Genomic DNA, 228,514 nt, shown 5'->3' on the forward strand with positions numbered 1-228,514 from the left:
AAATGCCCGTCACCGCCAGTGCGCGGACCAGATGGTCGATGGGCTTGTCGCGCCATACGGCCGAGGCAACGCCAAGCGGAACACCAACGGCTGTCGCCAGCATCAGCGCCACAAGCGCCAGTTCCATCGTCGCCGGAAAATAGAGTTTGAGGTCTTCCGCAACGGGTCTGCGTGTGCGCAGGGAGGTTCCCAGATCGCCGGAGAGAATGCCCTTGAGATAGATCCAGTATTGTTCGGGCAGAGGCTTGTTGAGCCCCATGTCTTCACGAACACGCTCGACGATTTCAGGGGTGGCCCGGTCGCCCGCAACCAGCATCGCCGGATCGCCGGGTATGAGATGCGAAATGGCGAAGGTGATCATCGACACGCCGACCACCACAAGAGCAAGGAAAAGCAGTCGTTTCCTTATCACATTCAGATATTGCACAGTTCACCTTCACCTGAATTCTGCTAGACGTGACCCGTGCACCGCCCCGGAACGGCCATTTGCTCCGGGGCGGTGCATGTCGTTTCAGCCGTGCATCACTTGCTCATGCCGGCGATGTTGTAGATGTCCAGGAGCATCGGGTTGAAAACGAACCCTTCGACATTGTCGCGCATGGCGATGCGGTAGTCTTTCTGGAAGAGATAGACGTAAGCCGCTTCGTCGGTCACGATCTTCTGCACCTCGGCATAGAGCTTCTCGCGCTCTGCCTGATCGCTGCTCAGCGCCGCTTTCCTCAGGAGCTCGTCGACCTTCTCGTTCGTGTACCAGGACCGGTTGCCGGCAAGGCCGTGGCGATCGGAATCGAACCAGTAGCTGGTGAACATGTAGGGGTCAGCGAAATCCGGGGTCCAGTTGCCCGTCGCCATGCCGAAATCGCCCGTGTCGAAGCGTTCGCGCATGGTCGCGTTGGCAAGCTTCTCCAGTTTAACGTTCAGCCCGATCTCAGCCAGATTGGCCTGGGTTGCGATGGCGATGGGCTCCCAGTTCGGGTCGACATCGGAGTAGAGGAAGGTGATCTCCGCGCCATCGGCCCCGGCGCTTGCGAGCAGTTCCTTGGCCTTGTCGACATTGCGGTTGTATTGGATGACGCTCTCGTCGCGTCCCCACATGCCGTCCGGGATCGGGCCGTGCATCTGCTTGCCGTTGCCATTGAGGATGCCGTCGATCAGCCCCTCATAGTCAACCGCATAGGAGATCGCCCTGCGCACGTCGGCATTGTCGAGCGGCGCCTTCTGGTTGTTCATGTAGAGATAGGTGACGCGCAGGCTTGGATAGTTCTGGACCGCGATGCCGTCCTTGCTCTCCAGCGCCTCGAGCTGGTCTTCCGGCAGGGCTTCGGCGATGTCCACATCGCCTGCCTCAAGCTGCAGTCGCCGCGCGGAAGCCTCACCGATGATGACGATGCGCATCTTGTCGATGGCGGGCTTGTCACCGCCATAATGCGGGTTGGGCTCCATCGTGATGGTCTGGCCGCGTTCCCAGTTGGCCAGGCGATATGGGCCCGAGCCGGCGGTGTTGGAGGCGAGATACGCCTTGCCGTCATCGTCGCCCTGTTCGGCAATTTTGGGGTTGACGATGGCAGCGCCGTTGTTTGCCAGTGCATAAAGGAAGGGAGCGTAGGTCTCGCCCAGCTTGAAAGAGACGGTCATCGGATCGACGACAGTCACTTCCACACCGCTCGGCAGCGCTTCCGAGGGGCCCTGACCAATGCGGAACAGCCGGTCGAAAGAAAACTTTACGGCGTTCGCATCAACGGCCGTGCCGTCATCGAATTTCTGCCCGTCCTTTAGCTTGAAGGTCCAGGTAAGACCGTCTTCAGAGGCTTCCCAGCTGTCGGCGAGGTCGCCGGTCACGCTGGTCAGTCCTTTCCCGTCCTTCGTCTCATATTTCATGAGGCGCTGATAGGCCGGGTAAGTCACGGTCCAGTCGTTGTTGTCCATCGTCACGGCAGGATCGAGCGACTGCGGATCGGCTGGCTTGGCGATGACAAGCGTGTCGGCCGGCGCTGCCGCCAGTGTCGCGGTCGAACCGCCTGCCAGAACGGACAGGGCCGTTGCGCCGGCAAGAAACACCCTGCGCGATAATGTCAGGTTCATCATTTGCGTACCTCCCAGAAATGCGTGCTTTTACATTGACGAAATCAGATCGTTTCCTCGTGCCAGAGCGGCTGCGAATTCCGTTTCGGGCTGATATGCGCCGCCGGTCGTCCAGATCACGCGTGTGATCTCCCTGTCGCTGTCCGGCACTTCTATCTCCCCCCCGAATTCGACAAGTGCAGCAAACCCTGAAGCGGCCGAAGGTTCAAGTCGCATCTTTTCAAGACGCCACATATGCGTGAGCCAGATCAGCAGGGATTCGTCGCTGACAGTGGCTATGCCTTCGACCATATGCCGGGTCTCGCGGGCCACGAGCTGCGAAGCCTGTGCTACGGCCAGACCATCGGCGATTGTCCGGTTGTCCAGGCCGAAATCATAGACGCTGACCGGACGGTCAATGCCGAGCGCCAGCTGCACCAGCATGCAGGGCGATGCGACGGGCTCGACATAGATGCAGCGCACGGCGTCTCCAAAAACGCGTTTCAGACCAAATGTGACGCCACCGGGCGCGCCGCCCACGCCGCAAGGCAGGTAGACATGCAGCGGGTGGTTGGCGTCTACGGGGATGCCGGCCTCTTCAATCTGGTCTGCAAGTTCGCGCGCGGCCGCTGCATAGCCCATGAACAGCGTGATCGAGCGTTCATCATCGACAAAATGGCTGTCGGCCTGTCTGTCCGCCGCCTCGCGCGCGGCACACACGGCCTGCGAGAAATCGCTGCCATGCTCTACCACGCAGGCTCCAAGCGCGGTGAGCCGGTCTTTCTTCCACTGCTTGGCGTCGTGCGACATGTGCACTTCGACGTCGAAACCGAGCCTGCACCCGGCCAGACCGACGCTGTAACCCAGATTGCCCGTCGAACCGACGAGAAGCCGGTGCCTGGCAAAGAACGCTTTCGCCTCCGGCGCCGCGAGCTTCGAAAGGTCGTCGCCATCCTCCACAAGACCGGCTTCCCTGGCAATGTCGACGGCGTGTGTCAGTACCTCGAACACACCGCCGCGCGCCTTGATGCTGCCGGTGGTCTGCAGGGCGTAATCGCATTTTGCGAAAAGCCGCCCGCGTGTCAGCCCGATCATCCCGGCTATCCGGTTCAGTTCCCGCAGCTCCGAACGATTGCGGCCGCCATCGGCAGCGGTTTCAGGAAACAGCTGCGCCAGAAGCGGGCCATACCATTCCCACGCGTCTTCGGCCTCTTTCACCATCTCGCCGTCAAGCGAGCTTCGCGCCATCGCAGCGTCGACGGGGAGGGCGTGCGGATTGCGCCACCATACCGGTGTGCCGTTCGGGAGACCGGGGGGTAAAGTCCCATCGTTCATGAGTTCTGGACCTTTCATCATTTGTCACGCGGGCCGCCGGCTGGCGTTGCTCCGCTTCCCTGGACAGTCAGGCCGCATGGCTTTCCGCGCGCACGAAATGCGTGTCGGAAATCCTGTGCATGGGCCGTTGCACGGGCGTGTAATCGGGAGGGCGTACGGCGCTTGGAATCTCATCGACCATCAGGGTGCGCCGTTCCGGCCGGCGGCGCGGATCGGCCACCGGAACCGAGCCCAGAAGCTTGCGGGTATAGGGGTGCTGCGGGTTGCCGAAGACGGAGCGCCTGTCGCCAATCTCGACGATCTCGCCGAGATACATCACCGCAACCCGGTGCGCCACGCGTTCCACCACCGCCATGTCGTGGCTGATGAACAGAAGCGAAATGCCGAGTTCCGCCTGCAGGTCCATCAAGAGATTGATCACCTGCGCCTGAATGGTCACGTCGAGCGACGCCACTGCTTCGTCCGCTATCAGGAGCTTTGGATCGAGGGCGAGCGCGCGTGCAATGCAGATGCGCTGCCGCTGGCCGCCGGAAAAGGCGTGCGGATAGCGGTCGAGATGGGTTTCGTTCAGTTCCACCCGTTTCAGAAGCTCCGCCGCCTTCCTGCGCATGTCTGCGCGGGACCCGCCCACACCCTGCACCAGCATCGGGTCGATCAGCGCGCGGGCGATGGTCATGCGCGGGTTCAGCGAGGCGAACGGATCCTGAAACACCATCTGCACGTGACGGCGAAATGATTGCAGCTTCTGCGACGATACGCCGACCGTTTCCTCGCCTTCAAAGCGGATGGAGCCGGAGACGGGGCGGTCGAGATGCATCACGGTGCGCGCGATGGTCGATTTCCCGCAGCCGGATTCTCCGACAAGCGCGAGGGTTTCGCCACGCGCGATAGAGAATGAGACATTCTCGACCGCGTGAACGCGCCCCGTGACCCGGCCAAACAGGCCCGAGCGCAGGTCGAAGCGGGTGACCAGGTTCTCGACCTCCAGAAGCGGCCGGGCATCTTGGTTTTGCGAAGGCCCGGTCATGCGCCTGCTCCGGCATTGCGGTCCCGCGAGAACTCCACGAGCGGGAACTTGGCGGGCATGTCCGTTTCCGCCATGCTGCCAAGCTGTGGAACGGCGGCAATCAGCGCCTTGGTGTATTCATGCCGGGGCGCCTCGAAAATCGAGAAAACGTCGCCCTGTTCCACAAGCACTCCGTTGTACATCACGCAGACGCGGTCGGCGACTTCTGCGACAACGCCCATATCATGCGTAATGAAGAGGGCGGACATGCCGATTTCCTCCTGAAGCGAACGCACCAGGTCGAGGATCTGCGCCTGAATGGTGACATCGAGCGCGGTGGTCGGCTCATCCAGGATGAGAAGCGACGGCTTGCAGGAGAGCGCCATGGCGATCATGACCCTCTGGCGCATGCCTCCGGAGAACTCGTGCGGATATTGCTTCATCCGCCGCGCGGCATCGGGCACGCGAACGAGCTGCAGAGTTTTCAGCGCGATCTGTTCGGCCTCGCGCATCGATTTTCCCTGATGCTGGACGATGGCCTCGCATATCTGCTCGCCGACGGTGAAGACCGGGTTGAGGCTGGACATCGGGTCCTGAAAGACGATGGAGACATCCGCCCCGCGGACATCGATCATCTTGTCCAGCGGGATGCGCGTGATCTCCATGACCCGTCCCTCGCGTCCGCGCAGTCTGATCGAACCGTCGGTGATCGTGGCCCCGTCATGCTCCGTGAGGCGCATCAGGGTCATGGCCGTCACGGATTTCCCGCTGCCCGATTCCCCGACGAGGGCCAGTGTCTCGCCCCGGTCGATGTGGAACGAGACGCCGCGCACGACTTCGATCGGCGTCTTGCTTTGCGCCGCAAAGGCAATCCTGAGGTTCTCCACCTCCAGCACCCGTTCGGCCGGCATTGCCGGTTCGGCGTCAACATGACTCATCTTTCCGCCACCTCCCCTGGACAGGTCACATCGCGTGATCGAGGGACCGTTTTGGCCAGATCGGGAGGCGAAGAGCGGGGCTTGTCAAGAGAGTCGGAAACGGGCGCGGGCGGGAAAGTCAGGCTTTGTCAGCGTTTCCGGGCGTTATGTTTTTTTTGCATAAATCATTCTGCCGCAGCTGGCCCGGCCAAATCCTGCCCGTCGGTCGTCTGTCGTGTTTCCCATGGCGTGATGGCAGGTTCGATTCCGTGCCAGAATGTTTCGAGATGCGGGCTGCGTGAGCCCTGCCGCCGGAAAAGCCTCACCTCCATGTCGAGCTGAAGTTCCGGTCCGCCGATCTGGCAGAGTTCGCCGCGTTCGATGGCGTCCCTGACGCAGCACAGCGGCAGCCAGCCCACGCCTTCGCCGGCCATCACCATGCGCTTGATGCCTTCGGAAATCGATGTCTCATACACGGTTGCCAGTGGTAGGGGGCGTTCCTGGCGCGCATGGATGAGCGAAACCAGCTTGCCCAGATAGCCATCGTTCCAGGAGTAGGCGAGATAGGGAATGCGGCTTTCCTGATCGTGATCCAGTGAATAAAGCGGCCTGCTTTCCGCATCGAGTGCGGAGACAGGAACCAGCGGATCAATGCCGAGACACACGGATTCGAAAGGTCCGGCGGTCAGAACCGGCGGGCCCTCAGGGTGGCTGTAGACGATCGCGAAATCGCTCCTGCCCATGGCGAGGGCTTCGACGCACTCGTAAAAATCGGTCGCCTGCATGCTCACCGGCAGCAGTGATCTGGAGGCATCCGCGCCCTTGATCCATTCGGGGAAAAAGAACAACGCGATTGTGTGCAGCGCGCTGAAAGAAACCGGGTTCTGGCGGGTGCCCGCCTGCTGCTGGCAATCGTTGCGCAAGCGGTATAGCTCGCGAACCAGTTCCTGGCAGCGCGGCAGGAAGAGTGTCCCGGCCTTTGTCAACTGGACCGGATAGGTGCTTCTGTCGATGAGTTCCACGCCGACCCAGCGTTCCAGTGCCTTTATGCGGCGGCTGAAGGCCGGTTGAGAGATGTTTCGCGCTGCGGCTGCGGTCGAATAATTCCGCGACGCGACAATCTCAAGGAAGTCTTCCATCCAGATGAGTTCCAAGATGCTCTCCATGCAGTTTTTGCATAGTTCATCTATAAAGAGTATTAGACAGCCTGCAAAGCTCCCCCTACCGTTTGCGCAAAAATAAGCCCGCCCAAAGGGCATATGGTTCAGCGCAGAATCTGAATTGAGGGGAAATCCAATGCTCAAGAAAATCGCCCTGTTGGCCGCCTGTGCCGTGTTTGGCCCGGTCGGAATCGGCAATGCGCAGGTCAACAATCCCGGAACTCTGGTCTTTCTCTGGACTGACGGGATCCAGTCTCTCGACCCTGCCTATATCGGCAACACGCCGAGCACCTATGCTTCCTTGAATATGTACAACCGGCTTCTTGGCTATGACGGATCGAACATTTCCGAGTTCGTTCCTTCCATCGCCTCCAAGGTGCCGTCGCTTGAAAATGGTCTGATCGAGACGGGTGAAGACGGTTCGGTTCGCTACACGTTTCCGATCCGCGAGGGGATCTATGCGCACAAGGTCGGCCTCAAGGGCGCCGACGGCAAGATCGAGTGGCGCTACTACGACGAACTGAACGAGGAGGAGCGCGGGCGCATCGAGCCGGGTTACGGTGAGATCACCGCAGAAGATGTTCGCTACAGCTTCATGCGGGCGATCCTGCAGGGCGAATCCTGGATGGCCAATGCCGTGACGGAAATGGTGACGGCGGGGACCTATCCCAATATCCGCGCCTGGGCGACGGCGCTCGCCGGTGTCGAGAACTTCGATGATCTGGACGAGGCCGGCCTTGTCGCGGTGCATGATGCGCTTGCCGAGAAAATCACCGTCGAGGATGGCAAGCTCGTTCTCACGCTGGAGAAATCCTTTCCTGCCACGCTGGGCGTGATCGCCTTGCCCTACGCCACCTCGGTGATCGACAGGGAATGGGCTGTCGACCATGGAGCCTGGCCGGGCACGGCCGACAGCTGGGTGGAGTTCCACAAGCCGGACCTTGGCGAAAGCGCCCTGTTTGAACAGGTCAATGGCAGTGGCCCGTTCATGCTTGAAGAGTGGGATCAGGGTGAAAAGCGCCTCGTGATGAAGCGTTTCGAGGGCTATATGGATGGCCCGGCGCAGCTGGAGCGTGTTGTGCTGCGCTCCGTGCCCGAATGGACCACGCGACGCCTGCAGCTCGAAGCGGGTGACGCCGATGTGGTTGCAACGCCGGTCGAATTTCTCAAGGAGATGAAGACCCGCCCGGGCATCAAGGTTCGAGAGGGGCTGCAGAACATCTTCGGACGCAGCCTGTTCTTCATGTGGCCGGTTCAGGCCGATGGCAATCCGGCAATCGGCAGCGGCAAGCTGGATGGCGCAGGCATACCGCCGGACTTCTTCGGCGACATTGATGTGCGCAAGGGCTTCAACTACGCGCAGAACTACCAGCTTCTTCTCGAGCAGGTGAACCTCGGCAACACGGTGCAGCTGCGCGGCCCGACGGTTCGTGGCCTGATGGGCTATCGCGACGACAGTCCCGTCTACAGCTTTGATCCCGAGAAAGCCGAAGAGCATTTCCGCAAGGCCTTCGATGGCAAGCTGTGGGATGTCGGCTTCGAGATGACTGCGTATATGACGGAGGGCACGCAGTTGGCAAACGCAGCGCTTTCCGTTCTCCAGCAGAATCTGGCGCGCATCAATCCCAAGTTCCGCCTCAAGATCCAGGCGCTGCCCTGGGCCACGATCTCCGACCAGATCTACACGAACAACAATCCGAGCCTGCCCATGGCCTATATGGGCTGGGGGCCGGACTATTCGGATCCGGGTGGTCCGCTGGGCGCCGCCACCTACTATCTGGCCAGCACGGGTCTTGTTGCAGGGTTCAGCGGTGAGGGCTATCGCGAGCTGATGCGCAAGGAGTTCGACGGTCTGCTCGCAGAGGCGTGGGCGCTGAACGATCCTGACAAGCGCCGGCCAATCTATGAGCGGCTGCAGGAAATGAGCCATGAATATGCGACCACGCAGTTCCTGTGGGAGGACTACACGCATGTGGTCTCGCGCGACTGGGTGGATGGCTACGTGCACAACATGATGCTGTACGGCGCATGGGATTTCTACAAGGTCACCAAGTCTGAATAGACGCCACGATCCATGAGCCTCCGCGCGCTCAGCGCGGAGGCCGCCCGGTTTCGCTCCCCCGAAGACATGGATGCCATGCTGTATTATCTCCTGCGCCGAGCGGTGTTCATTCCCGTGGTGCTGCTTGCTCTCACTCTGATGATCTTCTCCCTGCAGATGATGTTGTCGCCCGTGCAGCGGCTCGCCGCTTATGCGCCCGGGCCGGAATTTCTGAAGGGGGGCAGCGCACAGATCGCCGCTCTCATTGAGAAATACGGTCTCGATGAGCCATTTCTCGTTCAGTACAAGGAATGGCTTGGCAATGTCCTGTCGGGCAATCTCGGCTGGTCGGAGACCGCGCGTGCGCCTGTGTCTGAGGCGCTGCTGGACCTGTTTCCGGCAACGGCGGAGCTGGTCTTCTTCGCCTTCATCCCCAGCCTGTTGGGGGCCATCTGGCTTGGCACCAAGGCCGGCGTTCACCTGAACAAGGGCATCGACCACGCCATTCGCATCTTCACCATCATTGGCTGGTCGTTTCCGGTGTTCGTGTTCGGCCTGATGATGCTGCTGATCTTCTACGGCACGCTGAACTGGTTTCCGCCCGGCCGTCTCAGCCAGTGGGCGGAAGTGGTCGTGGCCGGCGACGCCTTCACCCGCTACACCGGTGTGAACACGCTGGATGCGCTACTCAACGGCAATATGGCGGTGTTCTTCGACGCTATACGGCATCTGATCGCGCCGGTCATCACGCTCACCTATGTCAACCTCGCCAGCATGACGCGGGTGATGCGCACCAGCATGCTGGAGACCCTGCGACAGGACTATATCCGCACGGCGCGCGCCAAGGGGCTTCCCGAAAAGGTCGTTCAAAACAAGCATGGGCGCAGCAATGCGATGCTGCCCGTGGTCACCATCGCCGGCATGGAGCTGGCCTACATGATGGGGGGCGTCGTGATCACTGAAACTATCTTCGACTATCATGGCATTGGCCGGTTTGCCGCCGATGCCGCGTCCAATCTGGATTTTCCCGGCGTGCTCGGCTTCGCGCTCTATTTTGCGCTCGTTCTGGTCGTCATCAATCTGGTCGTGGATCTGCTCTATCCGCTGCTCGATCCGAGGGTGAAGCTGGCATGACCGTGCTCCGTTATCTCCTGCGCAATCCGCTTTCCCTGTTCGGCCTGGTTCTGCTGATCGGCTTTGTGGTGGTGGCGCTCTTTGCGCCGCTCCTGGCGGTTCCCGAACCCTATCAGATCAGCCCTTACGACACGCCGCGCGCCGGCTTCTGGGCGCAGCCGCAGCCACCCTCCGACGAACATCCGTTCGGAACGACACAGGGCCAGTTCGATATCTATTACGGGCTGGTGTGGGGCACCCGTACGGCTTTCAAGATCGGCCTTGGCGTCGTTCTCATTTCCGTTTTCGTCGGTGTACTCATCGGCTCTGTCTCCGCGTTCTACGGCGGTCTGGTCGATGAAGTGCTGATGCGCATCGTCGACGTCTTCATGGCCGTTCCCATTCTCATCGCTGCAATGGTGCTCACGGCGCTGCTCGGCAAGGGGCTGGTGCCCATGATCATCGCGCTGAGCGCGTTTGGCTGGATGAATTATGCGCGTGTCGTGCGAAGCGAAATCCTTCGCGTGAAGGAGATGGATTTCGTGCATGCGGCGCGTGCCTATGGCACGAGCGACAGGCGTCTTATCCTCCAGCACATTCTTCCCAACACCTTCTTCCCGGTTCTGGTTCTGGCAACCATGGCGACCGGCTCCATGGTTCTGGCCGCCTCGGCGCTCAGCTTTCTCGGGGTCGGAACGGAAGAGGGCTATGCGGACTGGGGCCAGTTCATCGCCTGCTCGCGCAACTGGATCGTTGGGCAGGGCGATAACCCCTTTGCCTATTGGTACACGCTGTTTTTCCCGGGCATGGCGATCTTCCTCTTCGTTCTCTCCTGGAACCTGGTCGGAGACGCATTGCGCGACATTCTCGATCCGCGGATCGCAAAATAGGGGGCAATCTTGAGTTCAGATGTGACATCGCTCGCGGAGCGTTTTGAGAAGTTCGTCGCCTATGAAGTGGAGGACAAGGCTCTCCCTTCCGTGTCCTATGTGCTTGTCGACCGGGATGGCGTCCTGGCGAGCGGGCATGTCAGGCGCAGCGATCTGGACCATGCGATGGGTGAGGATACGGCCTTTCGCATCGGCTCACTGACGAAAATGTTCACGGCGCTTGCGCTGATGCAGCTTGCAGAAGCGGGCAAGGTCGATATCGATGCCGATATCCGGGAATATCTGCCGGAATTTTCACCGCACAATCCCTTCGACAACGACCCGTCCGGGCCGCATGGCAACAACATCACGCTGCGCAAGCTGATGAGCCACACCTCCGGTCTGGTGCGTGAGCCGAAGAGCGGACACTATCTTGATTCCCAGCGCCCGGTTCTGTCCGAAACGGTGCGCGAACTGGCGGAATCCACCCTGAAGGAAGACCCCAGCGCGGGCGTTTTCCGTTATTCCAACGCCGGCATTGCGGTCGTCGGGCGGGTGGTCGAACTCGTGTCCGGCTGCGATTTCAACACCTATGTGGCGGATCATCTCTTCCGCCCGATCGGTATGTCGAACAGCGCTAACACCGTATCGCCGGAACTTCTGGCGCGGCTTGCGCCTGCGTGGATGTGGACCATGGAAGCGGATGTTCCCGCACCCGTCTTCGATCTCGGCGGTTCGCCCGCCGGCAACATCTATTCGACGCTGTCCGACATGGGGCTCTTCGCCCGCACGCTCCTTCGTGGTGGCTTTACGTCTGACGGCGCCTCGATCATCTCGCCTGGAAGCCTGACGCGGATGTGGATGCCCGTCGGAGAACGGCCGCCGGGCTATAGCGGTGACCTGAAGGGTTATGGCCTTGGCTTCGGACTGGGAGAGGTGGATGGCTGGATGTCGATTGGCCATGGCGGCGCGGTCTATGGTTTTGCGACCCAGATGACGCTTCTGCCAGCTGCCGGTCTCGGTGCGCTGATTTTCTCGACACTGGATTTCAGCAACCAGATCGCCAGCCGGTTGACCGTGAAGGGGCTGCAACTCGCACTGGCTGATCGCAAGATGGGGGCGGCGCCGGTGCCGCCGAAGCCACGCACGCCTCTGGCTCCCGAAGAGCTGGAGGACCTCGTTGGCCATTATGCCGAGCAGGATGCGACCGAGGGCGAGGCCGTGGAAGTGCGCGCAAGCAATGGGCGGCTTTACCTTATGGGTGATGGCGTGCCGCTGGAACTTCGCCGCGTCTCAGGGGCCGATTTCCGGATCGATGGCCGCATTTACGGTGAGGGTGCGGATTACGCACATATGGATGTCGCTTTCCCGGCGCAGGACGAAATGCGCTGGAAAGACAAGGAATGGCGGAAAACCCAACCCTGTCAAAGTGAAGTTCCGGCGGAAATTGCGCCGCATCTTGGCGATTACGGGCCGGACTTCAACGTCACCAACCTGTTTTACGCCAATGGGGGGCTCAAATGCCTGATCGAATATTTCTGCACGCATGCGTGCGAACCGGTCGGTCCGGGTCGCTTCAGGATGCACGGCATCCTCTACGACAACGAGCTTCTGGAACTCGATGCCGTCGATGAGGAAGGCAGGCGGGGCATTCGTGTCGGTCAAATGTTTCTGGAGCGGCGACCCTGAGCGGTCACGAGGGTATCATGTCCATTTCGCATATCGAGATTTTCAAGGCGGGATTGCCGCTCAAGCGCCCGTTCCGGATCGCCATTGGCGAGACGAGCGTTACCGAGACGATTTTCGTCAGGGTGCATACGGATGACGGCCTCTACGGGCTCGGGGAGGCCAACCTCTTTCGGCCCGTGGTGGGCGAGACCCGGGAGGCCGCGCTGGCCAATGCGCGCGATCTGGCGCAATGGCTGATCGGCCGGGACCCGCTGGATATTGACGGTTGCGTCGCCGGCATGCGCGCCTTCCTGCCGAACAACGCCACGATCCGTTCGGCTTTCGACATGGCGCTTTATGACCTTCTGGGAAAGACGGCGCAATTGCCGCTATACGCGGTTCTGGCGGGGCCAAGGCGAGAGATCGTCACCGACAACACGGTGGGCATCGATACGCCCGAGACCATGGCTGCGCACGCTCTTGAGTTCCGCGAACGCGGCTTCACGGCGGTCAAGGTCAAGCTGGGCGCGGGCGTTGCGGAGGATGTGGCGCGCGTCGCGGCGATCCGCGACGTTCTGGGGCCGGACATCGCCATTCGGATCGACGCCAATCAGGGCTGGGACCGGGTGGACGCGCTTCAGGCGCTCAGGCGATTGTCGGCCTTTGACATCCAGTATTGCGAACAGCCTGTTGCAGCCTGGGATTTCGAGGGTCTCGCCGCCGCCCGTTCGCTTGGAGCGATCCCCATCATGGCCGATGAGGCGCTTTTCGACGAGCACGACGCCATGCGCCTCGTCACGACCGGAGCCTGCGATTATTTCAACATCAAACTGGCGAAGTCTGGCGGAATTCACGTGGCGCTGAAAATCAACGCCCTGGCTGAAGCGACAGGCATAAAATGCATGGTCGGCTGCATGACCGAGACCCGTCTGGGGCTCACCGCTGCCACGCATCTGGTCTCGTCACGCGGAAATATCGTTTTCGCGGATCTGGACGGCGCAGACATGCTGCGTGAAGATCCGGTCGTTGGCGGCATGGTCTATGGCGAGGGCGGGCGCATTATGGTGCCCGATGCTCCGGGACTTGGCGCTGATCTGGATGCCGGTTTCATCGCCGGTCTTGAATGCGAAACCATTGGGCGGAATGCAGAATGATTGTTGAGGAGCCACTGGACGCGCAGGACAGAATGGATTCGCCCATCGGCGCGCGCATGCGCATAGGCGGCCGTGACGTCGATTACTTTTGCGGAACCAGTTACCACGCCCTTCATGGGCATCCCGTCATCATTGAGGCGGCGGTGCAGGCATTGCGGACGTATGGGCTCGGCCCGGCAACCCGCGCCGACATGCCGGTCTATACTGAGACCGAAGCGCTGGTCTGTCAGCACTTCGGCTGCGATGCCGCAGCCTATGTGGCTTCCGGTTATCTCTCCATAATGGCGCTTCTGCTCGCCCTGCGTGACGACTACGATGTGGCCTTTGCCGATGAACGATCCCATTTCAGTGTGAATGACGCGCTGAAATGCGCCGAGCGGCCGGTTGTCCGTTTCAAGCACCGCGATCCGCAGCATCTTTCAGAGCAAATGCGCCGTCATCTAAAGCCCGGGCAGGTGCCTGTCGTGGTGAGCGATGGTGTGTTCCCGTCAACCGGTGCGCTCGCTCCGCTCGATGCATACGCCGATATTCTGGAAGCCTGGCCGGGCGGGCTGCTCTGCATCGACGATTCACACGGCGTCGGGGTTCTCGGCGGCACGGGGCGTGGAACGCTCGAGCATTTCGGCCTTGAAGGGGACCGTGCGTTTTGCGCCGGCACGCTCAGCAAGGCGTTTGGCGGTTTTGGCGGCGTCGTGCCGGCAAGTCGTGCGCTTGCGGAGAAAATCGCGACCAAGGGCGGTGTCGTCGCTGGCGCGTCGCCTCCGCCGGTTCCGGCTGCGGCTGCGGCTGGTGCGGGGTTGCGGCTTTTCATGGAAAGCCCGGCCATGCTCCAGTCGCTGCGCGTGAATGTGGCGCATATGCGCGTTGGCCTTGCCGAGCTGGGGCTCGCTGTTCCGCAGACGCCCGTGCCGATCTTCAATGTTCAGGCGTCGGTCGATCTGAAGCAGGTGAGCGAGAAGCTTCGCGCGCGCGACATCGTGGTGAAGCATGTGAGCGCTGACGGTTACTCGGATGCGCCGCCGGTGGAAACGCTCAGGATCGCGGTCTTCTCCAGCCATACGCCGGAGCAGATCGATGGTCTGCTCGCCGGCCTTGCCGCATATCTTTGACGCTGTCTTGTTGACGAGAGCGAAAGCCAGCCAGCTTTAGCACGGCTGGCTTTCCATCATCAGCACTCGGGCGCGCGGAGCGCCTTGTAGACGCGGCTGGTCGGGGCGATGCCCATCGTGTCCGCGCAGAAGGAAACGGCGTCGAGAAGCGGATCGAGCGCGATGCCGGTCTCCATGCCCTGACCGTTCAGAAGATAAACGACATCTTCCGTCGCCACATTGCCGGCTGCGCCGGGGGCAAAGGGGCAGCCGCCGAGGCCGCCCGCAGCCGCATCCACGGTGCGAACGCCGAGCCTCACCGCTTCCCAGACATTGGCGACGCCCATGCCATAAGTGTCGTGGAAATGGGCCGCGATTTCATCCATTGGAACGTTTTTTGCGACCGCTTCCACCACGGCGGCGATGCGCGCCGGTGTCGCCTTTCCGAGCGTTTCGCCAAGGGCGATCTCCTGGCAGCCCATCTCGCGCAGGGCCTTGGCCACCGGGGCGACGGCCCCGGGTTCAATCGGGCCGGCATAGGGGCAGTCGGTGATGGTGGAGATGTAGCCACGCACGAACACGCCCGCCTCACGCGCCCGCGCGACGATGGGCGCGAAGCGTTGAAGAGAGGCGCTGACCGTGGAGCCGATGTTCTTTTCCGCAAAAGCATCGCTTGCCGCCGTGAAAACGGCAACGGCGCGCGCGCCTTCCGCGAGCGCCTGCTCCAGTCCCCGCTCATTTGCGACCAGCACCATGTCGCCGGCGCGTTCCGATGCGCCGACGGCTTTCATCACTTCCGCCGTGTCTGCCATGCGCGGCACGCGCTTTGGCGAGACGAACGCACCCACCTCCATCCGCTGAATGCCGGCGCGGCGCAGCCGCTCGATCAGCGCGATGCGGTGGGCGGTTTCGATGTGCTCCCTGCGCGCCTGCAACCCGTCACGGGGCGCCACCTCGACGATTGAGACGCGCGTGCTCACTTGTCGCCCCGGATGCGCTTCAAAATCTCTTCGGCCAGATCCTGCCGCACCTTGCCGAGGGTCTTGAGTTCGCTCGCGACCAGATCGATTTCGTCACCGACCGCGCCGACCATCAGGGCGACATTCTGCGCATGCAGCGCCATGTGTCCCTTCTGGATGCCGGTCGTGGCAAGCGCGCGCATGGCGGCGAAGTTCTGCGCAAGACCGATGGAAACCACGATGCGGGCCAGTGCATCGGCCGTTTCGACGCCGAGCAGCTTCAGATTGGCCTGGGCGGTCGGGTGGATCTTGGTCGCGCCGCCGATCAGGCCCACGGCCATCGGCATCTCCAGAATGCCGACCAGATTGCCGTCCGCATCCTTTTCCCAGCGCGACATGGAGCGATAGCGTCCGTCGCGCGCGGCGAAGGCGTGCGCGCCGGCCTCGATGGCGCGGGTGTCATTGCCGGTTGCCAGCACGACAGCGCTGACGCCGTTCATGATGCCCTTGTTGTGGGTCGCGGCGCGGTAGGGGTCTGCATCGGCGAAGCGGTAGGCGGACAGCATGTCGTCGCGCACCTGTTCGCCGCCGATCTCTTCGAGCTTCCATACGGCGCGGGCGCGCACCACGCGCCGGTCTGCCAGATTGGTGAGAATGCGCAGCAAGGTGCGCGCGCCGGTCCATTCGGCGAGCCGCGGGGCCAGCGCCTCGGCCATGCTGTTGACCGCATTGGCGCCCATTGCGTCGCGCGTGTCGACGATGATGTGCACGATGGTCATCGGCCCTTCATCACTCGCAATGACCCGCACATCGATATCGCGGAAACCGCCACCGAATTTCACCAAAAGCGGGTCGGTTTCGTCGCAAATGGCCCTGATTTCTTCGATTTTCTCGTAAACCTTCAGACGCACATTTTCGGGGTCGCTTGCGCCCAGAAGCTGGATCTGCGCCGCCATGACGGGGCCGCTGCCGGAGGTGAAGAAACCGCCGGTGGAGCGGCAGCGCTTGGCTGCGTTGCAGACGGCGGCGACGACGGAGGATTCTTCGGTCGCCATCGGCACCAGCATTTCGCGCCCGTCGACAATCATGTTGGTGGCGATGCCCACCGGAATGGCCATGGTGGTGATCGCGTTCTCGACCATACGGTCGGCGAGTTCTATCTGACCTTCGGCTGCTGCGGTGAGGCTTGAAATGGCCTCGTTTCCAAGCTCCGCCTGCCGGGCAACGGCCTGGAGGCGCTCTGCCGGGGTCATCTTGTGAAGGCCTTCAATACGGGACGATTGGACGTCGCTCATCATGTGTCCTGTTGTTACTGAATCATGGTTTTGGGGAGCCAGAGCACCAGCTCCGGGAACAGCGCGCAGATCAGGATGCCGAACGCCTGAAGAAGCATGAAGGGAATGATGGCCCGATAGACCGTTCCCATGCCGATACCGGCCGGCAGAACGCCTTTCATATAGAAGAGCGTGTAGCCGAAGGGCGGCGAGATATAGGCCATCTGCGCCGACACGAGGAACAGGATGCCGAACCAGAGCCTGTCGAAATCCAGAAAGTCGATGACCGGCAGGAAGACGGGCACGCAAAGGAGAATGATGCCGATCTCATCAAGGAACATGCCGAGGAAGAACAGGATCGCCAGCATGACGGCCAGCACGACCCAGCGATTGGCGTCCATGTCCTGAATGAAGCCGAGCAGGAAATCCGCGCCGCCCGTTCCGGTGAAGATCGCGACGAAGGCGCGCGCACCGATGGTGATCCAGAGGATCATGGTCGTGACCTTGACCACGTCCATGCCAACCCCGCGCAGAAGCTCCCAGCCGAAACGGCGTTCGATCAACGCTGAAACGAAGGCCAAAGCAACACCCACGGCGGCTGCTTCGGTCGGCGTGGCGATGCCCATATAGATGGTGCCCAGAACGCCAACGATGATGAGCATCGGCAGCACCAGCGACTTCAGCGCGGCTATGCGCATGGCCCAGGTGATGTCTTCATTCTCTTCCGGACGCGGGGCAATCGACGGGTTGAGCGCTGCACGCAGCACGATGTAGCCGATATAGAGCGAGGCGAGCAGAAGGCCCGGTATCACGCCGGCGATGAACATCTGCCCGATCGAGGCCTGCGCGGTGACCGCGTAGACAATGGTGATGACCGATGGCGGGATCAGGATGCCCAGCGTGCCGCCGGCGCAGATCGTGCCAATGGCGAGTTCCGGCTGGTAGTTGCGCTTGAGCATCGAGGGCAGGGCAAGCATGCCCATGGCGGCAACGGCTGCGCCGACAATGCCGGTCATGGCGGCGATGATCGTGCAGATGGCGATGGTGCCGACGGCCAGCCCGCCGGGCAGGCGGCGCGACCACAGTTCCATCGCCTTGTAGAGGCTCTCGATCACGCCCGAACGCTGCAAAACGCTGGCCATCATCACGTAGAGCGGAATGGCGAGCAGCGATTCCGACTGCATCGTGTCAAAGAGATTGAGAACGGTGACGGAAAGGGCCGCCGGTCCCCAAAGGGTGATCGTGAAGACGAGGGCAAGCGAGCCCAGCGTGAAGGCGAGCGGAAGACCGGTCAGAAGCAGTCCGACCAGACTCGCGAACATGATCACCAGAACGAGTTCGGAGCTCATGGGCGCGCCTCCGTGCGTGCATCATTGCGCAGGGCGAAAACCGCCTCGACCAGCGCCTGTGCGCACAGCATGACAAAGGCGAAAGGCACTACGAATTTCAGCCACCAGATGGGTGGGTTCCAGGCAGAGAAGCTCGTCTCTCCGAGCGACCATGCATTGACGGCCAGAGGCCAGCTCACGGCGGCGAAGACGGCCGCGAACACCGCGATCACGAGAAAGGCGAACACATTGAGCACGCGCTGAACGGGAGCAGGGGCCTTCTCGCTCACGATGTCGACCGCCACATGTCCGCGCAGATGCAGCAGATAGGGGCCGGCCAGCATGAAGTGTGGGCCGAAGACGAGCGTACTCGCTTCCATGGCCCAGACGGTGGGCGCATTGAAGGCGTAGCGCGCGATCACCTCATAGAGGAGCATCGGCACGACGGCGAAGATGATCACCGCAGCGATAACGAAGAGAACCCGGTTCACACCGGTGACGAAGGCGTAGACTGCCTGCATGGAAATGACATTGAGCCTGAGGGTCGATAGCGGGCGGCGCTGTGGCCGCCCGCCTGGAACAAGGATCAGATAAGACCGAGCGACTGCATGAAGCCGATCTGGCTGTCGACGATCTTGGTCGCCAGCGGATCTTCCTTCGTTGCGGCTTTCCAGGATGTGACGGCCTTGGAGCGGGCCTCTGCGACATCCGCCGGATCGAGGTAGATGACCTCGACGCCCTGCTCGCGATATTTGTCGAGCACCTGGCTGTTCTGCACGATGATGCGCTGACGCAGCGAACCCGAAATCTCGCGGGCTGCGACGGCAAGGGCTGCCTTGTAGCTTTCCGGCAGCGCGTCATAGGCGGCCGAATTCGCCACATAGCTGGTGGCCGTCGTGGGCTGGTGAACGCCCGGCAGGATGATGAACTTCGCGACTTCGGCGAGGCCAGCCTCGTAATTGGCCGTGAGGTCGCCACGGTCTGCAAAGTCGATCAGGCCCTTTTCAAGACCGGAATAGACTTCGGCCGTCGCCATCGGCGTGACCGCAACACCCAGATCGCCCATCACCGCAGAAGCGAGGCCCACAAAGCGGCCCTTCTTGCCGGCCATGTCGGCAATGCTCTCGATCTTGACGGTCGAGTGCATCGGCTCTTCGCCATAGACGGTCGGCGCGATGTAGGTCAGGCCGGCCTTGCCATAGGCTTCACGGGCCATTTCAAGACCGCCGAGCTCATAGAACCAGGCTTCGTACTGGTCGGGATCCGGGAAGCCGAACGGAATGGTCGAGGTGAAGGCGAAAGACGGGATTTTGCCGGCTTCATAGCCGTCAAAAGTCTTCATCAGCTGGAATGCGCCGCTGCGAACCGCATCGAACGCCTGATTGGCCGGCACGAGCTGGCCCGCCGAGAACAGCTTGATCTCGAACTGGCCGTCGGTCAGCTCCGAGACACGCTCGACGAACTTCTTCTCGAACTCAAACGGCGTTGTTCCGCCGTCCCAGAGCGCCTGCATGCGCCACTGGACTGCTTCTTCTGCGCGCGCCACTGCGGGCATAGCCAATGCTGCTGCACCGCCCAATGCGGAAGCCGTCAGAAAACGGCGTCTTTTCAAATCGGTCATTGCTTCCTCCCAAGACAGCATGTTTGTTCATAAGCGCAAATTGTCCTAAAATGAATTGGGACAATCAAGGGACAGTTTGACGCAAATTGGCGATGACTGTCCCAGCAGGAGGAATGGGACAATAAGCGATGACTGAAAGCGATACGCGCCTCTCTCGCGTCGACCGCATTGTCCAGCATGTCAGCGGGCTGCTCGCCGCCGGAGCCTATAAATCGGGTGAGCGGCTGCCTTCCGTGCGCCAGGCCGCGCGGGAGCATGGTGTTTCCAAAAACACCATGGCGGAGGCCTATGACAGGCTGGTTGCGCGGGGGCTGCTGGAGGCACGCGCCGGGTCTGGCTACTACGTCGCGCAGTTTCAGATCGACCGCCCCGCACCGCCCGCCCCGCATGTGGCTGCGGCGGTGGATGTGGTCTCGCTCCTGCGCGAACAGCTCGACCAGCACTATGAGGTGCGGCCGGGCGACGGCAGACCGCCGGCCTCGTGGATGGAAGGGGCGGAGCTCAAGCGTTATTTTTCCAGTTTCAGGACGGCGGATCCTGCTGCGGTGGATTTCGGCTATGGCAGTTCCTGGGGCTATGCGCCGCTGCGCGAGCGCCTTCGGGTTCTGCTTCTGGAGCGTTCGATCACCGCCCAGCCGGACGGGCTTCTTCTCACGCATGGGGTCAATCACGGGCTCGACCTGATCATCCGGCATCTGATCGAGCCGGGTGACACGGTGTTCGTCGATGATCCGGGCTATTATCCGCTTTTTGCAAAACTGACCCTCGCCAAGGCGCAGATCATCGGCATTCGCCGCAGCCATGACGGACCGGATCTGGAAGATCTGGCCGCGAAGCTGGCGCTGCATCGGCCCAAGGTCTTTTTCACGCAGTCTCTCGCCCACAACCCCACCGGCAGCACATTGTCGCCGGCGGTTTCGTTCGGCCTCATGCAGCTTGCGGAACGCTGGGGCTTTCTGCTTGTGGAGAACGATGCCCTGGCCGACATTCTGCCCGCGACATTGCCGCGGCTTGCCTCCCTCGATCAGCTAAACCGTGTGCTCTATGTCGGCACCTTCTCGAAAACGCTGTCGGCCAGCCTGCGCTGCGGTTTCGTCGCCGGTCATCCTTCCATTGTCGGGGCGCTCGGCAATCTGAAGATGCTGACCACGGTGGCCACTTCCGACTATGTGGAACGATTCGTGTTTCATCTCATTCAGGGCGGGCAGTATCTGCGGCATCTGCGAAAGCTGAGATCGCGCGTCGAGGAAGCGCACAAGACCTCGCTTGCGCGGCTTGAGGCGCTGGGGCTGACAGTTCGCAAGAGTGTCTCGCCGGGCTTCTATCTCTGGGTGGAGTTCCCCGACTCGATTGACGAGATGGCGCTCTGCCGTGCGGCCTCTGAGGAGAGCATATTCCTTGCGCCGGGCAGCGTCTTTCGGCCGGGCAGGCCGACGCAGGGCAGGGCGGCGATCCGGGTGAATGTCGCTTACGGGACGCATCCGCGCTTCCTTGCGTTTCTTGCGGATCAGCTGCAAAACGCTCCGCGCGCGTAAAGACGATGTGAGCCGGACTGTCAGGAGTGTCCTGGGGCCAGAGCCGCTTCCGATTGCAAGTTCGCGGCGCGTCTTCGATAAGGGCGCATCAAGATGCTTCGGCCTCGCCGCAAATGCATCTCCCGTCAGGATGGCGGGAGCGCGGTGGGAATAGGACAACGCTGGTTCAGAAAGTTCTTTCATGGAAGGCCGCTTTGAGATGATCTCAACAGGCGAAGGTTCCGCCACGCTCGCCGATCAGGAACTCGGTAGGGATGCGCTACGCCAGCTCACCGGGTCGGGTGCGCCGGTGGTGCTGCGGAACTGCGTTCTGGAAGACGCCGATCTCTCGCGGCTGGACATGGAGGGATGGCATTTTGAGGAATGCAATCTCACCCGGACCTGTTTTGATGGCGCGCAGCTGGATGATGCCGCTTTTGTTGGTTGCCGGGCTGCGAAGGCCAGTTTCGTTGGCGCAAAAATGACCGACGCCCGGATTGTGGGTAGTGATTTCAGTAATACAAACTTTCGGCGCGCAACGCTCACATCGGCGGTCATCACTGGCTGCAAGATGCTCGGCGCGGACCTGACGGAAGTGCGCAGCCTTGAGCTTCAGCTCGAGGAAGTGCTCCTGAGAATGGCCACCCTGCCATCGTTCTCGTTTCGCAAGAAGGTGTTGAAGCGGGTCGATTTCGGCGAGGCGGACCTGCGGATGTGCGACTTTCGCGGGGCGACATTCGAGGGCTGTTCTCTGCGGGGCGCGAATCTGGCGGATTGCCGTTTCGAGCTTGCGGATCTGCGCGACGCCGATCTTGGTGAGATAAAGCTGACCGACGCCCGCCGCTTCAGGGGGGCGATGATCTCAAGGCAGCAGGCCGCTGAGCTTCTGGAACAGCTCGGGCTGCTGGTTTTCTGAATGGTCCCGATGAGCCTGGAAGAAGCCGCAGGGTTGCAGAACGTTTCGGAGAAGAGCTTCCGCGATGAGGTTCTCGACGACCTTGCGATCTTTGAAACCACGTTTTTTCGATGTGAGTTCGTGAACTGCATTTTCGATGGCGGCCGGATTGGTCTTTCCACCTTTCACGACTGTCAGTTCATCGGCTGTTCGTTCCGTGACGCAAAACTGCAATCCTGCCGTTTCAGCGGAGAGGAGGAGACGCAGCGCTGCACCTGGTCGCGCTGCGACCTGTCGAATGCGGTTCTGTTGAAATGCGATGTCTCGCACAATGTGTTTGGCGACTGCCTGGGCTTCATGCTGCGTCTGGAAGACTGCGATGCGGGTGAGGCGCAGCTGAAGCTCGACGTTCAGCGACAGATCAACCATCGGCACATAATGGGTGGCTTTTCGTGCGTGCGCACGAAACTTCAGGACGCTGATCTGAATGGCCTCAATCTTGAAAGCAGCACGTTCGAGTTTTGCGATCTGCGTGGTGCGAACCTGACCGGCTGCAATCTCTCATCCGCCAGTTTTGCAGGCTCCAATCTCAATGGAACCCGGCTGACGCGTGCGGTTTTGACGGGGGCAAGCATCGCGCATGCGCAGATCGATGAGCTGGATCTGACCGAGGCGCTGACGACTGATGATCTGACCATCAGCCGTGACCAGCAGGAAAAGGTGCTGGCGCAATTCCGGATCAGGGTGCTGAATTAGGGTCAGGACCCAGGTCAGGACCCAGTAATATTGATCATCTGAAAAATACTTTCACCGCTCCGGTGAGAGTTGATGGAAACGATGCAGGAAATGGCCAAAATCATCTGGCGTCTGTTTCGGCTTTCGCGACGCTTTCGTAAAAAAACCAGTTCACTTGCCCTGTTTGATGAAATAAATGTTTGTGAGTTCTGAGTTTGGCGAAGTGTTGCGCTGAATCCCAGGGACAAGGGGCGGCCGGTGTCTGCCGGAGCGAGGGGGGAATATGACCGAACATTGTGCGGGCAAGAGTTGTGGTTTATCAGCTGCGCGCCTCTTCAGGGCCGCGCTGGCGGGTTTTGCCCTGTGCTCTGCGTCCGCTGCGGCGCAGGCCAGCGATATGCTTGGCGCGACAGAGGCCGAAATCCAGGATCAGCAGCGATGGCGGGTGATTTTCAGCCCCTATGTTTGGGGCGCGTCGCTCAACGGCACGGCGGGCGTGCTTGGATATAGCACCGATGTGAGAATGCCCTTTCATGAGATCTTCAAAAATCTCGATGTCGGATTGATGGGCAATCTGGAAGTCACGAATGGCACGTTCGGCGTCTATGTCGACGGCCAGTACGTCAAGACCAGCCAGGATGAAGACATTCTGGACAATGAACTGGCGTTGCAGGTCATCAACACCACGCTTGCCGCCGGCGCCTATTATCGCGTCTACGAGCAGGAGCTGGGTGGCGCGACGCTCTTTGGCAGGCCGCGCGTGTTTGCAATCGAGCCGACGCTTGGTGTTCGCTGGACACAGATAGACGCCAAGGTCGAAGTCGGGCCGATGACCGCTCGCCGGAAGGTGCAGTGGACTGACCCGTTCATCGGCGCGCGGATGATCTACGACATTGATGACCGGTGGAATTTTGCGGCGGAAGCAGACATTGGCGGCTTTGGCGCCGGCACTGATTTCAGTGCGCACGGTCAGGCCTATCTCGGCTACCGGACCATGATCCGCGACGTGCCCACCATGTTCCGCGTCGGCTATCGCGTTCTGTATCAGGACTATGATGGCGGCGACAATGTCAGCGACTTCAAGTATCGCGTGACCCAGCATGGCCCGGTCGTCGGGCTTTCCATCACATTTTAGGGCGTTGTGCCGCCAGGGGAAACACCTGGCGGCACATGCCTGAAGACTGTGGAGGCCGGTCAGTCCTTGGGCTGATAGGTCATGGTCCGCGCAATGTTCTGCGCAGGGCGTTTTTCGCCGGCCAGAACCTCGAAGTCGAGGTGGTTTTCCGGCGGAACCAGCGGGCAGGTCACGAAGTTCGTGAAGGCGCAGGGCAGTGCCACAGCATAGTTGAAATCGATCCAGTCGATGCGGCTGTTGGTCTCGTCGGTGAACTGAAGTTCAATGACGCGGCCTGCGCCATAGGTCACGGGACCATTGGTCTTGTCGCGCACATGGGCGACCGGCTGCACGCCATCCGGCGTGTCCTTGCCGATGAGAACGAGTTCGTGGCTCTTGCCTTTGTACTCGAAGGTGAAGGTGCCCATGCGCGGCGTGGATTCACGCACGCCTTCTTCCACGGTTTCAGCCTCGTAGTCGGTGCGTTCGCTCGGCGTGTAGACGCCGCGAATGCGCCATTCGGGATCGTAATCGAAAGCGGTGACGCCGGCGTCTTCCAGACGCGTGGCCTCGCGCGGGTCGCGCACGCGCACGCCGAAAAGAGGCTGGCCGTCATGCGTCGTGCGCAGAAGCGTTTCCACCTCGTTGCGGCCGAAATAGACCGGAAGGCTGTCGCCATGACCATAGGTCTGGTTGCGGCCCGGAATGATCTCCACCGGGCCCGTGGGGTATTCGCCGTCCACCGACAGGTTCGGGCCTTCGGCGGGCGGGGTGAACATGATGCGTCCGTCTTCCACCGACCAGGTGCCCGGCAGAAGGTCAAAAGTGACGCCCTGATCGTCTTTCTCCAGCCAGTATTGCGCAACCAGCGAAGTCCAACCATACGGGCGGAACATCTTGGCGACGTGGGCATAGCGCCATTCGCGCCATTGACCTTCCAGGTGTTCTGTCGTGGGCATGTTCATCTTCCTTTCGAAGGATTCAGTTGTCTGCTTGCGCAAAAGAAAGCGGGTGGACCGGCGCTTCAGCCGGCCGGGCGTGTGAGTTCGTCGAGGAATGCGAGGACACCGCGCCAGGAGCCTTCATCCGCCCGCGCGTTGCCCGATGGCGTGCCGCCATTCGTGTAGGGCACTTTCGAAACCGGATGTTCGCGGCTCAACTGGGTCGAGGGCACGAAGGGCAGGTTGATCGCATGGCCGGCGTCATCGAAATCGAGGTGACGGACGAGGTGCGGGTGGTCGTGCCGGTTGAGGGTCGAAACCACCATTTTCGAGTAGAGGCTCGATGGCCAGGCGCGGTCGTCGCGGCCCGAAACGAGCAGAACGGCGGCCTTCGTGTTCTCGATCGGAATGCGTGAGCGTGTGGCCAGATCGGTGTCCTTCAGGCCCTCGAAGAAGACGGAATGATGCCGGTTCGGTGGTGCATCGCCGCCCCAGGGGTGCCAGTGCACGGCCTTGTTGTCCTGCCAGAGATGGGTAAGCGGCTCACCACCCCGGGTCCAGGTCACGCCCTGCCAGCCGCCACGTGCGGGATCGCCCGCACCCTGTGCGCCATGCACCATGGCGCCCGGCACATAGGCGATCACGGCGGAGAGGAGATCGGGGAAAGTCGCGCCGAGAAGCAGGGAGAGTTCGCCACCGCGCGACTGCCCGGCAACCGCCACGAAACCGTCGCGCGGCTTGAGTGTGCGGTGCGCCCAGTTGAGGCCGGTCTCCAGATATTCGAGCGGGGTTTCGGTGATGAAGGGCGACAGGCCCGGAGCCTTGAAATAGCCGAGCGCAAAAGCCTGATAGCCATGGGAGGCGTAAAGCGCGCCGCGCGGCTCGTTGATGCCGCCGCCGGAACCATTGAGCACCACCACGACGGGATGCGGGCCGGGGCCTGCGGGTGTGAACAGCGTGCCGACCAGTCCGTCTTCGCGGATTTCCTGCCGTTCCACGCCTTCAGCCGCGAGACGCTGGAGAAGCGCACCCTCTGCCTTGACGCCGGCGGCGGTTTCCGCCGTCAGCGCCGTCTTTAGCGGCTGCATGACGTCGTCGGGGAAAAGCTCCTGACTGTTGCTGTCGACCGGCTTCTGGCTCCAGATGAGGCCCATGGCCGAGATTTCCGCATAATCGCCACCAATGGGCGCATCGCGCGTCAGATCGACGACGCCATCGGCATCGGCCATGAAGGTCGCCTGGCTGTACCAGACAACGCCGCCCGCCCGCACTGTCCGCGCGGAGATCGCGACGAGTTCATCGGGCGCGAGGCCCGAGACGACGATGCGGCGGGGCTCGTCGATCAGGCCGTCAGCGGGGGTGACGGAAACAACGGGCGCGGAAGCAGGGTTTGTCGTCATCTAGAGCACCATTTCTGCAAGAGGGGTGGTCAGCCATTTCCGGGCATTGGCGCGCAGAGGGGCTGAGCCGGAGGCACTCCGGCCGTGTCGGGAAAGGCGTGGCATTATCGGTTTGCCTCACCTGTCATGCGTGCGAGCTGAGCATCGAGGCGTTTTGCAAAATCATAGCCCAATGCGGCTTCGGGCGAGCGTGCGCCGCCGCGCGGCCAGTGACCGCCACTACCGGTCCAGTCGCTTTTGAGGGCTGCAAGCCGGGCCTGCCAGTCGATGCTGTCTCCGGCTGCTTCAGGGTCGAAGGCGAGCAGGAACACGCCCCGGCCTTTCGGATCGTCGCGGCCACCGCCGGCGACACCGGCGAGAAGTTCGACCACGAGGCCAAGCAGAGAGCCGACCTGTCCGCCGCGCGGCAGAAGCGCGGTAACCTCAGAGGCGATGGTGGTCGGCTGCCCTTCACCATTCAGCGCAATTCCCTCCGGCAGGGGAGCGCCGGTGCTGCGGGCATTGCGGATGTCGGCCATGGTGGCGGTGCTGCTTGCCACGTCGATCACCACGCGGTCCGCGCCAGTGCCCATGGCGAGGGCGAACGGATTGGTGCCGATGACGGCGCGTGTGCCGCCATGGGCGGCGACGAAAGGCGGGCCTTCGGCCCCGGCGATCCCGACAAGGCCGGCATCGGCGAGATGGCGCACGAAGGGAGCAAGCCGGCCGAAGCCCCTGACGCCACGCAGAAAGACGGCGGCGATGCCCTTTTTCCGTGCGGCTGTGGCGAGGTCCAGCGTGGCGCTCGCAACGGCAAGCGGTGCAAAGGAGGCCGAGCAGTCGAGCCAGCTTAAGGTCTGCGGGGTTTCGGCAGTAGGGACGGGCGCGGCGTCGGCCGTCCACTCATCCAGCATGGCAATGCCGAAGCGCGACAGGTTGAGTGCGTCGGCCTCGATCAGTGCTGCTGAGGCAAGTTTCGCTGCCGGAGTGTCGCCAAGCGCTGCCGACAGCCGCGCAACTGCGTCGGGAAATGCGATCATTCGTCCATGCCCCGCGCTGCATTGCCGATCTGGACTTCGCCAGCGGACAGATAACCGAGCGTCATCAGGCGTTCGATCAGGAACGCCCGGCTGCTCTTGATGTGTTCGGCCTCGATGGCGGCGGCCCTTTCGCCATCGCCGGCCTCGATGGCGTCGACAAGCGCCGTGTGCTCGTCCGAGTGTTCGCCGATCTTGACCGAGAAATCGATTGCGAAGCGCAGGAGGCGTTCAAGCTCGTCGAACAGGGTTTCCGAGAGAGCGACAACGCGCTTGTTGCGGCTGCACTGCGCGATGGCGACATGGAAGCGCCGCGCCACCTGCTGCATGGCCCCGATGTCGAGCGGCGTGGCGTATTCGGCAACGATTTCGCGCAGCTCGGCGATGTCGGCCGGGGTGGCATAACGCGCTGCCTGCCGTGCCGCGTGCGGGCCGATGGCCGCGCGCAGGTCCAGGATTTCGTGGACGGCCTGAAACGTGATGGTGGCCACGCGATAGCCACTGCGCGGCAGGATCGTCACGAGCCCGTCGGCCGCGAGCTTCTGCATGGCGTCGCGCACCGGCGTTTTCGAAACGTCGTAGTCACGCGCAATGGCGTTGGTGTCGAGCGTGGTGCCCGGTGCGAGTTCGCAGCGCACGATTTTTTGCCGGAGCGCAAGATAGATGCGCTCCGAGACGGGTGTGTGGGCGTTGGGGGCCGGGCCGGTGTCGACGGTCATGAGCCTCTTGTCCTCAGCCGATCAGTTCTTTGCCCAGGCTACGAAGTGCCGCTCCAGCGCCTCAAGGGCGAGGATGGTGAGATAGCCCATGACCGAAATCACGACGATGCCGACGAACATGCGCGAGACCGCAAAGGTCTGCCACGATGCCCAGATGAAGAAGCCGACGCCGCTGCGCGCACCGAGGAACTCGGCGGCTGCGATGATGATGTAGGACGAACCCGCAGCAAGCTTCAGGCCGGTGAAGATGCTTGGCAGCGCAGCCGGGAAGGCGATGCGCGTGAAGGTCTGGAACCGGCTAGCGCCTGCGTTCTTGGCGACATCCATGTAGATCTGCGGGGTTTGCAGGACGCCGCCCATGGTGTTGTAGAACATCAGGAAGAACACGCCGATGGCGATGACGACGAATTTGGATGCATCGCCGACGCCGAAGATCAGCAGGATCAGTGGGAGGATGGCGATCTTCGGCACCGGATAGAGTGCAGAGAAGATCGGACCGAGGATGCGGCGGGCAGGCTGGGACAGGCCCAGAATGAGGCCGAGCGTGATGCCCGGAATGGCGCCCATTATGTAGCCGATGCCCACACGGCGCAGGGTTGCGCCCATATGCTCGAAAAGCTCCAGGCTCACGATCATGCGCCAGGCCGTTTCGGCGATTGCGCTGGGAGCCGGGAAGAAGCGGCGGTCGATCAGGTTGAACTGGCTCGACAGCTCCCAGATCAAAAGGAGCAGAAGCGGGCTGAAATAGGACGCGAAGCGGAACAGTTTTTCACGCCGCGCCGGTGTTTTGAGCCGGCGGAGTTCGTCTTCTGTCAGTATCGTGGTCGCAGTGCTCATCTCATGCCTCCGCAGGAGAGGCCAGCAAGCGCCAGACCTCGTAAGTCATATCCCAGAAACGCTTGTCGCGGCGCATCTCCACAACGTCGCGCGGACGTTCGAAGGGGACGCGCATGTCGGCGACCAACCTGCCGGGGCGCGGCGACATGACGAGAACGCGATCCGCCAGCGTCAGCGCTTCATCGACACTGTGCGTGATGAAGACCACGGTCTTGCCGGTTGTTTCCCAGATCCGCAGCAATTCCTGCTGGAGAACCAGGCGCGTCTGCTCATCCAGTGCGCCGAACGGCTCATCCATCAAGAGGATGTCGCGGTCGTCGACAAGCGCGCGCGCTACGGAGACGCGCTGCTTCATGCCGCCGGAAAGCTGATGGGGAAGGGCGTTCGCGAAGTCGGTCAGGCCCGTCAGCGTCAGCATTTCGCGCACACGCGTCTCCCGCTGTGCGCGGGGCACGCCTTTGAGGCTCAGAGGGAACGCGATGTTCTGCGACACGGTCAGCCAGGGCAGCACGGACGCTTCCTGGAAAACCATCGCCGGCGGCGTCGAAGTGTGCAGCTTCACGGAACCGCTCAGCTCGTCCTCAAGGCCGGCGAGAATGCGAAGAACCGTGGTCTTGCCGCAGCCGCTGGGGCCGACGATGCACACGAATTCGCCGCGCTCGACCTCAAAGCTGACGTCGGAGACGGCCACGGTCACGCGGTCGTCCTGGCTGTCGTAGAACGCTTTGGTCAGATGGCTGACCTCGATGGCCGCTCCGGCGGTCTTCGCCGGAGACGGACGCACTTTTTCCTGCACGGCCTGCATCACTTCTTGCTTGCGAGGAGTTCGTTGGCACGCTGCAGAAGATCGCGGCGATAAACGCTGTCGATGTCGGAATTTCCCTCATATTCGAGCGCGCCGCGCTGACGGAAGAACTCTTCCTGTTCACGCACCGATTCCATGTCGATGGCGCCGTCTTCGGAACGGACCGTATAGGGAATGCCGCGCAGGGCGTCGGGCTCGGTGCCGGTGTAGTTCGAAACGATTTCGAGGATCTTGTCGTCTTCCCAGCCGCCATTGTCGAGCTGACGCGCAGCCTTCAGATAGGCCGCCATGAAACGCACAACCGCCTCCTCGTTCTCTTCGACGAAGTCCTGGTTGAAGGCGATCAGGCCGAGCTCGGTGCCGAAGGTGTGATCCTCGACCAGACGGCGGCCAAGACCCTGCTTTTCAAGCTGGTGGGCGAAGGGCTCGATGCTCCAGCCCGCTTCAAGCCCGCCATTGGCGAAGGCGGCGGCAGTCGCGGGCGGCGGCAGATAGACCGGCTCGACATCGTCGATGGTCAGGCCACCCTTTTCGAGAGCCTTTGCGACCGAATACATGCCAAAGCCGCCGGGACCGGGAATTCCGATGCGCTTGCCCTTGAGGTCGGCAACGGTGCGGATGCCTTCATCCCAGGCCGTTTGCGACACCATGAAAGGCGACGGGGAGGGCACCGTGTTCGGCATGCGCGCCGAGGTGGCGATGATGGAAACCGTGGCGCCGCGATCAAGCGCGTTGAAGAGGCTGGAGGCCCAGGTGGCGGCGCCTGCTTCAATGTTGCCGGAGGCGAGCATCTGGATGGTCTCGGCCGTGTTGCCCTTCGGCGAGAGCGTCACGTCGACGCCGAACTCATCGAAATATCCCAGATCTTCCGCGACGAAGAAGGGCGCATAGTCGGCAAAGGGAGAATAGAGGAACTCAATCTCCGGCAGGTCTTCGGCCTTTGTTGGCAGGGTGGCTGCCGGTGCCAAAGCGACAGCAAACGCGGCTGCCATGAGAACACGACGACTGACTGAGAGCATGCGTGAGACTCCTCCTTCTCCGCAAGGAAAACTGGCCGGCGCCTGACATTTCCGCCCCTGTCCGAAGCCTTTCCGGGCCGTGGGCAGGGTGAAATTCATGCCGGAGATGAAACCGTACAACTGATATATCAGTGGCGCAACCTGATATTTTCATTTTGGTATTGTTGTATCGATTGAAGCAATTTCGCCCGTGCCGGGCGGGGTAAATCGGGGGAGGTGCCTAGCCGAAACGCCGGGCACAATTGCAGAACTCCCTGAGCAGCGGGTTCTGGTTCGCCGGCGACCAGAAAAGCGCGAGCTCGTGGTCTGGCAGCGCCGGCTCGGTGGGCTTCAGAACCAGTTCGGGGCTCATGGAGAGCGTGTCCGGCGAGATCAGGCAGACGCCGACACCCGCCGTTGCAAGCGCCATCTGGGACTGCGCGGTGCTGACCTGGGTGTGGACGATGCGCGGCGTGAAGCCCAGCGCATGAAGGCCGGCCATCTGATAATCGTAATGCGCGCGGTGATAGTTTCGCGGCGCGAGAATTATCTCCAGATGCGCCAGATCCTCGCCGCTGAGAGACGGCTTTGCGGCGAGCGGATGGTGCCGTGAAAGGCAGATCAGATAGGGGGCCTTCCAGACGGTGATGCTCTCCAGATCCTCCGACAGGCGCGGCGGCGTCGGAATGGTCAGGAAGGCAGCGTCCAGCTCACCTTCGTTCAGCTTCTGGCTCAGCTCTTCGGCGGCAAGTTCGGTGAGGAAGAAATCGCTTGCCGGATGGCTTTTGCGAAACCGTTGCAGCAATTGGGTGGTTGCCGGATAGGACATGTAATTGGGGATGCCTATCTTGAGCTCCCGCGCATTGCGCCGCCCTTCGAGCGTTTCGATGGCGTCACCGAAAATGTCGAGCACCCGCTGCGCCTGTCCAAGCAGAAACTGCCCTTCCGGCGTCAGCCTCAGCAGCCGGTTGCCGCGCTCGACCAGACGCACGCCCAGTGTCGTTTCAAGCTGCGAAATCTGCTGGCTCAGCGTGGGCTGGCTGATGGCGAGCGACTTTGCCGCGCGGTTGAAGCCGCTCAGGCGGGCCAGTTCATCGAAATAGATGAGCTGGCGCAGGCTCACATTGCGCATGCGGCGCAGAATGGACGGTTCGATGGGATTGCCGGACATGCCCTGACACTTTCGCGTTTGATCACGGCACCCCGCCTATAGGTTTTATCTATCAGTCGGATGACATTCGAATTGAACTGTCATGCAGGTGAAATGCAGCCGACTTAACCGTCGCCGCCATCGCGTTTCGGTTCAGGCGGTTTTTGTGTCACTTGCTCTAAAAGTTCTGGGTTCGTCGGGTGGGTATCCCGTGCGGGGGCTTCCCTGTTCGGGCTATCTGGTTACGGCCGATCAGGAAAACATCCTTCTCGATTGTGGTCCCGGCATCGCAACCGCTCTGCTTGCCGATGGCCGGCATTGCGGGCTGGATGGAGTGGTCATCAGCCATCTGCATCCCGATCACGTTCTGGATCTCGTGCCGCTTGCCTATGCGCTTCTGGCCGAATGGCTCGTGGATGGGCGCACCACGCCGCTGCCCCTTTGCATTCCGCAGGGCGGTTTGCAGTTTCTTCAGCGGTTCTCCGACCTGTTCGGTCACCGCAACTGGCAGTTCCCGAGCGATGTGGACGAACCCGGAAAGCGGGCGCTTGCCGCCTCGGTTCAGGAGCGGCACGACTGGCTTCTGACGGTTTTCGATGTTCGTGAGTATGCCATCGGAGACACGCTCAGGCTTGGAGCGAACCAGATCGAGACGCATGCGGTGGATCACAATGCGCCGACGGCCGCGATGCGGATCGAGAAGGACGGCGCGCGCATCGTCTACTCGGCAGATGCGCTCTTTGACCCCACTCTGGTGGGTTTCGCCGCTTCCGCCGATCTTTTTCTGGTGGATGCGCATATGTCCGGCCCGCTTGCCGGCGGCGCGCATATGAGCCCTGCCGAGGCGGGCAGGCTGGCCGCTCTCGCAGGGGTGCGCGAACTGGTGCTCTGCCATCTCGCAGCGCCTGAAGACGGGCCGAGCGCGCGCGCCGCGGCAGCGCAGCATTTCAGCGGTGCAATCCATCTCGCCTTCGAAACGCGTGAGTATCGCCTGTGACCGTTTCTCCCGCAGCGGTTCTCACGCCCATTCCGGCAGCGCCCACAGGCATAGGGCAGCGCATCGCGCCCTATCTGCTGGTCGGTCCGCTGATGTTGCTCCTGTTCGTCTTTGCGATCCTGCCCTGTCTCTTGACGCTGCTGCTCGCCTTCTTCGACGTGGATATTCTGGCCGGCACCATTCGCTTCGTCGGATTCGAGAATTTCACCCGGGCTGCCGCGCGCGGCGAGGTGCTCAACAGCCTGCGCGTCACCTTCACCTACATTCTCCTGACCGTGCCGCCATCGATGATCCTCGGCCTTTTGATCGCGCTCGCGATCAACAGTCTGCGGCGCGGGCGCGCATTCTGGCAGGCGGTCTACTTCCTTCCGGTCGCGGCCACGCTGGTTGCCATGTCGATCGTGTGGCGCTGGATGTTCGTCGGGCGTCGCGGCATCGTCGACCAGACGCTTGGTCAGATGACCGGCCTGGTCGACTGGCTGAACTCGCCCGTGCTTTCCCTGCCGGCGGTCGCCATTGTCGGCAACTGGCAGCAGATCGGCTTTGTCGTCGTTCTTTATCTCGCGGCGCTTGCCTCCGTGCCGCGCCACCAGATCGACGCCGCGCGGGTGGATGGCGCGGGTGCATGGCACCGCTTCTGGCACGTCACCTGGCCTGCCATCGGCCCGACCACGGTGTTTGTCGGCATCATCACTTCAGTCAATGCGCTGCGGGTGTTCGACACGGTTTCGACCATGACCGGCGGCGGCCCTTCGCGCAGCAGCCAGATGCTCGCCCACCTCATGTGGGAACGGGGCATCTACTTCTTTGACATCGGCGGGGGATCGGTGGTCACGCTCGTTCTTCTGGCGCTCGCCATCGCCGCAACCGCGCTCCAGCGCATCATGACCGCACGGCTCGAGAAGGCTGGAACGCGATGACCCAATCAATCGACACGACCCGCGCCCGCCTTGTTGCAGGCGGCACCCATCTGGCGCTCGCTGCAGGCGCGGTTTTCATGCTGCTGCCCTTCTGGCTGATGCTGCGCACCTCGTTCACCGCGCCGGATCAGGTCTTTGCCGGGAACATTCTGGCGCTTAGCGATTTCAGCCTCGAGAACTATCGCCGCGTTTTCGCGGAAGTGCCGCTGCTTCGCTATTATCTGAACGGCATTTTCGTGGTGACGGCGATCTTCGTCGGGCAGGTGATCGTCTGCGTTCCCGCAGCCTATGCGCTGTCGCGGCTGCGCTTTTCCGGGCGCGAAGTCGGATTGTGGCTGGTGCTGGCCGCGATGATGGTTCCCTATCACGCCACGGCCATTCCGATTTACGTGCTTCTGTCGCGCTTTGGCATGATCAACACGCATGGCGCGCTCATCCTGCCGTTCATCGGTTCTGCCTTCAGCGTTTTTCTGCTGCGGCAGTTCTTTTTGTCGATCCCGCAATCGGTTTTCGAATCGGCGCGGCTCGATGGCGCGTCCTCGCTGCGCACGCTGGTACACATCGTCTTCCCGATGGCGCGGCCGGCCATCGTCACCTTCGGCATTCTCAGTTTCGTGTCGCACTGGAACGACTATTTCTGGCCGTCCTTCGTGCTGCGCAATGATTTCGCCGCCACGGTTCCCTTCGGCATCGTCAAGTTTCTCGATCAGGAGCTTGGTGCGGATTACGGGCCGCAAATGGCGGCTGCAACCCTGACCGTCCTGCCTCTTCTCGTCGGTTTCCTCATCGCCCAGCGGCAGCTCATCGCCGGCATCGCGATGACCTCCGGGCAGGTCGACTGACATCATCTCACATCACATCTGGAGCCAATTCATGAAACGCCTTCTCACCACCACCGCACTTCTCGCCATGATCAGCGCGACGCCTGCACTCGCCCAGACCGAGCTGCGGCTGGTCTCCGGTCAGGAAAAACAGAACGGCGCGGTTCTGAAACAGGTCTTCGAGGCCTTCAACGCCGGCCAGGAGGATGTTTCGGTCAATCTGGAACTCGACAACCAGTCCGATCTCGACACCACGCAGAAGGTTCTGGCCGACATCGTTGCCGGCTCCGCTCCGGATGCGGTTCGCGTGACCGGGGCTGTGTTGCGGGCCTATGTGGATTCCGGCCGCGCGCAGCCGCTGGACGAATGCCTCGCCTCGGCTCCTGAGCTCGCGGCGCAGCTCGACAAGGGGCTGGTCGACAATTTTCGTGTCGACGGTAAGCTCTATGCCATGCCCTGGTATGTCACCCTGCCTGCGCTGTTCGTGAACGCGGATGCATTTGAGGCCGCAGGCCTCGACCCGCAGAACCCGCCGCGCAACTGGAGCGAGCTTGAGGCCGCTGCCGCCAGGCTGAGCGATGGTTCCGGCAACCGTTTCGGCGTGCTGATGTACATGCCGAACACCTATGTCTATGAGAGCCAGCTTCTCTCGTCGGGCGGCGAGATGGTCGATGGCGAGGGCCGGTCCGGCGTTGCCAGCAAGGCTTCGGTCGAGCTGATGGCGTTCATGCGGGGCCTCGTCGAGAAGCAGCAGATGCCCGCGCTCGCACCCTCGACCTTCTGGGGTGAGGCTTCGCGCATGTTCCAGTCCGGCGAAGTGGCGATGCTTCTGAGCTCGTCCTCCGCCTATAACAACGTCTCCAGCAACATCGCGTTCGATCTGGCGGTTGCGCCGATGCCGGCCCGTGACGGCGAGGAGGCGCTGACGGCGGCTTCCGGCAATGGTTTCGTGATGCTCGCGACGGACCCGGAGCGTCAGAAAGCCACCTGCAAGGCGCTCCTCTCGCTCGTTGCGCCCGAGAGCGTTGCCGCTACGGTGAAGGCGACGGCCTCTTCGCCGATCAATGTCACTGCGGCGCAGACGCCGGAACTGCTCGGCGATTTCTATGCCAAAAACCCAGCGCTCATGGCTCTGAACGGCCAGGAAAACCGCCCCTGGTATACGCTGCCGGGCCGCGCCAACAATGAGTTCCAGAGCAATTTCGGCGATATCCAGCACCAGATCCTGACCGGCGCTGTCGAACCGCAGGAGGGCATGAGCCGCCTTGCCGACATCATGAACGAGCTGAACGAAGCCCAATGATCGCGCGCAACGGATCGGCCCGGAAAGCAGGCCCGCAGGGCATGGGGGAGAACCCCATGCCCGTCGCGGTTCGCAATCTCACAAAGCACTGGCCGGGCGCGGAGCGTCCGGTTTTCTCCAGTCTCGATATCGACTGCCCGGCGGGCGGCATCACGATCATCGTCGGCCCCTCGGGTTGCGGGAAAACGACACTGCTGCGCTGCCTGAGCGGGCTTGAAACGCCCACATCGGGCAGCATTCTGTTCGGTAAGCAGGATGTCACGCAGGTGGATTCCCAGCATCGCGGCGTGGCCATGGTGTTCCAGAACTATGCGCTCTACCCGACCAAGACGGTGTTCGAGAACATCGCTTTTCCGCTGCGCATGGCGCGGCTTGATGCGCAGAGCATTCGCACGCGGGTCAGGGCTGCAGCCGCATTGACGCGCATGGAGCCATATCTTGACCGCTACCCGGCGCAACTTTCCGGCGGCCAGCGGCAGCGTGTCGGCATTGCGCGCGCCATCGTGCGCGGCCCGGCGGTTCTGCTGATGGATGAGCCGCTGTCCAATCTGGACACCAAGCTGCGGATCGAGATGCGGGCGGAACTGGGCGCGTTGCAGCGCCAGATTGGCTCCACCACCGTCTATGTGACCCACGACCAGACGGAAGCGCTTGCGCTTGCCGACCATCTGATCGTCATGCGCGATGGCCGCATTGAGCAGCAGGGCGCGCCGGAAGACATTTTCACGAGCCCAGCAAACACCTTTGTCGCTGATTTTCTTGGCTCCATGAACCTTGTCGATGTGACGCGTTCCGAAGACAGGGTGTTCGTCACATCGGGCGCGGTGCGGCTGGACGGGCTGCCGAAGGCCCCGCTCTCGCCAATGTTCCGCCTGGGCTTCCGCGCCGAAGACGTGCAACTGGGACCGGTGGACGGCGAGAAGGCCACATTGCCGGTCACCGTCAGGCGTTCGGAACTGATGGGCTCGGAACGCCTCGTTCATATGGAATGCGGCGGGCTTGCGCTGCGCGCCCGGCTGAAAGAAGTGGTGCGGCCGGACGATCGGCTCGAACTCCACATTCCGGCCGGGGCGCTTCACTATTTCGATGAGACAGGAAAACGCGTGGCGGGTGCAGTATGAAAAACAACCACGTGATCTGGGACTGGAATGGCACTCTGCTGGACGATTTTGCCATCACGGCGCAAATCACCGCCGATGCCCTTGCAGAGCTTGGGCGGCCGGGCGTGACGCCCGAAATGGTGCGGGAGCATTACCGGCGTCCGCTGTCGGAGTATTTCAGTGCGCTTCTGGGGCGGACTGCGCGTCCAGACGAGCTTCGCCATCTTGGCGAGGCTTATGAGCGCAATTACGATCCGGCGATGCACGGACTTCCGCTCGCCATCGATGCGCTGGACGCGCTCTCCACACTGGCAGAACGCGCCAACCAGTCGCTTCTGTCCATGGCGCCGCATGGCCAGATCGAACAACTGATCGAGCATCACGGCCTTGGGAGCCATTTCACGCTGGTGCAGGGGTTTACGGGAACCGGACACCCGACCAAGCGGGAGAGCCTTGAACGTCATTGCGAGACGCTTGATGTGAACCCGCGAGCGTGCTGGCTGATCGGCGACACGGTTGACGACTTCGCGGCGGCTGCGCCGCTCGGCGTCAGGACCGCGCTGGTGACGACCGGCATGCAGGGGCGGGATGCGCTGCTTGCAACGGGCGCGCCCGTTTTCGACAGTCTGGCGGACGCCGCCGGACATATTCTGAATGCCTGAAAAGAGAACGAGTTTCATGCCGCATAGCAAACTGATCGCTGACCTCGAAGCTGCCTTCGAGGCGCATGACGACAGCAGCGACAACAGCCACGACATCAACCATGCGCGCCGCGTGATGCGTTCTGCTCTTGAGATCGCTGCGGGGGAAGGCGGCGGCAATCAGCGCGTGATCATCGCCGCAGCCTATCTCCATGACTGGATCAACCTGCCGAAGAACCACCCGGATCGCGCGCGGGCCTCCACCCTGTCAGCCGAGGCCGCGCGCCCCATTCTCGAATCACTGGGCTTTGACGAGGCTGAACGCGAGGCTGCATGTCACGCCATCGTGGCGCACAGTTTCTCGGCGGGCATTGCGCCGGAAACGCTGGAAGCGAAGGCGCTGCAGGATGCAGACCGTCTCGAGGCGCTGGGGGCCATCGGCCTTGCGCGCACCTTCGCCATTTCCGGCCAGCTCGGCTCCAGCCTGTTCGACGGAGAAGACCCCTTTGCCGTCAATCGCCCGCTCGATGACAAGCGCTACTCGGTGGATCATTTCGAGGTGAAGCTGCTGCGCCTTCCCGAGACGATGCAGACCTCCATGGGGCGTCAGCTCGCGGACCGGCGCGCCGATGTGCTGCGCCGTTTTCTGGCGGATCTGGCCGAGGAACTCGGCGCTGCCCTTCCTCAGGGCGCAAGGGGCTAGTCTGCGTTCGCGCGGCCGGAAGGCCGCAATCCCGGGCGTCGCGGCGTTCTGCGGCGCTCAAAACATGTTCATCCACTTCCAAATGCTCAGAGTGTGGAAATCCAACACGCATTGGTTGAAATTCAAATTCGCCTTGTCGGATGGCGGATAAGCGAATATTTCTCCAGTCGAGTTCGCTTCGATACTGCTTTTCCGGGGCAGGTCTACAGAATTCTCTTTCTCGATGAGGGACGATGCCGCGCCAGCGTGTGCGGGGTCTTTCATCGTCAATGCTTTGAGTAAAACGGCGACGCGGTTTTTGCGTCGGGGGAAATGAAAAGGGATGAATTTTTGAGTACGGTTGACGAAAAACTTGAGCCTATTCTTGCAGACGTATTACGCCGTAGCGCAGGAGAAACGGAATTTCACCAGGCAGTGGTGGAAGTTCTCCAGAGCATTGGCCGGGTGATCGCGAAACACCCGGAATATGCCGACAACGCGCTGATTGAGCGCATCTGCGAACCGGAACGCCAGATCATTTTCCGCGTTCCATGGGTCGATGATGCCGGCAACGTGCAGATCTCCCGCGGCTTCCGGGTTCAGTTCAACTCCGCACTCGGCCCCTACAAGGGCGGTATCCGCTTTCATCCCACCGTCAATCTCGGCATCGTCAAGTTTCTTGGCTTCGAGCAGATCTTCAAGAACGCACTGACCGGTCTTCCGATCGGCGGCGGCAAGGGCGGTTCGGACTTCAATCCGCGCGGTCGTTCGGATGCGGAAGTGATGCGCTTCTGCCAGTCCTTCATGACCGAGTTGCACCGTCATATCGGTGAGTACACCGACGTGCCGGCCGGCGACATCGGTGTCGGCGGTCGCGAGATCGGCTATCTGTTCGGCCAGTACAAGCGTCTCACCAACCGCTATGAGGCCGGCGTTCTGACCGGCAAGGCGCTTTCCTATGGCGGCTCGCAGGCGCGCAAGGAAGCGACCGGTTACGGCGCGGCCTATTTCGTCGACCGCATGCTGCGCACCCGCAAGATGGATTTCGAAGGCAAGCGCGTCAGCGTTTCCGGTTCGGGCAATGTGGCCACCTACGCGATGGAAAAAATCATCGAGTTCGGCGGTCTCATCGTGTCCTGTTCGGATTCAGGCGGCTACATCGTCGATGAAAACGGCATCGACCTCGATCTGGTCAAGGAGATCAAGCAGAAGCGTCGCGGCCGTATCTCGGAATATGTGAAGCTCAAGGGGGCCGGCGCGCACTTTGTCGAGAAGGGGTCCATCTGGGATGTGCCCTGCGATGTCGCCATGCCTTCGGCCACGCAGAACGAGCTGACCGGCAAGGACGCGCAGACGCTGGTGAAGAACGGCCTCATCGCCGTTGGCGAAGGCGCAAACATGCCGTCGACGCCGGAGGCCGTGCGCGTGTTCCAGGAAGCCGGCATCCTGTTCGCCCCGGGCAAGGCGGCCAATGCAGGCGGCGTCGCCACCTCGGCGCTGGAAATGCAGCAGAACGCATCGCGTGCCAGCTGGACCTTCGAGCGCACGGAAGAGCGCCTGGCCGAGATCATGGCGCATATCCATGACACCTGTGCCGAAACCGCCGATGAATACGGCTCGCCCGGCGACTATGTTCTGGGCGCGAACATCGCCGGTTTTGTGCGCGTTGCAGAAGCCATGGACGCGCTTGGCGTGATCTGACGCCCTCTATCGGCATTCCAGAGAAACGAGCCCGCGCGACCTGTTTCGCGCGGGTTTTTCGTATGGGTTTCCGCTTTTTGGGGCTCAAAATCTGCAAACGGAGGAAAATCGCAGCCGGATCAAGTGCGGATTTTGCTTGAAACTGAAACCTGAATCATTATTCATGTATGTCATGGCAGAACCGAAGACGAAACGCGGCCAGATAAGGCGCGCCAAGATCCTTGCAGCAGCCGAGACGGTCATGGGCGACCAGGGCTTTTCCGCCGCGTCCATTGCCGAGATCACACGGCTGGCGGATACGGCGCTCGGCACATTCTACGTGTATTTCACCAGCAAGGAACAGGTTTTCCGCGAGCTGGTGCTGGAGATGGGGCGGATCACGCGCGCTATCGTGGGTGAGGCGATCAGCGATGCGCCCGACCGTCTGAGCGCGGAGCGGGCGGGGCTCGAAGCCTTTTTACGCTTCGTCGCCGAAAGGCCGCAGCTCTACCGGATCGTTGAGGAGGCGCGGTTCGTCGATCCGGAGGCCTATCGGGATTATTTCTGGCATTTCGGGCAGGCCTACACGCTTGGCCTGCGCGAGGCGCAGAAGCGCGGCGAGATTTCTGCGGGCGATCCGGAGGTGCGGGCCTATGCGCTGATGGGCATCTCCAAGGCGCTCGGAGACCGTTACGTGCTGTGGGAGGAGACACCCGACATCGAGCGGGTGGTTGAGGAGGCGCATAAGATGATCTGTCACGGGCTTGCCCCATGAGTTCGCACGAACCCTCGTTCGTCCGAACTGAAATTCGCAGCGCGCCCGGCGGGTGCGACTGTTTCGTGATCACCCTGGCCGCGCCCCGCGCCAATGCGCTGGAGCCGGATTTTCTGGCCGCAATTGAGGCCGCTCAGGAAGATTTCGAGGATACCGGCCTCCGCCGCGCACTGATCTGCGGCGGACGCAATTTTTCCACTGGCGGCGATGTCGGCCGGTTTCTGGAAGCGGCCTGCGACGGGCAGGCGGTGGCCTATGCCGAGCGGGTCGTGCCGCTTTTACAGCGCTGCGTGCTGCGAATGATCGGCCAGAAGGCCATTGTCGCTCTGGCTGGCCGGGGTGCGATTACCGGCGGATCCGCCGGTTTCCTGTTTGCTTCCGACCTTGCCGTTCTGGCTCCGGATGCATTCGTGCAGCCCTATTACGGGGTGATGGGCTTTGCGCCTGATGGCGGCTGGACGGCCACGCTGCCGGAGCGGATCGGCGCGGGTGCCGCACAGGACTGGCTCCTGAACGACCGGCGGTTTGGAGCGGAGGAACTCATGGCGCGCGGGCTCGCCTGCGCCGTCGACCCTGATCCCGAAAATGCTGCGCTCGCCCGGCTGGCCGCGCTCGACATCGATATGGCGCTTGCCGGCAAGGCGCTCATCTGGGATGCCGCAAGACGGGCGCAGGTGGAGGCGCGGCTTGCAGCAGAGACCGAAGCCTTTCGCACACTGATCCCGCTTGAGGCGACACGGGCGAAGATGGCTGCATTTCTTGGCAAGGAGGCTTGAGATGTTCGAGACCGTTCCCGACATGGCCTGCAAACGGGCCGAGATTTCACCCGATGCACTGGCCTTTCGCGATGCCGAAACAGGCCGCGCGTGGAGCTTTTCGGATGTGAATGCCGCAGCCGATGGCATTGCCGATGGGCTGCGCCGGGCCGGATTGGGCGAGGGCGACCGGCTGGCGATCCTCTGTCTGAACCGGGTGGAGTTCTTCCTCACGCTGTTCGCCTGCCAGAAGACAGGCATCATCCTGTGTCCGCTGAACTGGCGGCAGCCGGCACCCGAACTGGTTGAAACGCTGGAGCCGGTGAATGCAAAGGCCATCCTGCATGATGCGATGCATGCCGGTCTGGCGGCGGATGTGGCCGCGAAGACCGGCGCGGCGCTGTTCGGTTTCGACGATGCGCTTCATGGCTGGATCGCGCAGGGTGGTCCGGCGCTGCGCGCGGCGGTGCCCGCGACGCGCCCCTGGTATCTCCTGTTCACATCGGGCACGACCGGACGGCCCAAGGCGGTGATCCAGACTGCGCGCATGGCCTGGGCGAATGCGATCAATATCGGGCAGGCCATCGGCCTTACGGCAGAGGATCGTTCGGTGAACTTCCTGCCGCTGTTCCATACGGCCGGGATCAATCTCTACACGCTGCCGGTCTTTCTGAACGGCGCAAGCTCGACGGTCCTGCCGAAATTCGATGCCGAAAGGCTGCTCGCCATGCTGCGCGCGGGCGAGCTGACACAGGTATTCGGCGTGCCGGCCATCTATCAGGCGTTGTCGCTCATGCCGGGCATCGAAGACGTCGACTGGACCGCCATTCGCTGCGGTTGCGGCGGCGCGCCGCTGCCGGAACCGCTGATCCGCTTCTTCGCCGAACGTGGCGCCTATGTGCTGAACGGTTTCGGCATGACGGAAACCGGGCCCACCGTGTTCCTGATGGATGCCGCCCGCGCTGCCGAGAAGATCGGCTCGGTGGGGCGGGCGCAGATGATGACGGATGTGCGCCTTGCAGGCGTCCCCGATGGCGCGCCCGGCTCCGGCGAGATCCAGCTGCGCGGTCCCAACATCACGCCGGGCTATTTCGAGAACCCGGAAGCGACCGAAAAGACCTTCACGCCCGATGGCTGGCTGCACACCGGCGATGTGGGGCGGCGCGACGCGGATGGCTATTACTTCATCGTCGACCGGATCAAGGACATGTTCGTCTCCGGTGGCGAAAACGTCTATCCGGCCGAGGTCGAGCGCGCGCTCAACGCGCATCCCGCCGTGCTGGAGGTGGCCGTTGTCGGCTGCGCGGACGAAAAATGGGGTGAGGTGGGCGTCGCCTTTTTGGTTCTGCGCCCCGACGCCGAGCTTGATGTCGAGACGCTGCGGCCGTGGTGCCGCGAAAGGCTCGCCGGTTACAAGGTGCCGGTGCGCTTCTGCGTGCTTGAGGATTTTCCACGCACTGCCGCCGGCAAGGTGCGCAAACCCGATCTCAGAGAGTTTTTGACCGATGCTTGACCTGTCCGCCCACTGGTTGCCCAGCCAGGAGGAGTTCGACGCCTTTGCTGCGGTGTCGGGTGACGACAACGCGATCCATGTGGACCCCGAATTCTCGGCCCGCACCAGCTTTGGCCGCACCGTCAGCCACGGCATGCTGATCTATTCCAAGCTCTGGGGCCTGTTGCAGAAGGCTGAGCCCGGCGCGCGCCAGGTCAGCCAGACAATGATGTTTCCCAACCCCGCCTTTGCCGGTGAGGAGGTTGCGCTGACGGTTCGTGAAACCGCGCCGGGAACGCTTGAAATGAAGGCGGTGCGGGTTGCAGACGCCGCAGAACTGCTTGTCGGGGAGGCAAGGATCGCATGATGGAGACCGGACAGAGCGCCACCGTGCGCCGCACCTATTCCGCTGCCGATCTTTCGGCCTATGCAGCGCTTTCCGGCGCGGCCCCGGAAAGCCAGGTGCCAGAACCGCTGATCGCGGCGCTGTTTTCCTATCTTCTGGGCGTAAAGCTTCCGGGCTCGGGCACCAACTATCTCAAGCAGGAACTGGCTTTCAAGGCACCGGCGCCGCTCGACACCGAACTGACGGCGACAGTCGAGATCACCCGTCTTCGGCCGGAAAAGCATCTGGTCGATCTATGGGCGCGCTGCACCGCACCTGATGGCACGGTGATCTGCGAGGGCCGTTCGCTGGTCAAGGCAAAGGATGTCGGGGCCTGACGGTTCAGGCGTTGAGGCCTGCGGCGAAATCGATAATCGCCTGCGCGAAGGCCTCTTCTTCTTCCAGATGTGGGGAGTGGCCCGAGGCAGCGAACACATGGCGCTTCGCGTTCGGGGCCGTCCGCGCAATCCAGTCGGAGGCCGAGGCCGGGTAGACCCGGCTTTTTGCGCCTGAGCAGACGAGCCATGGCAGGTTTACATCGGGCGCCAGTGCGCGCGCATCCATGGCCACGAGATCATCCCACATGGTGCGCATCTTCTCCGGATCCTGACTGAGGATCACGCTGCGCGCGTCTTCACGCGAAAAGCCGGGTGCGCCTTCGGGTGTGGCAAACATGGTGGCGGCGATGCCGTGCGTTGCGCCATCCCAGTCGGTGCGGAAGCGCCGGGTCGACTGCGCCACGCTCTCAGCCGTCTGCCCTTTCAGGCCGTGCGGCCAGTCCGCAGCCGGCACGATGTGTGTGCTCATGTCGACGGTGACCAGCCCGCCGATCCCGGCGCTGCCATGGCGCGCGAGATAGCGCCAGGCGGCGGCTGCCCCCATCGACCAGCCCACCACCAGCGGTTTCCTGTCTGGCAGGGCGTTGAGCGCCTCGCCGATCATGTCCGCGCAGGCATCGAGCGTCGGCGGCAGGTGGGCGGCTGCGGCATGGCCCGGCATGTCGGGCGCATGGCAGTCGAAATCCGGGCCGATGCGGGCGATCAGCCGGTCGAACACGGCTCCGCGCATCGTCCAGCCATGCAGGAACAGGATGGAGCGCGTCACGTTCAGCGTCCGGCCCGCAGCCTGCCGACAATGCCGGTGGGGAAGAAGTAGACGCTGAGAATGAAGAGGATGCCGAGCCACAGAAGCCAGCGGTCGGGGTCCAGCAGTTGCGGCAGAAGCGGCACGCCGCCCGTTGCTTCAGAGGCCGCGCCCATCAGCGTCTGCAGATAGTTTTGCGCCAGTACGAAGATGGTCGCCCCGATGACCGCACCATACATGGTGCCCATACCGCCGATCACCACCATCAGGAGAATGTCGAGCATGATCTCGAAGGAGAGCGTCGTGTCGGGGCCGACATAGCGCAGCCAGATCGCAAACAGGCTGCCGGCCACGGCTGCCGTCGCGGCGGAAAGGCATGTGGCGATGGTGCGGTACCAGACAACGTTGTAGCCGATGGATTCTGCGCGGAAATCATTCTCGCGAATTGCCTTGAGCACGCGCCCGAAGGGCGAGTTGACGACCCGCAGCATCAGGAGGAAGAGCCCCAGAGACGCGAAGAAGACGAGATAGTAGTTGAGCACCTTGCCATTGATGCGCACGCCGAACAGTTCGCCCAGCCGGAAGGCCGGTGTCAGCTCGCGCGGGATCATGTAGTTCAGGCCGTCTTCGCCGCCCGTCAGACCGGACATCTGCGACACCAGAACCGCCACAGCCGAGGCAACGGCGAGCGTGATCATTGCGAAGAAGATCGCCCGAACCCGCAGCGAGAACATGGCGATCACAAGCGCCAGAAGGGCGGCCGCCAGGGCTCCGAGAACGGTGCCGGTCAGGAGCGCGTCATAGCCGCGCCCCATATGGATGGAGGCGAGCGCCACGCCGTAAGCGCCAAGCCCGAAGAACATCGTATGGGCAAAGCTCACAATGCCGGTATAGCCCAGAAGCAGGTCGTAGCTCGCCACAAGCACGATGAAGATGCAGATGCGCGCCGCCGTTTCCAGAGACCGCACGCCGGGAAACAGGAACGGGGCAAGCGCCAGCGCGACGAGGATCGCCAGAAGGATCAGGGTCAGCGCCAGCGAGCGGGGTTTGTCACCGGAGAGAAGCTTGACGAGCATCTTATTTGGCCTTCACGACGGGCAGCATGCCTTGCGGCCGCCACATGAGGATTGCGGTCATCAGCGCGATGTTCGACACCAGCGCCAGCTTGGGCTCGAGAAAGGCGACATAGTTCTGCAGGAGACCCACCAGAAGCGCACCGATGAAGGCGCCTTCCACCGAGCCAAGGCCGCCGATGATCACCACGATGAAGACGAGGATCATCAGTTCTTCGCCCATGCTGGCGGTGATGACTTCCTGATAGAGGCCCCACATCACGCCGCCGAGACCGGCAAGCGCCGAACCGGCGATGAAAACGCCGATGAAGACGCGGCTCAGGCGATAGCCCAGCGCCTCGACCATCTCGCCATTCTCGACGCCGGCGCGCACGATCAGGCCGATCTTGGTGCGGCGGAACACGAGCCGCATGGCGACGAAGAGGCCAAGCCCCACGGCCACGGCCAGGATGCGGTATTTCTCGAGCGCGGCGCCCCAGAAGGTGAAAGCGCCCTTCAGCGTTTCGGGACGGGAGAAGAAGATTTCTTCCGGTCCCCAGACAACGGCGATGAGCTGTTCGATCACGATCAACCCGCCGACGGTGACGAGGATCTGCTTGAGATGCGCGCCATAGACGGGGCGCACGATGACCTTTTCGAAGGCCCAGCCGAGACCGCCGGTCACGATCATGGCGGCGATCACGGCCAGAAGAACGACCAGAAGGTTGAGCAGGAGCGAAGGCGCGCCGGCCCAACCGCCAAGCGCCAGAAGCACGGAAATGCCGACGAAAGCGCCGACCGAGATGAACGCGCCATGGCCGAAATTGATGACATCCATCAGCCCGAACACGAGCGTCAGGCCCGAAGCGATGATGAAGATCATCATGCCCATGGCGAGGCCCGATACGGTGAGCGTCAGCCAGCTCGACGGATTGCCGATGGCGGCAAGCCCGACCAGTACCAGAACGGGCACCAGAAGAAGCGGTGTGGCTTTCGCCAGCCGTTCCGACAGCGGAATGTCGGCGAAGGTGGGTTTGTGGGTCGGTGCAATGGTCATGTGCGGGCCTCGCAGGATCGAAGCGGTTTCTTCGCGGCGCAGGACGGCTGTTTGAGCCCCTGCCGGAAACGGGCGGGCAGTTGCGAGAGAACGGTCTTCATTGCATTTCCATGCTCAGGCCCATCAGGCGTTCCTGAAGGGTCGCGTCGTTGGCCAGATCCGCCATGCTGCCGGTCCACACGATGCGGCCGTCATCCATCACCGCTGCGTGGTCGCCCAGCGCCTTTGCGACGGCGAAATTCTGTTCCACCATCAGGATCGAGGCGCCCTGCGCCTTCAGTTCGCGCAGCGCTCCGACCATGGTTGAAATGATGGCGGGGGCGAGGCCCTTGGTGGGCTCATCGATGAGATAGAGTGTGCGGCGTTCCGCCATGGCGCGGGCGATCGACAGCATCTGTTTCTGGCCGCCGGAGAGATTGCCCGCCGCCGCGTTCCAGAAGGTGCGCAGCGGGGGGAAGACGGAAAACAGCCAGTCGCGCCGGGCCGCATCGAGCGGGCCGCTGATGGCGGCGAGGATCATGTTTTCTTCCACCGTCAGGTCGGCGAAGATGCCCATGTCTTCCGGCACGAAGCCGATGCCCGCGCGGGCGCGGTCGGGCACCGGCAGGCGGGTGATGTCGTTTCCGTCGAAAGTGATGGAGCCGGCCCGCGCCTGCCAGTGGCCGATGATGGTGCGCAGCGTGGTCGTCTTGCCCACGCCGTTGCGCCCCAGAAGCATCGTCACCGAGCCGCGCGGCACGTCCAGATCGACCTTCTTCAGGATGTGATACTGGGCAATGTCGGTTTCGACGCCCTTCAGTTTCAGCACGGGCTCAGACATCTTCCAGCTCCCTGCCCATATAGGCTTCCTGCACGATGTCCGAGGCCATCACCTCTGCGGGCGGGCCGTCGGCCACCAGCGCGCCGTTGTGCAGCACGATGATCCGGTCGGCGAGGGTGCGGATCACGTCCATCTTGTGCTCCACCAACAGAATGGTGCGGTTGGTTTCGGCTTTCAGTTCGGCGATGAGATCGAGCACCACGGGCGCTTCGTCCACACTCATGCCGGCGGTTGGTTCATCGAACATGTAGACCATCGGGTCGAGCGCGATCAGCAGCGCCACTTCCAGTTTGCGCTGGTTGCCGTGGCTGAGTTCGGCGGCGGTCTGGTCCTTCCACGGGTCCAGCCGCACCCGTTCGAGGATCGCCATCGCGGCCATGGTGATTTCGCTGTGGCTGTCGGCCATCGAAAAGAGGCTGAAGCCCTTGTTCTGCTTTGCCTGTATCACCAGACGCACATTTTCCAGAACCGAGAGGTCGGGAAACAGGTTGGTGAGCTGGAACGCCCGGCCAATGCCCTTCTTGCAGCGCTCGGCGATGCCCGCGCGGGTGATGTCCTCGCCCATCAGCCGGACACGGCCGGCCGTGGCCGTGATCTGACCCGAAATCAGGTTGAAATAGGTCGTCTTGCCGGCCCCGTTCGGCCCCACAATGGCGGTGAGCTCTCCGGCATGGAAGCTGCATGTCACGGCGTCCACCGCGACATGGCCGCCAAAGCGCACGGCAAGCCCGTCGGTTTCCAGAAGTGGCTGGGTCATCAGGAAGGTCGCTCTTGGTCGAAAAAGGTGACGGGACGGTTTTCGCCGCCCCGTCCGGGGTCAGCGCATCAGTTGCGGACAGGGATGTTCATGTCCTCGATGCCGATCTCGCGAACGAGAACCGGAACGCCGTAGTCCTTGTCTTCCTGAACCTCGGTGCGGAAGTGATACATGGTCTGCAGCGCCTGATGGTCTTCCGGGCGGAAGCGCATCGTGCCCTTCGGTGTCTCCCACTCCATGCCTTCCATCGCCGTGATCAGCGCTTCGGTGTCTTCAGCGCCACCGGCCTTGCGGATGGCCTCGACGATGGCCAAGCCGGCGGACATGCCGCCTGCGGTGAAGAAGTCCGGCGGCGTGCCGTAGCGCTCGAAATGGGTCTTCACGAGCCACTCGTTCACCGGGTTCTGCGGGATCTCGTAATAGTAATAGGTAGCGCCCTCCATGCCCGGCAGCTCCTTGTGGGCGGTCAGCGCGGCGAGGATATTGCCGCCGGTCGCGATCTCGATACCGAAACGCGACGGGTCCATGGCGTTGATCTTGCCCATCGGGTTGCCCCCGCCGGCCCAGATGATGAAGAGCTTCTTCTCACCCTCGATGTCACCCATGGCCTGGAAAATGCGCTCGGCTGCAGCGGTGAAATCGGTGGTGTCGGTGGGCACATATTCCTCATGCGCCACGGTTGCGCCGGTGGCTTCCAGCGCTTCCTTGAACGCCGCCACGCCATCGCGTCCGAAGGCATAATCCTGCGCCAGTGTTGCCACGGTCACGCCTTCACCGCCAAGGGCAACGGCGTTGGAGATGGCGTCCTGCGAGGAGTTGCGCCCGGTGCGGAAGATGTAGCGGTTCCAGTTTTCGCCGGTGATCGAATCCGCCACGGCGGGCTCGACGATCAGCAGCCGCTCATATTCCTGCGCCACCGGCAGCATGGCCAGCGCGACGCCGGACGAGACGGGGCCGACCGCGATATGCGCGTCATCGTCGCCATAGGCCTCGGCCAGAAGCGCCTTGCCGATATCGGGCTTGAGCTGGGTGTCCTTCTCGATGACGACGATTGGCTCGCCGTCGATCTCCATCGTGCCGTCGGTGGCGTATTCGAGGCCCAGCATGAGGCCGTCATGGGATTGCTTGGCATAGGCCTCGAGCGGCCCGGTCTTGCCATAGACATGCGCGATGCGGATTTCCGCCGCCAATGGCGTCGCCGCCAGCGAAGCGGCCAGAGCCAGAGCGATTGTCCGGTACATGAGAATGATCCTCCCGATTTTCTCGTCTGGCAAATATGAAACCTGAATCAATATTCATGTCAAGCGCGAGTTCTGTCACAAACGCACATCGGCAATGGTGCGCCGGGAGGGAGGAGGAGCCTGGAAATGAGGGGGATTTCAGACAGGCAGGCGCTGCAAGGGTTCAGCTCGGCAGCTGGGAAGGGGCGTGTGCCTAAGGAATGATGGTCCTGAACGGGAAAAAGACGCACGGATGGCGTCAGGGCGGCAAGGCTCCGTGGAGAGCCCGCCCACCCGCTCGGCGTCTGCAACGTGTCTGCCTAGAAGGAGAAGGGACCGTTCGCGCTTTCCAGCGGGATCGCGGTCCATGCGCCATCGGGTGCGGTGTCGATCACCGCGCAGCCCCTTGGCCCGGTCATGAAGCCCACCGGCGCATCCGCGCGGCAATCGAGCGCGAAGGCGCTACAGACCGATGGCGCGGCGAGCACTGCGTGCCGTCCGATTCTGCCCTGATAGATCCCGTGCACATGCCCGGCCACGATCCGCGCGGTGCCGTCGAATTCGTTGAGAATTTCAGCAAGCGCGTCTGCGTTGGCAAGGCCGATGGCGTCCATGAACCGAATGCCGGTTCGCATCGGCGGATGGTGAAGCGCGATCAGCACATCATGCGTGCCGGCGCGCTCCAGTGCGGTCGCAAGAAGCGCAAGGCTCTCGGGACGAAGCAGGCCGCCGCCCTGTCCCTCAACGAGCGTATCGAGCCCGATGACGGGTGTTCCGGCAACATCCACGGACCAGTCGATCAGGCCGCTCTGCGGCATGCCAGTCATGTCGCCGAACGCCGCCCGGAGGTTTTCCCGGTTGTCGTGATTGCCGGGCACCACAAGCAGTGGCAGCCCAAGACGGTCAAGCGCGCCGCGCGCGGCCACATAGCTCTCCGGGCTGCCGTCGTCGCTCACGTCGCCGGTCACCAGAACCGTATCGAGTGGGCCGATCTGTGGCAGCAGTTCCAAAAGGCGATCAACCGCGTCGCGCAGCAGCGCGCCGGTGTCGAGCACGCCAGAAACAAGCGCGCCCGGCGCGACCAGGTGAAGGTCGGTCAACTGTAGAATTCTTGCCATGACTTATTTGATCCCGGCCCGCAGGAAGGCCTGCACGAACTGACGCTGGAAGACGAGGAAGGCGACCAGAAGCGGCGCAACGGACATCATGGTCGCTGCCGAAATCACCGAGATATCAACACCATTCTCCGGTGCGCCGAAGATCGACAGGCCGACGGTCAGCGGCCGCGTGTCCGCTGAGTTGGTGACGATGAGAGGCCACAGGAAGTTGTTCCAGTGGGTGGAGACGGAAACCAGCGCATAGGCCAGATAGGTGGGGCGTGCGAGCGGCACATAAACGCGCCACAGAATGCCGAGCCATCCACAGCCCTCGACCCGCGCCGCCTCATGCAGTTCGATGGGAACGGACTTGAAGGCCTGACGCATCAGGAAGATGCCGAAGGCGGACGCCATATAGGGCATGCCGACACCGAGTATCGTGTCGAAAAGGCCGATGCGCGAGACCATCGCATAGTTCTCGACGATCAGCACTTCGGGAAGAATGAAGAGCTGCATGAGAACGAGAATGAAGACGAAATCCTTGCCGGGAAACTCGATCTTGGCGAAGGCGAAACCGGAGAGCGTGGTAACGACGAACTGCCCGATCAGCACCAGCGTCACGAGTATGAACGTGTTCAGGAAGTAGCGCAGCCACGGCGCACCCTCCCAGGCGGTGTGGAAATTATCCAGCGTCCAGGGCGCGAACAGGTTCATGTTGACCGCATCGGAGGTCGCATGAAACGCCGCCCAGAAGGCGAAGACCAGCGGCGAGATCCACACCAGTGCGAGTAGCAGCGCGCCGAAGGTTTCGATATGTCGGGAAATCGCGCTCATTGATAGTGGGTCCGCTTGTCGAGATAGCTGAACTTGATCCCGGCCACGATGCCCAGCGCCAGAAGAACGAGGATCGTCATCGCGGCGGCATGGGGCGCGTCGAAGAAGGCGAAGGCCATTTCCCAGATGTAATAGAGGATCAGTTTCGAGGCGTCGTTCGGTCCGCCCTTGGTCAGAATGAACAGGTGATCGATCAGCTTGACCGAGTTAATCAGCGCATTGACCATGATGAAGAGCGTTGTCGGCATCAGGAGGGGTAGTACGATCCGCCGCGTATAGGTCCAGCGGCTTGCACCCTCGATGTCTGCCGCTTCCTTCAGGTCCGTGGGGATCGTCTGAAGCGCGGCGAGGTAGAAGATCATGAAGAAGCCGGCTTCTTTCCAGATCGTCACGATGATCACCGCCCAGAGTGCGGTTTCAGGCTGTCCGAGCCAGTTCACCGAAGGAAGGCCGAAAAGCGAGCCGATCTGGTCCAGCACGCCGAGGCCGGGCGTGTAGAAGAAGAGCCACAGGTTTGCCGCCGCAATCATCGGCAGAACCGTCGGCGTGAAATAGGCGGTGCGCACAAAGCCGCGCGCGGGGATCTTGGAATTCGCCCACAGCGCCATCGCCAGCGCGATTGCGATGGAAATCGGAATGGTGGCGGCGGCATAGATGAGGTTGTTCTTGACCACGACCCAGAAGGTCGGGTCGGCAAACAGGTCGGTGTAGTTCTCGGTTCCGACAAATTCGCTCGGCCGTCGGCGCGTGCCCCGGCTGAAAAGGCTCGACCAGAGCGTCGCCAGCGAAGGATAGAACGCAAAGGTCGTCAGCAGGATCGCAGCTGGCGACAGAAGCAGCCAGCCGTAGATCGCCTGCCGGCGGCGTTCGATGTTGACGTGATGCGCCATGGTCCGGTTTTCCGCCGAGTCTGGTCGCCGGACGCCGGGGCAGGCCCGGCGTCCGGCAGACTGGATTACTGGTAGTCGCGCAGGAGGCGTTCGGCTGCCTGCTGTGCTTCGTCAAGCGCTGCGGCGGGCTCCTTGGATCCGGTGAGCGCTGCCTGAATGGCGTTGTTCAGACCGTCGCGGACGCGGGCCGTCTCGAAGGTGGAGAACTCTGCCACGGCGTTTTCCAGCTGGTTGCGGGCCACGAGCGCCGGCGGGAATTCCGCCGTGTAGGCCTTCAGCGCCTCGGTCTCATAGGCTGCGGGCGAGACGCCCATATAGCCGGTGGCGATGGACCAGGCCGCAGCCTGCTCGGGCGCCGTCATGAACTGGATCAGCTTGAGAGCGGCAGCACGCTCTTCTTCGGACGTATCCTTGAACACGTAGAAATTGCCGCCGCCGGTCGGCGAGCCGGGACGCACATTGGCCGGCAGCTCGGCGACGCCGAAGTCGAATTTCGCGGCATCCTTAACGGCGGTCAGATTGCCGGTGGAGTGCCACATCATCGCGGTCTGGCCTTCAAGGAACGCCTGGCGAAGCGTGCCCCATTCCACCGTGCCCGTGGGCATGATGCCATGTTCTGTGGAGAGCGATTTCCAGAATTCGAGCGTTTCAACGACGGCCGGATCGTCGAAATAGGTGGTCAGGCCGTCATCCGACATGAGCTCCTTGCCATTCTGGATCGCCAGCGCCTGGAACATCCAGTAGGGGTAGCCGGTCGAGGGGATCATCAGGCCGGAAGTGCCGTCCTTTGTCAGGGCCTTGCCCATGCTGACGAGCTCGTCCCAGGTCTTGGGCGGGCTCTCGGGATCAAGGCCTGCCTCGCGGAACTGGTCCTTGTTGTAATAGGCGACAATGGTGGAACGCTGGAACGGGATGCCCCAGGTCTTGCCCTCGATGCGGCCATTCGCCATCAGCGCGGGATAGAAGCCCCCCAGCCAGTCGGCCTCAACACCGTTGATGTCTTCAAACGCGACGATCAGATCTTGCTCGATCAGGTCATAGGCATCGATGGAGAACATCACGGCAAGCTGCGCCGGCTCGCCCGATGCAAGGGCGGAAAGGGCGCGCACGCGGGTGTCGTCATAATTGCCGGAATAGATGGCGTTGACCTTGATGTCCGGGTTCGCCGCTTCGAAATCCGCAACGATGCCGTCAACGACCTCGGTCAGCGCACCGCCGACCGCGATCGGATAATACATGGTGAGTTCGGTCTCGGCCGCCGCCGGCAGCGCAACACTGACGGCCAGCGCCGCCGAAAGTCCCAGTTTCCTAAAGGCGTTCATTTTGCTCCTCCCAGGTTCATGCAGTCTTGCATCTTGCTTCAGGTGGCCGGAGCGCCGTGTGCGCCCCCGATCCGTTGACCGGCTGCATCAAAAAAATGCAGATCCTCGTCGGTGAAACTGATCTCCAGTTCCTCGCCCGACGGAATGTGTTTGAGGCCCGGCATGCTGACCGTAAGCCCGCTCGCCGCTTCGTGGCTGAGCCCGATATGGGTTTCCGATCCAAGAAACTCGCATTCCGAAACGCGGCACAGAAGGCGGCCCTTTCCGGGTTCGGCAATGCGCACATTTTCCGCGCGCAGCCCGATGGTCGTCGCATCGGAAAACTGCGGCAGCGCCGAGCGGTCGATCAGCGCCATGGGCGGCGCGCCGACGAATTCGGCAACGAATGTGTTGGCTGGCCGATAATAGAGGTCTTCGGGCGTGCCCACCTGCTGAATGTGCCCGTCCTTCATCAGCACGACCATGTCTGCCATGCTCATGGCTTCGGTCTGGTCATGGGTGACGTAGACGACCGTCATGCCGAGATCGAGCTGAAGCTTTTTGATGTCCTTGCGCACCGAGGCGCGCAATTTCGCATCGAGATTGGAAAGCGGTTCGTCCATGAGGCAGAGCGGCTGTCCCGCCACGATGGCGCGCGCAAGCGCTACGCGCTGCCGCTGACCGCCGGACAGTTCGCCGGGCTTGCGCTCTTCATAGCCAAGCAGTCCCGTGATCTCGAGCGAGCGCTGAAGCATTTCGCGCCGTTTGGCGGCGGGGACCCTGCGCACCTTGAGGCCGAAAATGACATTTTCAGCCACGCTCAGATGCGGGAAGAGGGCGTAGGACTGAAACACCATGGAGAGATTGCGCTCGGAGGGAGCGGCGGTCGTCACGTCCTTCCCGTCGATGCTGATGCGGCCTTCATCGGGCAGTTCGAGGCCGGAGAGCAGGCGCAGCGTCGTGGACTTGCCGCAGCCGGACGGGCCGAGAAGCGCGACGAACGACCCGCGCGGGATCGACAGCGAAATGTGCTCGACGCCGAGCTGGCCATTCCAGCGCTTGGCCACATCCTGAAGCTGGACGAAGGGAGGCAGTGCGGTCATTCAGCGTCCTCTGCGAAAATGATGCGATCCGACAAGGGAGCGATGAGATCGGTGTAGTCTGCGCCAGGCGCCCGGTCCGTCACGATGCGGTCCACATCGGCCAGGTTCCCGCCAAGCGCCGGCGCAAGGCGGCCGAACTTGGTGTGGTCGAGCACGAGCAGTGAAGTCTGCGCATTGCGGAACATCTTCTGGCGCACGCGCACTTCGGCCGGGTGAAACTCCAGAAGTCCCCCGTCATCGGCAACACCGGCCACGCCGAAGACCGCGTATTCCGCGCGAAAACGCCCGAAGAACTCGACCACTTCCTCGCCGATGAAATCGCGGTCGGGCAGGCGCACCTCGCCGCCCGGCAGGATGATGCGGTTCGACACTTCTTCGCTCAGAGCCATGGCGGCGCTCAGATTGTTGGTGATGATGGTCAGCTCACGTCGCCGGACAAGAGCCCGCGCAACGCTGAGCGGCGTCGAGCCGAGTGAAATGAAGACCGTGGATCCATTGGGGATCTCCGCAGCCGCGGCTTCGCCGATTGCGCGTTTTCCCACGATGTTGGTGCCTGCCCGCTGATCGAAAGGCGTGTTGAGGCGATCCGTCGACAGTTCGATGCGGCCATGAACGCGCCTGAGGCCGTTGCCGTCGCAGATATTGTCGAGGTCGCGGCGGATGGTCTGGGTCGAAACGCCGAGCATCTCCGCCAGCGCGCCAACGCTCACGCCTCCGCGTTCCTGAACGACCTGCTGAATCAGGTCGTGACGTCTGATTTTCTTTGACGCCATCCTCTCCCCTCAGTTTGGAAGAGGCTAGATTCAAAAAAACAACAAAGCAACAGAATTAAGCGTTCCAATCCGGAATCGGGTTTGCGTTCGGATGGAGCCGAAAGCCAAGCGTAAGCAGGTATTGCGCGCGTTTCACAGGCTCATGGTCTGCTCTGTGAAAACAACAATCAAGAAGCGTAAATGTTGTTTTGTTGCTTTTTCAAACATCGAGCGCGTACACCACCCCCTCCTGCAAGGGAGGGGGCGACCCGACGGTCTGAACGGAAAATATCACTCCGGCTCGGCGGTCGAAGCGGATTTCTCTTTTAATTTCTTCGCGCTGCCATTGCGTTCGCCGAGGTGATCCTTTGCCGGCGTGAAGCTGATGATGCGGTCATCGATGGAAGGCGTGTTGGCCGCGTCGCTTGCGAAAACCATTGCGCCGGAGGGCTTTACCCACAGGAGAACGATTGCGTCTTCCGAGCGGCTTTCCAGATAGGCGTTGTAGTCGAAGGCCTCGGTCAGCCGGGTCGCCTGGAACGTCCAGCCCTGCCAGTGCCGTTCGCGCAGTGCGCGGAACTCCAGCCCGTCTTTGGTCAACGGACGCCCGCCCAGCGTGAAGTTCAGCGACATGCGTTTCGGCTGATCTCCGCCGCGTCCGAGCTGAAACACGTGAGAACGGCCGAGTTCCGGCGCAAAATCGGTGCAAACGAGAGAATTGTAGGCATCGTTGTCGGTGACGGCGATGAGGTTCGAGAACCGCTTGGGATCGATCGTGTGATGAGCCTCTTCCGACAATATGTCTCCGAAGAAGACGGGAATGTCGGCAAGCCGCGCCTCGGCGATGTGGTTCCAGTTCGGATCGGCGATCATCACCGGCACTTCAACGCTTTTGAGCTTCTTCGCGAGATCGATTGCCCAGCGCGGACCGCCAACGATGAGAAGGCCGGGCTTCTCCGAACTCTTGAGCTTTAGAAGCGAGGCGAGGGGGCCGAGCGTGAAGCCGTGCAGAACGATTGTGGTGACAACCACCGCAAAGGTGAAGGCGACCATGCGATCCGCATCGATGATGCCTGCTTCTTCAAGAGCTGCGCCGAACAGGCCTGAAACCGCGACGGCGACCACGCCGCGCGGCGCGATCCAGCTTGTCAGAATGCGCTCGGGCATTGTTGCGCCGGAGCCGGTGGTGGCGATCATGATGGCCAGCGGCCGCACCACGAAGAGAAGCGAGGCGACGAACAGCGCGGCGCGCCAGTCGAGGCTTCGGAAATCCTCGATGGTGAGCGAGGCGGTCAGCAGGATGAAGATGCCGGAGACCAGAAAAACGGTGATGGTTTCCTTGAAGCGGCGCATCTCTGCGAGGCTCGCAATGCGGGTGTTTGCAAGCACGATGCCCATCACGGTGACGGTCAGGAGCCCGGCTTCTTCGAGCACCAGATTGGTGAGCGCATAGGCCAGAAGAACGGCGGCCAGCAATATGGGCGCTTTCAGGAATTCAGGTACATAGCCGCGCACGAACGCCCACTGGATCAGCTTGGCGGCGGCAAAGCCACCGGCGACGGCGACCACGAAGGCTGCAACAACCACATAGGCAAGGCTGCCGCCCTGATGCAGGCCGAGAAAGACGAGAATGACCTCGAAAGCCACCACCGCAAAGAGCGCGCCGATGGGGTCGTTGACGATCGCTTCCCATTTGAGCAGCGAGGCGGGCCGCGAGGCAAGCTGCGCCTGGCGCAGGAGCGGCGTGATGACGGTGGGGCCGGTGACCACGAGAATGGCGCCGAGCACTATGGCTGTCGGCCAGGTGAGGCCGCCGACATAATGAGCGGAGAGGGCGGTCATCACCCATACGAGCGGTCCGGCGATCAGGATGATGCGCCGCACGGCGGTTGAGGTTTCGCTGATTTCCTTGAAGTTCAGCGTCAAACCACCCTCAAACAGGATGATTGCGACGGCGAGCGACACGAGCGGGCGATAGATTTCGCCAAAATCCATTTCCGGGTTTATGAAGCCGGTGGCCGGGCCGGCGACCATGCCCGCGATCAGGAGCAGGACGATGGCCGGCAGGCGGAGCCTCCAGGCAAGCCATTGCGCGCCCATGCCCATGACGCCGATAAGCGCGATCTTCAATCCGATGTCATGCATGCAACATATCCGTTCAAACGTTTCGGCGTTTTGCAATGTGCCGCGTGGGAGCAATTGGGTTCGCGCTTCAGCGGATCATCCAGTTTTCGGGCTACAGAAGCGGGAGCCTGTTGAAAAGACCTGTGGTTGTGAAATCTGCTTGATTGTCGCGCGTGTAGCGGCAAAGCCAGTGTCCATGGACTGCAGGAATGTCACGAAAAACGGCATTCTTCGCGGACGATCAGGGGAGACGACGAATGGCTGAACGCGATTGGGCTGCGGCGGAGAATACTGCTCTTGAAAGGCTCGGGGCTTGGCCGGCGGATGGCCCGGGCGGCGTGGTGCTTGGCATTGAGAACGGAGCGGTTCGGCTGGTTGCGGCGGCGGGGCATGCGGGCGTCGGAGGCGCGCCGCTTGGCCCGGACAGCGTGTTTCGCTGGGCGTCTGTCACCAAGCATGTGTTTGCGGCCTGTCTTATCGAAAGCGGTGTGTTGCCGCTCGACATGACGCTGCGCGAGGCGCTGCCGGAACTCGCTGCGGCCCCGGCATCCGTAACGGTAGCGCAGGCGCTTGCCATGCAGGGCGGCTTGCCCGACCCGCGCGAGAGCTTGACCCTTCTGGGTTTCGGATCGCATGCGCGCACCGAGGCCGCGCCGCTTCACCACTGGATGGCCGGTTTTGACTGGTTGAACGCCAGGCCCGGCCATGAGGTCGCTTATTCCAATGGCGGCTACCGTCTTCTGGAAACGGCGCTGGCGCGGCGCGGTTTCGTGTTCTCCGACATGGTGGCGGATCACGCACAAAGGCTGGGTATCGGCATACGGGCGTCCGAATTCTGGACTGATCCGGCACCGGGGCTTGTGCCCGGCCATGAACCTGCATCGCCCGGCTGGTCGGAAGGCTTTCAGGGAATGCATCTTTCTGCAGCCGGATCGCTTTCGGGCTCGGCGCGGGATCTGGCGGTCTGGCTGTCGGACCTCATGGCGCGAGACGTTTTTGCGCAGATCGCCCGGCCTCTGCCGCTTGGGTCAGGCGAGGCGACCGGTTACGGGCTTGGCATTGCGCTGACGCAGATCGGCGCGGAGCGCGTGCCGGGCCATGGCGGGGCGCAGGCCGGCTATCGCGCGGGCTTTCTGTGTGCGCCGGAGGAGGGCATCGCGCTCGTGGCTCTGAGCAATCGCGACGATGGCGATGCGACCGGGCTTGCGGCGCGCGTGTGGGCGCGGCTGCGTGGCGTGCCGCAGGCGCAGATGCCGAAACCCGCCGGCGATTGGGCGCCGTCCGGTCTCTATGTGGCGGAAGAGGGGGACCTCTGGGCCGAAGTGAAAAAGAACGCCATCGTGGTGCGCGATGCGGAAGAAGCGCTCTTTGCAGGCGATGACGGCCAATTCGTCTCCGCAGCGCCGCATGCGCGCATGCGGCTGGCGTATACGGACGGAGCGCTGAGCGGCGATCTGTTCCATCAGCCCGTCCGGCTGTTGCCGGTGGGCGATTGCGATGAGGAACCGGAGCTGGACGGGCGCTGGATCAGTGACCACGCGATTGTGACGATCCGGGGCCGAACACTCCATTGGGGTGTGGGACCGCTTCAAACCGAAACGACCCTCAAGCCGCTTGGCAATGGACGCTGGCTGTTCAACGCGATGGGGCGTCGGATCTGCCTTCAGCGCCTTTCGCCGGATCGGTTCATTCTCTCTTTGGCAAGGGCGCGCGGCGTCGAATATTGCAGGCTCTGAGGCAAGGCCGGAAATGAAAAGACCGCTGCCTCTCTTCAGGAGAGACGCAGCGGTCAATCATGCTTTTGTGCGCTGCCTAGCCCGCGAGCAGCTCGATGTGGCGCTGTGCCTGACGAAGGGCGGAGATGAGGCGGTTTTGTCCGCGAACGAGCTGGGTTTTCGCAAAACCAAGCGTGTTTTCGTCAAAACCGTCCAGATCCGCTGCTTCTGCGATGGAAGGCAGCGGCGGGATCGTCAGGGCCGGATCGTGGCTGAAGCGGTTCACGCGGGTGAAGTTGATCGGCACGAGGATGCGGGCGAGATCCTGGATCACGGTGTTGGCCGTTGCCCTGTCGATCTTGCCGGACTTGATGCCCGCATAGAAACTGTCGAGCGTTGAAGCCAGCGCATCGACCGCTTCCTTCGATGCCGACAGGTCAAAGCGGTCGCCGGCCTTGGCCTGGTACTCGGCCACGGTCTGCGCGAATTCCTTCGCCGTGGCGCGCCAGTCAAACGGCAGGATCTCGGCATTCGCATTGCGAAGAACGGCAAGGAGATAGACCTTGATGTCGCGCAGGAGAATGTCCCTGTCTGCGATTTCCAGCGTGTCATTCTCGGTGTGCCAGGCAATGTTGCCGCCGCAGCCGCCCACCGTGTAATAGCCTTTCTCCTCACGCTGGACGTCCGGCATGGTCGACGACAGCATCAGGTAGCTGGAAATGCCGATATTGTTGAAGGAGTAATCGCCGGCGCGGTGCGGGCGCTCGCCTTCCATCGTTTTGCCGGCCACTTCGCCGATCACTTCAGCGAGGAAGTCTTCGGTTTCGCTCATCCGGCAAAGATTGATGAATTCGGTTGCCCAGCGGCAGCCCGGGCTGTCGCAGTTGACCTGCGAAACGGCATTCTGCTCGAGGTCCAGCGCAAAATTGTCGGAGAACCAGGTCGAACCGGCATAGCGTCCGGTGGAGTGGCCGGGCCACCAGCAGATGCGTACCGAGCGCTTCAGGGAACCGCGATTTTCCCAGAGAACGCGGGCGATTTCGAGCATGCTCGCATCACCGGTTGCGTTGTCACCCACGCCCACGTCCCAGCTGTCGAGATGGCCGTGCAGGAAGACGTATTTCTCCGGCTCTTCGGTGCCCTTGATGAAGACTTCCGGCAGTTTAGACGTGAACCAGCCCTCTTCCATCTCGGTGAACAGCGTGACGCTGCCGCCCTTTTCCGCGATGGCGACCAGCGCCGCGCCGTCATCCTTGTTGACCGCCGCAGCGGCGATCTTCGGCTTGCGCGGCAGGTCGTCCAGATCCGGCGTGCCCCAGATGCTGGTGCAGATGCCCCAGTGGATGTCGACACCGGGATTGATGCCGATAACGCCGATGGCGCCGATTTCCTCGAACTGGGAAACCAGGCCGGGGCTCGCAAAACCTTCGGAAATCACGATCTTGCCGCGCACGCGATCGGCGAGCTCCTGCGTGGTGTCCACCTTTTGCTCGAACATGTCGGTGATCATCGCGTTGTGATACGCGCCGACATAGACAAGTTCGCCCGTGACGCCATTGCTGGCGTCGACGCTGTATGCCGGCGGCTTGGCGCGGAACGTCTTGCCGTCAGCCTCGACGCGGGCCTGACCGGGCAGGCTGAGATAGAGGCTCGGCTCATGAACCGTGACCTCGACACCGTGCCTGCGCAGCCGTGAGACAATTTCGTCCATGCCGCGGTTCACATCGGTGGGGTGCTCGCGCTTGAAAGTCGCAAAGCTCTCGACCAGCCCCCAGGGTTCGTCAAGCGAGACGGAATCGAGAATTTGTTTTTCGAGATTGTTCATGCGCGAAGCTCCCATTTGTTTCATTCAACGAAACAACGTTTCGTAATGAAGAAAAGCTAGCAGAGCGTTTGCGTGGCTGCAAGCGCTGGCCCAAGCATTGGGAAGCCAGGCAAACGAAAACAGCCCGCGGAAGCGGGCTGCGCATTTCGTGATTCTATTGTGCTCTTTTATCGCGCTCTGGGGGCTGGGTTCAGCCGGCGGAGCGGGCTTTGCTCCCGGCTTCTTCCTTGTCGGAACGGTGCAGCGACAGGCGTTGCGAAATTTCACCGGCTGCTGCCAGAACGGCCTGCATGTAAGCCTCGCGGCGCTCTTCATCGAAGCGCACGACTGCGCCGGCAACGGAAATCGCTGCAATAACGTTGCCATCGGCCGCAATGATGGGGGCCGCGACGGAGAAGGCGCCTTCATCGAGATCGTTAATCGCGACATTGCATCCGTTCGCGCGAATGCGTTCCAGCGCTTGCCGGAGCTTTTCACGGTCGGTGATCGTGTAGGGGGTAAAAGCTTCCAGCGGGCTGGCGAGCACCTGGTCGATGATGCTCTTCTCGCTGAATGCTAGAATGCAGAGCGAACCGCCACCGGCATGAAGCGGGCCGTTGCGTCCCGCCTGCGCGAAAAGGCGAATTGAATGCAGGCCCTCGCGCGTCGCAACAACGAGCGAGCGCAATCCGTCGCGCACGACGAGATTCACGTTCTCGGAGGTCCGGTCGCGCAGCGCATCCATCACAGGCCGCGCAGCAGACAGGAGGCTGCCTTCGCGGCCAACACGTTCTCCCAGCACACCAACGCGATAGCCGAGCGAGTAGACGGCGCGCTCCGGATCCCGGAACACGAAGCCGCGCTCTTCGAGCGTATGCAGCAGGCGGAAGACAATGGACTTCGTCAGGCCAAGCGATTTTGCGAGCGCTGTGACCCCCTGATCCGGTTGGTCGGCGAGTGCTTCAAGGACAAGCAATGCGCGGTCGACAGCAGCGATCCTGTAGTCCTTGGGGGCTGTCTCGTTCATGGCTGCGCTCCTGTTTCTCGCATTATCGTTGTCTGCTGCACGGTTGCAATATTGCAGATTTGTGATTTACTCAACGGAAATAAGAAACAATGTTTCACACAATAAAACAATGAGGGGCGATGAAATGCGTGTTGCTTATGTCGTACCGGGGCCGATGTCCAAGGGGCCGATGGGGCTGAAGGAGATGAAGCGGCGCGAAGCGCTGCTGAATGCGTGGGCATTCACCGGCACCGAAGTGTCGGTCATTGATGTTGTGGACGGACCAGCATCAATCGAATCCGCTTATGAAGAGGCGCTGTGCATTCCTGCCACGATCGACGTGATCATGCGTTGCGAACGTGACGGGTTTGACGCTGCGATCATCGGTTGTTTTGGCGATCCGGGCCTGGAGGCCGCGCGTGAACTGACGACCATGCCGGTTGTTGGCCCATGCGAAAGTTCGCTGCTTCTGGCTGCCAGCCTGGGGCACAAGCTCTCCGTGCTGACCATCTTCGAAAGCATGGTTGCCGGGCAGGAGCTGCTTGCCTACCGGGCGGGTGTCCTTGAAAAGCTCGCTTCCGTGCGGGCCACGGGCATTCCCGTTCTGGAGCTGATGAAAAACCCGGATCAGACGCGCGAGAAGCTGATCGAGACGGCAACGCTTTGCGTGAAGCAGGACCGTGCCGACGCTCTTTTGTTCGGCTGCATGACGATGTCGTTTCTGGATCTTGCGGACGAGGTTTCCGCCGCCGTGGGCGCGCCGGCCATCAATGCCGGCAAGGCCGCGCTAAAGCACGCGGAAACGCTGGTTTCCATGGGGCTCTCCCACTCCAAGACAGCCTATCCCATGCCCGCCAAGATGCGGGCCGGCCAGTCCTTCGAGGCGCTGCGGGTGGCCTGAGCCTGCGCGCCGACAAGACAACGACAAAAATCTTCAGAGGAGAAGCAGGATGATACCAATGCGCAGAGCGGTTGTCTCGACCGCGTTTCTCGCCCTTCTTGCCGGGACGCCGGCATTTGCCGGCGATCAGATCAGAACCATCGACCTGTTCACCCGCCCGCAGGCGGCGCAGCCACAGGAATTCCAGTCGATCCAGCTCATTGCGCAGGAGTGGCGCAAGCTCGGTCTCGATGTGAATGTGCGGGTCATGCCCTGGGAGCAGATGTCGGACGTCGTCTGGTATCAGCGCGACAACTGGGACGCCACGGCCTGGCAGATGGTCGGTCGGCCCGAGCGCTCGGACCCCGATGAGATCGTCTTTAACCTGTTCCATTCGACCACGGCGGACAAGGGTTACAATTTCATCGGTTACCTGAACCCGGAATACGACACGGTCGTTGAAGCCGAGCGGGTCGAGATCGACGAAGCCAAGCGCAAGGAGCTGATCGACAAGGCGCAGGAGATCCTCGCCGCCGACCAGCCCAACATGATGCTTGTTCATCCCAAACAGACATTCGCGTTCGACAAGACGGTCTGGGACCCGGCCTCGGTTGTCGAGCAGAGCGGCATTGGCATTCGCAACACGTGGACGTTCATGTCGCTGACGCCGGTTGGCGAACAGAAGGACATCATCCTCAACTCCGGCGACAATGTGCAGGCGATCAACCCGCTCTACATCTCCGGCGGCGTGGACAGCTGGGTGTTCGAACTGGTCTATGACCGGCTCGTGCGTGTCGGTCCCGATGGCCTGCCCAAGGCCTGGGCGGCCGAAAGCTATGAGTGGAAAGACGACAAGACCATCGCGGTGACGCTGCGCGAGGGCATGAAGTGGCATGACGGCGAGCCTGTGACGCCGGAAGACGTCAAATTCTCCTTCGAGACCGCCGTCAGCGGTGAAGCGCCGATGTATGCGCCATTCGCCACCAATATCGAGAATATCGCGATTGACGGTTCCACGATCACCTTCACGCTCAAGCAGCCGGCGGCGTCGTTCGTCACGTCGAGCCTGGCGAAGATCAATCTCATTCCCAAGCATGTCTGGGAGCCGATCATCGCCGATCTGAAGACGAAGGAAGAGAACGCGGAAAGCTATCAGGAAGAGACACCCATCGGTTCCGGGCCGTTCAGGTTCGAGCGCTGGCTCACCAATGAGGAAATCGTCCTTTCCGCCAACAAGGATCACTTCAACGCACCGAAGGCCGAGCGCTGGATTCTGCGCATCGTGCCGAATGTTGAAGCGGCGCTGGGCATGCTGCGCTCCGGCGAGATCAACTTCCTCGCCGAATTCTCCGGTGATCCGCAGGTGCTGCTGCAGGCAGCCGAGCAGGATGGCGATCTGGAAACCGTTTCGACCGTCGAGATGGGCTTCCGTTATGTCGCGTTCAACAACCGCCGTCCGCCCTTCGATGATCCGGCATTCCGCCGCGCGCTTTCTTCGGCCGTGGACCGTCGCCTGATCGTCAAGGCTGCCTATCGCGGTTACGCCGAGCCTTCCAACTCCGTTGTCTCTCCCGCGCTGGGCTTCTGGCACAATGAAGCGGTGGTCGAAGGCTTCGAGGCTGGCCACGATGTGGCGGTGAAGATCCTTGAGGATGCCGGCTACACGCTCGAGGGTGACCGCCTGCATTATCCTGGCGACCAGAAGGAAACGCTGGCCGAATAACGCCCTGACAGGCGCACTGTCACGGTGCGCCTGTCTCCTCCCGACGCGCCACGCTGCCGCGCCCTGCGGTGACGCGGCCAGAATTTTCGCGCCGAGACAAGGGAAGCCTGTTCATGTCCCATTTGAAGGCGATGGCCAGCAGAGCGCTGCAACTCGCTCTCGTCCTCTGGGCGGTCGTCACGATCCTGTTCCTCATGTTCCGCCTGATGCCGGGCAATCCGATGGCGGCCTATATCGACCCTACCTTCACTGTGGAACAGCAGGAAGCGCTGATGGCGCAGTTCGGCCTCGACAAGCCATTGTGGGAGCAATACCTCATCTATCTCGGCAATCTTCTGCAGGGTGAGCTGGGCCAGAGCTTTCGCTATCGCGAGCCTGTGGCCGAGCGGCTGATGACGCTCCTGCCCAACACGCTCATTCTCACATTCTCTTCGCTTATCGTGGCCTACACGTTCGGCATTCTTGCCGGCGCGTATCTTGCCTGGCGGCGCGGAAGCGTCGTGGAGAACACGGCAATTCCGCTGGTTCTTACGACGCGCGCCATGCCTGAATTCTGGCTCGGGATGGTGCTGCTTGCCGTGTTTTCCTTCTGGCTCGGCTGGTTTCCCGCCGGCGGCACACGGCCGGCCGGCGCCAGCTATGACAGCTTGTGGGCGCTTTACACCTCGCGGGAGTTCCTGAGCTATCTGGCGCTCCCGGCCCTGACACTGGCGATTTACAGTCAGGGACTGCCGCTTCTTCTGATGCGCTCGAACATGCTGGATGTGATGAAGGAAGACTTTGTCACCATGGCCCGCATCAAGGGACTGTCCAACTGGTCGGTCGTGGTGCGCCATGCCGCGCGCAACGCGCTGTTGCCGGTCATGACATCCTTCGCCATCGCCGTCGGCTACCAGCTTCAGGGAAATGTGGTCGTTGAATCCGTTTTCTCCTGGCCGGGGCTTGGACGCGAACTCGTCAATGCCGTCTCGGCATCCGACTATCCGCTGGCGCAGGGCGCGTTCCTGATGATCGCCGTGGTGGTCATCCTGATGAACCTCATCGCGGACCTTCTTTATTCCCTGCTCGACCCGAGGATCAGCCATGCTTGATACCACGCTTCCCAGGCCGGGTTTCGTCGCGCGCTTCTTTCGCAGCCTGCGTCTGCCTTTGAACGACCCCTTCGCCGTTGCCGGCCTCGCCATCTATGCGATCTTCATCCTGACCGCGATCTTCGCCGATGCCATTGCGCCATACGATCCGACAGAGATCCTCTACACGCCCGATTACGATCTGGCCGCCGATCTGCGTCCGGGTGAAGACGGCTTCATTCTCGGCACCACCAGCCTTGGCCGGGATATCTTCTCGCAGATTGTTTACGGCACGCGTTCCGCGCTGCTTATCGGACTGACAGCGGCCTTCATGGTGGCGCTGATCGGATCGATCGTCGGGCTGGTTTCCGGCTATTTCGGCGGCTGGGTGGACGCGCTCCTGATGCGGCTGGCAGATGTGGCGTTCGGCATACCCTTCCTGCCTTTCGTCATCGTGCTTGCCGCTTTCCTTGAACCGTCGATCTGGAACGTCGTCATCGCCATGGCGCTCGTTCTGTGGCGCGACACGGGGCGGGTCATCCGCAGCCAGGTCCTGACGTTGCGGTCCCGCAGCTATGTGGATGCGGCAAGGGTTTCAGGCTCTTCGGATTTCAAGATCATTCTGCGGCACATCGCGCCGAACATCCTGCCGCTTTCCTTCCTTTACGGGTCCATCGCCATCGGCTGGGCCATTCTGACGGAGGCGTCGATTTCGTTTCTCGGCTTTGGCGATCCCCAGTCGATCAGCTGGGGCTACATGCTGCAGGACGCCTTCGCCAGCCAGGCGCTCGCGAAGCAGGCCTACTACTGGTTTGTGCCTCCCGGCGTCTGCATCATCCTCGTCGTGTCCGCGGGCTTCTTCATTACCCGCGGCTATGAAAACCTCCTGTTTCCGAAGCTTGGCCGATGACTGAAACATTGCTTTCCGTTCGTGATCTCAAGGTCAGCTATCAGGTTGGCAAGGGTTCAATCGATGCTGTCGATGGCGCGAGTTTCGACGTGCCGCGTGGCTCCATCGTCGGTCTTGTTGGCGAGTCCGGCTGCGGCAAGACCACCGTCGCCAGAGCGCTGACAAGGGTGATCGCCGACAATGCGAGCATTACCGGCGGTCAGATCCTGTTCGACGGACAGGATATCGCGGCGCTGCCCGAACGCGAGATGAATGCGCTGCGCTGGCGCGACATCGCGTTCATTCCGCAAAGCGCGATGAACTCGCTCGATCCCGTCTACACGGTCGAATATCAGCTCAACGAGGTGCTGCGGCGACGCGGTGGGCTGGGGCGCAGGCAAGCGCGGGCGCGCTGCGAAGAACTGTTCGAGATGGTTGGCATCGAGGCCGGCAGGCTTGGCGATTATCCGCATCAGTTTTCCGGCGGCATGCGCCAGCGCGTGGCCATCGCTCTGGCCCTTGCGCTCAATCCCAAGCTGGTGATTGCCGATGAACCGGTGACGGCGCTCGACGTGATCGTTCAGCGGCAGATCCTCGACCAGCTGCGCGAACTGCAATCGATGCTGGGCATTTCGGTGATCCTCGTCACGCATGACATCTCGGTCGTCGCCTATGTCTGCGACCGGACGGTGGTGATGTATGCCGGGCGCATTGCCGAAGCCGGCCCGATGGACGCCGTTCTGATGGAGCCGTCGCATCCCTACACAATGGGACTGCGCAATGCGTTTCCCGATCTGAAAGGGGCGGCAAGCGGTGTGCTGACGCCCATTGAGGGCGCGCCGCCCAATCTCGCCTTTCCGCCACCGGGGTGCCGCTTTGCGCCCCGCTGCCCGTTCGCAGTGGAGACCTGCACCACGCAGCAGCCGGCGCTCGGCATGGTCGCGCCTGACCATCGGGTCAGCTGTCACCGGGCGGATGAAGCCGTCAAGCTGCGGCAGGAGGCGGCCCGCACCGAAACATGGCTCGCAGACGCATGAGGTTGGCTGTGTCGAAACCACCCAAGCCGCTGGTCTCCGTCAAGGATGCCCAGCTCCATTACCGGGTCGGCAGCGCCTTTTCGGCGATGCGTGGCCACTCCTCCGTCGTCAAGGCGGTGGACGGTGTGACATTCGAGATCCAGAAGGGCGAGAGTGTCGGCCTTCTGGGAGAGTCCGGCTGCGGCAAGACCTCCATGGGGCGGCTGCTTCTCAAGCTTGAAGAGGCGACCGGTGGCGAGATCGAGTTCGCCGGCGATGCGCTTTCCGGTCTGAAGGGACCGGCGCTCAAGCGCTATCGCGCCAAGGCGCAGCTCATCTTCCAGAACCCGTTCGAAGCGGTGAACCCACGCTTCACGATCCGTGCCACACTGGCCGAACCGCTGGAGAATGCCGGCATTCCGGCAGCCGAACGTGAAGGGCGCATCATCGAAGCGTTGGAACTCGTGCGCCTGCCACAGCCACAGCAATATCTTGACCGGTATCCGCACCAATTATCGGGCGGCCAGTTGCAGCGCGTGGTGATGGCGCGGGCGCTCATCCTGCAACCCGACTTCGTGGTTGCGGATGAACCGGTTTCGATGCTCGACGTGTCGGTGCGTGCAGGCGTTCTGAACGTGTTTCGCGATGTGCGCGACCGGCTGAACCTGACTGCGATCTACATCAGTCACGACCTGGCCCTTGTGCGGTATGTCTGCGAGCGAACCATCGTCATGTATCTGGGCCGCATCATGGAAGATGGACCGACCGAGGACATCGTCCACGAGCCGCTGCACCCATACACCAAGGCGCTGGTGGCGGCCGTTCCGGTGCCGCATCCCGACCAGAGCCATGATCCGCTTCCCATTGGCCGTGGCGCGCCTGATCCACGCAATCCGCCTTCGGGTTGCGTGTTCCGAGACCGTTGCCCGCTCGCTTTCGACCGTTGCGCCAAAGAAGCGCCGGCGCTGCGTCCCGCAGGCAGCCGCAAGGTCGCCTGTCATCTTTTCTGAACACTTGCCGTCAGGACTGGACGAAACAATGTTTGCAGCTTTTTACACGCGCACAGGGCCGGCCCGGGAGGTGCTTGAACTGGGCGAACAGGCCGTACCTGTTCCCGCCAAGGGCGAGGTTCTGGTGCGGGTGCGTGCATCGGGCATCAATCCCGCCGACGTGAAACGCCGGGCTGGCTGGCACGGCATGGCGATGGAACACGCATTGGCGATCCCGCACACGGATGGCGCAGGCGAAATCGCCGATGTGGGCGCGGGCGTGGACCGCACGCGCGTCGGCGAGCGTGTCTGGCTCTGGAACGCGCAGGGCGGCTACGGAACCGCAGGCCGAGCATTCGGAACGGCTGCGGAATATGTGGCGATCCCTGCCGATCAGGCGGCGCCGCTTCCCAAAGGCTTGAGCTTTGAGGACGGAGCGTGTCTCGGCGTGCCGGCGATGACGGCCTATCGCGCGGTCTTCGCCGATGGGCCGGTGGAGGGTCAGACGATACTGGTCAATGGCGCTGCGGGTGCGGTTGGTCATTTCGCAGTGCAACTCGCCCGGGCCGGCGGTGCGCGCGTCATCGGGACCGTGAGCAGTGACGAGGCGGCGAGCCATGCCCGGAGAGCCGGCGCAAGCGAGATCATCGACCGCAAGCGCGAGGATGTTGTCGCGCGCGTTTTGGACATAACGGAGGGCGAGGGGGTCGACCGCATCATCGAGGTGGACTTTGCCGCGAACCGGCTGAGCGACATCGCCATTCTGAAAGCCAACGGGACCATTGCTTCCTATTCCTGCAGCAGCGATCCCGAGCCCGTTCTCCCCTATTACGCCTTCGCCAACAAAGGCGCGAACCTGCGCTTCATTCAGGGCTTCAACATTCCGTCTGCTTCCCGGCGCGCCGGAGAGGCGATGCTGACCCGTCTTGCCGAGGAGGCGCGTCTGCACGTTGCCATCGGCGCTACCTACCCCCTCCGCGAGATCGCGGATGCCCATGAGCATGTCGAGCGCGGAAGCCTCGGCAATATCGTTGTCAGCGTGTGACGAAGCGACGTCGCACCGGCCATTGATAAGGAAAGCAAATGCTTCAATCCTCGCCATCCACCCCACCGCCCGAATGCGACACGCCGGTCTGCGACCCGGTTTCGCTGGAGATCATTCGCGGCGCAATCGCCGCCGCGCAGGCCGAGATGGAAGCGCTTCTGGAGCGCACCGCGATTTCCGCGTTTATTCGCGAGAAGAAGGACTTTTACACCGCGCTGTTCGATGCAGACGGAGTGATGGCCGTTGGTTCGATGGTGCCGATCTTCGGCGACATGACCGGTCCGGTTTTCGAAAAATTTCCCGCCGATACGATGCAGCCGGGCGACCTCTACTGGTACAATGACTGCTACGGTTCGCGCGGTGCGGTTTCGCACTCAAACGATCAGGTTCTGCTCGCACCGGTGTTCCGCAATGGCCGACGCTGCGCCTTCGTGATGAGCTGGGCGCATTTTGCCGATATCGGCGGCATCCGCCCGGGCTCGATCAGCCCGGATGCCACCGAGATCTTTCAGGAAGGCATCATTGTTCCCGTCACGAAGCTGATCGATGCGGGGCAGACCAACGAGGCCGCGCTGTCGATCTTCCATCGCAATTCGCGTTTTCCCGAACAGAGCAATGGCGACATGCGCGCCCTGATGGCGTCCGTCGATCTTGGTGTTCGGCGTGTCGGTGAAATCATCGACCGGTTCGGCGCTGATGTGGTTGCCGATGCATTCGACCAGCTGCTTGCCCGCACACGTCGTCTGGTGCGCACGAAACTGGCCGAGACCTTTGATTACGGTACGCATAGTTTCACCGATGCCATTGATGGCGACGGGCACGGAAACGGGCCGTTCAAGATCCGTTTTTCGCTCTCCCGCGAGAAGGGCAGCGACGGGGAAGACCGTTTCACCTTCGATGCAACCGAGACAGACGATCAGGCTCCCGGCCCGGTCAACTATCTCATGAATGAGGGTGTGCCGGGCATGGCGCTCGGCCTCTACTATCTGGGTGGCGACCCGGCGCAGGTCTGCAATGCGGGTGGCCCGAACGCCATCGATGCGGTCAAGCTGCGCGAAGGTTCGCTGCTTGCGCCGCGTTTCCCCGCACCTCTTGGCATGCGCGGACTGACGGCGATGCGCGTCATCTCCGCCATGAGCGGGCTGGTGAATGTTGCGAAAGGCGAAGCGCCGGCTGCCAATTCGGCCTATGTGATCAGCATCATGCGCGGCAATTTCCGCAATGAAGCGGGCGAGCTGGAGCGTTTTCTTCTGGCAGACGGGATTGGCGTCGGATACGGCGCGCGCCCCGATGCCGATGGCATCGATGCGGTCTATTTCGTTGCGCAGGAAAACTATCCGGTCGAATTCCTCGAACTCGGTTATCCGGTGCGGTTGCGCACCTATGGCATCGCGCAGGACTCTGGCGGCGCAGGACGCCACCGCGGTGGTTGCGGCATCGTGCGCGAATACGAGGTGATGGCCGAGGACGCGGTGCTGGCGGTTCGTATCGACAGTGTGAAGAACCCTCCCTGGGGCATCGATGGGGGTCAGGGTGGCGGTTCCGGCCGGGCCATCGTCAATCCGGGAACCGACCGGGAGCAGGTTCTGGCACCGCTCTCGGACGGCAACAGGCTGGTGCGCGGCGACATTCTGCGCATCGAGACCGGCGGGGGCGGCGGCCATGGCCATCCCTTCGACCGTCCGGTCGGCAAGGTGATCGAGGATGTTCTGGGCGGGTTCGTCAGCCCTGAAGCAGCCAGAAGCCTTTATGGCGTGGTGATGGAAGGCAACCGGGTGGACGCCGATGCCACCGTTGCCGCCCGCGCCGAACGTCCTGCCCACCGTCGTTTCCATCGTCAGGAGTATGTCGATGTCCTCAGCTGAATCTTCCCTCGCCATCGCTGTCGATATCGGCGGCACCTTTACCGACATCTCCCTTCTCGACCGGTCGAGCGGAAAAGTGTGGCGCGCCAAGACGCCCAGCGTGCCGCAGGATCCTTCAGAGGCCTTTCTGACCGGCATAAGACTGGCGCTCGCGGATGCGGGCGCGGAGGCGAGCGATCTTGCCCGCGTGCTGCATGGCACGACCGTCGCCACCAACATGATACTTGAGGGCAAGGGCGCGCGTACGGCGCTTGTCACCACACGCGGCTTTCGCCACGTGCTCGCCATCGGCCGGCAGGACATCCCGCGCAAGGCCAATCTCTACAATTGGGTGAAGCCCGAGCGCCCCGTTCCCGCATCGCGGATCGTCGAGGTGGATGAACGGCTTGCGGCAGGCGGCGCGGTTCTGGAAACGCTTGACGAAGACAGTGTCAGGCAGGCGGCGAGCGCCATTCGCGCCATGAATGTGGAAGCCGTTGGTGTCTGCCTCATGCATGCGTTCGCAAATCCCGCGCATGAAAGGCGGGTGGCCGAAATTCTGCGGGAGGAACTGCCGGACATTGCGGTGACGATCTCGACCGATGTGCTGCCCGTGGTGCGTGAGTATGAGCGTTCGCTCACCACTGCGCTGAATGCTGCGGTGATGCCGGGTGTCACAAGCTATGTGGGCCGGCTGGAACGCCGGCTCGAAGATGAAAAGGTCGCCGCCCCGCTGCTTCTGATGAAGTCGAATGGCGGAGTGGCCGGTGCGGCGGCAATCCGCGAAGCGCCAGCGCTTACGGCGTTGTCGGGGCCAGCGGCCGGGGTGGTCGGTGCACGCGCGATTGCCGCCGCATGTGGTATTCGCGATCTGATCACCGTCGATATCGGCGGAACCAGCGCCGACATTTGCCTGATCAAGGATGGCAGGATCGACCTCACGCAGCATGGCAAGGTTGGCGACTGGCCGCTGCCGCTGCCGATGGTGGACTTGGTGACGATTGGTGCCGGCGGCGGGTCGATTGCCGCCGTCGAGGACGCGACCCTGACCGTGGGGCCGCGCAGCGCCGGCGCAAGGCCGGGGCCAGCGGCCTATGGCCATGGCGGGCAGGATGCGACCGTCACCGATGCCCATGTGGTGCTTGGTCATCTGCCTGAGAAGCTGCTGGGCGGGCGCATGGGCCTTGATGTCGAGGCAGCGCGCGAGGTGGTGCGAAAAGGGGTCGCCGAACCGCTGGGCCTGTCGCTCGAGGCAGCAGCGCGCGGCGTTCTCCAGATCGTCGACAACCACATGGTTGGCGCTGTTCGTGTGGTGTCCGTCGAGCGCGGGCACGATCCGCGCCACTTCACACTGGTGCCCTTCGGCGGGGCCGGCCCGCTGCATGGCTGCGCCCTTGCGGAGCTGTTGGGCATTTCGCGCGTGATGATCCCGCCCGCGCCGGGTGTGCTATGCGCCGACGGGCTGCTTGCAGCCGATCTCAAGGCCGAGTTCAGCCGGACCCTGCCAAAGGCCGGGGCGATTGACGTCGTAACCGCGAAAGGGATTTTCGGGGAGCTTGAACAGCAGGCCGATGCGTGGCTGACGGTGGAGGGCGTTCCCGAAGACAAGCGGCAGACGGATCGCGTGGCGCTGTTGCGCTATTACGGGCAGGGTGGCGAAATAGCGATCCCCTGGGCGGAAACGCGCGAAGCCGTGGAAGAGGCTTTCACCGCCGAACACAAGGCGCTCTACGGTTTTGCGCTTGATGCGCCCATCGAACTGGTCACGCTGCGGGTTGAGGCCACGGGCCTGACATCGGAACCGCCGCGTGACGGGCTTCAACCGGGTGGTCCCCTTGAAGCTTACGATCATGCGCCGGTGCAGTTTGCCGATGGAACCCGTGACGTTCCGCTGATCGACCGCAACACAATCGGGGCCGGGACACGCTTCGATGGACCGGTTATCCTCACGCAGCTCGACACGACGATTCTCGTGCCGCCGGGCTGGACGGGCGAGGCGCATGCGGTTGGAGCGATCATCCTCACACGACAGGAAGGAACGGCTGTATGAGCGCTTCTGACGACGAATTGCAGAAAGTCTTCGAGCATGTGGACGCCAACAGCGAGGTGTTTATCGCGCGGGTGATGGACTATGTGAGCCATCCTAGCATCAGCGCTCACGACATCGGCATTCGCGAGGTCGCCGATCTGCTCGTCGACATGCTGAAAGGGCTCGGCATGGAGGCGGAAACGGTTGCGACAAAGAACCATCCGATGGTTCTCGCCAGGCGCGATGTCTCACCCGACAAGCCGACCATCCTGCTCTACGGTCACTATGACGTTCAGCCGCCGGACCCGCTGGAGCTTTGGGACAGCCCGCCCTTCGAACCGACGATCCGCAACGGAAGGATCTATGCGCGGGGCATTGGCGACAACAAGGGCCAGCACTTCGCCCAGATTCTCGCCATCGAGTCCCATCTGGCCGTTCATGGCGATCTTCCGTGCAACATCATCTTTTTACTGGAAGGCGAGGAGGAAATCGGCAGCCCGCACATTGCCGATTTCGTGCGCGAACATGCCGATCGCCTGCAGGCCGATCTTGTGGTGACCTCGGACGGGCCGCTGCATGAGTCGGGGCTGCCTGTGGTCACGTTTGGCGTGCGTGGTGTGGCGGGGTTTGAGCTGCGGGCCAAAACAGCCGGGCGCGATGTTCACTCGGGCAATTTCGGGGGTGTCGTGCCGAACGCCGCCTGGAAGCTGGTCCATCTCCTTTCGACGATGAAGAACGCCGCAGGCGAGATCACCATCGAAGGGCTGACGGAACCGGTAATCCCGGCGACGAACTCGGAGCGGGAGGCGATCTCGAAAATTCCGCTCGACGTGGAGGAGGTCAAGGCCGAACTCGGACTGGCCGAACTGGATGGTCCGCTGGAGCGGGGCTATTTCGACCGCCTGATGTTCCACCCGACCCTGACGATCAACGGCTTTCACAGCGGCTATGACGGACCGGGCATGAAGACGGTTCTGCCCTGCGAGGCGTTCGTGAAATGCGATATCAGGCTGGTTGAACCGCTGACGCCGGACTACGTCTTCGAGAAGGTGGCCGCGCATGTGGAGCGTCACGCGCCGGGTGTCGAATTCATACCGCTGAACGGCATGCTTCCTTCCAAGACGCCTATGGACTCGCCCTATGCTGAGGCGATCAGCAAGGCCGTGAAGGCCGCGCGCGGCGTGGAGCCGCTGCTCTATCCGACGGTTGGCGGCAGCCTGCCGGATTATGTCTTCACGAAAATCCTGAAGAAGCCGGCTTTCGTGGTGCCCTATGCGAATGCCGACGAAGCCAATCATGCGCCCAACGAAAACCTCGAGATTGAGCGTTTCATTGATGGGATCAAGACGGGTGCGGCGCTGCTGACCGAGATCGGCCGCATGCGCTAGCTGTCAGTGTTGCTTGAATGAAGGGCGCACCGTGCCTTGAAGCCGGTGCGCCCTTTTTCATGCGATGAGACCGCGCTTACATGAAATCGCGGGGAATGGATTTCTCATAGGTCTTCGAGAACAGGGGCTGGCCGTTCTCGAAAGCGCTCACGCGTGCGCTGACAAGCCATTGATCACGCGTGCAGGAGAGTGTCGACGTGATCTTCGTGACGGCTTCCCAGCCCGGCCGCGACTGGATCGTGGTCCATTTGATGTCGGCGCGCATGGATTGCGGATCGTCAGGCGAGATGGACCAGTCCTCGTCGCGGATTTCCTGCATCTGGAGCCCGTGGACCGGATGCACTTCCGCGCCGGTGTCTTCCTGCAACCGGTAGTGCGTGACGCCGGCGATCAGATCCCTGACCACTTCGCGCCTGCTCTGTGCCGGAGAGGGCATGTCGTATTTTGGCAGGGGATCGGGGTTGGCCGGTTCGGGCAGGGTGATGCGCTCATGCGCGCCGAGAAGGGGCATGGAAAGACGCAGGCTGCCCGTGTCGATCGTCAGGCCCGGCGCATCCGGCGAAGGCAGGATGAGCGGCCAGTAGGATGTCGAGAGTGCAATCTTGATCCGGTGGCCGGGGCCAAAGCGATAGCCCATATTGTCGAGCTGCATGCGGATGCGGGTGGGCTCGTCATGCGGCATGGCTTCCGGCGCGGCATTGCCATTGCGGTGGGCAAGATTGAGAACGCCGTAGCAGACACGGGTTTCCGTGCCGTCGGGATGCACGTCGATGATCCGCGCGGCGAGGTTCTCCCAGTCGGCGCTGCAGCGCACTTCCAGAACGAGTTCCGGCATGCCGAGATAGACCGCTTCTTCCTGAAGCGGCGCAGTTTCGAAGCACAGCGAACCGCCATTGTCGGGCCGCTGATCGCCGGCGAGCTCCGGGCCGGGCGCGGTGGTGAACCAGTCGCCGGACGCAGTGCCCGTGTCGAGCGGGGAGCGCAGGAAGTGCAGGCCCGTTCCCTCGTTCTCTTCGCCGGGCGCAAGGGCGCCGCCAGCCGAGACGCCGTAAAGGTCGTTCTGCGGCGTCTCCCAGCGTTGCTTGGCGACCCAGAAGCCGGGATCCACTTCGCGGCACAGCAGCGGGCGGGCGCCGTCAATGATGTAGGCGCGCATCTGCGGCAGTTTTTCCGCACCCGTGTCGCCATCCTCAAGCCAGTGTTTCCACCAGGCGATGGCCTCGGCGTGGAAATCGACGCGGGGTCTGGGCCATGCGAAGTGCGGGTATTTGTGAACCCAGGGGCCGATCAGCGCCTTGGCCGTATCGCCGATGCCCTCAATCGCCTTGAGCGGGGTGTTGCGATAACCATCGGCCCAGCCGGCGATGACCAGCGAAGGAACGGCGACGTCGGCAAAATTCTCGCAGATGGAGCCCTGCTGCCAGTAGGCGTCGCGGCGCTGATGCGCGAGCCATTCGGCCATGAAGAAAGGTTCGTTCTCCAGCCGGTCCAGCCACATCTCGCGCCAGCTCTCGCCGGCTACGGCAATGTCTGGCGAGCGGGACTGGTAAGCGAGCATGGTTCCCGCCCAGGAGGCCTGCGCGGAAAGCTGCGTGCCATTCTTGTAGTGGATGTCGTCGTTGTAGCGATCCGTGGTGGAGGCGATGGAAATCACCGCCTTGAGCTGCGGCGGCCGAAGCGCTGCGACCTGAAGGCCGTTGAAGCCGCCCCAGGAAATTCCCATCATGCCGACATTGCCGTTGGACCAGGGCTGTGCGGCGATCCATTCGAGGATTTCGCAGGCGTCGGAGAGCTCGCGCGGCGTGTATTCGCCGTCGATCACGCCTTCGGATTCGCCGGAACCACGAATGTCGACGCGCACGCCGGCAATGCCTGCTGCGGCAAAGACCGGATAGGTGGATTCATCGCGTGCTTCCGTGCCGCCCCGCTTGCGATAGGGCAGATATTCGAGAACCGCCGGCACCGGGCGGTCCTGCGCGCAATCGGGCATCCAGATGCGGGTCGCCAGACGCGTGCCGTCCCTGAGTGTGATCCAGTGATCTTCGGATGTCGTGAAGCCTTGTTGCGACATGATGAACCTTCTTGAGTTGGGTATGCGTGTCGCCCGGTGATCTCCTTGATCGCCCGGGCGACGGGTCAGTTGTCGGCGCTCTCGATCTGACGGGTGGAGAGCACCTCTTCGAGCCAGCCAAGCCGCATCTCCGGCACGGATTTGAGCAGGAGATTGGTGTAGGCGTCGAAGGGAGGGCTGAGCGCCTCGGATTTCGGTCCGAAGCGGACGAGGCGGCCGCGATGCATCACGGCGACGCTGTCGGCGATGGCGCGCACGATGGCGATGTCATGGGTGATGAAAATGTATGACAGGCCACGTTCGCGCTGCAGTCCGGTCAGCAGTTTGAGGATGCCGTCCGCCACCAGCGGATCGAGCGCCGAGGTGGGCTCGTCACAGATGATCAGGTCCGGTTTTGCCGCCAGCGCACGGGCGATGGCCACACGCTGTTTCTGCCCGCCGGAAAGCTCTGCGGGATAGCGGTCGATGAAGCCCTGGCCCATCTCGATCTGATCGAGCAGCTCACCGACGCGCCGGCGCTGTCCGGCACCGCGCAGCCCTTCGTAAAAGCGCAGCGGACGCCCGATGATCTGACCGACGGTCTGGCGCGGATTCATGGCCGTATCGGCCATCTGGTAGATCATCTGCATGCGGCGCAATTGCTCGCGCGTGCGGTGCTTCAGCTGCGGCGGCAGTGTTTCGCCATCGAAGCGGACGTCGCCCGTATTCGGGGCGAGGAGGCCGGTCGCGACACGGGCAAGCGTCGATTTGCCCGAACCGCTCTCGCCAACGATGGCAAGCGTCTGCCCTCTGGGCACGTGCAGGGACACATCGTGCAGAACGGGTGTCGGGCCATAGGCGGCGTTGATGCCCGCCATTTCAAAGAAGTGGTCCGACTGCTCCGCAGCCTCGGTGTGGCGCACCGCACGCACATTCACCAGATCGCGCGTGTAGTCTTCATCCGGGTTCTCGATGATCTTGCGCGTGTCGGCATGTTCCACGGTTTCCCCATGGCGCAGCACCATGATGTCGTCGGCCACCTGCGCGACAACGGCAAGGTCGTGCGTGATGTAGAGAGCCGCCGTGCCGGTCTGCTCTATGGCGCTTTTGATGGCCGCAAGCACGTCGATCTGGGTGGTCACGTCGAGCGCCGTGGTGGGCTCGTCGAACACGATCAGTTCCGGCTCGGGGCAAAGCGCCATGGCTGTCATGGCGCGCTGAAGCTGACCGCCTGAAACCTGATGCGGGAAGCGGTTGCCGAAGGTTTCGGGCTCCGGCAGACCCAGCAGGCCGAAGAGGCGCACCGCACGGGCGCGCGCCTCGTCTGCGGTCGCGAGGCCATGGCGCAGCGTGGCCTCGATCACCTGATCCATGAGCCGGTGGGCCGGATTGAACGAGGCTGCCGCCGACTGCGAGACATAGCAGACCCGCGCACCGCGCACGCCGCGTATGCCCCGGCTGCCGAGCCCCAGAATGTCTTCGCCATCGAGAAGAACCCTGCCGCCGGTGATCTTCACACCGCCGCGCCCATAGGCGAGTGCGGCGAGGCCGATAGTGGACTTTCCGGCGCCCGATTCACCGATCAGGCCGAGCACCTTTCCACGCTCCAGATCGAAGCTGACGCCCTTGACGATCTCGATTTTGCGCGGTGGCTCGCCCGGCGGGTAAGCGGTTGCGCCGATGCGCAGATCGCGCACCTGCAACAGGGGCCTGTTGTCGGTCTTGAGGGGCTTATCCATCGCCGCGCCCTCCTTTCAGGCTTGATGTGCGCTTCAGGAGCCAGTCGACCACCAGATTGATGGAGACGGTGAGCACGGCAATCGCCGCGCCCGGCACGAGCGCTGCGGAGACACCGAAAATGATGCCATCCTTGTTGTCCTTGACCATGCCGCCCCAGTCGGCGGTTGGCGGCTGAATGCCGAGGCCGAGAAACGAGAGCGTCGAGATGAACAGAACCGCGAAGGCGAGCCGCAGACCGAACTCAGCCAGAAGCGGGGTCAGGGCATTGGGCAGGATTTCGCGGAAGATGATCCAAAGCGTGCCTTCGCCCCGCAGCCTTGCGGCCTCCACGAAGTCCATCGTGGACAGGTCCAGCGCCAGCGCGCGGCCCAGCCGGAAGACGCGGGTGGCGTCGAGCACGGCCATGACCAGAATGAGCACGGTCATGTTCTGGGGCAGGGCGCTCAGGACGATGAGGGCGAAGATCAGCGTCGGGATCGACATCAGGAGATCGTTGATGCGCGACAGGCCGACATCGACCGGTCCGCGCATGGCGGCGGCGGCGAAGCTCAGGAACGAGCCGAGCGAGAAGGCCAGCACCGTGGACACGAAGGCGACGAAGAGCGTCGTGCGTGCGCCGTAGATCAGGCGGGACAGGAGATCCCGGCCAAGATTGTCGAGCCCGAGCAGGTATTCCGCACTGGATGGGGCCCAGGGATCGCCGACGATCTGGTTTTCGCCATAGGGCGCAAGCCACGGTGCAAAGAGGGCGCAGATCACGGCAACGGTGATACCCGCCATGCCGATCCACGCGGAGACCGGAATAGAGCGCAGCGTCTGTTTCATCGCGGGTGCCTCAGACGGGGATTGGCGAGGACGGAGAGAATGTCCGCGGTCATGTTCAGGAGAATGTAGATGGCGGCGAACACCAGCCCGCAGGCCTGCACGACGGGCAGGTCGCGTACGGTCACGGCATCGACCATGTATTGCCCCATGCCCGGATAGACGAAGACCACTTCGACCACCACAACACCGACGATGAGATAGGCTAGGTTGAGCGCCACCACATTGATGATCGGCGCAAGCGCGTTTGGCGTTGCGTGGAGCAGGATGGCGCGCCAGCGGCTGAGCCCCTTGAGCGCGGCCGTTTCCATATAGGCCGAATCCATCACGTTGATGATCGCTGCGCGTGTCATGCGCATCATGTGGGCGATTACCACGAGCACCAGCGTTGCAATGGGCAGGGCGATGGTCACGAGTTTCGCGCCAAGCCCCATGCTCGCATAGACGGTCGCGGGGAAGGCGGCGACGGGGTTTTTGACCACCAGCCAAAGGATCAGCAGATAGGCGACGAAGAACTCGGGCAGCGACACGGCGGCGAGCGAGAACAGGTTGATGAGCCTGTCGATGAGGCGGTCGCGATAAAGCACGGCGATGAGGCCAAGCCCGATGGACAGCGGCACCGCGATGATGGCGGCTGCGCCCGCGAGCAGCAGCGAGTTGCTGAGCCGGCTGCCGAGCTGCGCGCCGATATCCTGGCCACTGGCCCAGGAGTGCCCGAAATCGCCATGCAGAAGGCCGGCGACCCAGTCGAGATAGCGCGCATAGGCGGGCGCATCGAGGCCCAGTTCCGCACGGATATTGGCCACGGCCTGCGGTGTTGCGGCCTGTCCGAGATAGGTTGTTGCGAAGTCGCCGGGTAGAGCTTCAATCCCGCCGAAGATCAGCAGGGAGCTGGCCACGAGGAGGACAAGGCTCAGAAGGAGCCTTCCGACGATGCGGGTTGTCAGCGGATAGCGGCCATGCAGCCGCGCGAGGGGAAATACCGGAATGTGATCATTCATGTGTCTGATTGGTCGGACGCGCGCAGGCTGCTGGAAGGAGCCCGCGCGGCGTCTCCGTTTCAGGGATTAGGCGGCAAGCCAGAGGCGGCTGGCGATCTGTCCGTTGGACAGGTCGTTGCCCAGATCGTCGACCCAGCCCTTCACGTTCTTGGCCTGCGCGTTCAGATAGTTGTTGAACACGGGCAGGATCAGACCGCTGTTGTCGCGCACCATCATCGCCATTTCCTGGTACAGCGCAGCGCGCTTTTCCTGATCGGTCTCGGCGCGCGCCTCAAGCAGCTTCCTGTCGAAATCCAGGTTCTTGTACCGGGTGTCGTTCCAGGTGGAGGTAGAAAGCTGCGTGGTGGTGTAGCGAATGTCCTGTGTCGGACGACCGCCCCAATAGGAAGCGCAGAAAGGCTTCTTGTTCCAGACATTGGACCAGTAGCCATCATCGGGCTCGCGCTTGATGTCGAGCGTGATGCCGGCTTCCTTGGCTGTCGACTGGAAGAGCACGGCGGCATCCACTGCGCCGGAGAATGCGGCATTGGAGGTGCGCAGGCTGATGGGGCCTTCGTGGCCGGATTTCTTGTAGTGGAACGCGGCCTTCTCGGGATCGTATTCGCGCTGCGGGATGCCCGTGGGCGAAAGCGCGTAGGCGTCGTTCACCGGGTAGTCATTGCCGAGCGTGCCATAGCCGCCAAGGATGTTGTCGAGCATTGCCTGACGGTCGACGGCGAGCTTGAGCGCCATGCGCAGGTCGTTGTTGTCGAACGGCGCGGTGTCGCCGTGCATCAGGAAGGAATAGAAGCCCTTGCCCGGTGTGCTGAGGGTTTCGACATTCGGCGCGCGCGACAGGAGCTTCATCGTCTTCGGGTCGAGCGAATTGATGAAGTGCACCTTGCCGGAGGAAAGCGCTGCAATCCGCGCCGTGTTGTCGTTGATGACGAGGATCTCGACACTGTCGACGAAACCGCGGTCTTCGTTCCAGTCATCTTCGTTGCGGGTGAAGGTGATGCGGACGCCGGGCTCGAAACTCTCCAGCTTGTAGGGGCCGGTGCCGATCACGTTTTCCGGGTCGTCCATGCCGCCATTCTGCTGGATCTGCAGGTGGTAGTCGGTCAGGAGAAGCGGCAGGTCGGCATTGCCGTTCTTGAGGGTGATCACCAGATCGCCATTCTGCTCTTCGATCCGCTCGATGTCCTCGAGAAGGCCGAGGGCGGCGGATTTGGAGTCCTTGTCGGAATGGCGGCGCAGCGTCTGCACCACGTCGTTCATCGTGAGCGGGCTGCCGTCATGGAAGCGCACATCCTGGCGCAGTTTGAAGGTCCAGACTTTCGCGTCTGCGGACGAGCTCCAGCTTTCAGCAAGCGAAGGCAGCGCCTCGCCGCTCTGGGGATCGGTGGTCACCAGACGGTCGCCCCAGGTGAAGCCGACTACGAACATGGTGCTGCCGGAATAGGTGCCGGGGTCGAGAATGTCGGTGGTCTGGCCGCCGTCGAGGCCGAGCTTCAAGTGCCCGCCGCGCTGGGGCTTTTCATCGGCGGCACGTGCGTTTGAAGGCAGAAGGAGGCCGGAAGCGCTCAGCACGAACCCTGCAGCGGCAGCAGAACCCAGAAAACGGCGTCGGCCGAGGTCTTGCACATTGTCGTGAGATGTCTTGCAGGTGGCGGGTATGCGATTTTTCATCCGAGCGATTTTCCTTCGTTTTTCTTGTCGTCGTGCGGTCCCGGCGGCGATTTTCATGGCAAAACCGTCCCCGATGCATGAAATGCGGACGGGGATTCGCGCTGGGATTGTTTGAGGTGGGACGTGTGTAGGAGGGTTGCGATTGCGTCTCAATTTCGTATGTTGACGCTAACTGACGCTAGTTGAAGCTATTTCGCCTGTTTATGTTCACTGATCGCACCAATTTTGCCGCGAACCTGCGCTTCGCATGCAGCACCCATCCCTCCGTTGCGGGCGTGTGCCGCGAGATCGGGATAAACCGGCAGCAATTCAACAGATATCTTTCGGGCCAGACCCTTCCATCTGCATACAATACGGGCCTTATCGCGCGTTATTTCGGCATTTCGGCGGAAGATTTTGAATTGTCGGAATTGCGCTTCAGGGCCATGTTCGAGTCCCCCGATGGCGCCGGTCCGCGCGCGGCGGACACGCCTCTGAGCGAGGCTTTTCCGGGCGACATGCGCCGATTGCGCGCATATCTCGGTTATTACGAACTTTTTCACAAAAGCCTGTCCTGGCCGGGCAAAATCGTGCGCAGTTGCGCCCGGCTGCGTGAGCGCGACGGTAAGGTGGAGGTGAAAACCGTCGAGCGCATGTACGATCAGGAACAGGAGTTCCGGCAGGTCTCCAAATATCTGGGACAGGCTGCTTTCTGGCGCAACCGGCTGTTCATCGTGGAACGCGGGCTGGGGCAGCAGCCCATTGTCTGCGAAACGATCCTGATGCCGTTCGGCGAATATCAGCGCAACTATCTGCGCGGGGTTACCATCGGCGTGTCCTGGCGGCGCGAAAACCTGCCTTATAGCGGGCGAACGATCTGGCGTTCCGTCGGGTCCGACCCGGACCTGCGGCGGCTGTTGCAGAGCTGCGGCGTCCTGTCGGAGAAATCGCGCAAGCTGCCGCTGCCCGTCCGGCGTTATCTCAACGAAGTGGAGAACGAGGCCGTGACCGCCTCCTGAGGCTGGGCGGCTAGAGGCCGGACAGAGCGAGAATCTCCTCGGCTGTCGCTTCATTCGTGATCAGGCAGTTTACCAGCCTGCCGCGCAGCGCGGCGCGAATGGCGGTGACGCGGCTTGATCCCGCCGCCAGACAATAGACGCGCCGTCCCTTCCGTCTTGTGAGCGGCACACTGTTCACCCGGTCATTGGCCAGACCCTCGATCAGGCGGCCTTCCGCGTTGAAGATCCAGCCGGTCATCTCGCCCACCGCCCCGGCCGCGATGTAGCTGTCGACCTCCTTCTGCGACATGAGCCCGTCGACCAGAAGCGGGGCATCGGGGCCGATATTTCCAAGCCCGACAAAGGTGACTTCCGCCTCCCGTGCAAGCCGGTGTATCTGCTTCACCGTATCGAGCTCACGATAGACTTCACGCTCCCGCGCCGAGCGGGCATAGATGGGAAGCGGCATGGGGTAGTGCCCGGCATTGATCCGGTCTGCCAGCCGCACGACCACGTTGAAGCGGGTCGAGAGGCCGCCGGGCATCATGTGCCCGAGCAGGGCCACCACTGTGTGGTCCGGGCGGTTCATCGGCGTCAGCTCTTCCACGCAGGCGCGCAGGGTGCGGCCCGTGCCGACGGCGATCACCCGCCCGCGCACGGCGGAGAGTTCGCGCTCCATGGCCCGCGCGCCGGCTTCGGCCAGTCCCGCAACCGGGCTCGTCTCGCCGGGAGCGGAGGGAACCACGTCGCAGGCTTCCAGCCCGAAGGCGCGGGTCAGCCGGTCCGCCAGTTCCATGCAGCGCATGATGGGATGTTCCAGACGAATCCGGATCAGTTTTTCGCGCAGGGCCATGGCGACGAGACGCTGTGCCGTCTGCCGCGAAACACCCATGGTTCTGGCGATCTCGTCCTGCTTGTAGCCGGCGATGTAATAGAGCCAGCCGGCCCGCGCGGCGTCGTCCAGCCGTTCCGAATAATTGTCGCCTGTGGAATTTCTCATTTTGAAAAACGCAGCCTTTTCAATTCTTTGGAATGCGTCATCGGCTGCACGAAGCAGCCGGTGAGCATTTGCCCAGCATGACCGACAAATGTCTCAGGCCTGTAACAATGGACGCCTAATTCCTCGGCCATGTCGCTGCCCGGCAAACCAGCCATCGATGTTCTGGGGCGCAAGTGGCGACGTCACCAGATCCCGATGGAGAACGACATGCCGACCTTTTTCCGAACCGCAGCCGCCCTCGGCCTTGCCGGGCTGCTGACCACAGTGGCCCAGGGCGCGCTCGCTCAGGACAAGACCTCGATCGAGTGGTGGTACGCCAATGGCGGCCGCATCGAAGAGGCCATCCAGACGATGATTTCCGACTTCAACGAGAGTCAGGACCAGTATGAGGTCGTCGGCGTCCGCAAGGGCAATTACGAGGAAACCTTTGCTGCGATGATCGCGGCCTACCGGGCAGGCAAGCATCCGGCGATCATTCAGGCGACCGAGCGCAGCGTTCTGACCATGCTGCACTCCAACGCCATCGTGCCGGTGAACACGCTGATGGAAGACAATGGCATCGACATGAAGAAGGATGATTTCCTTCCTTCCGTCGCCGCCTATTACGTGGTCGACGACAAGGTGAACGCACTGCCGTTCAACTCGTCCACCGGCATCATGTGGTACAATGCAGACCACTTCAAAGCCGCCGGTTACGACGCCCCCGCCGAGACGTGGGACGCCTTCGAAGAGCAGCTCTACGCCCTGAAGGACAAGGGTGTCACCGAGTGCGCGATGGTTCTGAACTCGGATTATGTCTGGTCGCTGATCGAGGCCTATTCCACCATCAACGATCAGCCTTTCGGCACGCAGGCCAATGGCCGCGACGGGCTCGACACTGAGTATGTCTATAACACCACCATGGTGACCAAACAGGCCGAGCGCCTGAAAAAGTGGGTCGATGACGGCATCGTCCAGCTTTCGGGGCAGGGCGCATCGCCAAGCCAGCTCTTCAACTCCGGCACCTGCTCCACCTGGTCCGCTTCCACTGCAAGCCATGCAGGCGTGGAAGCCGAGGCGCAGTTCGACTGGAGCGCGACGATGCAGCCCTACGAGGCCGGTGTCGAGCCGAAGAACTCGAACCTTGGCGGCGCTGCCCTGTGGGTTCTGAAAGGCAAGGAAGACGCCGAATACGAAGCGGCGGCTGCCTTCCTGGAATATGTCGCACAGCCTGACACGCAGGCCTGGTGGAGCGCAACGACCGGCTACATTCCGGTGACGCATGCAGCCTATGACAAGCTGAAGACGGACGGCTTCTTCAAGGAGCACCCGACCCGCGAGATCGCCCTCTTGCAGCTCACGCGCGGCGGTGAGCCGAGCGACAATTCCTGGGGCATGCGCTTCGGCAATTCCAACCAGTGGTGGGCGGTGATTCAGGAAGAACTGCAGGCTGCCTTCACCGGCCAAAAGACCGTTCAGGAAGCGCTTGATTCCTCCGTTGAACGCGGCAACAAGATCCTGCGTCAGTACGAGCAGCTCAATGCCGGCGTCAATTAATCCGGCACATCAAGGAGGGCGCCTTGCGGCGCCCTCTCTTCCCGCCTCGCGGCTGCTGCTCGCCCGGATGCTCCGGGACGATGGAACGGGGCTGAAGAAGGCGCATTACACCCAGACCTGGCTCGCCGGGCTTCTATTGTCGCCGCAGCTTCTGATCCTGCTGTTCTTCTTCTTCATCCCCTCGTTCAAGGCGCTGTCTCTGGCCTTTGTCCAGGTCGACCCCTTTGGCGGGCGGGAGATCTTTGTCGGGTTGCAGAATTTCGTCGATCTCTTTTCCGACCCCTCCTATCGCAAGAGCGCCTGGCTGACCCTCTGGTTCACCGTTGTGCAGAACATTGCGACGCTCGGGATTGCCGGCGTTCTGGCTTTCGCCACGGACCAGATCATTCGCGGGCAGGTCGGTTATCGCAGCGTGCTTCTTCTGCCCTACGCCATTGCTCCCGTGATTTCCGGCGGCATCTGGGCCTATCTGTTCAACCCGGCCATCGGTCCGGCGGCCTCGGCCCTGCATGCGATGGGCGTGCCATGGGACCCGAACCTGCGCCCCAGCGATGCGTTGATCCTGATCACCATTTCGGCGGTGTGGAAACACATCTGCTACGACTACATCTTTCTGGCCGCCGCTATGCTCGCCGTGCCGCAGAGCCTGCGCGAAGCCGCCGCCATTGACGGCGCGGGGCCGCTCGAACGTTTCCGCACGATCAGCCTGCCGCTGATTGCGCCGGTGGTGATGTATCTCTTCATCATCAACATGGTCTACGGCCTGTTCGACACGTTCAGCATCATTGATGCGGTGACCGCCGGTGGACCCGCTGGCTCGACCTCCACCCTTGTCTACAAGGTCTATCAGGACGGCTTCATCATGATGAATCTCGGTTCCTCGGCCGCGCAGAGCATCGTGCTCATGGTGCTGGCGGTGCTGTTCACCGTGCTGCAGTTCCGCGCCATGGACCGCAAAGTCAATTATCAGGTGTGATCCATGATCGAACGCAATCCCGTTCTGAACGTCATCTGCCACCTTATCCTGATTGCCGGCGCGCTGATGGTCTGCGCGCCGCTCTACTTCGCCTTCGTCGCAGGCTCGCACACCGGCGCGGAAATGGCGCAGGTGCCGCAGCCCATGCTGCCGGGCTCCAGCTTTGTGGATAATCTCGTCACGGCCTGGGAAAAGGCGGATTTCGGCCGCGCCTTCGTGAACACGCTGATCGTCACGATGGTGATCGTCGTGGGCAAGATCGTTCTGTCGATCCTGGCCGGTTTCGCCGTCACCTATTTCCGCTTTCCCTTCCGCATGACCGCATTCTGGCTGATCTTCATGTCGCTGATGCTGCCGGTGGAGGTGCGCATCGTGCCGACCTATGAGGCGGTTGCCGATGTGGCCGGTCCGCTGCGCTGGTTCCTCGATGTGACGGGGCTTTCCGCGCTCATCAACTGGACCACCGGCATCGAGATCAATGCCGGACTGGATTTCAGCATGATCGACACCTATGCGGGCCTGACCCTGCCGCTGATCGCCTCGGCGACGGCCGTGTTCCTGTTCCGGCAGTTCTTCCTGACGGTGCCGGACGATCTGTGCGAAGCCTCCAAGCTGGACGGGGCGGGGCCGATCAAGTTCCTCTTCGATGTCGTGCTGCCGCTCTCGGTGCCCAACATCGCAGCACTCGCCATCATTCTCTTCGTGTTCGGCTGGAACCAGTATCTGTGGCCGCTGCTGTTCACCACCAAGACCGAAATGACGACCGCGATCATCGCCCTGAAGGGGCTTCTGCCGGGGCCGGACGATCCGTCCGACTGGTGGAGCTACGCCATGGCGGCGTCCTTCATCGTGATGCTCCCGCCGACCGTCGTCATCCTCACACTGCAACGCTGGTTCGCACGCGGACTGGTGGATGCCGGGAAGTGATCCCGAACAATTCCTGAAAGGACAAATCATGACTGGACTGATCGGCCACCGGGGCGGCCGCAATGTGTGGCCTGAAAACTCGCTCGACGGTTTCCGCAAGCTTCTCGATGTGCCTGTCGAAGGTGTCGAGTTCGATGTTCACCTGTCGGATGCGGGCGAGCTTCTCGTCATCCATGACGCCACGCTGGACCGCACGACCGAGGGCAGCGGCCCCTCCCGTGCGCTGACGCCGGAGGCGCGCGCCACGCTGCGTCTGCGCGACAGCAATGAAGGCGTGCCGGTGCTTTCCGAAGTGCTGGAAATCTACGCCGACAGCACGCTCGATCTTCACGTCGAGCTGAAAAATGACGGTGAGGGAAAGGCGTATCCCGGATTGCCGGCTCTTGTGCTCGCCGAGATCGACCGGCTGGGTCTGCGTGATCGCTGCTGCCTGACGAGCTTCGATCTCGATGTGCTGCATGAATGCCGGGATCTCGCCCCGCAGATGCGCCGGCTCTGCTCCGTCAATGACAATTCGGCGCAGAAGCTTGGCGTGCGGGAGACCATCTCGGCAGCGGCTGAACTGGCCGATTATGTGGCGGTTCACAAGGACATGCTCTCCACGCACTGGGACGCGATCACCACGCTGGTTCCGCTCTCCCGGCTTGGCGCGTGGGTTGCCAACACGCCGGAAGAGATAAACCGCTGGCTGGAGGCGGGGCCTGGCTTCATCACCACCGATGAGCCGGTGCTCGCCGACCGGCTGCGCCGCGCACGTCTGGATGCCGGCGAGGCCGCGCAGGCATGATCGACCGCAATCGACGCAGTCTGATCGCCGGCGGGCTTGCCGCCGCCGCGGTGTGGCCCGGCATGGGCCGCGCCCGTGCGGCGCGGTTCGAGGCGTACCCGTTTTCGCTGGGCGTCGCCTCCGGTTGTCCGCTGCCGGAGGGCGTGATCCTGTGGACGCGCCTCACATTCCCGGAACCACCGCCACCGGCCGATCCCTTTGCGCCGCTGGAGGTGATCCAGCGCGCGCCGGTGGATGTTTCGTGGGATGTGGCCGAGGACGAGCATTTCACCCGACCCGTGCGTTCCGGAACGGTGCGGGCCGTGCAGGAATTCGGTCATTCGGTGCATGTTCCGGTTACGGGGCTGCACCCCGGTCGCTGGTATTTCTATCGGTTCCGCGCAGGCGATGCGGTGAGCCCGGTGGGGCGCACCCGTACAGCGCCCGCGCAGGAAACCATGGCCGACAGGCTTCGTTTCGCCTTCGCCTCGTGCCAGCAATATGAGCAGGGCTATTACGCTGCCTACCGGCATATGGCCGATGAGGATCTCGATCTCGTCGTGCATCTCGGCGATTACATCTATGAGCGCAGCTGGGGCGGAAACCTTGTGCGCCACCATGGAAGCGGCTGGCCGGCGCGGCTTGACGAATACCGCGCGCGCCATGCGCTCTACCGCTCTGACCCGAACCTGCAGGCCGCCCATGCGCGGTTTCCCTGGCTGGTAATCTGGGACGATCATGAGGTCATCAACAATTATGGCGATGATGATGCACCCGATGCGCCTGCCGGAGAGCGCTTTCTTGAGCAGCGCCGCGCCGCCTATCAGGCCTGGTATGAGCATATGCCCGTGCCGCCGCATGGCGGTGGGGACTTCAGCGAGTTCCGCATCTACGGCCAGCATGGTTTTGGCCGGCTTCTGGGCATCACCCTTCTGGATGTGCGCCAGTATCGCACGCCGGCAATGGTCGCCGGGCAGGGAGTTGCTCGGGCGGAAGGGAACTCGATGCTTGGCGCAGAGCAGGAGCGCTGGCTGGAAGAGACGCTGCCGGGCGCCCGCGCCAGATGGAACGTCATCGCACAGCCCACACTTCTGTCCGAGCGTGATCTGGAGCAGGGGGCGGGCACGCGCTACAGCCTTGATGGATGGGACGGATACCGCGCCTCGCGCCGGCATCTGCTCGACAGCATCGAGGCGGCGCGGCTGGAAAACCCGCTGATCATCGGCGGCGATCTTCATGCCTATTTTGCCGCCGACGTGAAGCGCGATTTCGCGCAGCCGCAGAGCGAGACCGTGGCGACCGAGTTCGTGACCGGAGCCATCTCTTCCAATGCGCCAGGCCAGAAGAGCCTCGATGTGGCGCTTGCGGAAAACCCGCATCTCAAGCTGGCCTCGCGCGAGCATGGCTATGCGACCATGACGCTGACGCCCGATGGCGGACAATGCGACTTCGTCACCATCGAAGACCGCAAGGATCCGGCGTCGCCTGCCAGCACCACCTACAGTTTCGCCCTGACCAGCGGGCAGCCCGGAGTGAACCGGATATGAGCACTTTCGACCTTGTGATTTTTGACTGCGACGGCGTTCTGATCGACAGCGAGCCGCTGGCAAGCCGTACACTGGCCCGCGCCATGACCACTGCGGGCATGCCGATCTCGTCGCAACAGGCGCTGGTGGATTTCACCGGCAAAAGCCTTGGCGACATTCGCCAGACATTGCTCGAACGCGGCCTCGAGGATTTCGAAGGTCTGCACCGGGACTGGCAGGCGGAGCTTTTCGGCAGTTTCGCCTCCGATCTGCGCCCGATGGCGGGCATTGAAGATCTGCTCGAGCGGCTGGATGCGCCGATCTGCGTGGCCTCAAACTCCGGACATGAACGACTGCGGGCAAGCCTTGGCCTGACGCCGCTCTGGCAGCGCTTCGCGCCTCGGGTTTTCAGCGCTGACGATGTGCCCCGGCCAAAGCCGGCGCCGGATCTGGTGCAGCATTGTCTGGAGCGTTGCGGCGCGCGGCCGGAACGCAGCGTCATGATCGATGACAGCGCACATGGCATTGCCGCCGCCCGCGCCGCCGGTGTGCTGCCGATCGGGTTTGTCGATCCCGCCGACATTCGCCCCGATCGCGCCGAGCGGCTGGCGGAGGCCGGTGCGCACCACATCGTGACCGGGGCAGGCGCACTTTCGGCGCTGCTCGATCCGATGATCATCGCTGAAAGAAAGGTGGCGAGCCTCGCCTGATCCTAATCGCTGTCCGGCTTGCCGATCCAGAGTTCGAACTCGTCCAGCTGAGCGAATGTGGCGGGGCGCAGCTTGCCCCATTTGGAGGCGTCAGAGACGAGGAAACGCTTTTGGGAGCGCGCCATGGCGGCGCGCTTCACGGCCACTTCGTGGAAGTGGAAACAGGTCACGCCTTCGTTTTCATGAATGCCGGCGGCTGAGAAGAAGCCTTTGGTGATGTTGATTTCCTGAAGCATCTTGAGCGCCGTATCGGAGCTGAAACTGCCGCTTTCCGGATGATAGAGACCGGCGAGCAGAACCAGTTTCACCCCATCCAGCCGTGACACGATCTCGGCGATGTTCAGAGCCTGCGTGACGACGGTGATGTTTGCGTTCTGGGGCACGTTGGCCGCCAGATGCTGCAGCGTGGAGCCGCAGTCGACGAAGATGGTGTCTTCGGGGGCGACCATGGCCACCGCCTGTCGCGCAACGAGGGTCTTGGCCTGTGTGTTGGTGCCCTGCGCGTGGGAGAGCGAATAGCGCTCGCCCTTTTCGCTGGCGGACATGATGTAGCCGCCCAGGCACAGAATGCCGTTTTCGCCGTCACCCAGGTCGCGGCGAATGGTTATCTCGGATGTGTCCAGCTTCTGCGCCGCTTCGGCGATGTGCAGAATGGCGCCTGACGCGCAGAGCTTCCTGAGTGCCTCAATCCGCGCTGCCCGCCCTGATGGTCTCGCCACATGATTCTCCAAGCCTGTGAGGTTTCAACAATACTTCATGGCGCAAGCCGTTGTCCGCAGTGTGATGAATGCATTTGCAAAGGGTTGCAGGTTTTGATTGGATATGATCATATTGAATGGAATTGATCAATATTAGCGCATAATATTGAGTTAATTCAATCATATGCGTTCCCGCCACGCTGTCCCGTTCAGGGTTTCGGCGGAACCGAGGAGGAGGAAAACCAATGAAATCTCTGCTGACCGCAGCTTCTTTAGCGCTCTCTTTGCTGGGGACATCCGCGCTGGCCGACCAGATTGTGGATACGTCGAACCTCAATGAGGAGCTGATCGCAACGAAGGACGACAAGAAATACACCATCGCCACGGTCGTGAAGGTTGACGGCATCGCCTGGTTCGACCGCATGCGTGACGGTGTCGAGCAGTTCAAGGGCGATACGGACCATGACGTCTGGATGGTCGGCCCGAGCCAGGCTGACGCAGCCGCGCAGGTGCAGCTCATCGAGAACCTGATCGCACAGGGCGTTGACGCCATCGCCGTTGTGCCGTTCTCCGTCGAGGCGGTGGAGCCGGTGCTGAAGAAGGCGCGCGATCGCGGCATTGTGGTGATCTCGCACGAGGCGTCCAACCTGCAGAACACCGATTACGACCTCGAAGCCTTCGACAACCTCGCCTATGGCGCCAACCTGATGAAAGAGCTTGGCAAGTACACGGGCGGGAAGGGCAAATACGTCACGACCGTCGGCTCGCTGACCTCCAAGAGCCAGATGGAATGGGTCGACGGCGCTGTTGCCTACCAGAAAGAGCATTTCCCGGACATGGAAATGGTCGGCGACCGTCTCGAGACCTATGACGATGCGGCCACCGACTACACCAAGCTGAAAGAGGCAATGACCACTTATCCCGACATCACGGGCATTCTCGGCGCGCCGATGCCGACGTCTGCCGGTGCAGGGCGCCTGATCGCCGAAGGCGGTCTCAAGGACAAGGTGTTCTTTGCCGGTACGGGCCTGCCTTCGGTGGCTGGCGAGTATCTCGGCAATGGTGACATCCAGTACATCCAGTTCTGGGATCCGGCCGTTGCCGGCTACGCCATGAACATGCTGGCCGTTGCTGCCCTTGAGGGCAAGGGCGACCAGATCAAGTCGGGTCTGAACCTCGGTCTGACGGGCTACGAGTCCCTCACGACGCCGGATGAGGCGAACCCGAACCTGCTTTATGGCGCAGGCTGGGTCGGCGTTACGGCTGAAAACATGGACAAGTACGACTTCTGATTTCGTACGAAGCTGACGCCCGGTTCCGGGCGTCAGTTTTCAACCGTGCCGGAGCCCGGGTTCTGACCCCGGGCGACCATTTCAGCCTGCCGGGAAAATCATGTCCGAATATCTGATCGAGCTGAAGAACATCAGCAAGCGCTTCGGTGGCGTGCGCGCGCTGGACGGCGTCTCCATTGGCATCCGTCCCGGCGAAATCCACTGCCTTGCCGGCGAGAACGGCTCCGGCAAATCCACCGTCATCAAGGTGATGTCGGGAATCTACACACCCGAAGAGGGTGAAATCCTGATCGATGGCACAGCAGTCTCGCGGCTTGACCCGATCATGGCCGTGCAGAAGGGGGTGCAGGTCATCTATCAGGACTTTTCCCTGTTCGGGAATTTGACCGTTGCCGAGAACCTGGCGCTCAACACCTATCTTCTGGAGGGGCGTTCCAGAATGGACTGGCCCCGCGCCCGCGAGATGGCGCGCGAGGTTCTGGCCCGCCTCGATGTCGAGATCGATATCGACGCCGAAGTCGAGACGCTGCCGACTTCGGGAAAGCAGATCGTCGCGATTGCGCGCGCGCTTCTTGCCCGCGCCCGGCTGATCGTCATGGACGAGCCGACCACGGCGCTCACCGGCCATGAGGTCGATGCGCTGTTCGGCATCGTTCGCGATCTCCAGAAACAGGGCATCGCGGTTCTCTTCGTCAGCCACAAGATGCGCGAGATGCTGGAAATTTCGGAGCGCCTGACCGTGTTCCGGAACGGTAAAAAGGTGGCCGAAGGCGCGATGAGCGAATTCGACGAACCGGCCATCACCCGCGCCATGACGGGTCTTGAACTGGACGACGAACCCTATGAGCCCGAAATCCCCGCCGACGCGGCGCCCGCGCTGGAGGTTGAGGGGCTCACTGTTTCCGGAAGCGTCGATGATGTGAGCCTGACGCTGCGGCCAGGAGAGATTGTCGGCATTTCCGGCCTGATCGGTTCCGGCCGAACCGAACTGGCGCGGGCGCTGTTTGGAATGGAAAACGCCAGTGCCAGACGGTTTCGCGTTGCGGGAAAGGATGTTCTTCCCCGCTCGGTGCAGGAGGCGATCAGCCTTGGCATCGCCTATGTGCCGGAAGACCGGCTGAGCGAGGGCCTTTTCCTGACGCAATCCATCGAGCGCAACATGGTTGTGAGCATTCTGGACCGTCTGCGGCGTGGCCTCTTTCTCGACCGTGATGCGATGCGCGGGAAGACGGAAGAGATGTTCGCGGCCATGCAGATTGCGGCCCCGTCGCCCGAAACGGCGGTGGGCAATCTGTCCGGCGGCAATGCGCAGCGCGTCATGCTGGGGCGCTGGCTCCTGACCGGCGCGAAGGTGCTGATCCTCAACGGTCCGACGGTGGGCGTCGACGTAGGCTCCAAGGCCAAGATCCACCACATCATTCGCGATCTGGCGCGCGAGGAGGGCGTTGCCGTCCTGATGATTTCGGATGACGTGCCGGAGCTGACCGGCAACTGCAATCGCATTCATGTCATGCATGAGGGGCGTTTTGTCGGCGCGTTCTCTGGCGCGGAGATGACCGAAGACGCCATCAACGACAGCCTCAAGGCACTCAAGTAAGGCGGTAAGATGAAAAGGTTCCAATCCACGGAGGCCGTGATTGCCCTCGTCCTGCTGGCGGTGATGGTGCTGATCGGCCTGATCAATCCGGCTTTCTGGGGCGTCGCCAATCTGTTCAGCCTGGCGAAGGCCAATGTGGTCATCGGCATCATGGCGCTCGGCGTGCTGCTGATCATGATATCCGGCGGCATCGACGTTTCGTTCCCGGCGATCTCGGCGGCGGCCCTCTACATAACCGTGCGCACCATGGTCGCGCTCGATTATGACGGCGTTCTGTTGCCATTCATCGCGGCGTCGGTGATCGGTGTGCTGCTGGGGGCGTTCAACGCCTTCATCATCGACCGGTTCAAGATGATCCCGCTGATTGTCACGCTGGGCACTGCCTCCATCATTCGCGGGCTGGTGCTGGGCCTGCTCGGCACCTCCATCGTGAACATCAACAAGATGCCCGACGCGCTGATCGAATTCGGCAAGCAGGATCTGACGACCGTAACCGCGCAGAACGGGGCGACGGTCGGGCTGACGGCAATGATCCTGGTCTATCTGGCGATTGCGCTGGTGATCCACATCATCCTTCGCCACACCATGACCGGCCGTTCTGTCTACGCCTATGGCGGTGATCCGGAATCGGCGCGGCGCGCCGGCGTCAACACGCGGCGCACCATCTTCTTCGTCTATTGCACGGCGGGCCTTCTGGCGGGCTTTGCGGGCCTTCTGCACAGTTCGATGATCTGGCAGGCCAACCCGCGCGACTTCATGGGGCTGGAGCTTGATGTGATCGCGGCCGTGGTGCTTGGCGGCGCGTCGATCTTCGGCGGGCGCGGTTCCGTGCTCGGCACGATGATCGGCGTGTTCACGCTCGTCATGGTCAAGAACTCGCTGATCCTGATGAAGGTAGACACCACCTGGCAGCGTGTCGTCGTCGGCATGATCATCATCGCAGCGACCGCCATCACCGCATGGCGCGACCGGAAGAAACTGGCTTGAGGGGAGACGACATGACTGCCAAAGCCGAAGAGAAGAGCCTGGTTCAACGGCTCCTTGGGAATGACGCTTCCATCGCGCAGCTGGCCGTGATCACGGTGGTGATCTTCGTGCTGATGGCCGGGCTCAACCCGGACAAGTTCCTGCGCTACTACAATTTCGAGTCCATCACCTACATCATGCCCGAGCTGGGCATTCTGTGCATTGCCATGATGGTGGCCATGCTGACGGGCGGCATCGATCTGTCCATCGTCGCTATCGCCAATCTGGCTGCGATCACGGCGGGGGTCTATTTCCGCCATCCCGTTGTCGCCGAAGCACTTGCGGCGGGCGGCGTCGGTCTTGTGCTCCACACGGCGATGGGCGTGATCATCGCGCTTCTGGTGGGGCTCGCGGCGGGGCTGGTCAATGGCGTCCTGATCGCGCGACTGCGCATCATTCCCATTCTGGCGACGCTCGGCACCGGGCAGGTGTTTGCGGGCCTCGCGCTCGTTCTGACCGGCGGTCCGGCCATTGTCGGCTTCCCGCAGACCTGGAACTGGATCGGCACCGGCAAACTGCTTGGTGTGGCGACGCCGTTCTGGATCCTGATTGTCGTGGCGTCCGTGGTGGCCATTCTCTTGCGCCGCACGCATCTGGGCGTGAACCTGATGCTGATCGGCACCAATGCGCGCGCCGCCGTATTTGCAGGCATCCGCAGCTCCCGCATGATCCTTTACAGCTATGCGTTGACCGGGCTCATGGCGGCGATTGCGGGCATTCTGCTGTCGGGCCGCACCAACTCGGCCAAGGCGGATTTCGGTGCGTCTTATCTGTTGCAGGCCGTTCTGATCGCAGTGCTTGGCGGCACGAACCCAGCCGGCGGCAAGGGGCGCGTTCTCGGGGTGCTTCTGGCGCTGGTGGCGCTCATGTTCCTCTCGTCCGGCATGCAGATGATGCGCGCCTCCAACTTCCTGATCGATGCGATGTGGGGCGGTTTCCTGGTTCTGGTGATTGCAATCAACTATCTGAGGTCGTCGAAATGAGCGCTCGTGACAGCGATGCCGTCTTCAACCTTTCGCCCGAAATGTTCCCTGCACGCGGCGAGCTTGTGCTGGCCACGGGCGACGGGTTCACCGTAACGGCGTTCCGCTATCCTTCATCCGTCGAGGGGCTGCGGATCGAGAACCGGCGCGGGCAGGTTACGGTTCTGCCCTATCTGGGACAGATGATCTGGGATGCGGTGTTCGACGGGCGCAGGCTCACCATGGGCAATGTGTTTCCCCATCCGCGCAAGGGCGCGTCGATCATCGAGACCTATGGCGCTTTTGCTTACCATGCAGGCGTTCTGCGCAATGGCGCACCCGGCCCGGAAGACGATCATCCGCTTCATGGCGAAATGCCGGTCGCCGGCATGGACAGCGCGCATCTGCGCTTCGGGCGCGATGATGCAGGCGCATTTGTCGAGCTGTGCAGCGAGACCGAATATGTGATGGGCTTCGGGCCGCATTACATCGCAAGACCGCGCGTTCGGCTGCGCGCGGACAGCGGGCTGATCGAGGTCGAGATGGCCGTTGAGAACCTGTCGGCGCATCCGATGGAGCTCATGTACATGCTGCACGCTAATTTCGATTTCGTGGCGGGCGCGCAGATCCATCAACCGGCGGAATATTCTCCGAAAGGCACGGTCGTTCGCAAGACCATCCCCGGTCATGTGACGCCTTCGCAGGCGTTTCTGGATCTTCTGGATGACCTTTCCGGAAACCCCGCGCGCATGCAGACGCTGGACGAGCCGGCGCTCTACAGCCCCGAGCAGGTGTTTTATGTGCGCGGGCTTGGAACGAATGCCGAAGGCAGGACGCGGCTGGTGATGGCGCTTCCCGAGGGTGATGCCTGTTCCGTCAGCTATCGCCCGGAAGATCTGCCGCACTGTGTGCGCTGGATCCTGAACGATGGCGATGCGCAGGTCGCGGCCTTCGCGCTGCCCTCCACCTGCGAGCCGGAAGGCTACACCGCCGAGAAGGCCAAGGGGCATGTGCGCATTCTGCCGCCGGGCGAGACCGCGCGTTTCCCCGTGACGCTTGGATATCTGAGTGCGCAGGAAGCGCCCGCCGCAATTGCCGAAGTCAACCAGATGAGCAAGGACTGAGCCATGACGTCAAACAGCAGAACCGGTCGCATTGCCGTTGTCGGCTCCAACATGGTCGATCTGATCACCTATGTCACCCGCATGCCGGCGCCGGGCGAAACGCTGGAAGCGCCAAGCTTTGAGAGCGGGTGCGGGGGCAAGGGTGCAAACCAGGCTGTTGCGGCTGCGAAGCTCGGTTCGCAGGTGAGCATGGTCTCAAAGGTTGGCGATGATCTGTTCGGCGACAACACGCTGCGGAATTTCTCCGATCACGGGATCGATATCCGTCATGTCGCCAAGGTCGCCGGAAAGTCATCCGGCGTTGCCCCCATTTTTGTCGATGAAAGCGGTGAGAACTCCATTCTCATCGTGAAGGGTGCGAATGAAGACCTGCTCCCGGCCGATGTCGATGCCGCCGAGGATGTGCTGCGCGATGCGGACCTCATTCTCATGCAGCTGGAGATCCCGCTGGAGACGATCTACCACACGGTTCGCCGTGCGGCGGAATGGGGCGTGCCGACCATCCTGAACCCGGCGCCCGCGACTTCGGCGCTGAGTGTTTCTGACCTCAAGAGCCTGAGCTTCCTTGTTCCAAACGAAAGCGAGCTTGCGCTTCTTTCAGGCATGCCCACAGATACCGAGGAAGAGATCATGGCGGCCGCGCGCAGCCTGATCGAGAAGGGCATTGGCACCGTCATCGTGACACTCGGCTCGCGTGGCGCGCGCCGTGTGACAGCGGACCGCTTCACGACCATTGAGCCTGTGAGCGTCACCCCGGTGGACACGACTGGCGCGGGCGACGCCTTTATCGGCTCTTTCGCGCATTTCTTTGCAGCAACGGGTGAGACCGAGACGGCGCTGAACCGGGCGGCCCGCTATGCAGCCTATTCCGTGGGCCGGCGCGGGACACAGAAATCCTATGCATCGGCCGACGATTTTGACGCGTTCTGCGAAGCGCTTCCACAATAGTGCCTCTTGCGCAGTCGGGCAGATGACTGCCCGGCTGGCTCAGCCCTCCGGGCGGCTCACGATCCACACGGCGATGGCGGCCATCGCCACGGCGAGGGTGATCGCGAGCGGCAGACCCGGCTGATAGGCAAAGAGGGAAATGACGTAGCCGCAGCTGATGCCGGTGACTGCGAAGAGCTTCGCGCGGCGCGGGACGATGCCGTGATCGCGCCAGCCGCGCAGAACCGGACCGTAGCTTGGATGTTCCATAAGCCTGCGCTCAAGCCTCGGCGATGAGCGCGCGAAGAACCATGCGGCGAGGATCAGGAAGATCGTGGTCGGCATGACGGGAAGAAACGCGCCGATCACGGCGAGCAACAGCATCACCAGCCCCAGAACGAGCAATATTGCACGCTTTGCATTCTCGAATGCGGGCGCAATTCTCAATGACCGATCTCCGTCGACAGGCAGATCCGCAGACCTTTCCACCTCCATTCCGATACACCGAAAACTGCGGAAATCCTATGACCGCAGCAGTGCGCTTCATTGAAGCATGTTCGTGGTGATGGGGTCGCCGCTGCTTCGTTGACCGGTTCCGCCTGTGCCGGAGTGATGGCCGCAGAGCAGGAGAGCTGGCCTGAGAACTCTGGTGTTCAAAATTAGTTGTGAATCGATAATTCGCCGCATTCACCCATGTGTCTCTGTATTTCTATGTAACGCCTGTTCGTAAGTGTTAGTGAAATGTGAGGTTTTTCGATGGGTATGTATTTCAATAAATTTCGTAAATTTGGAGTGGCATCTGCAAGTGCTTTCGCATTGATGGCGACTGCGCCAATCACCTTTGCGGAAACTGTGCAGCCAGGCGATGGTGTTTCGGTTTCGATTGCTCAGCCAAACGACGATACCGGCTGGATCATGAGCGCGGTTTACGCCCAGCTTCTTGAGGAACTGGGTTACGACGTGGCCGAACCGGTCACGCTCGATGTTCCCGTTGCCTATGTATCCGTGTCGCAGGGAGACATGGATCTTTATCCCGACGGCTGGTTCCCGCTCCACAATACCTATGTCGACCAGCCCGGTTTCGCGGCTACGCCCACGGGCTATGTGGTTGAGAAGGGCGCATTGCAGGGATATCTCGTCGACAAGGCTTCCGCCGAGAAGTTTGACATCAAGACGCTGGATGATTTCAAGCGTCCCGAGGTGCGCGAAGCGTTTGACCGCAATGGCGACGGGCTGGCGGACATGACCGCGTGCCCGCCCGGCTGGGGCTGCGAATTGATGATTCAGTTCCACATGGATGCGTTCGATCTGCGTGAAGCCATCAATCCGATCAAGGCCGGATATTCTGCTTCCATGGCAGACACGATCGCAGCCTTTGAGCAGGGCCAGCCGATCCTGTTCTACACCTGGACGCCGAACTGGACGGTTGATGCCCTGAAACCCGGTGAAGATGTCGTGTGGATTCAGACCCCGGAGGTCGCCTTGCCGGAAGAACAGGCGCATCTTGCCGAATTCGCGACGGTTGAGGGGGTTGAAGGCTGCGTTGCCGAGCCCTGTCAGCTGGGCTGGCCGGTCAATGATATCCGGCCGGTTGCAAACGACGCGTTTCTTGAAGCCAATCCTGCCGCGAAGGTTCTGCTCGAGAAAGCTTCGATCCCGCTCGATTTCATCTTCGCCCAGAACGCCGCAATGCGGAATGGCGAGGACAGTGCTGAAGACCTGAAGCGACAGGCTTCGGAGTGGATTGAAGCCAATCGCAAAACCGTTGATGGCTGGCTCGATGCCGCGCGTTCAGCCGTGGAATAGTCTGAACCGGTGGGCGCCAGTCGGCGCCCACTTCTTCTCGACCAGTTGATCCCAGCTGAATCGGACTGCCCCCTTTGCGGGCGCGGTGTGTGGCTCTGCCGTCGAAGCCCGCAGGAATGATTTGCCCGAGCCTTAAGGTGCCGCCTCCAGAAGGTGGTTCAGAAGATCCATCACCGTGGCGCTCAGGGGCTCGTCACGCCGGTAGAATGCGATGATCGAGATGTCCGATAGGTCGCTGATGGGGCGCCAGGTCAGACCCGGCGTCGCAAGGTTTCTTGCTGTCATCGCATCGACGATGCCCACCCCGCCGCACGCACGCACCAATGCGCATACATTCGCGCAGTATGGCGCGGTGCAGACCGGGTCGTAATGCAGATCCCGGGCTTTGAAGGCCGCGCGTATATGCGCCCCCATGGGTGACCAGTCGGCATCATAGCAGACCAGCGGATGCGCTGCGATTGCCTTGCATTTGAGCTGCTTTGCACGGGCAAGCCGGTGGTTCTCGCCCATGATCGCGACCAGCGAGCTGCGCCCGACCATATGGGCCTGAAACTCCGCCTTCGGCGGCAGGGCCATCTGTAATCCGAGATCCGCCACGCCGTTGCGAAGATCTTCCTCCGGCGCGTGAATGCGCAGGTCGAGACGCTTCTTCCAGTTTGCATAGCCAGCTTTGACCAGAAGGGGACCGAGAAACCCCTCCACCAGAGCCGGTGTCGCGGAAATCACGGCTGGCCGTGTGGCGTGATCCCGCAGGGATGGCAGCTTGGCGCGGACCTGCGAATGCGTGGTGAAGATGGGACCGGCCAGAGAGAAGATTTCGCGGGCCTCGCGGGTGGGTTCAAGCCGGTTGCCCGCGCGGTGAAACAGCGGAATGCCCAGCTTGCTTTCCAGCCGTTTCAGCTGCGCACTGACGCCTGGCTGCGAGATGCCGAGCAGGCGTGCGGTTTCGGTCGTCGTCCCGACCCGCATCAACGTTCCGAAGAGTTCCATTTCACGCAGGTTCATTATCAGCTCAGTAATAGATACCCATCTATTTATCATTATTCCTATGCTTCGCCCTTGTCTAACCTGAACTCCGGATTGCAGATGTGTCTGCCTCGGGTCTGCCTCGGGCGTAGAAGGGCAGGCAGACGATGCGGAGCGCGGTTTGCGCTTCTTCCGGCAAGTTTGGCGAAGAAAGAAGCCTTGATGTTTTTTGAACGGGATGCCGCGTGGACACGCCGGTGCGAAGCGGCGGTGTCGGAGATTTTTGACAGGTTCGGTTCCTTTGGACTGACGGACGAGACGTTTGGCCTTGTCGCACTGCAGGAGCGTGCAGATGGCGGCAGGCCCGCAGGATTTGCGCTCAATGGCGACTGGCGGTGCTATCCGTGCAGTGTCGTGAAGGCCTTCCATCTGGTTCACGCGCTCAACAGGATCGAGCGGGGGCAGATGGCGGTTCCCGATGATCTGGATCAGGCGCTCAGCGACATGATCACCTGGTCGTCGAATACGGCGACCAATTACGTGATCGACCTTCTGACCGAAACCACGGGCGACACGCTGCTGGAGCCTGAAGCCTATCGCGAATGGTCTCACAGGCGTGAAGGGCTCAATCGCTTCTTCCGGGATCTGGGCTGGCCCGAATGGGACGGCTGCAACATCGCGCAGAAGCTGATGGGCGATACGCGCTATGGACGCGAAGCGCAGTTCGCGGGCAGGGACGGAAGCTATCTGAACGTGCTCACGCCGCTCGTTTCCGCGCAGCTTTTCCTGGAACTTTTCGCCGGCAATCTGCCGTTGAACCCGCGGTCGCAGAAACGGGCGGAGGAGATCCTTCTGCGTGACCGCAGCCGCGCGGATGCACATCTTCTGAGCTTCCAGATTGATGAGTTCCTTGGCGGCGGTGTTCCGGCAGAGGCGCAGGTCTGGAGCAAGGCCGGCTACACGTCCTGGACGGGCAACCCGCGCACATCCTACTACCGTCATGACCTGATCCGCATCGCCCTTCCGGGGGCAGCGCCGGTCATTCTCTCGGTCATGACGCAGGGAAAGAAGATCACGGAAAACGCCGCAACCGTTTTCCCCGGCATCGGGCGCGCGCTCTGCGACAACCTGCTCGCCGCAGAACCGGTTCCGGCATGAGGCGCGCTGTGCGCGCGGAAGTCACGACTTGCAGATGAAAGGGAGAAACCAATGTCCATGAAACTGAAAATCAGCGCCATCGCGCTGCTTGCAGCACTTGGAACGGCGCCTGCCGCCGCCAAGACGCTGGTCTATTGCTCCGATGCATCGCCGGAAGGGTTCGACCCGGCGCTCTATACCTCGATCACCACGTTCGATGCGTCGTCGCGCACGGTGTTCAACCGGCTCGTGGAGTTCGACACCGGCACCACCAATGTCGTGCCGGGGCTGGCAGAAAGCTGGGAAGTGTCCGACGACGAGCTGGAGTACACGTTCAATCTCCGCAAGGGCGTGAAATTCCACGCCAATGACAGCTTCACGCCGAGCCGGGATTTCAATGCCGACGATGTGATCTTCAGCTTCAATCGCCAGCGGCTGGAAGACCATCCGCATCACAAGACTTCGGGCGGCGGCTGGACCTATTTCGGCGCGATGGGGATGGGCGATCTCATCAAGGACATCGTGAAAGTCGATGATTACACGGTGAAGTTCGTTCTGAGCCGCCCGGAAGCGCCAATGCTTTCCAATCTGGCGATGGATTTCGCGTCGATCCAGTCGAAAGAATATGCCGACCAGCTTATGGAGGCCGGGAAGCCCGAAGAGCTCAATCAGGCTCCCGTGGGAACCGGCCCCTTCACCTTCGTTGCCTACCAGAAGGATTCGGTGATCCGCTATGCGAAGAACCCGGATTACTGGGAAGGCGCTACGCCGCTCGACAATCTGGTGTTCGCCATCACGCCGGATGCTTCCGTGCGCTATCAGCGTCTGAACGCCGGCGAGTGCCACATCATGCCCTATCCGAACCCGGCCGATCTGAAGGCGATGCAGGCCGATCCGAACATCAAGGTGATGGAGCAGGAAGGCCTCAATCTCGGTTACCTGGCCTACAACACCAAGGTGGCGCCGTTCGACAATCCGAAGGTGCGCAAGGCGCTCAACATGGCCATCGACAAGGAGGCGATCATGGAGGTCGTCTATCAGGGCTCTGGCCAGATCGCGAAAAACCCGATCCCGCCAACCATCTGGTCGCACAATGACGAGGTGCAGGACGATCCCCATGATCCGGAAGCCGCAAAGGCCATGCTGGAAGCCGAAGGCGTGACGGACCTTTCCATGAAACTGTGGGCGATGCCCGTGGCGCGTGGCTATAACCCCAATGCACGCCGGATGGCCGAGATGATGCAGGCCGATCTGGCCGCTGTCGGCGTCGATGCCGAGATCATCTCCTATGAGTGGGGCGAGTATCTGGACCGTGCGCGCGACATCGACCGCGATGGCGCAGCGCTGCTGGGCTGGATCGGTGACAATGGCGATCCGGACAACTTCCTTGCGGTGCTTCTGGGCTGCGATTCCGTGGCTGCGTCGAACACGGCGCAGTGGTGTCACGAGCCTTATGAGGAGCTGATCCAGAAGGCGAAGGTCACCTCGGACGTTGAAGAGCGCACGCGCCTTTACAAGGAAGCCCAGGTCATCGCCAAGGAGCAGGCCCCGATCATGCCGATTGCGCATTCGGTCGATTTCATGCCCATGTCGCCGAAGGTCTCCGGCTACAGGATCCACCCGATGGGCACGCACATCTTCTACGGTGTCGATATCGCCGAGTAAGGCGACATGGCGGCGTCCGTTTGGGCGCCGCCAGTTTCAAAGACCAGGTGTCGATCAACCCCGGCCTCGATCAATAGGAGAGGCTTATCCCGGCGAACAGGCCTTCGCCCCTGTTGTCTCCGGCCAGTCTGGCGCGATACTGAACCGTAAGGTCGATATAGGACATGGGAGCCGTGTACTTGTCTTCCCGGAACCAGTAGCGCGCGTTAAGGCCCGGCCCGGCGCTCAGCGTGAACTGGTCCGCCAGTTCGCTGTCATAACCCGCATTGACGCCGATATAGGGGGTAAGGACCAGCCGGTCATCGATTGCATCCATGCGGAAGCTGCGGCCGATGCGAATGTCGTCGGAAGCGATGGTCTGGCCGGATTCCAGATAATGCCCGATCTCGCCATAATACTGCGCCATCCACCAGGACGGCACGTCCACACGCAGATCGGAGCCGATGCCCTTGGAGAAGGCGGCGCGTATCAGCGTGTCGTTGCGGCTGTGCTTGCCGACCTTGAAGAGCTTGCTCGCCTCGAAAACGAGATTGTGCTGCGCGAAGGGTTTCCAGCGCGCGCCGACACTGCCCTGCGTCGTCGAAGAGCCGGTCGCACCATCCAGTGAATCTCTGAGCGTGGTGAACTGACGCGCAAACAGTTCGAATGTCGCGCCGTCCCGGTAGCCGATGCCCGGCGGCCGCCAGTAGATCTCCGAACCGAGTTGCATGGATTCGCCACTGCTGCCCTGCGGCAGGAGCGAGTTGCTGGCAATGCCCATGCCGCCATGGGTCAACGAGACATAGGCTCCATATTCGCGCTTCAGCTCGGCCACTTCCCGGCGCAGGCCGAAAAGCGCCTGCGGCGCCAATGAGAAGTCGCCGCGTTCTTCCGCGTCAATGGCGCGGTGCATCAGAGCGATTGCATCATCGTTCTGATAGGCCCGCCGCGCCGCATAGGCAGCATCAATGAACTGGCGACCGCTCAGTGCGCCGCTTCTGTCGGCGGCCTGAAACCGGTCATAAGCCATGGTTCTTTCGCCGGCCTGCCCGGCGAGATAGGCGAGGTCGAGATCGTTCATGGACGCAAAGCGTCCCTCATCGAGCGATTCCAGGAAGAGCCGGGATGCCTCGGCTTTCCTGTCCTCATCGTTCAGGAGGCGCACACGCGCCGCGATGGCCTGATCCTGCTCGCGCGGGTTCGTGGTCGTCGTTTCGGCCAGAGCAAATGCTTCGTTTGCGCCTGCGAAATCCCTCATGGCCTGCAGAGCCTGGCCCCGCTTCATCCAGACCGTGTGATCGGCGCGCCGTCCGAGCGGGGCAAGCGCTTCATACGCCTGTTCCGGCCGGTCGGTGGCAAGCGCCGCCTCGGCAAGAGAAAGACGCAGGAAACGTTCGTCCGCCGGTGAGCTGGAATAGCGCAGCGCAGCGCTGAAATCGTCGAACGCTGCGTTCTGGTTGCCCATCGACGCCTGCAGAACACCCCGTTGCCGCAACAACGCGGCATCACTGCCGAAGCGCTTCATGGCGCGGTCGGTCTCGCTCAGGGCCTCGGATTGCAGTCCGTTCTGCACGAGCGTCTGGATCAACAGAAGGCGGAAGCTGCGATTGCCCGGGGCCTGTTGAACAGCCTTGCGCGCCAGATGAAGGGCTTCGCCATAGCGTTTTGCGCGTATGGCGTCATAGGCCATGTTGGCCGCGCCTGCGCCCGGTGCTGCACCCGAGCCCTTTTTTGCGGACTGCTGTGCGCTGGAAAGTTTCTGCGCCGCAAGAGCGTTGTCGAGCAGGCTCCGGTAATCCCGATTGCCCGGTGTCAGCCGCAGTGCTTCTTCGGCTTTTGCGACCGCCGTATCGTAATCGCCCCGGTCATAGGCTCGATAGGCTGCATCTGCCGCCAGATAGGCGGGATCCGACTGCGAGACCGCTTCGCTGGAGGCTGCAAGCGCAGTGGCGAGTGCGGCAAGCTCCTCACGGGCCGTGTCGGTCAGGCGCTTATCCTGCGCGCCTTCCTGCGCAGCGCTTCGCGCTTCATCTTTTTCGCCTGATGCATCAAGCGCACGGACGAGAAGGGTTCTGAGACGCCCGACATCCGGCCGCTGCCGCACGGCTTCGCGGGCTTTCTCTGCCGCGACTGCATAGTCTCCATTGGCATAGGCCTCGTAGGCTTCGGTTGCCACTTCGTAGGCTGAACCCACCAATGGGCGCTCTTCGCCAGTGTTTTCCGCAGGCGCGCTCTGCACTGGTGCGGGATCGGATGTCTGCGCGCCGGCAGGCAATGCCCCCCATGCAAACTGAAGGGCAAGCAGCGCTGCCGTGCCGCGCAGCCAGCGGTTCCGGGCGCTGGTCTTGCGCCCTTGGCTTCCGTGGCGTCCAACAATCGTCATCACGCGGCTTTTCCCTTAAGTTCGTTTGCGGCAGATTCTGCGAGCCTGCGCTGTTCATCCAGCGCCCACTGCAACAGGTTCTGGTCAATGGCGTTCTGCGCCACGAGATAGCTGCCCACCGGACCGTCCGTGTCGGGTGAATAGTTCGCCATGGCCTCTTCAAACGCCTCATGTGAGATGTCGCCGCGCTGTGAAAGCAGATCGCCCAGAAGCGGCACGCGTTCGCCGAGCTGTTGCGGATTGTCTTTTCCCTGCGCGGCGAGCAGGCGCAGGCCGGCCGTGATGTCACGGTCACGCACGATGAAGAGCGGCGGCATGTGGCCGAGTGCCTTGCGGATCTGTTCGCTCGCGCGCTCGGACAGCGGAGCGGCTGCGGCAAGCCGAATTGCGCCATTTTCACTGTCTTTCATCGCCAAAACACGCCAGCGAATGCTCAAATCGACGGGAAACGCGTCTTTTGCGGCAAGAATTTCGGCTTCACTGACAGACGTGATTTCAAGCCCGGACTGGAAGGCGACGGCTTCTGCCAGAACCTCTTCCGTCAGCCAGCCTTCCTGCACGAGGATGCGGCCGAACGGCATTTTCTTTTCGCTCTGCTTGTCGAGCGCTTCCTGAAGGTGGCCCTGATCAATGGCCTGCCATGAGACAAGCAACTCACCGAGCCTTGCGCGCTCTTCCACCAGCCCGTCCGCCGACGGGAAGTCGTGCATCGTCTTGTCCCAGGCAAGGCGCGTTCCGAAAATGAGATGCGAAAGATACTGTTTCCACGCACGCGCCATGGCCATGAAGTTCACGAAATTGCCGATGATCATGCGCGGGATCGACAGGATGCCATGACGCCAGCCGAACGTGCGGGCGGTGAAGTAATAACGCTGGGTCACACGCAGGATGAACGCGATGCCGTTCAGTCCAAGCAGAACGGCGATCCATCCATTGGTTGCGATGAGGGGCGGGTAACTCATCGTCAGCAGGCCGGTCGTGAAAGCGAGCTGAAACAGGATGTACTGCGCAACCAGAATGTAAGCGAAAATCGCCACGAATGCGGTCACGGCGCCCTTGCGGTCGCGCAGCAGAAAATAGCGGTCGACGATGGAGCCATGCCAGCCGAAATAGGCCCAGCCCTGAAAGCAGATGCCCAGCGACCAGCGGGCCTTCTGACGATAGGATGTGCGGAACGTGTTGGGGAAGAACTCGCGCACGCTGAGCGGCATTTGGAGCGTTTTTTCCTGCACCGCATGGCCCTTGAACCAGGACGTGCGTTTCACGCGGTATTCGACCGGAAACCGCGCCAGAATTGAGTGCATGCCGTGTGCTGCAAGCCGCACACCGATGTCGTAATCCTCGGTGAGCGTTTGCGTGTTGAAGGGCTGATTGTCCGTCTCGGATGCAAGCGTTAGAAGGGCGCGGCGCGAGAAGCAGGTGCCGACGCCGGCCGAAGGCACCGTCTTGGCAAGGCTTTCGCGCACCACGATATCCTTGCCGTGGGATTCGGCAAATTCGTCCATGTAGACGCCGGCGACCAGCTCGTACCACTCGCGCTCCAGCGAGCCGACGGGGATCTGGATGAGATCCTTGCGCGGCAGAAGATAGTTGAAGAACTGCAGTTCCAGCGGATGCAGTACATCTTCACTGTCGTGCAGGACAACACCTGCAAAGCTGATGTTGTGTCGGGCTTCGTGGGCGAAGATCGCCTGCACGATCCAGTTCAGGCAATCGGCCTTGCAGGTGGGACCGTCATGGGGAACCTCCACACGCACCAGCTGCTTGTAGCGGCGGCGCATGCGCTCGACTTCCCTGATCGTGGCCGCATCGTTGCAATAGGTGCCGACAAAGATGGTGTAGGACCGATAGTCGATCACCCGCACCATGTTTTCCAGCATTGGCGCGATGACGTCATATTCGAGCCACGCCGGGATCATGATGGCGATGTGCTGCTCAGGCCGGTCGCGCAACTGCTCCGGCCGAAGCGGCTTGTAGCGCCGCTTGACCGTCAGTGCACGCCTGATTTCCCGCATCCAGTAGCGGGCGTCGATGAAGAGATCATCGAGGCTGGAAATCAGGATGATCACGGCTGTTGCGACGGCTGTGTATTCCAGCCATCGGTAATAGTCCGCGAAGAGATAGGGCCAGTAGAGCGACATCGAACGGTTGCCCGCTTATCCCTGATCGGCGCTTTGACGCTTCTTGGCGCGGCGCGCAAAGAAGATCAGCAGGAAGAACGCAAAGGCAAGCACCCCGGCCACGAGCAGCGAGAGATTGTGCATCCAGAATGCAGGATCAAGCAGCCGTTCCCATGTGAAGGGAGCATCGCCGCGCTGGCTTCCGTCTTCGTTGAGGTAAAGCGGTGCGCCGCGGCTGTTTACTGCTGCCAGGACGCCATCCTCTCCCAATACGGCGATATCGCCGCCGGCAAGCTGGAAAGGCGATTCGAAGACAGGCGGCGTTCCGACACTCTGATAGCTGACGCCCGGCTCTTTGGAGCCCGATACCGCCTGCACGACAGCGATCCGTTCGAGACCCGAAACATCATAGAATGTCTTGCCTTTGGCATTGGCAATTGAGACCCGGTCACCGGAGACCTTCACGGTATCACGGGCGCCTTTGACGGGCGTATCAAAGGCGAGATACGGCGTTTTCGGCTCGATCTCCGCGTCGCCTTCTTCAAAGCTCAGCGTCGCGCGGGATGGCGAGACCCCGACCGTGTCAGCGAGCTGAATGATCGTCGGCAGAGACCGGGTCGCATCGAGACGCCAGCTGGTCGGAACGAACAGGCTTGCATCGCCGGCGAGCCGCGCCGTCATTTCTGCGAAATTGCCGAGCTTTGGCGCGGATTTCAAGAAAATCCGGCTTTCCGGCAGCACCGCAGCCGGGAAAGGCTGAGGCGTTTCGCGGCATTCGTCACTTGCCGGCTGGCGTTGAATGCGCACCTGCATCGTGTTGCGGGGAAGGAGGGCGTAAGACGGGATGTCGACGGAGATTTTCTCCGCCTTCCCGTCGGCGGTGAGGCGCTTTGCGCCAAGAAGATAGTCATTGATGAAGATCGAGGCGACGGGCGCCGTCGCCGTCGCGCCGGGAGCGGCCGCGACATAGACATCCATGCTGGCGGGAACCTTGCCCTCGGGCAGGCTGGTGCCAAGGTTGAATGACGTCGTCCAGTCGCCGCGTGCAACGACATCCAGATTTCCGGCCGCCTGATTGAGCGAGGCCAGAGCGATGCTGTCTGTGTCGGTGTCGGGCCTTGCGGCCGTGTCGAGAACAAGATGATCCGTGCTGGCGGTGCGACGCCAGAAACCGTCGAGCAGACCGGAGGCGGCGCGTGCGGCATCTGGCGCGACTGCGATCACGGGCCGACCGGTGAGCGTGGCAATCTCGATGCTTTTTGGCTCGCTCGCCATTGCAAGCGCGTTCTTGTGCACCACGAGGGTGTCGATTGCATCGACGGCTGCGGCGTCTGCCCGTTCGAGTTCTTCGGCGACCGCTTTGAGGGCGGTTGTCAGCCCGCCTGCCAGCATCTGGTCGGCAACCGCGATATGCGCGTGCAGCTGCGGTGCATCAAGCAGGATAAGGGCCCCGATTTCAGCGTCGCTCGACAGGGTGATGACACCGCCACCGGCAAGCGCTGCAAATGCGGGAACGCGCTTGAGAGCCGGGGGATTTCGAGCCCGCTGACATCGAATTCGCTGCCGATTGTCGGAAGCGCTGCAACATCCACCGTCTTGCCGGCGCGCTCGAGCGTGACGCCCAGACGCCAGGCGGCATCGAAGCTCTCGCTTGCCAGCTCGTCGCTGGAAACCAGAAGCACCACACGCTGGGGCAGGGCGGACCAGGCATCCGCAATGGTTTTCACGTCGCCTGCATCATAGCTGTATTCCAGATGGGAATCCGGCGAGATCTGCAGCATGTTTCCGATGGGGCGGGCATCGTCGCAGAGAAACCGCCCCGTGGCCGAAGACCATGCGAGCCCCATCCGCACAAACCCGGACGGGCGCGGTGCCCCCTCAACATCGACGCTGATCTCGACGTCTCCCTGAGGCGCGGTTGGCGACTGGGCGGCCACGACCGTGCCATCGACTGCAAGCGTGTAGGTCGTCTGTCCGCCATCGGCGCGCAGATAGCGGCCGTCCACGACCAGGCGCGGCTCGGACAGCTCGATATTCGCGGGCACCGGCAGATAGATGTCGCGACGCGCATCGCTGGAACCGAGCACGACCGGTTCGGTGAGGCCAAGCGCCTTCAGGCTGACCCGCTCGCGGATCTCCGTTTGCTGCGAAAGCGCGGTGATCGCATCGGCGATTTCCGCAGCCTGCGCGGCATTGCCGCCATGCATGATGATCAACCCGCACGCCCCGCTCAAAACGGAAGACAATATGGCGCTACGGCGAGATGAGACGGTCATGATTAACCCGTTTTCTGAAATTGGATGGGGATTGCGATCAGGCGGCGAATGCCGCGCTCGATCTGCCCGCCAGAGCGGCGGCGATGCGGGTTGAGGCATGCCCGTCCCCATAGGGATTGAGGATGCGCGCGAAGCTTGCGTAATGGGCCGCGTCATCGAGAAGCTGCTCGACCTCGCTGACAATCCGCGTTGTTCGCGCTCCGACCAACCGAACGCCGCCTGCAGCAACGGCTTCAGGGCGTTCAGTCACATCGCGCATGACCAGAACCGGCTTCCCGAGCGACGGGGCTTCTTCCTGCACACCGCCGGAATCGGTCAGGACGATGTCCGCCCTGTTCAGGAGATAGACGAAGGACAGATATTCCTGCGGGTCGATGAGCGAAATGTTCGGGTTCTTGCCGAGAAGCTCGTGGACCGGATCGCTGACATTGGGGTTCAGATGCACCGGATAAACGATCTGCAGGTCGTCGCGCCGCGACAGGCTGGCCAGCGCCTTGCATATGTTCAGGAAACCATCACCGAAGCTCTCGCGGCGATGGCCCGTGACGAGGAGGAGTTTGCGCGAGGGATCCAGAAAGGAGAACCGGGCATCCAGCTGGGCCTTCAGCTCCGGCGTGGTCCTGATCCGCTCGACGGTTTCCATCAGGGCGTCGATGACCGTGTTGCCTGTGACAAGGATTTCACCGTTCAACCGCTCAGAGCGCAGATTGGCGGCGCTTGTGTCGGTCGGGGCGAATAGTTTTGTTGCGAGGACATCGATCGTGCGCCGATTAAACTCCTCCGGCCACGGCTTTGACAGATCGTAGGTGCGCAAGCCAGCTTCCACATGTCCGACCGGAATGTTCCGATGGAACGCGGCCAGACTGGCGGCCATTGCGGTCGTGGTGTCGCCATGGGTCAGCACATAATCGGGCTTCTCATCGGCGAGAATGGCGTCCAGACCCTCGATTACCCTGCCTGAGAGACCGTTCAGCGTCTGGTTGGGTGTCATGACCGAAAGATCGTGATCCGGCTTGATGCCGAAAAGCTCGAGAACCTGATCGAGCATCTGGCGATGCTGTCCGGTCACGCAGGTAATTGGCTGAAGCCCGCTTTCGGCAGCCAGCGCCTTGATGACCGGAGCCATCTTGATCGCTTCCGGTCTCGTGCCGAAAACCGATAAAATTCTCATTGAAACAATGCCCTGAAGTATCTGATCAGAATCGTGGGAGGGGCGCCGGCATCGTGTCGTAAGACAGTCCGTCGGGCGCATCGGCAGCTTTTAAAACCGGTCTGACGTCTCATTGGAGACAGCCGGCTACTCTGGGGAAGCCGGTTTTAGGAGGGGCGATCCTGATGCTGCGGGCCCGCTTTCTGGCTTCTCCTGCAGCAAGACCCGGTAGCCATTAGCCGCGCAGGCAGCTGAAAGCCTTCGGAAACGTGCAGGCGACGCCGGACAGCGAGTTTGTGCGTTTTCATCAGAAACGAACCCTTTAAATGATTCCGATGTACGAATAAGTCGCCTAAGTATATAGGGTGAACTGGTAAGTTTGTCAGTCGCCTAAGTTTTTTTGTCGCACTACCCGCTGCAAGTTTCGGATTTTATCTGGACCCATGTCGATCTTTCACACCGTCGATTGCGCTGTTGCATCGATTTGCGGCGCTCAAAACAAGTCTCAACTCGTCTCCGCGCTTGGTGAGGGGATGGCGGCTCTTGGCTTTCAGAGCTTCAACCTGTCATGCAACAAGGCGGATGTGCGGGAGTTCATGACATCGCCGACGCTGACGAGCTGGACTTCGGAGGATCTGGATGCCTATCACAATGAGCACTGGAGTGCCCGAGATCCTCTGCTTGAACTGTCCGGGCAGCCCGGTTTGCGAAAGCTCTGGACACCAGACGACTGGGCGCGGGACGCGGATACGCGGGCATATGCGGAATATATCGACTTCTCTGGCATACGCAGCGGCGTGACCGCATCAGTGGGGGGGGCGACAGATACCGTGAGCGCCATCACTGCGCTGTCGTTTTCAGATGTGATCGTGGACCCCGATGTTCCCCATGCGGTGGCCATTCTTGCGCAGACAGCGCTCACCCGGGCGGCCGTGCTCGGCGTTCCAAGCATCGGGCTGCCGGCCATGGCGCAGTCGCTGAAGGAACTCTCTGGCAAGCAGATAGAGATCCTCAAGTGGGCAAGTCAGGGAAAATCGAACCGCGACATCGCGACCATCATGGGGTCGTCGAAACGGACAATCGATTATCACATGTCCGAAATTCTGCGGAAGCTGGATGTCGCCAGCCGGGCGCAGGCGATCATCATTTTTTCCGGTCAGTGATCGTCAGAACCGTGGCGCGGACGCCACGGCAGTCGGATATCGCGCCAGAATGAACCGGCCCTTTAGAAGAGAGAGAAGTATTCCTTCTGCTCCCACTCTGAAACCGTCATCAGGTAGCGGTTCCATTCCGCGCGCTTGATGTGGGCCAGATAGGCGACGAAATCCTCGCCGATGGCGCTTTTGTAGAAATCGGACTGTTCGAACCGCTCGATTGCCGCGATCAGGCTCTTGGGCAGGAACTGCGAATTGTTGTCATATGGACGCTCCACGGGAGCGGGGGCTTCAAGACCCCGCTCCAACCCGTCGAGCCCCGACAGGATCTGTGAAGCAAAATAGTAATAGGGGTTGGCCGCCGGCTCCGCGACGCGGTTTTCGATGCGGCTCGCCCTGTCGCCCTGCGCGAAGAGGGCGCGGATCATCGCTCCCTTGTTGTCGCGGCCCCACTGCACGCGATCCGGCGCGAGCTGGAAGGGCTGATAGCGCTTGTAGCCGTTGACCGTCGGCGTGGTCAGAAGGCAGCTCTCGGCAGCGTGTTCCAGAAGGCCCGCGATCCAGGCGCTTGCGGTGGGCGACAGGTCTTCGCCTTCACCCGGCATGAACATGTTGCGCCCGCTTGCGCGCTCGACCAGAGACTGGTGCAGATGCCAACCGCTTGCCATTCCATTGTCCACCTTCGGGCGGCACATGAACGTGGCGTGCAGCCCCATGCGCGCGCAAACCTGTTTCACGGTGGAGCGGAACAGCATCATCGTGTCGGCATGGTTCATCGGCGTGTCCGGCTCGAAGGTGAACTCGAACTGGCTTGGACCGAACTCCGCCTCGACCGACCGGACCGGCATGCCGAGTTTCTGGCACGCACGGCGCAGCTCGTCGGCCACGGGCTCCAGCGCATCGTAGCGGGACTCGGTCAGATACTGGTAGCCATGGGAGATAAGGCTCGTTTCCGGGGGCAGGGCAGGCATGCCGCCATCTGTGTGTTCCAAACGCGGGTCATCCACACGGAACACGTAGAACTCGACTTCCAGCCCGCAAACGAGGTCGAGACCGCGCTGGCCAAGACGACTGACGGCATCGCGCAGGATGCCACGCGGCGAATGGGGGAAGGGCCGCCCGTCCTTGTAATAGACATCGCATAAGAGCCAGCCGCTATGGGGCGACCAGGGAAGCTGGCGGAAGGTTTCAGGGTCGGGAACGATCATGACATCGCCGGCGCCGGTGAGTTCTCCCGCGCCATTGTTCTGGCTCTCCTCCCAGACGGAGAACACGGTGCGATGCGATGTGTCTTTCAGGAGAAGCGTCGACGTCATCGCCATGCCGTTGCGGAACAGGGAATCGACCTTGTCGGCAACAATGGTCTTGCCGCGCAGCACGCCATGCTGATCGGCAAACGCCAGACGCACGGTCTCCAGCCCGCGCTCGCGGATGAGCGCCAGCACTTCGTCTGCGCGTTCAAACTGCTCGTCGCTCAAGAGGTTTTTCGCTGCGACGAGGCCGCTCTTGAGTTTGTCCAAATTGCCCGACATGCCTGTCTCTTCCCTCTGGTATGGCTGCTGCCGAATTGTTGGTCTTGTTGTGTGGCGTGCGGGCGGTTCTCTCGCCCACCGCTCTTTCAGGCTAGGATACGGCGGCCACGGCAACCGCCTTCATCAGCGGTGTGTCGATGTCTGCAGCCATACGCTGATCGATGCTCTGGCCTGCGGCGATCAGTTTGCGCGAGGCCATGTGATCGGCGGCGCGGTTCACCGAATAGGCCGCCACCAGACGGTCTCCCTCCATCTGCAATATGCTGAACGCGCCGCTTTCAGGATCTCCGCGAAGAAGCTCCGTCGTGCCAGGTCTCGGCAGGCCGGCCATCTGCACTTTCAGGTCATACTGATCGGTCCAGAACCATGGAACAGCGCCAAGCGGCGCATTGCCACCGGCAATGTGCTCGGCGGCAGACTTTGCCTGATCGACAGCGTTTTGCACGGATTCAAGCCGCATGGCCCCGTTCGCATAGGCGTTGTGGAAGGCTGCAACGTCGCCCAGCGCATAGATATCGGGGGCGCTGGTCAGGCCGTGCGCGTCCACCTCTATGCCGCCTGCAATGGTTTTGAGTTCGAGCGGCTCGATCAGCGCCATGTCCGCGATGCCGCCCACGCCCACAAGCACGAGATCGGCGGGAAGGGTGGTTCCGTCGCCAAGCTGAACGCCGCTCACCCTGCCGTCATCGGTGGTGGTGTAGCGCTCCGGCAGCGCGCCGTAGCGGAACATTGCGCCCTTCGCCGTGTGATAGCCGCCGATAAAGGCGCTCAGCCGTTCTGGCAACGCGCGTGTCAAAAGGCGTTCCTGCGCCTCCAGAACGACGACGTACTTGCCCTGCTTGACCGCAGTGGATGCAAATTCCAGTCCGATGAACCCGCCGCCGATGATGACGATATTCTCTGCATCCTGCATGGAGCTGCGCAGGTGGCGTGCATCGGCGATGGAGCGGAGCGTGTGAATGCCGCGCGCCTCGGCGCCGGGCAGGGGCAGGGTGCGCGCCTTTGAGCCGGTGGCGAGAATGAGCTTGCCGTAGTCGAGCCTTCCCGAACCCGTGACCACCTGTCGTGCATGAGGATCGATGCTCAGCACCGGCTCGTTCAGGCGCAGGTCGATTTCCTGATCGCGATAGAAGTCGGGGGCGCGCAGGAGAAGCTGCTCCTCGTCCTTTTCGCCCGCAATATAGGCCTTCGAGAGGGGCGGGCGGTGATAGGGATAATCGCCTTCCGCGGAAAGCAGGACGATGCCCTCCTGCCAGCCCTTTTGCCTGAGCGATGCGGCGGCCTGTACGCCGGCGTGGGATGCGCCGACGATGACGACCGCGCTCAAAACTGGTTCTCCGGGATGATGAAGACGGCATCCTTGAGCTTTTCACTGACACGAAGCTGGCAGGAAAGCCGGCTGGTCGGTCGCCGCTCGGCGGAGGCCATGTCGAGCATGTCGTCTTCTTCCGAAGACATTTCGCCGACCGTGCCGTCCTCGAGATTGTCGCAATAAACATGGCAGGTGGCGCAGATGCAGGCACCGCCGCACTCCGCTTCGATGCCGCCCACATTGTTCATTACCGCGGCTTCCATGACGCTTACGCCCGGGCGCGCCTGAACTTCAATCTGCTCGCCGCCGCTGGTTTCGAACTTGATGGTGATGGCTTCGCTCACGGTTGACCTCCGATTGGTCGAATAACGAACACAATATCATTTATCGACCAATTGATCACATGGATCATGGAAGCCTGTCAACAAATGCAGGAAGCAAAATGATGAAATCATTGGGCGGGAGCGCAATCGACCCATTTCCTGAATTCCGCTAAAGCTCTTGATTGCGTGTTCTAATAGAATATAATCGCACAATGGATCGATTATCGACCAATTTGGCGATCGATCTGGAGGCCGCTAGCATTGATCCGGTCTGACTGGGTGGAGGCGAGCATGCGCTCGAGCAGTGGGATTTCAGCCAACGCGCGGAAGAGAAGGGAAGAGACACAGCCATGATGAGCCAAGAGCAGAACGATCTTATCACCAGGATCGGTCCTGACGCACCCGCTGGAAAGCTGATGCGCAAATACTGGCAGCCGGCAGCCCTGGTGGATGAACTGAAGGGCGACCGCCCCATCGTCCCCGTCAAGCTGCTTGGCGAAAACTTCGTGATGTTCCGCGACGAGCAGGGGCGCTACGGACTGGTGGATCGCGACTGTCCGCACCGCGGCGCGGATCTGGCGTTCGGTCGTCTGGAAAATGGCGGTCTTCGCTGCGCGTTTCATGGCTGGCTGTTCGACGTTGAAGGCAATTGCCTAGAAACGCCGGCCGAGCCCGCCGCTTCGAACCTTTGCAAAAACATCAAGCAGCGCGCTTACCCGGTTGTTGAGAAGAGCGGCATCCTGTGGGCCTATCTCGGCGGTGACGAGCCTCCGGCATTCCCCGAGCTTGACTGTTTCGTGGCGCCCGGCACCCACACATTCGCCTTCAAGGGCCTGATCGAGTGCAACTGGCTGCAGGCGCTCGAAGTCGGCATCGATCCCGCACACGCGTCCTTCCTGCATCGCTTCTTCGAGGATGAAGACACGTCGAAAGCTTACGGCAAGCAGTTCCGTGCCGCGTCCGCCGACAGTGATCTGCCGATGACGAAGATCCTGCGCGAATATGACCGCCCGATCATCAATGTGGAGCGCACGGAATATGGCCTTCGCCTGATCGCGCTGCGCGAGATCGACGAGGAACGCACACATGTGCGCGTGACCAACCAGCTCTTCCCGCACGGCTTCGTCATTCCGATGAGCGGCGACATGACCATCACCCAGTGGCATGTGCCTGTCGATGACGAGACCTGCTACTGGTACGCGATCTTCACCAGCTATGGTGCGCCGGTCGACAAGAAGAAGATGCGCGAACAGCGCCTCGAGCTCTACGAGCTGCCCGACTATGTATCGCGCCGCAACAAGGCCAACGACTACGGTTTCGACCCGCATGAGCAGGCGACCGAGACCTATACGGGCATGGGCCTCGACATCAATGTTCACGATCAGTGGGCGGTTGAATCGATGGGCCGCATTCAGGACCGCACCCGCGAGCATCTGGGGCAATCCGACAAGGCAATCGTTCAGTATCGCCGCCTGCTCAAGCAGGAAATCGAAAAGGCGGTCAATGGCGGCAAGCCGCTCCTGACGCTGGACGAAAAGCATGCCCGCAGCATTCAGGGTCCGGCCACGATGGACGGCATCGGCCCGACACGCGGCTGGGAGACCTACTGGATGGAGGTCGATGTGAAGCGCCGCCGCGCAGCACCCTGGGCCGCTCCCGTTCCAGAAGAACTGGCGGAGAAGGTGCCGCATGTCTCGGCAGCCGAGTAAGGCGCTTTCCGCCACGCCGGATTGAACTCGACACACGAAAAGGCCCGCCTCAACAATGAGGCGGGCCTTTTCAATGAACGATCATTTGGAAACGATCAGTCGCGCTTCGCGGCCAGCACTTCCACCTCGACGGTGAATTCGGGCTTTGTGAACCCGCTCACGATCATCAGTGTGGATGCGGGGTAGGGCGCAGGGAACAGGGCATTGCGCACATCCATATAGGGCGCCATGTGCTCGCGGCCCGTGACAAAGGCGCTGATGCGCACCACATCCTCGAAATCCATGTCCGCTGCCTCTAGAAGCTTGCGGATATTGTCGAAGCATATGCGGGCCTGTTCGGCCGTATCGTCCGGGATCGTGCCGTCCGTGCGCATGCCGAGCTGGCCGGAGCACACGAGAAGACGCGCGCCTTCCGGCACCTGCATGGCATGGCTGTAATTGGAAAAGGGTGGCGGAAGATCACCGGGGTTCACGGGAATGGCCAAGCGTCTCTCCTTCTGACAGATGGGGCGGCCGCCATGATGCATGGCAAACCGCGAAAGAAAACAGCCGCCCCGTTTCCGGGGCGGCATTTCTGGTCTCGACGGGAGCGAGCGACGGGTTATTTCAGGCCGATGCCCGGATCGATGAACCGGTTCGTCACGACGCTCTGCGGATCGAGGCCTTCCTTGGCGCGCTCATCCAGCCAGGGCTGAACGATATCGAACATGACAGCCACGCGCTCCGTGTCGAAGTCGGCGATCGTGTCATTCGAGCCATTGCCCATGATGCCGCGCTCCTTGAGCGTCTTCCAGCCATATTCGAGCTTGTCCATGGACAGCTTCCACCAGGACGTGGCGTAGCCGCCCTGGGTGAAGTCGTGGATGGTTTCCAGAACCTCGGCCGGGTCGTCCATATAGTCGACGACGGCCTGCTGGATGATCGGCACGAGCTTTTCAAGGCAGGGTGCGAGTTCATCCATCCGGTTTTCCGCAACCGACAGCATGCCGCTGTAATTGGGATAGCCCAGTTCGCCGACGGTGACTGCGTCGATGGGCTTGCCCCAGTTGTTGCCGGTGGAGAATGCATAGGGTTCGCTGGTGACAAAGCCCTGGTTCAGCCAGGTGCCATTATTGGTGACGAAGTTCTCGCCGTCGCCACGGTAGCCCTCCACAAAGACGTCCTGGGAGACGCCGGACTGCAAGAGGTAGAGGCCGAAGGTGCGCTGAATGGTCGAGACGTAGATCATCCCCTTTCCGGACTCGCCGAAGGCAATGATGTCATCGATGCTGTGGAAGCCGTCCGGATAGGTCTCGCGGTCCCAGAACAGGCCCTGCGGGGCGATGTTGAGCGGCGCGACGACACCAACCACCGGGAAGCGCTCGGAGAAGATGAAGGCATTGTCCAGCTCCTGGTAACCCAGATGCGGACGCAGGCCGGCCTTGGAGTTGCCCATGTAGAGGGCCGAATAGGCGGTTTCGCCGTCACCAAGGCCCATGCCGCCGCCGCCCTCGAGAATGACGAGGTCGATGCCGGTGCTGCCCAGCGGGCCGGTATAGCGGCCGCTTTCCATCTTACCGCCGCCACCGATCATCTGGTAGAGCGCACCGTGTTCGGCCTGGGCAAGCCAGTCCTTCTGCACGATGAAGGGATTGGGACACACATCGGCCAGCGGCGTGGTGTAGGCCTTCTTGGCGAAATCGCCCGGCTCCTGAGCCAGGGCCGGCTGCGCAATGGCGGGAAGCGCGGCCATCGCGGTTGCCAGCAAAGCAGTCTTCAAGCTTCTCATTTTCAGTTCCCTCATTGTTGTTGTGGGTCGAGAAGGCATCGGCTCGCGGCGGGAAACCAATGCCAGGCGGAAATGCGAGCGGGCGAAGAGAGGCTGCTCTTCGCCCGCCCGTAGAATTGGCGTCAGGTCTCCTTGCCGCCGGATTCATGCCAGTCCGAGAACAACCAGTGCCCGAGCCAGGTGAAGGCGATGTAGACGCAGACCGACAGGAAGGTCGCGGTCATCAGCGCCGCATACATCTGCTCATATTTGAAGTCGATCTTGGAGTTGATGATCATCTGGCCAAGGCCGCCACGGCCGGCCAGGAAGAACAGCTCCGAGACGATGGCGCTGATGACGGCGAGGCTTGCCGCGATCCGCAGACCGGCGAAGAGCGCCGGCGCTGCAGACGGAAAGCATGCCTTGACCAGCGTCTTGCGCCAGCTCGCGCCCTGCAGGCGGAACAGGTTGATGATGCCGCGGTCAACGCTCTTGAGGCCGAGGAGAAGCGTGATCGGGATGGCGAACATGGTGAACTTGGCCACGATCAGCACCTTCGGCAGCGTGCCGAAGCCAAGCGCCGTCTGGATCAGCGGAATGATGGCGAGCGTCGGGATCGACTGGAACGCGACGATGTTCGGGAACATGGCGCGTTCGAGAATCGTGGCGCGAAACATGATCACGCCGAGCAGGATGCCGACCGGGATCGAGATGCAGAGGCCGGCGAGCGCGATGCCAAGCGTGGTGAGCGAGCGCGTCAGGAGTTCCCAGCGCACGTCCGAAAGGCCGAACGCTTTATCCCAGAGTTCATAGCCCGAGGGCATGAGGAACTGGCGGTGCGGCTCAAGGTTCGCGCGCACCATCGCGTATAAGAGAATGAACATGCCGAACAGGACGAGCGGCGGCACGAGCAGCATGAGGAGGTTTCCAAGCGTCCCGCGCTCTGCCGTGAACGGAACCGGCGAATGTGCAGTGAGATTGGATGAAGGCTGTGTCTGTGTCATCGATCGTCTCAATTCTCGATAGCATTTCGCAGGGATACGGAGACTTCGCTGCATAGGGTTGCGAACTCAGGCGTGTAGCGAAGCTCCGGATCGCGCGGATAGGCGAAGGGAATGTCGAACACTTCGAGGATCTGTCCGGGACGGCGGGACATGACGACCACCTTGCTGGACAGATAGACTGCTTCTGAAATCGAGTGCGTGATGAACAGGCCGCTGAAGCCGTTGCGCATGAACAGCGACACCAGCTCGTCATTGAGACGCTCGCGGGTGATCTCATCGAGCGCGCCGAAGGGCTCGTCGAACATGAACACGCTGGGGTTCAGCGCCAGCGAGCGGGCCAGCGATGCGCGCATGCGCATGCCGCCGGAGAGGCGCTTGGGATAATGCTCGGCAAAGCCGTCGAGCCCGACCAGGCTGATCTGCTCCAGGGCGATCCTGCGGCGCTCTTCAGGCGAAAAGCCGCGCAGCTCCATCAGAAGCTCCACATTGCCGAGCACCTTGCGCCACGGCAGAAGGGTCGCGTCCTGAAACGTGTAGCCAAGCTGGCTGCGATCCACCTTGACGATGCCCGAGGTCTGGGGGAACAGGCCGGAAGCGATCTTCAGAAGGGTGGACTTTCCGCAGCCCGAAGGGCCGACGATCGAGACGAACTCGCCCTTGCGGATGGTCAGCGAAACATCTTCAAGCGCCTGCGTTCCATCGGGGAACTGCATCGAGATGTTCTCGAAAGAAAGCGCGACATCGTTCCCGGCAATCGGAAGACCGGCGGGAGAACTTGCGTCTCCGGTCCTGCCTCCAGTCCTGTCCGGGGGCTGAGGAACAGCCTGCAATGTCATTATGAGTCCTCCCAGTTGAAATGCGGTGCGCCCGCTAGAAGCGGCTCACCGAAAACGGCGATAGGTCGATCTTGGGTGTTTTTCCCGCCATCAGCGCTGCGACGTGCCTGCCTGTCGGTCCTCCCGAGCAGATGCCGACGTGCTGATGACCGAATGCAAAGACGGTGTTGGAGAAGCGTGGCGAACGATCGATAACCGGCAAACTGTCTGGAAGACAAGGCCTGTGGCCCATCCATTTGGATTGTTCGGTCGTATCGAGTTCGGGGAACATCTCCCGTGCGATTTCTGTCAGTTTGTCCGCGCGCGCATAGTTGGGCGCGGCCTTCAGTCCGGCCAGTTCCACGGTGCCCGCAATCCGCAGGCCGCAGTCCATCGGATTGATGAAGACGCTGCGGGTGTTCCACATCACGGTGCGGTTCACACCGATCTGCGGATTGGGGAATGTGACGTGGTAGCCTCTCTGGGTTTCCAGCGGCACTTTCGCGCCCAGTTTGCGCGCCAGCGGCGACGACCATGCGCCGGCCGCCAGGACCAGCCGGTCGACGGGGAGCTGACCCTCAGTGGTTTCCAGCGCAACCGGCCCATCCGGCCCCAGTGTGACGTCCTTGACCTCGGCGGTGACGAATTTGCCGCCATTCTTCTTCACCTGGTCGGCAATGCTGTTGACCAGAAGATAGGGATCGACGGTCGAGCCGTTCTCCGGCGCAAAAATGCCGATGTCGAAGCGTTTGTTGAGGGCCGGCTCGAACTGCCGGATCTCGTCGCCGCCCACTTCGATCATTTCCGCGCCGAGATTGCGGCGCAGGTCGAGCGACCATTTCGCCGCCTGAAGCTCCTGGCGGCTCTCATAGATGTAGAGGCAGCCATTCCGGCGGATCAACTGGTTGAACCCATCACCGGTGAGGATGTCGCCGTAATCGTCGAAGACGGTTTCCATCAGCGAACGCATCGCCGTGGCCACACGAACGCATTCCTCACGCGTGGCGTGGCTGATGAAGCGGGCAAGCCATGGCGCGATCCACGGCAGATAGGACCAGCGAACCGTGAGCGGACCAAGCGGGTCCATCAGCCAGCCGGGAATCTTCTTCATGACGCCGGGCATCGCCACCGGCAGGATGGCGCTGGGCGAAACCGAACCGGCATTGCCGAACGACGTGCCGAGCCCCGGCTCCAGCCGGTCCACCACCGTCACGCCAAAACCCTCGCGCTGCAGGAACGCGGCGCAGCTCACGCCGACAATGCCCGCACCTATGATGGTTACATGTCCCTTGCTGCCGGTCATGTGTTCATCTCCCCCCGGTCAAATCCAGTCTGTGATGGAAATCATTCGGCGAAGAGGTAGGTCTTGCCGGGAGAGGGGGACCAGTCGGGATCCTTCCAGGCGATCATCTTGCCGGGATTGAGAAGCCCCTTCGGGTCGGCCTGTTTCTTGAAGGCCAGCTGATGCGGGTTGGTCTTCTTCATGCCGCCTTCTTCCAGCGTGATCCGGTGCGGATTGAAGACCGGCAGGCCGAGTTCCAGCTCCAGTATCTGGATGATTTCCTCAAGCCGCTCATTGCTGGTGTGCCGCACGATCGGAATGCCCACGGGCGAGACAACGCCATCGAACCGGGTGAATTCGAAATGCAGCAGCAATTCGTCTCCGAACCGCTCTTTCACCTCGGCGAGTTTCTCGAACATCACCGGGCGCGGGATCATCATCTGCAGATAGGTGATGGTCGGATCAACGCGCAGCGCGCGCAGCGTCGTGTGGTTCCACGCAAGCTCGAAAGCCGCCGGCAGCTTCACGCCCTCTTCCAGCTGGTCGTAGCGCAGCCTGAGCGTCGCTCCGTCGAAACCTTCGACAATCTCAACGAGCCGGTCCAGTGTGTCTTTCGAAACGGTCACGGCCACAACGGCCTCGCTCTCCTCCAGATAGGGGCGGTGCCTGCGGAAATAGTTGAACGGAATGGGCGCCTCGAAATTCGAAAGCATGCGCTTGCAGACCGTGTCGTCGTCGCCGATCTCGAGCGCCAGCCTGCAGGAGTTTTCGAATGTGTCGACGCCGATGATCACGTCGACCCAGTCGGTCGCCGGATCGGCAGGCATTTCCACCTCGACGATGACGCCATTGACGCCATAGGCATGAGCGGCCTTGCTGATGTCGCTTGCGCCGACCAGATCAATGATTTGCGGCCTCTCTTCCATGGTGACGAGGCGCAGACGGCGGATATTGGCCGGATTGCGCAGACCGCCCCAGCGGATCGCACCCACACCGCTGGACCCGCCAGCGATGAAGCCGGCGATGGTTGCCGAGCCCATGGTCGAGGGGAACAGGCGGATTTCCTTGCCGACCGCGCGCAGCGAGCGCTCGATATGCTCGATCACCGTGCCGCCCTGCGCCACGAAATAATCGTCGCCGATCTCGAGGATCTCGTTCATGTGCTTCATGTGCAGAACGACGCCGCCGGAAAGCGGCATGGCCTGACCGTAATTGCCGGTTCCGGCCCCGCGCGTGGTGACGGGAACGTCATGCTTCCAGCAGGCGGCGAGAATTTCGACCACTTCTTCCACGCTGCGCGGCGCAATGACCAGATCGGCCGTCACGTCGTCGAGCTGTTCCTTCAGGATCGGGCTGTACCAGTAGAAGTCGCGGCTCTTCTGGCGCACCGTCTGGGGATTGTCGTCGATGTCGAGATGGGCCAGCGCCTCGCGGCACGCTGAAATATCTGCAGTCATGAGTACTCCATCGCGAAAAGATCGCGCAGATTGAAGGGAAGCGGTTGAAGCGGCACGCCACCGCGCAGAACGACGCGGCCGGCCGAAGAGCGGCTCATCAGGTCGAGCCAGTCGCCGGCATCGAGAATGATCAGGTCGGCAGGTGCGCCTGCCGCAACAAGGCCGTGCTGGCCGAAGCCGCAGGCTCTCGCGGCCTCGCGGAACTGGCGGGCCGCCCAGCTGCCGATGTCGGTTTCGAGATGCGCTGTCCGCACCGCAGAGCGGAAAACGTCGACCATGTCGAAGTCGCCGTAGGGATAGAAGGGATCCTGCACATTGTCGGAGGCGAAGTGCACGGATGCGCCGCCCGCAGCCAGTTCGCGCACGGTGGTCATGCCGCGCCGCGACGGCGTTGCGCCATTGGAGCGGTCCTGCAGGAACAGGTTGGAGTGCGGGAGCGAGACGATATGCACGCCGGCCCGCGCCACTTTATCGATGATGCGGTCGCGGTCTGCCATCGGCATGGAGCTGAGCGAGCAGCAATGTCCGGCCATGACCGGGCTCTTGAAGCCGGTGCGCAGAATGCTGTCGCAGATCAGTTCGAGCGCCATGGCGTCGGGCGCAAGCGTTTCATCGACATGGAAATCGACCGCGAGCCCGGTTTCGCCGGCGCAGGAAAACAGCGCATCAAGGCGTTCCGGCGTTGCCGTTTTCGGCGCTATGAACGCGCCCAGAATGCCGCCGAGACGCCTGATTTGTCGGCAGCGTTCGATGAACTCCGCCTGTTCGACGCGCTCCAGAGCCATCAGCGCGACGGCCTGAAGCGCAATGCGGCCCTGCCAGTCGCTGCGCATTTCGTCAAAAACGCGCCAGGCGTCGCTCTCATCCGGCATGACCGGCGTGTCGAGATGGGTGCGGATCGCGGACGTGCCATGCAGATAAGCGCGTTCAAGCGCCTGACTAATGCGGCTTTTCAGGTCGGTCTGCGACCAGTTGGCGGCATCCGCGCCGGAAAGCTTCACGGCGTCCAGAAGTCCGCCATGGGGAATGCCCGTCCGCCTGACGATATAGGCCTTGTCGAGATGGACGTGGGAATCGACGAATGTGGGCAGAACCATCCGCCCTGCGAGATCCAGTTCAGCCCCGCCATTGTTCTCCGGCGTCAGCGCGCCATCCGCCGTGATGCCGAAATCCATGGTGGCAAGGCCGCTGTCATGATCCAGCGCACGGAGCGGAAACCCCTCTGCCAGAGCAGCCGGGACGCGGGCATTGGTGAACCAGCGGCTCTTTTGTGTCTCGCAGGCGCGGATGTTCATACGCGCGGCGCTCCGAAGGGGATCGCATAGCGCGCCACCTCTTCGAGAAGCCGGGCATAACGTGTGGCTGCATGCTCGACGAGCGCCTTGCCCGTTTCCGGCTTCGCCAGCGCGGCATTGCCAGCGGCTCCATCGGCGTTGAGATCCTTCATGGTCCAGCCCGTGGAAACGGGGCCGAGCAGGCGCAGAACATCATTCGACTGGGCGACCGTACGGGAGGCCGGTACGAAGTTCTTCGCCTTTTCCATGGAAACCAGATCGGGGCGCAGATGCAGCATGGCGGCAGTCTCCACCAGTCCGCCGTGAATGCCGTCGCGCAACTCCTCCTCAGGGATCAGGCCGGGCGGATAGCCCATGCTCATCCAGCCGGCGGCGACGCAGAACATCTCTTCTTCAATGCGCAGCGCGCGCGCTGCGATCTGCAGCACCGGCACATTGCCTCCATGTGCATTGAGGAAGACGAGCCGGCGAATGCCCGAACGCGCGACGCTCCTGCCGATCTGCATGAGCACGGCCTGAAGCGTCGCTGCGTCGAGGGTCAGAACGCCGGGAAAGCCCGTGTGTTCATCGGATTTGGCGACGGCGACCGGCGGCAGAACCAGCACCTGCGCGTCCTCCACGCGCTTCGCCGCTTCCAGTGCAATGCCCTCTGCAAGCGTGGTGTCGGTGCTGAGCGGCAGGTGGGGACCATGCTGCTCAATGGCGCCCACGGGCAACAATGCGACAGTCGCATCATCGACCAGTGTTTTCAGGTCGTCAGCAGAAAGCTCGCTCCAGAGACGAAAGGCCATCAATTCACCGATTATCGAACATTAGTTCGCTTAGCGTTGCAAGAAAGCAGTCGGACGTCAAGCAGGTTTGTGCGATCCCGGGCCGCTGAAAGCGCGAAATTGAAAGGTTCGGCATTTGGAATTGACAGAGAAGCGGTCAGCTGTCGTTATAATAATTGATCAAAAGTTCGATTATCGAATAAAATATGAGAGCGGGAATGATTGCAGTTCGACAGCTGAACAGCGCCAGTTTTGCACCCTATGGCCATGTTGCCTGCGCGGGGCAGGGGATAACAAAGTCGATCCGGGCCGATACGGTGCTTTTGACGAAGTCTCCTTCTGTCTTCCAGCACGATGCCGAGGCGGTCGATCTCGCTCTGGATTTCTATGATGTGCAGCCTGAGGGCGATGTCGTGCGCATCAACCAGGCCGAGCGCCATGAGCACAGTTCGCAGATGTTCGTGCCCATGTCCGTCACCCGCTACCTCGTGATCGTGTGGGAAGGCCATCCCCATGAAAGCACCGCCCACGGCTTCATCGGTGGCCCGAAGGATGTGGTGATCTACAATCCCGGCGTCTGGCATCACGGCATCATCGCCCTTGATGGGCCGGGGCATTTCGCTTCCACCATGTGGCGCACGCGCGGCGGCACGGATGTGGAATTCCTGCCGCTTGAAACGGCGCTCGAAACCCGACTGGAAGAGGCCGTCTCTTGAGCGCTCTGGGCATCGATATCGGAGCCTCGACCGTCGACCTGGCGCTGTCGGCGAATGGCGTCCTGCGCACCGGAAAGATGACGCAGGGCGCGGGAGCGGTGGCCGAAGAGATCGCGGCTGCGATCCGGCATTTTTCACAGCAATGGGCGTTTGAACCCACAGCGCTTGAAGAGATCCGCCTGGGCTCAACAGGCGCGGTAAACATGCTTCTTGGAAAGCAGGTCGCCCGGGTTGGTCTGATCACCACCAGCGGCTTTGCGGACACGCTGGCGCTTGCCCGGCAAAACCGTTCCGAGCTTTACGATCCGGTCGCGCGCTCGCCGTCCCCCACATTTCTGGTGATGCCGGACGGCATCCACGAGGTGGAAGGCCGACTCGACAGGAACGGCGCGGAAATCGCCCCCCTGTCGGTCGATCAGATCCGTTCGGCGGGAGCAGCACTTCGCGATCAGGGCGTGGAGGCCATTGCGGTCTGCTTTCTGTTCTCCTTCGTCAATCCGGCGCATGAGCGCCTCTGCGCCGAAATTCTTTCAGAAGTCGCGCCCGGCATTCCCGTCATCCTGTCGCACACGGTCGACGGCAATGCCCGCGAATATGAACGCACGGTCTCGGCCTGTCTGGAAGCCGCCCTTTGCCCGGCGCAGCAGGTAAATGTGGATCGCATCGCAGACGAACTTGAAGGGCTCGGCTTCTCGGGCCGCCTCTCCTTTGCGGATTCGCGTGGTCATCTCGTAACGCCAAAGCTGGCTCGCACTGCGGCTGGCCGGCAGTTGATGGGCGGTCCTGCGGCCTCGGCGCTTTTCTCCGCTTCACTCGCAGAAATGGCAGGTTCCCGGCAGGCGCTTGCGCTCGACATGGGGTCGACCAGCACGGACATTGTGCTGCTGGAAAATGGCGCACCGGCGCAGACACATTACAGCGTCGTTGCCGGCGTGCCCGTACGCAATCCCATGGCCGACATTCAAAGCGTCGCTCTGGGCGGCGGCGCGCGGGCACAGTGGGCGGGCGCTGCCGGCATCCGCTTTTCAGGCGATTCCAATGCGCCCACACTCACCGACGCACTTGTTTCGCTCAGGCAACTACCCACCGCACTCGCACCGGATGCGGGCGACCGCGTTGCCCGGCTTGCTGAAGAGGCGTCAATCGGGTGCGACGAACTCGCCGCGATGATCCGGGACGCGGCGCTCGACAGCGTCGTGGCCGCCCTTGTTCGTTACGCGGTTGACCGAAATGTCGACCCGGCAGCCGTGCCGCTGATTGTCGGCGGCGGCCTTGGCGGTGTCATGGCGCATGCGCTGGGCGAGCGGCTTGGCGTCAACCGCATCATTGTTGATGAACTCGCCGCAGTGTCGGGCGCTGCCGGTCTTCTCCTGGCCCGGCATGTAAGCGAAGCGTCGGAAACGCTGAACGCGCCCCTCAATGGACTGACCGACGAGCGCCTCCGACAGGCGCTCGACACACTCCGTGCAGAGGCGCCAGCCGCCAGCAAGGGTGTTGTTCAGATCACGATAGCGCCGAACGCCTTCATGCACCCCGTCACGCTCACCCTTGATGAGGGGCAGCCGACGGTGGAGACCATTCGCGAAGCCTTCACTGCCTATCACACCGAGCGATTTGGCAATCCGTCGCGCGAGGCGGGGTTCGTGTTCAGGATCGGGCGTTTCCTCCTTGAAGAACAGAAGGCGCTGGAAAAGAAGCTCGCCGGGGGCGAGGCCATGGGCCTTCAGCCTGCCCCGGGCTGGGAGCGCGTCATCGAAGGCGGGCTGGTGTCCTTTGTCAGGCGCAATTCAGCCGCCGTGGCGCTGCGTCCCGAGACATTGCAGATGCGCCTGAATGCCATCGCCCAGACCATGCAGGAAATGCTCTTCCGCACGGCGGTCTCGCCCGTGGTGCGTGAAGGAAACGATGCAGCCGCAGCACTTTTGACCCCCACCGGAGAGCTTCTGGCGCTTTCCGACGCCATTCCGCTTCTTCTCGGGGCGCTTGATGGCTCCGTGCGTTCAATGCTCGAGCATTTCCCGGTTGAGACGATGCGCGAGGGCGATCTCTATCTCATGAACGACCCTTTCCTCGGCGGGACGCATCTGCCTGACCTGACGGTGATGCGCCCGGTCTTCGCAGAAGGAAAGGTGATCGCGCTCGCGGCAAGCATTCTTCATCATCAGGATATTGGCGGCATGCGGGCAGGCTCCGTGCCGCCGGATGCGGTGGACATTTTCCAGGAGGGCCTGCGCCTGCCGCCGCTTAAGATGGGCGCCGGCGACCGGATCGACCCTCTCGTGGTCAATCTCATCAGCGCCAATTCACGCGCGGCCGATACGGTGCTTGGCGACCTCTCCTCGCAGATCGGCGCGGCGGTGAAAGCCGGTTCGCTTCTCGGCAGCCTGGCTGAAGAGATAGGGATGGATGCCTTCGCCACAGGCATCGTGACCTGTCTGGAGCGGGGTGAAGCGCTCGCGCGCGACACGATTTTCACCATGGCACCGGGGCCACATGTGGCGAGTGGACAGCTCGATCCTGCGCCGGGCCTGCCGGAAGTGCGGATCGCGCTCAGCCTCGACTGCGGCGACGGCCTTTTCCGCGCCGATTTTACCGGCACGAGCGGGCAAGTGGCCGCACCCATCAATTGCGTGCGCTCAGGCCCGTTCGCGGCTGCATTCTACAGCCTGCTCAGCGCGATGGGCGATACGGTGTTCCGCAATGGCGGCGTGGTGCGGACCATGGAACTGGTCCTGCCGGAAAACTGCGCGATCAATGCCTCGCCGCCGGCAGCCGTCAATGCGCGCATGGGCATTGTGCGCAGCACCACATCGACGCTTCTGCAAGGGCTCGCCCGGGCTTTGCCGGAGACCATGCCGGCAGCCAATTCGGGCATGTCCTTCGTGCTGGCCTTTTCGGGCGCGGGCGCAGATGGAAAGCGCTTCATCGCCACGGAGATCATCGCCGGCGGCGCCGGCGGCGGCCCGCAGAGCGATGGTGTTTCAGGCATTTCCACCGATGTCGGCAACGCGATGAACATGCCGGGCGAAGCGCTGGAATCGCAGATCCCCGTGCGTCTGGTAAGCGCCTGCATTCGCCGTGGCTCCGGCGGGGCGGGGCGCTATCGCGGCGGTGATGGCATCCAGCGCCGATATCTCGCACTGCAGGACGGCATCAATGTTTCGCTGCGCGGCGACCGGTTCAGACATGTTCCCGATGGACTTCTGGGTGGCGGTGCGCCGCAGCCTGCCGCCGCCCGCGTCGTGCGGGCCGATGGAACGGTGGAGGAACTGGGCAGCCGTTCAGCCCCGGTTCTTCGCCGCGGGGATCAACTGGTCGTTGAAAGCTGTGGCGGAGCCGGGTATGGCGTGCAGGAAGGATAGGCGCTGCTGATCGAAGCGCCTGCCCGCAGGGCGGCATACTGTTTGAATTTCGGATACGATACGATCGCGGATAAGCGCCGCTGGGGCGCTGGAGGCCAGCTTAGTCATGATACTGCATCACCTGCTCGACAAGGACGACAAGGAAGTATCCCTGACGTTCGGCAAGGGCCTGTCCGTTATCATGGCTTTCGAGGGGCGCAACAGCGAACTCACCATTTCGGAAATCGCCGAGAAGGTGGAGCTGAACCGCGCGGTGACACGGCGTCTCGTGCGCACGCTGGAGCAGCTCGGTTTCGTGGCCCATGATCGCGGGCGCTATCAGCTAACGCCGCGCGTGCTGCGGCTGACGCGCGGGTTCCTCGAAACCCGCAGCATTCCGCAGGTGGTGCAGCCGGTTCTGCGCAACGTCTCTCACGAGATCGGAGAATCGGTATCCTTCGCCATGCTGGATGGCGACGAGGCCGTTTATGTCGCCCATGCTTTTGTGCCGAGCCGCTTCACGCTCAACATGGTAACTGTCGGCAGCCGCGTGCCGCTGACGCCGACTGCCGCCGGCCGCGTCATCCTCGCATTCCTCGACAGGGAAGAGCGCGAAGCGATCCTCGATCGGCTCAGCCTGTCTGCCTATACGGAAAAAACGCTGGTCGAGCGCCGGGAGTTCACCGACCTTTTGAACTCCATCCGGTTCAGCGGCTTCTCGTTCAGTGAATCGGAATATGTGGAAGGCGTCAGCTCGCTCGCCCTTCCGGTCTTTGACCGCGACAAGCGTGTCGTGGGCGCGGTGTCGATCATCTTCCCGCAGGGCCAGTATGACGAAAACGACCTTCACGACCGCTTGATCGAAAAACTGCTGCGCTGCACGAACGACATCGGTGCGGTGTTCTAGAACGAACGCAATCCGGCTTCAGTCCATCCAGACATCTGTGCGCAGCCGGAACCGGTTGGGGTCGTAGATCGCGTGGGTGATCTCAACGAGCCTGCCATCTTCGGCGTAGAGCTCCGCATCGAGCGCAATGACGGGCATGCCCGCTTCCAGCCCGATGGAGGCGGCGGCCTGCGACGGGCAGGCAAGCGCCGTCACGGACTGGCGCAGCCGCGTGATCTGCAGATCAAAGAGACCTTCGATGAGCTCGAAGACCGAGCCGCCCACCCGGTCGAGAACCGGGTCGATCCCCGCAAACGCGCCATCGACAAACATGACCAGCCAGCTGACCGGCTTTTCGGACTGGCCGAGAAAACGTTCCGCCGTGATCTCCAGCCAGAAGCCGGTGGAGCTTTGATGCTTGCCCAGAAACGGGCTTTCGCCATCGGCCACGTGACGCGTCTTGAGCACCTGAAGCCGTGAACTCTTCGTCAGGCTGAGCAGTTCCGGGAAACCGCTGGTCGCCATGCGCAGGCTCTTTTGCGGCTGGTTGGAGACGACAATTGTTCCAAGCCGGCGGCGTCTTTCGACCAGCCCCTCGCTTTCCAGCTCGGCCATGGCGCGGCGGAGCGTGGTGCGGCTCACATTGTAGTCGGCAGCAAGATCGACCTCCGGCGGCAGCCTTTCGCCCAGTTTCAGCGCGCCGGACGTGATGCGGTCGCGCAGCGTCTGGGTGAGTTGGGCGTGGCGGGGAAGAGGTGCATTCATCGATCAGATACTGCTCGGCAACCAGAGGACAATTTGCGGAAAGACTGCAAGCAGAATGGCAAAACCCAGCATGATTAGGAAGAAGGGAAACACCGCTCTGAAGAGAAACGACATCGGAAGACCGGTGCGCGACTGAATAACGAACAGATTGAAGCCGACCGGTGGCGTGATCTGCGAAATTTCGACGGCGATCACGATGAAAATGCCGAACCAGACCGGATCAAACCCGGCTGCGACCACCAGCGGCAGGGTGATCGGCAGGGTCATCACGATGATCGACGTGCCGTCGAGGAACATGCCGATCAGCACATAAAACGCCAGCAGGAAAACGATCAGCATCATCGGCGAGAGCTCAAGCAGCGCAATCTGCCCTGCAATCGCCTTCGGGAGACCCAGAAAGCCGAGCGCTGCGTTCAAGAGAGCCGCGCCGGCAAGGATCAGCCCCATCATGGCGCTGGTTGCTACGGCGCTGCGTCCGGCCATCGCCAGCCCCTTGAAGGTCAGGCCGCCGCGCACCCAGGAAAGGATCAGCGCGCCCAGAACACCGGTGGCGGCAAGTTCGGTCGGGCTCGCCAGCCCGAAATAGAGCGCGCCCATGATGCCGCCGATAAGCGCGACCATCGGGCCGATTTCCCTCAGGCCGCGCCATCGGTCCGCCCAGCTGTAGCGCGCGCGCTCTTCCTGCCGCCCTGAAACCGTGTGCGCCACGGCAATGTAGGACACAAAGATCGTCGCCAGAAGAATGCCGGGAACGATGCCTGCGATGAACAGTTCGAGAATGCTCTGCTGCGCGGCCACGCCATAGATGATCATGATGATCGAGGGCGGGATCAGGAAGCCGAGCGTGCCGGAGCCGGCCAGAGAACCGACGGAAAGCCGCCGGTCATAGCCGCGCGCTTCAAGTTCCGGCAGGGTGACGCGCCCGACAATGGCCGTCGTCGCCGCCGATGAGCCGGAAACGGCGGCAAACAGGGTCGATCCGGCGACATTCACATGCAGCAATCCACCGGGCAGGCGGGTCACCCATGGTGCGAGGCCGGAAAACAGCGACTGGCCGAGCCGCGCCGTCACCAGAATATCGCTCATCAGAATGAAGAGCGGCAGCGCCAGCAGTTCCTGTGCAGTGAGCGACGACCAAAGGAGTTTGCCCGTATAGGCAATCAGCGGCAGGTTGGGCTTGAAGACGGCAAGCAGCGTGAACGCCACGCCAAAGAGCGAAAGCCCGACCCAGACCGAGCCCAGCAGAAACGCTGCAAACAGCAGAAGCGTCAGAAGCCCGATCTCAAGCATCGGCTTCCTCCTTCGCAAGCGGCTGTTCCGCAGGCAGATCGAGCCATAATCGGACCGTGCGGGCGCACAGGTCCAGAACGAGCTGCGCTGCACCCAGAACGGCGAGTGCCTGCGGATAGATGAGCGGCGTGTTCGTGTAGCTCGACTGGCGCAGGCCGCGCGCCCATGAATTGGCGAAGAGAGACCAGAAGGAAATCAACACAAGCAGCGCCAGCGCGATGCCGACAACCGTCGCCGCAATGTTGAGCCAGCGCTGTCCCTGCAGCCCGAGAAAGCCTTGCGCAAGTGTGACACGCACATGGCTGCCGCGCCGCAGCGCCGGTCCGGCGCCGAGCAGGAAGACCCCGGCCATCGCAAAGCTCGAAAACTCCCACGACACCGCCAGGCTGGTGGCGAGAAAGCCACGGCTGAAGACTTCCGCCAGCATCAGAAGGCAGAAGCCGTATAGCAGGATGCTGGCCAGCGTTTCAGCCAGCCACGACGTCGTGTCGGAGAATTTCAGAAAGCCGTGCAACATTGGGCCCCCGGAAGCGGGCGTCCCGATGAAGGACGCCCGGAATTGGCTACTTGCCGGCTGCCTTGGTGTAGGCTTCGATCACCGGGCCGGCCTCGGGCACGCGCTCGATGAACTCATCCCACATGGTGCGGCCGCTCTCGCCCATCAACGTCATGAGGCTCTCGTCCGGCTGAACGATGGTCATGCCGTTTTCGGCCAGAGTGTTGCCTTTGGTTTCGTCTTCGGCTGCCGAGAGCGCCCAGAACTCTTCCTGCATCTTTGCAGCCAGTTCCTCGATCTTGGTCTGCTCTTCGGGCGAAAGCGCGTTCCAGGTATCGAGATTGACGGTTACGGCGTCCGAAGAGGTGGACCACTGCATGGGGCTGAAAAAGGCGGTGAGATCCCAAAGCTTGCCATCGACGCCCGAGGAGGTGGAGGTGGCCACACCGTCGATGGTGCCGGCGGCCAGAGCGGGGGCGACATCGCCCCAGGGCATTTCCAGCGGTGCTGCGCCAAGCAGCGTCAGGAACTGGAAGCTGGCCGGGTTGAATGCGCGAATGCGCACGCCTTCCATGTCGGCGGAGGAGCTGATCTTCTCACGCGAGTAGACGCCCGGAGACGGCCACGGAACATAGTAGAGGATCTTCTGATTGTGGCGCTCGGCGATCTCGTCATAGAGCGGCGATGCGGCTTCGAGGAAGAGTTTCATCTCATCCTGTCCGCGGATCAGGAAGGGAAGGGTGTCCATCGCCAGAACCGGCTCTTCGCCAGCCTGAAGGAAGAGAAGGACGCTGCCCATCTGCACAATGCCATTTTCCACGGCTGCCAGAGATTCCGAGGCGGAAACGCCAATCTCGCTGCCCTTGTGCACGGTGATCTCGACGGAGCCGCCAGTGGCTTCCTTCACGGCTTCAGCGAACCTGTTTGCCGCAACGTTCTGGAAGTTCGTCTCGGGCCACGGCGTCGAGAAGTCCAGCTTGGTCTGGGCCATTGCCGAACCGCTCACGAGAGCAAGCGCTGCGCCTGCCGCCAGTGCCTTGAGTGAATATGCGATCATTGTCCGTTCTCTCCTCTTGAAGGTGCTATTGTCGGTTCTTCACTTCATTTCAAGCCATAGATCTCATGCGCGACAGCTTGCGTGATCATGCCGCGCCGCAGATCGTCTTCCACGCGTTCCTTCCCGCGTTCGGTTGCGGGGCCAAAGCCGCCACCACCCGGTGTGCGCAACACCAGCGCCTCGCCCGGTGGAACCCGGTAGAGCCCTTTCGACGTGATCTCCGTTCCGTCGGTAATGCGGGCAGCACCCGGCAGTCCGGAAAGGCCGCCCTCCCGGCCTTCCGCACCGCGTCTCAGCCGCTCGAATGCGGCGGCGGACACGATCAGCGCCTGATCCTTTGCCGCGCGGATGCGGATCTCCTGCCCGAGCCCGCCACGCCATTTCCCCGCGCCGCCGCTGTCCGGTGCGAATTCCTTGCGCTCATAGATGAGCGGAGCGACGGATTCGGCCACTTCGACCGAAACCACACCGACGCCCGAAGGAAACGCGGTCGTTGACAACCCATCGGATGCGGGCCGTGCGCCCATGCCGCCAAGCGCCACATTGAGCGAAGCGAAACTGCGGGCTTCCGGCCCTGCGTCTTCGCCGGAAATCGCCAGAACCCAGAGCGCACCCGCACTTTCGGCAAGGATCTGCCCCGGCATGGCCTGTGCGAGGCAGCCAAGCATCAGGTCCGGCAGGGCCTGCCCAACCACATGCCGCGCGGTGACCGGAGCGGGGCGCTCGGCAGAGACGATCAGACCGGAAGGCGCAGTAATGTGGATTGCCTCCAGCGAGGCGTGGTTGTTGGGCACATGCGGCGCGACCGCAACCTTGATGCCGAAGGAGGCATAGGCCTGACTATAGCCGAGCGGGCAATTGATGCCGCGCGGAGCGGCAGGCGACGAACCGGCCAGATCAACCTCGATCACCCCCTCGCCGATGGTCATCCGCGCCCTGATCTCGATAGGCGCATCGTAACCGTCGAGCGTGGTGTCGGCGCTGTAAGTGCCGGCAGGCAGCCGCGCGATGGCTTCACGCGTGGCCGTGGCGGAGCGCTCGAAGATGAACGCGGCCAGTGGCTGCAACGAGGTCAGCTCGTATTCGGCCATCAGGTCGAGCAGCCGCTTCAGCCCTTCATCATTGCAGCTCATCAGCGAAATGATGTCGCCCCGCGCCTCGCGCGGGATGCGCGAATTCGCCGTGACGATGCCGAGGAAATCCTCGTTCAGAACACCGGCCTTGCGCAGCTTCATCACGGGGAAGAGAACGCCTTCCTCCTGAACGGAGCGCCCTTCGGCCGACCAGCCGAGCCCGCCAATGTCGACCACATGGCAGGTCGAGGCGAGGTAGCCGACAATCCGCCCATTCACGAATGCCGGCGTGACGACGACGAAGTCGAACACATGGCCGGCACCCAGCCAGGGATCGTTGGTGACAAGCACATCGCCTTCGACCAGCGTATCTGCCGGAATATGCTCCAGCATGGCGCAGACGGAACGCGCCATCGTGTTCACATGGCCCGGCGTGCCGGTGACGGCCTGCGCCATCATGCGGCCTTCCGCATCGAAAACGCCAGCGGACAGGTCTCCGGATTCGCGAACGATCGCGCCGAAAGCCACACGCAGAAGCGCGTTGGCCTGTTCCTCCGAAACCGAAATCAGCCGGTTCCAGAGCACGTTCATGGCGATGATGTCTGCGTCGGAAAGGGGAGTGGTGGCGTTCATGGCCGCACCTCGCGGTCGAGAATGACATGACCGAAGGGATGGAGCGTAATCGCCCATCCGGTCGGAACGTAGGCGGTGGTCTGGGCTTCGCTCACCAAGGCGGGGCCGGGCAGGGGCTGGCCGGGCGCCAGCCCTTCACGCGGCACCAGCGCGCTTTCGACGAATTCGCCGCGCACCGGGTCGAACACCTTTACCGTTCCGGCAATGGTCGTTTGCTTTCCGGCGTCCGCTGCCGGCGCTTCCACCAGCGGTGCGGCCGGGCCACGGCAGATGAGCGACAGGGCGACCAGTTCGACCGGATTGTTTTCCAGAACGGTGCCGTAAGTGTCGCGGTAGAGCGTGATGAAAGCCTGCTCCAGCGCCTTTGCATCGGCGGGGTTTGCAAGCGGTTTTTCGAGAGGCACGCGCAGCGCGTGTCCCTGCCCGCTGTAGCGCAGTTCGGCTGCAAGGCTGATCGTCGCCGGTTCTCCCTCGGCAAGGGCCGGCAGAACCACTGCGGATGCTTCCCTGCGCATCTCTTCCTGCAGCATGGCGAGACGGTTGAGGTCCAGCCGCTCCATTGGCGCAAGCGTCGAGCGGGCCACCTCATAGGCGACCGGCGCACTCAGGAAACCGAGGGCGGACCCCACACCGGCAAAGGTCGGAATAATGACACGCGCAATGCCCAGCTTTTCGGCAATGCGCACCGCGTGCAACGGGCCTGCGCCACCGGACGCCATGATCGTGTAGCGCGTGACATCCTTGCCCTGTTCGATGGCATGAACCCGCGCGGCATTGGCCATCGCTTCCTCGCCCACTTCCAGAATGCCGGCTGCAGCCCATTCGGCAGAGCTCAGGCCAAGCGGCGTGGCGACATGCTCTTCAATGGCGGCGGTCGCAAGCTCCGGCTGAAGCGTGATCTTGCCCCCGGCAAAGCCTTCGGGACGGATCTTGCCGAGCACCACATTGGCGTCGGTGATGGCCGGCATGGCGCCGCCCAGCGCGTAACAGGCGGGGCCTGGAACCGAACTTGCGCTTTCCGGTCCGACCGCGAGCCGCCCAAGCGCATCGCGCCTGGCGATGGAGCCGCCGCCCGCGCCGATCTCAACCAGTTCCGTGGTCGGCACGCGAACCGGCAGGCCGCTGCCCTTGATGTCACGCCATGCGCGGGCGACTTCAAAGCGGCGGGTGGTGGCCGGAACGGCATCTTCAAGAAAGCAGATCTTTGCAGTCGTGCCGCCCATATCGAAGGCGAGAAGCTTTGCCTCATCGGTCTCGCGCGCAACACGCGCGCCCAGCGCGACGCCGCCGGCCGGTCCCGATTCCACCAGTCGGATGGGAATGCGGGCCGCCTGTTCCAGCGTCGTCAAACCGCCGCCCGAAAGCATGAGCATGAACTGCCCGGCAAAGCCGCGCTCCCGTAATGCAGCGTCGAAGCGATGCAGATAATGCGCCATTAACGGGCGCACATAGGCATTGGCGCAGGTGGTCGAAAAACGCTCATATTCGCGGATTTCCGGCGAAACCTCGCAGGAAAGGCAAATCGTCACCGCGGCGGGCAGGTCTTCGCGCAGCCAGTCGTGAACCAGCTTTTCATGCGCGGGTTTGACCGTGGCGTGCAGGAAGCCGACTGCGACCGCCTCAACGCCCTCGTCGCAAAGGCGCGCGGCGAGAGCCCGAACATCCTCGCGATCCGGCGCAGCCAGAACCCTGCCATCTGCGGCGATGCGCTCGCGCAGTGTGAAGCGCAGTTCGCGCGGAACCAGCGCCTGCGGAAGCTGGAGGTCGGTGTCGTACTGTTCGAAACGCTTCTCATAGGCCATCTCGAGGATGTCCCTGAAACCTTCCGTGGTGATGAAGGCCGTCTTCGCGCCGCGCCGCTCGATCAGCGCATTGGTGGCAAGTGTCGTACCGTGGATGACCGTGCGCACATCGGCGAAGGAAAGACCCAGCTCCGAAACCAGAAAGGCGCTTCCCTCCAGCGCGGCCTCTTCAGGGGCGGCCGGCGTGGTGAGCAATTTATGCGAATGGATCGCGCCCTCGCGTTCGAGAACGACGTCGGTGAAGGTGCCGCCAATGTCGATGGCAAGTCTGGTCATCGGAACTTCCTAGTCTGTACGATTTTTAATAGTATGAACCTTTCGGTTTGCGCAAGGCTTTTGCGCGCCGGCCCGTTTCTGCCTGTGAGAAAGCGCGCATGGCTGGAGAGCGCCTCCGGTCGAAGGCGCTTTAAGAATGTCGCAGTCTGTGACGGGTCAGCGGGGCAGAGAGAGTTCGGCGGCTTCGCGCATCTGCAATGGCGCGGTGATGCCGAGAAGGGCCATGTCGCGGTCCACTTCTTCGCGCAGCAGCGCCGCCACGTGTCGCACGCCGTCCTCGCCATGGGTTGCCGCCGCATAGAGGAAGGGACGCCCCACGAAGACGAAGTCCGCCCCCAGCATGATCGCTTTCAAAACATCCGTGCCCCGGCGGATGCCACTGTCGAACATGACGGGCATCTCCGGCACGGCTTCCCGTATCGAGGGGAGAACCTGAAGGGGCGAGACGGCTGTGTCGAGCTGGCGGCCACCATGATTGGAGACGATGACCCCGTCGCAGCCCAGCGTCCGGGCCATGCGCGCATCATCCGGGTGCAGAACGCCTTTCACGATCAGGCGGCCCGACCACAGGTCGCGTATGCGGCGGATATCCTCCCAGCACAGCCGGTCCCGCTCGATGGTCGAGCGAACGAGATCGCGGGAGAAAAGAGGCGGGCCCTGAACGGCCTCCATGTTTTCGAAATGCGGCATGCCGCGCATCGCGATTTCACGTCCCAGCGTGCCGAGCGTCCATCGGGGATGGGTGATGCCCTGCCAGACAAGCTGCGGCGTGATGCGAAAGGGTGCATCGAAGCCGTTGCGCGCATTGTTTTCGCGATTGCCCGCCACCGGAACGTCGCCGGTCACCACAAGATGATCGAAACCGGCAGCGGAAACGCGTTTCAGAAGCGGCTCGATGCGCGCCATGTTGCCCGGTATATAGGCCTGAAACCAGCGGCTCCCGCCTTCTCTGGCGACCCTTTCGAGCGGCGTCAGGGACGCTGCCGAGCAGATTGCGAAACTGCCGGCGGATGCCGCGCCTCTGGCCAGCACCACATCGCCATCAAAGGCTGCCAGCGCGCTGAAGCCCATCGGCGCAACGCCGAAAGGCACTGTATAGCTCTGGTCGAACAGGCGCGTTTCCAGAGAACGCTGCGAAACGTCTTGCAAGATGCGTGGCTGGAGACCGATATGCCCGAAGGCGGCGCGATTGGCGCGCAGACTTGCATCCGTCTCCACGCCGCCGCTGACATATCCGAAAATCGACTTCGGCAGGAGCCGGCGCGCACTGCGCTCGAAATCATCCAGTGAAAGGTGGCCGCGCAGCCTGCGCGGCACCCTGGACGGCTTGCGCCGCGAAATGGAGACCGGGTCCGTGGAAGTCGTATCGTTCATCTACTCAAATTCGCAGCCGCGCGATTGCAGGCTTTCCATCACCCAGCCTCTTTCGACGCTGCCATCGGCAATCTTGGCCATTTCAACCTGTTCTGCGTCCTGTTTCCTGCGCGTCGCGGCGAGGATGGTTTCCGTCTGGTCGAACGGCACTGTAAGCACTCCGTCGCCATCGGCAAGGACCAGATCGCCAGGTTCGATGACCATGCCGTCGATTGCGATGGTGGTGTTCACCTCGCCGGGGCCGTCCTTGTAGGGGCCGCGATGGGTGACGCCCGCAGCGTAGAGCGGAAAATCCATGCGCCGGATCTCGTCGGCATCGCGGATTGCGCCATTGACGATGATGCCGGCAACCCCGCGCTTTTTCGCGATCGCAACCATGATCTCGCCGAGGATCGCCGTGGTCAGGTCACCGCCGGCGTCCACAACGATCACGTCGCCCGGTTCGGCAATGTCGAGCGCATGATGCAGCATCAGATTGTCGCCGGGACGGGTGCGGACGGTCAGGGCCGGTCCTGCCAGAACGCTCCGGGCGTCGTGGATCGGCCGCAGCCGCGCGCCACCGGCATACATGCGCGACATGCAATCGCTCACATTGGCGACCGGCAGCTCACGAAACGCGTCAATGGTGCTCTGCTCCACGCGCCGCTGCCGTTTGCGCACACAAAAGCCGATGGTCATAATTCTACTTCCTTCTCAAGCAACAGGGCATTCAAGACTTTGTCGGCAATCATCATGCCGGTACGGCGCAGGCCGGCCTGCGTGGATGCGCCGATATGAGGGGTGCCGATGAAATTCAGGTCGTCCGCGAAAAGCAGCGCGTCAGGCGAAGGCGGTTCGCTCTCGAACACATCCGAGGCAGCGCCCGCGATCTGACCGGACCGCATGGCCTTCGCCAGAGCGGCTTCATCCACGATCCCGCCGCGCGCGCAATTCACCACGAATGCGCCGGGGCGAAGCTGATCCAGCGCCCGCGCGTCGATCAGATGATGTGTCTCAGGCGTCAGCGGCAGATGCAGGAAAAGAAGATCCGTTTCTGCCAGAAAGGCGTCGAAATCCGTTTTACGGGCGATGGTTTCCGGCCAAAGATGCTCCGGCAGCACGGGGTCGTATCCGTGAACCTGCGCGCCGAACCCGTCCGACAGGCGTTTTGCCACCGCACGTCCAATGGCCCCGACACCGAGAATGCCGGCGCGGCGCTCCGACAATTCGTAGCCGACGCGAACACCGTCATCGCCGTTTCGGCCTTTGCGCAACGCCTGGTCATGCCGGTGCGGGCTGCGAAGCAGGGTCATGGCGTGCAGCACGGCCAGGTCCGCGACCGATTCGGCGTTCGCGCCTTCGGTCTTGAACACTTCAACGCCGCGTTCCGCCATCAGGGGCAGGTCGATATTATCCGTTCCAGCACCGTGCTTGCCCACGACGCGAAGTGCTGGCAGACGGTCGCAAAGCGTTTTGTCGATCGTGTTGGCGCGCACGATGATCGCCTGAACTTCGTCGCTGCGCGCTTCTGGAAGCGGGCCGGGGCCCAGGATTTCCGTGACCGCACCCAGTTTGTCGAGCGCGTCGGCGTGGATCGGTTCAGTGATCCAGATGACCGGGCGATTGCTCATGCCGCTCCTCACAGTCCGGTTGGGTGGTTTTTAGAAGCCAGTTGATCGCGTGATCGGGCGTTTCATCCGGACCGGCCCCAAAGGAGGCGGTTCTGGCGAACAGGCTTGATGCTGCATCAGCCATGATCGGCCGCATGCCGGCCTTCTCCATGAGGTCTGAAGCGGCAACGATCTCCACATGCCGGCGGGCTGCGTGTTTTGGATGGGTGCGCAGCATTTCGGCCAGGAAGGCATTGATGTCGACTTCCGAGAGGTCGGACAGGGCGAGCGGCAGGTTCTCGTTCTGGTCAAGCGTTGCTGCGGCAAGCTGTGTTTCGACCACAAGCGCTTCAAGGCCCTTCATGAAAAGCGAGCGCAGGAGTTTCAGTGTGCTGGCGTCTCCCGGAACCCCATCAAGGCAGGTTATGCGACAGCCAAGCGGAGCGAGGATATCGGCAACCGCCTGCGCCTTTTCGCCGGCAAGAATCATCGGTGTTGCAACGCCGCCAAGCCCGACAGCGCCCATCACCGTGCCGTCAACGAGCCGGTCTCCCAAAAGCTCCTGCGCCGCGTGCATCGCCTCGGGCGTCGAGGATGTGAGATCGAGCACGGGGCAGTCGCCCGGCCGCTCGCCAATCGCTGCTTCGATCTTGAGGCTCACGGAGGCCGGCGTCAGAACGACAGTCAGGTCCATGCCGTCAAGTGTGTCAGGAAGCGTGTGCGATGTATCAATCCCCAGCCTGCCTGCCGCTTCCATGGCGGTTGCATTCAGTGCGGGGTCTACGGCAGTGACTTTTGCGCCTGCTTTTGCGAACGCCTCGCAATATACCCGGCCTGCGGCGCCGAAGCCGACGACCAGCAACCGGACACCGTGAGTGCCGGACGAATCATTCATTTCTTTGTCTCCTCCCGAGCGCCATAGGGCATCGGATTGCCATTCAGGTTGATACAAAAAAAATACAAAAAGCAAGACAGAAACCAGAGCCGGCTTTCATTTTCATTTCTAGAACGGGGCCCTTCGCAAAATTTTAGTGCGTAAAAACAATAGGTTTTGATATTTTTGCATGAGCCGTGCAAAAATCTCTTTACGCTGGCGCATCCCTGAACTTAACGTAATATGTATCCATAATGCCTGTGAGGAGCACGGGCCAAGGGAGGAAACATGATCAAACTTGCCATCGCTTCGGCGCTCGTCGCCGGGTCCATCACTGCCGCACACGCCGAATATCCCGAGCGCCCGATCAACATGATCGTCGCCTACAGCGCCGGTGGCGGCACCGACATTGCCGCGCGCACGCTCGCGCCATTCATCGAGAAATATCTCGGCGAAGATGCTTCCATCGTTGTTCTGAACCGCCCCGGCGCAGGCGGCGAAATCGGCTTTACCGAGCTGGCGCAGTCCAAGCCGGACGGCTACACGATCGGCTTCATCAACACGCCGAACATCCTGACAATCCCGATTCAGCGCAAAGCGCGCTACTCGCTCGAGAGCTTCACGCCGATCGCAAATGTGGTCGACGATCCGGGCGCTTTCAGCGTGCTTCCGTCCAGCGGGATCAAGACGTTCGACGATCTGATCGCCTATGCAAAGGAAAACCCGGGCAAGCTGACCTATGGCTCCACGGGCATCGGTTCCGACGATCACCTCTCGGCGCTGGAGTTCGAGCGCATGACCGGCGTTCAGCTCAAGCATGTTCCCTTCCCGGGAAATGCCGATGTGCGCACGGCGACGCTCGGCGGCCACATCATGATGGCCAGCATGAACATCTCCGAGACGATTGCCGACGTTCATGAAGGCGCGCTGCACGCGCTTGGCCAGATGTCCAATGAACGCTGGGATGGCGCGACCGAAGTTCCGACCTTCAAGGAAGAAGGTTACGACGTGATCATGGGCTCCATGCGCGGCATCGCTGCCCCTGCCGGTGTTCCTGAAGATGTCGTCGCCAAGCTGGAGGAAGCGCTGAAGGCTGCCGTTGCGGATCCGGAATTCCAGACAAAGGCGAAGGAACAGCATCTGGCGCTGTCCTACATGAACGCAGCCGCGTACAAGGCGGAGCTCGAGTCGCTCGACGCGACGTTCCGCGAGCTTTGGGAGACGACGCCCTGGGTTCAGGAGTAGTCGCAAGACCGGTTGTTGTCGGCGGGGCCTGGGTCGTCATGCGTCCATTCGGATGCACAAAGGACGATCTCATCTGTTGATGAAGCATCGGAATAACCGAAAAGCGGTTTCCGTTTTTCGGTCCGATGCTCTGGCCCCGCCTTCACTGTTTGGAGTGGGAGGGGGATGTGAGACGAGCCGTTTTTGAAAGCGGATTCGCACTGGCGGCCGTTGTGCTGAGCCTGCTGGGTCTGCTTGAGGCCTGGAGATATTCGGGCGAGGGCGGTTTGATGCCGCGTGGCGTCATGACCCTCATGCTGGTTCTGTCAGGCTTATGGCTCGCCCAGTCCGTCAGCGCCCTGCGGCAGGCGGATGGGCCGATGCTTGCCCCCACTTCGGCGCAGCTGCGCGGCGCGCTCCTGCTGATTGTTGCAGGCGCAGCACTCCTCTTCGGCATGCGATTTGTCGGCTTCTACACGAGTGCGGCCATCATCGTGCCGACGCTGGCCTGGGGACTCGGATACCGAAACCTGAAGGGCCTCATCATCGGCACGGTGCTGTTCGTCTGTGTGCTGATCGCCGTGTTCCGTTTCTTGCTGGTGGTCCCCTTGCCGCCCGAGATTATCCTCTTGCCGTTCGGAGGCTGATATGGGGGACGTTTTTCAGCATATTCTTGACGCGCTGCCGCTGGTTTTCTCGCTGGGGACCATCATCGCGATGATCGGCGGGACGATCATCGGCATCGCGGTTGGCGCGCTGCCCGGCCTCTCGGCCACGATGGGCATCGCAGTCCTCATTCCCCTGACTTTCACCATGGAACCCGTGGTGGCGCTTGGCATGGTCGCGGGCATTTACAATGGCGCGATGTATGGCGGCTCGATCCCGGCTATTCTTCTACGCATTCCGGGCACGCCCGCGGGCATTGCAACCGTGTTCGACGGCTATCCCATGGCGCAGAGCGGTCATGCGAGACTGGCGCTGCGCATCTCGCTGGTTTCCTCCAGTATCGGCTCTGCGGTCAGCGCAATTGCGCTTCTTTCGCTCGCGCCGCCGCTCTCGCTGATCGCGCTGAAATTCAGCGCCGCAAACTATTTCTGGCTCGCCATCTTCGGGCTGATGACGATTGCCGTTCTTCTGTCCGAGAACCCGGTAAAGGGGCTTCTTTCCGCCTGTTTCGGTCTGTTTATCGGCATGATCGGCATCGACATGATGACGGGCACGGAACGCTTTGCCTTCAATGAGCTGGAACTCCTCAGCGGCGTGAACATCATCGTGTTGCTCACCGGTCTCTACGCCATCCCGCCGGCCATCGATCTGGCATTGAGCCCGAAAAAGCCCGATGCCGAAGTAAAGGCGATCAATGAAGAGGAAATGGCCTTTCGCTGGTCGAGCCTGATCCCGGTCTGGATCCGTTCGTCGATAATCGGTGTCGTGACCGGCATCATTCCGGCACTTGGCGGCAATGTCGCTGCCCTGTTTGCCTGGAACGAGCAGCGACGCAGCGACGCCGACAAGGACAAATACGGAAAAGGCGCGCCGGAAGGCGTTGCCGCACCCGAATGCGCCAACAACGCCGACACGGCGGCAACGCTTATCCCGGCGCTGACACTCGGCATTCCGGGCAGTTCGGTGGCCGCCGTTATTCTCGGCGCGCTTCTCGTGCATGGCCTGATCCCCGGTCCGCAGCTTTTCCGCGACAAGGCCGAGATCACCTACGGTTTCATGCTTGCGATGCTGGTCACCTCCGGGCTGATGCTCATTCTGGGCAGTGTCGGCGCGCGGGCCTTCGTCAATGTCCTGAAAATGCCCACGCAGCTTCTGGCCCCCATGATCTTCGTAATGGCCACCATCGGCGTGTTCGCCATTCACAACAGCATGTTCGAAGTCTGGCTGATGCTGGGTTTCGGTGTGCTGGGCTATGCGATGGAGAAGATGGATATCCCGACGGCCCCGGCGGTTCTGGCCGTTATCCTCGGGCCGATTGCAGAAGAGAACCTGCGCCGCGCCCTGCTGATTTCGGGCGAGGGCGTGTTCTCGCTGTTTCAGGATGTTATTTCGCTGCTTCTGGTGGCGCTCATTCTCGCAACCACTGCACTGCCTCTCGCCATGAAAATGTGGAGGCGCAGAAGAAGCCGGATCGAAGCGCTTGCCAGCAGAGATTAGAAAGGCTGTCTTGCCAATTTCAGAAGGCTGCGCCATGCGCGGCCTTCTTCACGTATGATGGGGAGTAGTATGAGGAGGCCGGCAGAGTCGCGTGATGCAGGAGGTAGCAACATGAATGTGACAGACACCGTTTACGTCAAGCTGAGACGGCGCCTGATCTCTGGCTATTACGATCCCGGCACCAAGCTGAAAGAGGAAATGCTGGCAAGCGAGCTGGAGGTCAGCCGGACCCCGGTGCGCAGCGCCATTGCGCGGCTGATCTCCGAGGGGCTTCTCATGCCGGGCGAAAAGCGCGGTGCGCTGGTCACCCCATGGCGCGAAGAGAACACGGCCGATGTCTTCACATTGCGCATCCTTCTTGAAGGTCACGGGGCTTTTCTGTGCGCCCAGCATGCCACCGACGAGCAGATAACCCTGCTTGAAAACACCTGCGATGAGATGGAGCAGGCTTTTGCCGCGCGTTCAACGGGCTGGGTGAAGAAGCTCGATGCGGGCAACCGCACCATTCACGAAATGCTCTATGAGGGGTCGGGCAGCGTGCATCTGCGCCTGTGCGGCCGGCATCTTCTGGAAATCCCGCAGGTTATCGGCGGCTTCTTCATCTATGAGGACGCCGATATCGAAGAGAGCCTTCGCCAGCACCGGGAGATCGTCAAGGCAATTCGCCTCGGGAACGGCGAATGGGCGCGGTCCGCCATCGCCTGTCACCTGAATGCCGCGCTGGAGCGCTTCAGGCGCCGCACCGGGGGCAACTGAGCCGCCCCCGGAAAATGCCCGTTAATTGAAAACCGCTCAGGCGGTTATTCGACGCCAAGGAAACGGAAGGGTTCGGCCTTCTGGAAATCCTCGTTGACGACGCCGGAATAGATGTTCGTCTGGTTCGGCCCGAGATCGAGCTTCATGACGCTGCCGGTTTCTTTCGAAAGATCCAGCTTGTTCATGTCGACCCAGAAGATGTTCGGGGTGAGCGCAGACTCGAAGAAGTAGAGCTTGCGCTCATGATCGGCGACGGTGCGCCAGCGGGTCGAGGAAATGTTCGGCTGTTCGGGCGTGGAAATGCCGAAGGGAACCGAAGCATTGCGGATCACGCTGAAAGCGCTCGCGATGGTTTCGACCGCATTGTCCGTCTTCGGGATTGCGTTCACATAGAAGGAAGCGCGGGCGAAGCGGTCGGCTGCGCGGTTGGTGCCAGGCAGCATCACGGTGCCGCCAATCTGCTTCCAATACGCATTGAGCGCCAGCTGCTGATCGAAGGTCGGCGAATTGGTCATCACCTGATAGTCGCGGCTGTGGTGGATGACCTGCTTGCCGTCGATATATTCCACGATGGCGCTGTCGCCGCTCGCATCAGAGATCGAAAGATGAAGCGTTGCCAGCCGGGTTTCGCCGGGAACGTCTGCGGTGACAATGGTGTAGGGGTTTTTCTCCAACGCCTCGACGGTTTCGGCAACCGTTGCGAAATTGTCGAGCACATACTGCGCCCATGCGCCAAGCGAGAGCGTGGGCGCATCGCCTTCAACCTTCGGGTATTCGGACTCGACCAGCCACAGAACATTGGCAACGAGACCTGCCTCGTTCATGCCATCCGTCGTGGAAACGTCGTAGCCGGACGTGATGACGCTGCCATATTTCGACGTCCACTCGATCGAGTTCGGGCCAGCTTCGCCGGAGCGCTCCATGCCGCGCGGAAACACCCAGATGTTGGAGCCGACATCGGTTTTCCAGTCCATGGAACGGGCGGTGATCACCTGATCGGCAGCACCCTGATAGACAAAGCGGGTGCAGGCCTCGGCCGAGGTGGGCATCAGAACGCTGCTTGCCACGAAAGCAACGACAAAAGCGATTATTCCAAGGATGATTGTCATAGAATCTCTCATTTCCGATAACTCCTCAGCCGAATAACGACTATACTGGAAACAAAACTATAAGATTCCGAAATGTTGTGCTTGTGACAGAGCGAAATAGTGTTTCGTCCTGTCTTCGCGCATTTCCTCAAAGGATGAACTTCAGCCCAACGCGACCAGCGCGGCCAGAACGTCCGAACGGCGCAACATGCCGACGAGGCGGGAGCCGTCGACAACGGGAAAGACCCGGTAGGGCTTTTCCAGAAAGGCTTCGGCAGCGCTCGTAAGATCGGTGGTCAGCGACAGGGTGACAACCTCGCTGCTCATATGATCGGCGACGGTGCCTTTCCATTCCTGATAATAGCTCGCATTGAGCGCAGGCCGAAAACAGTCCTTCTGCGTGACGATGCCCATGAGCGCACCGCTGTCGTCGACCACCGGGGCGGCAGCCGCATCGGCCTCGACAAGAAGCGCGACGGCGCGGCGGATCGGCATATCCGGTTTCAGAACCGGCATGTCCTTTTGCAGGATGGCTTCCAGGGTGGCGCCATTCGTCATTGCTGGCTCTCCTGCCGGCTACGGTTCGGGCAGCCCTCACAGGCGACATCTTTCAGGCAGGCCATGCCGCCGCAGGAGCCCTTCACGGGCCCACGCCCGGAAAACAGGCCAACGGCAAGGCCGGTTGCCGCGAGAAGAAAGATCGCCAGTGCGAGAAGGATCTCCATGCCCGTTCCTCAGATCAGGTGGCGGTCGAAACCGCCCGTGGTGACGGTCGAAAGCTGTACGCCGTCCTGAAAGAGGAAAAGCGCTGCAATTCCGTTGCGCCGGGCGAGCGCGGGACCATCCGCATCCGCAGCGGTGAGCGCTGTGGCCCAGCCATCGGCCAGCATCGCGCTTTCAGCCAGAACCGAGACCGATGCAATCGTCCCGTCGACCGGCGCGGCATGGCGCGGGTCCATGATGTGGCTGTAGCGTCGTTCGCCGATCATATAGCTCTGCGCGCGCAGCCCCGACGTGGCGACCGCCATGCCGGAGGGCAGCCGAAGGCCGGCAACAGCGCCGATGGCGTCGGGGCGGGGATCTTCGATGGCGACCTGCCAGTCGCGTCCCGAAGGATGCTGGCCGAGCGCCTTGAGTTCGCCGCCAAGATCGACGAGGAAGTCGCCATGGCCCAGATCCGCCACGCGGCGCGCCACAAGGTCGAGCGCATGTCCCTTGGCAATCCCGCAAAGGTCCATGGTCAGGCCCGGCGCATCCTTGGCGAGACTGTTTTCCGTGGCCGCGAGCCCCTGCCAGCGCGGGATGCTGTCGCCGCTGATCGGGCCAAACCCCAGCGCGCGATGAGCGGGCCAACGGTCGGATCGAACCAGCCATCGCTCGCCCCCGCGATGCCGAGCGCAGCCCGCGCGACCAGCGCGGTCTCTGCCGAAACCGGAGTTTCTTTGTGAGCGCGGTTGAAGGCGCTGATCTCGCTGTCGTCCCGCCAGGGCGACATCTGCCGGTCGACCTGCGCAAGGAGCGCGTCAACGGGCGCGCGCAGCGTCCCGGCATTGTTGCCGTCGGGCAGGGTGATGCGCCACGCGCTTGCAAAGGCCCGGCCTTCAATTGTGCGCGTGGCCGGTTTTTCCATCGCCGCACGGGCCCCGCCTGCGGTTGCCAGTGTCGCGCCGGTCAGCGCCAGCATGTGGCGGCGGGTAAGGTTCAGACGCATCGTTCAGCCTCCGAAGTCGTCATTGTATATCATATGCGGCTCCACACCCAGTTTTGCGAGCGTGTTGAGCACTGCCGAGATCATCACCGGCGGGCCGCACAGATAGTATTCGCATTCCTCTGGCGCGGGGTGCCCGGCCAGCGTGGAACGCACCGTGTCGTGAATGAAGCCGGTCGCGCCGGTCCAGCGATCGCCCGGTGCGGGATCGGAAAGGGCGGGCGTCCAGCGGAAGTTCGGATGCGCTTTTGCGATGGCGTCGAATTCCTCGACATAGAAGAGGTCCGCTGCCGAGCGCGCACCATAGAAGTAATGCATCTTGCGCTCAGTGCCGAGGCCGATCTGCTCGTGGATCATCGCGCGCAACGGGGCCATGCCCACGCCGCCACCGATGAAGACCATCTCGCGCTGCGTCGGCTGAACGTGGAAATCACCGAACGGGCCGGATGCTTCCACCCGGTCGCCGGGTTTCAGCGAGAAAAGCCAGGAAGAAACGATGCCCGGCGGAATATCCGTCTCGCGGCCGGCCGGCGGCACGGCCAGACGGATGTTGAACACCGCACGGCCCGCATCCTCTGGCCGGTTGGCGATGGAGTAGGCGCGGGTAACAGACGTGTCGGAAACCGAGCGCATGTCAGGCCAGTCCGCAAGCCGCCATGTTTCACGGAACGCCTCGTCCACCGCCATGTCCTGAAAGTCGAGTTCATAGGGCGGCGCGGTGAGCTGCATGAAACCACCGGCCTGAAAGTCGAATGGCTGGCCTTCCGGCAGTTCCAGAACGAGTTCCCGGATGAGCGGGGCCAGCTGGCGATTGGAGACAACACGGCAGGTGAAGCCTGTCGCCCCCAGGAAGGCCTGCGGCACGGTAACGGTGCAGGAACCGCGCAGGGCGGTCTGGCAGGCAAGGCGCACATGCGCCTTGCGCTCCGCCGCTGAAAGAATGCCTTTTTCGGTCGCCTGCGGTTCGCCCGCGCCTTCGCCCTCCACGGTGACGCGGCACAGCCCGCATGTGCCCGAGCCGCCGCAGGCAGCGGGAATGCCGATGCCCGCGCCATGCAGCACACCAAGCAGCCGGTCGCCGCGTGCGGCCTCGATGGGCATGGTCTCGTTCACGGTGACCGTCAGCGCTTCCGCCGGAACCAGTTTGCGGCGTGTGGCCAGAAGCGCAAGCGTCAGCGCCACGATCAGTGCGACAATGATGACGGCGCCCAGAAGGATCTCGGTCATGACGCCACCATCTGCGCAAAGGCGGAAAAGCCGAGCGACATCATGCCGGCGATGATGAAGGTGATGCCAAGCCCCCGCAGCCCCTCCGGCAGGTTCGCATAGGAGAGCCGTGTGCGGATCGCGCCGAGCATGATCACGGCCACGGCAAAGCCCGTACCCGCGCCGAGCCCGAAGACGGTGGATTCCACGAAGTCGAAGTCACGCTCGACCATGAACAGGCTGCCGGCCAAGATCGCGCATTGCACGGTGAGCAGCGGCAGGAAAACGCCGAATGACGCGTAAACCGCCGGGAAAAAGCGGTCGAGCACCATTTCGAGAAGCTGCACGGTCGCGGCGATCACACCGATGAAGGCGATCAGCGCGAGATAGGAAAGGTCGATGCCGGGCGAACCCGCCCAGGCCCATGCGCCCGGAGCGAGCAATGCATGATAGATCAGGTTGTTCAGCGGCACCGTGACGCCCAGAACGGCGATCATGGCAATGCCGAGCCCGACGGCCGATCCCGTGCGCCGCGAAAGCGCGATGAAGGTGCACAGGCCGAGAAACAGCGTCAGCGGCATGTTGTCGACAAAGGCCGCGCGCAGGAAAAGGGCGGCGAGCTCGTTCATGCGCCATCCTCCCCGGTTTCCGGCGGGGTGAACTCACCGGCCTCCACCTGTTCGGGAAGAAGGCTGCGGATCGCCCAGACAAGGCCACCCAGCAGAAAAAAGCCGGAGGGCGCAAGCAGCATCAGGTTGAGCGGCGTGAACCAGCCACCCTGATCGACCGTCGGCAGAAGCTGCCAGTCAAGCAGCGTTCCCGCGCCGAACAGTTCGCGCAGGCTGCCGATCAGGATCAGCACGAGCGAATAGCCAAGCCCGTTGCCCAGCGCGTCGATCATCGCGCGCCCCGGCGGATTGTGCCGGGCGAAAGATTCGGTGCGGCCGAGCACAAGACAGTTGGTGGTGATGAGGCTGACGAACACGGAGAGCCGCTGGCTGATCTCGAACAGATAGGCCTGCAGCAACTGGTCGATGACGATGACCAGCGAGGCGACGATCACGATCTGGACGATGAGCCGGATAGAGGACGGAATTTGGTTCCGGATCACGCTGATAATGCCGGCGGACATGACCAGAACCGCCGTCAGCGAGGCCGACATGGTAAGCGCCGTCGCCACCGAAGTCGTGACCGCGAGCGCCGAGCAGATGCCAAGAATCTGCAGCGTCACCGGGTTTTGCCGGATCAGTGGTTCGGTGAATGTGGTCCAGAGGCGCGGCTGGCTCGACATGGCTCAGAACTCTCCGCGCCGGATTGCCGTCAGCAACGGCCCATAACCATCGGGGCCAAGCCAGAACCGGACCATCCGCGTGATGGCGTTGGAGGTTCGCGTCGCGCCGGTGATCCCGTCGACCTCATATTCATTGCCGGCGCTGCCGCGCGCCACGGCGAAGCGAATGTCGCCGCGCGCATCGCTGATCTGCCTGCCGCTGAATTGCGCCAGCCAGGAGGGCTCCTCGATGCGTGCGCCGAGGCCGGGCGTTTCGGACTGGCCGGTGATCGCCATGCCCGCCACGGTGTTCATGTCGCCCTTGAGCGCGATGATCGCGTCAATCGGGCCGTTATAGCCCGCACCGCTGATGGGCAGGAGGGCGAGCGAAATTGCCCCATTGGCGTCGCGCAGGAGATAGATCTGTGCGTAGTCCGGGCGCTGGCCGAGCCCGGCAAGATCCTCACCGGCGGTGAGCGTCGTCCAGTTGGCGCTGTCTTCGAGCGCCGCAGGCAGCGTTTCCGGCGTCACCTCTTTTGCCGCCGCACCGCGTTCCAGATCGATCACCACCGTCGACAGTGCGCCACCTTCGGCGGACAGAAGGTCCGACATGCCGGGAATGCCCGCGATCAGGTTTTCCAGCCGCGCCTGCTGTTCCGCGGCGCGGTTTGCCGCCTGAATGGGGCGCAGCACGACCGTTGCCCCGCTCACCATCAGCGCGCATATGGCCGACACGAGAAAGGCGACGATCAGCGTCTTGGCGCGGCTTTCATTGGGCAGCGCCAGAAAGCGACGCCACAGGGTGATCGGGTTCAACTCAGCCATGACGTCTTCTCCTGCGCGCCGTCCAGAGCGCAATCGCAATCTCATCCAGAAGGGGTGCTGCCAGCGAGGCGAGCAGCGCTGCCGAAACGGCCACCTGCACCGGCGCTCCATGGCCCCAGCCAAACCCAAAGAGTGTCACCAGCGCAGCATAGAGCGCGCCGTTCAGCCAGCCACCGGTGCGGGTGGAGGCGCTTGTCACCGGGTCCGTGACCAGAAGCGCCAGCACAATGCCGAATGCGGGCAGAACCGGTGCAATGGGCAGGTCTGCAAGCCATGCGAACAGCATCACCGCCAGTGCGCCGGCGATCAGCCGGGCCGACATCACGCCAAGCAGCATGCCCAGCGCAAGCGCAGGTATGGCCGCCCATGCAACCGGCAGGGCAAAGTCCGGCCATGGCGCGGCGGGAAAGCCAAAGCCCAGAAACGCGATGGTGACGGTCGCCGGGTTCAGGACATTCCGCCCCCAGCCGCCGAAAATGAGTTCCGCCATCACCGAGCCGAAGCTGATGCCCAGAACGAGCTGCAAAAGGCTGAGCTCCTGCGGCGCGAGCATCGCCACGGCCAGCCCTGTCAGCGCACCGGCAAAAGACGGGGGCTGTGCGCGCGCCAGCATGAAGATCACGTGCCAGAGGCCCGAGATCAGCAGCACGAACAACAGCCTTCCGACCGCTTCCGCACCGCCGAACCACAGCCAGGTCAGCGCCATCGGCATCAGTGCGAGCAAGAGCAGCATTGCCACCATCTCGCGGTCCCAGAGCCCCCTCGTCACGCCGGCGCCTCCTCGGCTTCGATGCGGTTCAGGATGATGCGCAGCTGCTTTGGCAGCCGGGGCCGGGCGCCCGTTGCATAATCTGCAAGGGCCAGATCCTCTTCGACCAGCGAAAGCGCTCCCAGCCGGACGGCCGTTTCTTCATCGCCAGACGCGATGGCCCGCAAAAGAGCAGCGGCAGGCATGTCGCCGCCCATGGCCTGATCGAGCGCGGCGGTGGGAATGACGGGCAAATGCCGTGCCGCTTTTCTGAGCGCGGTTCCGAACCAGTGGTGCTTCACCGCACCGGTCTCGCGTGGTGAAACCGTGACCTGCCGGTCCCGCGCGCCGAGCCAGTGTGCGGGGCGTCCGTCCAGCGCAGAACCGCTCAGAATTTCGTGCGCACCGGGCCGCACGACAGGCTGGCTGAGGCCGCGCAGATCCGCGCCGTGCTGACAGCGCACAAGCCGCCTTTCGCGCAGCGCCGAACCGGTCACCGAAACAAGCCGCGTGCCGGGCAGAAGCCCGGTTGCAAGCAGCGCCCCGAGATCGGCTACATCCTCAGCCTCGATATCCCAGACGCGAATCTCCGGCGCGGCCGGTCGATGACGGTGGATCTGGATGCCGGCAAGGCCCTGCGGATGGTTGCGCCCGCATGAAATGCGCGAGAGGCCGGCAGGCACTGCACCGCCAAAGTGCTTGCCCGCTGGTTCGCAAAGAAACAGCCGGTCTTTCGTCAGTTGCGAAAGGGCTGCCAGCCCGCGCGAAAAATCTTCCTCGCGCCCCTCAAGGGCCAGCGATGGCGCAGGCGCGCCGGGTCGGCTGTCCACCGCCATGACGAAGATCGCGGCAGGGGCCTCGTCAGCGTGCGGCATGCGTCCGAACGGACGGCTGCGGAACATCCGCCACAGGCCGGAAGACTGGAGAAGCGCTCTCAGCGCATTGCCATCGACTTCCGCGTTTCCGGCCTCGAACAGATGACGTCCGCCATCGGGTTCATGAAAGAGAAGAAGCTGCGAAAGCCGCCGCCCGGACTTCAGATCGAGCGAGGCGATTCGCCCGGCCATCGGCGCGACAAGCGCGATCTGCGGCGCGTTTCTCAGGCGCAGAAGCGGTTGCCCCTGCGCGACGAGTTCATCCTCGCCCACCAGCGCTTCAACGCGCAGTTCTTCACCGGGAGATGGCGTCAGCGCCGCCTCTTCGGTCAACACCTCAACAGGGTTTTCCGATTGCAGGGGCACCCGGTCATGCGGGAAAACGAGGCCTGCGGAGAAGGCCGGGCCGAACATGCTCCGTCTCCGATGGATTTTCGACGTTTGACCGGCGTTTGAGGTTTGCCGGAATGCGTCGAACTGATTACCATTCTTTACGGCGACAGTTTAGGAACATACCGGCGGGGTGGAAAGCCATGTTTTTCAAAACGAAGAACTTAGTCACGACAACTATCGCTCTTGGCGCATTTGTTTCTGTTCTTTCGTTCGCTGCCGTGTCGCAGGAACAGGCGGCTCCCGCAAATTCCGAATCATCCGAGATCGAGGAAATCGAAAAGGCGCTTGCGCCCTATGTGATGCCCGAGTCCGGACCGTTCCGCCCCGATCAGATCGAGATCGCCAACAAGGCCGCGATAGCCGCCTGGGCGCGCTCGGCTCATGCGGATGCGCGTTCAGAGTCTTTCTCGCACTGGAACGAAGACGGGGCCATCCCGCCAAATTGCGCGACCTGCCATTCGGGCGAAGGGTTCCGCGCCTTTCACGGTCTTGATGGAAGCGCACCCGGCCTGCCGGAAAACCCCATCCCCACGGGTGGCGTTGTGGACTGCGAAACCTGCCACAATCCGGGTCTTTCCGCGATCAAGGAAGTCAAGCTTCCAAGCGGTCTGTCGCATCCAGTCGCGCCGGGCGAAGCCTCCTGCATCACCTGCCATCAGGGCCGCGCGGCTGGCGTCACCGTTGCCACTGCGGTGGGCGAAAAGGATGAGGACACGCCCGACAAGGAACTGCGTTTCATCAACCCGCATTACGCAGTGGCTGCGTCCATGTGGCTCGGCGGCTATGCCGCATCCGGCTATCACTATCCGGGGAAGGAATATTCCGGCCGCTTCTTCCATGCACGTCCGGTTTCCACCTGCGTTTCCTGCCATGAACCGCACACGCTGGAAGTGTCGGAACAGACCTGCATGACCTGCCATGAAAACGCGGCTCTGGACGACATTCGCCTGTCGCGCGCGAGTTTCGATGGCAGCGGCGATGTTAAAAAAGGCATCCGCGCCGACATCGCAGCCAATGCCGACCGGCTGAAGGGCCTGATGACCGCCTACGCAGCCGAAGTCGCCGGCGCGCCGATGATCTATGACGGCCATCGCTATCCCTATTTCTTTGCAGACATGAACGGAGATGGGCGGATCGACGAGGCCGATGGAAGGGCGGTTGGCTATAACGCCTGGACCCCGCGTCTTTTGAAGGCCACCTATAACTGGAAATTCGTCACCGCCGACCCCGGCGCATTTGCGCACAACCCGCATTATGCGCTCGAGCTTCTTTATGATTCCATTGAGGATCTGGCCGGCGCGCTGGGTCAGGACATGACGGCCTGGAACCTTCAGCGGTAAGCGAACAAGGCGGGTCTGAGGACCCGCCGCGTTCTTGACAAGCGACCGTTCCTCTTACACGAGCTTTCCGATACGCCACCCTCCATGGTGGCCGGCAAAGAGTTCGGAAAGGGTAGGAACATGTTCGACAGCGCTCACATCGCCGAGGCCGTTGCCTGGCGTCACGACCTGCATCGTCACCCCGAATTGGGGTTTCAGGAAGAGCGCACGTCGAAACTGATTGCCGGGTTGTTGCAGGGCTGGGGCTGGCAGGTGCACACCGGTCTGGCTGAGACCGGCGTGGTTGCGCGGCTTGGCGAAGGCGGGCCTTCGATCGGCCTGCGCGCCGATATCGACGCCCTGCCAATTGAGGAAGCCACGGGCCTCGAATACGCTTCGACCCATCCGGGAAAGATGCATGCCTGCGGGCATGACGGCCACACCGCCATGCTGCTTCTGGCTGCACGCCAGATCGCAGCAGAGGGCGTGAAGGACGGAAATGTCACACTGATTTTCCAGCCGGCGGAAGAAAATGACGGCGGTGCGCGGGTGATGATCGAGGAGGGGCTTTTTGGCAAATTCCCCTGCGACACGGTGTTCGGCATTCACAACTGGCCGGGTCTTGCGCCCGGTCGGCTGGTCGCCCGCGACAGCGAGATGATGGCCGCATTCGCCATCTTCGAAATCGTGATCGAGGGGCGCGGTGGTCACGCCGCCATGCCAGAGCAGAGCGACGGTGTGGTGGCTGCGGCAGCGCGGATGGCGGCTGCCCTTCAGGAACTCCCGGCCCGACGCCTGTCGCCGCTGGTGCCGGGCGTTGTGTCGGTAACGCAGATCCACACCGGTTCCGCCTTCAATGTCTGCCCGGACCGTGCGGTTGTCAGCGGCACGGCCCGCTGGTTCCAGCCGGAGGCCGGCGACGAGATCGAAAAGCGGCTGAGCGAAGTGGTGCAGGGCGTTGCCGCCGCCCATGGCTGCCGCGCCCGCGTCGATTACCAGCGCCGCTATCCCGCGACGATCAACAGCGCCGCCGAGGCGGCTCTCGTGCGCCGCGTCGGGGACACGATGGGGCTCGATACGGGCGAGACCGGGCCGAGCATGGCGTCCGAGGATTTCGCTTTCATGCTCAACGAGAAGCCGGGCGCGTATATCTGGCTGGGCGCTGCGCGCGAGGGCGACAATCCCGGCCTGCACTCGCCCCATTTCAACTTCAATGATGACGTGCTGCCGACCGGTTCGGAATTCTGGGTGCGGCTCGTGCGGCAGGCGCTGGCCGCCTGATGGACGCGCTGGACAGCCGTTTCCTGCGCGAATTTCTGATCGTCGCCCGTGAGGGTTCGATCCGTCGCGCAGCCGAACGGCTGAACATCGCGCCCTCGGCGATCAGCCGCAAGCTGGCCGAGGTGGAGGCGCGGCTGGGCGTGGCGCTGGTGGCGCGCAGCGCACAGGGCATCACGCTCACGGATGCCGGGCGTCTGGTGCGCGAACATGCGCTGGTCCAGCAGGACGAACAGACCTTTCTGCTCGACCAGATCGGCAAGTTTCGCGAGGCCGGCGGCCAGGTGGTGCGGATCGCGGTTGGCGAAGGCTTCGCCGCCGATCTCATGCAGAACGGCCTGGCCCCGCTTGGCGCACGCCACCCGCATCTGCGTTTCCGCATCGATCTTGCCGGAACCGAAGAGATCCAGCGCCGCGTGGTCGAGGGCGAGGTTGATCTGGGCATTGCCTACAATCCCGTGCCGACCGAGGCCACGCGCTCCGTCGCCTTTGCGCGTCAACCACTCTGCGCTGTCGTGCCCGTCGGCTCGCCGCTGGCGGCGCGCGAACACATCCCGCTGGCCGAGATGCTTGCCGAGCCTCTGGCCATGCTCGATGCGCGTCACGGCATCCGCACGCTGGTCGCGCGCGCGGCAAGCGATCTGGGGCTGGCGCTGCGGCCACAGGTGGAAACCTCCTCCATCGCGGCGCTGATCCGCTATGTGGGCGCAGGCATGGGCGGCACATTTCTGCCCCGCTTTTCCGCCTCCATTCAGGCCGAGCGCGGCGAGGTCGCCATTGTCGATCTTGATGAAGAGAGCCTTCAGCATGTCAGCGCGCATCTGATGGTGCGCGCCCGCCGGCGACTGCCGCAATCGGCGGCTGTGACCGTCGATTATCTGGCTGCGCACATGGTCGCCTTTCGCGATTAGATCGCCGTTCAGTGTTGCGATAATCGCAACACAACGTGCCTGTTTACGGGGCTACTCAACAACACGCTGTCACCGCAATGTCATGAAAGCCAAGTGAAACGGGAGGTATCATGACGCAGTCGGTCGGTGTGATCGGTCTTGGAGCAATGGGAATGGGCATGGCCCGGTCCCTGTCCGCCGCAGGCTTTTCAGTTGCAGCCTATGATCTTTCCGCAGAAGCCATGGCCCGCGCTGCCGAAACCGGCATCGTCACCCATGAGACGCCCGCAGCGGTGATCGCGGCAAGCGACGCCATCGTGCTTTCGCTGCCTCTGGCGAGCCATGTCGAGGCGACCGTCGAGGCGGGGCTGGCGGCAGGCGCATTCAGCGAGCCGAAAATCATCATCGATACGTCCACCTCCGAGGCGGCGGTGAGCCGCCGGCTTGCCACAAGGCTTGCAGACCTCGGCCATGGCTTTCTCGATGCACCGGTGAGCGGTGGTCCCCAGGGAGCAGCAAGCGGCGCATTGTCCGTGATGCTCGGGGGCGATGAACAATGGGTCGCCAGGGCGCAGCCGGTTCTGGATGTGATTGCCGCCAAGGTGATCCATGTCGGGCCGAGCGGCGCCGGCAACATCGCCAAGCTCGTGAACAACATGCTGGTCGCCTGTCACATGCTGACCACGGCTGAAGGCCTGCGCCTTGCCGAAGCCTCCGGCCTGCCGGCGGAAGACGCGATGCGCGTCATCAACAGCGCCACGGGCCGCAGCGCGCTGAGCGAGATCCATTTCCCCAACTGGGTTCTGAGCGGCAGCTTCGACAGCGGTTTCTCCGCCGGGCTGATGCGCAAGGATGTGCGGCTGGCGCTCGAACTGGCGCAGGAAAGCGGTTGTGCCATGCCCGTGTCGGAACTGGTCGCCAGCCTCTGGTCCGAGGAGAATTCGGGCGTTTCCGACAATCAGGATTTCATGCTGCTTGGCCGCGTTGAGGCCGGGACGAAAGAGAAGACGAATGGCTGACGACATGATCCCCGCAACCGATACGCGCGCCGAAGTCGCACACTTGCTGACCGGGCTTCTGGGCAGCGCCGACGTGCAGAACCATGTGGGCGGACAGCTGATGCCGGGCGACGGCGAAACGCTGGCGCTCACCGACCCCGCCACCGGCCGGGTCTTTGCCGAGTTCCCGGATGCCGGTGCGGCCGTTGTCGATGCCGCTGCCGGGGCCGCCGTCAGCGCGCAGCGCGAATGGTGGGGCAAGACGGCCTCCGAGCGCGGGCGCATCATGTTCGAGATTGCGCGCCAGATTCGCGCGCATGCCGAGCCGCTTTCGCGCCTTGAAGCGATTTCCGCCGGGCGACCGATCCGCGATGCAGCCGGTGAGCCGGCCCGCATGGCCGAGATGTTCGAATATTATGCGGGCTGGTGCGACAAGATCACGGGCGATGTAATCCCCGTGCCTTCGAGCCATCTGAATTACACGCGTCACGAACCCATTGGCGTCGTGACGCAGATCACCCCCTGGAATGCGCCGCTCTTCACCTGCTGCTGGCAGGTTGCACCGGCGATCTGCGCCGGCAATGCGGTCATGCTGAAGCCTTCCGAGCTGACGCCGCTCAGCTCGCTCGTCATCGCCGCGCTGTGCGTAAAGGCCGGCGCGCCGAAGGGGCTGGTCAACGTGATTGCGGGGCAGGGGCCGACCGCCGGTCAGAAGATGATCGCGCATCCGGCAACGGGTCTGGTGGTCTTTGTCGGCTCGGCCACGGGCGGCGCAGCCATTGCGTCCGCTGCCGCGCGCCGTCTCATACCGTCCATCCTGGAACTGGGCGGCAAGTCCGCCAACATCGTCTTCGGCGATGCGGATATCGACCGCGCCGTGGTCGGCGCGCAGGCGGCAATCTTTGCTGCGTGCGGCCAGAGCTGCGTGGCCGGCTCGCGCCTTCTGGTGCATCGCAGCGTGCATGCCGAGCTTGTCGGCAAGCTGGCGGAAGCGAGCGCGCGCATCCCGGTCGGCATGCCGCTCGACATGGCGACGCAGATCGGCCCGGTCAACAATGCCCGCCAGTGGGAGAAGGTCGACGGCATGGTGCGCAATGCCGTTTCCGAAGGCGCACAGCTGGCCACCGGTGGCGGCAGGCCGGAAGCCCTCGGAGAGAGCGGCGGCTTCTTCTACGCCCCGACGATCCTCGACGGCGTGTCCCGCGACATGGAAATCGCGCGTGAAGAGGTGTTCGGACCCGTCCTCTCCGTTCTCTCCTTCGACGACGAAGAAGAGGCTGTGGCGCTCGCCAACGACACGCCATACGGGCTCGCAGGCGCAGTCTGGACGCGCGATGTGGGGCGTGCGCACCGGGTTGCGGCGAAAGTTCGCGCTGGCACATTCTGGATCAACAGCTACAAGACCATCAACGTCATGTCGCCCTTCGGCGGCTTTGGCCAGTCGGGCTACGGGCGCTCTTCCGGTCGGGAAGCGCTCGCCGCTTACACGACAACAAAATCTGTCTGGGTCGAAACCGCAGCCGACCCGACCATCGGCTTCGGTTACGCGCCGGGCTGAATCGTATGGGCGGCCCCCTCGGGCCGCCTTTTGTTCCATCCGGGGCCGCAGAAAGAACGGCCCCCGGATCATGAGAGGGGATCTCTATGGAGAAGACGAAAGATATTCTTTTCGACTGGCGCCTTCATTTGAGCGTGCTGGTCATCACCGTCATTGCGGAGGCCGTCGGTGTCATCGCAGTGCCCATTGGCATCGGCTCGATCCTGCTTCTGCCGCTGCTCTACGCCTTCGTGATGGGTCTGATTCTCAACCCCAATGTGATCAGCAAGATGAAGGGCTGGATGGGGCAGCGCGAGGTTCGCGCAGCATCACCGCTGATCGTGATCGCGATCATGCCATTCATCGCCAAATTCGGCACGATCATCGGACCGTCGATGGAGAAGATCATCGCCGCCGGTCCGGCGCTGATCCTGCAGGAGCTGGGCAATCTGGGCACCATTCTGCTCGCCTTCCCGATCGCCGTTCTGCTGCTCGGCATGGGGCGCGAAGCGGTTGGCGCAACCTTCTCCGTCGCGCGTGAGCCGAACATCGCGATCATCGCCGACAAATACGGCCTGAAGTCCCCCGAAGGCGCGGGCGTCATGGGCGTCTATGTGATCGGAACGCTGTTCGGCACCTTCATCTTTGCCATTCTGGCTTCGCTTCTGGCGACGTCGGGCTGGTTCAGCATCGAGGCGCTGGCCATGGCCTGCGGCATCGGCTCGGGCTCCATGATGGCCGCCTGTTCCGGCGCGCTGACCCATGCCGTGCCGGCAATGGAGGAGCAGATCCTCGCTCTGGCCGGGGCCAGTAACGTGCTGACCTACGCAACCGGTCTTTACCTCTGCATCTTCGTCGCCCTGCCGGTGACCGAGAAGCTTTATGACCTTCTGGGCCGCAAAGAGCCCGCCACCAACAACGCCGGAGAATGATCATGAGCACTGCTGAACTCCCCGTTGATTACGAAGCCGAGGCGAAGCCGGATCTGGCAGAACACGCTGTTCTGCTGCTCGTTGTTTCCCTCGTTGCGCTGGTGGGCAACACGGTCGCGACAGACGCAACCGTCCTGCAGGGGCTGGCCGGACTGGCCGTCCTTTACGTGATTGCGATGGTGGGCCTCGTCCTGACCTATGTGGTGCCGCTCAAGCTGCCATCCGTTGCGTGGATCTCGCTCGTCGGCATTCTGGTGACCCTGCCATGGACACCGGGCAGCGCCTGGGTGCTCGACAAGGTGAGCCATGTGAACTTCCTCACGCTGGCCACGCCCTGCCTGGCCTATGCCGGTATCGCCATCACCAACCGCGAAATCAGCATCGCCAAGTCGTCCGGCTGGAAGATCTTCATCGTGGCGGTCTTCGTGATGACCGGCACCTATGTCGGGTCGGCCATCATCGCAGACCTGTTCCTTTGACCAGCGCCCTGCGGCCGATGCCCTGAGGGGAAAGCGGCCGCAGAGATGAAATTCGAAAGCGGCTTTCGAGCGCCGGAATGGCCCTCGGAAGCCGTTTTCTTTTTACCGCTCGGCATGAGCGGATGAACCCTCCTTTATTTCAATGTGATCGACGCGCTTCTCAAAGCGCGCTCCAGTCTTGCGCCGAGTCTCATGGAGAGGCCTTTCGATCATTTCGTTTGACGGCATTTTTAAAACAACTTAATAAGTTCGGCAACAGAACGAACTAAAAGAAGACGCCGTGAACGAAGCTCCGCGCATCTCCCGTCAATTCTCCCTCTGCATGGTCATGGAGGCGATCGTTCATTGCGGTCCGATCTCCCGCGCCAGCATCGCCAAGCAGACCGGTCTCTCCAAACAGACGATTTCCGAGATCGCCCGTCAGCTCGAGGAAGATGGCTGGATACGCGAGACGGGGCGCACCACGGGGCATGTCGGGCGCAGCGCGGTCACATATGAGATCGTTCCGGATGCGGCCTGCATCGCAACCGTCGATCTGGGCGGCACCAAAGTGCGTGCGGCCATTGCCGACCTGTCGTGCCAGGTGCTCGCGGAAGTGACGGAACCGACCGATGAACGCGGCGGCATTCATGTGATCCGCCAGATGGCGCGTCTCTGCCGCGAGGCCGCCGATCTCAACAACATCGCCTACGAAAAAATGCGCATGGCCGTGGTCGGCGTCCCGGGCGCTCCCGATCAGGAAAAAGGGCGCATCGCGATGTCGCCCAATGTGACGGGCTTCGACACACTTGATGTCAGAGCGACGCTTGCAGGCGAACTCGGCGTCGAGGTTATTCTGGAGAACGACGTCAATCTCGCAGCCATTGGCGAGCACTGGATCGGCAGCGTCGCCGGCGTCGATGATCTTGCCTATATCGCGATCGGCACGGGCATTGGCGCAGGCCTCATGGTCGGTGGCGAACTGGTGCGCGGTTTCGGGAACGCAGCCGGCGAGCTTGGCTTCCTGCCCTTTGGCACCGACCCGTTCGAGGCGGAATCGCTGCAGGTCGGCGCTCTGGAACGTGTGACCGCAACGGTCGGCATTCGCAGGCGCTACAAGGAATTGTCCGGCACTGAACTCGACGTTCCCGGCATTTTCGATGCCCTGCAGGCGGGTGACGCGCACGCCGTACAGGTGCTCGACGAGACCGCCCGCTATGTGGCGCGCGCAGTGGCGGCAATCTGTGCCATCACCAATCCGGGCAAGGTCGTTCTCGGCGGTTCCATTGGCAGCCGCATGGAGCTTGTCGAACGTGTGCGCGAACTTCTGCCGCTGTGCTTCCCGTCTCCGGTGGAGCTCGATGTTTCCGAGCTGGGCGCGCGCGTTGCCATCGTTGGCGGCGCAGCCGTCGGGCTGACGCATCTTCACGCCACGCTTTTCTCCGGTGGCATCCCCGGCGCGGAAATCACGCTGCCGCCGGCCCGCGTTGTGAAACTGGTGGAGGCAGCGCAATGACAGGCGGCAACACGCTTCAGGAGAGGCTGAAGAGCGCTCTGGACGCCGATGCGGCGGTGGCGCTGCTCAAAGGCGCGATCGCACGCGAGAGCGTGACCGGCAACGAAGCGAATTTCGTGTCCTACCTTCAGGAGCAGATGCAGACGCTCGGTCTTGCACCGCAATCTGCCGACTTTCTTCCCGGTCGCCCGAATGTATGGGGCGCGCGCAAGGGCCACGGCGAAGGTCCACGCCTTCTCTTCATCGGGCACACGGACACGGTTCACGTGCGCGGCTGGGCCGAACACTGGAAAGGCACCGAGCGCGAAGACCCGTTTTCGGGCGCCGTCATCGATGGCGAGATCTGGGGCAGGGGCTCCGGCGATCTGAAGGCCGGCATCACCGCTTCGCTTTCGGCCCTCGCACTTCTCGACCGCGCCGGCATCAAGCTCAAAGGCGATGTCGCCTACGCCTTTGTCGGCGACGAGGAAAGCGGCGAACCCGACACAGGCGTGAGCGCCGGCATCAAGGATCTGACGCAGCGTTTTGAAAGCGGTGAGATCGAGAAGCCGGATTTCGCTGTCTATGTCGAGCCGACACAGCTTTCCATCTTTCCCGCCCAAATGGGCTTTTTCATCGCGGATGTGACGATCACCGGCAAATCGGCCTATTTCGGCGTGCCCGAAGAAGGCATCGATGCGCTGAAGGCCACGCATCGGGTTCTCGAAGCAATCTGGCGGCACTCGGACGTCATTGGCGCGCGCGCCAGCCATCCGCTCGTCGGCCGGGCCTTCGCTCTCGTAACGGGCATCGAAGGCGGCGGTTACATCGCGGTTCCGGGCGAATGCCGCTTCTCGCTGATCCGCAAGCTTCTGCCCGGCGAGGCGCTGGACGATGCCGTCGGTGAACTCGAAAGCGTGATCAACGAAGCGATTTCCGGCACCGGCACCACCGTGGCGATCAACTATCCCGCCGGGCGTGACCATCCCCATGGCGGCTCGCCCACCGAGGTCGATCCCGAGCGGGCCGACATACAGGCGCTTGCCGCTTCGATGAACGGTGCGCTTCCCGGGCGCGGCGCGATTGCGGGCGCGCCTTACTGGTCGGAAGCGCCGTTCCTGATCGAGCGGCTCGGCTGTCCAACGGTCTATTGCGCGCCGGGCGACATCACGAATTGCCACACTTTCGAAGAGCGGGTGAGCGTGGAGGAATACCTCGCCGGCATCGTCGGGTTCGCCAGTTTCATCGCCGGCTATTGCGGCATTGAAAACGCATAAACGCCCAAAAGGGCAAAGCAAAGGGGAAGAGGAGAACACAATGTCTATCGTCAATCTGCTTCGCGCAGCATCTTTGTCTGCGCTACTCGCTTCCGGTGCGGCTCACGCACAGACCGTTGGCCCGCAGGGCGAAACCGCCACGCCGTCCGGTGAGATATCCGTGCCCGACGACAGGGTGGATGCACTCAAGAACGGCAAGCATCGCGCGGCCCTTCTCTGGCACGACCAGTCCGATTTCGTGAACGCCGTCACCGCCGGCGCAAGCGATGAGTTCGCGCGGCTCGGCATCGAAGTCGTCGCCACCACCAGCGCCGGTTTCGACGCAGCCAAGCAGCGCAGCGACATCGAGACCGCCATGGTCAAGTCGCCCGACATCATCCTGTCCCTGCCGCTCGATCCCGTAACCTCGGCAGCCGCATTCGAAGAAGCGAAGGAAAAGGACGTAAAGCTCGTTTTCCTGTCGAACCTGCCGAAGGACTATGTGCACGGCACGGACTATGCGGCGGTCGTGACGGACGATCTGTTCCAGATGGGCAAACAGGCTGCCGACGCGCTGGCAAAGGCGATGGACAGCAAGGGCACGGTCGGCTGGATCTACCATGATGCCGATTACTACGTGACCAACCAGCGCGACAACGCATTCAAGACCACCATCGAGAACGACTATCCGGATATGAAGATCGTTGCCGAACAGGGCATCAGCGACCCTGCGCGCGCCGAGGAAATCGCCAACGCGATGCTGCTGAAAAACCCGGATCTGGGCGGCGTTTTCGTCACCTGGGCGGGGCCCGCCGAGGGTGTTCTCGCGGCGTTGCGCGCCAATGGCAACAAAACCACCAAGATTGTCACGCTCGACCTGAGCGAGCCCGTGGCGCTCGACATGGTGCGCGGCGGCAATGTCACGGCAATCGTTGCGGACGAAGCCTATGAGCTTGGCCGCGCCATGGCTGCGACCGGCGCGCTTGCCATTCTGGGCGAGGAAACGCCCGCCTTCATCGTCGCACCCGCCGTCACCGCGACCGCCGACAATGTGGGTGAGGCCTGGCAGCAGTCGCTGCACGTCGATGCGCCGAAAAGCGTGATGCAGGCCGGAAAATAAGATCAGCGGGCCAATGGTCGGGGGGCCGGCCCGCACAGAGCATCGGACCGAGAAGTCGAGCCCCGTTTTCGGTTCGATGCTCCATTCAAAAGCCCGGATCGGCCTTTGTGCGTCTCAATGGACGCAGCGATCCGGAATCTCGCCGAAATCTCGGAGGAAATGAAATGAAACTCAGGGCTTTGCTTGCCGCGATGCCGCTTCTCGCAACCAGTGCGACGATGGCCTTTGCCGAACAGCCAAAGACTGTCGGCCCGAACGGTGAAGCGCCGACGCCGGCCGCCTCGCTCACACTGAGCGACGCGGACATCGAGACCATCAAGTCCGGTGGCCACACGGCGGCGCTCGTCTGGCACGAGCTTTATGACTGGTCCAACGCCGTTGCCCAGGGTGCGAAGGATGAGTTCGCCCGGCTTGGCATCGAGATCGTCGCCGAAACCGATGCCGGGTTCGACACGGCCCGTCAGAAGGCCGATGTCGAGACGGTGATGGCCCGCGAACCGTCGATCATCGTGTCGCTGCCCATAGATCCGCCGACGGCGAAATCGGTCTACGGTGTCGCGCGCGATGCCGGTGTCAAACTCGTGTTCATCGACAATGCGGTTGAGGGCTTCACCCATGGTGAGGACTACACCACCGTGGTGTCGGCCGATCTCTTTCAGATCGGCAACAAGGCCGCAATCGCCCTTGCCGAAGCCATGGGGGGCAAGGGCAAGGTCGGCTACATGTTCCATGATGCGGATTTCCCGGTCACGAACCAGCGCGATGGCGCGTTCAAATGGACCATCGAGAACGATTATCCGGAAATCGAGATCGTCATCGAGTCCGGCATGACGGACCCGGCAAACGCCGAGAACATCGCAAGCGCGATGCTCTCCCGCAATCCCGATCTCGACGGCATCTACACGCCCTGGGCCGAGCCCGCTCTCGGCGTCCTGTCCGTTCTTCGCCAGCAGTCCAATGACCACACGAGAGTGGTCACGATCGATCTGAACGAGCCGGCTGCGCTCGACATGCTGAAGGGCGGCAACATCGCGGCGATTGTTGCCGATGAAGCCTACCAGATCGGCGTCACGGCGGCGCGTGCGGCGGCCGCTGGCCTTCTCGACAAGCCGGTAGAGCCGTTCCTCGTCGTGGATGCGCTCAGCGTCGGCTCCGACAATGTCGTCGATGGCTGGATGCAGTCCATGAACCGGCAGCCCCCGGAAACGGTCAAGGCAGCCGCCCGGTAATCGTCCCGGAAGGCCGTTTCGGCGGCCTGCCAGTCAGCACAGTTTTCAGAGACATCACATGTTCCAGCGCACTCCCGCGATTGCCAGAAAGTTCGATCTGCAAGGCAGTGTCATCTATCTGGGTTTCATTGCGATCTTCCTCTTCTTCGCGGTCACGCTTGCAGATGACGGCTTCCTGACAACCAGGAACCTCTCGAACATCGTGCTTCAGACCGCGCCCGCGACGATCATGGCCATCGGCCTCGTCTTCGCGCTGTCGGCAGGCGAGATCGATCTTTCCTTCGGCTCCATCGTTGCCGTTGCCGCACTTTCCGGCGCCGTGGTGATGCAGGAGCACTCCATGTTCCTCGGCATTCTTGCCGGGCTGGGAGCCGGTCTCGCCATCGGCTGGATCAACGGAGTTCTGGTGGCCTATCTGCGCCTGCCATCCTTCCTGGTGACACTGGCGACCATGGGCCTGTTTGCCGGCGTTGCCCGTTCCATGACGGATCTGCGCTCCATTCCCGTGCTCAACGACACGTTTGCAGGCTTTTTCGGCTCAGGAACGCTCTTCGGCATTCCGTCGCTTGTTCTGTGGACACTCGGCGCAGTGATCGTGGGCCATCTGGTCTATCGCGAAAGCCGTTTCGGCGCGCATGTGATCGCGACCGGCGACAATCCGCGCGCCGCACAGGTCTCCGGCATCAAGGTGCCGCGCATCCGGCTTGCGGTTCTGATGATCAGCGGCGGCTGCGCCGGCCTTGCCGGCCTCCTTTACGCAGGGCGGCTTCAGGCAGCCAAATACACGCTTGGAGAAAGCGATCTCATGACGGTGATCGCGGCCGTGATCGTCGGCGGAACCGCGCTCAATGGCGGCAAGGGGTCGATCATCGGCGCTCTCGTCGGCTCGCTTCTGATGGGCATGCTCAACAATGGGCTCATTCTGATGGGGCTTGCGGTTTCCGATCAGATGATCGTGCGTGGACTGATCATCCTCCTGGCCGTCGCCATTTCCCTGCGGGACACGACCCGCGCCTGACCCGAATTTCTGGAGAGATCTCATGTTTCTCGATGTTCTGAGACGCCGCAACCCGGCCTTCATCGAAGCGGCCATCCGCCTCCATCAGGAAGGCAGGATTCCTGCCAATGCCTATGTTCTCGATCTCGATGCGGTCGAGGACAACGCCCGTCACTTCCGCGCAGCAGCCGACAGGCACAACCTCAAGGTCTTCGCGATGACCAAGCAGGTTGGCCGCAACAGCGGCTTCTGCAAGGCAGTCATGCGCGGCGGCATTGACCGCGCCGTGGCGGTCGATATGGCATGCGCCGTCGCCTGCAGCCGCGCCGGTCTGAAAACCGGGCATCTGGGCCACCTCGTTCAGGTGCCGCGTCACGAGGCTCCCATGGCCGCCTCCCATCTCGCCCCCGATTACTGGACGGTTTTCAGCCGCGAGAAGGCTGAGGAAGCAGCACAGGCGGCAAAGCGTGCCGGGCGCACGCAGTCGCTCCTTGCGCGCATCCACACGCAGAAAGACACGTTCTACCGCGGACATGAGGGTGGTTTCCCGGCAGAGGAAATTGCCGAAGTGGCCGCGATGATGGATGCGCTCGACGGTGCGCAATTCGCCGGTCTCACCACGTTTCCCGCACTCCTTTACGATCAGGAGAAGAAGAAGGTTCTGCCCACGCACAACCTCACGACTCTGGCGCGTGCGGCGGAAGCTCTGGCAAAGGCCGGACGCACTGGCATCGAGGTCAATGCGCCGGGCACCACCTCGTCCATCGTTCTGGACATTCTTGCCGAGGCCGGTGCCACGCAATGTGAGCCGGGCAATGGCCTGCACGGCACCACGCCGCTGCATGCAATCGAGGATCTGCCTGAGCAGCCCGCCGTACTCTACCTCTCCGAGGTTTCGCATCTGCATCAGCAGCGGGCTTACTGTTTCGGCGGCGGTCTCTACATCGATCCGGTCTTTCCGGATTACGATGTTCAGGCAATCGTTTCCGACACCCCCACCGTGGCGCAGAACGCCATGGCGAGCGTTGAAATCCCGCCGCCCTCGGCAATCGATTATTACGGCATGATCGACACGACGGGTTCGGCGAAACCCAAGCCGGGCGACAGCGTGGTGTTTGGCTTCCGCGGTCAGGCTTTTGTCACCCGTGCCTTCACGGTCGGCGTTTCCGGCATTTCAAAGGGCGATCCAAGGGTCGAGACCATCGAAAATCCGTTTGGCGTCGTGCAGGACTGGCCGGAGCTGAGGTAAATCATGACCGCACATTCCGAAAAAGAAGCCGGCCCCGTTCTGGAGCTTGAGAACATTCACAAGGCGTTCGGTGGCGTCGTCGCCATCGAAAACTTCTCGCTGGACCTGAAAGCCGGCGAGATCGTCGCGCTCGTGGGTGACAATGGTGCAGGCAAGTCGACCCTGATCAAGATCATCTCCGGCGTACACGCCCCCACTTCGGGTACGATCCGGCTGGATGGCGAAGCGGTCAGCTTTTCCGATGCCAGCCAGGCGCGCTCGAGCGGTATCGAAGTGGTCTATCAGGATCTCGCCCTTGCCGATCAGCAGCCCGTCTACATGAACCTCTTCCTCGGACGCGAGAAGGTCCGCAAGCCCTTCGGCCTTCTGGACCGTCAGGGGATGATGCAGGAGACGCAGGCGCTGGTGGACGAGCTGGATGTGCGCATCCCCTCGGCGAGCGCAACGATCCGCGATCTTTCTGGCGGGCAGCGTCAGGGCGTCGCCATTGCCCGCGCCACACATTGGGCATCCAAGCTCATTCTGCTTGATGAGCCGACGGCCGCGCTGGGCGTTGCCGAAACCGCCAAGGTGGAACAGATCGTGCAGTCGCTGCGGGAGCGCAATCTCGCGATCCTGATCATCAGCCACAGTCTGGATCAGGTGTTCCGCCTGTCGGACCGGATCTGCGTGCTGCGGCGCGGCGTTCAGATCGGCATTCGCGAAACCTCGAAGACCGACAAGAACGAAATCGTTTCGATGATTACCGGTCTCGCATAGAGGCCGTCTGGCCGGCGGGGAGCATGCCTTGCACAACCCCGCCAGCCTTTCCCGTTAAGGAGCGTCTCTAAATAAGGCCGAGCCCGTTCACCAGGATCAGAACGATGGCAAGCGGCGCGACATAGCGGATGATGAAGTGCCATGCGCTCACCAGAACCGGCGCAATTGCCGAGCCATCAACCAGTTCCGCCACGGCAGTGCGCCTGAGCGTCCAGCCCACGAAGATCGCGACCAGAAGTCCGCCGAGCGGCATGGTGATGTTGTTCGTGAAGAAGTCGAGTGCATCGAGCAGGCCCTTGCCCCCGATCGTGTAGCCCGACCAGATGCCGAGGCTCAGCGAGGCGGGCACGGCCAGCGCGAAGGTGATCACGCCGATGATCAATGCCACCTTGCGGCGGTTCGCTTCGCCTTCATCCACGAAATACACGATCACCACTTCCAGAAGCGCGACTGCGCTTGTGAGCGCCGCAATGGCGAGGAGAAAGAAGAACAGCGCGGAAAACAGAGCGCCGAAAGGCATCTGTGCGAAGATCGACGGTAAAGTGATGAATGTCAGGCCGGGGCCTGCCGAAGGCGTTGCGCCGAAAGCGAAGACGGCCGGCAGGATCACAAGCCCGGCCAGCACGGCGACCGCCGCATCGAGAAGCGTTACCGCCACCGCGGATGTGGCGATGTCGTCATGACGGTTCAGATAGGAACCGTAGGTGATCATCGCCCCCATGCCGAGGGACAGCGAGAAGAACGCCTGTCCAAGAGCCGCCAGAAGCGTGTCCCAGGTGACCTTGGAGAAGTCGGGTTTCAGGAAGAAGGCTAACCCTTCGCCCGCACCTTCCAGCGTCAGCGAACGGAACACGAGAACGAGAAGAATGAGGAAGAGCGCCGGCATCAGAAAGCGCGCCGCGCGCTCAATGCCGCTTGCAACACCGCCCAGCGCAACGAATACGGCAAGCGCGATAAACACGGCCGTATAATACACCGGTTCCAGCGGATCCGTGATGAAGGCGTTGAAGGTGCTTCCGACCTGATCGAGATCGGATACGAGGATCGAGCCGGTGACCGATTTGACAGTGTAGGCAAGCGTCCAGCCTGCAATCACGCAATAGAAGGAGAGGATCAGAAAAGCGGTGAGAATGCCCATATAGCCGACCAGCGGCCACGCGCCGCCCGCCAGTTTCTTGAATGCCCCTGCGGGATCTAACTGCGTCGAGCGCCCGATAATGAGCTCTGCGACGAGGAGCGACAGGCCGATGGAAAACACCATCGCCAGATAGATGAGAAGAAACGCTCCGCCCCCGTTTTCACCAGTAATGTAAGGAAAACGCCAGATATTGCCGAGGCCGACAGCCGAGCCGGCCGCTGCCAGGATGAACCCCATTCTTGAGGTCCAGTGTTCGCGATTATGTGTCATTTGATTTTTCAACGAATGAGTTAAATGAATACGGTCCTGCCGAAGAGGGCGGCATCTGAAACCATGTGTCGCCAGAGAGATCCCTCCCTGCCGATGCGAAGTGCGGTTGCGGCGAACACCATAAAAGGCGCATTCCAGAGGTCATCGACCGGCTCTTCCTGCAGCAGGGATTTCACACTACGGCTGGGCGTTCGTCAGGTTTCGTTTAGCGCCAAAACGGCGTTTACAGCCCAATTCCGGCAGCTGCATAATCACATTGGCCGTCAGTTGGCAACAATCGCTGATCTGAGAAGGCGCTTGGCGCGCCTGATCGCAAAGTTGTCGATAGCTGCGGCGCTTATGTTGCTCATCGATTGAATGAAGCGCCGTGCTCGCACAAGCTGAAAACATGATTCGACCCGCCCCCTCGCGCACACAGACAGCTGCGGACACACCGCCGGGCGTTTGCACGCCCCGCATTCCCGACTGGTTGCGCCGGGCTGCAAAGGCGCCAGCCTTTCCGAATACGGAGTTCGCGGCAGGGGCCGCACTGGGCGCGCTCGACATGCTTGTGCGTGGCGACATGGCCGCGGCGCAGGCATGGCGCTGCCGTCTTGCGCTTCGGGCTGCCGCCATCTCATGTCAGCGCGTCCGGCGGCCGGAAGATGAAACAGCCCTGCGCGATGCGCTGGCCCTGACCCGGCCAGGCGATGATGTCGGCCCCGCCGGCCGCATCCTGCTTGCCTGGCGGATGCTGGTTTCCAGACCGGCCGGTACACTTTCAGGCGAGGACACGCTCCGCGCAATGGTCGAGGCCTGCGGATACGGTGCGGAGGGCCGCATTGCCGACCTGCGTGAGATGATGCTGGAAGCGGGAGAGGAGGGGCATGATGCAATCGCTGCCGCCGAACGGCTTTTCCTCTCGGTTCGTCGCCTCTTTCCGGAATTCGAAACGGTGATCGCACCGCTCCTTTGCGATGCGGTCGTGGCGCGCGCACTTGGCTGGTCCCATGCCGTTCCCCTGTTTCTGCTCGCGGGAGAGGCAAGCGCATCACAGGCTGTTCCCTCCATGCTGCGCGCCATGATAGCCCGGCGCTATGCCCGTGCTGCGCTCGACGCAGTCGATCTGGCCATCACGCTCGAACGCCGGGCAGGCCAGCTCCTGCAGGTCGCGCCGAAACTGCGGGCAAAGGGCGCACAGCCGGTGGTGCAGGCGTTTCTGGAAGACGACGCCATTGGCTCCTCCAGCCATTTCCCCGGCATGAGTGACCGCGGGCTTCGCCGCCTCTACACGCGGCTCGTCTCGCTTGGCGCGGTGCGCGAACTGACCGGTCGCGACAGCTTCCGCATATACGGATTGTGATCTCATGAGCGCGCAATCCGGAAAGAACGGCAAGGGTGAAAAGGCGGGCGCACCGCTCTTCGACCGCGAGCTCGAACATCTTCCCCAGGCCCTGCGCTGGCGGGAATGGATGGCGCGGGTGGAGGCGGTCATCTTCGCTGCCCCCGAACCGGTCTCGCGCGAGATCCTGACGCAGGTCATCGGCCGGGATTGCAGCCTCGATCTGATCATCGAGGACATCAGCGCCGAACTCGCCGACAGGCCCTATGAGCTTGTCCGCGTGGCCGGCGGCTGGCAGCACCGCACACGCCCCGCCGTGGCGGATGCAATCCGCTCGGCATTCGGCATTGAGGAGCAGGGGGAAAGCCTGTCGGAAGCCGAAGCGCTGGTGCTCATGACCATCGGCTACTTTCAGCCCATCACGCGTTCGGAACTTTCCAGCTTCTTTGCCCGCGAAATCTCGCGGGATCTGATCGGCAAGCTGCGGCGTGCGGGTTTCATCGCCTCCGGCCCCAGAAGCCCGCAGCCCGGCGCGCCCTATACCTATGTAACGACGCCCGGTTTTCTTGCCCATTTCGGTTTCGAAACCCTGCGCGACCTGCCGGATTTCGAAAAACTCGAAGATGCGGGCCTTCTCAACAAGGAAAAGCTCCTGGGAGATATCCCAGGAGCCATGGAACGCTGGTGATCTTTCCGATCTATTCGGCGGGCACCGGGCGCGCCTCTGCTCCCGCCTGCATTTCCCGGGAAGCCAGTTCCTCCGCTTTTGGAACCGAAAGCCAGATGGCCAGCAGGAAGCCGGCAGCACCGCCGAAGAGTTTGCCCAGGATCAGCGGCAGGATCATGCTCGGCTGGAAATTCGCCGAGAAGGCGAGGTGGTCGCCGAAGGTGAAGGCCGCACAGACAGCAAAGGCGATTGCCAGCACCTTGTCACGCGGCTGCATCTTGCCGACCAGCCGGTACATGGCGAGGATGTTCGCCGTCGCCGCCAGAAGCCCCGCGGCCCCTTCCGGCGAGACGCCGATGCGCGCGCCAAGCGCCTCCATCGGGCCTGCCAGATATTTGGTCAACAGGTAGACCATCGGAAACGCCCCGGCGAGCATGATGCCGATATAGCCGGCAATCTCCAGCGCACGGAACTGGTCCTGCTCATCCGCAATGATCGGGTCGAAGCCCCATGAGCCGAACACAGTGGTGAAGAAGCCCGTGAAATACTCGACGATGGAAGCGACCAGAACGAGCGTGATGCCGGCATACATGAGGCGACCAAACCACAGAAAGCCGGTGATCATCGCATCGGGGGCAAAGCGCAGCCCGAGCGCGATGGCGACGCAGAAGACGATCAGCGGCAGAAGATTGCGCAGAATGTCCACCAGCGACAGCGCGATCTGGTAACTCGCATCAGCCGTCGTCGAGACATCCGGGCGAATGCCGAGCCCGGCAAGCGCGATCAACGCGCAGGCGATGAACACGCCAATCGGCACGCTCAGAATGCCGGACATGATGCCGAGCGCCATGTATTTGTGGTCGGCTTTCGCCAGCATCGCCAGTCCCACGGGAATGGAGAAGATGATGGTCGCGCCCGACATGAACCCGACAATGGTGGCGATCATCCACGCATCGCGCGACTGGGCGAGCGTGTCGGCAAGCTGATAGCCGCCCATGTCGACGGCGATCACCGTGGTGGCTGCAATGGACGGGTCCGCGCCGATCATCGCGAAAAGCGGCCCCGCGACGAGGCGGATGAACTCCGAAAGATAAGGGATCGCGGCCATGATGCCGGCCACGGGAATGAAGATCGGGCCGATCGAATGCAGCCCCTCGATAAACTCTTTCCCGAGCCCGGTTTCAGGGTTTCGGATGGAGGCGATTGCGCCGGCGACGGCGCATGCCATGATTATGTAAATGACGTAGGTACCGATTGAAGCCATTTGCCTTCCCTCCCAGTGTGCGAAATGCGCCTCCGGCTTTTTGACGCCGGTTTTTCGATCAGCCCTTTACGCGTTCCCCCGGCGGATCGTAGAGCGGCGCCATGTGCACCGTGGCCGCGAAGCGTTCGTTCGCCACGATGAGTTCGTAGTCTCCCGATGTCAGAAATGCGTCGTCGACGCCCCCGGCGGCGCGCACATAGCCGTAGCCGATGGGTTTGCCGACCGTGTAGCCATAGCCCCCGCTCGTCAGATAGCCGACCGGCTCGCCATTGCGCAGGATCGTTTCCCGGCCAAGCAGAACCGCGTCGGGGTCAGCCGTGGTGAAGCAGGCAAGGCGTTTGGTCAAAGGGCCGCCAGAAGCCGCCTCACAGGCCTCGCGCCCGATGAACGGCGTGTCACGGCGCAGCTTCACGGCCCAGCCAAGCCCCGCCTCGAACGGGTTGTCATTGGGTGTCACATCCGAGCCCCAGGCGCGGTAGCCCTTCTCCAGCCGGAGCGACTCGATGGCGCGATAGCCCACGGGGCGGATCTCCTGCGCGCGGCCTTTGTCCATCAGCGCGTCGAAAACATCGCCCGTACCCTCGATGGGCACATGCAGCTCCCAGCCGAGTTCACCGACATAGGTCACGCGCATGGCGCGCACGCGGTGCCCGGCAATGTCGATCTCCTGCACCCGGCCGAAGCGGAAGGCCTCGTTGCCGACATCGGCCCCGGTCACGGCGGCGAGAACCTCACGCGCCCGCGGCCCCATCAGGGAGAGCGTGCCATGTTCCTCGGTCACGTCGACAAGACGGGCGTTTGCGCCGGCAGGCAGGTGGTCTTCTATCCACGCAAAGTCGTGGGTGCGCGAACCTGTTCCGGTCACGATGTAGAAATGGTCATCGGAAAGACGGGCGACGGTCAGGTCGCATTCAATGCCGCCGCGCGAATTCAGGATCTGCGTGTAGGTCAGGCGTCCGGCGGGCTTGGCGACATGGTTGGCGCAGATGCGCTCCAGTGCGTCCGCCGCATCGGGGCCGGTCAGCTCATACTTGGCGAAGGATGACTGATCGAAAACGCCGACCTTTTCGCGCACATGCGCATGTTCCTCACCGACGGGGCCAAACCAGTTCTGCCGCCCCATGGAATAGTCGTCCCGGGCGTCCATCCCCTCCGGCGCAAACCAGTTGGGCCGCTCCCAGCCGAGCTTCGAGCCGAACACCGCGCGGTGATCCTGAAGCTTTGCATAGAGCGGGGAGACGATGCGCGGCCTGCCGCTTTCATATTCCTCATGCGGGAACGCGACCGTGTAGTGCTTGCCATAGGCTTCGAGCGTGCGCTCCTCGACCCATTTTCGGTCCCGGTGCAGCTCCGAGAAGCGGCGAATGTCCACGACCCAGAGATCCAGCGGAGCCTCGCCGCGCACCACCCATTCCGCCAGCACCCAGCCCGCACCGCCGCCTGCGGCGATGCCGAAGGCGTTGAAGCCGGCCCCGACAAACATGTTGGCGCATTCCGGGGCCTGTCCGAGAATGAAATTGCCGTCCGGCGTGAAGCTTTCCGGCCCGTTGATCATCTGCCTGACGCCTGCTTCGGCGAGTGCCGGAACACGCTCGATGGCCTGTGTCATATGCTGTTCGAAATGGTCGAAATCGTCGTCGAACAACTGGAATTCGAACCGGTTCGGCACATCTCCGCCCGGCAGGCCGGTGGCCCAGCTTTGCGGGTTCGGTTCGTAGCCGCCCATGACGAGGCCGCCGACCTCCTCCTTGAAATAGATGCGGCGGTCGGGATCGCGCACGGTCGGCGTGTCGGAAGAGAGCCCCTCGATCTTCTCGGTCACGATGTACTGGTGCTTGACCGGTTGCAGCGGCACCGAGACCCCGGCCATCGCACCGATCTGACGGGCCCATTGGCCGCCGCAATTGACCACTTTTTCGCAGGCGATCCTGCCCCGATCCGTCTCCACGGCAACGATGCGCCCGCCTTCCATCTCGAAGCCGGTCACCTGAACGCCTTCAAAGAGCCGCGCCCCGTTCATGCGCGCCCCCCTGGCGAGTGACTGGGTGATGTCGGACGGGCTGGCCTGCCCGTCAGTGGGCAGCCAGGACGCGCCGATCAGGTCGGACGTGTCCATGAGCGGCCACATCCGCTTCACTTCCTCCGGCCCGACAAGCTCCATCTCCATGCCGAAGCTGCGCGCGGTGGTGGCAAGCCGTCTGAACTCGGTCCAGCGGTCTTCATTGGTGGCGAGCCGCAGGCAGCCGGTCATTTTCCAGCCGGTCTCCAGACCCGTTTCCTCGTGCAGCCTTTTGTACAGATCCACCGAGTATTTCAGCACACGCGTGATCGACGCCGACGAGCGCAACTGGCCGATCAGCCCGGCGGCATGCCAGGTCGAGCCCGATGTCAGTTTGCCCTGTTCCAGAAGAATGACGTCGGCCTTGTGGTCGCGGGCAAGGTGGTAGGCTGTCGAGCAGCCGATGATGCCGCCTCCGATGACGACGATCTGGGCATGCGAAGGCAGGGTCTGGGTCATCGTGATGCGCGTCCGTATTGGGTGTAGAAAGTGTCCAGCGCGGCCTCAAGCCGCGAGAGGTTTTCATGCGTGTAGGCAACGTAGTCGGTGCCCGGCGCGTCGAGATAAAGCTCGGAGGTCATGCTCCACATCGCCTCGCGCAACAGCGAAGCGCACTGCATGGAGGCCAGCGAGCGCCGCAGGTCCCAATCGGGCGTGCGGTCGAAATAATAGCCGAGCAGCGCTTCGGACTCTTCGTCCGAAAAGCTGGCGTTGGAGGAGAGACCCGCCAGATCGAACATCGCCGTCGAGAAGCCGGCATATTCGAAATCGATCAGCCACAGCCGCTTGCCGTCATCCAGAAGGTTGGCCGGCAGGAGGTCGTTGTGACCGAACACGATTGGAAGCGGCGTCTGTACGGCTTCCAGCTCATCGGCCAGCGCGAGATAGGCCGGCAGCTGCTCCGTCATCCGGCTCCCGCCTTCCTTCAGGGTGCGCGCATAGTCGCGGATGACGTGAAACGGCCAGAACATGAAGCCCGGCCCTGAAACATGGTGCGGCATGTCCTGATGAAAGGCGCGAACGATCCTGGCGACGCGTTCAATGTTGGCGCGCACATCGGCTTCGCCGTATGTTTTCGCATTGAGATGTCTGCAAACCATCACGCCGGGCGCCGCATGCTCGACGGATGGTGCTAAGGACGCTAACTCGGCGGCGCGCGCGGTCATCAATTCGCGGTCGCGGATAACGTGATGAAAGGGATAGTCCTTGCCGAAACGGACCACATGGCCGCCGGCATCGTCGGTAACGAGCCAGCTTTCATTGCTGATGCCGCCGACAAGCGGCTCTATCGTGATTGCCCCCTGCCATAGGGGCAGTGCCGCAATCCGATCAGAGCCCGGGGCGGTGATTTCCCGTGCTGCCGTCATGTCTCCTCCCGCAGCCTTTGGCTGTCGATTTTGAGGAAGAATTGATGGGCATCTGTGTGAAGTCAACAGAAAAATGTTGAAGTTTGACCGATTTGCATATTCTTGAATTTCAAATCAGTCATGATAGGGCATAAACGGGCACAACCGGTAAGGGCAACGCAGATGAACTATTCCCCCCGCCATGGTCGGATTCTGGATCTTCTGACAGAGCAGGGCACAATGGGCGTCAATGATCTGGCGCAGCATCTGGAGGTGTCGGTGGAAACCGTCCGCCGCGATGTGAAGGCGCTCGCCGGGCGCGGCGCCATCGTGCGCATGCATGGCGCCATCGCCTTGCCGTCCGTGGTCAGCGAAGCGCCGTTCGAGCGGCGCATGCGGGAGAACCGGCAGGCCAAGGAGACCATCGCCGCACTGGCCGCCTCGACGATCCGCGATGGCGAGTCGGTGATGCTCGACACGGGCACCACTACCAGCCTTCTGGCGCGCGCGCTGCTGGACCACCGGCAGTTGACCGTCGTTACCAACTCATCCGACATCGCCCGCACGCTGGCGACCGTCAATGGCAACAAGGTCTACATGGCCGGCGGAGAGCTGCGCAGCGACAGTGGCTCCGCGCTCGGCTTTTCCGCCATCGAGTTCGTCAGCCGTTTCAGCGTCGATCACGCCATCATTTCCGCCGGCGCGGTGAACGCGGTGACCGGCATCATGGATTACGATCTGGAGGAGGCGCAGTTCGGCAATGCGGTTCTGGCGCGTGGTCGCCGCCGGGTTGTCGTGACCGATGCTTCCAAGTTCGGCCGGAAGGGGCTGGTGCGCGTCTGCTCCTTTGCCGAAGTCGATTCGCTGATCGTCGACAGTATGCCGCCGGAAGACCTGTCCGAAGCGCTCCGTCTGGCCGATGTGACGGTTACCTGCCCCGCCTGACGGGGGCGTTCAGCCCACCGGCGCACCACGCCTGTGGGAAAGCTGTACATTTGTTCTCCGACAAAACAGTTCCTGCACAATCAACTTGCTTTCCGTCTCGGGATTTGGTTCGTTCCGCGCATCCACAGGGGTGCCGCGTATCGCCGCGGCTGAGATGAGGGTGCAAATCCTCGGGCCCTAGAAGCTGATCTGGGTAATGCCAGCGGAGCAAGGAGGACAATCATGTTCGCAGGTGCGCAGCTTTCCCTTTATCCGATGACCGACAATTTCGTCGACGTCATCATGTCGTCGCTCTCCGCGTTCGATCCTTACCGGGACCGGTTGCGGATCGAGACCGACGATATCTCCACGCTCGTCGTCGGCCCGCCCGAAGTGCTGTTTCCGGCGCTGCGCGATTTCTACGTCGCCGCCGCATCCACCCGCCATCATGTGGTGCTGCGCGCCACGCTATCGCGCGGCTGCCCCGGCGAGCCCGACGATCCGATCTGCAGCACCTCTGCACTCGCCAATCCGTCAGAGCCGCTCGCCGAACGTCAGAAGGCGGCGCTTGCAGCAGTGGCCAATGCCAAGACCACGTCGGAAATCGCACGCGCGCAGTTCTCGCTTTACGTGATGGGCGCCGGCGATCACATGGCGGAGATCATGGGCTGCATCGACTTCCTGAAGTCGAGCGGCGTCTTTGACCGCTCCAAGAATTTCTGCAGCCGTCTCACCGGCGATGCAGGCCCGGTTTTCGCAACGCTCGAACAGGCCTTCTGCCGGTTCGGTCCGCCCGAAGGCCATGTGACGGTCGATCTCACCGTTTCCGCCAACAGCCCCTCCACGGCCTGACCCCATGTCTCAGGGTCGGCCCCGTCCTGCGGGCGGACGGCTGGTGCGCGGCTTGCCTGCCCTGGCAAGCGTTGCCGGTGCGATCCTCCTTTGGGAAATCTATGTGCGGCTGTCGGGCATTTCGCCGCTGGTTCTGCCTGCGCCCTCGCGCGTCATCGAACAGATGGGCGTCAACCGCGCCCTCCTGTGGGAGAACACGCTGCCAACGCTGAGCGCGACGCTGACCGGCTTTGCCTTCTCCGTCAGCATCGCCTTTGCCCTCTCGGTGGCGCTCGATTTCCTGCCGAAGCTGCGGCGGGCGCTGTTCCCGATCTTTGTCGTCAGCCAGACCCTGCCGCTGGTGGCCATCGCGCCGCTGGCCGTCCTGTGGTTCGGTTTCGGTCTCACACCGAAAATCCTGCTCGTGGCGCTCGTCACCTTCTTTCCCATGCTGGTGGCGCTGGTCGATGGCTACGAATCCACCGATCCCGAAATCGAAACGCTGATGCGCTCCATGGGCGCGTCGCGGTGGAAAGTGTTCCGGGCGGCGCGCTTTCCCTCGGCCATGCCCTATTTCTTCGCCGGCCTGCGGATTTCGATCACCTATGCCGTGGTCGCCGCGATCTTCTCCGAATATGTCGGCGCGCGCGCCGGGCTCGGCATTGTCATTCTCAACGCCAAGAACAGCTTTCGCCCGGATCTCATGCTGGCAGCGGTCGTGGTCAGCTCCACGCTGACGCTGGTGCTCTTCGGCGTCTCGGCGCTTCTGCAACGCGCGCTGCTGCGCTGGCGTGAAGCGGGGCAGACACGATGAGCGCCCTGGAAATGCGCAATGTTGGCGTGAGGCTTGGCGAAACCGCCGTGCTCGACGATGTGTCGCTGCATGTGGGGCAGGGGGAGTTCGTCTCCATTCTCGGCCCTTCGGGAGCGGGAAAATCCACCCTGTTTCGCCTGCTCACCGGCGCGCTTGCGCCGGATCGCGGCGAGATCCTGCGCGATGGCGCGCCGCTGAAGCGCGATGGCCAGACCTTCGCCTTCATGCCGCAGCGCGACGCGCTGATGCCCTGGCGACGCATCATCGACAACGTCATTCTGGGGCTGGAAGTGCAGGGTGTGCCCCGCGCCGAGGCGCGCGCCCGCGCGCTGCCGCTGTTCGCCGAATTCGGGCTGGAAGGCTTTGAACAGCGCTATCCGGCGGAACTCTCGGGCGGCATGCGTCAGCGCGCAGCCCTTCTGCGCACGGTCATTCAGGCCCGCCCGATCCAGCTTCTCGATGAACCCTTCGGCGCACTCGACGCGCTCACCCGCGCGCAGATGCAGCGCTGGCTGGAAGACCGCTGGCGCGCTGCACGCTGGACCACGCTGCTCGTGACCCATGACGTGCGCGAAGCAGTGGCCCTTTCAGACCGCATCTATGTGCTGTCGCGCCGTCCCGCCCGCGTGATTTCCGAAGTCGTCGTCCGCGCCCCGCGCCCGCGCCTTGGCGCGCCCCTGCCGGACGAAGCCCGCGCGCTGGAAGAAGACCTTTTGAACACCTTGCTCAGTCAGACAGGAGAAAGACCATGAAGAGCCTGATAGCCGCAGCCCTGATGCTCGGCGCGATGGCGCTGCCGGCAACGGCGCAGGAACGCCTGAGCGTCGCGCTGGACTGGACGCCCAACACCAACCATGTGGGGCTCTACGTCGCCCAGGCGAAGGGCTGGTTCAAGGATGCCGGCCTTGATGTCGAAATCCTGCCCTACACCGACACGTCCTCCGGCACGCTGGTTGCCACGGGCGTTGCCGAATTCGGCATTCTCAGCTCCATCGGCTTCTACAGCCAGCGCGCCACGGGCGCCGACCTCACGGTCGTCATGGCGGTGATGCAGCACGAGACGGGCCGCCTCGTCTTCAATGGCGAGCGTGAAGACATCCAGCGCCCGGCCGATCTCGATGGCATGACCTATGCCGGGTTCGGCAGCGCATGGGAGCAGGCCCTCATCTCCACCATCATCCAGAACGATGGCGGCAAGGGCGAATTCGAGACCGTCACGCTCGGCACCTCTGCCTATGAGGCGCTTGCCAACGGCACGATCGATTTCACGCTCGAGGTCAGCACCTGGGAAGGTGTGAACTCCGTGCTCCTCGACCGTCCGCAGCGCGCATTCCGCTATGCCGATTACGGCGTGCCGGATCAGCACACCACCTATCTTGGCAGCAACGGAACCTGGCTGAAGGCCAACCCGGAGACCGCGCGCGCTTTCGTTGAAGCGGCTCAGCGCGGCTATGCCTTTGCTGCCGAGAACCCGGAAGAGGCAGCCGAAATGCTGATCGCCGAGACCGGCGGCATGCTGTCCAACCCGGAGCTGGTCCGCGCTTCCATGCAGGCCATCGTGGATGGCGGCTACCTGCAGGACGAAGGCGAACCGGTCGGCCTCATCGATGCGGACATGTTCGGCAACATCACGAAGTTCATGTTCGAGGCGGGCGTCATGCGCGATGCCGACGGCAAGCGCCTTGAGGAAATGCCGGACGTCTCCACCTGGTTCACCAACGCGTACCAGAAGCAGTAATTTCTGACGCAGTTCAGAGATTTACGGCCCGAAAGCCCCAGGAGGTTTTCGGGCCGTTTTCATTCAGGGCATGGCCGGAAACGTCACGTCCACCAGCGCGAACACCGAGCGTTGCTCCTTCTTGATCCTGTCATCGCTGACCAGCAGAAAGAGTGACGGCGAGACCGCGACAATGCCTTCGAAATCCGCATCGTCGACACCAGGAATATCAAGCCGAACCGCCTGCGTTTTGCATAAGGTGTCGGCCGCGCAGACCGCCGGGTCGACAAGCCGCAGATAGGGAACGAGCGCCTTGTCTTCCTTGATGCGCTCCAGCACCAAAAGCCTGCCATCGGGCAGCGCCGTCATCGCCTTCACCCGAGACGCGCCGATATCCTCGCTCGACCACGAGAGCGTTTCGCCACCTTCCGCATAAAGCGTGTGCGCGGTGCGCGGCGCGGGCTCAAACGGTTCTTCGGGCAGGGTCACAAGGCCAAGCTCCGGGTGATGGGCTATGGATTCAAGGCCGCGGTTCTTGCCCACCTGTCGGCTGCTGTCACGCACCGCCGATGGCAGATCGATCTCTGCCAGCCATCCCCCGTCACGCTTGAAAAGTGCGGCACGCGGTCCGCTTTCGCTCAGGATCGCGAAATTCAGAGCGCCCGTTTCATCTGGTCGTAGCATCAGCGCTTCCGGCCCGAACCCCTGTTCGGCAAGCGCATTGCCATCTGCGTCGGTCAGCGCCGCAGCCGCCTGCGGCTCAAGGGCCGTAATCGTCTCGCCATCGGTCGAAAAGGCGAGACTGAACAGCGTGGCCCGGTCGGAAACCGCGTAAACGGTCTGCGTCTGCGGGTCGTAAGCGAGGCCGGATAACTCGGCCATCGTCTCGCCGTTCACATCGATTTCGGGCAACACCCGATGATCGAGAACCCGCGCCGACATCGGCTCGGCATTGACTGCAAGCGTGGTGGCGAGGGCGAGGAGGGGTGTCAAAAGAATGGTTCTCAAGGTTCAGACCTCATTTCTGGCGGAAATGCCTCTGGCAGACGGCAAGGGCGCCCCGGATTTTCCGAAGCGCCCGCTGCCTCACAGCATGATCCCGCGAAGGGTGAAGTAGATCACGGCGGAGATGAGCGCCGTCAGCGGAACGGTTATGATCCAGGCCGACAGAACCTTGGTCATCAGCGCCCGGTTCACGAGAGCTTCTCCCCGTTCGGCTGCCGCAGCGCTGCCGCACACGCCTGTGTCAGCCAGCCTCTTTGCATGTTCCCTGCGCAGCCCATCGATCATGGCCCTGCGCTGCGCGAAGGGGCTTGCCTGCATGCGGGCGATGAAAGCGTCGCATTCCGCCTCATCACGACCGGCATGCAGTGTGCGGATATCGCTGACGATCCGCGCATAGCGGCGCTTCAGCCACTCCCGCAGAAAGCCCACGCCAAGGACGGCACCCACGGTCACATGGGTGGTGGAAACCGGCAGACCAAGCTGGCTGGCCGCGATCACGGTGATGGTTGCCGCCATGGCGATGCAGTAGGCGCGCATCGCGTCCAGCCTGGTCAGCTCCCCACCCACGGTCTGGATGACGCGGGGGCCGAACAGCAGGAGGCCGATGGCGAGGCCGGCAGCGCCGAGCCCCATGACCCAGAACGGAATGATGGCCTTTTCCTGCATCGCGTCATTGGTCAACACATCATAGATGCCGGCCAGTGGCCCGATCGCGTTTGCCACGTCATTGGAGCCGTGCGCGAAGCTCAAAAGCGCTGCCGAGAAGATGAGCGGCAGGGCCAGAAGCTGGTTCACCGCGGATTTGTCATTCTGAAGTTTGGGCAGCCGGCGTGCGATCAGGAAGCGGGAGACAGCCCATGCCACAAGAGCGATGAGCGCGCTGGCCATGGTCGCCTCAAGCAGGCTCGCAGACCACACCTTCTTGAACCCCTTGAGGATCAGATAGGTGCCGAACGACCAGGTCATGGCGGCCACGAGAAGCGGCACAATCCTCTGCGCGGCCTTCAGCACCTGCGGCTCGTAGGTCACGAAGCGCTTGATCGCATAGAGAAACAGCGCAGCAAACAGGCCGCCCAGAAGCGGGGAGATGATCCAGCTTGCGGCGATGTTGGCCATCACCGACCAGTCAACGGCCGAAAGGCCCGCTGCCGCAATGCCGCCGCCCATCACGCCACCCACGATGGAATGGGTCGTGGAGACGGGCGCGCCGAACACGGTGGCGAGGTTCAGCCAGAGCGCTGCGGCCAGAAGTGCGGCCATCATCACCCAGACATAGACGTTCCGGTCGGCAAGCGCCTCCGGCATAACGATGCCGCCGCGCACGGTGCTGATGACCTGGCCGCCGGCAATAAGCGCGCCGCCAAACTCGAACACCGCCGCCATGATGAGCGCGCCTGCAAGCGGGATCACCCTTGCGCCGACCACAGGGCCGATATTGTTGGCGACATCATTTGCGCCGATATTGAGCGCCATATACGCGCCGAAGCCGGCGGCCGTGGCGATCCACAGCGCGAATTCGGGATTGCCGCCATTCTGGGCGCGCACCAGCGCATAGGCCATCGCCGCAACGACGAAGGACAGGGCGATGAAAAGACGTCCGAGAAACGGAGCAAGGTCTCTGAGGTCCGACCTGGCTTTCGCGAGGCTCGCCATATAGCCGGATTCAGGCAAAGCGGGGCTGACATGCGTACGCATGGTCCTCTCCTTTCGATGGCAGAGTTGAAGCTCAGGCGGGGCTCAGGGCCCGGCCGTCGAGAAGCTGCAAGCGACGCAGCGCGGGCAGGAAGCGGTTGTGCCGCTCCACCTGGCCCGTCGCGGCCATGCCCACGCAGTATTTTGAGCAGCGTTTTGTCGGGTGGACGTGCAGTCCCCGGAAAATCGCATCGGCGATGCCGTTGCCGCGCGCCGACTTCGTTTCCACGATGGAGATGTCGGGCCGCACAAGGCGGCGCACATCGCCAGCCTTGAACGAAAGCTGCGTATCGATGGTCATGCGCTCGCCGCCCTCCTTGGCCACCAGCGTGATGCGCATATACTGCATCTCGATCACCGGGGCCAAAGGCCGGTCGAAGGGGCTGTCATAGATCTCGCGGTGGCACGTATCGATGAAACTTTCACCGGAGTGGTCGAGGCCCGAACCGGGTTCCTGCAGCTTCAGGCGTTTCTTGACCGTGATCTGCCGTTTGCTCTTCAGCTTCACTTCCAGATAGCTGAGGCCAGTGTCCACGTAATCCCGCACCCGCACCTTGCAGCGTTTGCGACGCCCCTGATGGTGGTCGTAATAGCTGCGCAGATCGTCATCATCATAATAACGGGTCGCGTAGGTGAACGCGCGGATGCCGTCGATTTCGAGCACGTCGAACAGGTCCGAAAAGGCGTGCAGCGCGGGGCGGAGCCGATTGGCCGGAACGATATACTTGTTGTCCAGCCGTTCCAGCATGGCTGCCTTGCCGTTCAGTCCCTCAAGCGAGATCGGGCGGAAGCCGGTCAGTTCATTTGTGATGGAATGATCCATTGGAGTGTCTCCTTCCCGGCAGGTCAGTGCCGGGGCTTGCGGAAGAACACGTTCATCCGGGCCATGTCGTTGATGTAGTCGAGCGCGGTGATCTGGTAGGACATCACGTCCACGCCAAGGCGCTCGGAGAGGTCGCGGCGCATCTTCTCAGGCTGCGAAAGCGCTTCGTGATCGATCTTGTCGAGCGTGATCTTCACACCGTCGGACGAGCGCAGGATGGCCGGGTGATCGAGGATGTAAGCGCCCAGAAGCACAAGCGCGACAACGGCAAGCACGATGGCCAGAGGCGTTCCGGGAATGGCGCAGATCACGGCGATGGAGACCGAGCCGAAGAAATAGGTGATTTCCACCTTGGAGATCTGCTCCGAACGCAGGGTGAAGAGCGCCAGGATCGCGAAGAGGCCGAAGCCGGCGGCCAGCGAGAATTCGACAGCCGAGAGAATGGAAAGAACGCCAAAGGCAAAGATGTTGAACAGCGATGCCGCCGTCACCAGTTCCTTGTCGCGGTAGCGCCGGTAGTAAAGGCCGAAGACCAGGATCGTCATCGACACGACGTCGATGCCAAAGCGGATTGGGGTGTCACCGAATGCGAACGTTTCCAGCATTGTTTTCCTCATTTGTTGGTCACGGCCTCTGTCAGAAAACTGTCGTAAAACTGTCAGAAAGCCGTCTCTGGTGTCGGAAAACGTGAGGGAATTGGATCTATTCCATCGGCATTGATTTTATTTCTCCCGGGTCCGCTGAAACCCTTGCCGCATATGAAAAAACTCCCCCCGGATTTTTTCCGGAGGGAGTTCATCTTTGTCGTTTCGGTCAGATATCTGCGCCTGATCCGGCGTTCTATTCCGCCGCGTCGCGCCGTCGCAGCACCCAGTCGGGGCGCGGGAAATGGCAGGTATAGCCATTGGGATAGCGCTCGAGATAATCCTGATGCTCGGGCTCTGCTTCCCAGAAATCGCCAACCGGCTCCAGTTCCGTCACCACCTTGCCCGGCCACAGGCCGGAGGCGTTCACATCGGCAATGGTCTCTTCGGCCACGCGCTTCTGCTCGTCGCTTACATAGTAGATCGCCGAGCGATAGGACATGCCGACATCATTGCCCTGCCGGTTTGCCGTGGTCGGGTCATGGATCTGGAAGAAGAACTCCAGCAGCCGGCGATAGCTCGTCTTCTCGGGATCAAAGGTGATTTCAATCCCTTCCGCATGGGTTCCATGGTTGCGGTATGTGGCGTTCGGCACGTCGCCTCCGGTGTATCCCACACGGGTGCTGACAATGCCGGGCAGCTTGCGGATGAGGTCCTGCATGCCCCAGAAACAGCCGCCAGCCAGAACAGCGCGTTCAGTCATTGCACATCCTCCACCTGATCGAGATAGTCTCCGTAACCTTCCGCTTCCATCGCATCGCGATGAATGAAGCGCAGTGCCGCCGAATTGATGCAATAGCGCAGACCGCCACGGTCTCGCGGGCCATCCTCGAAGACATGGCCAAGATGGCTGTCGCCATGCGTGGAGCGCACTTCCGTGCGGATCATGCCGTGGGTCGTGTCCCGCAGCTCGCTGACATTGGCCGGCGCGATGGGCTTGGTAAAGCTCGGCCAGCCACAGCCGGACTCATACTTGTCGCTGCTTGCGAAAAGCGGTTCGCCCGAAACGATGTCGACGTAGATGCCCGGTTCCTTGTTGTTCAGGTGCTCGCCGGTGCCGGGGCGTTCCGTGCCGCTTTGCTGCGTCACGTAGTATTGCTCCGGGCTGAGGCGGGCCAAGGCTTCTTCGGTCTTCCTGTAGTTCATCGGCAGCTCCGGCTTCCTGATCGTTCAACATTGATCGGTCTCGGCATCGCGTCGAAACGCGTTGCCTGCGGAGCCTCATCTAGGTATCGCGGCTCCGCGATCCCAATCATATTAGCGTGATCCGAAACGGAAGTCCGCCGGGACGCGTCAGCGCAGTGTGGAAAGCGCCGCGCTCTCGTCCTCGGCCGACAGCGGCGCACCGGCCCTGGTGGCCGTGAGAAACGCGTCCAGCGCTTCCAGCGATGAAGCGGGAACGAAATCGCCGTTCACATCCACCTGCGAGGCCGCAAAGCGCAGCTGCCAGGCATCGTTTTCCTGACAGGCGACAGCCACATGAGATGTGCCACGCGCACTGACCTCGAATTCCCGGCAAAGCGTGTCCGCGCCATCGCGATAAGTGGCAATCGCCTCGAAACGCGCATCCTCGCCAAGCTGCCTTGTCTCGCCCGACGGCGATACGTTCAGCGCTTCCACGATCCGGTCGTCTGCAAGGCCCGCAATCTCGATGCCGCCCGCCCGTTCGGGCTGACCAGCGGCCATGTAACCAAGCAATCCGCCCGCAACCAGCGCCAGAGAAGCTGCGATGGGCAGGGCATGGCGCTGCGCGAACCCCTGTTGGCGCGGGGCGCTCCTTTGCCTGAAGGGAAGCACCTCTGCTCCGGAAGCGGATTCTTCCATCTCCGCAGCGCCAGCCATCTGTCGCACACGCGCTTCAAGATCGTCTGGCACGGAGACTTTTGCCGTTCCGAATGTGCCCGCCAGTAACGCGCGCGTCTTCATGAACAGTTCCACGCGCTCCGCGAGCGCAGTGTCCAGCCCGATGGCGTCTTCAACCTCACGGCGGGTCTTCGCATCGAGCTCGCCATCGGCATAGGCCATCAGAACTTCATCGGTGAATTTTTCTTCATGCATCGTGTTCTGTCCTGTCGCAAAAGGTCATGCGGCCCTGTCAGTTTAGATCAAGTTTTCCGGCGAGCGTGGTCCGGGCGCGGGCAAGCCGGCTCATGACCGTGCCGATGGGAATGCCAAGCGCGGCGGCAGCTTCCTTGTAGGAGAGCTCCTCCACGCAGATCATCATGATGATCTCGCGCTGGTCCGCCGGCAGTTCCTGCAGCGCACTCGCCACATTGCCGAGCATCAGATGCGTTTCCGTGTCATGCGCACCATCGGTGAAAATCGCATCGGGCCGGTCGACAATGTCCACGCTTTCGCCGCGCGTCCTGTCGCGCCGCACCCGATCAATCCAGGTGTTGCGCATGATGCGTATCAGCCACGCGGAAAGGTTCGTGCCCTGGGCATAACTGCTCCGGCTCGCAAAGGCTTTCTCGCAGGTCTGCTGCACAAGATCGTCGGCCACGTCCAGTGAACGGCTCAGCACGAAAGCATAACGTCGCAGGTTCGGCAAAAGGTCGACGATTTCATCCGCAAAGGTGGATTTCATGTTCCGGTCCGGGCGCCTTCTCCGTGAATGATGTGGAATAAACGTTGGGCTCGCCCGTTTATTCGCCTGCATTCCAAAAAATGCTAATGAGGCGTCGAATGGAAGGGTTCATGAACGCAAAACACAGCTATCGCTGCTTCGTCCGTCTATTGTTCATCGCGCTTTTGGGATTGCCCATGGCGATCGCGCCCGTGCTGGTGAATGACCCGGCCGGCTATGCATTTGCCGACGATGACGATGATGACGACGACGATGATGATGACGACGATGACAACGGCGGCGGTGGAGGCGGCGGCAGCAGCGGGGGAACGAGCTTCAGCGGAAGCTCCTCCGGCGGTTCATCCGGGTCATCCCGGCGCTCGGGCTCTTCCGGAAAGACACTCTTCGATGCGATGAAACAGCGCCTCAATCCCCGCAAGAGCGCACCGCGCCGCAGCAGGCCCGCTGCCCGGCGCTCCGCACCGCCCCCCGCCATCCACGCCGACCGTGAGGTCATCGCGCTGGGACTGAGCCAGGGAGACATAGAGGCGCTCGTCGACGATGGCTTCGCCGTCCTGGAACAGATCGACCTCCTGTCACTCACGGCAACGCTCTACCGGCTGCGCATCCCGGCGGAACAATCGCTCGATGCAGCCCGCGATACCGTACGCGCACTCAGGCCCGATGCACTGCTCGATCTTAATCATCACTATCGCCCGTCTTCACGCGGTGGTGCAGATGGCGCCGGGCTTATCGGTTGCGAAGGTCCGCACTGTCCCGACAGGGCGCTGGTCGGATGGGTCGAGCCCGGCGGGCAGGATCCCGCCTGTGCGAGCCCTGTTCGCGTCGGCATTGTCGACACCGGCATCAACCCCGAGCACACCACCTTCGACGGCGGCGAGATCGAGTTCGTCCAGATGGAAGTGTCGGGCGGCTCCGATTCAGGCCGTCAGCACGGAACGGCGGTCGCTGCGATCCTGATCGGTTCCGGCGAAAGCCGGTCGCCGGGGCTCCTCAATGGCGCGAAACTCGTCGCCGCCGATCCGTTTTACCGCAAGGCGGGCGACGAACGGGCCGACGCCTATCACCTGATCGCCGCCATCGATGCGGTGGTCGACCAGGAGGTCGCAGTGCTCAATCTCAGCCTTGCGGGCGCGGCCAATGAAGTGGTCGAGCGGATCGTCAACGAGGCGGCGGAAAAGGGCGTCGTCGTCGTTGCATCCGCCGGCAACAACGGACCGCGCGCGAAGCCGGTCTATCCCGCAGCGTATGACACGGTCATCGCGGTCACGGCAGTGGACCGCGCAAAGCGCGTTTACCGCCGGGCAGGGCAGGGCGACCACATCGATTTTGCCGCCCCCGGCGTGCAGGTCTGGACCGCCGCTTCGGTTTCCGGCGCACGTCCCAAGACCGGGACCTCCTTCGCAGCCCCCTTCGTCACCGCAGCAGCGGCCATGCTCAAACGTCAGGATCAAAGCCTCGACCATCGGGCGGTGAAGGCAATCCTCGCGGAAACAGCGCTGGATCTCGGGGCTGAAGGGCGCGATCCGGTGTTCGGTCACGGCCTGCTTCAGGCCTCCGGCCTGTGCCCGGCGGCCCTGCCGGGCGAGTAATCTGAAACCATCCTTGCGTTGTGCGACACGCTTCCTATATTGCACGCCGAAGCGAGGACGACCTCCCCCATTCCGGGAACCATTTCGGGACGGCCCGAGTACCAACGGGGAGCAAGATGCGCACTGCCGCAGACCGTATTCGCCACGCCGTCAGTTTCGAGCTGATCGCCCTTCTCATCGTCACGCCAATCGCCTCGTGGCTTTTCGGCAAGCCCATGTTCGAGATGGGCATCGTCGTGGTCGTCAGCGCCACGGTCGCCACGGCGTGGAACTATATTTACAATCTGGGTTTCGACCTTGCGCTGCGCCGTTTCACCGGCAGCGTCCGCAAAACGGTGCTCATGCGCGTCGTTCACGCCGTTCTGTTCGAGGGTGGCCTTCTGGTCGTCCTGATGCCGTTCACGGCAGCACTTCTCGGCGTTCCCATGGTGGAGGCGCTCTTCGTCAACGCCTCATTCGCGCTTTTCTACCTGGTCTACGCCTTCGTGTTCAACTGGGCGTATGACCTGATCTTTCCCGTGCCCGAAGTGCATACGGCTCCCGAAAACAGCCGGGCCTGATCACGCTCAGCCCTTGAGCGGCGGGGCCTTCGTCTCGCCGCTGCCGAGCCGTTTTCCGGGATTGATCGCCTCAAGCCACAGCAGATAGGCCGCATGGTCGTGTCGGCCCATCTTCATGTCGTGAACAAGTGCGCGAAACGCGTCGCGCGTCTGTTCCGTGAGCGGCAGCTTCAGCCTGGCCGCATCGGCCACTTCGAGCGCGTTTTCGAGATCCTTGAGATGCAGTTCGAGCGGCCCGCCGGGCTTGAAATTGCGCTCCAGCATCCGCTCTCCATGCAGTTCCAGAATGCGTGAGGTGGCAAAGCCGCCCATCAGCGCATCGCGCAGTGCAGCCGGATCACATCCACCTTCCTGCGCCAGAAGAGATGCTTCGGCAATCGCGCCAATGGTGACAGCCACGATTGCCTGATTGGCGAGTTTCGCAACCTGACCGGCCCCGTGCGTGCCCACATGGGTTGCCCGCCCCATGGAGGAGAGCAGTTTCTCCGCATCGGCGAAGTCTCCAGCCTCGCCGCCCGCCATGATGGCAAGCGTTGCTTCGATGGCCCCTTTCTCACCCCCCGATACGGGCGCATCCAGATGCCTGTGCCCGCTTTGGGAGAGCATCTGCGCATGATCGCGGGCGACCGCCGGCTGGATCGACGACATGTCGATGAAAAGCGCACCTTTCGGCGCACGCTCCGCAATGCCGTTCCCGCCAAAATAGATCTCGGTGACGATGGGCGAGTTGTCGACCATCGTCACGATGGCGTCAGCCTGCGCCACGGCCGTCTGCGGGTCGTCCGCAACCGTTGCGACATCCGCAAGCGGCTCCGCCTTGGCGCGGGTGCGGTTCCAGACGGTCAGGTTGAAGCCCGCCGCGGCAATGTTGCGCGCCATGGGCGCGCCCATGATGCCGGTGCCGATGAGGGTGACATTCCTGATGCTCATGGCGGGCTCCACTTCCTGTAATCAGGCCTGAACGACTGTCTGGCGCTGTTCGCCGAGACCGGCGATGGAAAGCGTCATCACGTCGCCGGGCTTCAGATATTGCGGTGGCTTCATGCCCATGCCCACGCCGGGCGGCGTGCCGGTGGAAATCACATCGCCGGGCATCAGCGTCATGAACTGCGAGAGGTAGGCAATCACGTGCGGCACGTTGAAGATCAGCGTGTTCGAATTGCCCGTCTGGCGGCGCTCGCCATTCACATCCAGCCACATGTCGAGATTGTGCGGGTCGGCCACTTCGTCGCGCGTGACAAGCCAGGGCCCGAGCGGGCCGAACGTGTCATGGCTCTTGCCCTTGGTCCACTGGCCGGAGCGCTTGGTCTGGAAATTCCGCTCCGAGACGTCGTTCATGATCGCGAAACCGGCGACGTGATCCATCGCATCCGCCTCGCTCACATATTTCGTCTTCTTGCCGATGATCACGGCCAGCTCCACCTCCCAGTCGAGCGCCGTGGAGCCGCGCGGCATTTCCACATCGTCATTGGGACCGCACAGCGCGTTGAGCGCCTTGGCGAAGATGATCGGCTCTTCCGGCGGCTCGGCGCCGGTTTCGGCTGCATGGTCGGAATAGTTGAGACCGATGCACACGATCTTCTGCAGGCCGGCCACGCATGGGCCAAGGCGCGGCTCTCCCTCAACCACAGGCAGGGACTGCGGATCGATAGCGCGCAGGCGCTCCAGCCCCTCTGGCGAAATGACGTCGCCGGCAATGTCGGCAACAGTGCCGGAAAGATCGCGCAGCGTACCGTCCGCCGCGAGCATGCCCGGCTTTTCCTGCCCTGCGGGGCCATAACGCAACAGCTTCATGTCATCGTTCCTCTGTATTTATCTCGGATCAGTAGACCGCGCGTCCGCCGGAAATATCGAACACGCCGCCGGTTGTGAAGGAGCACTCTGCCGAAGAAAGCCAGGCGATCATCGCCGCCGCTTCCGCCGGTTCGAGAAAGCGCTCCAATGGAATTTTCGAGAGCATGTAATCGATATGCTCCTGGCTCATCTGGTCGAAGATCGGGGTGCGGGCGGCCGCCGGCGTCAGGCAGTTCACGACAACGCCCGTCTTGGCCAGTTCCTTGCCCAGCGATTTGGTGAGCCCGATCAGCCCGGCCTTGGAGGCCGAATAATGCGAGGCGTTGGGGTTGCCTTCCTTGCCGGCAATGGAAGCAATGTTGACGATGCGGCCATAGCCACGCTCGATCATGCCCGGTATCAGCGCCCGGCAGGTGAGGTAGGGCGCGACAAGATTGACCTCCACCGTGCGCCGCCACACATCGGGCGCAAGCTCCCAGGTCTTGCCGTTGCCGCCCGTGATGCCGGCATTGTTGACGAGTATGTCAATCGCGCCGGCCTGCCGTGCAGCTTCGGTCACCGCATCTTCCTCGGTCAGTTCCACCACGCGGCCGGAGGCCTTCTCCCCCAGCTCCGCCACGGCCTTGTCCAGCATGTCGGCATTGATGTCCCAGAGGATCACCTCCGCACCGCTTTCGATAAAGCGCTCCGCCGTCGCCAGTCCAATGCCCTGAGCACCGCCGGTGATGATCGCTCTTTTTCCCTCAAGATCGATGTGGTTCATGAAATGCCCCTCCTCATTTCGTTCCGCTGACTGTCTTGGCACAGACATCGGCAAATCACAATGTATACATTGTTTCTGGACGTCTTAAGTCCCGGTTCTGGCCTCACTGGCCGCAAAGACGGTTTAAAGTTCTGTCGGTGTCGTGCCTCGCTGGCGCAGCAGCGACAGCAATTGCTGGTCAGCGCGGTCGCGATGCGCCTGATGCAGCCGGGTCGCTTCCTCCGCATTTCCCGCCGCGATGGCGTCGAGAATTGCCCGGTGTTCGCGGTCGGAGACCAGCGGCAGCGGGCGCAGCTTCGTGATTGCCCGGCGGGCGTGATACTGCATGTCCCAAAGCTGCCTCAACATGGAGAGCAGGCGCGGGTTGCCACACAGCCCCACCAGTTCCGAGTGGAACTCGTCATCAAGCTCCGACCAGCTTTCAATGTCGCCGCGCTGCGAGGCGCGTTCCATCTGGGTGAGAATGCCGTCCAGCCGCTTGTGATCTTCAGCGCTGATGCCGCGCCGTGCGGTCAGCTGCGCCGCCTTCACCTCGAGCGCTGAAAAGACCTGATAGATCTGCTCGATCTCATCCACCGTCAGCGCCTTGACCGTGATCCCGTGGCGGGGCCGCACATCGACGAGCCCTTCTTCCTCTAGCCGGATCAGCGCTTCGCGCACGGGCGTGCGGCTGAGCGAAAGAAGGCTGGCCACTTCCGTTTCCAGAAGCGTGGTGCCCGGCGGTAGCCGGCCTTCGAGAATGCGGAATTTCAGCTCGTGATAGGCGCGGTCGCGCGCCGGCATCTTGCCGATCCCCTGCAGGCTGGGGCGCGGGCGCGAAACGGCAACAGCCGTTTCAGCGGCCCTGTTCCCGGGTGCCTGCTTTGCGGTCGCCGCCTTCTTGCCTTCGGTCTTGCTCAGAGCTCCCTCCCTCAATGCCTTCCGTGCCGCAAACCTGCCGGTGCGCCTGTCATGGTTGGCAGATGTTCGCTGCCAGATACAGGCGTTTTGGCTCTCCGCAAACAGATCTTCATGTGCCGGTCCTGCCCCTAGTGATTGTCGCGTGGCACGGGAGGCATTTTGCCATCCTTGCCGCCCTGCGCGAGGCGCTGATAATTGACGGCCGGCTCAAGCACCATTCCGGCATCCAGCTGCGCAACCATGCCGCGCTGGATTTCCTGCCAGGGTGTTTGATGCGCCGGGTAGGCATAGCCTCCGGCTTTCTCAAGCTCCGTGCGACGCCTGTCGAGTTCATCCTCCGGCAAAAGCATGTCCGCGGTGCATTTGTTCAGGTCGATGCGCACGCGGTCGCCTGTTTTCAGGATTGCAAGCCCGCCATTGGCGGCCGCTTCCGGCGATGCGTTCAGGATGGAGGGAGAACCCGAAGTGCCCGACTGGCGGCCATCACCCACACAGGGCAGGGAGGTCACGCCGCGCTTGATCAGGTAATCGGGCGCGCGCATGTTCACCACTTCCGCCGCACCCGGATAGCCGATCGGGCCTGCGCCACGCATGAACAGGACGCTGTTTTCATCGATGTCCATTGCAGGGTCATCAATGCGCGCGTGATAGTCCTCAGGCCCGTCAAACACGATAGCGCGTCCTTCAAACGCCATCGGGTCGTCCGGGTTGGAGAGATAGCGCTCGCGGAATTCATCGGAAATGACCGACAGTTTCATGATTGCGGAACCGAACAGGTTCCCCTTCAAAACGCGGAAGCCCGCATTTTCCCGGAGCGGGTTGTTAAAGGGGCGAATCACCTTTTCATCGGCAATGGCCGCCGTGCCGCAATTCTCGCCAATGGTCTTGCCATTGACCGTCTTGGCATCCTCATGGATCAGCCCTGCGGACATGAGCTGGTTCACCACCGCCGGCACACCGCCCGCATGGTAATAGTCCTCGCCCAGATATTCGCCCGCTGGCTGCAAATTCACCAGGAGCGGCACTGTCTCGCCATGGCTCTGCCAGTCATCGATGGAGAGTTCGACGCCAAGATGGCGAGCGATGGCTGTCAGATGAATAGGCGCATTGGTCGAACCGCCAATTGCGGAATTGACCCGGATCGCGTTCAGAAACGCCTCACGCGTCATCACATCGCTTGGCTTCAGGTCTTCATGCACCATGTCGACGATGCGCAGGCCCGTGCGCCAAGCCACTTCCTGCCGGTCGCGATAGGGTGCGGGAATGGCGGCGGAGCCCGGCAGCTGCATGCCCAGCGCTTCCGCCAGCGAGTTCATCGTGGTCGCCGTGCCCATCGTGTTGCAATAGCCGGTCGATGGAGCAGAAGAGGCGACAAGGCGCACAAAGCCCTCATAGTCGATCTCGCCTGCGGCCATCATCTCGCGCGCCTTCCAGACGATTGTGCCCGAGCCCGTGCGCTCGCCCCGGAACCAGCCGTTCAGCATCGGGCCGACCGAAAGCGCGATGGCCGGAATGTTGACCGTCGCCGCCGCCATCAAAAGTGCGGGCGTGGTCTTGTCGCAGCCAATGGTCAGTACAACGCCGTCGAGCGGATAGCCATAAAGCACTTCCACAAGGCTCAGATAGGCGAGATTGCGGTCAAGCGATGCGGTGGGGCGCTTGCCGGTTTCCTGTATCGGGTGCACCGGAAACTCGATGGCGATGCCGCCGGCTTCACGAATGCCCTCGCGAACCCGCTTCGCCAGCTCGATGTGATGACGATTGCAGGGCGAGAGATCGGAGCCGGTCTGCGCGATGCCGATGATCGGCTTGCCCGATTGCAATTCTTCCTGCGACAGGCCGAAATTCAGATAACGCTCAAGATAGAGCGCCGTCATGTCTGGATTGCCGGCATTGTCAAACCAGGCGCGTGAGCGCAGGAAAGGGCGTTTCTGATCGCTGCTCATGACATCTCCGGATGCTCGATTTCAGGCCATCTTACCCACTTCCCCATTAATGTATACACAAAAAATTACCGACCCCAGTGAGCGATTGATGCGGCTCGACACCGGAAACGCGCGCCTTTCAAGGCATAAAAACTGATTGAATTGAGATATTTAATCTTCCTTTGAAAGTCTTCTCTCAATTCCCAATCTGGAAATGTCAGCTCCATTGACTTTTATGGATACGTTGTCACATTTACGCGGAATTGCGTATGGAGGAGATGCGAATGTTGCTCGGCTGTATTGGGGATGACTTTACCGGCTCCTCCGATCTCGCCAACATGCTGGCCAAGAGCGGCATGAAAACCATCCAGTATTGCGGCGTACCCGATGGCCCCGCCGACGCGTCCGTGGAGGCGGGCGTGGTCGCGCTCAAATCGCGCACCATCCCCGTGGCGGACGCCGTGCGCCAGTCGCTTGAGGCTGCCGAGTGGCTTCTGGAGCAGGGCGCGCAGCAGATCTATTTCAAATACTGCTCGACATTCGATTCAACGCCCGAAGGCAATATCGGCCCCGTCATCGACGCGCTGATGGAGCGTCTTGGCGCGGAGCAGACGGTGGTTTGCCCGGCCTTTCCGGCGACGGGGCGGACGGTCTATCAGGGGCATCTCTTCGTCAATGACCGCCTGCTCAGCGAAAGCGGCATGGAGCACCACCCGTTAACCCCGATGCGCGATGCCGATATCCGTCGCTGGCTCGCCCCGCAGACCGCTGGTTCGGTCGGTCATGTCGGCGCGCAGACCGTGCGCCAGGGAGCCGACGCAATTGCAGGCGCGCTGCGCCAGGAGGCCGCCAATGGCCGCACGCGCATCGTTGTCGACACGATTGCCGATGACGATCTGCACCAGATCGGTGCTGCCGTCCGCGACATGAAACTGGTCACGGGAGGCTCCGGCCTTGGGCTGGGCCTGCCGGCAAACTTCCGCGATGCGGGCCTTCTGGGACAGGGCGGTGAAGGCTGGCAGGGATCTTCCGGCCGTGCCGCCATTCTTTCCGGCTCCTGCTCCGGTCAGACGCGCCGGCAGATCGGCGAATACGCAGCGGCTCATCCCGCCCTGAAGATCGAGCCGGAAGCCGTGCTCTCCGGCGAAATGACACCGCAGGCAGCCGTCGCATGGGTCAGGGAGCAGCCCGCCGGCATTGCGCCTCTGGTCTATTCCTCTGCCGACCCGGACGTGGTGCGCGCCGCGCAGGCCAGATTCGGCCGCGAGGAAGTTGCATCCGCTCTTGAAGGCTTCTTCGCGGCAGCAGCCGTGCAGCTCGTGGCCGATGGTTACGAGCGGCTCGTGGTTGCCGGCGGCGAGACATCGGGAGCCGTTGTTGAGGCGCTTGATCTTCTGGCACTTGATGTGGGGCCGGAGATCGCGCCGGGCGTTCCCGCGCTCAAGGCCGCCGGTCGCCCTGTTTTCGTGGCGCTGAAATCCGGCAATTTCGGTGACGACGTATTTTTCGCAAAGGCGCTCAATGTGCTGAAGGGAGAAGCCGCATGAGTGAAGAGAGCAGACTCCGCGAGGAAATGTGCACGCTTGCCGCCTCGCTTCATTCGCGCGGGCTGACCCATGGCGCGACCGGCAATGTTTCCGCCCGCACAAGCGATGGCGGCCTTCTGGTAACGCCCACCGGCTCAACGCTTGGCACGCTCGATCCGGCACGGCTCAGCCGTTTCGATGCATCGGGCCGGCATGTGGATGGCGACAAGCCGACAAAGGAAATGCCGCTGCACGAGGCGTTTTACGAAACGCGCTCCAGGGCAGGCGCCATCGTGCATCTGCACTCCACGCATTCCGTCGCCTGGTCGCTTTTGCCGGATGTCGATCCGGACAATCTGTTTCCGCCGCTCACGGCCTATTCCATCATGCAGCTCGGCAAGGTGAAGCTGCTTCCCTACTTCATCCCCGGCGATGTCGCCATCGGCGAAGCGATCCGCGGACTGGCCGGAAAGCGCTCTGCCGTCATGCTGGCCAATCACGGCCCCGTCGTGGCGGGCAAGGATCTGCGCGCCGCAGGTCAGGCCATTGAGGAGCTGGAGGAAACCGCGCGGCTTGCGCTTCTCACGCGCGGGCTCTCGCCCAGCGTTCTGACATCCGAGCAGATCGCTCAGGTGGTGACGAAATTCGATGTGGAGTGGTCGTGATGCAGGGTTTTTCCGCCAATCTCGGGTTCCTCTGGACAGAGCTTTTCCTGCCGGATGCGGTCCGCAAGGCCCACGCGGCCGGCTTCGGAGCCGTCGAGTGCCACTGGCCCTATGCGGTTCCGGCCGAAGAGCTGCGCGCCGCCCTTGAGGAAACGGGGCTCCCGCTTCTCGGGTTGAACACCCGCAAGGGCGACCGTGAAGGAGATTTCGGTCTCGCGGCCCTGCCGGGGCGCGAGGAGGAAGCCCGCGCGGCAATCGACGAGGCGGTGGCCTATGCTGCGGCAGTGGGTGCGCGCGCCGTTCACGTCATGGCGGGCCGGGCAGCGGAAGACGAGGCGGCGGAAGCCGCGTTCGCAGCCAATCTCGCCCATGCCTGCAAGGCAGCCGAACCCCATGGAATCACGATCCTGATCGAGCCGATCAATCACCATGACGTGCCGGGCTATTTCCTCTCCCGCGTGGAGCAGGCGGCAGCAATCATCCGACGCGTCGGAACATCAAACCTCAAGATAATGTTCGACTGCTATCACACCCAGATCATGCAGGGAGATCTCGTTCGCCGCTTTGCCGCCCATGGCGATCTCATCGGCCATGTGCAGATCGCGGCAGTGCCATCGCGCGCGGAACCGGATGAGGGAGAGATCTGCTTCGAACGTCTGCTGCCCGCCATGCGCGCCGGCGGCTATGAGGGTTTCTTCGGCGCGGAATACAAGCCGCGCGCGGGCACGGATGAGGGGCTTGGCTGGGCCAGGGCGTTTGCCAACACTTGACGGCGCAGCGCGCCGTCAGATGTGATCCTTCACCCGGTCCCAGGTGTTCATCAGGTGCTGCGCCATAACCTGGCCCAGCGCTTCGCCGTCGCGCTTTCTCAGGGCGGCGGCCATCTGCTCGTGTTCGGCAACGGCGGAATCCCAATAGGCCGGCTTGCTGTTGCCAAGGAAGCGGATGCGCTTGAGGCGCGCCTGAATGTTCGCCTGCACATCGCGCAGCGATTCATTGCCCGCAAGCTCCGAAACGCGCGAGTGGAATTCCTGATTCAGCTTGTAATAGGGCAGGCGGTCACCCTCCCGATAGCGCTTCAGCATTTCCTCATGAAGCTTCAAAAGGCCGTCGATCTGCGCATCGCTGGCGCGTTCACAGATCAGCCGTCCCGCCAGCTTTTCCAAATGCGCGAGCAGTTCCAGCATCGAAAACACATCCTGCGCGGTGAGCTTGCGCACGATGCTGCCTTTCGACGGACGAATGATGATCAGCCCTTCGGCCGCCAGTGTGCGCAGCGCTTCGCGGAAAGGCGTGCGCGAGACGCCAAGCTGCTCAACGAGCATGGTTTCGTCGATGCGCGTGCCGGGCGCGAGATGGCCCTCAATGATGAGATCACGAATGCGGTTGGCGACCTGGTCATGCAGTGTCTGCTTTTCGATCGCCACGGCTTCCATGGGAAAGGGGCTGCTGAGTTCCAAACGGGCTCTCCTGAATCATCGGGATTTCCGAAACATACAAAAAGATGCGTTGACGTGCGAATTTATAATTGTATATTTTGTATACAAAATAAGGAATACACAATGCAGCAGTCACGCATCGCCTTCGCGATTGGAGATCCAGCGGGCATTAGTCCGGAGCTTTCGGCACGTATCCTGGCCGATGAGAAAGCCAATCTTGGCGATTTGATCGTGATCGGCGATCAGCGGGTTCTGGCGCTGGGTGCGCGCCAGGCCGGCCTTTCGCTCGATCTTCCAGTGGTGCCGCGCGAGGCGCTCGAGGGCGACCTCCCCGAAGGCACGGTCCTGGTGGACATGGGCAATTGCGACCCCGAAAACGTGCCCATCGGCGAGGCCAGCATGGAAGGCGGTCGCGCCGCGCTCGACAATTTTGCCGCGGCTCTGAAGGTCGGCAAGGCGGGCCTTGCCAAAGCGGTGTTCTTCACCCCCTTCAACAAGCACGCGATGCGACTGGCAAAGTCAGATTACGTGGATGAAATCGGCTTCATCGACGCCACCATCGAGGCAGAGCGCAGCGGTCGCGAGTTCAACGTTCTGGATGAAGTGTGGAACGCGCGCGTCACTTCGCACATTCCCCTGCGCGACGTTGCCGACAAGCTTTCCGTCGACAGGATCTATGAGAGCCTGAAACTCACCACCGAGGTGATGGAAGGCGCTGGCATCAAGCGTCCGCGCATCGGCGTGGCGGCGCTCAATCCCCATGCGGGCGACGGTCGCAATTTCGGCTGGGAAGACGAGGATATCCTGCTTCCCGCAGTGGAGCGCGCGCAGCAGGAGCAGCTGGCCGTAACCGGGCCGATCCCCTCCGACACCGTGTTTGTGCGGGCCATCCGGGGCGAATTCGACGCCGTGATGACCATGTATCACGACCAGGGACAGATCGCGATGAAGCTGCTCGGCTTCGATCGCGGCGTCACACTGATTGCCGGCTATCCTTTCCCGATCGTCACGCCTGCCCATGGCACGGCATATGACATTGCGGGCAAGGGCATCGCCGATACGGGAGCGACCTTCAACGCGCTGGCGCTTGGGCGCCGGCTCGGAGACGAGCTTGGTTCGCAGAACGGCGCGGAAGCTTCTGCCTCGCACGAGCGGCAGACGGTTTCCGGTTAGGCGAACCTGGCAAGCAGTGCCGGGCGGCCAGGGAGGGCCGCGCGGAGAGAAAATCAAGGGAGGAAAGTCATGAAACTGAAGCATATTGCATTCTGTCTGGCAGCCCTGCTGCCGGCAACGGGCGCCGGCGTCGCGCAGGCTCAGGAAGGAATCATCTTCGGTCTCAGCGCTGCCACCGGTTCTCTGCAGCAGCAGACGGCCAGCGAGTTCGCACGCCGTGTGAACGAAAAGCTTGATGGCGAAGTCGTGGTCAAGGTCTTTGACAGCTCTCAGCTGGGCAAGGACAAGGACATGCTGCAGAAGATCAAGCTCGGGACCATGCACCTGACACTGCCGTCTTCCACCATGCCCGACATTGCGTCGGAATACGCGATCTTCGATCTGCCCTTCCTTGTGGCGGACCGCGAGCATCTGACGAAGATCGACGAGACCCTTTTCAAGGACGTGCTGGTGCCGGCCGCCATGGAGCAGGGCTATCGCCCGCTGGCGATCTGGGAAAACGGCTTCCGCCAGATCACCAACAATGAGCGTCCGATCAACACCCCGGAAGATCTCAAGGGCCTGAAGATCCGTACACCGAATTCGTCCTGGCGCGTGGCGATGTTCAAGGAGTATGGGGCAAACCCGACGCCGATGGGCTTCTCCGAGGTGTTTGTCGCGCTGCAGACCGGCGTGATCGACGGTCAGGAAAATCCGCTGACCAACATTGCCGCCGGCAAGCTCGACGAAGTGCAGGAATACCTGTCGCTTTCGGGCCACGTCTATTCGCCGGCTTATCCTACGGTCGGCGTCGCCGCTTTCGAGAAGCTTGACCCGGAAGTGCAAACCGTTCTCGCCGAGACGGCACAGGAAGTCGCCATCTGGGCGCGCGAAATGGGCGCTTCCAAGGATGGCGATCTGCTGAAGCAGCTCGAGGAAAACGGCATGAAGGTCAACAAGGCCGACCGCGCTGCATTCGTCGCGGCCTCCAAGCCACTCTATGACAAATTCGCCGCCGAAGTCGAAAACGGCCAGGCGATGATCGATCAGGCGCTGTCGCTGGCCGACGGTTCCTGATGCCCCAGGGTGGCGTCTCAACATGGGCGCCACCCGCCGCTTCCACTCGATTTGCATTCTGCCCGGCTTGGGGTTTCTTGATATGGTTCGGCTCGCCCATTGGCTCGATCTTTTTTTGCAGGCGGTCACGCTGACGCTGCTTTTGGCGCTCTCCTGCGTCGTGGTGCTCGGTGTCGTGTTTCGATACTCGGGCAATTCGCTCATCTGGTATGATGAGGTCGCGGCGGTGCTCCTCGCCTGGATCACCTTTTCCGGAGCGGTTCTGGCCACGCTGCGCAATGCGCATCTGGGCTTCAATGGCCTCCTTCTCGGCTCGCCGCCTGCCATTCGAATGCTGCTTTTCTGGCTTGGCGAGACCATCTTCATCGCCGCCTTCGCCGCCATGGCCTGGGCCGGCTGGGCCATTCTGGAAATTTTTGGCAATGAAAGCATGACGACGCTGCGTTTCGTGCCGCGAAGCTTCGTGCAGTCGGTTCTGCCATTGAGCGCCGGACTGATGATCCTCGGCCGCCTTCTCACCCTGCCGGAACGTCTGCGCAGCACGCAGGCCGGCATTGATCCGGAAGCCGTCGAAATCGAACATGAAATTGCCCGCGCGCAGGATGAATTGTCGCGTGTTCAGGCGGAGAACGCACGATGAATGAAGCCCTTATCCTTCTTTCCATGTTCGCGATGATCGCAATCGGCCTGCCGATTGCCGTGTCGATCCTCGCCAGCGCGCTTGCCGGCCTCTGGCTGCTCAACGGTCATCTGGGCTTTCTGAACGCCGCGCTCTCCATCTTCGATGGCGCGACCAGCTTTCCGCTGATCGCGATCCCGCTCTTCATCCTTGCCGGCGCGCTGATGAACACCGGCGGCATTTCCACGCGCCTCATCGCCTTTGTTTCCGCACTCATCGGCTTCATCCGCGGCGGCCTCGCCATGGTCAATGTGGGCGTGTCGATGTTCTTTGCAGAGATCTCCGGCTCCGCCGTGGCCGATGTCGCCGCCACGGGTTCGGTGCTGATCCCTGCCATGAAGAAGCGCGGCTACAATCCGCGTTTCGCGGCAGCCATCACCTCGTCATCTGCTTCGCTGGCGATCATCATTCCGCCGTCGATCCCGATGATCCTCTATGGCGCCCTGTCCAACACGTCGATCGTGCAGCTGTTCGTGGCCGGCATCGTTCCGGGAGTGCTTGGCGGCTTTCTTCTCATGGCGCTCTCCTATTATTTCGCCGTGCGCTACAACCTGCCGCGTGAGGATGGTTTCAGCCTTCCACGCCTGTGGCACGCGACAAAGGATGCTGCCTGGGCGCTCGTTCTGCCGATCATCATTCTGGGTGGCATTTTCGGCGGTCTGGTCACGGCAACGGAGGGTGCAGGCCTCGCGGTTGTCACCGCACTCTTCATCGGTGTGTTCATCTACCGGGAGATCGACCTCGGGCGGCTTTATCATTCGCTCGTGGAGGGCGTCGTGCAGACGGCCGTGGTCATGCTTCTGGTCGCAAGCTCTGCCGTTCTCGGTCTCTACCTCACCGAAACGGAGCTGCCGCAGCGCCTGGCGCAGGGCATTCTGTCGATCACGACGAACAAGCTCATCGTCCTGATGATCATCAATGTCTTCCTGCTGTTCCTCGGCATGATCCTGCACGGTGCAGCGGCCATCATCCTGACCGTTCCGATCTTCATGCCGCTCGTGCACCAGCTTGGCATTGATCCGGTGCAGTTCGGCATTCTTCTGACGCTGAACATCGCACTCGGTCAGCAGACCCCGCCGGTCGCCAGTGTTCTGGTCACCTCCTGCTCCATCGCCAAGACGGATGTGTGGAGCACGACCAAGACCAATCTGCCCTTCATCGCGGTTCTGATGCTGGTGCTGCTGCTCGTCACCTATGTGCCGCCAGTGTCGCTGGGCCTGGTCGACGCCTTCTACGACCGCTAGGCGCTATACGAGAATTGCAGAGCTTTAAAACGCCCATCGCTTCAATGAGACGGTGGGCGTTTTAGCGTGGCGAACGGTTGCCGGGCGTCCGGGCGGGCGCATGGGTGCGCGCCTGCTCCCGCGTTCTGCCTGAAAGCAGGAGATCGCCCGTATCGACGAATTCTTCGAGCGCAAACGGTTTGCTGAAATAATACCCCTGCGCCACGTCAATGGCCGTATTCTGCTTAAGATATTCCACTTCTTCCAGCGTCTCGACACCCTCGATCACCAGCTTCATGTCCAGCGCATGGCCGAGCGATTCAATAGTCTTGAGAACGCTCTGGCTGCGCGGACGGCAGTGAACGTTCTGCACGAAGGAACGGTCTATTTTCAGTTCATCGGCGGTGACTGCGGCAAGTGCGGAAAGCGAGGAATAGCCGACCCCGAAATCGTCGATTGAGAGTTTCACGCCCGCTTCGCGCAGCATGGGCAGCGTGTTTTTGCTCAGGAGCTCACCATTCAGGAATGCTTCTTCCGTGATTTCGAGAATGAAGCGCTCGGGGCGATGATACGAGGTCAGAAGGTCGAGCAGGTTGCGGGTAAAAACCGGACTGCTCGCCTGATGGGCCGTGATGTTGAGGCTGATGGAAATGCCCGGTGCGAAGACGGCGTCGATGCGCGGCAGGGAGTCCATCACCTCGTGTGCGACATGCTCAGAAACCGCGTCGATGATGCCGGCATCCGTGGCCAGATTCACGAAATCGCCGAGCGCCTGCAATTTTCCATCGTCATCGCGCCAGCGCAGAAGCGTTTCAACGCCAACCACCGTGTTGTCCCTCAGGCTCACCTTGGGCTGATAGACGCAGCAGAGTTTCTGGTCACGCAGTGCCGTGCGCAACCGCTGTTCGATGGACATATCGGTGGTGCCGCGCAGGGCAGACGCTGTCGGCTTGTAGCCGATCCGGCCTTTCGATTCCGACTTCGCCGCGCGCAGCGCCTGATCGGCGGAAACGAGCAGGGTCTCGAAATCCGCACCATCTTCGGCAAACAGGCTGATGCCGATGGAGGCCGAGGAAAATGTCTCGATGCCCTGAATGAGAAAGGGCTCCTTGGCGCGGACGAGCAGCTGGTTCGCATAATCGGAAATGTCGAGATCTTCGAGATCGGTGACGAAGATGCAGAACATGCCGTTTGCGAGATAACCCAGAACATCGCAACTGCGCACGCAGGACGACATGCGTTCAGAGAAGGCGGCGATCAGGAGGTTCGTGAAGGCGGCCCCGTAATAGTCATTGGTACGGCCAAGCCCGTCGAGATCGATCAGGAAAAGCGCTGCCTGCCGGTCGGCATGCGTTTGCAGTTCCGCCCCGACCATGCGGCCAAGCAGGGTCTTGTTCGGCAATCCCGTCAGTTCATCGAAGAAGGCAAGCCGGAATATCTCTTCATCGAGATCGGGCAGGGCTTCGGCATCCAGCCACAGGCTCACATTGAAGCTGCGGTCGCCTGTCTGCGTGGCAAAACGCATTTCCCGCACCGTCGCCTCGTCTCCGGAAAGCCGGTGCAGGCCCGCCTGTCGGTTGGCATAGACTTCCAGCCCATCCGCATCCGTAACGGCCAACCCGAAGGAGGCGTTTTCCAGAATTTCCTCCAGATCGGAGGGCAGGGCGCGGGCAGGAGGCATCTGCTAGCGGCTCAGATATTCACGGCGCGCCTGCTGCAGGGCCTTGGAAATCTTGTCTTCTGCCTGTTCTGCACGCTGGTAGGCTGCGTTGCCGGACGGCGTTTGAGAACCGATGCTCTCGCTCTGTCCGGCACTCGCCGTCTGCCCCTGCGCCTGGTTCATGATCGAGCCGCGCCAGCGCTCGACGACCGCGTTGACAAACTCGGTTCTGGAGGCGGGGCTCAGGTCTTTCGGCAGCGCCGCAGCAGCTTCGCTTCGCGGCAGGAGTTCCTGCGAAAGCCGGTTGAAAACGAACTGGACGGGAAGCGGCATGCCTTCGCCGAACCCGACAACTTCACCGGTTCCCAGAGACGGTACGAATTCCAGCAGATTGGCCGTTGCGTCGGAAACGGCGGATTTCAGGAGCGCCTGATCGCGCTCATTGGCCATCCGCATGGCAAAAAGCGTATTGCATTGGGAGATGATGGTGGGGTCGAGTTCGGCCGGGCGCTGCGTCACCAGACCGAGATAGACGCCATATTTACGGCCTTCCTTTGCAATGCGGGAAAGGGCGTTCTTGCTCGGCGTAAAGCCAACGGTCGGATCGGCGGCGGCAAAGCGGTGCGCTTCCTCGCAAACGAGCAGCAGCGGCATCGCGCCATCGCTCCACATGCCGAAATCGAAGGCGAGACGCGAGATCACGCAGACCACCGCGTCCACCACCTCAATGGGCAGGCTCGCCAACTGGATGATCGTCGCCTGACGGCCGTTTGCCTCCAGCCGGAAAAGCTCCGTCAGGATGGTCGCCATCGTGTCACCGCCAACGGTGGCATTGGAGAACATGAAAGCGTAGCGGGGATCGTTCTTCACCGTTTCAATCCGCCCGATCAGACGGTGGTGCGTCATGCGCGAGGAGCGATTTTCCAGCTTGCCCATGCGCTCGTCGATCAGCGCCAACAGATCCTGCATCAGATAGGGCACCGGGGTGTCGACCGTGAAACTGCTCTGGCGGGGCTCGTTCTTGCGCAGGCTGCTTGCGCGCTCGCCCGTCTGGCGGCGGTTGAGATATTGCGTTTTGGCCAGCGGAATCAATTCCGACAAAATGTCGATTTCTGCCGAAATCGGGGGTTTTCCGGCGTAAAGCACGTCGGAAAATTCCTCAAAATTGAACAGCCAGTAGGGCAATCGCAGATTTTTCGCACCCACCAGGTTCGCCTGATCGGCAAAGACGCTGCCATATTCATTGTGATTGTCGAGGATCAGAACCCGCAGTTCCGGCCAGCTTGCGATGACCTGCCGGAGGATGACCGCAAGCCCGCTCGATTTGCCGACACCGGTCGAGCCGAGCACCGCAAAGTGCTTGGTGACGAGGTTTTCGACGTCCACATAAGCGGGAACGCTGGTGTCGTGATGCAGCCGGCCGATCTCGGCAAAGGAACTCTTGTCACCCCGAAAGATCAGGCGCAGCTGATCGCTGCCGATGATCCGGGCCCGGTCGTGAATCGCTGGATAGGCGCTGACGCCCCGGCGAAACCGGCGCTGGCCGCTGGCGTCGCTTGAAATTTCGCCGACCAGATCGATCCGGGCAATGGCCTTCGGCCCTCCCGTCGTGCTCGCTGCCTGTGTCTTGAGAGACACTTCCGTGACCTGGCCCAGAAGCTCCCGCGCGCCGGTCTCGATGGCCATGAATTTGCCGACGGTGGTGCGCAGTTCTTCGGTCGTCGTGGCGATGGGCAATTCTATGTAAGCTTCCGATCCCTTGACCGAACTCACATAGCAGTCATCCGCATTTCTGTTCGATAAGGCGCTTGGGAAGCCGTTGAAACTCTCAGGCATGGTGTCTGGGACCTGCAACTTGTTGAGCGTGTGAACTGAAACTGATCGCGTATGAGGCGAATTGGACACGGATTTCTTAAGTAATGCGTTAAGAGCGCCATTGTGCGGTCTCAAAATAAAATCAAAAGGATGGAATAATTTTCTCTCCCCGCACGTCTCTCCCACGACAGCCGCATTTTGAATGCGGCGAGCCAGCTTAACCGCCAGCGCACAGGGAGGAATGAAATGACGCGCACCGCCGAACCGAAACAAACCCGCAATGAGGCGGCATCCGGCGCAGATGCCGGACCTGCGGACGCATCCACCGAGGGCATCGTCAACTCCGGCCGCCGCGGTTTCCTGAAGAACACCGGGCTTGCAACCATGGCCGCGATGGTGGGCGCTTCAATCCCGTTCCATCGCAACATGCCGGCAGGGCTCGTTCCCGCCGCCTTCGCGCAGGATGGCGACGCGCTTGCCGGAAAGGATGGTCTCACGCTTCTCAACGACCGTCCCGTCAATGCCGAAACACCGGCCGAACTTCTCGATGACGCTGTCACCCCCATCAGCCGTCACTTCATCCGCAACAACGGTGTTCCGCCGGAAAACGTCGATGCCGATGCATGGACGCTGACCATTGATGGTTTCGTGGACAATCCGCTTGAACTCTCGATTGCCGATCTGCGTGATCAGTTCGAAGTGGTGACCATGCAGCTAACGCTTGAGTGCGGCGGCAATGGACGCGGCTTCTTCGATCCGCCGGCTTCCGGCAACCAGTGGACCTATGGCGCAGTGGCCTGTTCGGAATGGACCGGCGTGCGCCTGAAGGACGTATTGGAGAAGGCAGGCGTGCAGTCGAATGTGGTCTACACCGCCCATTACGGCGCCGATGGCCACCTTTCGGGCGATCCGGACAAGCTGCCCATTTCGCGTGGCGTGCCCATCGCAAAGGCTCTGACCGACAATGTGCTGATTGCCTTCGAGATGAATGGCGAGGCGCTTCATCCCATGAACGGTGCACCGCTGCGTCTCGTGGTTGCGGGTTGGCCGGCCTCCACCGCACAGAAATGGCTGACGCGCATCGAGCTGCGTGATCAGGTGCATGACGGCCCCAAGATGACGGGCACGTCCTATCGTGTGCCGGCCTATCCGGTGGCTCCCGGTCAGGAAGTGCCCGAAGAGGATTTCGTCATCATCGAGCGCATGCCGGTGAAATCCCTCATCACCTTCCCGGCCAATGGCACGGATATCGGCATGGAAACGGATGTGCGCGGCCATGCCTGGTCCGGCGACCGCTCCATCAGCAAGCTCGATATCTCGATAGATTTCGGCACGACCTGGCAGACGGTCGAGCTGGATGATCCGGTTAATGACGGCGCATGGCAGAACTGGCGCACCAAGGTGACGCTGCCACAGGCCGGCTATTACGAGATCTGGGCGCGCGCGACGGACAGCGAAGGCGACATGCAGCCTTTCGCCATCGCGTGGAACCCGAAAGGCTATCTCAACAACTCGATGCACCGGGTCGGCGTACGCGCAAGCTGATCCGGTTCATGAGTTTTCATTGAGACGGATGATAACGTGAAGCGGCTTAAGCGCCGCTTCACGGTTCTGATTGTCATGGAGAAAAGAATAATGAACTTCAATTTTGTTCGGCTGGGGCTTGTCGGACTTTCTCTTTTGGTCGCTTCCCCCGCCATGGCGGATATGCAGGATGATCTTGCTGAAGCGGATGTTTCAAAGGGTGAGACGCTGTTCAAGCGTTGCGTGGCGTGCCACACCATCGAAAAAGGTGACCGGAACAAGGTCGGCCCAAATCTTTACGGCATCGTCGGTCGCCCGGTCGCAGATGCGCCGGGCTACGCCTATTCCACGGGCATGAAAAACTATGGCGGCGAATGGACGGTCGAGCGTCTCGATGCCTATCTGCTTCAGCCCCGCACCGAGGTGAAGGGCACCAAGATGGCCTTTGCCGGCCTCAAGAGCGAGGATGACCGCGTCGACCTGATCGCCTATCTCAACACGTTCTCGGACAATCCGCTCCAGTTCGGCGCGGCCGAGGACGAGAATGAGACCGCCGAAGACGTCAAGAAGGCCGAGGCGTCCGGTGAGGGTGAAGAAACCATCGAGGGTGATTTCGGCAAGCTGAAAGTCGCAGCCGGGGTCGAGGAAACCTACTACACCTGCACCGCCTGCCATTCGGAAATGATCGTCGCACAGCAGGGGCTCAGCCGCGAGGGCTGGGAGAAAATGCTGAAATGGATGGTCGATGAGCAGGGCATGGACGAGATTGCCGAGCCCGACCACACGATCATTCTCGATTACCTGACGGCTCACTACAATGAGGACCGTCCGAACTTCCCGCGTCCGAACTGACGGCGCACATTTCAGCCCCACTCCGGCGGGGCTGAAATATTTTTGCCCCTATCCGCAGGACGTGGCCCGTGCGGTCGCGTCCTGCAGGGCGATCACGGTTTCAGGCCTCTCCATCCGGCGCGTGGCCTGCTCCAGATAATCGGTGATCGCTGCAAACTTCCCAGCATCCATGTCCGTCGCAAAGATCCGGTAGAAGCGATCCGGCACGTCCCATTGGGCGCTTTGCAGGCCGGGCGACGTTTCGGTCTCTATGGAGCTGTTGCTTGCAACGACGGTCAGCCGGCAGCCTTCACGCCCGGCAAAGTGGGCCGCAGTGCCATAGGGCAAATCCCTGATCGCGACGAGTGTGAGGTTGGCGGCGGAGAGGTCCGGGAAGTCCTCGGACCGTTCGCCGGCGACCGTGCGGAAGGTTTTGTCTTTTGACACATAGGTCTGCGCAGCAAAACTCTCGTGCACGGCGAGCGCGGTGTCCGGCCCGGATGTATCCGGTTGTTTCGGCAGAGCGATGAAAAGGGTCAGGGCGAGAGAACCGGCGAACGCTGCGCTCGCCCACCAGCGCCAGGAGAACCTGTTGTCGTTCTGGCCTGCGGGGTGAGCCGCCGGCTCCGGCCTGAGCGCCTTCAGACTGGCAGACATGTCGCGGATTTCAGCCAGAGCGGCCTGCAATGCCGGCTCTTCCTCCAGCCTGCGGGCGAAAGCCTCGCTCTCGTCTCCCAGCTCGCCATCGTGGAATGCGTTGACCCTGATGAAGTCCTCTTCCGTTACCTTGCTCATGGAGTCTGCTTTACCTGCTCTTCATCCTGATCGTCGCCGTTTACGCGGCGCAAAAGCTCTTTCCGGGCCCGGCTGATGCGGCTCATCACCGTGCCCGTGGGCACATTCATGATCTCGGCCGCTTCCGCATATTTGAAGCCCATGATGTCGATGAGAAACAAAACCTCCCGCGTCTCGGGCGGCAGTTTCTCAAAGGCGAGCCGAACGAGAACATCGCGTCCTGCGCTGCTCGTTCCGTCGCTTTCATCCATAAGACGTTTGTGCGCTGCGATATATTCACGGCGCACGCGTCTTTTTCTCAATTCGTCGTAATGAAGGTTGCGGATCACGCGAAACATCCACGGCCGCAGTTCCTCGATACGCTCTGGCCGTGTTTCGTGACGCAGGGCGCGCTCCACCGCATCCTGGACCAGATCATCCGGGCTTTCCGCCGCGCCACAGATCGAGCGCGCATAGGCGCGCAATTCCGGAAGAAGCAATTCGATCTGCGAAAGATGAGCCATGTGCTGCCGGTCGCGTTCCCCAATGCTCCGTTGCTGCTTTCGTCTTCTGCGAAATTTTACTGCCGGAGCCCCATTTCCTGCAAAGTAAACCTTGTACTTTGTGCGAGGCAAGGCGATGCGGGTTGACAGGCTCGCTCAAATTATGAAACGATCCAAACATAATGTTGCTATCGTAACATATTATCTGGCAGCCCCGTCTTTCGCGGGGCGGGCACGAAACACACGGACGCTGCAATGACCGACGCTCTCGCCCGAAACACCGGCACGCAACTGAGACCTGAATGGTTCGAGGATGTGTCCGTCAACCGCACTGCGGCCGAGCGCCGGGCGGGCACGCTTGCCGCGCGCCGTTCGGTCAAGAAAGCCTATCAGGCGGCATGGCTCGTACGGGCCATCACCTGCATTGACCTGACGACACTTGCCGGCGACGACACACCGGGACGCGTGCGCCGGCTTTGCGCCAAGGCGCGGCGTCCGGTGCGCGAAGACATTCTGGAAGCGCTGGGGCTCGCCGATGCCGGCATCACCACCGGCGCTGTCTGTGTTTATCCGACCATGGTTGGCCATGCGGTGAAGGCGCTGGAAGGCAGCAACATTCCGGTGGCCTCCGTGGCGACGGGCTTTCCCGCCGGCCTCATGCCCCTGCCGCAGCGTCTGGCGGAAATCCGCTATGCAGTGGAAGAGGGCGCGCACGAAATCGATATCGTCATCACCCGCGAATATGTGCTCACGCAGAACTGGAGCGCGCTCTATGACGAGATCGCCGCCATGCGCGAGGCCTGTGGCGAGGCGCATATGAAGGCCATTCTGGCGACCGGCGATCTGAGCACGCTCACCAATGTCTACCGTGCCTCGATGGTCGCCATGCAGGCGGGGTCAGACTTCATCAAGACGTCGACCGGCAAGGAAGGCGTGAACGCCACCCTGCCGGTGAGCCTGACCATGGTGCGCGCGCTGCGCGATTATCGCGAATATTCGGGCCAGATTGTCGGCTTCAAGCCGGCAGGCGGCCTCAAGACCGCCAAGGATGCGCTGGCCTGGCTGACGCTGATGAAAGAGGAGCTGGGCAATCGCTGGCTGGAGCCGGACCTGTTCCGCATCGGCGCAAGCTCGCTGCTTGGCGACATTGAACGGCAATTGGAGCACTTCGTGACCGGCCGCTATTCCAGCGCCAACCGTCACGCGGTCGCATGAGGAATCGAAACATGTCTTCCATCAAGGATATCTTGCGCACCATGGAATACGGCCCCTCTCCGGAAGCCAATGGCGATGTCGTCCAGTGGCTTGAAGCCCATGGCCGCTCTTTCGGTCATTACATCGATGGCCGGTTCGTAACGCCGAAGGGCGCGCGCGAAATCGCCGTCTCCGATCCCGCCAATGGCGGGGAGCTGGCGCGGATCGCCTGCGGCACGACCGATGACGTGGATGCGGCAGTGAAGGCTGCACGTGCGGCATTTGGCAAGTGGTCCAAGCTTTCCGGCCACGCCCGCGCAAAATATCTCTATGCGATTGCCCGCCATGTGCAGAAGCGCTCGCGCTTCCTGGCGGTTCTGGAGACCATGGACAATGGCAAGCCGGTGCGCGAGACGCGCGACATCGACATTCCGCTGGTCGCCCGCCATTTCTATCATCACGCGGGCTGGGCCGAGATGGTGGAAGACGAGTTCCGTGGCTTCTCGCCGGTGGGCGTCTGCGGGCAGGTGATCCCGTGGAACTTCCCGCTGCTCATGCTCGCCTGGAAGATTGCGCCGGCGCTTGCCGCCGGCAACACGGTGGTGCTGAAGCCCGCCGACCTGACGCCGCTGACGGCCATTGCCTTTGCGGAAATCTGCCATGAGGTGGGATTGCCCGCCGGTGTGGTCAACATCATTCAGGGCGACGGCGCGACGGGCGCTGCCATCTGCGGCCATGAGGGCGTCGACAAGGTGGCCTTCACCGGCTCCACGCAGGTGGGCCGCGTCATCCGCGAGCAGATTGCCGGTTCCGGCAAGAAGCTGTCGCTGGAGCTGGGCGGCAAATCGCCCTTCATCGTGTTCGAGGACGCCGATCTCGATGCGGCTGTCGAGGGCGTGGTGGACGCGATCTGGTTCAACCAGGGCGAGGTGTGCTGCGCGGGGTCGCGCCTGCTCGTTCAGGAAGGCATTGCAGAGCGCTTTCACGCCAAGCTGAAGGCGCGTCTTGAGACGCTGCGCGTTGGCGACCCGCTCGACAAGTCCACGGATGTGGGCGCAATCGTGTCACCGGTTCAGGTGGAGCGGATTTCCGCACTCGTGGCGAAGGGCGTCGAGGAGGGGGGCGCGCTCTGGCAGGCTCCCGCGCCGCTTCCCGAAAAGGGCAATTACATCGCGCCCGGCTTCTTCACCGACGTCGAGCCTGCCTCGACCGTCTGTCAGGTGGAAATCTTCGGCCCCATCGCCGCTTCCATGACCTTCCGCACGCCGGACGAGGCCGTGGCGCTCGCCAACAACAGCCGTTACGGGCTTGCCGCTTCCGTCTGGTCGGAAAACATCAATGTGGCGCTCGATCTCGCCGCTCGGGTGAAGGCCGGCGTTGTCTGGATCAACTGCACCAACATGCTCGATGCGGGCGCCGGGTTCGGCGGTTATCGCGAGAGCGGTTTTGGCCGCGAGGGCGCGCGCGAGGGGCTTTACGAATATCTCGCCGCCGATTGGGAAAAGGGCCTTGCAGCGTCCAAAGGGCAGGAGGCATTCGTGCCATCGGCCTCGCCGGTCGGCGACGGCAAGGTGCTGGTCGAGGGCATCGACCGCACCATGAAGAATTATATCGGCGGCAAGCAGGCGCGACCCGATGGCGGCCACAGCTATGCCGTGACCGGCAAGGGCGGGCTCGTGATCGGTGAAGCCGGCATCGGCAACCGCAAGGACATCCGCAACGCGGTCGAGGCGGCGGCGAAGGCCGGCGGCTGGGGCGGTGCGACCGGTCACAACCGCGCGCAGGTGCTCTACTATCTGGGCGAAAACCTGGAGGCGCGGCGCGCAGGCATGGAAGCGCTTCTGTGCGAGAGCACGGGGATCAGCGCGAAGAAGGCGACCGAAGAGTTCGATACGGCGCTGCGCCGTATCTTCTATTACGCCGCGCAGGCCGACAAGTTCGACGGGGCGGTCCACTCCACCCAGTCGCGCCATGTGACCCTTGCCATGAACGAACCCTTCGGCGTGATGGGCATTGCCTGCCCGGACGAAGCGCCGCTTCTGTCGCTGGTTTCGTTGGTGTTGCCGGCCATCGCCATGGGCAATCGGGTCGTGGTCGCGCCGTCCGCGCGCCATCCGCTGATCGCCGGCGATTTCTATCAGGTTCTGGACACGTCCGACGTGCCGGGCGGCGTGGTGAACATCATCACCGGCGAGCGCGATCTTCTGGTGAAGACACTTGCCGAGCACGATGAAGTGGCTGCGCTCTGGTATTTCGGCTCGGCGGAAGGCAGCGCCATGGTCGAGAAGGCATCGGCCGGAAACCTGAAGTCGACCTGGGTCAACAATGGCCGCATGCCGAACTGGCTCGATGACGGGCAGGGACGCGGACGCGACTATCTGCGCCGCGCGGTTCAGGTGAAGAATATCTGGGTTCCCTACGGCGCGTGACTCGCACTGCACGTTCTACGAAAGCGCCCTTTGCCGGATAAATATTCCCTTCGGACCGGTGATTTTGCCGGTCCGATGCGAACAATTTGCTCCTCCCGGGATTCAATTGTCTCGCGGTCTTTGTATTTGCCGGTTAGATTAGCCTGGAAACTCCGATGCCATCCTCAAAGGGCGGCCCTTGAGGCGACCTTTGATGGAGCAGGCGTCGCGGGTTAGAAAGTGCAAAGGACAAGCAAGATGACAGCATCGCTGAAAGAGACGGGTCTGGGCTTTCGCAGCCTGACAATCACGGTGGCTTTTGCCCTCTGGGGCGCGACCGGGGCCATGGCGCAGGACAATGCGGACCCGTCCGCCGTCATTCGCGTCGGCTCGCTCTATGAGCCGCAGAACCTCGACAACACGGCGGGCGCCGGGCAGGGCATCAACGAAGCCTTCAACGGCAATGTCTATGAGGGCCTGTTCCAGCTCACCGATGACGGCGATGTGGTCGCAAAGCTCGCTTCCGGTTTCGAGATGAGCGAGGACGGTCTCACCTACACGTTCACGCTGCAGCCGGATGTGACGTTCCATTCCGGCGATCCGCTGACCGCAGCCGATGTGAAATCCAGCATCGAGCGCGTCACGGCGGAGGGCTCGCAGAGCTCGCGCAAGCGCACGCTGGCAAACATTGAGAGCATTGAGGCGAAGGATGACAACACCGTTGTCGTCACCCTCAAGGAGCGCTCCATCTCGCTGCCCTACAATCTGAGCTATGTCTGGATCGTCAACGATGCGGCCAAGGACCTGACCTCGGGCGAGGACGGCACCGGCCCCTACAAGCTCGACAACTGGCGGCGCGGTTCCAGCATCACGCTGTCGCCCTACGAGAACTACTGGGGCGAGAAGCCGAAGAATGGCGGCGTGACCTTCTCCTATTTCAAGGAGGCGACCGCCCTCAACAATGCGCTTCTGACCGGCGCGGTGGACATCATCACCAGCGTGCAGAGCCCGGATTCGCTGATGCAGTTCCAGGACAATCCGTCCTTCGTCGTGACGGATGGTCAGTCCACCACCAAGGAAGTGCTCGCCTATAACGACCGCGTCGCGCCCTTCGACAATGTGAAGGTGCGCAAGGCCGTGGCCCGCGCCATCGACCGCAAGCGCCTGCTGAACTCCATCTGGGGCGAATACGGCACGCTGATCGGCTCCTTCGTGCCGCCGACGGACCCGTGGTATGTCGACCTGAACGATGTCGACGCCTACGATCCGGAAAGCGCAAAGGCGCTGCTGGCCGAAGCCGGCTATGCGGATGGCTTCACCTTCACGCTTGATACGCCGAACTACGACCCACACCCGATCGTCGCCCAGTTCCTGCAGAATGAGCTGGCCAAGGTCGGCATCAAGGTGAACATCAACATCATCACCGCCAATGAGTGGTACACGAAGATCTACCAGGCGCATGATTTCCAGGCGACGCTGCAGGAACACGTGAACCACCGCGACATCGTGTTCTACGGCAATCCGAACTTCTACTGGGGCTATAACAACCCGCAGGTGGTGGAACTGATCGCATCGGCAGAAGCGAGCGGTTCCGAGGCAGAGCGCGATGAAAAGCTCACGGAAGCAAACCGCATCATCGCCGAGGATGCAGCCAGCGGATGGCTCTATCTTTACCCGCAGATTGTGGTATCGACCGCGTCGGTCAGCGGGTATCCGGTCAATGGCCTGAACTCGCAGTTCTTCGCATACGACATCGCCAAGCAGGCTCGATAGCCGCCAAGGCAAGCCGCTACGAAGCCGGTTCATCGTGCGAAAGTGACGATAAGCCGGTTAAGGCGTTTGACTTTTGCAGTTCCGAACGGAAAAACCGGTTCTGATTTTTCTGGAATTGCTCTGAGGGAGGCTCCGATCCTCGTTTATATCGCCCGGCGGCTTGCCATTTTGTTCTTCTCGCTTCTGGCGGCCTGTGTGGTTCTTTTCATACTGCTCAGGCTTCTGCCCGGTGATCCGGCGAATTCGCTGATCTCCGTGGGCGCCGACGAGGCGCAGATTGCAGCCGCGCGGCGGCAGGTCGGCTCCGATCTGCCGCTTGCCCAGCAATTCCTCCAGTTCATCACCAGCCTGGTGCGTTTCGACCTCGGCACGTCCTTCGTCAGCCGCACGCCGGTGCTGCCCGAAATCATGGACCGGCTTGCCGTCACGCTGCCGCTGACCGTGCTGTCGTTCCTGCTGGCGCTTGTGATCGCCGTGCCGCTCGGCATCCTCTCGGCGGTCAAGGCCGACCGCTGGTATGGCGCCGCCATCTCGGTCGTCTCGCAGCTCGGCATCGCCATTCCCGTTTTCTGGGTGGGCATTCTTCTGGTCACGCTGTTTGCCGTCAATCTGCGCTTGTTCCCCTCCGGCGGCTTTCCGCCGCGTGGCTGGGATACGCCGGTCGAGGCGCTGCGCACCCTGTTTCTGCCGATCCTCACCATCGCAATCGTGATGTCTGCCTCGCTTCTTCGCTATGTGCGCTCCGCCACGCAGGATGTGCTGGGCAGTGACTATCTGCGCACGGCGCGCGCGCTCGGCTCCGGTTTTTCCGAAGCGCTGGTGCGCCACGGCATTCGCAATGGCGCGGTACCGGTCATGTCGATCCTCGGCATCGAGCTTGCAACCGCCCTTCTGGGCGCGGTGGTGGTCGAGCGGGTGTTCAACCTGCCGGGTCTCGGCTCCATGCTGCTGCTTGCCATCGAGCAGCGTGATTATCCGAACATTCAGGGCGTTCTCTTCATCTCGACCCTGCTCGTTCTGCTGATCGGCTTCCTTGCCGATCTCGGGCAGCGGCTGGTCGATCCGAGACTGCGTGAGAGCCGGGGAGCGCGCTCATGAGCGGACAGGCGGAAACGACAGCAGCCCGACCGCGCCTTTCGCGTCGGTCGCTCACCCTCAATATTGGACTTTTCCTCGTCGGCATGCATGTGACCGTGGCGCTCCTCACGCTGGTGTGGACGCCCTACGATCCCACGGGCATGACCGGCGGACGGCTGGAAGCGCCATCCTGGGCGCACTGGGCGGGCACGGACCGGCTTGGCCGCGATCTCTTCACGCAGATCATGATCGGCTCGCGCATCGCGCTGATCGTCGGCTTCGGCGCGGTGGCCATTGCAGCAACAATCGGCGTCACGCTTGGCGTTCTGTCGGCCTTCGCCACACGTTATCTGGATGACATTCTGGCAGCCGCGTTCGACATTCTGATCGCCTTCCCGACACTGCTTCTGGCCATGCTTGTGGTGGCGGCAACCGAAAGCGCGAGCCTGTTCTCCGCCACGCTGGCGCTGGGCATCGCCATTTCAGCCATTGTTGCAAGGCTGACCCGCATTCTCGCCAAGCGCATCCTGTCGATGGATTACATCACCGCGGCGCGCACGGCAGGAGCGTCGTGGCCGAGCATCGTCTTGCGCCATCTCCTGCCCAACATCTGGCCGATGCTGGCAGTGAACTTTGCGCTCCAGTTCGGCCTCGCCGTCATCGCAGAGGCTTCGCTGTCCTATCTCGGCCTTGGCGCACCGCCGCCCAACGCTTCGTGGGGCCGTCTCCTTCAGGAGGCGCAGGGCACAGTCTACACCGCGCCCTTCGGTGCCATTGCGCCGGGCATCGCGCTGGTCACGCTGGTGATCGGCATGAACCTTCTGGCTGATGGTCTGCGTGAAGCGGGCGACCCGACCCGGAGGGGCCGCCAATGAACCTTCTCGACATTCGCGGCCTGACGCTGAGCACCGGCGGTCAGACGCTGGTTTCCAACGTCTCCTTCTCCGTCGCGCCCGGCGAACGGCTTGGCCTGATCGGTGAATCCGGTTCCGGCAAGTCGCTCACCGCACTCGCCACCATCGGCCTCCTGCCGCGTGGGTTCCGGGTTCAGGGCTCCATCAAACTCGATGGTCACGAGGTGGTGGGAGCCTCCGAAAGCGCGATGATCGCCCTGCGTGGCGCGGCGGCGGCAACCGTGTTTCAGGAACCGCTCACCGCGCTCAATCCGCTGATGAAGGTGGGCCGGCAGGTTGCCGAACCGGTCATCCGCCGGCATCGCCGCGCAGGCGAAACGGTCGACCGCGCAGCCGTTGCGCGCGAGGTGCGTTCGCTGCTTGAGCGCGTGTCGCTTCCCGACATCGACCGGATCGTGAAATCATACCCTTACGAGATTTCGGGTGGTCAGCGGCAGCGCGTGGCCATTGCCATGGCGCTCGCCTGTCGCCCGAAACTGCTGATCGCGGACGAACCGACCACGGCGCTCGACGTCACCACGCAGGTGGAGATTCTCGATCTCCTGTCCGGTCTGGTGCGCGAGGACGGCATGGCGCTTCTCTTCATCAGCCACGATCTGCCGGTGGTGGCGCGGGTGACGGAAAACGTCATCGTGCTGCGCCGTGGCGAGGTGATCGAGCAGGGGCAGGTTCATGCCGTGTTCGATGCGCCGAAACACGAATATACGCGTTCTCTGGTCGATGCGGCCACCGCGTTCGACAAGGCGCTGGGACCGTCACGATGAGCCTGATTTCACTCGACAATGTTGCCTTTGGCTATTCGCGCAAACAGCAGGTTCTGCACGATGTTTCGTTCAGCCTTCGCCCCGGCGTGAATGTGGGGCTGGTGGGCGAATCCGGCTCCGGCAAGTCCACCATCCTGAAACTGCTGCTTGGGCTGGCGCGTCCCACAAGCGGGCGCATTCAGTTCGGCGACGCCGAGCTCAACCCCGGCAACCGCGCCTTTATGCGCGATTATCGCAAGGCGGTTCAGGCTGTCTTTCAGGATCCCTATTCCTCGCTCGACCCGCGCCAGAAGGTGCAGTCGATCATCGCCGAACCGTTGCGGGCGCTGCGCATTCCGGGGTCTCATCAGGAGGCGATTGAAAAGGCGATCCACGATGTCGGCCTGCCGGCAGACGCCATCGACCGCTATCCGCATGAATTTTCCGGTGGTCAGCGTCAGCGCATCGCCATTGCGCGCGCCATCGTGGCGCGTCCGCAGCTCATTCTGGCCGATGAGGCGGTGAGCGCACTCGACCTGTCGACACGCGCCCGTATTGTCGATCTTCTGAAAGCGCTGTCGGCAGACATGACGATCCTGCTCGTTTCGCATGATTTGGCGGTTGTCGCCGCCCTTTGCGAAGAGATTGTCATTCTGCAGAAGGGGCGTGTCGTCGAAAGCGGCAAGACCGCCGACATTCTGGCGAACCCCGCGCACCCCTATACGCAGAAGCTGCTTGCGAGCGTTCCGCGGATGCCGGCCTGAGCCGGCACCCGCCAAAAACGCTCTATCTATGTGTTTTCACGCATTTTTGCGGGCGTCAGGTGATGCCACCTGACTGCAAAATGCTTTATTGGTCGATCTCGACCCATAGCGGCTGGTGGTCAGAGCCCTGCGCATCCATGTCGATCCAGGCACGCTTGACGCTGCCGGACATGCTGCTGCTCACCACGCAATGGTCGATGCGCTCGCCCGAGCCGATGAAGCTCACGCCTTCGTCCTCGTCATTGCCGGCTGCCACCCATGCGTCGGTGAAACCGCCATCCTGCACGAGACGTCCGTGCCTCTCGACGCGGTCGCCGATCAGGAGGGCGTATTCCTCGCTGTCGGAGGTGAAGTTGAAATCACCCATCACAATGGTGCGCTCGGGCGCGGGCGGCGGCGGGATTTCGTACCAGTCGCCGGCGATCTTTCCGCCCCAGGCAGAGCCGCGATGTGCGGCGTTCAGGAGCAGGTCCATCGCCTGATGCACCTGCGGCAGCCGCGTCTGCGGGCCAATGTGATCGAAATGCACGGAGCAGAAGCGCAGCGCCCCCATATCCGTGTCGACCACCGTTTCGATCAGCGCACGCTGCTGGTGATACTGGTTCGTCAGCGCCATCTTGGGCAGAAGATGGTTCATGGACGACAGGATCGGCCAGCGCGAGAGCACCATGTTGCCGACCTGACGGCGACGTTGGGTAACCGTGCCGTCGTCGCCGACGATGGAGGCGTCGATGTCGATGCCCGGTCCATAGACCCAGTGATAGCCCGGCAGGCGCGCGCCGATTTCCTGCGCCTGATGCACAAGCCCGGTGCGCGGGAAGTAGGTTTCCACTTCCTGCAGGGCGATCAGGTCCGCACCCTCGATTTCCGAAACAATGCGATCAAGGTCGAACTGCTCGTCCTTACCCTTGGAATACTGGATGTTGTAGCTGACGAGTTTCATTGAATGGCTCCGGAAACGGTGACGTCGCTGGTTTTCTGAAAGGCTGCGGGCAGGGTGCCCGTCTGGCCGGTTTTCGCGCCCGCGACCGTGATGCGCTTCTCGGTGGTCGGGTCGAACAGGTGAACGCTCTCTGCGCCGATGGCGAGCGAGCAGGGCGCGCCGGGCGCGGGGTGATGACGTCCGGCGGAGTGCAGCACGAAATCACGACCGGCAAGACGGCCATGCATCAGCCGGCCGCTGCCCTGTTCTTCGGAGAAGTCGAATGCAACGGTCAGAAGGTTCGGGTCGTTGGCTTCAGGCGCGATCTTCAGATCTTCCGGCCGCAGGCCAACAATCACCGACTGGCCGGCAATGGTCCGGCCGATTTCCGGGTCCACGGGCAGGCGGAAACTGGTGTTGTCGATCACGGCGAAGGTGCCGCAATCCGACACGCCGCAGGGCAGGAAGTTCATGGCCGGGGAGCCGATGAAGCCGCCGACATAGATACTGGCCGGCGCGTGATAGACCTCTTCGGGCGTGCCGACCTGCTCGATCCGGCCTGCATTCATCACCACCAGACGGTCGGCAAGCGACATGGCTTCCACCTGATCATGCGTCACGAAGACCGAAGTTGCCTTGAGCGTGCGATGGAGGCGACGGATTTCAAGGCGCATCTGCACGCGCAGCTTGGCGTCGAGGTTGGAAAGCGGTTCGTCGAACAGGAAGACTTTCGGCTCGCGCACGATGGCCCGGCCCATGGCGACGCGCTGGCGCTGACCACCCGAAAGCTGCGCCGGCTTGCGGTCGAGCAGCTGGTCGAGGCCGAGGCTCTTTGCCGTGGCTTCCACCTTCTGCATCCGCTCCGCCTTGCGCATGCCGCCGACCTTCAGCGCGTAGCCGATGTTCTGCGCCACGGTCATGTGCGGATAAAGCGCGTAGTTCTGGAACACCATCGCGCAGCCGCGCTCACGCGGCTCGAGCTGGTTCACCACCGTGTTTTCGATGGAGATCTCGCCATTGCTGATCTCTTCAAGCCCGGCAATCATGCGCAGAAGCGTGGACTTGCCGCAGCCTGAAGGGCCCAGAATGACGATGAACTCGCCATCCTGAATGTTGAGGTCGACGCCGTGCACGACCTGGTTCTTTCCGTAGAATTTCTCGACCTTGCGAATATCGATATCGGCCATGATTCAATCTCTCCTGAGAGGTTATTTTTCGGTGCTGATGAGGCCGCGCACGAACCAGCGCTGCATCAGGATGACGACCAGCAGGGGCGGGAGCATCACGATCAGCGTTCCGGCCATGGCGACATTCCAGTCAGCAATGGCGTCGGGTCCGGGAATGAGGCGGCGCAGTTCCATCACCACGGTGGAATAGTTCGCCCGGTCGGTAATGATCAGAAGTGGCCAGAGATACTGGTTCCACGCATAGACGAACATGATGGTTGCGAGTGCTGCGATGTTGGTGCGCGAAAGCGGCAGAAGCACTTCAAAGAAGAAGCGGAACGGGCCGGAGCCATCCATTTTGGCCGCTTCCACCAGCTCATCGGGAATGGTCAGGAAGAACTGACGGTAGAGGAACGTGCCGGTGGCCGTTGCCACCAGAGGCAGGATCAGGCCGGTGTAGGAGTTCAGCATGTTCCATTCGAGCGAGAGTTCGACGCCCGAAAACTGCGCGATGAGCCAGCTGATGCCGGTGAAGTCGAGGATCGCCTGGAACGGGTAGAGCGCGTTTGCAGCCACTGCATAGGTGGGCACGATGCGCACTTCCAGCGGCAGCATCAGGGTGATGAAGATCACCCAGAAGAACACCATGCGCAGGCGATAGTTGAAGAACACGATGGAGAAGGCGCTGATGGCGGAGATCGCCACCTTGCCGATCACCACCGCGATGGCGACGATCATCGAGTTCATGAACTTCACGCCGAAATCGGCGCGGGTCCAGGCGGCGGTGAGGTTGTTCCATAACTCGCCGCCCGGCAGGTAATGCACATTGGGCGAGTTCACCTCGGCGACCGTCAGCGTGGCGGCGACGAAGGACAGCCAGATCGGCACGGCGAGCAGAAGCGCGCCGAAGATCAGGACCGCGTGGGTGACAATGTTGAGGAGGGGGGTGCGTTCGATCATGTCTGGCTCCTCACGTGTAGTGCACGCGGCGTTCGATGAAGCGGAACTGGAAGAAGGTCATGAGGATGACGAGCGCCATCAGAACCAGCGACTGCGCGGCCGCGCCCGAATAATCGAGCCCCTGGAAGCCATCGACATAGATCTTGTAGACCATCAGCTCGGTCGCGCGGGCGGGACCGCCCTCGGTGAGAATGTCGACGATGCCGAAGGAGTCCGTGAAGGAATCCGTCATGTTGATGACCAGCAGGAAGAAAATGGTCGGCGCGAGCAGCGGGAGCTGCAGGTCGAGCATGCGGCGCATCACGCGCGCACCGTCCATGGAGCCCGCCTCGATCAGCGAGCGCGGAATGGACTGGAGGCCTGCGAGGAAGAAGATGAAGGAGTAGGAGACCTGCTTCCAGGCCTGCGTGATGATGATCGCGGTCATGGCGTCAACGCCGGAGAGCGCGGGGTTCCACAGGCCGGGAGAAAGCGTATTCAGATAGGCGAAAACGCCGGACTGCGGATTGAACAGAAAGCGGAACGCGAGTGCGGCGGCCGGTGCGGCGATGGCGTAGGGCCAGATCATGCCGACGCGGAAGAAGCGATAGCCGCGCAGCTGCCGGTCGGCAAAGAGCGCCAGAACGAGCGCCATGGACATGGCGAGGCCGGTCGAGAGCACGGCAAAGACGATGCTGCGCCAGATCGAGGCCCAGTAGGTTTCGTCGGAGAAGACGGCGCGGAAATTGTCGAGCCCGACCCACTGGTTGCCGCCGCCAAAGGGCTGCTCGAGGGTGAAGGCCCAGTACATGGCCTGGGATGCCGGCCAGTAGAAGAACACGAAGATGATCAGCAACTGGGGGGCAATGAAGAGATAGGCCAGCCAGTTGGCCTTGAAATAAGCGCGCTTTTGCATGGACGTTCCGGGGGTTGCGTTGGTCGCTGAAGGTCACACGGCAACGAAATGCGCCACGGCCGGGAGGCAGCCGTGGCGCAGGCGTTGACGGTTCGGCTTCAGGGAAGCGTCTTGCCGTTATAGGTGCGCTCGAACTTGCGCAGCGTCTTGTTGGAGCGGTCGACGGCGTCGTCCAGAGCTTCCTGCGGGGTCTTCTGACCGCTCAGGACAGCCTGCATCTGGGAGGTCCACTCGGCGCGGATCTGGACGAAGTTGCCGAGGCGGATGCCGCGGGTCAGCGGGGTGACCGGCGTGTAGGTGAGCGATTCAATCGCCTTGTCGCGGCCCTTGTAGGGGCGCTCGCTGTAGAAGCCTTTTTCGACCAGGTAGTCGAAGCCTTCATCCGTCACCGGGATGTAGCCCGTGACCGTGCTCCAGAACTCTGCCGATTCCGGCTTGGCGAGGAACTTGAAGTACTCGGCAGCGCCGCGATACTGGTCTTCGGTCTTGCCGGAAAGCGTCCAGAGCGATGCACCGCCCACGACCGAGTTCTTGCGCTCGGTGCCTTCATAGACCGGCAGCATGGCCACGTCCCAGGCAAAGCCCTCGTCGACCTGCTCGGTCACGGCCTGGTGGCTGGCGATGGAGCCGAAGAAGTGCGCGCACTCGCCGGCGGCGAAGGCGTCACGGGTGGAAAGGCCGGTTTCGCGCGTCTTGATGACCAGAAGGCCCTCGTCGATCCAGCGCTTGATGTCCTTCATGTGCTTGGCATGAAGCGTCTTGTTGAACACGACTTCGGCATCGAGACCGTCATAACCGTTGTTCTTCGTCGCGATCGGCTCGCCATGAACCATGGAGAACTGCTCGAGATCGACCCACGAAGACGGTGCGTAGCCCGACGGGCAGGCGTTGCCGGCTTCCTTCAGTTCACGCAGAACCTGCTCATACTCTTCCCAGGTCTTCGGTGCTTCGTCGCGGCCGATGGATTTGTAGGCGTCGACGTTCCAGTACATCATCGCCGTGGAGGAATTGAACGGCATGGACCAGAGGCGACCGTCGGAATCCGCATAATAGTTGGCGATGCCCGGGAAATAGGAATCCCAGTCGATCTCGAAACCGTTGTCTTCCATCAGCTTGTAAGCCGGGTAAACCTGACCGGAGAGCATCAGGTCGGGCGTGGAGACCTCGACGCCCTGCACGATGGTCGGGTGCTTCTTGGCGCGGAAAGCGGCGATCGTGTTCTGCAGCGCCGTGGCGTAATCGCCCTGGCTGACGCAGCTGATCTCATACTTGTCCTGGGAAGCGTTGAAGCGGTCGCAGGTCGCCTGAACCTGTTCGCCAAGCTGACCGGTGAGGCCGTACCAGTATTCAAATTTCACCTTCTCGGCCATGGCTGACGTCGTCAGAGCCAAAAGCGCGAGCGTGCTTGCGATGAGTTTCTTCTGCATCTTTTTCTCTCACATGGGAAAGGAGCGGTCGCCGGCTCCGTTGCCGGTCGCGCCTTGGCTATCGGCGCGCCTTGACAGCTGGGTGACCGCTTCATGAAGGTTATTTGAAAGCTGTGGGCAGACTTGCTTAGCCAGCCACTTTTTCACGCTCTGCGGTCTCTTCCGCATGTTTGCGACGCCGGCGGAACAGGCCGTCGGCCATCTCTGCATGACGGTGAATGTAGTCGTGGAAGTGCACGAGCGTGCTGTTTTCATCGGCCAGCACGACGGCATATTGTGCAGGGCCATCAAGGCGCAGCGCTTCGCCCGGCATGCCCGGCAGGTGCGCGTTGACGTCGTAATGGTTGCCCGAAATCGTGGTCAGCGGGATGCCGTGCCACAGGCCCGTGGTCGGGCGGTGAACATGGCCGGCGATCACCTGACGCACATCGGGATGCGTCTTCAAAACGTCGCGGAACGCCTCGGACTGCTGCAGCTTGATCTGGTCGACCGGCATGTGAAGATCGTTCGCATGGTGATGCATGACAATGATCACCGGCCGATCCTGCGCTTCTTCCAGTCGCGCGGCGAGCCAGGCAAGGCGCTGTTCGCAGAGCACGCCGCTGACGATTTCCGGCTCGCTGGAATCGATGACGATGACGCGATAGCCTTTCACGTCGATGGCCTTCTGGATGTGGCCGTTCTCATCATCATGCAGCGTGCCGAAGATTTCCTTGAACCGGTCGCGATGGTCGTGATTGCCGAGCGTCAGGACGACCGGCATTTTCAGCTGGTCGATCATGCGGTCCAGAATGGCGTATGCCGGGACTTCGCCACGGTCGGCGAGATCGCCAGCGAAAATGCAGAAATCCGCGTCGCCATGGTTCGTGTTGGCGCTGTCGATAGCGGCCTGAAGACGCTTCGTGGTGTCCAGGCCATTGGTGGCCTCACCTTCCGGCGAAAGGTGGATATCGCTCATGACGATGAATTTCAGCATGACTGCCTCGTTTGCGAGATAAATGACAGGAAGCCTGATCGGCGCCTGGCAGCCGGGTATCATCGCTCTGTGTCGCGCCGCTGACAGATTTCTTGCAGTTCGGCGACAGGCATGTGAAGGGCGCACGCAAGGCGTCGCCGCCCGCCCATTCTTCATGGGCGCGCTGTTGAAAATCAGTCGGCTTTATCCACGGAGGGGAGGCTGGACGCGCCTCAGGCGTCCACAGGGATCGCGTATTTCTCGATCATGGTTTCGAGATAACTCGCCGCTTCGTCGCCTTTAAGAGCATCAGCCCAAAGACCTTCAGCGATATCCTCGTGAAGCGTCATGGCTTCCGGGGCGGAAGTGATCAGCGCCACCCCGACGCGGATGTTGGGCTGTTCGCCCAGCCGGAAAGGGCTGATCGCCAGCACCGAGCGGTCCTGCTGGCGGAAGATCTGAAAACTCGTCGCCGGAACCGGCTCGCGCACGATGCCGATCTGTATGCCGATGGGCTGCTCGCGCAGCATGGTCAGAATGTACTCGGCCTCGCGGCGCGCCTGCATGCGGCGCTTGTTCACCACGTCCGGCGGCAGATCGTGCCGGCCGATCAGACCGTGAAGCAGGAACCCTTCCAGATCTGCCGAGGCGATCAGGCTTACGATCAGCGGGCGGCGCAGGCGAAACGCCTTCTTTCGCGCCCGCAGAATGTCGATAAGCGCATCCACCACCTCTCCGGAACGGCCTTCCGGATCGACCTCCGGCGGCACGGATTCCCGCAGCACTTCCTGCAACGCATCGTCATAGGCGTCAGACGTCAGGAGATAGGAGACAGGGCTGAACAGGCCGATCACCTGCTGGCAGTCATCTTCGAGCTGGCGCATGCGCTCAAAGAAGGCAATGGCGCTCGACACATATTCCACGCCGACGCCCATCAGGCTGGGCAGCGATACGCCGAGCTCGTCGGCGATGCTGGTCAGCATCTCGATCTTGCGAATTTCGCCTTTTTCGGCGCGGTAGAGAGCGGCGCGCGAGATGCCGAGCTTCTCTGCCAGTTCGTCGGGAGCAAGCCCTTTGCCGAGGCGGTAAGCGCGCAGGCGGGCGCCAATGTCGCTGAATCTGATCAAGTCGCCCTGTGACACGCTTTTTTCTCGCAAGTTTCAACTCCTTCCGTTATCGGGTGCCCTGTATCGGCTTGTCAACGGACATGCTCAAATAAGCACGGAAAGCTCATTAATTGGACGAAAGTTCCATTCGTCTCATTTTTGAGAATTCCGTTGACAGGCTATGGTTGGGCTCGTAGGCTGCTTTTTCAAAAAAGCAATGGAGGCGGAACAATGAAACATCTCATTCGTAAACTGGCTGCAACGACCGTTATGGGCGTGGCTGGCGCGGCATTCGCGACAGGCGTCTGGGCGGCGGATTTCGTTGCAAAGATCGGTCATCTTGAATCGGCGCAGCAGTCGCGCCACGTGTTCCTCGACAAGGTCGCCAAGCTCGTGAACGAGCGCACCGATGGCGCGGTCGAGTTCCAGATCTTCCCGCAGGGCCAGCTCGGCCAGCAGCGCGAAATGACCGAAGGCGTCCAGCTCGGCACGCTTGAGGCGACCGTCGCGCCGGCAGCTTTCCTCGGTGGCTTCAACCCCGCCGTTTCGATCATGGACATCCCGTACCTGCTCCCCGACAATGACGAGACCGCGCAGGAAATCCGCGGCGGCGCGTTTGGCGAGGCGCTTTGCGAATCGTTCAATTCGCGCGGCGTGACCTGCATCGGCCTGTGGCCGAACGGCAAGAAGAATTTCACCTCTTCCAAGCCGCTCGCAAGCCTTGAAGACTTTGCCGGCCAAAAGTTCCGCGTCATGGATTCCAACATCCTGATCGAGCAGTTCAATTCGCTTGGCGC

206 protein-coding genes, 1 pseudogene and 1 riboswitch (2 of these 208 running past the window's edge) are annotated in these 228,514 nt (G+C 62.2%); of the genes and pseudogenes, 99 read left to right on the top strand and 108 right to left on the bottom strand.

What is annotated here, in order from left to right; translation table 11 throughout:
• From DEJ54_RS21230 to DEJ54_RS21250, 5 genes and pseudogenes are all read right to left on the bottom strand, one after another.
• A protein-coding gene (locus tag DEJ54_RS21230) for an ABC transporter permease (RefSeq protein ID WP_113156750.1) crosses the window boundary here: on the bottom strand, positions 1–427 show its 5' end (the start). It extends 590 nt beyond the left edge of the window; only the first 427 of its 1,017 coding nucleotides appear in the window; it begins with the start codon at positions 425–427; its stop codon lies off the left edge, out of view.
• 95 nt (positions 428–522) lie between these two features.
• A complete protein-coding gene (locus tag DEJ54_RS21235) occupies positions 523–2,082 on the bottom strand; it encodes an ABC transporter substrate-binding protein (RefSeq protein WP_113157132.1) in 1,560 nt (519 codons plus the stop codon).
• A 30-nt stretch (positions 2,083–2,112) separates the two neighbouring features.
• A complete protein-coding gene (locus DEJ54_RS21240) occupies positions 2,113–3,417 on the bottom strand; it encodes a D-serine ammonia-lyase (protein WP_113156751.1) in 1,305 nt (434 codons plus the stop codon).
• Positions 3,418–3,463: 46 nt separating this feature from the next.
• Positions 3,464–5,340: pseudogene (locus DEJ54_RS23790) on the bottom strand (ABC transporter ATP-binding protein).
• Between the two features lie 164 nt (positions 5,341–5,504).
• Positions 5,505–6,623: a LysR substrate-binding domain-containing protein gene (locus DEJ54_RS21250; RefSeq protein ID WP_245447818.1), complete on the bottom strand. Its 1,119-nt coding sequence runs from the start codon at positions 6,621–6,623 to the stop codon at positions 5,505–5,507.
• Here DEJ54_RS21250 and DEJ54_RS21255 point away from each other — a divergent pair.
• From DEJ54_RS21255 to DEJ54_RS21280, 6 genes are all read left to right on the top strand, one after another.
• A complete protein-coding gene (locus DEJ54_RS21255; protein WP_113156753.1) occupies positions 6,616–8,541 on the top strand; it encodes an ABC transporter substrate-binding protein in 1,926 nt (641 codons plus the stop codon). The genes DEJ54_RS21250 and DEJ54_RS21255 overlap by 8 nt on opposite strands.
• Before the next feature lie 75 nt (positions 8,542–8,616).
• Entirely contained in the window at positions 8,617–9,654 is a 1,038-nt protein-coding gene (locus tag DEJ54_RS21260; RefSeq protein ID WP_113157133.1) for an ABC transporter permease, read from the top strand.
• On the top strand, positions 9,651–10,523 hold the full coding sequence (locus DEJ54_RS21265; RefSeq protein WP_113156754.1) for an ABC transporter permease: 873 nt from the start codon (positions 9,651–9,653) through the stop codon (positions 10,521–10,523). The genes DEJ54_RS21260 and DEJ54_RS21265 overlap by 4 nt, the downstream gene beginning before the upstream one ends.
• A 9-nt stretch (positions 10,524–10,532) precedes the next feature.
• A complete protein-coding gene (locus tag DEJ54_RS21270) occupies positions 10,533–12,191 on the top strand; it encodes a serine hydrolase (RefSeq protein WP_113156755.1) in 1,659 nt (552 codons plus the stop codon).
• 17 nt (positions 12,192–12,208) lie between these two features.
• Positions 12,209–13,324 (top strand): mandelate racemase/muconate lactonizing enzyme family protein, encoded by a 1,116-nt coding sequence (locus DEJ54_RS21275; RefSeq protein ID WP_113156756.1) that lies wholly within the window; start codon positions 12,209–12,211, stop codon positions 13,322–13,324.
• Positions 13,321–14,433, top strand: coding sequence for a pyridoxal phosphate-dependent aminotransferase family protein (locus tag DEJ54_RS21280; protein ID WP_113156757.1), 1,113 nt, complete (start codon positions 13,321–13,323; stop codon positions 14,431–14,433). Before DEJ54_RS21275 ends, DEJ54_RS21280 begins: the two co-directional genes overlap by 4 nt.
• 59 nt (positions 14,434–14,492) lie before the next feature.
• Here the strand turns inward: DEJ54_RS21280 and DEJ54_RS21285 are convergent, their stop codons facing one another.
• From DEJ54_RS21285 to dctP, 5 genes are all read right to left on the bottom strand, one after another.
• Positions 14,493–15,392, bottom strand: coding sequence for a hydroxymethylglutaryl-CoA lyase (locus DEJ54_RS21285; protein WP_113156758.1), 900 nt, complete (start codon positions 15,390–15,392; stop codon positions 14,493–14,495).
• Positions 15,389–16,666, bottom strand: a complete 1,278-nt coding sequence (locus tag DEJ54_RS21290) for a hydroxymethylglutaryl-CoA reductase, degradative (RefSeq protein WP_113157134.1) — start codon at positions 16,664–16,666, stop codon at positions 15,389–15,391. The genes DEJ54_RS21285 and DEJ54_RS21290 overlap by 4 nt, the downstream gene beginning before the upstream one ends.
• 14 nt (positions 16,667–16,680) lie before the next feature.
• Complete coding sequence (locus DEJ54_RS21295; protein ID WP_113156759.1) at positions 16,681–17,994, bottom strand: TRAP transporter large permease subunit; 1,314 nt, start codon at positions 17,992–17,994, stop codon at positions 16,681–16,683.
• Entirely contained in the window at positions 17,991–18,494 is a 504-nt protein-coding gene (locus DEJ54_RS21300) for a TRAP transporter small permease subunit (protein ID WP_113156760.1), read from the bottom strand. Before DEJ54_RS21300 ends, DEJ54_RS21295 begins: the two co-directional genes overlap by 4 nt.
• A gap of 65 nt (positions 18,495–18,559) precedes the next feature.
• The gene (gene dctP / locus DEJ54_RS21305) at positions 18,560–19,594 is read right to left on the bottom strand and encodes a TRAP transporter substrate-binding protein DctP (RefSeq protein WP_113156761.1); all 1,035 of its coding nucleotides are present in this window, start codon (positions 19,592–19,594) and stop codon (positions 18,560–18,562) included.
• Positions 19,595–19,722: 128 nt separating this feature from the next.
• On the opposite strand from dctP, the gene DEJ54_RS21310 reads away from it, so the two are divergent.
• The 4 genes from DEJ54_RS21310 to DEJ54_RS21325 all read left to right on the top strand — a co-directional run bounded on the left by DEJ54_RS21310 (position 19,723) and on the right by DEJ54_RS21325 (position 23,873).
• The gene (locus tag DEJ54_RS21310; protein WP_113156762.1) at positions 19,723–21,129 is read left to right on the top strand and encodes a PLP-dependent aminotransferase family protein; all 1,407 of its coding nucleotides are present in this window, start codon (positions 19,723–19,725) and stop codon (positions 21,127–21,129) included.
• Positions 21,130–21,310: 181 nt separating this feature from the next.
• On the top strand, positions 21,311–22,024 hold the full coding sequence (locus DEJ54_RS21315; RefSeq protein WP_206994602.1) for a pentapeptide repeat-containing protein: 714 nt from the start codon (positions 21,311–21,313) through the stop codon (positions 22,022–22,024).
• A 9-nt stretch (positions 22,025–22,033) separates the two neighbouring features.
• A complete protein-coding gene (locus DEJ54_RS21320; protein ID WP_204360917.1) occupies positions 22,034–22,759 on the top strand; it encodes a pentapeptide repeat-containing protein in 726 nt (241 codons plus the stop codon).
• A 376-nt stretch (positions 22,760–23,135) separates the two neighbouring features.
• The gene (locus DEJ54_RS21325; protein WP_245447819.1) at positions 23,136–23,873 is read left to right on the top strand and encodes a hypothetical protein; all 738 of its coding nucleotides are present in this window, start codon (positions 23,136–23,138) and stop codon (positions 23,871–23,873) included.
• A 59-nt stretch (positions 23,874–23,932) separates the two neighbouring features.
• Here the strand turns inward: DEJ54_RS21325 and DEJ54_RS21330 are convergent, their stop codons facing one another.
• The 8 genes from DEJ54_RS21330 to DEJ54_RS21365 form a co-directional block, all read right to left on the bottom strand.
• Complete coding sequence (locus DEJ54_RS21330) at positions 23,933–24,811, bottom strand: DUF1684 domain-containing protein (RefSeq protein WP_113157137.1); 879 nt, start codon at positions 24,809–24,811, stop codon at positions 23,933–23,935.
• A gap of 65 nt (positions 24,812–24,876) precedes the next feature.
• On the bottom strand, positions 24,877–26,193 hold the full coding sequence (locus DEJ54_RS21335) for an acyl-CoA thioesterase/BAAT N-terminal domain-containing protein (protein ID WP_113156764.1): 1,317 nt from the start codon (positions 26,191–26,193) through the stop codon (positions 24,877–24,879).
• 104 nt (positions 26,194–26,297) lie between these two features.
• Positions 26,298–27,212 (bottom strand): Ldh family oxidoreductase, encoded by a 915-nt coding sequence (locus DEJ54_RS21340; RefSeq protein WP_113156765.1) that lies wholly within the window; start codon positions 27,210–27,212, stop codon positions 26,298–26,300.
• Complete coding sequence (locus tag DEJ54_RS21345; RefSeq protein WP_113156766.1) at positions 27,209–27,928, bottom strand: GntR family transcriptional regulator; 720 nt, start codon at positions 27,926–27,928, stop codon at positions 27,209–27,211. Before DEJ54_RS21345 ends, DEJ54_RS21340 begins: the two co-directional genes overlap by 4 nt.
• A 21-nt stretch (positions 27,929–27,949) precedes the next feature.
• Entirely contained in the window at positions 27,950–28,765 is an 816-nt protein-coding gene (locus tag DEJ54_RS21350) for an ABC transporter permease (protein WP_113156767.1), read from the bottom strand.
• Between the two features lies 1 nt (position 28,766).
• Positions 28,767–29,570: an ABC transporter ATP-binding protein gene (locus DEJ54_RS21355; RefSeq protein WP_113156768.1), complete on the bottom strand. Its 804-nt coding sequence runs from the start codon at positions 29,568–29,570 to the stop codon at positions 28,767–28,769.
• On the bottom strand, positions 29,570–30,589 hold the full coding sequence (locus DEJ54_RS21360; protein ID WP_113156769.1) for an ABC transporter substrate-binding protein: 1,020 nt from the start codon (positions 30,587–30,589) through the stop codon (positions 29,570–29,572). The genes DEJ54_RS21355 and DEJ54_RS21360 overlap by 1 nt, the downstream gene beginning before the upstream one ends.
• Before the next feature lie 220 nt (positions 30,590–30,809).
• Positions 30,810–31,739: a LysR family transcriptional regulator gene (locus DEJ54_RS21365; protein WP_113156770.1), complete on the bottom strand. Its 930-nt coding sequence runs from the start codon at positions 31,737–31,739 to the stop codon at positions 30,810–30,812.
• A 145-nt stretch (positions 31,740–31,884) separates the two neighbouring features.
• Here DEJ54_RS21365 and DEJ54_RS21370 point away from each other — a divergent pair, with 145 nt between their 5' ends.
• From DEJ54_RS21370 to DEJ54_RS21435, 13 genes are all read left to right on the top strand, one after another.
• Positions 31,885–32,715, top strand: coding sequence for an MBL fold metallo-hydrolase (locus tag DEJ54_RS21370; RefSeq protein WP_162742426.1), 831 nt, complete (start codon positions 31,885–31,887; stop codon positions 32,713–32,715).
• Entirely contained in the window at positions 32,712–33,635 is a 924-nt protein-coding gene (locus tag DEJ54_RS21375; protein WP_113156772.1) for a carbohydrate ABC transporter permease, read from the top strand. Before DEJ54_RS21370 ends, DEJ54_RS21375 begins: the two co-directional genes overlap by 4 nt.
• Complete coding sequence (locus tag DEJ54_RS21380) at positions 33,632–34,477, top strand: carbohydrate ABC transporter permease (RefSeq protein WP_113156773.1); 846 nt, start codon at positions 33,632–33,634, stop codon at positions 34,475–34,477. Before DEJ54_RS21375 ends, DEJ54_RS21380 begins: the two co-directional genes overlap by 4 nt.
• Positions 34,478–34,508: 31 nt before the next feature.
• Complete coding sequence (locus DEJ54_RS21385; protein ID WP_113156774.1) at positions 34,509–35,759, top strand: ABC transporter substrate-binding protein; 1,251 nt, start codon at positions 34,509–34,511, stop codon at positions 35,757–35,759.
• Entirely contained in the window at positions 35,756–36,880 is a 1,125-nt protein-coding gene (locus tag DEJ54_RS21390; protein WP_245447820.1) for an ABC transporter ATP-binding protein, read from the top strand. Before DEJ54_RS21385 ends, DEJ54_RS21390 begins: the two co-directional genes overlap by 4 nt.
• Positions 36,877–37,521 carry an HAD family hydrolase gene (locus DEJ54_RS21395; RefSeq protein WP_113156775.1) on the top strand — a complete coding sequence of 215 codons (645 nt, stop codon included), beginning with the start codon at positions 36,877–36,879 and terminating at the stop codon, positions 37,519–37,521. Before DEJ54_RS21390 ends, DEJ54_RS21395 begins: the two co-directional genes overlap by 4 nt.
• Before the next feature lie 16 nt (positions 37,522–37,537).
• Entirely contained in the window at positions 37,538–38,203 is a 666-nt protein-coding gene (locus DEJ54_RS21400) for an HD domain-containing protein (RefSeq protein WP_113156776.1), read from the top strand.
• Positions 38,204–38,515: 312 nt separating this feature from the next.
• Positions 38,516–39,883 carry an NADP-specific glutamate dehydrogenase gene (gene gdhA, locus DEJ54_RS21410; protein WP_113156778.1) on the top strand — a complete coding sequence of 456 codons (1,368 nt, stop codon included), beginning with the start codon at positions 38,516–38,518 and terminating at the stop codon, positions 39,881–39,883.
• A 163-nt stretch (positions 39,884–40,046) separates the two neighbouring features.
• A complete protein-coding gene (locus tag DEJ54_RS21415) occupies positions 40,047–40,637 on the top strand; it encodes a TetR/AcrR family transcriptional regulator (RefSeq protein WP_113156779.1) in 591 nt (196 codons plus the stop codon).
• A complete protein-coding gene (locus DEJ54_RS21420) occupies positions 40,634–41,413 on the top strand; it encodes an enoyl-CoA hydratase/isomerase family protein (protein WP_113156780.1) in 780 nt (259 codons plus the stop codon). The genes DEJ54_RS21415 and DEJ54_RS21420 overlap by 4 nt, the downstream gene beginning before the upstream one ends.
• 1 nt (position 41,414) lies before the next feature.
• Complete coding sequence (locus DEJ54_RS21425; RefSeq protein ID WP_113156781.1) at positions 41,415–42,905, top strand: class I adenylate-forming enzyme family protein; 1,491 nt, start codon at positions 41,415–41,417, stop codon at positions 42,903–42,905.
• Entirely contained in the window at positions 42,898–43,251 is a 354-nt protein-coding gene (locus DEJ54_RS21430) for a MaoC/PaaZ C-terminal domain-containing protein (protein WP_113156782.1), read from the top strand. Before DEJ54_RS21425 ends, DEJ54_RS21430 begins: the two co-directional genes overlap by 8 nt.
• Positions 43,248–43,607: a phosphate acetyltransferase gene (locus DEJ54_RS21435; RefSeq protein WP_113156783.1), complete on the top strand. Its 360-nt coding sequence runs from the start codon at positions 43,248–43,250 to the stop codon at positions 43,605–43,607. Before DEJ54_RS21430 ends, DEJ54_RS21435 begins: the two co-directional genes overlap by 4 nt.
• A gap of 4 nt (positions 43,608–43,611) precedes the next feature.
• Here DEJ54_RS21435 and DEJ54_RS21440 read toward each other — a convergent pair whose 3' ends face one another.
• The 13 genes from DEJ54_RS21440 to DEJ54_RS21500 all read right to left on the bottom strand — a co-directional run bounded on the left by DEJ54_RS21440 (position 43,612) and on the right by DEJ54_RS21500 (position 57,380).
• Positions 43,612–44,373, bottom strand: coding sequence for an alpha/beta fold hydrolase (locus tag DEJ54_RS21440; protein ID WP_113156784.1), 762 nt, complete (start codon positions 44,371–44,373; stop codon positions 43,612–43,614).
• A 2-nt stretch (positions 44,374–44,375) separates the two neighbouring features.
• Complete coding sequence (locus DEJ54_RS21445) at positions 44,376–45,428, bottom strand: branched-chain amino acid ABC transporter permease (protein WP_113156785.1); 1,053 nt, start codon at positions 45,426–45,428, stop codon at positions 44,376–44,378.
• Between the two features lies 1 nt (position 45,429).
• On the bottom strand, positions 45,430–46,461 hold the full coding sequence (locus DEJ54_RS21450) for a branched-chain amino acid ABC transporter permease (RefSeq protein ID WP_113156786.1): 1,032 nt from the start codon (positions 46,459–46,461) through the stop codon (positions 45,430–45,432).
• A gap of 97 nt (positions 46,462–46,558) precedes the next feature.
• Positions 46,559–47,281 (bottom strand): ABC transporter ATP-binding protein, encoded by a 723-nt coding sequence (locus DEJ54_RS21455; RefSeq protein ID WP_113156787.1) that lies wholly within the window; start codon positions 47,279–47,281, stop codon positions 46,559–46,561.
• Positions 47,274–48,038 (bottom strand): ABC transporter ATP-binding protein, encoded by a 765-nt coding sequence (locus DEJ54_RS21460; protein ID WP_113156788.1) that lies wholly within the window; start codon positions 48,036–48,038, stop codon positions 47,274–47,276. The genes DEJ54_RS21455 and DEJ54_RS21460 overlap by 8 nt, the downstream gene beginning before the upstream one ends.
• A gap of 68 nt (positions 48,039–48,106) precedes the next feature.
• Positions 48,107–49,279 carry a substrate-binding domain-containing protein gene (locus DEJ54_RS21465; RefSeq protein ID WP_113156789.1) on the bottom strand — a complete coding sequence of 391 codons (1,173 nt, stop codon included), beginning with the start codon at positions 49,277–49,279 and terminating at the stop codon, positions 48,107–48,109.
• A 299-nt stretch (positions 49,280–49,578) separates the two neighbouring features.
• A complete protein-coding gene (locus tag DEJ54_RS21470) occupies positions 49,579–50,358 on the bottom strand; it encodes a phosphodiesterase (RefSeq protein WP_245447821.1) in 780 nt (259 codons plus the stop codon).
• Positions 50,359–50,379: 21 nt separating this feature from the next.
• Complete coding sequence (locus tag DEJ54_RS21475; protein WP_113156791.1) at positions 50,380–51,189, bottom strand: carbohydrate ABC transporter permease; 810 nt, start codon at positions 51,187–51,189, stop codon at positions 50,380–50,382.
• Positions 51,186–52,079 carry a carbohydrate ABC transporter permease gene (locus DEJ54_RS21480; RefSeq protein WP_113156792.1) on the bottom strand — a complete coding sequence of 298 codons (894 nt, stop codon included), beginning with the start codon at positions 52,077–52,079 and terminating at the stop codon, positions 51,186–51,188. The genes DEJ54_RS21475 and DEJ54_RS21480 overlap by 4 nt, the downstream gene beginning before the upstream one ends.
• A gap of 65 nt (positions 52,080–52,144) precedes the next feature.
• Positions 52,145–53,401: an ABC transporter substrate-binding protein gene (locus tag DEJ54_RS21485; protein ID WP_113156793.1), complete on the bottom strand. Its 1,257-nt coding sequence runs from the start codon at positions 53,399–53,401 to the stop codon at positions 52,145–52,147.
• Positions 53,402–53,439: 38 nt separating this feature from the next.
• Positions 53,440–54,483, bottom strand: coding sequence for an ABC transporter ATP-binding protein (locus DEJ54_RS21490; protein ID WP_113156794.1), 1,044 nt, complete (start codon positions 54,481–54,483; stop codon positions 53,440–53,442).
• The gene (locus tag DEJ54_RS21495; RefSeq protein WP_113156795.1) at positions 54,480–55,256 is read right to left on the bottom strand and encodes a DeoR/GlpR family DNA-binding transcription regulator; all 777 of its coding nucleotides are present in this window, start codon (positions 55,254–55,256) and stop codon (positions 54,480–54,482) included. The genes DEJ54_RS21490 and DEJ54_RS21495 overlap by 4 nt, the downstream gene beginning before the upstream one ends.
• 270 nt (positions 55,257–55,526) lie before the next feature.
• Positions 55,527–57,380, bottom strand: a complete 1,854-nt coding sequence (locus DEJ54_RS21500; protein ID WP_113156796.1) for a sodium:proton antiporter — start codon at positions 57,378–57,380, stop codon at positions 55,527–55,529.
• A gap of 236 nt (positions 57,381–57,616) precedes the next feature.
• On the opposite strand from DEJ54_RS21500, the gene DEJ54_RS21505 reads away from it, so the two are divergent.
• Positions 57,617–59,095, top strand: a complete 1,479-nt coding sequence (locus DEJ54_RS21505; protein ID WP_162742428.1) for a serine hydrolase — start codon at positions 57,617–57,619, stop codon at positions 59,093–59,095.
• A gap of 76 nt (positions 59,096–59,171) precedes the next feature.
• Here the strand turns inward: DEJ54_RS21505 and DEJ54_RS21510 are convergent, their stop codons facing one another.
• Both DEJ54_RS21510 and DEJ54_RS21515 read right to left on the bottom strand, forming a co-directional pair.
• A complete protein-coding gene (locus tag DEJ54_RS21510; protein WP_113157139.1) occupies positions 59,172–60,899 on the bottom strand; it encodes a M28 family peptidase in 1,728 nt (575 codons plus the stop codon).
• Between the two features lie 190 nt (positions 60,900–61,089).
• Positions 61,090–61,905 carry an IclR family transcriptional regulator gene (locus DEJ54_RS21515; protein WP_113156798.1) on the bottom strand — a complete coding sequence of 272 codons (816 nt, stop codon included), beginning with the start codon at positions 61,903–61,905 and terminating at the stop codon, positions 61,090–61,092.
• A gap of 124 nt (positions 61,906–62,029) precedes the next feature.
• Here DEJ54_RS21515 and DEJ54_RS21520 point away from each other — a divergent pair, with 124 nt between their 5' ends.
• The 10 genes from DEJ54_RS21520 to DEJ54_RS21565 all read left to right on the top strand — a co-directional run bounded on the left by DEJ54_RS21520 (position 62,030) and on the right by DEJ54_RS21565 (position 74,757).
• The gene (locus DEJ54_RS21520) at positions 62,030–62,785 is read left to right on the top strand and encodes an aspartate/glutamate racemase family protein (RefSeq protein WP_162742429.1); all 756 of its coding nucleotides are present in this window, start codon (positions 62,030–62,032) and stop codon (positions 62,783–62,785) included.
• A 58-nt stretch (positions 62,786–62,843) separates the two neighbouring features.
• The gene (locus tag DEJ54_RS21525) at positions 62,844–64,487 is read left to right on the top strand and encodes an ABC transporter substrate-binding protein (RefSeq protein ID WP_206544944.1); all 1,644 of its coding nucleotides are present in this window, start codon (positions 62,844–62,846) and stop codon (positions 64,485–64,487) included.
• A gap of 113 nt (positions 64,488–64,600) precedes the next feature.
• Complete coding sequence (locus DEJ54_RS21530; protein WP_065818244.1) at positions 64,601–65,578, top strand: ABC transporter permease; 978 nt, start codon at positions 64,601–64,603, stop codon at positions 65,576–65,578.
• On the top strand, positions 65,571–66,467 hold the full coding sequence (locus DEJ54_RS21535) for an ABC transporter permease (RefSeq protein ID WP_083213120.1): 897 nt from the start codon (positions 65,571–65,573) through the stop codon (positions 66,465–66,467). Before DEJ54_RS21530 ends, DEJ54_RS21535 begins: the two co-directional genes overlap by 8 nt.
• Positions 66,464–67,483, top strand: coding sequence for an ABC transporter ATP-binding protein (locus DEJ54_RS21540; RefSeq protein ID WP_113156801.1), 1,020 nt, complete (start codon positions 66,464–66,466; stop codon positions 67,481–67,483). The genes DEJ54_RS21535 and DEJ54_RS21540 overlap by 4 nt, the downstream gene beginning before the upstream one ends.
• Positions 67,484–67,491: 8 nt before the next feature.
• Positions 67,492–68,472 (top strand): ABC transporter ATP-binding protein, encoded by a 981-nt coding sequence (locus tag DEJ54_RS21545; protein ID WP_224873538.1) that lies wholly within the window; start codon positions 67,492–67,494, stop codon positions 68,470–68,472.
• Between the two features lie 28 nt (positions 68,473–68,500).
• Positions 68,501–69,496: an NADPH:quinone reductase gene (locus tag DEJ54_RS21550; protein ID WP_113156803.1), complete on the top strand. Its 996-nt coding sequence runs from the start codon at positions 68,501–68,503 to the stop codon at positions 69,494–69,496.
• A gap of 38 nt (positions 69,497–69,534) precedes the next feature.
• Positions 69,535–71,361, top strand: a complete 1,827-nt coding sequence (locus DEJ54_RS21555; RefSeq protein WP_113156804.1) for a hydantoinase B/oxoprolinase family protein — start codon at positions 69,535–69,537, stop codon at positions 71,359–71,361.
• Complete coding sequence (locus DEJ54_RS21560) at positions 71,348–73,390, top strand: hydantoinase/oxoprolinase family protein (RefSeq protein ID WP_245447822.1); 2,043 nt, start codon at positions 71,348–71,350, stop codon at positions 73,388–73,390. The genes DEJ54_RS21555 and DEJ54_RS21560 overlap by 14 nt, the downstream gene beginning before the upstream one ends.
• Entirely contained in the window at positions 73,387–74,757 is a 1,371-nt protein-coding gene (locus tag DEJ54_RS21565) for a M20/M25/M40 family metallo-hydrolase (RefSeq protein WP_113156806.1), read from the top strand. The genes DEJ54_RS21560 and DEJ54_RS21565 overlap by 4 nt, the downstream gene beginning before the upstream one ends.
• 76 nt (positions 74,758–74,833) lie before the next feature.
• Here DEJ54_RS21565 and DEJ54_RS21570 read toward each other — a convergent pair whose 3' ends face one another.
• The 5 genes from DEJ54_RS21570 to DEJ54_RS21590 form a co-directional block, all read right to left on the bottom strand.
• The gene (locus DEJ54_RS21570; RefSeq protein ID WP_113156807.1) at positions 74,834–76,828 is read right to left on the bottom strand and encodes a CocE/NonD family hydrolase; all 1,995 of its coding nucleotides are present in this window, start codon (positions 76,826–76,828) and stop codon (positions 74,834–74,836) included.
• A 65-nt stretch (positions 76,829–76,893) separates the two neighbouring features.
• Positions 76,894–78,546, bottom strand: a complete 1,653-nt coding sequence (locus DEJ54_RS21575; protein WP_113156808.1) for an ABC transporter ATP-binding protein — start codon at positions 78,544–78,546, stop codon at positions 76,894–76,896.
• The gene (locus DEJ54_RS21580) at positions 78,539–79,372 is read right to left on the bottom strand and encodes an ABC transporter permease (RefSeq protein ID WP_113156809.1); all 834 of its coding nucleotides are present in this window, start codon (positions 79,370–79,372) and stop codon (positions 78,539–78,541) included. The genes DEJ54_RS21575 and DEJ54_RS21580 overlap by 8 nt, the downstream gene beginning before the upstream one ends.
• Positions 79,369–80,370, bottom strand: coding sequence for an ABC transporter permease (locus DEJ54_RS21585; protein ID WP_113156810.1), 1,002 nt, complete (start codon positions 80,368–80,370; stop codon positions 79,369–79,371). The genes DEJ54_RS21580 and DEJ54_RS21585 overlap by 4 nt, the downstream gene beginning before the upstream one ends.
• A 66-nt stretch (positions 80,371–80,436) precedes the next feature.
• Positions 80,437–82,038 (bottom strand): ABC transporter substrate-binding protein, encoded by a 1,602-nt coding sequence (locus DEJ54_RS21590; protein WP_113156811.1) that lies wholly within the window; start codon positions 82,036–82,038, stop codon positions 80,437–80,439.
• A 203-nt stretch (positions 82,039–82,241) separates the two neighbouring features.
• Here DEJ54_RS21590 and DEJ54_RS21595 point away from each other — a divergent pair, with 203 nt between their 5' ends.
• On the top strand, positions 82,242–83,036 hold the full coding sequence (locus DEJ54_RS21595) for a helix-turn-helix transcriptional regulator (RefSeq protein ID WP_113156812.1): 795 nt from the start codon (positions 82,242–82,244) through the stop codon (positions 83,034–83,036).
• Positions 83,037–83,046: 10 nt separating this feature from the next.
• On the opposite strand, the gene DEJ54_RS21600 is transcribed toward DEJ54_RS21595, so the two are convergent.
• Positions 83,047–84,015 carry a sugar-binding transcriptional regulator gene (locus DEJ54_RS21600; protein ID WP_113156813.1) on the bottom strand — a complete coding sequence of 323 codons (969 nt, stop codon included), beginning with the start codon at positions 84,013–84,015 and terminating at the stop codon, positions 83,047–83,049.
• Between the two features lie 207 nt (positions 84,016–84,222).
• On the opposite strand from DEJ54_RS21600, the gene DEJ54_RS21605 reads away from it, so the two are divergent.
• The 6 genes from DEJ54_RS21605 (at position 84,223) to DEJ54_RS21630 (ending at position 90,456) form a co-directional block, all read left to right on the top strand.
• Complete coding sequence (locus DEJ54_RS21605; RefSeq protein WP_113157140.1) at positions 84,223–85,551, top strand: extracellular solute-binding protein; 1,329 nt, start codon at positions 84,223–84,225, stop codon at positions 85,549–85,551.
• 67 nt (positions 85,552–85,618) lie between these two features.
• Entirely contained in the window at positions 85,619–86,527 is a 909-nt protein-coding gene (locus tag DEJ54_RS21610) for an ABC transporter permease subunit (RefSeq protein WP_245447823.1), read from the top strand.
• Between the two features lie 3 nt (positions 86,528–86,530).
• Complete coding sequence (locus tag DEJ54_RS21615; protein ID WP_113156815.1) at positions 86,531–87,454, top strand: ABC transporter permease subunit; 924 nt, start codon at positions 86,531–86,533, stop codon at positions 87,452–87,454.
• Between the two features lie 28 nt (positions 87,455–87,482).
• Positions 87,483–88,241 (top strand): glycerophosphodiester phosphodiesterase family protein, encoded by a 759-nt coding sequence (locus DEJ54_RS21620; protein ID WP_113156816.1) that lies wholly within the window; start codon positions 87,483–87,485, stop codon positions 88,239–88,241.
• Positions 88,238–89,767, top strand: coding sequence for an alkaline phosphatase (locus tag DEJ54_RS21625; protein WP_113156817.1), 1,530 nt, complete (start codon positions 88,238–88,240; stop codon positions 89,765–89,767). Before DEJ54_RS21620 ends, DEJ54_RS21625 begins: the two co-directional genes overlap by 4 nt.
• Complete coding sequence (locus tag DEJ54_RS21630) at positions 89,764–90,456, top strand: HAD family phosphatase (protein ID WP_113156818.1); 693 nt, start codon at positions 89,764–89,766, stop codon at positions 90,454–90,456. Before DEJ54_RS21625 ends, DEJ54_RS21630 begins: the two co-directional genes overlap by 4 nt.
• 2 nt (positions 90,457–90,458) lie before the next feature.
• On the opposite strand, the gene DEJ54_RS21635 is transcribed toward DEJ54_RS21630, so the two are convergent.
• Positions 90,459–91,175: a DeoR/GlpR family DNA-binding transcription regulator gene (locus tag DEJ54_RS21635; RefSeq protein ID WP_113157141.1), complete on the bottom strand. Its 717-nt coding sequence runs from the start codon at positions 91,173–91,175 to the stop codon at positions 90,459–90,461.
• 224 nt (positions 91,176–91,399) lie between these two features.
• Here DEJ54_RS21635 and DEJ54_RS21640 point away from each other — a divergent pair, with 224 nt between their 5' ends.
• The 6 genes from DEJ54_RS21640 (at position 91,400) to rbsK (ending at position 98,103) form a co-directional block, all read left to right on the top strand.
• Complete coding sequence (locus DEJ54_RS21640) at positions 91,400–92,446, top strand: autoinducer 2 ABC transporter substrate-binding protein (RefSeq protein WP_113156819.1); 1,047 nt, start codon at positions 91,400–91,402, stop codon at positions 92,444–92,446.
• 100 nt (positions 92,447–92,546) lie between these two features.
• Complete coding sequence (locus DEJ54_RS21645; RefSeq protein ID WP_113156820.1) at positions 92,547–94,043, top strand: sugar ABC transporter ATP-binding protein; 1,497 nt, start codon at positions 92,547–92,549, stop codon at positions 94,041–94,043.
• Between the two features lie 9 nt (positions 94,044–94,052).
• On the top strand, positions 94,053–95,030 hold the full coding sequence (locus DEJ54_RS21650; protein ID WP_113156821.1) for an ABC transporter permease: 978 nt from the start codon (positions 94,053–94,055) through the stop codon (positions 95,028–95,030).
• An 11-nt stretch (positions 95,031–95,041) separates the two neighbouring features.
• Complete coding sequence (locus DEJ54_RS21655; protein WP_113156822.1) at positions 95,042–96,052, top strand: ABC transporter permease; 1,011 nt, start codon at positions 95,042–95,044, stop codon at positions 96,050–96,052.
• Positions 96,049–97,155: an aldose 1-epimerase family protein gene (locus tag DEJ54_RS21660; RefSeq protein ID WP_113156823.1), complete on the top strand. Its 1,107-nt coding sequence runs from the start codon at positions 96,049–96,051 to the stop codon at positions 97,153–97,155. The genes DEJ54_RS21655 and DEJ54_RS21660 overlap by 4 nt, the downstream gene beginning before the upstream one ends.
• A 3-nt stretch (positions 97,156–97,158) precedes the next feature.
• Positions 97,159–98,103: a ribokinase gene (gene rbsK / locus DEJ54_RS21665; protein ID WP_113156824.1), complete on the top strand. Its 945-nt coding sequence runs from the start codon at positions 97,159–97,161 to the stop codon at positions 98,101–98,103.
• 39 nt (positions 98,104–98,142) lie between these two features.
• Here the strand turns inward: rbsK and DEJ54_RS21670 are convergent, their stop codons facing one another.
• Positions 98,143–98,577, bottom strand: coding sequence for a YbaN family protein (locus tag DEJ54_RS21670; RefSeq protein WP_113156825.1), 435 nt, complete (start codon positions 98,575–98,577; stop codon positions 98,143–98,145).
• A 324-nt stretch (positions 98,578–98,901) separates the two neighbouring features.
• Here DEJ54_RS21670 and proX point away from each other — a divergent pair, with 324 nt between their 5' ends.
• Positions 98,902–99,888, top strand: a complete 987-nt coding sequence (proX, locus tag DEJ54_RS21675) for a glycine betaine/L-proline ABC transporter substrate-binding protein ProX (RefSeq protein ID WP_245447824.1) — start codon at positions 98,902–98,904, stop codon at positions 99,886–99,888.
• 132 nt (positions 99,889–100,020) lie between these two features.
• Here the strand turns inward: proX and DEJ54_RS21680 are convergent, their stop codons facing one another.
• Positions 100,021–100,893, bottom strand: coding sequence for a LysR family transcriptional regulator (locus DEJ54_RS21680; RefSeq protein WP_113156827.1), 873 nt, complete (start codon positions 100,891–100,893; stop codon positions 100,021–100,023).
• 231 nt (positions 100,894–101,124) lie between these two features.
• Here DEJ54_RS21680 and DEJ54_RS21685 point away from each other — a divergent pair, with 231 nt between their 5' ends.
• Complete coding sequence (locus DEJ54_RS21685) at positions 101,125–102,012, top strand: serine hydrolase (RefSeq protein ID WP_162742430.1); 888 nt, start codon at positions 101,125–101,127, stop codon at positions 102,010–102,012.
• Positions 102,013–102,063: 51 nt separating this feature from the next.
• On the top strand, positions 102,064–103,656 hold the full coding sequence (locus DEJ54_RS21690) for an ABC transporter substrate-binding protein (RefSeq protein WP_113156829.1): 1,593 nt from the start codon (positions 102,064–102,066) through the stop codon (positions 103,654–103,656).
• A 70-nt stretch (positions 103,657–103,726) separates the two neighbouring features.
• On the opposite strand, the gene DEJ54_RS21695 is transcribed toward DEJ54_RS21690, so the two are convergent.
• The 5 genes from DEJ54_RS21695 to wecB are packed head-to-tail and all read right to left on the bottom strand — an operon-like array spanning position 103,727 to position 111,585.
• On the bottom strand, positions 103,727–106,018 hold the full coding sequence (locus tag DEJ54_RS21695; protein ID WP_113156830.1) for a bacteriophage N4 adsorption protein A: 2,292 nt from the start codon (positions 106,016–106,018) through the stop codon (positions 103,727–103,729).
• Positions 106,018–108,159 (bottom strand): glycosyl transferase family protein, encoded by a 2,142-nt coding sequence (locus DEJ54_RS21700; RefSeq protein ID WP_113156831.1) that lies wholly within the window; start codon positions 108,157–108,159, stop codon positions 106,018–106,020. Before DEJ54_RS21700 ends, DEJ54_RS21695 begins: the two co-directional genes overlap by 1 nt.
• A gap of 15 nt (positions 108,160–108,174) precedes the next feature.
• Positions 108,175–109,530 carry a cellulose biosynthesis cyclic di-GMP-binding regulatory protein BcsB gene (locus tag DEJ54_RS21705; RefSeq protein ID WP_113156832.1) on the bottom strand — a complete coding sequence of 452 codons (1,356 nt, stop codon included), beginning with the start codon at positions 109,528–109,530 and terminating at the stop codon, positions 108,175–108,177.
• Positions 109,512–110,414, bottom strand: a complete 903-nt coding sequence (locus tag DEJ54_RS21710; RefSeq protein WP_162742432.1) for a hypothetical protein — start codon at positions 110,412–110,414, stop codon at positions 109,512–109,514. Before DEJ54_RS21710 ends, DEJ54_RS21705 begins: the two co-directional genes overlap by 19 nt.
• A gap of 37 nt (positions 110,415–110,451) precedes the next feature.
• Positions 110,452–111,585 carry a non-hydrolyzing UDP-N-acetylglucosamine 2-epimerase gene (wecB, locus tag DEJ54_RS21715; protein ID WP_113156834.1) on the bottom strand — a complete coding sequence of 378 codons (1,134 nt, stop codon included), beginning with the start codon at positions 111,583–111,585 and terminating at the stop codon, positions 110,452–110,454.
• 512 nt (positions 111,586–112,097) lie between these two features.
• Here wecB and DEJ54_RS21720 point away from each other — a divergent pair.
• Complete coding sequence (locus DEJ54_RS21720; RefSeq protein WP_206548569.1) at positions 112,098–112,727, top strand: LuxR family transcriptional regulator; 630 nt, start codon at positions 112,098–112,100, stop codon at positions 112,725–112,727.
• A 62-nt stretch (positions 112,728–112,789) separates the two neighbouring features.
• Here DEJ54_RS21720 and DEJ54_RS21725 read toward each other — a convergent pair whose 3' ends face one another.
• From DEJ54_RS21725 to DEJ54_RS21735, 3 genes are all read right to left on the bottom strand, one after another.
• Positions 112,790–114,250 carry a glutamine synthetase family protein gene (locus DEJ54_RS21725; RefSeq protein WP_113156836.1) on the bottom strand — a complete coding sequence of 487 codons (1,461 nt, stop codon included), beginning with the start codon at positions 114,248–114,250 and terminating at the stop codon, positions 112,790–112,792.
• A gap of 91 nt (positions 114,251–114,341) precedes the next feature.
• Positions 114,342–115,577 (bottom strand): NAD(P)/FAD-dependent oxidoreductase, encoded by a 1,236-nt coding sequence (locus DEJ54_RS21730; protein WP_113156837.1) that lies wholly within the window; start codon positions 115,575–115,577, stop codon positions 114,342–114,344.
• Positions 115,574–115,894, bottom strand: a complete 321-nt coding sequence (locus DEJ54_RS21735) for a 2Fe-2S iron-sulfur cluster-binding protein (protein WP_224873290.1) — start codon at positions 115,892–115,894, stop codon at positions 115,574–115,576. The genes DEJ54_RS21730 and DEJ54_RS21735 overlap by 4 nt, the downstream gene beginning before the upstream one ends.
• 341 nt (positions 115,895–116,235) lie before the next feature.
• Between DEJ54_RS21735 and DEJ54_RS21740 the strand changes: the two genes are divergently transcribed.
• Positions 116,236–117,594 (top strand): aromatic ring-hydroxylating dioxygenase subunit alpha, encoded by a 1,359-nt coding sequence (locus DEJ54_RS21740; RefSeq protein ID WP_113156838.1) that lies wholly within the window; start codon positions 116,236–116,238, stop codon positions 117,592–117,594.
• Between the two features lie 95 nt (positions 117,595–117,689).
• Here the strand turns inward: DEJ54_RS21740 and DEJ54_RS21745 are convergent, their stop codons facing one another.
• The 8 genes from DEJ54_RS21745 to DEJ54_RS21780 all read right to left on the bottom strand — a co-directional run bounded on the left by DEJ54_RS21745 (position 117,690) and on the right by DEJ54_RS21780 (position 125,985).
• Complete coding sequence (locus DEJ54_RS21745; protein WP_245447869.1) at positions 117,690–118,019, bottom strand: RidA family protein; 330 nt, start codon at positions 118,017–118,019, stop codon at positions 117,690–117,692.
• 176 nt (positions 118,020–118,195) lie between these two features.
• The gene (locus DEJ54_RS21750) at positions 118,196–119,362 is read right to left on the bottom strand and encodes a hypothetical protein (RefSeq protein ID WP_113156840.1); all 1,167 of its coding nucleotides are present in this window, start codon (positions 119,360–119,362) and stop codon (positions 118,196–118,198) included.
• 122 nt (positions 119,363–119,484) lie between these two features.
• Positions 119,485–120,345, bottom strand: a complete 861-nt coding sequence (locus DEJ54_RS21755) for an ABC transporter permease (protein ID WP_113156841.1) — start codon at positions 120,343–120,345, stop codon at positions 119,485–119,487.
• A gap of 8 nt (positions 120,346–120,353) precedes the next feature.
• Complete coding sequence (locus DEJ54_RS21760; protein WP_371685986.1) at positions 120,354–121,181, bottom strand: ABC transporter ATP-binding protein; 828 nt, start codon at positions 121,179–121,181, stop codon at positions 120,354–120,356.
• A 34-nt stretch (positions 121,182–121,215) separates the two neighbouring features.
• Positions 121,216–122,463, bottom strand: a complete 1,248-nt coding sequence (locus tag DEJ54_RS21765; protein WP_113156843.1) for an FAD-binding oxidoreductase — start codon at positions 122,461–122,463, stop codon at positions 121,216–121,218.
• A 41-nt stretch (positions 122,464–122,504) separates the two neighbouring features.
• Positions 122,505–123,899, bottom strand: coding sequence for an FAD-binding oxidoreductase (locus DEJ54_RS21770; RefSeq protein ID WP_113156844.1), 1,395 nt, complete (start codon positions 123,897–123,899; stop codon positions 122,505–122,507).
• A complete protein-coding gene (locus DEJ54_RS21775) occupies positions 123,896–125,194 on the bottom strand; it encodes a cytosine deaminase (protein WP_113156845.1) in 1,299 nt (432 codons plus the stop codon). The genes DEJ54_RS21770 and DEJ54_RS21775 overlap by 4 nt, the downstream gene beginning before the upstream one ends.
• Positions 125,191–125,985 carry a creatininase family protein gene (locus DEJ54_RS21780; protein ID WP_113156846.1) on the bottom strand — a complete coding sequence of 265 codons (795 nt, stop codon included), beginning with the start codon at positions 125,983–125,985 and terminating at the stop codon, positions 125,191–125,193. Before DEJ54_RS21780 ends, DEJ54_RS21775 begins: the two co-directional genes overlap by 4 nt.
• 197 nt (positions 125,986–126,182) lie before the next feature.
• Between DEJ54_RS21780 and DEJ54_RS21785 the strand changes: the two genes are divergently transcribed.
• The 3 genes from DEJ54_RS21785 to DEJ54_RS21795 all read left to right on the top strand — a co-directional run bounded on the left by DEJ54_RS21785 (position 126,183) and on the right by DEJ54_RS21795 (position 130,928).
• Positions 126,183–126,680: an ureidoglycolate lyase gene (locus tag DEJ54_RS21785; protein ID WP_162742433.1), complete on the top strand. Its 498-nt coding sequence runs from the start codon at positions 126,183–126,185 to the stop codon at positions 126,678–126,680.
• Positions 126,677–130,042, top strand: a complete 3,366-nt coding sequence (locus tag DEJ54_RS21790; RefSeq protein ID WP_113156848.1) for a hydantoinase B/oxoprolinase family protein — start codon at positions 126,677–126,679, stop codon at positions 130,040–130,042. The genes DEJ54_RS21785 and DEJ54_RS21790 overlap by 4 nt, the downstream gene beginning before the upstream one ends.
• Before the next feature lie 106 nt (positions 130,043–130,148).
• The gene (locus DEJ54_RS21795; RefSeq protein WP_113156849.1) at positions 130,149–130,928 is read left to right on the top strand and encodes an IclR family transcriptional regulator; all 780 of its coding nucleotides are present in this window, start codon (positions 130,149–130,151) and stop codon (positions 130,926–130,928) included.
• A gap of 18 nt (positions 130,929–130,946) precedes the next feature.
• Here the strand turns inward: DEJ54_RS21795 and DEJ54_RS21800 are convergent, their stop codons facing one another.
• The 10 genes from DEJ54_RS21800 to DEJ54_RS21845 form a co-directional block, all read right to left on the bottom strand.
• Complete coding sequence (locus DEJ54_RS21800) at positions 130,947–131,672, bottom strand: GntR family transcriptional regulator (protein ID WP_113156850.1); 726 nt, start codon at positions 131,670–131,672, stop codon at positions 130,947–130,949.
• Between the two features lie 3 nt (positions 131,673–131,675).
• Positions 131,676–132,962: a TRAP transporter large permease gene (locus DEJ54_RS21805; protein ID WP_113156851.1), complete on the bottom strand. Its 1,287-nt coding sequence runs from the start codon at positions 132,960–132,962 to the stop codon at positions 131,676–131,678.
• The gene (locus DEJ54_RS21810) at positions 132,955–133,479 is read right to left on the bottom strand and encodes a TRAP transporter small permease subunit (protein ID WP_113156852.1); all 525 of its coding nucleotides are present in this window, start codon (positions 133,477–133,479) and stop codon (positions 132,955–132,957) included. Before DEJ54_RS21810 ends, DEJ54_RS21805 begins: the two co-directional genes overlap by 8 nt.
• Before the next feature lie 46 nt (positions 133,480–133,525).
• Positions 133,526–134,515 carry a TRAP transporter substrate-binding protein gene (locus tag DEJ54_RS21815; RefSeq protein ID WP_113156853.1) on the bottom strand — a complete coding sequence of 330 codons (990 nt, stop codon included), beginning with the start codon at positions 134,513–134,515 and terminating at the stop codon, positions 133,526–133,528.
• A gap of 44 nt (positions 134,516–134,559) precedes the next feature.
• Positions 134,560–136,221, bottom strand: a complete 1,662-nt coding sequence (locus tag DEJ54_RS21820) for a hydantoinase B/oxoprolinase family protein (protein WP_113156854.1) — start codon at positions 136,219–136,221, stop codon at positions 134,560–134,562.
• The gene (locus DEJ54_RS21825; protein WP_113156855.1) at positions 136,218–138,299 is read right to left on the bottom strand and encodes a hydantoinase/oxoprolinase family protein; all 2,082 of its coding nucleotides are present in this window, start codon (positions 138,297–138,299) and stop codon (positions 136,218–136,220) included. Before DEJ54_RS21825 ends, DEJ54_RS21820 begins: the two co-directional genes overlap by 4 nt.
• 156 nt (positions 138,300–138,455) lie before the next feature.
• Positions 138,456–139,673, bottom strand: a complete 1,218-nt coding sequence (locus DEJ54_RS21830) for an alpha-hydroxy acid oxidase (protein ID WP_113156856.1) — start codon at positions 139,671–139,673, stop codon at positions 138,456–138,458.
• Positions 139,674–140,351 (bottom strand): RraA family protein, encoded by a 678-nt coding sequence (locus DEJ54_RS21835; RefSeq protein WP_113156857.1) that lies wholly within the window; start codon positions 140,349–140,351, stop codon positions 139,674–139,676. It lies immediately after the preceding gene.
• Positions 140,348–141,283 carry an NAD(P)-dependent oxidoreductase gene (locus tag DEJ54_RS21840; RefSeq protein ID WP_113156858.1) on the bottom strand — a complete coding sequence of 312 codons (936 nt, stop codon included), beginning with the start codon at positions 141,281–141,283 and terminating at the stop codon, positions 140,348–140,350. Before DEJ54_RS21840 ends, DEJ54_RS21835 begins: the two co-directional genes overlap by 4 nt.
• Positions 141,252–142,157, bottom strand: coding sequence for an NAD(P)-dependent oxidoreductase (locus DEJ54_RS21845; protein ID WP_113156859.1), 906 nt, complete (start codon positions 142,155–142,157; stop codon positions 141,252–141,254). The genes DEJ54_RS21840 and DEJ54_RS21845 overlap by 32 nt, the downstream gene beginning before the upstream one ends.
• A gap of 267 nt (positions 142,158–142,424) precedes the next feature.
• Between DEJ54_RS21845 and DEJ54_RS21850 the strand changes: the two genes are divergently transcribed.
• The 4 genes from DEJ54_RS21850 to DEJ54_RS21865 all read left to right on the top strand — a co-directional run bounded on the left by DEJ54_RS21850 (position 142,425) and on the right by DEJ54_RS21865 (position 146,279).
• Entirely contained in the window at positions 142,425–143,381 is a 957-nt protein-coding gene (locus DEJ54_RS21850; protein ID WP_113156860.1) for a tripartite tricarboxylate transporter substrate binding protein, read from the top strand.
• Positions 143,382–143,548: 167 nt separating this feature from the next.
• Positions 143,549–144,007 (top strand): tripartite tricarboxylate transporter TctB family protein, encoded by a 459-nt coding sequence (locus DEJ54_RS21855; RefSeq protein WP_162742435.1) that lies wholly within the window; start codon positions 143,549–143,551, stop codon positions 144,005–144,007.
• 1 nt (position 144,008) lies between these two features.
• Positions 144,009–145,523, top strand: coding sequence for a tripartite tricarboxylate transporter permease (locus DEJ54_RS21860; RefSeq protein WP_113156862.1), 1,515 nt, complete (start codon positions 144,009–144,011; stop codon positions 145,521–145,523).
• Positions 145,524–145,634: 111 nt separating this feature from the next.
• A complete protein-coding gene (locus DEJ54_RS21865) occupies positions 145,635–146,279 on the top strand; it encodes a GntR family transcriptional regulator (RefSeq protein ID WP_162742436.1) in 645 nt (214 codons plus the stop codon).
• A 44-nt stretch (positions 146,280–146,323) separates the two neighbouring features.
• Here DEJ54_RS21865 and DEJ54_RS21870 read toward each other — a convergent pair whose 3' ends face one another.
• From DEJ54_RS21870 to DEJ54_RS21920, 11 genes are all read right to left on the bottom strand, one after another.
• Positions 146,324–147,328, bottom strand: a complete 1,005-nt coding sequence (locus tag DEJ54_RS21870; protein WP_224873291.1) for a linear amide C-N hydrolase — start codon at positions 147,326–147,328, stop codon at positions 146,324–146,326.
• 201 nt (positions 147,329–147,529) lie between these two features.
• Positions 147,530–147,925, bottom strand: coding sequence for a CBS domain-containing protein (locus DEJ54_RS21875; protein ID WP_113156865.1), 396 nt, complete (start codon positions 147,923–147,925; stop codon positions 147,530–147,532).
• On the bottom strand, positions 147,922–148,092 hold the full coding sequence (gene nqrM, locus DEJ54_RS21880) for a (Na+)-NQR maturation NqrM (protein WP_113156866.1): 171 nt from the start codon (positions 148,090–148,092) through the stop codon (positions 147,922–147,924). The genes DEJ54_RS21875 and nqrM overlap by 4 nt, the downstream gene beginning before the upstream one ends.
• A gap of 9 nt (positions 148,093–148,101) precedes the next feature.
• Positions 148,102–148,605, bottom strand: a complete 504-nt coding sequence (locus DEJ54_RS23640; RefSeq protein WP_113156867.1) for an FAD:protein FMN transferase — start codon at positions 148,603–148,605, stop codon at positions 148,102–148,104.
• Between the two features lie 2 nt (positions 148,606–148,607).
• Complete coding sequence (locus tag DEJ54_RS23645; protein ID WP_113156868.1) at positions 148,608–149,078, bottom strand: FAD:protein FMN transferase; 471 nt, start codon at positions 149,076–149,078, stop codon at positions 148,608–148,610.
• Positions 149,079–149,081: 3 nt separating this feature from the next.
• The gene (nqrF, locus tag DEJ54_RS21895) at positions 149,082–150,302 is read right to left on the bottom strand and encodes an NADH:ubiquinone reductase (Na(+)-transporting) subunit F (protein WP_113156869.1); all 1,221 of its coding nucleotides are present in this window, start codon (positions 150,300–150,302) and stop codon (positions 149,082–149,084) included.
• The gene (nqrE, locus tag DEJ54_RS21900) at positions 150,299–150,910 is read right to left on the bottom strand and encodes an NADH:ubiquinone reductase (Na(+)-transporting) subunit E (protein WP_113156870.1); all 612 of its coding nucleotides are present in this window, start codon (positions 150,908–150,910) and stop codon (positions 150,299–150,301) included. Before nqrE ends, nqrF begins: the two co-directional genes overlap by 4 nt.
• The gene (locus DEJ54_RS21905; protein WP_113156871.1) at positions 150,907–151,572 is read right to left on the bottom strand and encodes an NADH:ubiquinone reductase (Na(+)-transporting) subunit D; all 666 of its coding nucleotides are present in this window, start codon (positions 151,570–151,572) and stop codon (positions 150,907–150,909) included. The genes nqrE and DEJ54_RS21905 overlap by 4 nt, the downstream gene beginning before the upstream one ends.
• A gap of 3 nt (positions 151,573–151,575) precedes the next feature.
• Entirely contained in the window at positions 151,576–152,376 is an 801-nt protein-coding gene (gene nqrC, locus DEJ54_RS21910; protein WP_113156872.1) for an NADH:ubiquinone reductase (Na(+)-transporting) subunit C, read from the bottom strand.
• Entirely contained in the window at positions 152,369–153,145 is a 777-nt protein-coding gene (locus tag DEJ54_RS21915) for an RnfABCDGE type electron transport complex subunit D (protein WP_113156873.1), read from the bottom strand. The genes nqrC and DEJ54_RS21915 overlap by 8 nt, the downstream gene beginning before the upstream one ends.
• Entirely contained in the window at positions 153,142–154,413 is a 1,272-nt protein-coding gene (locus DEJ54_RS21920; protein WP_113156874.1) for a Na(+)-translocating NADH-quinone reductase subunit A, read from the bottom strand. The genes DEJ54_RS21915 and DEJ54_RS21920 overlap by 4 nt, the downstream gene beginning before the upstream one ends.
• 119 nt (positions 154,414–154,532) lie before the next feature.
• On the opposite strand from DEJ54_RS21920, the gene DEJ54_RS21925 reads away from it, so the two are divergent.
• The 14 genes from DEJ54_RS21925 to DEJ54_RS21990 all read left to right on the top strand — a co-directional run bounded on the left by DEJ54_RS21925 (position 154,533) and on the right by DEJ54_RS21990 (position 169,909).
• Positions 154,533–155,732 (top strand): cytochrome C, encoded by a 1,200-nt coding sequence (locus tag DEJ54_RS21925; protein WP_224873602.1) that lies wholly within the window; start codon positions 154,533–154,535, stop codon positions 155,730–155,732.
• A 120-nt stretch (positions 155,733–155,852) separates the two neighbouring features.
• A complete protein-coding gene (locus DEJ54_RS21930) occupies positions 155,853–156,992 on the top strand; it encodes a M20 aminoacylase family protein (RefSeq protein ID WP_113156875.1) in 1,140 nt (379 codons plus the stop codon).
• Positions 156,992–157,900, top strand: a complete 909-nt coding sequence (locus DEJ54_RS21935; RefSeq protein WP_113156876.1) for a LysR family transcriptional regulator — start codon at positions 156,992–156,994, stop codon at positions 157,898–157,900. The genes DEJ54_RS21930 and DEJ54_RS21935 overlap by 1 nt, the downstream gene beginning before the upstream one ends.
• A 110-nt stretch (positions 157,901–158,010) precedes the next feature.
• A complete protein-coding gene (locus DEJ54_RS21940; protein ID WP_113156877.1) occupies positions 158,011–158,898 on the top strand; it encodes an NAD(P)-dependent oxidoreductase in 888 nt (295 codons plus the stop codon).
• Complete coding sequence (locus tag DEJ54_RS21945) at positions 158,891–160,435, top strand: aldehyde dehydrogenase family protein (RefSeq protein ID WP_113156878.1); 1,545 nt, start codon at positions 158,891–158,893, stop codon at positions 160,433–160,435. The genes DEJ54_RS21940 and DEJ54_RS21945 overlap by 8 nt, the downstream gene beginning before the upstream one ends.
• An 86-nt stretch (positions 160,436–160,521) precedes the next feature.
• Positions 160,522–161,346 (top strand): DUF3100 domain-containing protein, encoded by an 825-nt coding sequence (locus DEJ54_RS21950; protein WP_113156879.1) that lies wholly within the window; start codon positions 160,522–160,524, stop codon positions 161,344–161,346.
• Between the two features lie 2 nt (positions 161,347–161,348).
• Positions 161,349–161,825, top strand: a complete 477-nt coding sequence (locus DEJ54_RS21955) for a hypothetical protein (RefSeq protein WP_113156880.1) — start codon at positions 161,349–161,351, stop codon at positions 161,823–161,825.
• Positions 161,826–162,105: 280 nt separating this feature from the next.
• Positions 162,106–163,320: an ROK family transcriptional regulator gene (locus DEJ54_RS21960; protein ID WP_224924848.1), complete on the top strand. Its 1,215-nt coding sequence runs from the start codon at positions 162,106–162,108 to the stop codon at positions 163,318–163,320.
• Positions 163,317–164,576: a M20 family metallopeptidase gene (locus DEJ54_RS21965; RefSeq protein WP_113156881.1), complete on the top strand. Its 1,260-nt coding sequence runs from the start codon at positions 163,317–163,319 to the stop codon at positions 164,574–164,576. Before DEJ54_RS21960 ends, DEJ54_RS21965 begins: the two co-directional genes overlap by 4 nt.
• 40 nt (positions 164,577–164,616) lie before the next feature.
• Complete coding sequence (locus DEJ54_RS21970; RefSeq protein ID WP_113156882.1) at positions 164,617–165,675, top strand: substrate-binding domain-containing protein; 1,059 nt, start codon at positions 164,617–164,619, stop codon at positions 165,673–165,675.
• 164 nt (positions 165,676–165,839) lie between these two features.
• Positions 165,840–166,904 (top strand): substrate-binding domain-containing protein, encoded by a 1,065-nt coding sequence (locus tag DEJ54_RS21975; protein WP_245447825.1) that lies wholly within the window; start codon positions 165,840–165,842, stop codon positions 166,902–166,904.
• A 58-nt stretch (positions 166,905–166,962) separates the two neighbouring features.
• Positions 166,963–167,922 (top strand): ABC transporter permease, encoded by a 960-nt coding sequence (locus DEJ54_RS21980; protein ID WP_113156883.1) that lies wholly within the window; start codon positions 166,963–166,965, stop codon positions 167,920–167,922.
• Between the two features lie 22 nt (positions 167,923–167,944).
• A complete protein-coding gene (locus tag DEJ54_RS21985; RefSeq protein WP_113156884.1) occupies positions 167,945–169,150 on the top strand; it encodes an alanine racemase in 1,206 nt (401 codons plus the stop codon).
• A gap of 3 nt (positions 169,151–169,153) precedes the next feature.
• Positions 169,154–169,909 carry an ATP-binding cassette domain-containing protein gene (locus DEJ54_RS21990; RefSeq protein WP_113156885.1) on the top strand — a complete coding sequence of 252 codons (756 nt, stop codon included), beginning with the start codon at positions 169,154–169,156 and terminating at the stop codon, positions 169,907–169,909.
• Between the two features lie 67 nt (positions 169,910–169,976).
• Here the strand turns inward: DEJ54_RS21990 and DEJ54_RS21995 are convergent, their stop codons facing one another.
• On the bottom strand, positions 169,977–171,317 hold the full coding sequence (locus tag DEJ54_RS21995) for a sodium-dependent transporter (protein WP_113156886.1): 1,341 nt from the start codon (positions 171,315–171,317) through the stop codon (positions 169,977–169,979).
• A 388-nt stretch (positions 171,318–171,705) separates the two neighbouring features.
• On the opposite strand from DEJ54_RS21995, the gene DEJ54_RS22005 reads away from it, so the two are divergent.
• A complete protein-coding gene (locus DEJ54_RS22005) occupies positions 171,706–172,659 on the top strand; it encodes a DUF1403 family protein (RefSeq protein ID WP_113156888.1) in 954 nt (317 codons plus the stop codon).
• Between the two features lie 4 nt (positions 172,660–172,663).
• Positions 172,664–173,326, top strand: a complete 663-nt coding sequence (locus DEJ54_RS22010; protein ID WP_113156889.1) for an SMC-Scp complex subunit ScpB — start codon at positions 172,664–172,666, stop codon at positions 173,324–173,326.
• A gap of 10 nt (positions 173,327–173,336) precedes the next feature.
• Here DEJ54_RS22010 and eutH read toward each other — a convergent pair whose 3' ends face one another.
• From eutH to DEJ54_RS22025, 3 genes are read right to left on the bottom strand one after another with little or no spacing between them, the layout of a single operon-like run.
• Complete coding sequence (gene eutH, locus DEJ54_RS22015) at positions 173,337–174,569, bottom strand: ethanolamine utilization protein EutH (protein WP_113156890.1); 1,233 nt, start codon at positions 174,567–174,569, stop codon at positions 173,337–173,339.
• A 58-nt stretch (positions 174,570–174,627) separates the two neighbouring features.
• Entirely contained in the window at positions 174,628–177,087 is a 2,460-nt protein-coding gene (locus DEJ54_RS22020; RefSeq protein WP_113156891.1) for an FAD-dependent oxidoreductase, read from the bottom strand.
• On the bottom strand, positions 177,084–177,995 hold the full coding sequence (locus tag DEJ54_RS22025; protein ID WP_113156892.1) for a phosphotransferase family protein: 912 nt from the start codon (positions 177,993–177,995) through the stop codon (positions 177,084–177,086). The genes DEJ54_RS22020 and DEJ54_RS22025 overlap by 4 nt, the downstream gene beginning before the upstream one ends.
• Positions 177,996–178,157: 162 nt before the next feature.
• Here DEJ54_RS22025 and DEJ54_RS22030 point away from each other — a divergent pair, with 162 nt between their 5' ends.
• The 5 genes from DEJ54_RS22030 (at position 178,158) to DEJ54_RS22050 (ending at position 182,281) form a co-directional block, all read left to right on the top strand.
• Positions 178,158–178,919, top strand: a complete 762-nt coding sequence (locus tag DEJ54_RS22030) for a DeoR/GlpR family DNA-binding transcription regulator (RefSeq protein WP_113156893.1) — start codon at positions 178,158–178,160, stop codon at positions 178,917–178,919.
• Positions 178,920–179,035: 116 nt separating this feature from the next.
• Positions 179,036–179,148: riboswitch (TPP riboswitch) on the top strand.
• Complete coding sequence (locus DEJ54_RS22035) at positions 179,142–179,750, top strand: YkoF family thiamine/hydroxymethylpyrimidine-binding protein (RefSeq protein ID WP_113156894.1); 609 nt, start codon at positions 179,142–179,144, stop codon at positions 179,748–179,750. (Overlaps the previous riboswitch by 7 nt.)
• Positions 179,751–179,754: 4 nt before the next feature.
• The gene (locus DEJ54_RS22040) at positions 179,755–180,543 is read left to right on the top strand and encodes an ABC transporter permease (RefSeq protein WP_113156895.1); all 789 of its coding nucleotides are present in this window, start codon (positions 179,755–179,757) and stop codon (positions 180,541–180,543) included.
• The gene (locus DEJ54_RS22045) at positions 180,540–181,295 is read left to right on the top strand and encodes an ABC transporter ATP-binding protein (RefSeq protein WP_113156896.1); all 756 of its coding nucleotides are present in this window, start codon (positions 180,540–180,542) and stop codon (positions 181,293–181,295) included. The genes DEJ54_RS22040 and DEJ54_RS22045 overlap by 4 nt, the downstream gene beginning before the upstream one ends.
• Positions 181,292–182,281 carry an ABC transporter substrate-binding protein gene (locus DEJ54_RS22050; RefSeq protein WP_113156897.1) on the top strand — a complete coding sequence of 330 codons (990 nt, stop codon included), beginning with the start codon at positions 181,292–181,294 and terminating at the stop codon, positions 182,279–182,281. Before DEJ54_RS22045 ends, DEJ54_RS22050 begins: the two co-directional genes overlap by 4 nt.
• Before the next feature lie 63 nt (positions 182,282–182,344).
• On the opposite strand, the gene DEJ54_RS22055 is transcribed toward DEJ54_RS22050, so the two are convergent.
• From DEJ54_RS22055 to DEJ54_RS22090, 8 genes are all read right to left on the bottom strand, one after another.
• Positions 182,345–183,268 carry an esterase-like activity of phytase family protein gene (locus DEJ54_RS22055; RefSeq protein WP_162742437.1) on the bottom strand — a complete coding sequence of 308 codons (924 nt, stop codon included), beginning with the start codon at positions 183,266–183,268 and terminating at the stop codon, positions 182,345–182,347.
• Positions 183,269–183,346: 78 nt separating this feature from the next.
• Positions 183,347–184,960, bottom strand: coding sequence for an inorganic phosphate transporter (locus tag DEJ54_RS22060; protein WP_113156899.1), 1,614 nt, complete (start codon positions 184,958–184,960; stop codon positions 183,347–183,349).
• A gap of 31 nt (positions 184,961–184,991) precedes the next feature.
• On the bottom strand, positions 184,992–185,780 hold the full coding sequence (locus tag DEJ54_RS22065; RefSeq protein WP_113156900.1) for a polyphosphate polymerase domain-containing protein: 789 nt from the start codon (positions 185,778–185,780) through the stop codon (positions 184,992–184,994).
• A gap of 23 nt (positions 185,781–185,803) precedes the next feature.
• Positions 185,804–186,385 (bottom strand): DUF4956 domain-containing protein, encoded by a 582-nt coding sequence (locus DEJ54_RS22070; protein ID WP_113156901.1) that lies wholly within the window; start codon positions 186,383–186,385, stop codon positions 185,804–185,806.
• 235 nt (positions 186,386–186,620) lie between these two features.
• The gene (msrA, locus tag DEJ54_RS22075) at positions 186,621–187,127 is read right to left on the bottom strand and encodes a peptide-methionine (S)-S-oxide reductase MsrA (RefSeq protein WP_113156902.1); all 507 of its coding nucleotides are present in this window, start codon (positions 187,125–187,127) and stop codon (positions 186,621–186,623) included.
• Positions 187,124–187,570 carry a peptide-methionine (R)-S-oxide reductase MsrB gene (gene msrB / locus DEJ54_RS22080; RefSeq protein WP_113156903.1) on the bottom strand — a complete coding sequence of 149 codons (447 nt, stop codon included), beginning with the start codon at positions 187,568–187,570 and terminating at the stop codon, positions 187,124–187,126. The genes msrA and msrB overlap by 4 nt, the downstream gene beginning before the upstream one ends.
• A gap of 147 nt (positions 187,571–187,717) precedes the next feature.
• Entirely contained in the window at positions 187,718–188,482 is a 765-nt protein-coding gene (locus tag DEJ54_RS22085) for an anti-sigma factor (RefSeq protein ID WP_113156904.1), read from the bottom strand.
• A 37-nt stretch (positions 188,483–188,519) separates the two neighbouring features.
• Positions 188,520–189,011, bottom strand: coding sequence for an RNA polymerase sigma factor (locus tag DEJ54_RS22090; protein ID WP_113156905.1), 492 nt, complete (start codon positions 189,009–189,011; stop codon positions 188,520–188,522).
• 110 nt (positions 189,012–189,121) lie between these two features.
• Here DEJ54_RS22090 and DEJ54_RS22095 point away from each other — a divergent pair, with 110 nt between their 5' ends.
• Together DEJ54_RS22095 and DEJ54_RS22100 are read left to right on the top strand one after the other, a co-directional pair.
• Positions 189,122–190,603, top strand: a complete 1,482-nt coding sequence (locus DEJ54_RS22095) for a S8 family serine peptidase (protein WP_113157146.1) — start codon at positions 189,122–189,124, stop codon at positions 190,601–190,603.
• A gap of 116 nt (positions 190,604–190,719) precedes the next feature.
• Entirely contained in the window at positions 190,720–191,163 is a 444-nt protein-coding gene (locus tag DEJ54_RS22100; RefSeq protein ID WP_113156906.1) for a PACE efflux transporter, read from the top strand.
• A gap of 6 nt (positions 191,164–191,169) precedes the next feature.
• On the opposite strand, the gene DEJ54_RS22105 is transcribed toward DEJ54_RS22100, so the two are convergent.
• From DEJ54_RS22105 to DEJ54_RS22125, 5 genes are all read right to left on the bottom strand, one after another.
• Positions 191,170–192,093 carry an NAD(P)-dependent oxidoreductase gene (locus DEJ54_RS22105; protein WP_113156907.1) on the bottom strand — a complete coding sequence of 308 codons (924 nt, stop codon included), beginning with the start codon at positions 192,091–192,093 and terminating at the stop codon, positions 191,170–191,172.
• A gap of 21 nt (positions 192,094–192,114) precedes the next feature.
• Entirely contained in the window at positions 192,115–192,957 is an 843-nt protein-coding gene (locus DEJ54_RS22110; RefSeq protein ID WP_113156908.1) for a fumarylacetoacetate hydrolase family protein, read from the bottom strand.
• Between the two features lie 28 nt (positions 192,958–192,985).
• A complete protein-coding gene (locus tag DEJ54_RS22115; protein WP_113156909.1) occupies positions 192,986–193,720 on the bottom strand; it encodes an SDR family NAD(P)-dependent oxidoreductase in 735 nt (244 codons plus the stop codon).
• 123 nt (positions 193,721–193,843) lie between these two features.
• Complete coding sequence (locus tag DEJ54_RS22120) at positions 193,844–194,503, bottom strand: GntR family transcriptional regulator (RefSeq protein WP_224873327.1); 660 nt, start codon at positions 194,501–194,503, stop codon at positions 193,844–193,846.
• Positions 194,504–194,748: 245 nt separating this feature from the next.
• Positions 194,749–196,566 (bottom strand): IlvD/Edd family dehydratase, encoded by a 1,818-nt coding sequence (locus tag DEJ54_RS22125; RefSeq protein WP_113156911.1) that lies wholly within the window; start codon positions 196,564–196,566, stop codon positions 194,749–194,751.
• Positions 196,567–196,829: 263 nt separating this feature from the next.
• Here DEJ54_RS22125 and otnK point away from each other — a divergent pair, with 263 nt between their 5' ends.
• From otnK to DEJ54_RS22140, 3 genes are read left to right on the top strand one after another with little or no spacing between them, the layout of a single operon-like run.
• The gene (gene otnK / locus DEJ54_RS22130) at positions 196,830–198,092 is read left to right on the top strand and encodes a 3-oxo-tetronate kinase (protein ID WP_113156912.1); all 1,263 of its coding nucleotides are present in this window, start codon (positions 196,830–196,832) and stop codon (positions 198,090–198,092) included.
• A complete protein-coding gene (locus DEJ54_RS22135) occupies positions 198,089–198,736 on the top strand; it encodes an aldolase (RefSeq protein WP_113156913.1) in 648 nt (215 codons plus the stop codon). The genes otnK and DEJ54_RS22135 overlap by 4 nt, the downstream gene beginning before the upstream one ends.
• Entirely contained in the window at positions 198,736–199,506 is a 771-nt protein-coding gene (locus DEJ54_RS22140; RefSeq protein ID WP_113156914.1) for a hydroxypyruvate isomerase family protein, read from the top strand. The genes DEJ54_RS22135 and DEJ54_RS22140 overlap by 1 nt, the downstream gene beginning before the upstream one ends.
• 15 nt (positions 199,507–199,521) lie before the next feature.
• On the opposite strand, the gene DEJ54_RS22145 is transcribed toward DEJ54_RS22140, so the two are convergent.
• The gene (locus DEJ54_RS22145; protein WP_371685996.1) at positions 199,522–200,172 is read right to left on the bottom strand and encodes a GntR family transcriptional regulator; all 651 of its coding nucleotides are present in this window, start codon (positions 200,170–200,172) and stop codon (positions 199,522–199,524) included.
• A 126-nt stretch (positions 200,173–200,298) separates the two neighbouring features.
• On the opposite strand from DEJ54_RS22145, the gene DEJ54_RS22150 reads away from it, so the two are divergent.
• The 4 genes from DEJ54_RS22150 to DEJ54_RS22165 all read left to right on the top strand — a co-directional run bounded on the left by DEJ54_RS22150 (position 200,299) and on the right by DEJ54_RS22165 (position 204,327).
• Positions 200,299–201,348, top strand: a complete 1,050-nt coding sequence (locus DEJ54_RS22150) for a 4-hydroxythreonine-4-phosphate dehydrogenase PdxA (protein WP_113156916.1) — start codon at positions 200,299–200,301, stop codon at positions 201,346–201,348.
• Between the two features lie 69 nt (positions 201,349–201,417).
• Positions 201,418–202,404 carry a TRAP transporter substrate-binding protein gene (locus DEJ54_RS22155; RefSeq protein ID WP_113156917.1) on the top strand — a complete coding sequence of 329 codons (987 nt, stop codon included), beginning with the start codon at positions 201,418–201,420 and terminating at the stop codon, positions 202,402–202,404.
• 82 nt (positions 202,405–202,486) lie between these two features.
• Entirely contained in the window at positions 202,487–203,044 is a 558-nt protein-coding gene (locus DEJ54_RS22160; protein ID WP_245447826.1) for a TRAP transporter small permease, read from the top strand.
• Positions 203,041–204,327, top strand: coding sequence for a TRAP transporter large permease (locus DEJ54_RS22165; RefSeq protein WP_113156918.1), 1,287 nt, complete (start codon positions 203,041–203,043; stop codon positions 204,325–204,327). Before DEJ54_RS22160 ends, DEJ54_RS22165 begins: the two co-directional genes overlap by 4 nt.
• Before the next feature lie 61 nt (positions 204,328–204,388).
• On the opposite strand, the gene DEJ54_RS22170 is transcribed toward DEJ54_RS22165, so the two are convergent.
• A complete protein-coding gene (locus DEJ54_RS22170; RefSeq protein WP_113156919.1) occupies positions 204,389–205,987 on the bottom strand; it encodes a bifunctional diguanylate cyclase/phosphodiesterase in 1,599 nt (532 codons plus the stop codon).
• A 3-nt stretch (positions 205,988–205,990) separates the two neighbouring features.
• On the bottom strand, positions 205,991–207,739 hold the full coding sequence (locus tag DEJ54_RS22175; RefSeq protein ID WP_245447827.1) for an ATP-binding protein: 1,749 nt from the start codon (positions 207,737–207,739) through the stop codon (positions 205,991–205,993).
• 288 nt (positions 207,740–208,027) lie between these two features.
• On the opposite strand from DEJ54_RS22175, the gene DEJ54_RS22180 reads away from it, so the two are divergent.
• Complete coding sequence (locus DEJ54_RS22180) at positions 208,028–209,326, top strand: sulfite oxidase (protein WP_113156921.1); 1,299 nt, start codon at positions 208,028–208,030, stop codon at positions 209,324–209,326.
• A gap of 90 nt (positions 209,327–209,416) precedes the next feature.
• Positions 209,417–210,157 carry a cytochrome c family protein gene (locus DEJ54_RS22185; RefSeq protein WP_113156922.1) on the top strand — a complete coding sequence of 247 codons (741 nt, stop codon included), beginning with the start codon at positions 209,417–209,419 and terminating at the stop codon, positions 210,155–210,157.
• Positions 210,158–210,205: 48 nt separating this feature from the next.
• Here DEJ54_RS22185 and DEJ54_RS22190 read toward each other — a convergent pair whose 3' ends face one another.
• Both DEJ54_RS22190 and DEJ54_RS22195 read right to left on the bottom strand, forming a co-directional pair.
• Complete coding sequence (locus tag DEJ54_RS22190) at positions 210,206–210,931, bottom strand: hypothetical protein (RefSeq protein ID WP_113156923.1); 726 nt, start codon at positions 210,929–210,931, stop codon at positions 210,206–210,208.
• Positions 210,928–211,434 carry an RNA polymerase sigma factor gene (locus DEJ54_RS22195; protein WP_113156924.1) on the bottom strand — a complete coding sequence of 169 codons (507 nt, stop codon included), beginning with the start codon at positions 211,432–211,434 and terminating at the stop codon, positions 210,928–210,930. Before DEJ54_RS22195 ends, DEJ54_RS22190 begins: the two co-directional genes overlap by 4 nt.
• A 234-nt stretch (positions 211,435–211,668) precedes the next feature.
• Between DEJ54_RS22195 and deoC the strand changes: the two genes are divergently transcribed.
• From deoC to DEJ54_RS22230, 7 genes are all read left to right on the top strand, one after another.
• Positions 211,669–212,628 carry a deoxyribose-phosphate aldolase gene (deoC, locus tag DEJ54_RS22200; RefSeq protein ID WP_113156925.1) on the top strand — a complete coding sequence of 320 codons (960 nt, stop codon included), beginning with the start codon at positions 211,669–211,671 and terminating at the stop codon, positions 212,626–212,628.
• A gap of 11 nt (positions 212,629–212,639) precedes the next feature.
• On the top strand, positions 212,640–215,036 hold the full coding sequence (locus DEJ54_RS22205) for an aldehyde dehydrogenase family protein (protein ID WP_162742438.1): 2,397 nt from the start codon (positions 212,640–212,642) through the stop codon (positions 215,034–215,036).
• 237 nt (positions 215,037–215,273) lie between these two features.
• A complete protein-coding gene (locus DEJ54_RS22210; protein WP_113156926.1) occupies positions 215,274–216,788 on the top strand; it encodes an ABC transporter substrate-binding protein in 1,515 nt (504 codons plus the stop codon).
• A gap of 147 nt (positions 216,789–216,935) precedes the next feature.
• Positions 216,936–217,886, top strand: coding sequence for an ABC transporter permease (locus tag DEJ54_RS22215; RefSeq protein WP_224873332.1), 951 nt, complete (start codon positions 216,936–216,938; stop codon positions 217,884–217,886).
• Positions 217,883–218,740, top strand: coding sequence for an ABC transporter permease (locus tag DEJ54_RS22220; protein WP_113156927.1), 858 nt, complete (start codon positions 217,883–217,885; stop codon positions 218,738–218,740). Before DEJ54_RS22215 ends, DEJ54_RS22220 begins: the two co-directional genes overlap by 4 nt.
• Complete coding sequence (locus DEJ54_RS22225) at positions 218,737–219,543, top strand: ABC transporter ATP-binding protein (RefSeq protein ID WP_113156928.1); 807 nt, start codon at positions 218,737–218,739, stop codon at positions 219,541–219,543. The genes DEJ54_RS22220 and DEJ54_RS22225 overlap by 4 nt, the downstream gene beginning before the upstream one ends.
• Positions 219,540–220,286 (top strand): ABC transporter ATP-binding protein, encoded by a 747-nt coding sequence (locus DEJ54_RS22230; RefSeq protein ID WP_113156929.1) that lies wholly within the window; start codon positions 219,540–219,542, stop codon positions 220,284–220,286. Before DEJ54_RS22225 ends, DEJ54_RS22230 begins: the two co-directional genes overlap by 4 nt.
• A gap of 85 nt (positions 220,287–220,371) precedes the next feature.
• Here DEJ54_RS22230 and DEJ54_RS22235 read toward each other — a convergent pair whose 3' ends face one another.
• From DEJ54_RS22235 to DEJ54_RS22265, 7 genes are all read right to left on the bottom strand, one after another.
• A complete protein-coding gene (locus tag DEJ54_RS22235; RefSeq protein WP_113156930.1) occupies positions 220,372–221,229 on the bottom strand; it encodes an endonuclease/exonuclease/phosphatase family protein in 858 nt (285 codons plus the stop codon).
• Entirely contained in the window at positions 221,226–222,395 is a 1,170-nt protein-coding gene (gene ugpC / locus DEJ54_RS22240; RefSeq protein WP_113156931.1) for a sn-glycerol-3-phosphate ABC transporter ATP-binding protein UgpC, read from the bottom strand. Before ugpC ends, DEJ54_RS22235 begins: the two co-directional genes overlap by 4 nt.
• Before the next feature lie 21 nt (positions 222,396–222,416).
• The gene (locus tag DEJ54_RS22245; RefSeq protein WP_113156932.1) at positions 222,417–223,334 is read right to left on the bottom strand and encodes an ABC transporter permease subunit; all 918 of its coding nucleotides are present in this window, start codon (positions 223,332–223,334) and stop codon (positions 222,417–222,419) included.
• Positions 223,335–223,344: 10 nt separating this feature from the next.
• Complete coding sequence (locus tag DEJ54_RS22250) at positions 223,345–224,229, bottom strand: ABC transporter permease subunit (RefSeq protein ID WP_113156933.1); 885 nt, start codon at positions 224,227–224,229, stop codon at positions 223,345–223,347.
• Positions 224,230–224,327: 98 nt separating this feature from the next.
• A complete protein-coding gene (locus DEJ54_RS22255) occupies positions 224,328–225,656 on the bottom strand; it encodes an extracellular solute-binding protein (protein ID WP_113156934.1) in 1,329 nt (442 codons plus the stop codon).
• Positions 225,657–225,783: 127 nt separating this feature from the next.
• Positions 225,784–226,632, bottom strand: a complete 849-nt coding sequence (locus tag DEJ54_RS22260; protein WP_162742440.1) for a phosphodiesterase — start codon at positions 226,630–226,632, stop codon at positions 225,784–225,786.
• Positions 226,633–226,844: 212 nt separating this feature from the next.
• Positions 226,845–227,738: a helix-turn-helix domain-containing protein gene (locus tag DEJ54_RS22265; protein ID WP_222474168.1), complete on the bottom strand. Its 894-nt coding sequence runs from the start codon at positions 227,736–227,738 to the stop codon at positions 226,845–226,847.
• 210 nt (positions 227,739–227,948) lie between these two features.
• Between DEJ54_RS22265 and DEJ54_RS22270 the strand changes: the two genes are divergently transcribed.
• Positions 227,949–228,514 carry the 5' portion of a TRAP transporter substrate-binding protein gene (locus tag DEJ54_RS22270; protein ID WP_113156937.1) on the top strand. Its footprint extends 460 nt past the window's final position, so the window shows 566 of its 1,026 coding nt (coding positions 1–566); the start codon lies at positions 227,949–227,951; the stop codon falls past the right edge of the window.

The organism is Nitratireductor sp. OM-1 (genome assembly GCF_003296175.1).
In the GTDB taxonomy this organism is placed as follows: Bacteria; Pseudomonadota; Alphaproteobacteria; order Rhizobiales; family Rhizobiaceae; genus Nitratireductor; species Nitratireductor aquimarinus.

Bases quoted from the DNA above. Each gene is read 5' to 3' on its own strand.
- DEJ54_RS21975 (WP_245447825.1), top strand. From the start codon at position 165,840: ATGAAACTCAGGGCTTTGCTTGCCGCGATGCCGCTTCTCGCAACCAGT.
- DEJ54_RS21385 (WP_113156774.1), top strand. From the start codon at position 34,509: ATGAAACGCCTTCTCACCACCACCGCACTTCTCGCCATGATCAGCGCG.
- DEJ54_RS22260 (WP_162742440.1), bottom strand. From the start codon at position 226,632: ATGCTGAAATTCATCGTCATGAGCGATATCCACCTTTCGCCGGAAGGT.
- DEJ54_RS21325 (WP_245447819.1), top strand. From the start codon at position 23,136: ATGCTTGGCGCGACAGAGGCCGAAATCCAGGATCAGCAGCGATGGCGG.
- DEJ54_RS21255 (WP_113156753.1), top strand. From the start codon at position 6,616: ATGCTCAAGAAAATCGCCCTGTTGGCCGCCTGTGCCGTGTTTGGCCCG.
- DEJ54_RS22095 (WP_113157146.1), top strand. From the start codon at position 189,122: ATGAACGCAAAACACAGCTATCGCTGCTTCGTCCGTCTATTGTTCATC.
- DEJ54_RS21920 (WP_113156874.1), bottom strand. From the start codon at position 154,413: ATGTTCGGCCCGGCCTTCTCCGCAGGCCTCGTTTTCCCGCATGACCGG.
- DEJ54_RS21550 (WP_113156803.1), top strand. From the start codon at position 68,501: ATGTTTGCAGCTTTTTACACGCGCACAGGGCCGGCCCGGGAGGTGCTT.
- DEJ54_RS21905 (WP_113156871.1), bottom strand. From the start codon at position 151,572: ATGTCGAGCCAGCCGCGCCTCTGGACCACATTCACCGAACCACTGATC.
- DEJ54_RS22140 (WP_113156914.1), top strand. From the start codon at position 198,736: ATGCAGGGTTTTTCCGCCAATCTCGGGTTCCTCTGGACAGAGCTTTTC.
- DEJ54_RS21360 (WP_113156769.1), bottom strand. From the start codon at position 30,589: ATGCTCTCAGTCAGTCGTCGTGTTCTCATGGCAGCCGCGTTTGCTGTC.
- DEJ54_RS23645 (WP_113156868.1), bottom strand. From the start codon at position 149,078: ATGCGTCTGAACCTTACCCGCCGCCACATGCTGGCGCTGACCGGCGCG.
- DEJ54_RS21850 (WP_113156860.1), top strand. From the start codon at position 142,425: ATGATCAAACTTGCCATCGCTTCGGCGCTCGTCGCCGGGTCCATCACT.
- DEJ54_RS21475 (WP_113156791.1), bottom strand. From the start codon at position 51,189: ATGAGCGCGATTTCCCGACATATCGAAACCTTCGGCGCGCTGCTACTC.
- DEJ54_RS21260 (WP_113157133.1), top strand. From the start codon at position 8,617: ATGCTGTATTATCTCCTGCGCCGAGCGGTGTTCATTCCCGTGGTGCTG.
- DEJ54_RS22085 (WP_113156904.1), bottom strand. From the start codon at position 188,482: ATGCATGAAGAAAAATTCACCGATGAAGTTCTGATGGCCTATGCCGAT.
- DEJ54_RS21935 (WP_113156876.1), top strand. From the start codon at position 156,992: ATGGACGCGCTGGACAGCCGTTTCCTGCGCGAATTTCTGATCGTCGCC.
- DEJ54_RS22100 (WP_113156906.1), top strand. From the start codon at position 190,720: ATGCGCACTGCCGCAGACCGTATTCGCCACGCCGTCAGTTTCGAGCTG.
- DEJ54_RS21925 (WP_224873602.1), top strand. From the start codon at position 154,533: ATGTTTTTCAAAACGAAGAACTTAGTCACGACAACTATCGCTCTTGGC.
- DEJ54_RS21820 (WP_113156854.1), bottom strand. From the start codon at position 136,221: ATGAACGCCACCACTCCCCTTTCCGACGCAGACATCATCGCCATGAAC.
- DEJ54_RS22060 (WP_113156899.1), bottom strand. From the start codon at position 184,960: ATGCGTACGCATGTCAGCCCCGCTTTGCCTGAATCCGGCTATATGGCG.
- DEJ54_RS22030 (WP_113156893.1), top strand. From the start codon at position 178,158: ATGAACTATTCCCCCCGCCATGGTCGGATTCTGGATCTTCTGACAGAG.
- DEJ54_RS21780 (WP_113156846.1), bottom strand. From the start codon at position 125,985: ATGGCCTTTCGTCTCTGGAGCGAGCTTTCTGCTGACGACCTGAAAACA.
- DEJ54_RS22230 (WP_113156929.1), top strand. From the start codon at position 219,540: ATGAGCCTGATTTCACTCGACAATGTTGCCTTTGGCTATTCGCGCAAA.
- DEJ54_RS21695 (WP_113156830.1), bottom strand. From the start codon at position 106,018: ATGACGATTGTTGGACGCCACGGAAGCCAAGGGCGCAAGACCAGCGCC.
- DEJ54_RS22070 (WP_113156901.1), bottom strand. From the start codon at position 186,385: ATGCTGGAAACGTTCGCATTCGGTGACACCCCAATCCGCTTTGGCATC.
- DEJ54_RS22040 (WP_113156895.1), top strand. From the start codon at position 179,755: ATGTCTCAGGGTCGGCCCCGTCCTGCGGGCGGACGGCTGGTGCGCGGC.
- DEJ54_RS21650 (WP_113156821.1), top strand. From the start codon at position 94,053: ATGAAAAGGTTCCAATCCACGGAGGCCGTGATTGCCCTCGTCCTGCTG.
- DEJ54_RS21785 (WP_162742433.1), top strand. From the start codon at position 126,183: ATGATTGCAGTTCGACAGCTGAACAGCGCCAGTTTTGCACCCTATGGC.
- DEJ54_RS21560 (WP_245447822.1), top strand. From the start codon at position 71,348: ATGTCCTCAGCTGAATCTTCCCTCGCCATCGCTGTCGATATCGGCGGC.
- DEJ54_RS22065 (WP_113156900.1), bottom strand. From the start codon at position 185,780: ATGGATCATTCCATCACAAATGAACTGACCGGCTTCCGCCCGATCTCG.
- DEJ54_RS21465 (WP_113156789.1), bottom strand. From the start codon at position 49,279: ATGTACCGGACAATCGCTCTGGCTCTGGCCGCTTCGCTGGCGGCGACG.
- DEJ54_RS21700 (WP_113156831.1), bottom strand. From the start codon at position 108,159: ATGTCGCTCTACTGGCCCTATCTCTTCGCGGACTATTACCGATGGCTG.
- dctP (WP_113156761.1), bottom strand. From the start codon at position 19,594: ATGACCGATTTGAAAAGACGCCGTTTTCTGACGGCTTCCGCATTGGGC.
- DEJ54_RS21835 (WP_113156857.1), bottom strand. From the start codon at position 140,351: ATGACCATCGGCTTTTGTGTGCGCAAACGGCAGCGGCGCGTGGAGCAG.
- DEJ54_RS21485 (WP_113156793.1), bottom strand. From the start codon at position 53,401: ATGAACGCCTTTAGGAAACTGGGACTTTCGGCGGCGCTGGCCGTCAGT.
- DEJ54_RS22170 (WP_113156919.1), bottom strand. From the start codon at position 205,987: ATGCCTCCTGCCCGCGCCCTGCCCTCCGATCTGGAGGAAATTCTGGAA.
- DEJ54_RS21995 (WP_113156886.1), bottom strand. From the start codon at position 171,317: ATGACACATAATCGCGAACACTGGACCTCAAGAATGGGGTTCATCCTG.
- DEJ54_RS21290 (WP_113157134.1), bottom strand. From the start codon at position 16,666: ATGAGCGACGTCCAATCGTCCCGTATTGAAGGCCTTCACAAGATGACC.
- rbsK (WP_113156824.1), top strand. From the start codon at position 97,159: ATGACGTCAAACAGCAGAACCGGTCGCATTGCCGTTGTCGGCTCCAAC.
- DEJ54_RS21875 (WP_113156865.1), bottom strand. From the start codon at position 147,925: ATGACGAATGGCGCCACCCTGGAAGCCATCCTGCAAAAGGACATGCCG.
- DEJ54_RS21340 (WP_113156765.1), bottom strand. From the start codon at position 27,212: ATGATCGCATTTCCCGACGCAGTTGCGCGGCTGTCGGCAGCGCTTGGC.
- DEJ54_RS21950 (WP_113156879.1), top strand. From the start codon at position 160,522: ATGGAGAAGACGAAAGATATTCTTTTCGACTGGCGCCTTCATTTGAGC.
- DEJ54_RS21825 (WP_113156855.1), bottom strand. From the start codon at position 138,299: ATGACCAGACTTGCCATCGACATTGGCGGCACCTTCACCGACGTCGTT.
- DEJ54_RS21515 (WP_113156798.1), bottom strand. From the start codon at position 61,905: ATGAACGAGACAGCCCCCAAGGACTACAGGATCGCTGCTGTCGACCGC.
- DEJ54_RS21770 (WP_113156844.1), bottom strand. From the start codon at position 123,899: ATGACTGCAGATATTTCAGCGTGCCGCGAGGCGCTGGCCCATCTCGAC.
- DEJ54_RS21460 (WP_113156788.1), bottom strand. From the start codon at position 48,038: ATGACCCAGCCACTTCTGGAAACCGACGGGCTTGCCGTGCGCTTTGGC.
- DEJ54_RS22110 (WP_113156908.1), bottom strand. From the start codon at position 192,957: ATGAAGCTGTTGCGTTATGGCCCCGCAGGGCAGGAAAAGCCGGGCATG.
- DEJ54_RS21630 (WP_113156818.1), top strand. From the start codon at position 89,764: ATGAGCACTTTCGACCTTGTGATTTTTGACTGCGACGGCGTTCTGATC.
- DEJ54_RS21870 (WP_224873291.1), bottom strand. From the start codon at position 147,328: ATGCCCACCTCGGCCGAGGCCTGCACCCGCTTTGTCTATCAGGGTGCT.
- DEJ54_RS21450 (WP_113156786.1), bottom strand. From the start codon at position 46,461: ATGACCATTGCACCGACCCACAAACCCACCTTCGCCGACATTCCGCTG.
- DEJ54_RS21645 (WP_113156820.1), top strand. From the start codon at position 92,547: ATGTCCGAATATCTGATCGAGCTGAAGAACATCAGCAAGCGCTTCGGT.
- DEJ54_RS22195 (WP_113156924.1), bottom strand. From the start codon at position 211,434: ATGGCTCATCTTTCGCAGATCGAATTGCTTCTTCCGGAATTGCGCGCC.
- DEJ54_RS22190 (WP_113156923.1), bottom strand. From the start codon at position 210,931: ATGAGCAAGGTAACGGAAGAGGACTTCATCAGGGTCAACGCATTCCAC.
- DEJ54_RS22160 (WP_245447826.1), top strand. From the start codon at position 202,487: ATGGTTCGGCTCGCCCATTGGCTCGATCTTTTTTTGCAGGCGGTCACG.
- DEJ54_RS21940 (WP_113156877.1), top strand. From the start codon at position 158,011: ATGACGCAGTCGGTCGGTGTGATCGGTCTTGGAGCAATGGGAATGGGC.
- DEJ54_RS22255 (WP_113156934.1), bottom strand. From the start codon at position 225,656: ATGCAGAAGAAACTCATCGCAAGCACGCTCGCGCTTTTGGCTCTGACG.
- DEJ54_RS22250 (WP_113156933.1), bottom strand. From the start codon at position 224,229: ATGCAAAAGCGCGCTTATTTCAAGGCCAACTGGCTGGCCTATCTCTTC.
- DEJ54_RS21565 (WP_113156806.1), top strand. From the start codon at position 73,387: ATGAGCGCTTCTGACGACGAATTGCAGAAAGTCTTCGAGCATGTGGAC.
- DEJ54_RS21525 (WP_206544944.1), top strand. From the start codon at position 62,844: ATGCGCAGAGCGGTTGTCTCGACCGCGTTTCTCGCCCTTCTTGCCGGG.
- DEJ54_RS21810 (WP_113156852.1), bottom strand. From the start codon at position 133,479: ATGTTGCACGGCTTTCTGAAATTCTCCGACACGACGTCGTGGCTGGCT.
- DEJ54_RS21510 (WP_113157139.1), bottom strand. From the start codon at position 60,899: ATGAACAATCTCGAAAAACAAATTCTCGATTCCGTCTCGCTTGACGAA.
- DEJ54_RS21535 (WP_083213120.1), top strand. From the start codon at position 65,571: ATGCTTGATACCACGCTTCCCAGGCCGGGTTTCGTCGCGCGCTTCTTT.
- DEJ54_RS21615 (WP_113156815.1), top strand. From the start codon at position 86,531: ATGATCGAACGCAATCCCGTTCTGAACGTCATCTGCCACCTTATCCTG.
- DEJ54_RS21330 (WP_113157137.1), bottom strand. From the start codon at position 24,811: ATGCCCACGACAGAACACCTGGAAGGTCAATGGCGCGAATGGCGCTAT.
- DEJ54_RS21750 (WP_113156840.1), bottom strand. From the start codon at position 119,362: ATGAGAAGCTTGAAGACTGCTTTGCTGGCAACCGCGATGGCCGCGCTT.
- DEJ54_RS21365 (WP_113156770.1), bottom strand. From the start codon at position 31,739: ATGTCCGGCAATCCCATCGAACCGTCCATTCTGCGCCGCATGCGCAAT.
- DEJ54_RS21335 (WP_113156764.1), bottom strand. From the start codon at position 26,193: ATGACGACAAACCCTGCTTCCGCGCCCGTTGTTTCCGTCACCCCCGCT.
- DEJ54_RS22210 (WP_113156926.1), top strand. From the start codon at position 215,274: ATGACAGCATCGCTGAAAGAGACGGGTCTGGGCTTTCGCAGCCTGACA.
- DEJ54_RS22135 (WP_113156913.1), top strand. From the start codon at position 198,089: ATGAGTGAAGAGAGCAGACTCCGCGAGGAAATGTGCACGCTTGCCGCC.
- DEJ54_RS22105 (WP_113156907.1), bottom strand. From the start codon at position 192,093: ATGAGCATCAGGAATGTCACCCTCATCGGCACCGGCATCATGGGCGCG.
- eutH (WP_113156890.1), bottom strand. From the start codon at position 174,569: ATGGCTTCAATCGGTACCTACGTCATTTACATAATCATGGCATGCGCC.
- DEJ54_RS21390 (WP_245447820.1), top strand. From the start codon at position 35,756: ATGATCGCGCGCAACGGATCGGCCCGGAAAGCAGGCCCGCAGGGCATG.
- DEJ54_RS21430 (WP_113156782.1), top strand. From the start codon at position 42,898: ATGCTTGACCTGTCCGCCCACTGGTTGCCCAGCCAGGAGGAGTTCGAC.
- DEJ54_RS21845 (WP_113156859.1), bottom strand. From the start codon at position 142,157: ATGAATGATTCGTCCGGCACTCACGGTGTCCGGTTGCTGGTCGTCGGC.
- DEJ54_RS21480 (WP_113156792.1), bottom strand. From the start codon at position 52,079: ATGGCGCATCACGTCAACATCGAACGCCGCCGGCAGGCGATCTACGGC.
- DEJ54_RS21280 (WP_113156757.1), top strand. From the start codon at position 13,321: ATGATTGTTGAGGAGCCACTGGACGCGCAGGACAGAATGGATTCGCCC.
- DEJ54_RS22180 (WP_113156921.1), top strand. From the start codon at position 208,028: ATGACGCGCACCGCCGAACCGAAACAAACCCGCAATGAGGCGGCATCC.
- DEJ54_RS21425 (WP_113156781.1), top strand. From the start codon at position 41,415: ATGTTCGAGACCGTTCCCGACATGGCCTGCAAACGGGCCGAGATTTCA.
- DEJ54_RS21705 (WP_113156832.1), bottom strand. From the start codon at position 109,530: ATGCTGGCAGGCGGGCTGACAACCGCCCTCAAAGCGGTCGCCGAAGAA.
- DEJ54_RS21240 (WP_113156751.1), bottom strand. From the start codon at position 3,417: ATGATGAAAGGTCCAGAACTCATGAACGATGGGACTTTACCCCCCGGT.
- DEJ54_RS21955 (WP_113156880.1), top strand. From the start codon at position 161,349: ATGAGCACTGCTGAACTCCCCGTTGATTACGAAGCCGAGGCGAAGCCG.
- DEJ54_RS21500 (WP_113156796.1), bottom strand. From the start codon at position 57,380: ATGCATGACATCGGATTGAAGATCGCGCTTATCGGCGTCATGGGCATG.
- DEJ54_RS21345 (WP_113156766.1), bottom strand. From the start codon at position 27,928: ATGACCGTCGACACCGGCCCGGCCCCCAACGCCCACACACCCGTCTCG.
- DEJ54_RS21655 (WP_113156822.1), top strand. From the start codon at position 95,042: ATGACTGCCAAAGCCGAAGAGAAGAGCCTGGTTCAACGGCTCCTTGGG.
- DEJ54_RS21760 (WP_371685986.1), bottom strand. From the start codon at position 121,181: ATGACATTGCAGGCTGTTCCTCAGCCCCCGGACAGGACTGGAGGCAGG.
- ugpC (WP_113156931.1), bottom strand. From the start codon at position 222,395: ATGGCCGATATCGATATTCGCAAGGTCGAGAAATTCTACGGAAAGAAC.
- DEJ54_RS21490 (WP_113156794.1), bottom strand. From the start codon at position 54,483: ATGACCGCACTGCCTCCCTTCGTCCAGCTTCAGGATGTGGCCAAGCGC.
- DEJ54_RS21320 (WP_204360917.1), top strand. From the start codon at position 22,034: ATGAGCCTGGAAGAAGCCGCAGGGTTGCAGAACGTTTCGGAGAAGAGC.
- DEJ54_RS21415 (WP_113156779.1), top strand. From the start codon at position 40,047: ATGTATGTCATGGCAGAACCGAAGACGAAACGCGGCCAGATAAGGCGC.
- DEJ54_RS22050 (WP_113156897.1), top strand. From the start codon at position 181,292: ATGAAGAGCCTGATAGCCGCAGCCCTGATGCTCGGCGCGATGGCGCTG.
- DEJ54_RS21455 (WP_113156787.1), bottom strand. From the start codon at position 47,281: ATGTCTGAGCCCGTGCTGAAACTGAAGGGCGTCGAAACCGACATTGCC.
- DEJ54_RS23640 (WP_113156867.1), bottom strand. From the start codon at position 148,605: ATGGACCTTTGCGGGATTGCCAAGGGACATGCGCTCGACCTTGTGGCG.
- DEJ54_RS21745 (WP_245447869.1), bottom strand. From the start codon at position 118,019: ATGCAGGTGCCGGAAGGCGCGCGTCTTCTCGTGTGCTCCGGCCAGCTC.
- DEJ54_RS21580 (WP_113156809.1), bottom strand. From the start codon at position 79,372: ATGAAACAGACGCTGCGCTCTATTCCGGTCTCCGCGTGGATCGGCATG.
- wecB (WP_113156834.1), bottom strand. From the start codon at position 111,585: ATGAGAATTTTATCGGTTTTCGGCACGAGACCGGAAGCGATCAAGATG.
- DEJ54_RS21505 (WP_162742428.1), top strand. From the start codon at position 57,617: ATGGCTGAACGCGATTGGGCTGCGGCGGAGAATACTGCTCTTGAAAGG.
- DEJ54_RS21985 (WP_113156884.1), top strand. From the start codon at position 167,945: ATGTTTCTCGATGTTCTGAGACGCCGCAACCCGGCCTTCATCGAAGCG.
- DEJ54_RS21970 (WP_113156882.1), top strand. From the start codon at position 164,617: ATGTCTATCGTCAATCTGCTTCGCGCAGCATCTTTGTCTGCGCTACTC.
- DEJ54_RS21590 (WP_113156811.1), bottom strand. From the start codon at position 82,038: ATGAAAAATCGCATACCCGCCACCTGCAAGACATCTCACGACAATGTG.
- msrA (WP_113156902.1), bottom strand. From the start codon at position 187,127: ATGACTGAACGCGCTGTTCTGGCTGGCGGCTGTTTCTGGGGCATGCAG.
- DEJ54_RS21755 (WP_113156841.1), bottom strand. From the start codon at position 120,345: ATGACACAGACACAGCCTTCATCCAATCTCACTGCACATTCGCCGGTT.
- DEJ54_RS21670 (WP_113156825.1), bottom strand. From the start codon at position 98,577: ATGGAGGTGGAAAGGTCTGCGGATCTGCCTGTCGACGGAGATCGGTCA.
- DEJ54_RS21930 (WP_113156875.1), top strand. From the start codon at position 155,853: ATGTTCGACAGCGCTCACATCGCCGAGGCCGTTGCCTGGCGTCACGAC.
- DEJ54_RS21980 (WP_113156883.1), top strand. From the start codon at position 166,963: ATGTTCCAGCGCACTCCCGCGATTGCCAGAAAGTTCGATCTGCAAGGC.
- nqrC (WP_113156872.1), bottom strand. From the start codon at position 152,376: ATGGCTGAGTTGAACCCGATCACCCTGTGGCGTCGCTTTCTGGCGCTG.
- DEJ54_RS21710 (WP_162742432.1), bottom strand. From the start codon at position 110,414: ATGACCGTCTCATCTCGCCGTAGCGCCATATTGTCTTCCGTTTTGAGC.
- DEJ54_RS21610 (WP_245447823.1), top strand. From the start codon at position 85,619: ATGCTCCGGGACGATGGAACGGGGCTGAAGAAGGCGCATTACACCCAG.
- DEJ54_RS22235 (WP_113156930.1), bottom strand. From the start codon at position 221,229: ATGAAACTCGTCAGCTACAACATCCAGTATTCCAAGGGTAAGGACGAG.
- DEJ54_RS22155 (WP_113156917.1), top strand. From the start codon at position 201,418: ATGAAACTGAAGCATATTGCATTCTGTCTGGCAGCCCTGCTGCCGGCA.
- DEJ54_RS21575 (WP_113156808.1), bottom strand. From the start codon at position 78,546: ATGGATAAGCCCCTCAAGACCGACAACAGGCCCCTGTTGCAGGTGCGC.
- DEJ54_RS22145 (WP_371685996.1), bottom strand. From the start codon at position 200,172: ATGGAAGCCGTGGCGATCGAAAAGCAGACACTGCATGACCAGGTCGCC.
- DEJ54_RS21620 (WP_113156816.1), top strand. From the start codon at position 87,483: ATGACTGGACTGATCGGCCACCGGGGCGGCCGCAATGTGTGGCCTGAA.
- DEJ54_RS21495 (WP_113156795.1), bottom strand. From the start codon at position 55,256: ATGGCGTCAAAGAAAATCAGACGTCACGACCTGATTCAGCAGGTCGTT.
- DEJ54_RS22150 (WP_113156916.1), top strand. From the start codon at position 200,299: ATGCAGCAGTCACGCATCGCCTTCGCGATTGGAGATCCAGCGGGCATT.
- nqrF (WP_113156869.1), bottom strand. From the start codon at position 150,302: ATGACCGAGATCCTTCTGGGCGCCGTCATCATTGTCGCACTGATCGTG.
- DEJ54_RS21860 (WP_113156862.1), top strand. From the start codon at position 144,009: ATGGGGGACGTTTTTCAGCATATTCTTGACGCGCTGCCGCTGGTTTTC.
- DEJ54_RS21265 (WP_113156754.1), top strand. From the start codon at position 9,651: ATGACCGTGCTCCGTTATCTCCTGCGCAATCCGCTTTCCCTGTTCGGC.
- DEJ54_RS21795 (WP_113156849.1), top strand. From the start codon at position 130,149: ATGATACTGCATCACCTGCTCGACAAGGACGACAAGGAAGTATCCCTG.
- nqrE (WP_113156870.1), bottom strand. From the start codon at position 150,910: ATGAACGAGCTCGCCGCCCTTTTCCTGCGCGCGGCCTTTGTCGACAAC.
- DEJ54_RS22005 (WP_113156888.1), top strand. From the start codon at position 171,706: ATGATTCGACCCGCCCCCTCGCGCACACAGACAGCTGCGGACACACCG.
- DEJ54_RS21800 (WP_113156850.1), bottom strand. From the start codon at position 131,672: ATGAATGCACCTCTTCCCCGCCACGCCCAACTCACCCAGACGCTGCGC.
- DEJ54_RS22090 (WP_113156905.1), bottom strand. From the start codon at position 189,011: ATGAAATCCACCTTTGCGGATGAAATCGTCGACCTTTTGCCGAACCTG.
- DEJ54_RS21775 (WP_113156845.1), bottom strand. From the start codon at position 125,194: ATGAACATCCGCGCCTGCGAGACACAAAAGAGCCGCTGGTTCACCAAT.
- DEJ54_RS22165 (WP_113156918.1), top strand. From the start codon at position 203,041: ATGAATGAAGCCCTTATCCTTCTTTCCATGTTCGCGATGATCGCAATC.
- DEJ54_RS22245 (WP_113156932.1), bottom strand. From the start codon at position 223,334: ATGATCGAACGCACCCCCCTCCTCAACATTGTCACCCACGCGGTCCTG.
- DEJ54_RS21400 (WP_113156776.1), top strand. From the start codon at position 37,538: ATGCCGCATAGCAAACTGATCGCTGACCTCGAAGCTGCCTTCGAGGCG.
- DEJ54_RS21640 (WP_113156819.1), top strand. From the start codon at position 91,400: ATGAAATCTCTGCTGACCGCAGCTTCTTTAGCGCTCTCTTTGCTGGGG.
- DEJ54_RS21445 (WP_113156785.1), bottom strand. From the start codon at position 45,428: ATGCTCGTCAAGCTTCTCTCCGGTGACAAACCCCGCTCGCTGGCGCTG.
- DEJ54_RS21765 (WP_113156843.1), bottom strand. From the start codon at position 122,463: ATGACCGGCAGCAAGGGACATGTAACCATCATAGGTGCGGGCATTGTC.
- DEJ54_RS22010 (WP_113156889.1), top strand. From the start codon at position 172,664: ATGAGCGCGCAATCCGGAAAGAACGGCAAGGGTGAAAAGGCGGGCGCA.
- DEJ54_RS21300 (WP_113156760.1), bottom strand. From the start codon at position 18,494: ATGCAGGCAGTCTACGCCTTCGTCACCGGTGTGAACCGGGTTCTCTTC.
- proX (WP_245447824.1), top strand. From the start codon at position 98,902: ATGGCGACTGCGCCAATCACCTTTGCGGAAACTGTGCAGCCAGGCGAT.
- DEJ54_RS21990 (WP_113156885.1), top strand. From the start codon at position 169,154: ATGACCGCACATTCCGAAAAAGAAGCCGGCCCCGTTCTGGAGCTTGAG.
- DEJ54_RS22220 (WP_113156927.1), top strand. From the start codon at position 217,883: ATGAGCGGACAGGCGGAAACGACAGCAGCCCGACCGCGCCTTTCGCGT.
- DEJ54_RS22045 (WP_113156896.1), top strand. From the start codon at position 180,540: ATGAGCGCCCTGGAAATGCGCAATGTTGGCGTGAGGCTTGGCGAAACC.
- DEJ54_RS21660 (WP_113156823.1), top strand. From the start codon at position 96,049: ATGAGCGCTCGTGACAGCGATGCCGTCTTCAACCTTTCGCCCGAAATG.
- DEJ54_RS21555 (WP_113156804.1), top strand. From the start codon at position 69,535: ATGCTTCAATCCTCGCCATCCACCCCACCGCCCGAATGCGACACGCCG.
- DEJ54_RS21520 (WP_162742429.1), top strand. From the start codon at position 62,030: ATGCGTGTTGCTTATGTCGTACCGGGGCCGATGTCCAAGGGGCCGATG.
- DEJ54_RS21840 (WP_113156858.1), bottom strand. From the start codon at position 141,283: ATGAGCAATCGCCCGGTCATCTGGATCACTGAACCGATCCACGCCGAC.
- DEJ54_RS21690 (WP_113156829.1), top strand. From the start codon at position 102,064: ATGTCCATGAAACTGAAAATCAGCGCCATCGCGCTGCTTGCAGCACTT.
- DEJ54_RS21315 (WP_206994602.1), top strand. From the start codon at position 21,311: ATGGAAGGCCGCTTTGAGATGATCTCAACAGGCGAAGGTTCCGCCACG.
- DEJ54_RS22025 (WP_113156892.1), bottom strand. From the start codon at position 177,995: ATGACGGCAGCACGGGAAATCACCGCCCCGGGCTCTGATCGGATTGCG.
- DEJ54_RS21310 (WP_113156762.1), top strand. From the start codon at position 19,723: ATGACTGAAAGCGATACGCGCCTCTCTCGCGTCGACCGCATTGTCCAG.
- DEJ54_RS21530 (WP_065818244.1), top strand. From the start codon at position 64,601: ATGTCCCATTTGAAGGCGATGGCCAGCAGAGCGCTGCAACTCGCTCTC.
- DEJ54_RS22205 (WP_162742438.1), top strand. From the start codon at position 212,640: ATGTCTTCCATCAAGGATATCTTGCGCACCATGGAATACGGCCCCTCT.
- DEJ54_RS21295 (WP_113156759.1), bottom strand. From the start codon at position 17,994: ATGAGCTCCGAACTCGTTCTGGTGATCATGTTCGCGAGTCTGGTCGGA.
- DEJ54_RS22185 (WP_113156922.1), top strand. From the start codon at position 209,417: ATGAACTTCAATTTTGTTCGGCTGGGGCTTGTCGGACTTTCTCTTTTG.
- DEJ54_RS21830 (WP_113156856.1), bottom strand. From the start codon at position 139,673: ATGAACGATACGACTTCCACGGACCCGGTCTCCATTTCGCGGCGCAAG.
- DEJ54_RS21600 (WP_113156813.1), bottom strand. From the start codon at position 84,015: ATGAGAAATTCCACAGGCGACAATTATTCGGAACGGCTGGACGACGCC.
- DEJ54_RS21275 (WP_113156756.1), top strand. From the start codon at position 12,209: ATGTCCATTTCGCATATCGAGATTTTCAAGGCGGGATTGCCGCTCAAG.
- DEJ54_RS21435 (WP_113156783.1), top strand. From the start codon at position 43,248: ATGATGGAGACCGGACAGAGCGCCACCGTGCGCCGCACCTATTCCGCT.
- otnK (WP_113156912.1), top strand. From the start codon at position 196,830: ATGTTGCTCGGCTGTATTGGGGATGACTTTACCGGCTCCTCCGATCTC.
- DEJ54_RS21585 (WP_113156810.1), bottom strand. From the start codon at position 80,370: ATGAATGATCACATTCCGGTATTTCCCCTCGCGCGGCTGCATGGCCGC.
- DEJ54_RS21235 (WP_113157132.1), bottom strand. From the start codon at position 2,082: ATGAACCTGACATTATCGCGCAGGGTGTTTCTTGCCGGCGCAACGGCC.
- DEJ54_RS21350 (WP_113156767.1), bottom strand. From the start codon at position 28,765: ATGAGCACTGCGACCACGATACTGACAGAAGACGAACTCCGCCGGCTC.
- DEJ54_RS22225 (WP_113156928.1), top strand. From the start codon at position 218,737: ATGAACCTTCTCGACATTCGCGGCCTGACGCTGAGCACCGGCGGTCAG.
- DEJ54_RS22035 (WP_113156894.1), top strand. From the start codon at position 179,142: ATGTTCGCAGGTGCGCAGCTTTCCCTTTATCCGATGACCGACAATTTC.
- DEJ54_RS21625 (WP_113156817.1), top strand. From the start codon at position 88,238: ATGATCGACCGCAATCGACGCAGTCTGATCGCCGGCGGGCTTGCCGCC.
- DEJ54_RS21740 (WP_113156838.1), top strand. From the start codon at position 116,236: ATGATGAGCCAAGAGCAGAACGATCTTATCACCAGGATCGGTCCTGAC.
- deoC (WP_113156925.1), top strand. From the start codon at position 211,669: ATGACCGACGCTCTCGCCCGAAACACCGGCACGCAACTGAGACCTGAA.
- msrB (WP_113156903.1), bottom strand. From the start codon at position 187,570: ATGAACTACAGGAAGACCGAAGAAGCCTTGGCCCGCCTCAGCCCGGAG.
- DEJ54_RS22120 (WP_224873327.1), bottom strand. From the start codon at position 194,503: ATGCCGGCGCGCGACCGCGCCTATCACGAGCTGAAATTCCGCATTCTC.
- DEJ54_RS21865 (WP_162742436.1), top strand. From the start codon at position 145,635: ATGAATGTGACAGACACCGTTTACGTCAAGCTGAGACGGCGCCTGATC.
- DEJ54_RS21395 (WP_113156775.1), top strand. From the start codon at position 36,877: ATGAAAAACAACCACGTGATCTGGGACTGGAATGGCACTCTGCTGGAC.
- DEJ54_RS21355 (WP_113156768.1), bottom strand. From the start codon at position 29,570: ATGCAGGCCGTGCAGGAAAAAGTGCGTCCGTCTCCGGCGAAGACCGCC.
- DEJ54_RS21540 (WP_113156801.1), top strand. From the start codon at position 66,464: ATGACTGAAACATTGCTTTCCGTTCGTGATCTCAAGGTCAGCTATCAG.
- DEJ54_RS21720 (WP_206548569.1), top strand. From the start codon at position 112,098: ATGGCGGCTCTTGGCTTTCAGAGCTTCAACCTGTCATGCAACAAGGCG.
- DEJ54_RS21605 (WP_113157140.1), top strand. From the start codon at position 84,223: ATGCCGACCTTTTTCCGAACCGCAGCCGCCCTCGGCCTTGCCGGGCTG.
- DEJ54_RS21570 (WP_113156807.1), bottom strand. From the start codon at position 76,828: ATGTCGCAACAAGGCTTCACGACATCCGAAGATCACTGGATCACACTC.
- DEJ54_RS21965 (WP_113156881.1), top strand. From the start codon at position 163,317: ATGACAGGCGGCAACACGCTTCAGGAGAGGCTGAAGAGCGCTCTGGAC.
- DEJ54_RS21680 (WP_113156827.1), bottom strand. From the start codon at position 100,893: ATGAACCTGCGTGAAATGGAACTCTTCGGAACGTTGATGCGGGTCGGG.
- DEJ54_RS22125 (WP_113156911.1), bottom strand. From the start codon at position 196,566: ATGAGCAGCGATCAGAAACGCCCTTTCCTGCGCTCACGCGCCTGGTTT.
- DEJ54_RS21805 (WP_113156851.1), bottom strand. From the start codon at position 132,962: ATGCTTGAGATCGGGCTTCTGACGCTTCTGCTGTTTGCAGCGTTTCTG.
- DEJ54_RS22115 (WP_113156909.1), bottom strand. From the start codon at position 193,720: ATGAACCACATCGATCTTGAGGGAAAAAGAGCGATCATCACCGGCGGT.
- DEJ54_RS22020 (WP_113156891.1), bottom strand. From the start codon at position 177,087: ATGACCCAGACCCTGCCTTCGCATGCCCAGATCGTCGTCATCGGAGGC.
- nqrM (WP_113156866.1), bottom strand. From the start codon at position 148,092: ATGGAGATCCTTCTCGCACTGGCGATCTTTCTTCTCGCGGCAACCGGC.
- DEJ54_RS21815 (WP_113156853.1), bottom strand. From the start codon at position 134,515: ATGATCGCATATTCACTCAAGGCACTGGCGGCAGGCGCAGCGCTTGCT.
- DEJ54_RS21380 (WP_113156773.1), top strand. From the start codon at position 33,632: ATGACCCAATCAATCGACACGACCCGCGCCCGCCTTGTTGCAGGCGGC.
- DEJ54_RS21725 (WP_113156836.1), bottom strand. From the start codon at position 114,250: ATGTCGGGCAATTTGGACAAACTCAAGAGCGGCCTCGTCGCAGCGAAA.
- DEJ54_RS21945 (WP_113156878.1), top strand. From the start codon at position 158,891: ATGGCTGACGACATGATCCCCGCAACCGATACGCGCGCCGAAGTCGCA.
- DEJ54_RS21420 (WP_113156780.1), top strand. From the start codon at position 40,634: ATGAGTTCGCACGAACCCTCGTTCGTCCGAACTGAAATTCGCAGCGCG.
- gdhA (WP_113156778.1), top strand. From the start codon at position 38,516: ATGAAAAGGGATGAATTTTTGAGTACGGTTGACGAAAAACTTGAGCCT.
- DEJ54_RS21595 (WP_113156812.1), top strand. From the start codon at position 82,242: ATGTTCACTGATCGCACCAATTTTGCCGCGAACCTGCGCTTCGCATGC.